160 protein-coding genes, 1 tRNA gene and 2 pseudogenes (2 of these 163 cut by a window edge) are annotated in these 182,158 nt (G+C 61.0%); 75 read left to right on the plus strand and 88 right to left on the minus strand.

Annotated elements, in window-relative coordinates; genetic code table 11:
* The 3 genes from ispG to NE851_RS09235 all read right to left on the minus strand — a co-directional run.
* Nucleotides 1-48, minus strand: the beginning of a protein-coding gene (gene ispG, locus NE851_RS09225) for a flavodoxin-dependent (E)-4-hydroxy-3-methylbut-2-enyl-diphosphate synthase (RefSeq protein WP_028756535.1). Its footprint begins 1,203 nt before the window's first position; 48 of the gene's 1,251 nt are visible here — the first part of the coding sequence; the start codon lies at nucleotides 46-48; its stop codon lies beyond the left edge, outside the window.
* Nucleotides 49-247: 199 nt separating this feature from the next.
* Nucleotides 248-1,438, minus strand: a complete 1,191-nt coding sequence (locus tag NE851_RS09230; RefSeq protein ID WP_028756536.1) for an MFS transporter — start codon at nucleotides 1,436-1,438, stop codon at nucleotides 248-250.
* A 65-nt stretch (nucleotides 1,439-1,503) separates the two neighbouring features.
* A complete protein-coding gene (locus tag NE851_RS09235; RefSeq protein WP_028756537.1) occupies nucleotides 1,504-2,280 on the minus strand; it encodes a DeoR/GlpR family DNA-binding transcription regulator in 777 nt (258 codons plus the stop codon).
* Between the two features lie 211 nt (nucleotides 2,281-2,491).
* Here NE851_RS09235 and NE851_RS09240 point away from each other — a divergent pair, with 211 nt between their 5' ends.
* The 4 genes from NE851_RS09240 to NE851_RS09255 all read left to right on the plus strand — a co-directional run bounded on the left by NE851_RS09240 (nucleotide 2,492) and on the right by NE851_RS09255 (nucleotide 5,927).
* Nucleotides 2,492-3,361 carry a DMT family transporter gene (locus NE851_RS09240; RefSeq protein WP_028756538.1) on the plus strand — a complete coding sequence of 290 codons (870 nt, stop codon included), beginning with the start codon at nucleotides 2,492-2,494 and terminating at the stop codon, nucleotides 3,359-3,361.
* A 152-nt stretch (nucleotides 3,362-3,513) separates the two neighbouring features.
* Nucleotides 3,514-4,287, plus strand: coding sequence for an amino acid ABC transporter substrate-binding protein (locus tag NE851_RS09245; protein WP_017995516.1), 774 nt, complete (start codon nucleotides 3,514-3,516; stop codon nucleotides 4,285-4,287).
* A 201-nt stretch (nucleotides 4,288-4,488) separates the two neighbouring features.
* Nucleotides 4,489-5,169, plus strand: a complete 681-nt coding sequence (locus tag NE851_RS09250; protein ID WP_012759450.1) for an amino acid ABC transporter permease — start codon at nucleotides 4,489-4,491, stop codon at nucleotides 5,167-5,169.
* Nucleotides 5,166-5,927, plus strand: a complete 762-nt coding sequence (locus tag NE851_RS09255) for an amino acid ABC transporter ATP-binding protein (RefSeq protein WP_028756539.1) — start codon at nucleotides 5,166-5,168, stop codon at nucleotides 5,925-5,927. Before NE851_RS09250 ends, NE851_RS09255 begins: the two co-directional genes overlap by 4 nt.
* A gap of 300 nt (nucleotides 5,928-6,227) precedes the next feature.
* On the opposite strand, the gene NE851_RS09260 is transcribed toward NE851_RS09255, so the two are convergent.
* The 3 genes and pseudogenes from NE851_RS09260 to NE851_RS09270 form a co-directional block, all read right to left on the minus strand.
* Nucleotides 6,228-6,800: an NADPH-dependent FMN reductase gene (locus NE851_RS09260; protein ID WP_028756540.1), complete on the minus strand. Its 573-nt coding sequence runs from the start codon at nucleotides 6,798-6,800 to the stop codon at nucleotides 6,228-6,230.
* Nucleotides 6,801-6,990: 190 nt separating this feature from the next.
* A pseudogene (pyc, locus tag NE851_RS09265) lies at nucleotides 6,991-10,454 on the minus strand (pyruvate carboxylase).
* 216 nt (nucleotides 10,455-10,670) lie between these two features.
* Nucleotides 10,671-11,426 (minus strand): helix-turn-helix transcriptional regulator, encoded by a 756-nt coding sequence (locus tag NE851_RS09270; protein ID WP_028756542.1) that lies wholly within the window; start codon nucleotides 11,424-11,426, stop codon nucleotides 10,671-10,673.
* A gap of 322 nt (nucleotides 11,427-11,748) precedes the next feature.
* Here NE851_RS09270 and NE851_RS09275 point away from each other — a divergent pair, with 322 nt between their 5' ends.
* Together NE851_RS09275 and NE851_RS09280 are read left to right on the plus strand one after the other, a co-directional pair.
* Nucleotides 11,749-13,512 carry a glucan ABC transporter ATP-binding protein/ permease gene (locus NE851_RS09275; protein ID WP_028757674.1) on the plus strand — a complete coding sequence of 588 codons (1,764 nt, stop codon included), beginning with the start codon at nucleotides 11,749-11,751 and terminating at the stop codon, nucleotides 13,510-13,512.
* 405 nt (nucleotides 13,513-13,917) lie between these two features.
* Nucleotides 13,918-14,271 carry a VOC family protein gene (locus tag NE851_RS09280; protein WP_028757673.1) on the plus strand — a complete coding sequence of 118 codons (354 nt, stop codon included), beginning with the start codon at nucleotides 13,918-13,920 and terminating at the stop codon, nucleotides 14,269-14,271.
* 49 nt (nucleotides 14,272-14,320) lie between these two features.
* Here the strand turns inward: NE851_RS09280 and NE851_RS09285 are convergent, their stop codons facing one another.
* The 13 genes from NE851_RS09285 to NE851_RS09345 form a co-directional block, all read right to left on the minus strand.
* Complete coding sequence (locus tag NE851_RS09285) at nucleotides 14,321-15,559, minus strand: OpgC family protein (protein ID WP_063473844.1); 1,239 nt, start codon at nucleotides 15,557-15,559, stop codon at nucleotides 14,321-14,323.
* 100 nt (nucleotides 15,560-15,659) lie between these two features.
* Nucleotides 15,660-24,179 (minus strand): glycoside hydrolase family 94 protein, encoded by an 8,520-nt coding sequence (locus NE851_RS09290; RefSeq protein ID WP_254960008.1) that lies wholly within the window; start codon nucleotides 24,177-24,179, stop codon nucleotides 15,660-15,662.
* Nucleotides 24,180-24,786: 607 nt separating this feature from the next.
* The gene (locus tag NE851_RS09295; RefSeq protein WP_183905921.1) at nucleotides 24,787-24,951 is read right to left on the minus strand and encodes a hypothetical protein; all 165 of its coding nucleotides are present in this window, start codon (nucleotides 24,949-24,951) and stop codon (nucleotides 24,787-24,789) included.
* A gap of 127 nt (nucleotides 24,952-25,078) precedes the next feature.
* Nucleotides 25,079-25,267 (minus strand): hypothetical protein, encoded by a 189-nt coding sequence (locus NE851_RS09300; RefSeq protein WP_063473847.1) that lies wholly within the window; start codon nucleotides 25,265-25,267, stop codon nucleotides 25,079-25,081.
* 162 nt (nucleotides 25,268-25,429) lie between these two features.
* Nucleotides 25,430-26,179: an ABC transporter ATP-binding protein gene (locus NE851_RS09305; RefSeq protein WP_183905920.1), complete on the minus strand. Its 750-nt coding sequence runs from the start codon at nucleotides 26,177-26,179 to the stop codon at nucleotides 25,430-25,432.
* Complete coding sequence (locus NE851_RS09310; RefSeq protein WP_028757716.1) at nucleotides 26,176-27,009, minus strand: ABC transporter ATP-binding protein; 834 nt, start codon at nucleotides 27,007-27,009, stop codon at nucleotides 26,176-26,178. The genes NE851_RS09305 and NE851_RS09310 overlap by 4 nt, the downstream gene beginning before the upstream one ends.
* Nucleotides 27,006-27,941, minus strand: coding sequence for an ABC transporter permease (locus NE851_RS09315; protein ID WP_028757715.1), 936 nt, complete (start codon nucleotides 27,939-27,941; stop codon nucleotides 27,006-27,008). Before NE851_RS09315 ends, NE851_RS09310 begins: the two co-directional genes overlap by 4 nt.
* On the minus strand, nucleotides 27,938-29,005 hold the full coding sequence (locus tag NE851_RS09320; protein WP_028757418.1) for an ABC transporter permease: 1,068 nt from the start codon (nucleotides 29,003-29,005) through the stop codon (nucleotides 27,938-27,940). Before NE851_RS09320 ends, NE851_RS09315 begins: the two co-directional genes overlap by 4 nt.
* A 19-nt stretch (nucleotides 29,006-29,024) precedes the next feature.
* Nucleotides 29,025-30,668 (minus strand): ABC transporter substrate-binding protein, encoded by a 1,644-nt coding sequence (locus tag NE851_RS09325; protein ID WP_028757417.1) that lies wholly within the window; start codon nucleotides 30,666-30,668, stop codon nucleotides 29,025-29,027.
* A gap of 38 nt (nucleotides 30,669-30,706) precedes the next feature.
* Complete coding sequence (locus tag NE851_RS09330) at nucleotides 30,707-31,765, minus strand: dipeptidase (RefSeq protein WP_254960011.1); 1,059 nt, start codon at nucleotides 31,763-31,765, stop codon at nucleotides 30,707-30,709.
* A gap of 242 nt (nucleotides 31,766-32,007) precedes the next feature.
* Nucleotides 32,008-33,033, minus strand: coding sequence for an ABC transporter permease (locus NE851_RS09335; RefSeq protein ID WP_028757415.1), 1,026 nt, complete (start codon nucleotides 33,031-33,033; stop codon nucleotides 32,008-32,010).
* Between the two features lie 34 nt (nucleotides 33,034-33,067).
* On the minus strand, nucleotides 33,068-34,609 hold the full coding sequence (locus tag NE851_RS09340; RefSeq protein ID WP_028757414.1) for a sugar ABC transporter ATP-binding protein: 1,542 nt from the start codon (nucleotides 34,607-34,609) through the stop codon (nucleotides 33,068-33,070).
* 69 nt (nucleotides 34,610-34,678) lie between these two features.
* Nucleotides 34,679-35,608: a sugar ABC transporter substrate-binding protein gene (locus tag NE851_RS09345; RefSeq protein ID WP_127431130.1), complete on the minus strand. Its 930-nt coding sequence runs from the start codon at nucleotides 35,606-35,608 to the stop codon at nucleotides 34,679-34,681.
* 372 nt (nucleotides 35,609-35,980) lie between these two features.
* Here NE851_RS09345 and NE851_RS09350 point away from each other — a divergent pair, with 372 nt between their 5' ends.
* Complete coding sequence (locus NE851_RS09350; protein ID WP_028757739.1) at nucleotides 35,981-36,478, plus strand: DUF1993 domain-containing protein; 498 nt, start codon at nucleotides 35,981-35,983, stop codon at nucleotides 36,476-36,478.
* Nucleotides 36,479-36,600: 122 nt separating this feature from the next.
* On the opposite strand, the gene NE851_RS09355 is transcribed toward NE851_RS09350, so the two are convergent.
* Nucleotides 36,601-38,148 (minus strand): alkaline phosphatase family protein, encoded by a 1,548-nt coding sequence (locus tag NE851_RS09355; RefSeq protein WP_097544583.1) that lies wholly within the window; start codon nucleotides 38,146-38,148, stop codon nucleotides 36,601-36,603.
* Nucleotides 38,126-39,109: a UDP-glucose 4-epimerase GalE gene (gene galE / locus NE851_RS09360; protein WP_028757679.1), complete on the minus strand. Its 984-nt coding sequence runs from the start codon at nucleotides 39,107-39,109 to the stop codon at nucleotides 38,126-38,128. Before galE ends, NE851_RS09355 begins: the two co-directional genes overlap by 23 nt.
* A 320-nt stretch (nucleotides 39,110-39,429) precedes the next feature.
* On the opposite strand from galE, the gene NE851_RS09365 reads away from it, so the two are divergent.
* Nucleotides 39,430-40,074, plus strand: coding sequence for a ThuA domain-containing protein (locus tag NE851_RS09365; protein WP_063473850.1), 645 nt, complete (start codon nucleotides 39,430-39,432; stop codon nucleotides 40,072-40,074).
* Nucleotides 40,075-40,235: 161 nt separating this feature from the next.
* On the plus strand, nucleotides 40,236-40,805 hold the full coding sequence (locus NE851_RS09370) for a GNAT family N-acetyltransferase (RefSeq protein ID WP_063473851.1): 570 nt from the start codon (nucleotides 40,236-40,238) through the stop codon (nucleotides 40,803-40,805).
* Nucleotides 40,806-40,838: 33 nt separating this feature from the next.
* Here the strand turns inward: NE851_RS09370 and NE851_RS09375 are convergent, their stop codons facing one another.
* Nucleotides 40,839-41,093: a DUF2934 domain-containing protein gene (locus NE851_RS09375; protein WP_028757237.1), complete on the minus strand. Its 255-nt coding sequence runs from the start codon at nucleotides 41,091-41,093 to the stop codon at nucleotides 40,839-40,841.
* Nucleotides 41,094-41,293: 200 nt separating this feature from the next.
* On the opposite strand from NE851_RS09375, the gene NE851_RS09380 reads away from it, so the two are divergent.
* Both NE851_RS09380 and NE851_RS09385 read left to right on the plus strand, forming a co-directional pair.
* Nucleotides 41,294-42,730: a DUF6880 family protein gene (locus NE851_RS09380; protein WP_254960017.1), complete on the plus strand. Its 1,437-nt coding sequence runs from the start codon at nucleotides 41,294-41,296 to the stop codon at nucleotides 42,728-42,730.
* A 36-nt stretch (nucleotides 42,731-42,766) separates the two neighbouring features.
* A complete protein-coding gene (locus NE851_RS09385; protein ID WP_028758422.1) occupies nucleotides 42,767-43,321 on the plus strand; it encodes a DsbA family protein in 555 nt (184 codons plus the stop codon).
* 60 nt (nucleotides 43,322-43,381) lie between these two features.
* Here NE851_RS09385 and NE851_RS09390 read toward each other — a convergent pair whose 3' ends face one another.
* Together NE851_RS09390 and NE851_RS09400 are read right to left on the minus strand one after the other, a co-directional pair.
* Nucleotides 43,382-45,013 carry an ArnT family glycosyltransferase gene (locus NE851_RS09390; RefSeq protein ID WP_028757234.1) on the minus strand — a complete coding sequence of 544 codons (1,632 nt, stop codon included), beginning with the start codon at nucleotides 45,011-45,013 and terminating at the stop codon, nucleotides 43,382-43,384.
* Nucleotides 45,014-45,315: 302 nt separating this feature from the next.
* A tRNA-Ser gene (locus NE851_RS09400) sits at nucleotides 45,316-45,405 on the minus strand.
* 305 nt (nucleotides 45,406-45,710) lie between these two features.
* On the opposite strand from NE851_RS09400, the gene rplU reads away from it, so the two are divergent.
* From rplU to NE851_RS09420, 4 genes are all read left to right on the plus strand, one after another.
* Nucleotides 45,711-46,028: a 50S ribosomal protein L21 gene (gene rplU, locus NE851_RS09405; RefSeq protein ID WP_003543907.1), complete on the plus strand. Its 318-nt coding sequence runs from the start codon at nucleotides 45,711-45,713 to the stop codon at nucleotides 46,026-46,028.
* A gap of 33 nt (nucleotides 46,029-46,061) precedes the next feature.
* A complete protein-coding gene (rpmA, locus tag NE851_RS09410; RefSeq protein ID WP_003567620.1) occupies nucleotides 46,062-46,331 on the plus strand; it encodes a 50S ribosomal protein L27 in 270 nt (89 codons plus the stop codon).
* A gap of 126 nt (nucleotides 46,332-46,457) precedes the next feature.
* Entirely contained in the window at nucleotides 46,458-47,114 is a 657-nt protein-coding gene (locus NE851_RS09415; RefSeq protein ID WP_047615800.1) for a GNAT family N-acetyltransferase, read from the plus strand.
* Nucleotides 47,111-47,698, plus strand: coding sequence for a GNAT family N-acetyltransferase (locus tag NE851_RS09420; protein ID WP_127431132.1), 588 nt, complete (start codon nucleotides 47,111-47,113; stop codon nucleotides 47,696-47,698). Before NE851_RS09415 ends, NE851_RS09420 begins: the two co-directional genes overlap by 4 nt.
* A gap of 34 nt (nucleotides 47,699-47,732) precedes the next feature.
* Here the strand turns inward: NE851_RS09420 and NE851_RS09425 are convergent, their stop codons facing one another.
* Complete coding sequence (locus NE851_RS09425) at nucleotides 47,733-48,599, minus strand: endonuclease/exonuclease/phosphatase family protein (RefSeq protein WP_047615803.1); 867 nt, start codon at nucleotides 48,597-48,599, stop codon at nucleotides 47,733-47,735.
* Nucleotides 48,600-48,682: 83 nt separating this feature from the next.
* On the opposite strand from NE851_RS09425, the gene obgE reads away from it, so the two are divergent.
* The 7 genes from obgE to modC all read left to right on the plus strand — a co-directional run bounded on the left by obgE (nucleotide 48,683) and on the right by modC (nucleotide 56,277).
* Nucleotides 48,683-49,783: a GTPase ObgE gene (gene obgE, locus NE851_RS09430; protein ID WP_028757230.1), complete on the plus strand. Its 1,101-nt coding sequence runs from the start codon at nucleotides 48,683-48,685 to the stop codon at nucleotides 49,781-49,783.
* On the plus strand, nucleotides 49,770-50,939 hold the full coding sequence (proB, locus tag NE851_RS09435) for a glutamate 5-kinase (protein ID WP_047615805.1): 1,170 nt from the start codon (nucleotides 49,770-49,772) through the stop codon (nucleotides 50,937-50,939). The genes obgE and proB overlap by 14 nt, the downstream gene beginning before the upstream one ends.
* On the plus strand, nucleotides 50,932-52,215 hold the full coding sequence (locus tag NE851_RS09440; protein ID WP_254960039.1) for a glutamate-5-semialdehyde dehydrogenase: 1,284 nt from the start codon (nucleotides 50,932-50,934) through the stop codon (nucleotides 52,213-52,215). The genes proB and NE851_RS09440 overlap by 8 nt, the downstream gene beginning before the upstream one ends.
* Complete coding sequence (locus NE851_RS09445) at nucleotides 52,190-52,870, plus strand: nicotinate-nucleotide adenylyltransferase (RefSeq protein WP_254960041.1); 681 nt, start codon at nucleotides 52,190-52,192, stop codon at nucleotides 52,868-52,870. Before NE851_RS09440 ends, NE851_RS09445 begins: the two co-directional genes overlap by 26 nt.
* Before the next feature lie 497 nt (nucleotides 52,871-53,367).
* Nucleotides 53,368-54,159 (plus strand): molybdate ABC transporter substrate-binding protein, encoded by a 792-nt coding sequence (gene modA / locus NE851_RS09450; RefSeq protein WP_254960042.1) that lies wholly within the window; start codon nucleotides 53,368-53,370, stop codon nucleotides 54,157-54,159.
* Between the two features lie 352 nt (nucleotides 54,160-54,511).
* Entirely contained in the window at nucleotides 54,512-55,213 is a 702-nt protein-coding gene (gene modB, locus NE851_RS09455) for a molybdate ABC transporter permease subunit (protein ID WP_127431135.1), read from the plus strand.
* A complete protein-coding gene (gene modC / locus NE851_RS09460) occupies nucleotides 55,210-56,277 on the plus strand; it encodes a molybdenum ABC transporter ATP-binding protein (RefSeq protein WP_047615815.1) in 1,068 nt (355 codons plus the stop codon). Before modB ends, modC begins: the two co-directional genes overlap by 4 nt.
* On the opposite strand, the gene NE851_RS09465 is transcribed toward modC, so the two are convergent.
* Nucleotides 56,278-56,655 carry a winged helix-turn-helix domain-containing protein gene (locus tag NE851_RS09465; RefSeq protein WP_028759070.1) on the minus strand — a complete coding sequence of 126 codons (378 nt, stop codon included), beginning with the start codon at nucleotides 56,653-56,655 and terminating at the stop codon, nucleotides 56,278-56,280.
* A 209-nt stretch (nucleotides 56,656-56,864) separates the two neighbouring features.
* On the opposite strand from NE851_RS09465, the gene rsfS reads away from it, so the two are divergent.
* The 6 genes from rsfS to NE851_RS09495 all read left to right on the plus strand — a co-directional run bounded on the left by rsfS (nucleotide 56,865) and on the right by NE851_RS09495 (nucleotide 62,652).
* A complete protein-coding gene (gene rsfS / locus NE851_RS09470; RefSeq protein WP_032984631.1) occupies nucleotides 56,865-57,308 on the plus strand; it encodes a ribosome silencing factor in 444 nt (147 codons plus the stop codon).
* Nucleotides 57,309-57,426: 118 nt separating this feature from the next.
* Nucleotides 57,427-57,909, plus strand: a complete 483-nt coding sequence (gene rlmH, locus NE851_RS09475) for a 23S rRNA (pseudouridine(1915)-N(3))-methyltransferase RlmH (protein ID WP_063473856.1) — start codon at nucleotides 57,427-57,429, stop codon at nucleotides 57,907-57,909.
* A 176-nt stretch (nucleotides 57,910-58,085) separates the two neighbouring features.
* Entirely contained in the window at nucleotides 58,086-59,486 is a 1,401-nt protein-coding gene (locus tag NE851_RS09480) for a murein hydrolase activator EnvC family protein (protein WP_063473857.1), read from the plus strand.
* Nucleotides 59,476-60,798, plus strand: coding sequence for a S41 family peptidase (locus NE851_RS09485; protein WP_028759099.1), 1,323 nt, complete (start codon nucleotides 59,476-59,478; stop codon nucleotides 60,796-60,798). Before NE851_RS09480 ends, NE851_RS09485 begins: the two co-directional genes overlap by 11 nt.
* A 75-nt stretch (nucleotides 60,799-60,873) precedes the next feature.
* Nucleotides 60,874-62,067: a divergent polysaccharide deacetylase family protein gene (locus tag NE851_RS09490; protein WP_063473858.1), complete on the plus strand. Its 1,194-nt coding sequence runs from the start codon at nucleotides 60,874-60,876 to the stop codon at nucleotides 62,065-62,067.
* A 51-nt stretch (nucleotides 62,068-62,118) separates the two neighbouring features.
* Nucleotides 62,119-62,652 carry an RNA pyrophosphohydrolase gene (locus tag NE851_RS09495; protein ID WP_047615822.1) on the plus strand — a complete coding sequence of 178 codons (534 nt, stop codon included), beginning with the start codon at nucleotides 62,119-62,121 and terminating at the stop codon, nucleotides 62,650-62,652.
* A gap of 130 nt (nucleotides 62,653-62,782) precedes the next feature.
* Here NE851_RS09495 and bfr read toward each other — a convergent pair whose 3' ends face one another.
* The 5 genes from bfr to NE851_RS09520 all read right to left on the minus strand — a co-directional run bounded on the left by bfr (nucleotide 62,783) and on the right by NE851_RS09520 (nucleotide 69,615).
* A complete protein-coding gene (gene bfr, locus NE851_RS09500) occupies nucleotides 62,783-63,268 on the minus strand; it encodes a bacterioferritin (RefSeq protein WP_047615824.1) in 486 nt (161 codons plus the stop codon).
* Nucleotides 63,234-63,632, minus strand: coding sequence for a (2Fe-2S)-binding protein (locus NE851_RS09505; RefSeq protein ID WP_080759938.1), 399 nt, complete (start codon nucleotides 63,630-63,632; stop codon nucleotides 63,234-63,236). Before NE851_RS09505 ends, bfr begins: the two co-directional genes overlap by 35 nt.
* A gap of 121 nt (nucleotides 63,633-63,753) precedes the next feature.
* Entirely contained in the window at nucleotides 63,754-67,218 is a 3,465-nt protein-coding gene (locus NE851_RS09510) for an error-prone DNA polymerase (protein WP_063473860.1), read from the minus strand.
* The gene (locus tag NE851_RS09515; RefSeq protein ID WP_244604839.1) at nucleotides 67,215-68,630 is read right to left on the minus strand and encodes a Y-family DNA polymerase; all 1,416 of its coding nucleotides are present in this window, start codon (nucleotides 68,628-68,630) and stop codon (nucleotides 67,215-67,217) included. The genes NE851_RS09510 and NE851_RS09515 overlap by 4 nt, the downstream gene beginning before the upstream one ends.
* A 40-nt stretch (nucleotides 68,631-68,670) precedes the next feature.
* A complete protein-coding gene (locus tag NE851_RS09520) occupies nucleotides 68,671-69,615 on the minus strand; it encodes an ImuA family protein (RefSeq protein WP_063473861.1) in 945 nt (314 codons plus the stop codon).
* A gap of 161 nt (nucleotides 69,616-69,776) precedes the next feature.
* Here NE851_RS09520 and NE851_RS09525 point away from each other — a divergent pair, with 161 nt between their 5' ends.
* The gene (locus tag NE851_RS09525) at nucleotides 69,777-70,214 is read left to right on the plus strand and encodes a metallopeptidase family protein (protein ID WP_028759144.1); all 438 of its coding nucleotides are present in this window, start codon (nucleotides 69,777-69,779) and stop codon (nucleotides 70,212-70,214) included.
* 22 nt (nucleotides 70,215-70,236) lie between these two features.
* On the opposite strand, the gene NE851_RS09530 is transcribed toward NE851_RS09525, so the two are convergent.
* Together NE851_RS09530 and NE851_RS09535 are read right to left on the minus strand one after the other, a co-directional pair.
* Complete coding sequence (locus tag NE851_RS09530) at nucleotides 70,237-70,443, minus strand: DUF1737 domain-containing protein (RefSeq protein WP_063473862.1); 207 nt, start codon at nucleotides 70,441-70,443, stop codon at nucleotides 70,237-70,239.
* Complete coding sequence (locus tag NE851_RS09535) at nucleotides 70,443-71,357, minus strand: HpcH/HpaI aldolase/citrate lyase family protein (RefSeq protein ID WP_127431137.1); 915 nt, start codon at nucleotides 71,355-71,357, stop codon at nucleotides 70,443-70,445. Before NE851_RS09535 ends, NE851_RS09530 begins: the two co-directional genes overlap by 1 nt.
* Nucleotides 71,358-71,495: 138 nt before the next feature.
* Here NE851_RS09535 and NE851_RS09540 point away from each other — a divergent pair, with 138 nt between their 5' ends.
* From NE851_RS09540 to leuD, 3 genes are all read left to right on the plus strand, one after another.
* The gene (locus NE851_RS09540; protein WP_047615832.1) at nucleotides 71,496-71,729 is read left to right on the plus strand and encodes a hypothetical protein; all 234 of its coding nucleotides are present in this window, start codon (nucleotides 71,496-71,498) and stop codon (nucleotides 71,727-71,729) included.
* Nucleotides 71,730-71,855: 126 nt separating this feature from the next.
* Nucleotides 71,856-72,275 (plus strand): VOC family protein, encoded by a 420-nt coding sequence (locus NE851_RS09545; protein WP_063473864.1) that lies wholly within the window; start codon nucleotides 71,856-71,858, stop codon nucleotides 72,273-72,275.
* 134 nt (nucleotides 72,276-72,409) lie between these two features.
* Nucleotides 72,410-73,018: a 3-isopropylmalate dehydratase small subunit gene (leuD, locus tag NE851_RS09550; protein WP_047615835.1), complete on the plus strand. Its 609-nt coding sequence runs from the start codon at nucleotides 72,410-72,412 to the stop codon at nucleotides 73,016-73,018.
* A gap of 73 nt (nucleotides 73,019-73,091) precedes the next feature.
* Here the strand turns inward: leuD and NE851_RS09555 are convergent, their stop codons facing one another.
* Entirely contained in the window at nucleotides 73,092-74,024 is a 933-nt protein-coding gene (locus tag NE851_RS09555) for a pyridoxal-phosphate dependent enzyme (RefSeq protein ID WP_127431138.1), read from the minus strand.
* A 172-nt stretch (nucleotides 74,025-74,196) separates the two neighbouring features.
* Here NE851_RS09555 and leuB point away from each other — a divergent pair, with 172 nt between their 5' ends.
* Nucleotides 74,197-75,309, plus strand: coding sequence for a 3-isopropylmalate dehydrogenase (gene leuB / locus NE851_RS09560; protein WP_047615840.1), 1,113 nt, complete (start codon nucleotides 74,197-74,199; stop codon nucleotides 75,307-75,309).
* A gap of 277 nt (nucleotides 75,310-75,586) precedes the next feature.
* Complete coding sequence (gene lpxE / locus NE851_RS09565; RefSeq protein ID WP_174824487.1) at nucleotides 75,587-76,339, plus strand: lipid A 1-phosphatase LpxE; 753 nt, start codon at nucleotides 75,587-75,589, stop codon at nucleotides 76,337-76,339.
* 43 nt (nucleotides 76,340-76,382) lie between these two features.
* Here lpxE and NE851_RS09570 read toward each other — a convergent pair whose 3' ends face one another.
* The 5 genes from NE851_RS09570 to NE851_RS09590 form a co-directional block, all read right to left on the minus strand.
* Nucleotides 76,383-78,269, minus strand: coding sequence for an MFS transporter (locus NE851_RS09570; RefSeq protein ID WP_047615844.1), 1,887 nt, complete (start codon nucleotides 78,267-78,269; stop codon nucleotides 76,383-76,385).
* Between the two features lie 198 nt (nucleotides 78,270-78,467).
* A complete protein-coding gene (locus NE851_RS09575; protein ID WP_127431140.1) occupies nucleotides 78,468-79,784 on the minus strand; it encodes an ABC transporter permease in 1,317 nt (438 codons plus the stop codon).
* Nucleotides 79,781-80,473: an ABC transporter ATP-binding protein gene (locus NE851_RS09580; RefSeq protein WP_127431141.1), complete on the minus strand. Its 693-nt coding sequence runs from the start codon at nucleotides 80,471-80,473 to the stop codon at nucleotides 79,781-79,783. The genes NE851_RS09575 and NE851_RS09580 overlap by 4 nt, the downstream gene beginning before the upstream one ends.
* A 6-nt stretch (nucleotides 80,474-80,479) precedes the next feature.
* Nucleotides 80,480-80,947, minus strand: coding sequence for a hypothetical protein (locus tag NE851_RS09585; protein ID WP_127431142.1), 468 nt, complete (start codon nucleotides 80,945-80,947; stop codon nucleotides 80,480-80,482).
* A 198-nt stretch (nucleotides 80,948-81,145) separates the two neighbouring features.
* A complete protein-coding gene (locus NE851_RS09590; protein WP_127431143.1) occupies nucleotides 81,146-82,900 on the minus strand; it encodes an alkaline phosphatase in 1,755 nt (584 codons plus the stop codon).
* An 87-nt stretch (nucleotides 82,901-82,987) separates the two neighbouring features.
* Between NE851_RS09590 and NE851_RS35330 the strand changes: the two genes are divergently transcribed.
* The 3 genes from NE851_RS35330 to NE851_RS09600 all read left to right on the plus strand — a co-directional run bounded on the left by NE851_RS35330 (nucleotide 82,988) and on the right by NE851_RS09600 (nucleotide 85,441).
* The gene (locus NE851_RS35330; protein WP_127431144.1) at nucleotides 82,988-83,200 is read left to right on the plus strand and encodes a hypothetical protein; all 213 of its coding nucleotides are present in this window, start codon (nucleotides 82,988-82,990) and stop codon (nucleotides 83,198-83,200) included.
* A 111-nt stretch (nucleotides 83,201-83,311) separates the two neighbouring features.
* Complete coding sequence (locus tag NE851_RS09595) at nucleotides 83,312-84,346, plus strand: aspartate-semialdehyde dehydrogenase (protein WP_047615853.1); 1,035 nt, start codon at nucleotides 83,312-83,314, stop codon at nucleotides 84,344-84,346.
* Between the two features lie 273 nt (nucleotides 84,347-84,619).
* A complete protein-coding gene (locus NE851_RS09600) occupies nucleotides 84,620-85,441 on the plus strand; it encodes a lytic murein transglycosylase (protein WP_047616076.1) in 822 nt (273 codons plus the stop codon).
* 117 nt (nucleotides 85,442-85,558) lie between these two features.
* Here NE851_RS09600 and NE851_RS09605 read toward each other — a convergent pair whose 3' ends face one another.
* The 3 genes from NE851_RS09605 to pdxY all read right to left on the minus strand — a co-directional run bounded on the left by NE851_RS09605 (nucleotide 85,559) and on the right by pdxY (nucleotide 88,863).
* Nucleotides 85,559-87,178 carry a GGDEF domain-containing protein gene (locus NE851_RS09605; RefSeq protein WP_048338413.1) on the minus strand — a complete coding sequence of 540 codons (1,620 nt, stop codon included), beginning with the start codon at nucleotides 87,176-87,178 and terminating at the stop codon, nucleotides 85,559-85,561.
* A gap of 96 nt (nucleotides 87,179-87,274) precedes the next feature.
* On the minus strand, nucleotides 87,275-87,916 hold the full coding sequence (locus NE851_RS09610) for a carbonic anhydrase (protein WP_047615856.1): 642 nt from the start codon (nucleotides 87,914-87,916) through the stop codon (nucleotides 87,275-87,277).
* A 71-nt stretch (nucleotides 87,917-87,987) separates the two neighbouring features.
* Entirely contained in the window at nucleotides 87,988-88,863 is an 876-nt protein-coding gene (gene pdxY / locus NE851_RS09615; RefSeq protein ID WP_063473870.1) for a pyridoxal kinase PdxY, read from the minus strand.
* Between the two features lie 18 nt (nucleotides 88,864-88,881).
* Between pdxY and NE851_RS09620 the strand changes: the two genes are divergently transcribed.
* The 3 genes from NE851_RS09620 to NE851_RS09630 are packed head-to-tail and all read left to right on the plus strand — an operon-like array spanning nucleotide 88,882 to nucleotide 95,328.
* Nucleotides 88,882-89,127 (plus strand): hypothetical protein, encoded by a 246-nt coding sequence (locus NE851_RS09620; RefSeq protein ID WP_176707331.1) that lies wholly within the window; start codon nucleotides 88,882-88,884, stop codon nucleotides 89,125-89,127.
* 12 nt (nucleotides 89,128-89,139) lie between these two features.
* A complete protein-coding gene (locus NE851_RS09625; RefSeq protein WP_097544597.1) occupies nucleotides 89,140-93,915 on the plus strand; it encodes an NAD-glutamate dehydrogenase in 4,776 nt (1,591 codons plus the stop codon).
* 24 nt (nucleotides 93,916-93,939) lie between these two features.
* Nucleotides 93,940-95,328, plus strand: a complete 1,389-nt coding sequence (locus tag NE851_RS09630; protein ID WP_183905902.1) for an MFS transporter — start codon at nucleotides 93,940-93,942, stop codon at nucleotides 95,326-95,328.
* Nucleotides 95,329-95,380: 52 nt separating this feature from the next.
* Here the strand turns inward: NE851_RS09630 and purH are convergent, their stop codons facing one another.
* The 4 genes from purH to htpX all read right to left on the minus strand — a co-directional run bounded on the left by purH (nucleotide 95,381) and on the right by htpX (nucleotide 101,335).
* Complete coding sequence (gene purH, locus NE851_RS09635) at nucleotides 95,381-96,997, minus strand: bifunctional phosphoribosylaminoimidazolecarboxamide formyltransferase/IMP cyclohydrolase (RefSeq protein WP_183905901.1); 1,617 nt, start codon at nucleotides 96,995-96,997, stop codon at nucleotides 95,381-95,383.
* 107 nt (nucleotides 96,998-97,104) lie between these two features.
* The gene (locus tag NE851_RS09640) at nucleotides 97,105-98,778 is read right to left on the minus strand and encodes a heparinase II/III family protein (RefSeq protein WP_254960059.1); all 1,674 of its coding nucleotides are present in this window, start codon (nucleotides 98,776-98,778) and stop codon (nucleotides 97,105-97,107) included.
* 215 nt (nucleotides 98,779-98,993) lie between these two features.
* Nucleotides 98,994-100,382, minus strand: coding sequence for an RsmB/NOP family class I SAM-dependent RNA methyltransferase (locus tag NE851_RS09645; protein ID WP_183905899.1), 1,389 nt, complete (start codon nucleotides 100,380-100,382; stop codon nucleotides 98,994-98,996).
* On the minus strand, nucleotides 100,373-101,335 hold the full coding sequence (htpX, locus tag NE851_RS09650; protein ID WP_047615869.1) for a zinc metalloprotease HtpX: 963 nt from the start codon (nucleotides 101,333-101,335) through the stop codon (nucleotides 100,373-100,375). The genes NE851_RS09645 and htpX overlap by 10 nt, the downstream gene beginning before the upstream one ends.
* Nucleotides 101,336-101,445: 110 nt before the next feature.
* Between htpX and NE851_RS09655 the strand changes: the two genes are divergently transcribed.
* Complete coding sequence (locus tag NE851_RS09655) at nucleotides 101,446-101,670, plus strand: DUF1674 domain-containing protein (RefSeq protein ID WP_183905898.1); 225 nt, start codon at nucleotides 101,446-101,448, stop codon at nucleotides 101,668-101,670.
* Between the two features lie 233 nt (nucleotides 101,671-101,903).
* Here NE851_RS09655 and acs read toward each other — a convergent pair whose 3' ends face one another.
* Nucleotides 101,904-103,859: an acetate--CoA ligase gene (gene acs / locus NE851_RS09660; RefSeq protein WP_254960060.1), complete on the minus strand. Its 1,956-nt coding sequence runs from the start codon at nucleotides 103,857-103,859 to the stop codon at nucleotides 101,904-101,906.
* Nucleotides 103,860-104,090: 231 nt separating this feature from the next.
* On the opposite strand from acs, the gene NE851_RS09665 reads away from it, so the two are divergent.
* Nucleotides 104,091-104,789, plus strand: a complete 699-nt coding sequence (locus tag NE851_RS09665) for a DUF1013 domain-containing protein (protein ID WP_047615874.1) — start codon at nucleotides 104,091-104,093, stop codon at nucleotides 104,787-104,789.
* Between the two features lie 84 nt (nucleotides 104,790-104,873).
* Here NE851_RS09665 and NE851_RS09670 read toward each other — a convergent pair whose 3' ends face one another.
* From NE851_RS09670 to NE851_RS09680, 3 genes are all read right to left on the minus strand, one after another.
* Nucleotides 104,874-105,809: a flagellin N-terminal helical domain-containing protein gene (locus tag NE851_RS09670; RefSeq protein WP_183905896.1), complete on the minus strand. Its 936-nt coding sequence runs from the start codon at nucleotides 105,807-105,809 to the stop codon at nucleotides 104,874-104,876.
* A gap of 155 nt (nucleotides 105,810-105,964) precedes the next feature.
* Complete coding sequence (locus tag NE851_RS09675) at nucleotides 105,965-107,875, minus strand: propionyl-CoA synthetase (RefSeq protein WP_183905895.1); 1,911 nt, start codon at nucleotides 107,873-107,875, stop codon at nucleotides 105,965-105,967.
* 82 nt (nucleotides 107,876-107,957) lie between these two features.
* Nucleotides 107,958-108,617, minus strand: a complete 660-nt coding sequence (locus NE851_RS09680) for a YggS family pyridoxal phosphate-dependent enzyme (RefSeq protein ID WP_183905894.1) — start codon at nucleotides 108,615-108,617, stop codon at nucleotides 107,958-107,960.
* A gap of 200 nt (nucleotides 108,618-108,817) precedes the next feature.
* On the opposite strand from NE851_RS09680, the gene leuS reads away from it, so the two are divergent.
* The 3 genes from leuS to holA are packed head-to-tail and all read left to right on the plus strand — an operon-like array spanning nucleotide 108,818 to nucleotide 113,008.
* Nucleotides 108,818-111,448 carry a leucine--tRNA ligase gene (gene leuS / locus NE851_RS09685; protein WP_063473876.1) on the plus strand — a complete coding sequence of 877 codons (2,631 nt, stop codon included), beginning with the start codon at nucleotides 108,818-108,820 and terminating at the stop codon, nucleotides 111,446-111,448.
* Entirely contained in the window at nucleotides 111,438-111,959 is a 522-nt protein-coding gene (gene lptE / locus NE851_RS09690) for an LPS assembly lipoprotein LptE (protein WP_183905893.1), read from the plus strand. Before leuS ends, lptE begins: the two co-directional genes overlap by 11 nt.
* A gap of 8 nt (nucleotides 111,960-111,967) precedes the next feature.
* On the plus strand, nucleotides 111,968-113,008 hold the full coding sequence (gene holA / locus NE851_RS09695) for a DNA polymerase III subunit delta (RefSeq protein WP_132574474.1): 1,041 nt from the start codon (nucleotides 111,968-111,970) through the stop codon (nucleotides 113,006-113,008).
* A gap of 91 nt (nucleotides 113,009-113,099) precedes the next feature.
* Here the strand turns inward: holA and NE851_RS09700 are convergent, their stop codons facing one another.
* The 9 genes from NE851_RS09700 to NE851_RS09740 form a co-directional block, all read right to left on the minus strand.
* Nucleotides 113,100-113,978, minus strand: coding sequence for a ParB/RepB/Spo0J family partition protein (locus NE851_RS09700; protein WP_047615886.1), 879 nt, complete (start codon nucleotides 113,976-113,978; stop codon nucleotides 113,100-113,102).
* Nucleotides 113,979-114,010: 32 nt separating this feature from the next.
* Nucleotides 114,011-114,805, minus strand: coding sequence for a ParA family protein (locus NE851_RS09705; RefSeq protein ID WP_063473880.1), 795 nt, complete (start codon nucleotides 114,803-114,805; stop codon nucleotides 114,011-114,013).
* Between the two features lie 19 nt (nucleotides 114,806-114,824).
* Nucleotides 114,825-115,442, minus strand: coding sequence for a 16S rRNA (guanine(527)-N(7))-methyltransferase RsmG (gene rsmG / locus NE851_RS09710; RefSeq protein WP_047615890.1), 618 nt, complete (start codon nucleotides 115,440-115,442; stop codon nucleotides 114,825-114,827).
* Between the two features lie 25 nt (nucleotides 115,443-115,467).
* Nucleotides 115,468-117,345: a tRNA uridine-5-carboxymethylaminomethyl(34) synthesis enzyme MnmG gene (gene mnmG, locus NE851_RS09715; RefSeq protein ID WP_183905892.1), complete on the minus strand. Its 1,878-nt coding sequence runs from the start codon at nucleotides 117,343-117,345 to the stop codon at nucleotides 115,468-115,470.
* Nucleotides 117,346-117,419: 74 nt separating this feature from the next.
* Entirely contained in the window at nucleotides 117,420-118,739 is a 1,320-nt protein-coding gene (mnmE, locus tag NE851_RS09720; RefSeq protein ID WP_183905891.1) for a tRNA uridine-5-carboxymethylaminomethyl(34) synthesis GTPase MnmE, read from the minus strand.
* Nucleotides 118,740-118,843: 104 nt separating this feature from the next.
* A complete protein-coding gene (gene rho, locus NE851_RS09725) occupies nucleotides 118,844-120,109 on the minus strand; it encodes a transcription termination factor Rho (RefSeq protein WP_011654069.1) in 1,266 nt (421 codons plus the stop codon).
* Nucleotides 120,110-120,308: 199 nt separating this feature from the next.
* A complete protein-coding gene (hemJ, locus tag NE851_RS09730; RefSeq protein WP_047615896.1) occupies nucleotides 120,309-120,845 on the minus strand; it encodes a protoporphyrinogen oxidase HemJ in 537 nt (178 codons plus the stop codon).
* 2 nt (nucleotides 120,846-120,847) lie between these two features.
* Nucleotides 120,848-121,894, minus strand: a complete 1,047-nt coding sequence (gene hemE, locus NE851_RS09735) for a uroporphyrinogen decarboxylase (RefSeq protein WP_063473883.1) — start codon at nucleotides 121,892-121,894, stop codon at nucleotides 120,848-120,850.
* A 73-nt stretch (nucleotides 121,895-121,967) separates the two neighbouring features.
* The gene (locus tag NE851_RS09740) at nucleotides 121,968-122,327 is read right to left on the minus strand and encodes a hypothetical protein (protein ID WP_254960081.1); all 360 of its coding nucleotides are present in this window, start codon (nucleotides 122,325-122,327) and stop codon (nucleotides 121,968-121,970) included.
* On the opposite strand from NE851_RS09740, the gene NE851_RS09745 reads away from it, so the two are divergent.
* Genes NE851_RS09745 through dnaQ form a run of 5 tightly spaced genes read left to right on the plus strand, consistent with a single transcriptional unit; the run spans nucleotide 122,295 to nucleotide 125,925 of the window.
* Nucleotides 122,295-123,116 carry a pyruvate, water dikinase regulatory protein gene (locus NE851_RS09745; RefSeq protein WP_047615900.1) on the plus strand — a complete coding sequence of 274 codons (822 nt, stop codon included), beginning with the start codon at nucleotides 122,295-122,297 and terminating at the stop codon, nucleotides 123,114-123,116. The genes NE851_RS09740 and NE851_RS09745 overlap by 33 nt on opposite strands.
* Before the next feature lie 33 nt (nucleotides 123,117-123,149).
* Nucleotides 123,150-123,749, plus strand: coding sequence for a Maf-like protein (locus NE851_RS09750; RefSeq protein WP_254960084.1), 600 nt, complete (start codon nucleotides 123,150-123,152; stop codon nucleotides 123,747-123,749).
* Complete coding sequence (locus tag NE851_RS09755) at nucleotides 123,742-124,599, plus strand: shikimate dehydrogenase (RefSeq protein ID WP_254960086.1); 858 nt, start codon at nucleotides 123,742-123,744, stop codon at nucleotides 124,597-124,599. Before NE851_RS09750 ends, NE851_RS09755 begins: the two co-directional genes overlap by 8 nt.
* Entirely contained in the window at nucleotides 124,599-125,210 is a 612-nt protein-coding gene (coaE, locus tag NE851_RS09760) for a dephospho-CoA kinase (protein ID WP_254960088.1), read from the plus strand. The genes NE851_RS09755 and coaE overlap by 1 nt, the downstream gene beginning before the upstream one ends.
* Nucleotides 125,203-125,925 (plus strand): DNA polymerase III subunit epsilon, encoded by a 723-nt coding sequence (gene dnaQ, locus NE851_RS09765; protein ID WP_063473886.1) that lies wholly within the window; start codon nucleotides 125,203-125,205, stop codon nucleotides 125,923-125,925. The genes coaE and dnaQ overlap by 8 nt, the downstream gene beginning before the upstream one ends.
* Before the next feature lie 66 nt (nucleotides 125,926-125,991).
* Here dnaQ and secB read toward each other — a convergent pair whose 3' ends face one another.
* Nucleotides 125,992-126,474 (minus strand): protein-export chaperone SecB, encoded by a 483-nt coding sequence (gene secB / locus NE851_RS09770; RefSeq protein ID WP_047616084.1) that lies wholly within the window; start codon nucleotides 126,472-126,474, stop codon nucleotides 125,992-125,994.
* Between the two features lie 101 nt (nucleotides 126,475-126,575).
* Nucleotides 126,576-127,082: an FxsA family protein gene (locus NE851_RS09775; protein WP_048338427.1), complete on the minus strand. Its 507-nt coding sequence runs from the start codon at nucleotides 127,080-127,082 to the stop codon at nucleotides 126,576-126,578.
* A gap of 131 nt (nucleotides 127,083-127,213) precedes the next feature.
* Here NE851_RS09775 and NE851_RS09780 point away from each other — a divergent pair, with 131 nt between their 5' ends.
* The 5 genes from NE851_RS09780 (at nucleotide 127,214) to gyrB (ending at nucleotide 132,560) form a co-directional block, all read left to right on the plus strand.
* Nucleotides 127,214-127,918 (plus strand): Tim44/TimA family putative adaptor protein, encoded by a 705-nt coding sequence (locus NE851_RS09780; protein ID WP_047615912.1) that lies wholly within the window; start codon nucleotides 127,214-127,216, stop codon nucleotides 127,916-127,918.
* The gene (gene mltA / locus NE851_RS09785; protein ID WP_063473887.1) at nucleotides 127,911-129,050 is read left to right on the plus strand and encodes a murein transglycosylase A; all 1,140 of its coding nucleotides are present in this window, start codon (nucleotides 127,911-127,913) and stop codon (nucleotides 129,048-129,050) included. Before NE851_RS09780 ends, mltA begins: the two co-directional genes overlap by 8 nt.
* On the plus strand, nucleotides 129,050-129,616 hold the full coding sequence (locus tag NE851_RS09790) for a Smr/MutS family protein (protein ID WP_047615916.1): 567 nt from the start codon (nucleotides 129,050-129,052) through the stop codon (nucleotides 129,614-129,616). The genes mltA and NE851_RS09790 overlap by 1 nt, the downstream gene beginning before the upstream one ends.
* Entirely contained in the window at nucleotides 129,613-129,990 is a 378-nt protein-coding gene (locus NE851_RS09795; RefSeq protein ID WP_047615918.1) for a helix-turn-helix domain-containing protein, read from the plus strand. The genes NE851_RS09790 and NE851_RS09795 overlap by 4 nt, the downstream gene beginning before the upstream one ends.
* A gap of 134 nt (nucleotides 129,991-130,124) precedes the next feature.
* On the plus strand, nucleotides 130,125-132,560 hold the full coding sequence (gene gyrB, locus NE851_RS09800; protein WP_047615921.1) for a DNA topoisomerase (ATP-hydrolyzing) subunit B: 2,436 nt from the start codon (nucleotides 130,125-130,127) through the stop codon (nucleotides 132,558-132,560).
* 87 nt (nucleotides 132,561-132,647) lie between these two features.
* On the opposite strand, the gene NE851_RS09805 is transcribed toward gyrB, so the two are convergent.
* Together NE851_RS09805 and NE851_RS09810 are read right to left on the minus strand one after the other, a co-directional pair.
* Entirely contained in the window at nucleotides 132,648-133,247 is a 600-nt protein-coding gene (locus tag NE851_RS09805; protein WP_047615924.1) for a nitroreductase family protein, read from the minus strand.
* 46 nt (nucleotides 133,248-133,293) lie between these two features.
* Nucleotides 133,294-133,578, minus strand: coding sequence for a DUF2218 domain-containing protein (locus NE851_RS09810; protein ID WP_047616089.1), 285 nt, complete (start codon nucleotides 133,576-133,578; stop codon nucleotides 133,294-133,296).
* Nucleotides 133,579-133,748: 170 nt separating this feature from the next.
* On the opposite strand from NE851_RS09810, the gene NE851_RS09815 reads away from it, so the two are divergent.
* From NE851_RS09815 to NE851_RS09860, 10 genes are all read left to right on the plus strand, one after another.
* Nucleotides 133,749-134,702 carry a glutathione S-transferase family protein gene (locus tag NE851_RS09815; RefSeq protein ID WP_082849667.1) on the plus strand — a complete coding sequence of 318 codons (954 nt, stop codon included), beginning with the start codon at nucleotides 133,749-133,751 and terminating at the stop codon, nucleotides 134,700-134,702.
* 151 nt (nucleotides 134,703-134,853) lie between these two features.
* The gene (locus NE851_RS09820) at nucleotides 134,854-135,696 is read left to right on the plus strand and encodes a fumarylacetoacetate hydrolase family protein (RefSeq protein WP_254960097.1); all 843 of its coding nucleotides are present in this window, start codon (nucleotides 134,854-134,856) and stop codon (nucleotides 135,694-135,696) included.
* Nucleotides 135,697-135,900: 204 nt separating this feature from the next.
* Nucleotides 135,901-137,178, plus strand: a complete 1,278-nt coding sequence (locus NE851_RS09825) for a polyhydroxyalkanoate depolymerase (protein WP_254960099.1) — start codon at nucleotides 135,901-135,903, stop codon at nucleotides 137,176-137,178.
* Nucleotides 137,179-137,322: 144 nt separating this feature from the next.
* On the plus strand, nucleotides 137,323-137,757 hold the full coding sequence (locus NE851_RS09830; protein ID WP_254960101.1) for a DUF2852 domain-containing protein: 435 nt from the start codon (nucleotides 137,323-137,325) through the stop codon (nucleotides 137,755-137,757).
* A gap of 108 nt (nucleotides 137,758-137,865) precedes the next feature.
* Entirely contained in the window at nucleotides 137,866-138,624 is a 759-nt protein-coding gene (locus NE851_RS09835; RefSeq protein ID WP_183905885.1) for a M48 family metallopeptidase, read from the plus strand.
* 75 nt (nucleotides 138,625-138,699) lie between these two features.
* Nucleotides 138,700-139,368 carry a phosphoribosylanthranilate isomerase gene (locus tag NE851_RS09840; RefSeq protein ID WP_063473891.1) on the plus strand — a complete coding sequence of 223 codons (669 nt, stop codon included), beginning with the start codon at nucleotides 138,700-138,702 and terminating at the stop codon, nucleotides 139,366-139,368.
* Nucleotides 139,369-139,370: 2 nt separating this feature from the next.
* Entirely contained in the window at nucleotides 139,371-140,591 is a 1,221-nt protein-coding gene (trpB, locus tag NE851_RS09845; RefSeq protein WP_047615941.1) for a tryptophan synthase subunit beta, read from the plus strand.
* A gap of 3 nt (nucleotides 140,592-140,594) precedes the next feature.
* Nucleotides 140,595-141,434 (plus strand): tryptophan synthase subunit alpha, encoded by an 840-nt coding sequence (gene trpA / locus NE851_RS09850; RefSeq protein ID WP_047615944.1) that lies wholly within the window; start codon nucleotides 140,595-140,597, stop codon nucleotides 141,432-141,434.
* A gap of 137 nt (nucleotides 141,435-141,571) precedes the next feature.
* The gene (gene accD / locus NE851_RS09855) at nucleotides 141,572-142,477 is read left to right on the plus strand and encodes an acetyl-CoA carboxylase, carboxyltransferase subunit beta (RefSeq protein ID WP_047615946.1); all 906 of its coding nucleotides are present in this window, start codon (nucleotides 141,572-141,574) and stop codon (nucleotides 142,475-142,477) included.
* 27 nt (nucleotides 142,478-142,504) lie between these two features.
* A complete protein-coding gene (locus tag NE851_RS09860) occupies nucleotides 142,505-143,857 on the plus strand; it encodes a bifunctional folylpolyglutamate synthase/dihydrofolate synthase (protein WP_174824490.1) in 1,353 nt (450 codons plus the stop codon).
* A gap of 71 nt (nucleotides 143,858-143,928) precedes the next feature.
* On the opposite strand, the gene trxA is transcribed toward NE851_RS09860, so the two are convergent.
* The 12 genes from trxA to NE851_RS09920 all read right to left on the minus strand — a co-directional run bounded on the left by trxA (nucleotide 143,929) and on the right by NE851_RS09920 (nucleotide 161,774).
* Nucleotides 143,929-144,249, minus strand: a complete 321-nt coding sequence (trxA, locus tag NE851_RS09865; protein ID WP_063473894.1) for a thioredoxin — start codon at nucleotides 144,247-144,249, stop codon at nucleotides 143,929-143,931.
* Between the two features lie 74 nt (nucleotides 144,250-144,323).
* Nucleotides 144,324-147,875, minus strand: a complete 3,552-nt coding sequence (gene addA / locus NE851_RS09870; RefSeq protein WP_254960109.1) for a double-strand break repair helicase AddA — start codon at nucleotides 147,873-147,875, stop codon at nucleotides 144,324-144,326.
* Entirely contained in the window at nucleotides 147,868-151,062 is a 3,195-nt protein-coding gene (gene addB, locus NE851_RS09875) for a double-strand break repair protein AddB (protein WP_183905883.1), read from the minus strand. Before addB ends, addA begins: the two co-directional genes overlap by 8 nt.
* A gap of 3 nt (nucleotides 151,063-151,065) precedes the next feature.
* Nucleotides 151,066-151,797: a nucleotidyltransferase family protein gene (locus NE851_RS09880; RefSeq protein WP_063473897.1), complete on the minus strand. Its 732-nt coding sequence runs from the start codon at nucleotides 151,795-151,797 to the stop codon at nucleotides 151,066-151,068.
* 13 nt (nucleotides 151,798-151,810) lie between these two features.
* Nucleotides 151,811-153,328 (minus strand): tRNA (adenosine(37)-N6)-threonylcarbamoyltransferase complex ATPase subunit type 1 TsaE, encoded by a 1,518-nt coding sequence (gene tsaE, locus NE851_RS09885; RefSeq protein WP_063473898.1) that lies wholly within the window; start codon nucleotides 153,326-153,328, stop codon nucleotides 151,811-151,813.
* Entirely contained in the window at nucleotides 153,325-155,910 is a 2,586-nt protein-coding gene (locus NE851_RS09890; RefSeq protein WP_063473899.1) for a sensor histidine kinase, read from the minus strand. Before NE851_RS09890 ends, tsaE begins: the two co-directional genes overlap by 4 nt.
* Nucleotides 155,911-156,113: 203 nt before the next feature.
* Nucleotides 156,114-157,514 carry an adenosylhomocysteinase gene (ahcY, locus tag NE851_RS09895; protein ID WP_047616091.1) on the minus strand — a complete coding sequence of 467 codons (1,401 nt, stop codon included), beginning with the start codon at nucleotides 157,512-157,514 and terminating at the stop codon, nucleotides 156,114-156,116.
* Nucleotides 157,515-157,788: 274 nt separating this feature from the next.
* Nucleotides 157,789-158,064, minus strand: a complete 276-nt coding sequence (locus NE851_RS09900; RefSeq protein WP_003544133.1) for an HPr family phosphocarrier protein — start codon at nucleotides 158,062-158,064, stop codon at nucleotides 157,789-157,791.
* A 9-nt stretch (nucleotides 158,065-158,073) separates the two neighbouring features.
* Entirely contained in the window at nucleotides 158,074-158,475 is a 402-nt protein-coding gene (locus tag NE851_RS09905; RefSeq protein WP_003544139.1) for a PTS sugar transporter subunit IIA, read from the minus strand.
* 150 nt (nucleotides 158,476-158,625) lie between these two features.
* Nucleotides 158,626-159,075, minus strand: a complete 450-nt coding sequence (locus tag NE851_RS09910) for an HPr kinase/phosphorylase (RefSeq protein WP_047615973.1) — start codon at nucleotides 159,073-159,075, stop codon at nucleotides 158,626-158,628.
* Nucleotides 159,072-160,862: a sensor histidine kinase gene (locus NE851_RS09915; RefSeq protein WP_048338405.1), complete on the minus strand. Its 1,791-nt coding sequence runs from the start codon at nucleotides 160,860-160,862 to the stop codon at nucleotides 159,072-159,074. Before NE851_RS09915 ends, NE851_RS09910 begins: the two co-directional genes overlap by 4 nt.
* Nucleotides 160,863-161,039: 177 nt before the next feature.
* Nucleotides 161,040-161,774, minus strand: a complete 735-nt coding sequence (locus tag NE851_RS09920) for a response regulator transcription factor (RefSeq protein ID WP_188947094.1) — start codon at nucleotides 161,772-161,774, stop codon at nucleotides 161,040-161,042.
* 338 nt (nucleotides 161,775-162,112) lie between these two features.
* Here NE851_RS09920 and NE851_RS09925 point away from each other — a divergent pair, with 338 nt between their 5' ends.
* The 3 genes from NE851_RS09925 to NE851_RS09935 all read left to right on the plus strand — a co-directional run bounded on the left by NE851_RS09925 (nucleotide 162,113) and on the right by NE851_RS09935 (nucleotide 164,937).
* Nucleotides 162,113-163,723 (plus strand): phosphoenolpyruvate carboxykinase, encoded by a 1,611-nt coding sequence (locus NE851_RS09925; RefSeq protein WP_097544617.1) that lies wholly within the window; start codon nucleotides 162,113-162,115, stop codon nucleotides 163,721-163,723.
* 163 nt (nucleotides 163,724-163,886) lie between these two features.
* On the plus strand, nucleotides 163,887-164,324 hold the full coding sequence (gene arfB / locus NE851_RS09930) for an alternative ribosome rescue aminoacyl-tRNA hydrolase ArfB (RefSeq protein ID WP_047615978.1): 438 nt from the start codon (nucleotides 163,887-163,889) through the stop codon (nucleotides 164,322-164,324).
* Nucleotide 164,325: 1 nt separating this feature from the next.
* Nucleotides 164,326-164,937, plus strand: coding sequence for an alpha-ketoglutarate-dependent dioxygenase AlkB family protein (locus NE851_RS09935; protein ID WP_097544619.1), 612 nt, complete (start codon nucleotides 164,326-164,328; stop codon nucleotides 164,935-164,937).
* 27 nt (nucleotides 164,938-164,964) lie between these two features.
* Here the strand turns inward: NE851_RS09935 and coaA are convergent, their stop codons facing one another.
* The 9 genes from coaA to hisB are packed head-to-tail and all read right to left on the minus strand — an operon-like array spanning nucleotide 164,965 to nucleotide 170,398.
* A complete protein-coding gene (gene coaA, locus NE851_RS09940) occupies nucleotides 164,965-165,960 on the minus strand; it encodes a type I pantothenate kinase (protein WP_254960162.1) in 996 nt (331 codons plus the stop codon).
* Complete coding sequence (locus NE851_RS09945; protein WP_017962659.1) at nucleotides 165,957-166,280, minus strand: phosphoribosyl-ATP diphosphatase; 324 nt, start codon at nucleotides 166,278-166,280, stop codon at nucleotides 165,957-165,959. Before NE851_RS09945 ends, coaA begins: the two co-directional genes overlap by 4 nt.
* Before the next feature lie 17 nt (nucleotides 166,281-166,297).
* Nucleotides 166,298-167,086 carry an imidazole glycerol phosphate synthase subunit HisF gene (gene hisF / locus NE851_RS09950; protein ID WP_047615982.1) on the minus strand — a complete coding sequence of 263 codons (789 nt, stop codon included), beginning with the start codon at nucleotides 167,084-167,086 and terminating at the stop codon, nucleotides 166,298-166,300.
* Nucleotides 167,087-167,833 (minus strand): 1-(5-phosphoribosyl)-5-[(5-phosphoribosylamino)methylideneamino]imidazole-4-carboxamide isomerase, encoded by a 747-nt coding sequence (gene hisA / locus NE851_RS09955; protein ID WP_047615984.1) that lies wholly within the window; start codon nucleotides 167,831-167,833, stop codon nucleotides 167,087-167,089. It abuts the gene before it with no gap.
* A gap of 6 nt (nucleotides 167,834-167,839) precedes the next feature.
* A complete protein-coding gene (locus NE851_RS09960) occupies nucleotides 167,840-168,397 on the minus strand; it encodes a hypothetical protein (RefSeq protein ID WP_127431163.1) in 558 nt (185 codons plus the stop codon).
* Nucleotides 168,394-168,576 carry a hypothetical protein gene (locus tag NE851_RS09965; protein WP_063473904.1) on the minus strand — a complete coding sequence of 61 codons (183 nt, stop codon included), beginning with the start codon at nucleotides 168,574-168,576 and terminating at the stop codon, nucleotides 168,394-168,396. Before NE851_RS09965 ends, NE851_RS09960 begins: the two co-directional genes overlap by 4 nt.
* 52 nt (nucleotides 168,577-168,628) lie before the next feature.
* Nucleotides 168,629-169,279: an imidazole glycerol phosphate synthase subunit HisH gene (gene hisH / locus NE851_RS09970; protein ID WP_254960166.1), complete on the minus strand. Its 651-nt coding sequence runs from the start codon at nucleotides 169,277-169,279 to the stop codon at nucleotides 168,629-168,631.
* Nucleotides 169,280-169,281: 2 nt separating this feature from the next.
* On the minus strand, nucleotides 169,282-169,767 hold the full coding sequence (locus NE851_RS09975) for a DUF2628 domain-containing protein (protein ID WP_183905882.1): 486 nt from the start codon (nucleotides 169,765-169,767) through the stop codon (nucleotides 169,282-169,284).
* A 22-nt stretch (nucleotides 169,768-169,789) separates the two neighbouring features.
* On the minus strand, nucleotides 169,790-170,398 hold the full coding sequence (gene hisB, locus NE851_RS09980; protein WP_254960169.1) for an imidazoleglycerol-phosphate dehydratase HisB: 609 nt from the start codon (nucleotides 170,396-170,398) through the stop codon (nucleotides 169,790-169,792).
* A gap of 236 nt (nucleotides 170,399-170,634) precedes the next feature.
* On the opposite strand from hisB, the gene hslV reads away from it, so the two are divergent.
* The 6 genes and pseudogenes from hslV to NE851_RS10005 all read left to right on the plus strand — a co-directional run bounded on the left by hslV (nucleotide 170,635) and on the right by NE851_RS10005 (nucleotide 177,442).
* Nucleotides 170,635-171,162: an ATP-dependent protease subunit HslV gene (gene hslV / locus NE851_RS09985; protein WP_004677140.1), complete on the plus strand. Its 528-nt coding sequence runs from the start codon at nucleotides 170,635-170,637 to the stop codon at nucleotides 171,160-171,162.
* Nucleotides 171,163-171,204: 42 nt separating this feature from the next.
* Nucleotides 171,205-171,285: pseudogene (locus NE851_RS35335) on the plus strand (GNAT family N-acetyltransferase); the annotation flags it as partial.
* Complete coding sequence (hslU, locus tag NE851_RS09990) at nucleotides 171,282-172,589, plus strand: ATP-dependent protease ATPase subunit HslU (RefSeq protein WP_183905881.1); 1,308 nt, start codon at nucleotides 171,282-171,284, stop codon at nucleotides 172,587-172,589. The pseudogene NE851_RS35335 and the gene hslU, both read left to right, overlap by 4 nt.
* A gap of 188 nt (nucleotides 172,590-172,777) precedes the next feature.
* Complete coding sequence (locus NE851_RS09995; protein ID WP_183905880.1) at nucleotides 172,778-173,725, plus strand: DUF1402 family protein; 948 nt, start codon at nucleotides 172,778-172,780, stop codon at nucleotides 173,723-173,725.
* Nucleotides 173,726-173,772: 47 nt separating this feature from the next.
* Nucleotides 173,773-175,185 carry a cytochrome P450 gene (locus NE851_RS10000; protein ID WP_048338399.1) on the plus strand — a complete coding sequence of 471 codons (1,413 nt, stop codon included), beginning with the start codon at nucleotides 173,773-173,775 and terminating at the stop codon, nucleotides 175,183-175,185.
* 85 nt (nucleotides 175,186-175,270) lie between these two features.
* Nucleotides 175,271-177,442, plus strand: coding sequence for a malate synthase G (locus NE851_RS10005; protein WP_183905879.1), 2,172 nt, complete (start codon nucleotides 175,271-175,273; stop codon nucleotides 177,440-177,442).
* A gap of 71 nt (nucleotides 177,443-177,513) precedes the next feature.
* On the opposite strand, the gene NE851_RS10010 is transcribed toward NE851_RS10005, so the two are convergent.
* Nucleotides 177,514-178,197 carry a L,D-transpeptidase gene (locus tag NE851_RS10010; protein WP_029733130.1) on the minus strand — a complete coding sequence of 228 codons (684 nt, stop codon included), beginning with the start codon at nucleotides 178,195-178,197 and terminating at the stop codon, nucleotides 177,514-177,516.
* A 179-nt stretch (nucleotides 178,198-178,376) separates the two neighbouring features.
* Between NE851_RS10010 and NE851_RS10015 the strand changes: the two genes are divergently transcribed.
* On the plus strand, nucleotides 178,377-178,871 hold the full coding sequence (locus NE851_RS10015) for an MmcB family DNA repair protein (protein WP_010029986.1): 495 nt from the start codon (nucleotides 178,377-178,379) through the stop codon (nucleotides 178,869-178,871).
* A 12-nt stretch (nucleotides 178,872-178,883) separates the two neighbouring features.
* Here NE851_RS10015 and NE851_RS10020 read toward each other — a convergent pair whose 3' ends face one another.
* From NE851_RS10020 to hrpB, 3 genes are all read right to left on the minus strand, one after another.
* Complete coding sequence (locus tag NE851_RS10020; RefSeq protein ID WP_011649881.1) at nucleotides 178,884-179,462, minus strand: ActR/PrrA/RegA family redox response regulator transcription factor; 579 nt, start codon at nucleotides 179,460-179,462, stop codon at nucleotides 178,884-178,886.
* Nucleotides 179,463-179,529: 67 nt separating this feature from the next.
* Nucleotides 179,530-180,858 (minus strand): ActS/PrrB/RegB family redox-sensitive histidine kinase, encoded by a 1,329-nt coding sequence (locus NE851_RS10025; RefSeq protein ID WP_174824491.1) that lies wholly within the window; start codon nucleotides 180,856-180,858, stop codon nucleotides 179,530-179,532.
* A 23-nt stretch (nucleotides 180,859-180,881) separates the two neighbouring features.
* On the minus strand, nucleotides 180,882-182,158 hold the 3' portion of the coding sequence (hrpB, locus tag NE851_RS10030) for an ATP-dependent helicase HrpB (protein ID WP_254960171.1). The gene runs 1,189 nt beyond the window's last position; the window shows 1,277 of its 2,466 coding nt (coding positions 1,190-2,466); its start codon lies off the right edge, out of view; its stop codon occupies nucleotides 180,882-180,884.

Genomic DNA, 182,158 nt, shown 5'->3' on the forward strand with positions numbered 1-182,158 from the left:
AACGGAAGCGCGGCGCGGTTTCGGATCAAAATCGGCGGCTGACAACATGAAGAGTTCTTGCACCCCTAAAGCATGTCGCGCAAAAGTATGCAGCGGTTTTGCGATCACGACATGCGCAAAATAAAGACCTAAAGCGCGAGAAGCAAATCTGAAAGATTGCGACGCGCTTTAGAAACAGCGCCTTTCAGGTGGATCATGACCGCTTTCTTGTCAACCGCCCCCGATATCACTTTTGGTTGGAGGCGGTTCAGTGGCCGCCTCCGGAGGTCCCATCGGCATAATGGGCCAGTTTGGAAAACAGGAGGACGACGAGCAGCAGCACCGGCAGCGCCATGAAGACCGCAGCGAAGCCGACATGCTCGGCGACGAAGCCGATCAAGGACGGTGCGACCAGCATGCCGGAGTAGCCCATGGTCGTGACGACCGAGATGCCGATGCCGGGCTTGAGGCCGGGAATATTGCCCGCCGCCGAGAAAGCGATCGGCACCATGTTGGAAATCCCGATCCCGCAAAAGGCAAAACCCAGGATAGCGATCTCGGCATTGGGGGCCAAGCCTGCAAGCAGCATGCCGACGATCGCAAACAGCGTGCAGATGCGCAGCGTCTTGACGCCGCCCAGACGGTCGCGCACCAGATCGCCGGCAAAGCGCATGATCGCCATGGTCGCCGAAAAGGCTGCGAAACCAAGACCGGAAAGTGCCACGGATGCATCCATTTCCTGCCGGAGATAGAGCGCGCCCCAGTCGAGAACCGCACCTTCCGGCACCATGCTGAACAGCGCCATCAATCCGAGCAGCCACGGCAGCGGCACCATCGGCAGCTTCGTCTTTTCCTTCTTGGTGTCGGGATGCGGCGGGTCCGCAAGGATCATCGGCCATGCCAGAGCAAGGAAGATTGCCGCCAGCACCGTCGCCAGTTCCGCATGACCGAGAATACCGAGCTTGGAAATCACGATGCCGCCGAGACCTGAGCCGATCAGTCCACCAAGACTCCAGAACGCATGGCAGGACGACATGATGGCGCGGCGCATGGATTTCTCGACCGACACCGCATTGGCATTCATCGCCACATCCATTGCGCCAATGAAGCCGCCGAACAGGAAGAGCGAGATGGCCCCGGTGATCACATTTGGCGCGAGCGTCAATGCCAGCAGCAACGGCAGCACGCAGACAGCCGTCACCTGAACGACGATACGCGAGCCGTGCTTGGCAATCTGCGCACCGGCAATCGGCATCATGACCAGCGAGCCGACGCCGAAGACGAGGATCATCAGCCCAAGCTCGAACTTGCTCAGCGCCAGACGCTCGGCAAAGTCCGGAATCTTCGGCGCCCAGCAGCCGACGACGAAGCCATTCATGAGAAAGAGCAGGGAAACCGCCGCCCTGCTTCTGGTAACGAAGCCGCTCCGGACCCCCGGCGCACTTACATGACTGTCCATTTCTCGGTCTTTCCTCATTGCCGGGCTTGCAAGCGCCCGATTTCCCTAAACTCTGTGACGTCGCCTCAGTTCGTTTTCTCGGCGATAACAGTCCTGCATCCGCGCTCGCGGTAGCGGCCGAGAATTGCCGGATCGGCATCGTGTTCGACCACCAGACATTCGCAATGGGCAACCGGCAGGACACTATGGGGGGCGGCAGTGCCGAATTTCTCCGAGGTTGCAGCCACCAGCACCCTTTTGCTCCTCGACGTCGCAAACCGCTTGAACTCCGCATCCTCGAAACCGAACACCGTGATGCCGGCCTCAAGGTCGACGCCGCAGGCGCCGAGAATGCAGAGGTCGGGCGAAATCTGCTCCATATCGCGCAGGGCCTTGGCGCCGAGCGCACCGCCCGTCTGCCGATCGACCATCCCGCCGATCAGGATGACGTTGATGGCAGGCTTGTCGATCAGCGCTGCGGCAATCGCCGGCGCATTCGTCGCAGCCGTCAGCGCAAGATCGGCCGGCAATGCATGGGCAATCGCCAGATTGGTGCTGCCGGCATCGAAGAACACGGTCGAACCGGCGGCGATCTGCTGTGCCGCAGCGCGCGCCAGCGCCTGTTTCCGGTCGGCGGCAAAGCCGATGCGCTGCGTCAGGCTTCCATGCGCCGGCGAGACCGGCAATGCGCCGCCATAGACCCGCTCGCAGAGCCCCGCGGCCGCCATCTCGCGCAGATCGCGCCGCACCGTATCCTCGGAGACGCCGAATTCGAGGGCAAGTTCCGCCGCCAGCACGCGGCCATTCATCCGCAACCTCTCGGAAATCACCCCTTGACGCTCGCGTAATAGAAAATCCTGCATGTTCCTACCGGATCGACATCTCACAAATCTAGAAACGTGCATAAACACTTATGATCGTGCAGGCAATACGCATTGCTACACGTTTTCTGACGTTTTGAAACAAAGTCACTACCAGAGCGAAATATGTCCTATTGACCGGTCTAAGAGGCAGGAATATCGATTCATCATTCCCGATTCCCTCCGGCATATCCGCCATCTGGTGCGTCTTCCTGTGAAAAACTCCGTCAGCCTGGGCATCCTGCTCACGACCGTCGCCTATATGGCGTTTACCTTCCATGACGCGATCATCAAGATCCTGACTTCAAGCATTCCCGTCTGGCAGATCCTGTTTTTCCGCAGCCTCACGATCTTCCTCGGTTGTCTCGCCTATGGTCGCGGCAAACTCGTTCGCCAAACGATCACATCGCCGATCGTCAAGCCGATGATCGCCCGCAGCATCCTTCTTCTTTGTGCCTGGCTTTCCTATTATTCCGCGGCAAGCCGCCTGCAGCTTGCCGAAGTGACGACGCTTTATTACGCCGCACCTGTCGTCGGTACCCTGCTCGCATGGGTCATCCTGAAGGAAGAGGTCACGCCGGCGCGCTGGCTGGCCGTCGGCGTCGGTTTCGTCGGTGTCTTGATCGCCTGCAATCCGGTCGGCCTCACCATTTCCTGGCCGGTCTATCTTGCGCTGCAGGCGGCCGTCCTCTGGGCATCCGCCATGGTGCTGCTGCGCAAGACGTCGCTGCACGAAAAGACCATCGTGCAGCTCACCGTTTCCAACGTCTTTTTTCTTGCCCTGACCGGCCTTGCCGTTCTCTACACCTGGCAGACCCCCGATATGACGCAGCTCGCGCTGCTCATTGCCACAGGCATCGTTGCCGGCTGCGCCCAGTTCGCCCTTTTCGAAGGCATGCGCCAGGCGCCCGTCTCCGTGCTTGCACCATTCGAATACAGCTCTCTCGTCTGGGCCTTCCTCCTGGGCTATCTGATCTGGGCCGACATCCCGACGCACAATGTGGTCGTCGGCGCGGCCCTGATCCTCAGCGCCGGATTGATCATCATCGTCAGCGAAAGGCTGCGCCGCCGGGCCGGAGCATGATGCCTGTTTCCGCAGGATTCATGGTTGGAACGGCCGCTTGAGAAAATTATTTGCAGTTGCTGCTTTTATTCGCAGTTTTCTACGCTTCCGGCGCCATAATTTTCTGCAAAGTATCCCCATCCGATGACAACCTCCCAAGGATGGATAAAACAATGAACTGGTTGAAAACCGTCGCCGCTGCCGCCCTCATTCAGGCTGCGGCCCTCCTGCCTGCCCATGCCGGCGAGAACCTCGCCGCCATCAAATCGGCCGGCGTCTTCAAGATCGGTACCGAAGGCACCTATGCGCCCTTCACCTATCATGACGAAAGCGGCAAGCTCGTCGGCTTCGATGTCGAGATCGGCGAAGCGATCGCCGCCAAGCTCGGCGTCAAGGCCGAGTTCGTCGAAGGCAAGTGGGACGGCCTGATCGCCGGCCTCGATGCCAAGCGCTACGACACCGTCATCAATCAGGTCGGCATCACCGAAACCCGCAAGCAGAAATATGATTTCTCCGAGCCCTATATTGCCTCCAAGGCCGTGCTGATCGCCCGTGACGGCGATGACAGCATCAAGTCCTTCGCCGATCTGAAGGGCAAGAAGGCCGCCCAATCACTGACCAGCAACTTCGGCAAGCTCGCCACCGAAGCCGGCGCCGAACTCGTCGGCACCGACGGTTTCGATCAGTCGATCCAGCTCGTGCTGACCAAGCGCGCCGACGCCACGATCAACGACAGCCTCTCCTTCCTCGATTTCAAGAAGCACAAGCCGGACGCGCCGGTGAAGATCGTCGCCGAACAGGAAAATGCCGACTACTCCGGCGTCATCATCCGCAAGAACGAGCCGGAGCTTCTCGCCGAAATCAACAAGGCGCTTGCCGACATCAAGGCCGACGGCACCTATAAGAAGATCGCCGACAAGTATTTCGGCCAGGACGTTTCCAAGTAAGCTTCGTTCAAGAAAAGAACCCCCGCCCCCACAAGGGCAAGGGGGTTCGATGCCGCGCCGCCTCATCTCAGAACAGCCTCCCCGCCACAGTACGGTCGCTATTTGGCGCGCCGAAGGCCCCGATAAGCCCCTCCCCCTTGTGGGGAGGGGTTGGGGAGGGGTATTCCACTTCGACGCACCAACCGACCAGAAGGAATTCCCTTGGCGCACTGGCTCCAACTGATGGCGGAATCGCTGCCTTCGCTCCTGTGGGCGGGGCTGATCTTCACGATTCCGCTGACCCTGCTCTCCTTCGTCTTTGGCCTGGCCCTCGGGCTCGCCACCGCGATCGCCCGACTCTTCGGGCCGATGCCGCTCTCCGCCGTCGCGCGCTTCTATGTCTGGGTCATCCGCGGCACGCCGCTGCTCGTTCAGCTCTTTGTCATCTTCTACGGCCTGCCGAGCCTCGGCATCCTGCTCGATGCCTTCCCGGCCGCCCTCATCGGCTTCACCCTGAATATCGGCGCCTATAGCTCCGAGATCATCCGCGCCGTCATTTCCTCGGTGCCGAAAGGCCAGTGGGAAGCTGCCTATTCGATCGGCATGAGCTGGCGCCAGGCGATGAGCCGCACCATCCTGCCGCAGGCCGCCCGTGTCGCCGTGCCGCCTTTGTCGAATACTTTCATCTCGCTGGTCAAAGACACTTCGCTTGCCGCCGCCATCACCGTGCCGGAACTCTTCCAGGCGGCGCAGCGCATCGTCGCCACCACTTATGAGCCGTTGATCCTCTATATCGAGGCGGCGCTGATCTATCTCGTCCTGAGCTCCGTCCTCTCGCAGCTGCAAGTGCGGCTGGAACGCCGCTTCGCGCGTTATGGCGGTATGCTGGAGGCAAATGCATGATCGAGCTTTCCAACATCGAAAAGCGCTTCGGCGATGCGGTCATCCTGAAGGATATCAGCATCCGCATCCCCGAAGGCAGCGTCACCGCGCTGGTCGGACCTTCCGGCGGCGGCAAGAGCACGCTGCTGCGCTGCATCAACCTGCTCGAAATTCCGACAGCAGGCGCGATCCGCCTGGGAGAGGAAACGCTGGCCTTTACCCCGGACAAACGAACGAGCTGGCAGGCGATCCAGAAGATCCGCCGCCAGACCGGCATGGTCTTCCAGAACTTCCAGCTCTTCCCGCATCAGACCGCGATCGAGAATGTCATGGAAGGTCTGGTGACGGTGCTGAGATGGCCGAGGGAAAAGGCCCGCGAACGCGCAATGGAATTGCTGACCAAGGTCGGCATGACCCACAAGGCCGACGCCTGGCCTTCGACACTATCGGGTGGCCAGCAGCAGCGCGTCGCAATTGCCCGGGCACTGGCGCCATCGCCGCGCGTGCTTCTTTGCGACGAGCCGACATCCGCGCTCGATCCCGAACTTTCGGCCGAGGTGGTCGATGTGCTTGGCAAGCTTGCCAGCGAAGGCACGACGATGGTGATGGCGACCCATGATCTCCGGCTCGCCTCGAAGATCGCCAATGACGTCGTTTTCCTGGAAGCCGGAAGCGTGGTGGAAACGGGCAGCGCCAGGGCGATCTTCAATACGCCGGAGCGCGAGCGCACCAAGCGCTTCATCTCGACGATCAACGCCGCCAATACTTACGATATCTGAGCTAGAGCCTTTCCGGGTTAGATTGCAGCATTCTGTTGGCTCAAACGGAGTCGGATGGTCGACCGGCCGGCGCGCGTCGTAGCCCGGCTCTACGGCCAAGCCGGCCCGTTTCAGCCAACCCTCCCGCAGATTTGCCTTGCAAATCTGCAAGACTTTAGAAGCGCCGGACGCACCTATTGCTTCGCATAGTGAAGCAGTGCGGCCGGTGGGCCGGGCATCTTTGCGCCGGCAGAATGCTGCAATCCAACCGGGAAAGGCTCTGGTGCCGGGATGCGAACATCCCGGCATTGCTCGCTGCAATCAGGAGGCCGTAACGACGGCGCGCGCGGCCTTCAGCGCATTGCCCCACCAGGTGAGCTGATCGAGCATGTTCTTGGCGGCCTCATTGAGATGGGCGTAATCACCGAGGCTCTTGCCTTCCTTGAGAACCGCAAGATATTCGCTGAACGCGATGTGGACGGCGGTCTTGACGGACGCTGCGCTCATTTCGACGAAGATCAGGCGAAGCTGCTCGACCGCACGTGCGCCGCCGACGCCGCCGTAACCGACGAAACCGACCGGCTTCTGAATGAATTCGCCGAGATCGATCGCGTTCTTCAGAACCGCGGTCGGCGCATGGTTATATTCGGCGGCGGTAAAAATGAAGCCGTCGAACTCGCGCAGCTTCTTCTTCCAGTTCTCTGCGGTTTCGCTTTCCGCCGTGGTGGCGCGCTCTTCCCCGAAGAAATGCATGGGGTAGTCGAGAAGGTCGAGAACTTCGACTTCGAGATCAGAGCGCTGGCTGGCGAAATCTGCGATCCACTTGGCCGGATGCTGGGCAAAACGGCCAATACGCGTGCTGCCGACAATGACGGCAATCTTCAACTTGCTCATAGACGATTTCCTGATGGGTCTTGGGGGCGGGTGGTGAGCGTGCCAATCTATGAGAAAGCCTCCTCGCCGGGCAAGGCAAGGAGGCCGCTCACTTTTCACAAAATCAGCTTTTTAACAGCCCGACCGTACACAATCGGGTGATCGGTAGCATGGCCGAATGCAACCCTTCGGAAACATCGACCCCGCCTGCTCAGCCGGCGTAGACGACGAGCAGGTCCTTGGCGTCGATCTGATCGCCGGCGCGCACCAGCACCTCGGAAATCGTGCCATCCTTTTCCGCGTGCAGCGCCGTTTCCATCTTCATCGCCTCGATGGAGACGAGCACGTCGCCGGCATTGACGACCTGGCCGGGCGAGACGAAGACACGGCTGATGACACCCGGCATCGGCGCACCGACATGGATGGCATTGCCCGGCTCGGCCTTGCGGCGGACGGCGGCACCCGTCGCCCCATGAGCCCGGTCCGGCACCTTGATGCGGCGCGGCTGGCCGTTGAGCTCGAAGAAGATGGTCACCATGCCCTGGCTGTCCGTCGCGCTCATCGCCTGGTTGACGATGACGAGCGTCTTGCCGCGTTCGATATCGGCAAACAGTTCCTCGCCATCCTTGAGACCGTAGAAATAGGCCGGCGTCGGCAGCACCGAGACCGGGCCGTAGGTGTCGGAGGCGAGCGCGAAGTCGGTGAAGACCTTCGGATACATCAGATAGGAGGCAAACTCGAAGTCGCTGATCTCTCGCTCGAGTTTCGTCTCGATGACTTTACGCTCGGCATCGAGATCGGCCTCCTTGAGCAGCGAGCCGGGGCGCACGGTATAGGGCTTGTCACCCTTCAACGCCTTCTTCTGCAGCGCTTCGGGCCATCCAGACGGCGGCTGACCGAGATCACCCTTCAGCATCGATACGACCGATTCCGGGAAGGAGACTTCCTTGTCGGGGCTGACGACATCGGCGACCGTCAGGTCCTGCGAAACCATCATCAGCGCCATGTCGCCGACGACCTTGGAAGACGGCGTCACCTTGACGATATCGCCGAACATCTGGTTGGCGTCGGCATAGGCCTGCGCCACCTGATGCCAGCGGGTCTCGAGGCCGAGCGAGCGAGCCTGTTCCTTGAGGTTGGTGAACTGGCCGCCCGGCATTTCGTGCAGATAGACTTCGGATGCCGGACCCTTCAGATCGCTTTCGAAGGCCGCATACTGGTTGCGCGCCGCTTCCCAATAGAAGGAGATACGGCGGATCCATTCCGGATCGAGGCCCGGATCGCGCTCCGTACCGCGCAGCGCCTCGACGATCGAACCGAGACAGGGCTGCGAAGTATTGCCGGAAAGCGCATCCATGGCCGCATCGACGGCATCGACACCGGCATCGACGGCGGCAAGGACGGTCGCAGCCGCAATACCCGATGTATCATGCGTGTGGAAATGGATCGGCAGGCCGGTCGCCTCACGCAGCGCCTTGAACAGAACCTTGGCAGCCGCGGGCTTGAGCAGGCCCGCCATATCCTTGAGCGCGATGATGTGAGCGCCGGCCTTTTCGAGCTCGACCGCAAGGTCGGTATAGTATTTCAGATCATATTTTGGACGGGCCGAGTTCAGGATATCGCCGGTATAGCAGATCGCCGCCTCGCAGAGCTTGTTCTCCTCGGCAATGGCATCCATCGAGACGCGCATGTTCTCGACCCAGTTGAGGCAGTCGAAGACGCGGAAGAGATCGATGCCGCCCTTGGCCGCCTGGCGAACGAAATACTTGACGACATTGTCGGGATAATTGGTGTAGCCGACGCCGTTGGCGCCGCGCAGCAGCATCTGCAGCAGAAGGTTCGGCGCCCCCTCGCGGATCAGTGCCAGGCGCTCCCACGGATCCTCGGTCAGAAAGCGCATGGAAACGTCGAAGGTCGCGCCGCCCCAGCATTCGAGCGACAAAAGATTCGGCAGCGCATGCGCATAGGTGCCGGCGATGCGGGCGATGTCATAGGTGCGCATGCGGGTGGCGAGCAGCGACTGATGGCCGTCGCGCATCGTCGTGTCGGTCAAGAGTACGCGCTTTTCGTTGCGCATCCATTCGCCGAATTTCTTCGGGCCGAGCGTGTCGAGGAGCTGCTTGGTACCGTCCTTGACCGTATTGCCGTTGGCATAGGGAACCACCGGTTCGGCCGCGTTATCAAGCGGCCGCGGCCGGTCCTTGGCCTCGGGATGGCCATTGACGGTGACGTCGGCGAGATAGGTGAGCAGCTTCGTGGCGCGATCCTGGCGCTTGACCTGCTGGAAAAGCTCCGGCGTCGTATCGATGAAGCGGGTCGTGTAGCTGTTATCCCGGAACTTCGGATGGCCGATGATCGCTTCGAGGAAGGTCAGGTTGGTGGCGACGCCGCGAATGCGGAATTCGCGCAGCGCCCGGTCCATGCGGGAAATCGCTTCGGATGGATTTGGCGCCCATGCCGTGACCTTGACGAGAAGCGGATCGTAAAAGCGGGTGATGATGGCGCCGGAATAGGAGGTGCCGCCGTCGAGCCGGATGCCGAAACCGGAGGCCGAGCGATAGGCGGTGATCCGACCGTAATCCGGAATGAAATTGTGCTCCGGATCTTCCGTGGTGATGCGGCACTGCAGCGCATGGCCGTTGAGACGGATATCCTTCTGCCCGGGCACGCCCGATTCCGGCGTGCCGATTGCAAAGCCGTCGAGGATGTGGATCTGCGCCTTGACGATGTCGATGCCGGTGACGACTTCGGTCACCGTATGCTCGACCTGGATACGCGGATTGACTTCGATGAAGTAGAATTTGCCGGTATCGGCATCCATCAGGTATTCGACGGTGCCGGCGCCGATATAATTGGTCGCCGCCGCAATCTTCAACGAATAGGCGGCAAGCTCCTGGCGCTGCGCTTCCGAGAGGTAGGGGGCCGGTGCGCGCTCGACGACCTTCTGGTTACGGCGCTGGATCGAGCAGTCACGCTCGAAGAGATGCACGACATTGCCGTGCGTATCGCCGAGAACCTGGCTTTCCACATGGCGGGCGCGCTCGACGAGCTTTTCCAGATAGACCTCGTCCTTGCCGAAGGCGGCCATCGCCTCGCGTTTGGCCTCCGTCACTTCGCGGGCAAGGTCCTTCGGATCGCGGATGGCGCGCATGCCGCGCCCGCCGCCGCCCCAGGAAGCCTTGAGCATGACGGGATAGCCGATCTCCTCGGCCATCTTGGCCACTTCGGCCATATCCTCGGGCAAGGGCCGGTGGCCGGCACCACAGGCACGCCGACCGAGATCGCCAGGTTGCGCGCTGCAACCTTGTTGCCGAGCTGGCGCATCGTATCGGCCTTCGGGCCGATGAAAATGATGCCGGCCTTGTTGCAGGCATCAACGAATTCGGGGCTTTCCGACAGCAGGCCGTAGCCGGGATGGATCGCGTCCGCGCCCGAAAGCTTGGCGACGCGGATCACCTCCTCGATCGAGAGATAGCTCTCGATCGGACCCATATCCTTGGCGAGATGCGGGCCGCGGCCGACCTGATAGCTCTCGTCCGCCTTGAAGCGGTGCAGTGCCAGCTTGTCCTCTTCCGCCCAGATGGCCACCGTTTTTATTCCAAGTTCGTTGGCCGCGCGGAACACGCGAATGGCAATTTCGGAGCGGTTGGCAACGAGAATCTTGGAAATGGGCAAAACGGTCTCCTCAGACGTTCAGACGCGGGCATGCTGCACCCGCGAAGAAAATTCTTAACTTCTTGTCACAGGAAGTTCAATTTCTCTTGCGACTGCGAAATGCACTTTCTCGCCATTCTGAAGCGCATAGCATCGGACTCGCGTCATTTGACGCGCTTATCTTATGATCATGCATGTCGTTGTCCAAAGCCGCTGCCCCGTTTTGGACGACATGCATCAGCTTATCAGGCCATGGCGGAAGGCAAGCGCCACCACTTGCTGCCTGTTTTTCGCCTTCAGCTTGTCCTGCAGGCCATTCATATACCAATCGACGGTATGGTTTGAGATCTTCAGCATCTTGCTGATCTCCATCGAGGTCATGCCTTCGGCGAGATAGTGCAGGATTTCCATCTCGCGTCGGGTCAGCGGCGTCTCGGCCGGCAGCACGGTCTCCAGCGCCTGCACTTCGCCTTTCAGGTCGAGCAACCGCCAGAAGGCCTTGCGCGCCACCGCCTCGAACAGTGCGATCTCCACCGGTGACAGCTCGATCGGCTTGCCGGCGAGATTGAGGCTGCCGAGAATGCCGTTTCGTCCGTGGATCGGAAAGATGTAGCCATCTTCCAGTCCATGGCCGAAGGCATCGACCATCATCTGCTCCATACGGCGTTGCTGCCCATCCTTGCTGAACGCCGCCATGCTGTCTCGCCAGCGGAAAGGCCGCTGGGCATGGGCGAGATAACGCACCATCGGATCGATCAGCACATATTTTTTCGCGGTATATATCTGCGGCCATTGTTCCGGCCAGCGGCCGGCAAGCGCCGCAGCCCAGGGTTCCGGATTCGGCTGCGCCGGATTCTGCGGCACATGGCGCAGCAGGCCGTAATAGTCGAAGCCGCAGCCGTGGATGCCCTGCTCCAACTCGGTGACGACGACCTCAGGATTTGAACATTCTTCCAGAATTATAAGCAATTGAATTAACGAATTAATATTCACAAAATGCCCCTTGCCCGGACTTGACGCCCGCATCGAGGCCGTCGGCGGCTTTTCAAATTGGTCGCGAAACGGTCTTCTTCAAAAAATGCAGTCACTAATTTAATGCTGTGCTAAACATTTAATAAAATGCAAGCGCAAATTGTTGCGAGATATGTTCATGCAGCAATTTCAGCGCCATAGCCATCTCGTCGCATCCTGCGATAGTATGATCGGGTTTAATCGTCGCGACGATCGATGCCTGAATGCTCCGTTAATCGCCGGTTCAGGTAGCCTTTTGTAGCATCGCATCATCCCGTTTTCGCAGATGCACAAGAGGTTCGACGTGACGCTATTCAAGGTCTATGCAAGAGCTCTGCGCTATCTTGGCGCCTACAAGCTGCGCGTATCCCTGGTCGTTATCGCAAACATTGTTCTGGCGACGATCACCATTGCGGAGCCGATCCTGTTCGGTCGCATCATCGATGCGATTTCCGGCAAGGGAGAGGTCAAGCCTATCCTCTTCATGTGGGCGACTTTCGCGGTCTTCAACACCATCGCCTTCGTCCTGGTGGCCCGCGAGGCCGACAGGCTGGCGCATGGACGCCGGGCAACGCTGCTGACGGAAGCCTTCGGCCGCATCATCTCCATGCCGCTTGGCTGGCACCACCAGCGCGGCACCTCCAACGCGCTGCATACATTGCTGCGTGCCTGCGAAACGCTGTTCGGCCTCTGGCTGGAATTCATGCGCAACCACCTGTCGACGGTTATCGCGCTTACCCTTCTGGTGCCGACCGCAATGTCGATGGACTTGCGCCTTTCCGCCGTGCTCATGGTGCTCGCCATCGCCTACTGGCTGATCGGCCGCGTCGTCATGAGCCGCACCAAGGACGGCCAGGCTTCGGTCGAGAACCATTATCACACCGTCTTCTCGCATGTCAGCGACTCGATCAGCAACGTTTCGGTCCTGCACAGCTACAACCGCATCGAGGCTGAAACCCGAGCGCTGAAATCTTTCGCCGACCGTCTGCTCGAAGCCCAGTATCCGGTGCTCGACTGGTGGGCGATCGCCAGCGCGCTGAACCGCATGGCTTCGACCATCGCGATGATGGTGGTCCTGATCATCGGCACCATGCTCGTCCAGGCCGGCCAGCTGCGCGTCGGCGACGTCATCGCCTTCATCGGCTTCGCCAACCTGCTGATCGGCCGCCTCGACCTGATGCGCCAGTTCGCCACGCAGATTTTCGAGGCTCGCTCCAAGCTCGAGGACTTCTATACGCTGGAAGACTCGGTACGTGAACGTGAAGAGCCGGCTGGCAACGGCGAGATCAAGGACGTCAAGGGTGCGATTGAATTCCGCGACGTCTCCTTCGGCTTCGGCAACAGCTCGCAGGGCCTGCACAATGTCTCCTTCTCGGTGAAGGCAGGCCAGACGGTCGCGATCGTCGGCCCGACCGGCGCCGGCAAGACGACGCTCGTCAACCTGCTGCAGCGTGTCTACGATGCCCAGGGCGGCAAGATCCTCGTCGACGGCACCGATATCACCAAGGTGACCCGCAAGTCGCTGCGTCGCCACATCGCCACCGTCTTCCAGGATGCGGGCCTGCTGAACCGTTCGATCAGCGACAATATCCGCCTCGGCCGCGAGGGCGCCAGCGAAGAGGAAATGCGCCGTGCGGCCGAAGCCGCCGCCGCCGCCGACTTCATCGAGACCCGTGAGGATCGCTACGATACGCATGTCGGTGAACGCGGCAACAAGCTCTCCGGCGGCGAGCGCCAGCGCATCGCGATCGCCCGCGCCATCCTCAAGGACGCCCCGATCCTGGTGCTCGACGAAGCGACCTCGGCGCTCGATGTCGAGACCGAAGCCCGCGTCAAGGCCGCGATCGACAATCTGCGCCAGAACCGCACCACCTTCATCATCGCCCACCGCCTGTCGACGGTTCGCGAAGCCGATATGGTGCTCTTCCTGGATGACGGCCGCGTCGTCGAACAGGGCAGCTTCGACGAACTCAGCCACAGCAACGGCCGCTTCGCCGCCCTGCTGCGCGCCAGCGGCATCCTGACGGACGAAGAGGTCCGCAAGGCCCACGCCACCGAAGCCGCCTGATCGGTTCGGTTTCAAGATAAAGGCCGGAAGGGTAGCTCCCTTCCGGCCTTTTTGTTTGCTTTGAGCCCTGGGAGCGACGTCTTACCGTGTGGCCCCCCTCTGCCCTGCCGGGCCCGGGGTCGAGCCACGGGTCTCGACCCGTTCTTCGGACCCCCGCAGGTGGGGAGATCACAAGCAGCTTGACCTTCCTGTCCATCTGCCGTTTCGCCATGCTGGACGCTCATTGTTTGGGGAAGCCGGTGAGCCCAGCCAACCTCCCCACCTGTGGGGGAGATGCCCAGCAGGGCAGAGGGGGGTATCCCACGCCACAACGTCTCCGGTTTAAGCCAGATGCGACCGGACAGATTGATCACCCCGCCGATCTTCCCTAACCTTCGTCAGTCAACGAGCATAGGGAGAAAAGCCATGAAGGTCCTGCGCATCGTCGCCAATATCCAAGCTCCCGACATCACGCCGGCCCGGCGTTTCTATCAGGATATCCTCGGTCTCGACGTCATCATGGATCACGGCTGGATCACGACGTTCGGCGCATCGCGCTCGATGAGCGTTCAGCTCAGCATTGCCAGTGAGGGCGGTTCCGGAACACCGGTGCCCGACCTCTCGATCGAGGTCGACGACCTGGATGCTGCTTTCGAGGCCATGTCGGCCTCAGGCTTCCCGATCGAGTACGGCCCAGTTGATGAGCCCTGGAGCGTCAGGCGATTCTATGTGCGCGATCCCCTGGGAAAGTTGGTGAACATCCTCGTTCATAAAAAATGAGCCGGCGGCCATCGGCCACCGGCTCCTTCATCCGACAAAAATCCGAACCCTATTTCCGATCGTTCCGGCGATAGGCATTGACCGTTCCGCCGATACGGACGGGAACCGGGATGGTGGCGGTATCGGTGACGCGTTTTCCTTTGACCTTGCCCTGCTGGCGCTTACGCTCGAGATAATATGCATAGGCGAATTGTATCGCGACCCCTGATATCACGAAGAGCGGGCCGACCAGCGGGTCCTTGTTGGTGAGGTAGAGCACCACCTGGCCGATCATGGCGAGGATCGTGCCGGCGACGAAGATGTTCAGCGAATGGCGCCCGAGGATCGTCAGCGGATGATCCGCAGAACGGCGCAGGATCCGCGAGAGCGCCGGGATGCTGATGACGAGATAGGTCAGCGCCAGCACATGCAGCAGCCGCGGCAGCGACAGGAACGTCTTGTCGAAACCGGTGATAACGGTCGGCAGGCCAAGTGCGGCCAGCGAGTTGCCGAAAATCCAGAGATGGCCCGTCACCCAGACGAAGGACAGTAAGACGTAAGCGGCAGCGGCAGCCAGCAGCAGCGGATGCCGCGGGATCGTGCCGCCGCGCTTGATATGCAGCATCGAGACGATGCCGATCGAAAACAGGAACTGCCAGGAGAGCGGATTGAGGAACCAGTAGCCCTCGATGAGCATGTTGTGCGGCGCCACCTCGTAGATCCCTGCAAGCAGCCAGACGGTGCCCGAGACACCGAGCGCCAGCAACGGGCTCCGCGCATTCAAGAAGAGGATAATAGGCACCATCAGCATCAGCGCGCCGTACATCGGCAGGATATTGTTGTAACCGATCTGATGGCCGAGCAGGAGCAGAGCCGGAATGCCTTCCTTCAGGTTCATCAGAACCGCCAGGATATTGATTTCGACCAGCAATCCCGGTCGGTGGAACAGCCAGGCACCGCAGATGAACAGCGCCAGCGTCATGAAGGTGGTGATCATATGGGCGAGATAGAGCGTGAAGGCGCGCTTCGCTGCCTTGATCGCCACCTTGAGCCGGTTCCCCGGCTGAAAGCGAGCCCCATAGGCAAGGCCGACGGCAATGCCCGAGATCAGCACAAAGGCCTCGGCGGCATCGGAGAAGCCGAAATTCTTCGTCGTCACATATTCGAAAATCTGTCCGGGAACATGATTGATGAAGATCATGATCAGGGCCACACCGCGCAGGACGTCGAGCCTTGTGTCGCGCGCTGGCGCAGCTGCGGATAGAGTACTGCGCCCAGGGACGATGGCTTCGGACGGCGTGCTTGCCATGGGTCTCTCCTTATTATCCGATTTGCAAACGCGACGACGGCCAAAAGGGTTCCCTTTTGGCCGTCGCGAATCGCCGTGTTTTTCAGCGTGGAGAACGCTGTTATCCGAGCGGATATCCCTCTTCGGGATCGGTGACTTCGCAGCCGTTGATCGACAGAGTGTAGCCGCGATCATTGGACGCTTTTGAGACCGAAATGCGGTATTTGCCGCCGCCTTGCTCCACCTCTGCCGCAAAACCGTCCCATTCGGACGGGAGCGCCGGACGCACGTAGAGCCGGCCGTCCTTCAGCCGGATGCCGAGGATGCCCTCGACGGCGGCGCGGTAGAGCCAGCCGGCCGACCCGGTATACCAGGTCCAGCCGCCGCGTGATGTGTAGGGCTCATGGCCATAGACGTCGGCGGCCACGACATAGGGCTCGACGCGGTATTGCTCCGCTGAAACCTTGTCGAGCGCATGGGTGATCGGGTTGAGGATCTGGAAGCAGCGGAAGGCATCGTCACCCCGCTTCAGCTGCGCTAGCGCCATCACCACCCAGGTCGAGGCATGGGTATATTGCCCGCCATTTTCGCGCACACCCGGCGGGTAGGCCTTGATATAGCCGGGATCCCTGGCGGAATTGACGAAAGGCGGCGTGAACAGCCGGATGATCCGGGCATCCTCGTCGACCAGTTGGTCGAGCACGGCCTCCATCGCCGTGACGGCGCGGGCCGGATCGCCCTCGCCCGAGAGTACGCTCCAGGACTGCGCGATCGAATCGATCCGGCATTCGGGGCTTTCCTTGGAGCCGAGCAGCGCACCGTCGTCGAAGGTGCCGCGGCGATAGTAGCCGCCATCCCAGGCCGCAGTTTCGAGCGCCTTCTTCAGTTCGATGAGATGCGCCGACCAGCGCTCCGTGCGGGCGGTGTCGCCGCGCTCTTCGGCATAGGGAATGAAGGAGCGCAATGCACCCGCCAGGAACCAGCCGAGCCAGACGCTGGTGCCGCGCCCGCCGATGCCGACGCGGTTCATGCCGTCGTTCCAGTCGCCGCCGAGGAACAGCGGCAGGCCATTGGTCCCCTTGCGGGCGATGGCGAGATCGAGAGCCAGCGCCGCATGTTCGTAGACGCTCGCCTTGTCCTCGGAAATCTCCGGCTTGTAGAAGGAGTCGTGCTGGCCTTCGAGCAGTGCCGGCCCTTCCAGGAAGGCGATCTCCTCGTCGAGCACGTTCTTGTCGCCGGTGACGCTGCAATAGTGATGGATCGCATAACTCAGCCAGACGACGTCGTCCGAGATCAGCGTGCGCACGCCCGCACCCGTTCCCGGCAGCCACCAATGCTGCACGTCGCCTTCGCGGAACTGGCGCGAAGCGGCATTCAGGATCTGCCGGCGGGCAAGCGAGGGTTCGTGCAGCACGAAGGCGAGCGTATCCTGCAACTGGTCGCGGAAGCCGAAGGCGCCGCTTGCTTGGTAGAAGGCGGTGCGGGCCATGATGCGGCAGCCGAGGCTCTGATAAGGCAGCCAGGTGTTGACCAGATTGTTCATCCCGCGATCCGGCGTCGATATCTGCAGTCTGCCGGTGAAGTCCCGCCAGAAGGCGCGGTTAGCCTCGACGGCGTCGTCGAACGAAACCTTGCGGATATCGGCAATGACAGTGCGCGCCTCTTCTTCCGTCGGCGTGTCGCCGAGGAAGAAGGTGAAATCACGCTCCTCGCCGGCGCCAAGTTCGATGTCGATCGCAAGAGCCGCGGCCGGATCGCCATCGAGTTCGGTGCCGCCGGAAAGGGCGGCGGCCGAGATGACGGCCTGCGGCGCCTGGATCGTCCCCGCCTTGCCGATGAATTCGCGCCGGCTTGCCGAGAAACTCGAAACCGTCTCGCTCGCCGCGAAGAAGGCGGTTCGGTTGGAGAAATCGATGCTGTAGGGATTGGTGGCAAACAGCGCCCCCGTCTCCTCGTCATGGCTCGACAGGATGAAAGGCACCGTGCGTGCCGGATTGCTGCCGAGGATCCATTCGACATAACCGTAGAGGCGCAGCTTGCGGCTGGCCGAACCGGTGTTGCGCAGGCGCAGGCGCTGCAGTTTCACCGGCCTTTCGCGGTCGACCGTCTGCGTTAGTTCGAGCGCGATATCGTGCTGGACACTGGAGAAGACGGAATAGCCGAGCCCGTGGCGGGCTTCGAAACGAATGTCCGGCCGGCGGGAAAGCGCAGCGAAAGGCGTCATGACGGCACCGCTGTGGAGATCGGTGAGATAGAAGGCCTCACCCGAACGGTTGACCACGGCATCGTTCGACCAGGAGGTCAGCTGGTAGTCGCGCGAATTGGCGCTCCAGGTAAAGCCGGAGCCCTCCGCCGACACGTGGAAGCCGAACCTGTCATTGGAGATGACGTTGATCCAGGGCTGCGGCGTTGCATGACCGCCAGGCAGCCGAACGACATATTCGCGTCCGTCGCGGGCAAAGCCGCCGATGCCGTTCCAGAAGTCGAGATCGCCTTCCTCCTCGATGACAACGGCGGGCACGACAGGCGGCGGCACCGGCACGACACGCTTGACGGGGGCCTTGTTGCGCTCGGCCCGTTCCATCTCCTGCAGCTCCTCCTTGGAGGGTGCAAACAGCGCCACGGCGCGGTTGATCTGGTCGACCACCTTGCCGTTCTTGGTATGCAGCGTGACGCGGGAGGCCGCGATCAGCGCATGATAGGTGCTCTCCTCCATCAGGTCCTTGCGCACCGCAAAGATATGCTGGCGCAACCCGTCGGCCTGGCCCATGCGACGGACGTTCTCGCACATGGCGTCGAGCGCATGTTGCATGTCCTGCGCATAGGAAGAGGCGCGTTCGTTCATGATGACGAGATCGGCGGTGACGCCGCGCGAGCGCAGATACTCCTGCGCCAGCAGCGCCTCCCGGGCGATATCGAGATCCATGTCGTCGTTGATGCGCAGCGTGAAAATCGGGAAGTCGCCGGAGATCGCCAGCGGCCAGAGCGCCGATTGCGACTGCAGGCCGGCCTCGACGGTCGCCTCGTCCTTGCGCAGCTGCATGTCGGGATAGACGAGGTAGCGTCCGAGATGCTGGAAGGCCGCCGCCTGCTGCGAGGTGACGCCGACATGGCGCATCTGCACCTGCGTGCGTGTCCAGGCCTGGACGAGTTCGTGGTTGAAGGCGTCGGGATGGCGATAGCGATTGACCGCCTTGTCGACTTCGTCGCGGCTGGGCGCCGCGATCGTCCAGAAGATCACGCTGACTTTCTTGCCGGCCGGCACGCGGACGGTGCGACGCAGCGACATGACGGGATCGAGCATGAAGCCGTCGCTGCCCGAAAGTGTCGCGCCCGGATCGAAGGCCGCCGCATCGGCAAGACTGCGGCCACGGCCGATGAACTTGCGGCGGTCGGTCTCGAATTCGGTATGGCGGGTGTCGCCGGCATTGTCGACGATCAGATGGGCGATGCTGATGTTCGGCTCGTTCGGGTCGCGCTTGTTGCGTTCGGCACGGATGACGTCGCCGCGCTTGCCGATCTCGGTCTTGACGAACATGCGGGCGAATGCCGGATGCGCATTGTCGGTATCATCGGAGGTGATCACCGGTTCGAGATAGGAGGTGACTTCGATGAAGCGGTCTTCCGTGCCCATGTTGAGCAGGGTGACGCGGCGAGCCTCGGCATCATGCTCGGTCGCAATGATGCACTCCACTTCGCTGGTGAGGTCACCGACCGTCTTGGTGAACTGTGCCTTCTCGTCGGCGAATTCGACCTTGATCTTCTCGCCTTCGACACCCTTCGGCTCAGCCGTCGCCGACCACCATTCGCTGGTGGCGGTATCGCGCAGGAAGATGAAGCTGCCCCAGCGGTCTTCGGTCGGATCGGCTTTCCAGCGGGATACGGAAAGGCCGTTCCAGCGTGAATAACCAGCACCCGTCGCCGTCAGCATCAGCGAATAATGACCGTTCGACAGGAATACGAGTTCGCGGTCGCGCGAAGCCGGATCGTTGATCTTCCGGAGCTCCGGTCGCAGGAGATCGTCCTGGATGCTGGCCGGCGTGTCGGATTCGTGTTTGCCGCTCATGACCGGGATGTCGCGCGGCGCCTTTTCCTGCAGCAGCAGCTCGGCCGCCTCGATGACCGGATCGGAGTGGAAGAGCTCGCGCAGATGACCGTTGAAGGCGACGTTGGCGACAGCCGCGATCGACATGCCGTGATGGTGGGCATAATAATTGTAGACCACCGCGCATTTCTTGCCTTCCGGCACGCGTGTCGGCGTGAAGTCGACGGCGTCATGGAAGCCGAACTTGCCGAGCGCGCCGACCTTGCGCAGCCTCTGCAGGTTTTCCAGCGCACCCGGCGGGTCGTACTGACTGGCGAGCAGCGATGCGTAAGGCGCGATGACGGCATTGTGGCCAAGGCCGCGCTTCAGGCCGAGCGTCGGTACGCCGAAATTCGTGTACTGATAATTGAGGTTATGGTCGCGGGCATTGAAGGCCGCTTCCGAAATGCCCCACGGAATGCCGAGCTTGCGGGCGTAATTCATCTGCTCGACGACGACCAGATTGTTGGTCTGGTTGAGAATGCCTCCGCCACGCTCCTGCATGACGAGCGGCGGCATCAGATATTCGAACATTGAGCCGGACCAGGAGACCAGCGCGCCGCGTGACCCCACAGGCACGACCTGGCGGCCGAGGCGATACCAGTGTTCGGTCGGCAGGTCGCCCTTGGCGATGCCGAAGAGGCTGGTCAGGCGGCATTCCGAGGCAAGAAGGTCGTAACACGCCTGGTCGAGTTCGCCGCTTTCGACGCGGTAGCCGATCGACAGCAGGCGCCGCTCCGGCCGGAACAGGAAGCCGAAATCCATCGAGAAAGCCAGATCACGGGCCTTGTCGCGCAACGCCACCAGGCGCGGCCGCAGCGCATCGACCTTGGAAAGGTCGAAGGTGCTGTCGGAAATATGCGCCTCGCAGACCTTTACCAGCGATGCCGCCCATTGGGTGACTTCTTCGCTCTGCTTCGACTTGACCTCATGGTCGAGATTGGCGGCAAGCTTCTCGATGTCGCGCGCGAGAACGGCGAGGTTGATGATGCGGATCGAGGCGAATTCATGCTCGCGTTTGACGGCGGCAAGTGCGTTCTGGAAGCCGACGATGCGCTCCTCCAGGCGCCGGCGCAGCGGGCGCACGGTCTTGCGGTCATCGGGCAGGTCCGCCAGCACTTCGCCGAGAATGCCGGCGGTGTCGCCGACGCCGTCGAGATTGCCCTGCATATGCGCCGACGGCGCCTCGGCCCAGTTGCGGCAGGCCGATGAAATGGCGATCAGATGGCCGGCGAGATTGCCGCTGTCGACGGCCGAGACGTAACGAGGCCCAAGCGTCTGCAGCGTATCGGTGTGATACCAGTTGAACAGATGGCCGCGGAATTTCTCCATCCTGTCGATCGTCGCGATCGTCTGCTCCAGCCGCTCGAGCGTCTCCTCGAAGGAGAACCAGCCGAAATGCCGGCCGGAAACGACGGAGAGCAGATAGACGCCGATATTGGTCGGCGAGGTGCGTGCCGCGACGATCACATGCGGCGTTTCCTGGATATTATCAGGCGGCAGATAGTTCTGCTCGGCCGTCGTGAAGGTCTCGAAATACCGCCAGGTGCGCCGGGCGATCTTGCGCAGTTCGCTCGACACGGAATCGGCGACTTCGAGCCGGTCTTCGGTCTCCGCCGACTGGCTGACATACCAGGCGACAACAGGCGACAGGACCCACAGCAGGGCGAAGGGAATGCCGACGAGGAAGGCGTTGTCGCCGGGAAGGGCTGCGAAACCGAGCGCCAGCAGCGCCAGCACCGGCGCATGCCACATCGCCTTGTAGTAGGAGATCAGCGTCCCCTGGCCGCCGGCCTGGACGCTGGCGGCGGTGCGCCACTGCAGCATCAGCTTGCGGCTGACGAACAGGCGGTAGAGCGAACGGCCGATCGCATCCGCCATCATGCAGGCCGAGTCGGCGATGAAGACGATGCGCAGCGCAACTTGTGCATTGGCCGCCGTGATATCGGACCAGACCGTATAGAGATGGGCGCGGGCGATGATATCGCTGGTGCGCGGGATGATGCCGTTGATGAGCGACAGCGTCGGTGCGACGAAAAGGCAGAAGATCAGCAGAATCTGCCAGATGAGTGCGCCGAGCGGGCCCATGAAATACCAGCCGAGCACGGAGGCGAAGAACCAGGCGATCGGCGTCAGCGAGCGGCGCAGATTGTCGAACATCTTCCAGCGGCCGAGAGCCGTGACGCCGTATTTCGGATTGAACATGTAGGGCAGAAGCTGCCAGTCGCCGCGCGCCCAGCGATGCTGGCGCGAGGTTTCCACTTCGTAGCGGATCGGGAAATCCTCAACCAGTTCGAGATCGGTGACGAGCGCGCAGCGCGCCATCGAGCCTTCGAGGAGGTCGTGGCTGAGCACGGAATTCTCGTCGATCCGGCCCTTCAGAGAGGCTTCGAAAGCGTCGACATGATAAAGCCCCTTGCCGGTGAAAGTGCCTTCGCCGGCGAGATCCTGATAGACGTCGGAAACGGTGAAGACATAAGGATCGAGGCCGCGATTGATCGAAAAGACGCGCTGGAAGACCGAGGCGTCCTTGCCCGTCGTCAGCGACGGGGTGACACGCGGCTGCAAGACGCCGTAGCCGCTTTCGACACGGCCGGTTTTCGGATTGATGACCGGGCGGTTGATCGGGTGATAGAGCTTGCCGACGAGCTTGGTGACGGCATCGCGCATCAGGCGCGTATCGGCATCGAGCGTCATGACATACTGCACGTTGGCCGGCACCGCATTGGCGCCCGGCAGATAGGTCGTGTCGCGGTCGCCGCGCAGCAACATGTTCAGTTCGTGCAGCTTGCCGCGCTTGCGCTCCCAGCCCATCCACACGCCTTCCGAAGGATTGTAGAGGCGGCGGCGATGCAGCAGATAGAAGCGCGTCTTGCCGTCATAGGCATAGCGGGCGGAAAGATTGGCGATCTCACGCCGCGCATAATCGAGAACCTCGAGATCGGCAGCCGTTTCCTCGACCTCGCTGTCCGGCCAGTCGCTGAGCAGTGCGAAATAGATCTCGCCGCGCGGGTTGGCGAGATAATGAACCTCGAGATTGCGCACGTGGTCGTCGACGCTGTCGCGGTTCGAGATCAGGCAGGGCACGACGAGCAGCGTGCGCGCGTCCTCCGGAATGCCTTCCTTGAACTCGTAACCGACAAGGCGCGCCGGCGTCACGAAGAAAGAAAGCAGAGTGTTGAAGAGACCCGTCGCCCCTTCTGACGCCGGTACCGAGAACATGATCAGCAGCACGGCGATTTCGATCGCCCCCATGCCGGCATTGGCCATGAACCTGCCGACGATCGCCATGGCGATGATCGTCAGCAGCATGACCGGCAAGGCAATCGCCAGCCAGTTGAACTGGCGCACGGCGCGCACGAAATGCTGGATGATCGTCGGGCGATAGTTCGCCCGCGCCTCGAGCTTCGGCCGCTGCGCGCCCGACAGGAAACCACCGACATTCGGTTCATGCGGCTGCGGCTCGTCCGAAGCTTTGGCGGCATCGGTCATGTCGAGCGCCAGCTGGGCGATTTCCATTTCCGTCAGCGGCGAGCGCTTCGCCAGCTTCTCGATCTGTTTTCGATATTTGTTGCGCGAGCCGGAATCGAGGATGCCGTAATCCGAATGCTCCCAGAGCAGCTTGTCGACATGGCTGACCTGCTCGACCCAGACCGACCATTCGGCATCATCGATCTCGCGAAGGCTGCGGATTATGTTGCCCATCGTCACGTTGCCGGAAGACAGGCGGCTATGTTCGGCCGTCGTCGCCTCTTCGGTGTTGCGGCCGAGTTCTTCCAGCCGCTCGTCGAGCCAGGTGATCGCCAGGCTCGACGTCTGTGAGCCGTCGCGCAGGCGATAGAGGAACTGCGTCGAGAATGTATTGTCCTCAGCAAGCGGTTCCAGCGTCTTCAGATAGGCGGCCGCTCCGGCCGGATCGGTCAGGCGCACCAATTCGTCGGCCGCCTCATTGGCGCGGCGGCGCATGCGGCGGCTGGCTTCGACACGGCTGGAAATGCGGCGAAGGTTTTCGACGAGCACGTAACGCACCAGCGAAGGCAACGCCCAGAGTTCGCCGATCTTCAGCGTCTCGCTGGCCTGGAAGCCATCGACCAGCGCCGTCAGGCTTTCCTGCGAGATCGTGCTGTGGGTATGGGCGACATAGAGCCAGGCAAGCACGAGGGTGCGCGGTACCTCGACGCCGCCGACGACCATGGTCGGCAATTCGCGATAGAAGCGGCGGGGGAAGTCGCGCCGCACCTCCTGGATCGCCTCTTCGACGATATAGTGATTGTCCAGCAGCCATTCTGCCGCCGGCGTGATCGTCTCGCCGGCCTCGACATCAGTCGCCGTGGTCCGGTAGACGCGCAGGATTTCCTTCTCGTTTTCCTTATGGCGCGCGAAAAAATCGAAGGGAGCAAAGGCCGGCAGCTTGTCGACGCCGTTGCGGGCGACCCCATCGCCCATCGCCTTGATGTCCTCGATGGCAAGATAGGTCGAACGGATCGAATCGTTGTGATCGATCTGCTTCGTCTCGGTTTCGCGCGAAGGGCTCGGAGAAAGATGTGAAATAGACATGGGTTCGGTTCTGGATCCAAACGAAGTTATGGCTGTTTTGCTCAGCCTTTTGCACTGCTTATCATGACTGCTACATGAACGGAGCCCTATTCTTCAAAGATCGAAGAAACCGGGGCGAATGAGACTTGGGCCAAGCGAGGCAAACGGGCTAAGCCCCGGTTCCGGGCGTGGCCCGACGGCTGATCGCGGCCATCGATATCCTCTCCGCGAAAGCCATGGCGAAAATTTGGACACTATCGGAATAATTCAAGCCAAGAGGCATCAGCCGCCGCCCGCGCGCTCGTCTGGCGGCAATGCGAAAGCTTCGATTTCGGAAAAAGGAAAGGGCAGGATCGATAGACCATGTGCCGGGGGGCGGCGCTTGGGGGCAGCTTTCGACCCTTGTTCCTTTGCCGCTCCGTCGCCGGTATTCAGATGCGTGAAAAAAGTACAGAAGAATGATGATAGGGATCGGAATGCCGATCAACCACAATAAGATGCCCTCATGGCCACTCTCCCTTTGACATTCGAGTGCCAGGAGAATGCCGAGACACATCAAATGTTCGGAATTCAATAGGGGCGGAAACCGCCGCAGCGCCGGCACTTGCCAACACTTACCATTCACCGATTAGCCGACGACGCCGCAAACCATGGCTACGACGAACAGAAATGCCGCAGTGAAAATCGCTCCATGGAGCAGCGCCTGAAGCCTGTGACGCGTGGTGAGCGCCTTCTTGGCCGGTACGGAACCATATTGGTTCACGTGAGCATGCGAAATACCCAGATCTGCCATATGTCGCCTCCGTTGTTCTCGTGCGGCCGGTTGTGCGGCTCGCGCTTATATTCTTATTTTCTCTATCAAGTAGGTAGAGATAAATTTCCGTCCAGAGCGAAAGGAAGAGAAAATTCAACCAGCCTTTTTAGCAGAGCGTGCGCCACGCCCAGATCCAGGAGCGCTCGACGGCACTCTCATTCTCGGGCAGGTTGGAGGAAGTCTCGATCAGCCGGCGGTCCTTTTCCGCAGGAAGAGATACCGAAGCCTGTTCTTGGCGATCGGTTTTCACGGGAGGATCGAGGTAGCCCATGGTCATCCCACCGAGAAAGAACATGCTTCAACCTCCATTGATCACGAAAGCTAACAAACGTTAACAGGATCATGACAGAAGCAAGGCAGCTGTCAATAGTCTAGTTGAATGGTCGTCTTTTAGCAAAGCGTTATCCTTAACGCCGCTATCGCTCTTTCCTTTTCAAGGGCTTGAAAAGATTGCCGTTCAGGCTTTGACGAAACCCTTGCTCGCGATCATCAAATTTCGCGTGTAGTCCTCGTGAACCGCGCCGGCCGCCAGCTCTTGAGAGCTCAGCCGCTCGACGACGGCGCCGTTGCGCATCACCGCGAGCCTTTCACACATGTGGGTGACGACGCCGAGATCATGACTCACCATCACGAAGGTGAGTTTGCGGTCACGTCGGATCTGCTCCAGCAGGTTCAGCACTTCGGCCTGCACCGAGGCGTCGAGCGCCGATGTCGGCTCGTCGAGCAGCAGGATCGACGGTTCCACGATCAGCGCCCGGGCGATCGCCACGCGCTGCCGCTGGCCGCCGGAAAGCTGGTGCGGATAGCGGAACCGGAAACCATTGCCGAGGCCGACTTCGTCGAGTGCGCGGGCGATGCGCTTATCGCTGTCGTCGATGCCATGGATCGCGAGCGGTTCGAGCAGAAGCCGGTCGATCGTCTGGCGCGGATGCAGAGAACCATAAGGATCCTGGAAGACCATTTGCACGCGGCGATAGAAAGACTTGCTGCGTTTCGAACCCTTCAGCACTTCGCCATCGATGTTGATCGCGCCGCCACTGATCGGCGCAAGTCCGGCAACAGCCCGCAACAAGGTCGATTTTCCCGATCCGGACTCGCCAACGAGACCGAAGGATTCGCCGCCTTCGACGGCGATGCTGACATCCTTCAGCGCATGAAAATGGTCGTAGACGACGCTGAGATCGTCGACTTGGAGAGCTGCGCTCATGCCGCCCACTCCGGCCTGCGGTCGAGCACCGGCAGCGGGTGACGGTTTGAGCCGATCTCGGGCATGCAATTCAGCAAGCCTTGCGTATAGGGATGTTGCGCATGTTTGAGATCGGCGGCCGCGAGCTCCTCGACGATCTTTCCGGCATACATGACGATGACGCGGTCGCAGAAGGAAGAAACCAGCCTCAGATCATGGGAGACGAAGATCAGCCCCATGCCACGCTCGGACACCAGCCTGTCCATGATCCTCAGCACGTCGAGCTGGACCGTCACGTCGAGCGCCGAGGTCGGCTCGTCGGCAATCAGCAATTCTGGCCCGGCAATCAGCATCATGGCGATCATCGCCCGCTGTCCCATGCCGCCCGACACCTCGTGCGGATGCAGGTCGAAGACACGCTGGGGATCGCGGATCTGCACCGCTTCCAGCATGGCGAGCGCGCGCTCGCGCGCCTCGGCCTTGCCGACCTTCTCATGCGTGCGCAGCGTTTCGCAGATCTGTCGCCCGATCGACATGACGGGATCGAGCGAATATTTCGGATCCTGCAGGATCATGGCGATGCGCTTGCCGCGCAGCCTGCGCCTTTCGCCGGCCGGGGCATTGATCAGATCGATGCCGCTGAAATTCAGCCTTTCGGCCGTGACGACGCCGTGTTTCGGCGTCAGACCCATGATCGCCCGTCCGGTCTGCGACTTGCCGGAACCGGATTCGCCGACAATGCCGAGCCTTTCCTTGCCGAGCGTGAAGGAGACGCCGCGCACGGCCTCGATCACGCCGGTGCGCGTGGGGTAGCTGACCTTGAGCTTATCAACCGTCAGAAGTGTCGTCATTGGCCACTCTCTTTCGGATCGAGCGCATCGCGCAGGCCGTCGCCGAGGAGATTGAAGCCAAGGCTGACGATGAGGATGGCGATGCCGGGCATCGCCGCAACCCACCATTGATCGAGGATGAAGCGCCGTCCCGAGGCGATCATCGCCCCCCATTCCGGCAGCGGCGGCTGTGCGCCCAGGCCGAGGAAACCGAGACCGGCCGCCGTCAGGATGATACCCGCCATGTCGAGCGTTACGCGCACGATCAGCGAGGAAATGCAGAGCGGCATGACATGGCGCACGATGATGCGAAGCGGCGAGGCGCCCATCAGCTTCACCGCCGAAATATAGTCGGAGCGCCGGACCGTCAGCGTCTCGGCGCGCGCGATGCGGGCATAGGGCGGCCAGGAGGTGATGGCAATGGCGATGATCGCGTTCTGGATGCCAGGCCCGAGGGCTGCGACAAAGGCGAGCGCCAGCACCAGCTTCGGAAAGGCCAGGAAAATATCGGTGATGCGCATGAGCGTCGCATCCACCCAGCCTCCGGCATAACCGGAGACCGTGCCGACGATCAGCCCGATCGGCGCCGAGATGATGGCGACGAGCGCGACGACGAGCAGCGTCAATCGCGATCCGTAGATCAGCCGTGAATAGATGTCGCGGCCCTGGTCGTCCGAACCGAGCAGGAATTCCCCGGTTCCCGGCGGCAGCAGCCGGGCATTGCGCAGATCGCCGACAACGGGATTATGCGTGGCGATGACATCGGCAAAGGCGGCGGTCAAAAGCAGCGCCACGATGATCAGCAGGCCGAGGACGGCGAGCCTGTTTGCCGTAAACTGCCGCCAAGTGACATAGGCGCGGCCGAGGCGAGCCTGCAGGCGCGATTGCGGCCGGTCGGAAAGCAGCCAGTCGCGGCGGCTCATCGCAGGAGGTGGGCTGGCGGAGGCCGTCATCGGTTTCGCGTCCTCGGGTCGAGCGTCCGGTAGAGAAGATCGGACAGAAGGTTGATGCCGATGAAGACCGTCCCGATGACGATCGTGCCGCCGAGCACGGCGTTCATGTCGGCGTTCTGCAGCGAATTGGTGATGTAGAGTCCGATGCCCGGCCAGGAAAAGACGGTCTCGGTCAGCACCGAGCCTTCGAGCAGGCCGGCATAGGAAAGCGCAATCACGGTGACGAGCGGCACGGCGGCATTGCGCAGCGCATGGCCCCAGATCACCCGCGTTTCCGAAAGCCCCTTGGCGCGCGCGGCAACGATATATTCCTGGGAAAGCTCGTTCAGCATGAAGCTGCGCGTCATGCGGCTGATATAGGCGAGCGAGAAATAACCGAGCAGGGATGCCGGCAGGATGATGTGGCGGAAGACATCGTAGAAGACATCCCATTGTCCTTGCCAGGCACTGTCCAGGAGATAGAAGCCGGTGATCGGCGTGAAGGTGTATTCGAAAACGATGTCGATGCGGCCGGGAAAGGCCACCCAGCGCAGTTGCGCGTAGAAGATGACGAGCGAAATCAGCGCCAGCCAGAAGATCGGCACCGAATAACCGATCAGGCCGATGACCCGCACGACCTGGTCGGCGATGCTGCCGCGGCGCACCGCGGCGAGAACGCCGAGCGGCACGCCGACGAAAGCGCCGATCAGCGTTCCGAGCGTTGCAAGCTCCACCGTCGCCGGAAATGCACGGCGAATATCGACCATGACAGGATTGGTCGTCAGGACCGAATTGCCGAAATCGCCGGATAGGATGCCTTTGATATAGATGAAGAACTGCTGATAGAGCGGCAGATTGAAGCCCATTTCCTGGCGTACGCGCTCGACGACATGATTGGGCGCGCGGTCGCCGAGGATGGCGAGCACGGGATCGATCGGCACGACGCGGCCGATAAAGAAGGTGACGGCCAACAGGCCGAAATAGGTAGTGACAGCGGCAAACAGGAACCGCCCTAGCGCCTTTGCGAAGGCGCTGGCACGGCCCCTTCGGGGCCGCGCCTCCTGTGGTGTTTCGACGGTGCTCAAGCCCCTCAATCCTGCCGGATTATTCCTTGGCGATCGGACCGACGAAATTGGTATCGAAGCTCGGACCCAGTTTGAAGTCCTTCAGGCTCTTGCGGTAACCGGCCACCTCGGTCTGCTGGAAGATGAAGACGAAGGGGCTGCTGGCCAGGTACTTCTTCTGGATATCCTGATATATGGCGGCACGCTTGGCGGCGTCGCGTTCCAGAAGTGCGGCCTTGGCTTGCTTGTCGAGTTCCGGCGCTTCCCAGCTGTTGCGCCATGCGAGCGTCTTCACCGTGCCGGCATCGGAATTGTCGGGATTGCCGGTGAAGGTATCGGCATTGGAGTTCGGATCGAAATAGTCCGAACCCCACTGGCCGATATACATGTCATGGGTGCGGGCGCGGTATTTGGTCAGTGTCTGCTTGCCGTCCCCGGGGATGATTTCCATCTTCACGCCGGCCTGCGCCAGCGTCTGCTGCATGGATTCGGCGATACCCGTCACCGGCTGGTTGTTGCGCACATCCATGGTGACCGAGAAACCGTCGGGCAGGCCCGCCTTGGCGAGCAGTTCCTTGGCTTTGGCGACATCGAGCTTATAGGGATTCTCGTCGAGCGCGCCGAGCTGGCCCTTCGGCAGGAAGGTCTGGTGGATTTCGCCGATACCCTTGATCAAGGTCGCGCCGATCGCATCGTAATCGACCAGATATTTGAAAGCTTCCTGGACTTCCGGCTTCTTGAGGTTCTCGTTCTTGTTGTTCAGGCTGACATAATAGATCGTGCCCTTCGGCGCACTTGTCGTCGCGAGATCGGCATTTTTCGAAACGGCGTCGATATCGCCCGGCTCGAGGTTGCGGGCGATATCGATATCGCCGGCTTCGAGCGCCAGCCGCTGGGCAGAACTTTCCTTCATGTAGCGGTAGATGACGCGGTTGAGCTTCGCCTTGTCGCCGTAATAATTGTCGTTGCGCTCCAGCACGACGACTTCGTTGGCACGCCATTCGCGCAGCTTGTAGGCGCCGGAGCCGGCATAGCCGGTCTTCAGCCATTCATTGCCGAAATCATTGTCGTATTTGTGCTCGGCATCCGGCGTCACCGCCTTCACGTGTTCCAGCACCAGCTTCTTGTCGACGACGGAAGCGACGGTTGCCGTCAGGCAGTTCAGCACGAAGCTCGGCGCATAGGCCTTGTCGACCGTGAAGACGAAGGTGCCGGCATCAGCCGCCTTGGCCTTTTCCGTGACGTTGTCGCCGGTGAGGCCGAACTGGGTGAGGATGAAGGCCGGGCTCTTGTCGAGCTTGACGGCGCGCTCGAACGAATAGGCGACGTCTTCGGCGGTGATCGGATTGCCCGAGGCGAATTTCAGGCCGGGCTTCAGCTTGAACGTATAGGTGAGGCCGTCATCGGAAACGCTCCAGCTCTCGGCCAGATCGCCCTTCACCTTCGACGTATCGTCCATGTCGAGACGGACGAGCAGGCTGTAGCTGTTGCTGGTAATCTCGGCGGTCGAAAGCTCGAAAGCCTCGCCCGGATCCATCGTAATGATATCGTCGATGGCAAAACCTTCGACCAGCGTATCCTTCGGCGTCTCGGCGAAGGCGGCGGGTGCCGCCATCATCAGGAGCGAAAGCGCGGCTCCGGCGGAAAGCATGCGAAAATTGCGGCTGAGTTTGGTCATCATCATGATCTGTTCCCCTGTTTTTTGATTGGATTAGGAAAGGCTTAGGCGCGGTCCTCCCGCCAAGCTTGGGCCAGAATGCGAAGCCAGTTTTCACGGGCAAGTTTTGCGAGGTCGGCATCAGCATAGCCAACCTCTTTGAGAGCGGCAATCAGCTTCTGATTGCCAGCCGCATCACCGATTTCCTCGGGAATGGTGGCCCCGTCGAAATCCGATCCGAGCGCCACGCATTCGATGCCGATGCGGTTCACGAGATAGTCGATATGGCGGATCATGTCGGCAAGCGGCGTATCGCTGTCCGAGCGGCCGTCGGCACGCAGCATGGCGGTCGCATAGTTGATGCCGACGAGCCCGCGGCTTTCGCGGATCGCATCGAGCTGCTTGTCCGTCAGGTTTCGTGCGACCGGCGTCAGCACATGGGCATTGGAGTGGCTGGCGACCAGCGGTTGGTCCGTCGTCTTCGCCACGTCCCAGAAACCCTTCTCGGTGATATGGGCCAGATCGATCAGGATCCCGAGGCGATTGCATTCCCTGACCAGTGCGAAGCCGGCATCGGTCAGGCCGGGGCCTGTGTCCGGCGACATCGGGAAGGCGAAGGGCACGCCGTGACCAAAGACATTGTGCCGGCTCCAGACCGGCCCGAGCGACCGCAGCCCCGCTGCGTAGAATACCTCGAGTGCCGAGAGATCGGCGCCGATCGCCTCGCAGCCCTCCATATGCATGACGGCGGCGAAAATGTCGTCCACCATGGCGCCGCGGATGTCTTTCACCGTCCGGCAGAGCCGCCAGGCGCCTGCCTGGTCGAGCCGCAACGCGATCGCCGCCATTTCATTGGCAATGGCAAGGGAAGGCAGCGGATCAAGGGGGGCGGCCATCGGCGTGATATAGCGACCGTTGGCATCCGGATCGGCGAAGACGAGATCGCCCGAGGGAATGTAGATGGCACAGAGACCGCCGGAAAGACCGCCCTCTCTGGCCCGACGCGCATCGATATGGCCGACCGTCGTGCCGTCCGCGAATTCTGCGATCGGATCGCTGCCGTCATTTGAATGTGTCCAGAGTCGAAGGAGAACGTCGTTGTGACCGTCAAATACGAATTGCATCTGTCTTCCTGCGCTGCCCTACTGCATAATTCCTTAAATCGGAATCGATTTAAGGACAAATTATGCAGCATTCAAAGTGCTACAGCCTCCGTAGCGCGTCTTTTCAGACGCGCGGCGCCGTAGAGGGCGAATGAAGCGGCAGAATAGAAAAGCTGACGGGATTCGCCACCCCTTTTTTTAAAATCCGTCATGGTGCGGAAAACAGAACGGGGGCCGAAGCCCCCGTAAAAAACCATGAGAGATCAGTGCTTGCGTCGTTTCTTCTGTCTGTAGACGTCGATGACGACAGCCGCGACGATGATGAGACCCTTGACGATCTCCTGGTAATAGGCGTCGATCCTGAGGAAGGTGAAGCCGGAGGTCATGACGCCGAGGATGATGGTGCCGATGACGGTGCCGGTGATGCGCCCGACGCCGCCGGTCAGCGAGGTGCCGCCGATGACGGTCGCGGCGATCGCGTCGAGTTCGTAGCCGACGCCCATGCTGGCCTGTGCGGTTTCAGCACGTGCCGCCGTGACGATCCCGGCGAGACCGGCAAGCAATCCGGCAATCACATAGACCTTGACGAGATGCGCCTCGATGTTGATGCCGGACACGCGTGCCGCCTGCGGGTTCGCGCCGATCGCATAGGTGAATTTTCCGTAGCGGGTATAGCGCAGCGCAATGTGAAAGATCAGCGCAACGACCAGGAAGACGACAACCGGCCAGGCTTTCGTTCCGATGAAATGAAACTGTTCGGTGATCCCGGAAACCGGCTGTCCCTTCGTATACCACTTGGCGACACCTCTGGCCGAAACGAACATGCCAAGCGTTGCAATGAACGGCGGGATCTTCGTATAGGCGATGAGTGCGCCGTTCGCCAGACCGGCTGCCGCTCCGATCAGCAGGCCGATTATGATCGGCACGAAAGCCGGCAGGTCGGTCAGCGACGGAAAGACGGCCCGTCCCCAGGTCGACGACTGGGCGAAGCTTGTTGCAATCATCGCCGTCATGCCGACGACAGAGCCCGACGAAAGGTCGATGCCGCCGGTGATGATGACCTGCGTGACGCCGACGGCGATGATGCCGATGACGGAGACCTGAAGGATCATGATCGTCAGGCGCTGCGAATTCATCAGGAAACTTTGGCCGATGAACATCCAGCCGAGCACCTCGTAGATGAGCGCGATGCCGACGAGCACGAGGAAAATGCTGAGCTCGGTCGGTATGCGCCGCCGCCTTTGCCGGGTTGCGAGCGGGGCTCCGCCCTCTGCTGCCTTGGTAGTCATGTCAAACCTCCCTTGGGCGATTGCCGGTGACGCATCACTGCGCAGCCAGTTCCATCACCTTGATCTGCGTTGCTTCGTCGCGATTGAGGAAACCGGTCACGCGTCCCTCATGCATGACCATGATGCGGTCGCTCATGCCGAGAACCTCAGGCATCTCGGACGAGATCATCACCACCGCCACGCCGTTGCGCGCCATCTCCACGACCAGCCGGTGGATTTCCGCCTTGGCGCCGACATCGATGCCGCGCGTCGGCTCGTCGAGGATAAGGATGCGCGGATTGGTGAGCAGCCAGCGTCCGATCAGCACCTTCTGCTGGTTGCCGCCCGAAAGATTTTCCACCCGCTCGTAAAGATTGGGCGTTTTCACGCGCAGTTTCTTTGCCATGTCTTCACAGGTTGCCTCGATAGCGCCCTGCTGCACGAAGCCGCGCTTGACGTATCTGTCCTGCAGAACGGCGATCTGCATATTCTCGAGAATATCGAGGATCAGCAGGCAGCCGGTATCTTTCCGGTCCTCGGTCAGGAACGCCATCTGGTGACGGATGGCCTCGGTCGGAGAAGAAATCGTCACCGGCTTGCCGTGGAGTTCGATCGAGCCGGAGCTTGCCGGCGTCACGCCAAACAGCGTTTCGGCAACATTCGATCGGCCGGAACCGACAAGGCCTGCCACGCCGAGGATCTCGCCGGCTCTGACATCGAAGGAAACGTCGTGGAAGACCCCCTTGAGACAGAGATCCTTGACGGAGAGCACGACCTCGCCGATCGGCACCTCTTCCTTGGGAAACATCTGGGTGATCTCGCGCCCGACCATCATGCGGATGATGTCGTCGCGGGTGACGTCGGTCGAGGCATGCGTGCCGATATATCGGCCGTCGCGGAAGACGGAGAACTCATCGGCGATCTCGAAAAGCTCGTTCATCTTGTGGGTGATGTAGACGATGCCGATGCCCTGGGCCCTGAGGTCGCGGATAATACGGAAAAGATGCTCGACCTCGCGCTCCGTCAGCGCCGAGGTCGGCTCGTCCATGATCAGCACGTCGGACTTATAGGAAACCGCCTTGGCGATCTCGACCATCTGCCGGTTGGCGACCGACAGGTGCCGGACCTCGATATCGGGATCAATCTCGATATTGAGCCGGGCAAACAGCTCCTCGGTCATGCGATGCATGAGGCCGTGATCGATGAAACCCAAGCGGTTTTTCGGTTCGCGACGAATCCAGATATTTTCCGCGACCGTCATGAACGGCATCAGGTTCAGTTCCTGATGGATCATGGCAATCCCGTTCTCCAGCGCATCGAGCGGAGATTTCAGCCGAATCTCGACCCCTTTCAGGCGGATATCGCCTTTGTCGGGGATATAAATGCCGGCGAGGATCTTCATCAGTGTCGATTTTCCGGCGCCGTTTTCGCCCATCAGCGCATGCACCGAGGCGCGCTTCAGCCGGAACTGCACGTCGTCGAGCGCGACGACACCCGGAAATTCCTTGCGAACGCCCTCGGCGCTCAAGAGATATTCCGCATTCGGAACTGCACCACTGGCGCGCACGGCGGCCATGGTTGTCGGGCTGACGGCCATATCATCTCCTCCGGATACGGACAGGCGGAAAGGATGCGGGCAAGGCCCGCATCCTGCTTGGCATTCGCCTCAGTTCTTGGTGACGAAGTCCTTGACGTTCTCAGGCGTGACGAGCTGGAAGGGAATATAGACCTTCTTGTCGACCTTTTCGCCCTTGGCAAGCTTCAGCGCCGCATCGAGCGAGCCCTTGCCCTGGCCGGCGGCATCCTGGAACACGGTGACGTCAAGATCACCCGCCTGCATGGCGGCAAGCGCGTCCTGGGTGGCGTCGACGCCACCGACGACGACCTTGGTCATATCCTTGCCGGCTGCCTTCAGCGCCTGGATGGCGCCGATCGCCATTTCGTCGTTGTTGGAGATGACGGCGTCGAATTCGATGCCGCTGGAGAGCCAGTTGGTCATCAGGTCGGCGCCCTGGGTGCGGTCCCAGTTGGCCGTCTGCTCTTCGACGATCTCCAGGCCCTTGCATTCATCCGTCTTGACGACGTCATGAATGTCCTGGGTGCGCATGCGCGCAGCCTGGTTGGAGAGCTCGCCCATGATCACCACGGCCTTGCCCTTGCCGCCGAGAATGCGGCAGATTTCCTTGGTTTCCAGCGTGCCGGATTCCTGCTCGTTGGAGGCGACGAAAGCCTGCTTCTCCGGCAGCGTGTCGACATTGACCGGCTGACGGTTGACGTAAACCAGCGGAATGCCGGCATCGGCCGCAAGCTTCGACATCGCCGTCGTCGCATCGGTATCGACAGGGTTGACGATGATCGCATCGACCTTGGAGGCGATGAAATTCTGGATCTGGCTCTGCTGCTTGGACACGTCGTTCTGTGCGTCTTCGACCTGCAGCGTCACGCCGCTGAGTGTCTTTGCATAATCGGTCATGCCGTTGCGCAGAACGGTCAGGAAATTATCGTCGAACTTCGCCATCGAGACGCCGACGGTTTCTGCGTGAGCCGCCGTCGACATGACGAGCGCCATCGCAGTGCCCAGGATAAACTTTTTCATTTCACTTCCTCCACAAAGCGGTGCCCGGCTGCACCCTCCTCACGCCGGAGCTCCAGGCATTTGCCCTGAAGCCGCAACTTCCCCGCGCCACCTCTCCCGCGGCGCTCTGCAAAACGGAACAAACAAACCGTCAAATCCGCCCTGCGGAATATTCATTCCATTTTCTGGGAACGGCGTCAAGCCTCTTTAGCGGCGACCGGATATGGATGAAGCGCAATGCCGTGGGCCTTCACGGCCAGCACCTGCATTTCCGCCGTTGTGAAAGACGAAGCGAGCATCCATCTATGCGAGGTCGAAGACAGGCCCAGAGCCGCAGGCATCTTTGATCTTTTGCCGCGGCCCAATCATTTGAAGATTTTGGAGACAGGACACATGTCCATTTCGATCTACCGCCTCACCGTTCCGATGTTCCAGCGCGGCATCGCCAGCCTGAAAACCTACCTCGACAAGGCCGAAGCCTATGCCAGGGAAAAGAATATCGATCCCGCCATATTGGTCGCCGCTCGACTTGCGCCCGACATGCTGCCGCTCTCCGGCCAATATCAGCGCGCCAGCGACACCGCCAAATTCGCGCTCGCCCGCCTGACCGCGACCGACGCCCCGAAGTTCGAAGACAACGAAACGACGCTCGATGCCCTGCGCGAGCGCCTGGCAAAAACCGAAGCCTATCTCGCCGGCTTCTCGGCCCAAGCGCTGGAAGGCACGGAAACCCGCCAGATCACCCTGCCGGGAAAGAGCGGTATCGTGCTGCCCGGTGACGAATATATCGCCACCTTCGCCCTGCCGAACTTCTATTTCCACGTTGCGACGGCTCACGCCATTCTGCGCAACCAGGGCGCCCCGATCGGCAAGCGCGATTATCTCGGCTGAACAAAGCAATTCCAGCAAAAATGTGCAGCGGTTTTGCCAGGCAAAGCGTGAAACGCTTGTGCCGGGAATTGCGTACAAAGAGAAAGAGAGCATTGCCGTCATTCGAAGAAGACGGCAATGCTCTACCAGGGTCGGTGCGTCACCGGCCCTCTTTCCGTCAGCTCGGTATAGGCAAGCGTCTGGTCGAGATGCCGTGCCCGCAGCGACAGAAGCTTCTCGGCATAATCGAGCCGTATCGCCGCATAGGCCGGATCCGCTGCGACATTGTCGAGTTCCATCGGATCGTTGAGAAGATCGAAGAGCAGCGGCGGCAATGCGGTAAAATGCACATATTTGAACCGTCCGTCGCGGATCACCGCCAGATTGCATTGGTTGGACCGGAGCCCGAAATGCCGCTCCGCCTCGCCATGCGCAATGTCGCGAAAATCGAATTCCCAGAATGCCGCGTCCCGCCAGCCCGGTCCGCTCCCACCCCTGACAAACGGCATGAGCGACTGGCCATCGAGCCCGTTCTTCGCGTCGATGCCGAGCCTTTGACAAAGGGTGGGAAAAATATCGGCAGCGCTGGTGAATTTGTCGACGACCCTACCCGCAGCACTGCTTGCGGGATCGCGAATGACAAGAGGAATATGATAGCTGCCGTCGAAGAAACCGCCCTTGCCGAGCATCCAGTGATCGCCCGCCATCTCGGCGTGGTCCGAGGTGAAGACAATAAGCGTGTCGTCCCAGGCGCCCGCATCCTTCAGGGCTTGCCAGATGCGGCCGAGTTGCGCATCGACCTCTGATATCATCCCGTAATAGATCGCCCGGATCGCGGCAAAATCCTCAGCGTTCCAGCCGCTGAGCGGCCCCGTTGCCCCGTAGATGAAGTTGCCCTTGCCAGAGCGTGGCATCTCGTAGGCGAGATAAGGATGACTATTCTGTTCGGCGTCGCGGTTTGCAGCGCGGGCAAAAGCCGGTCCCTCGTCGGGCTTGAACATCCGGTTGAACGGCTCCGGCACGGAAAATGGCGGATGCGGACGCAAGAAAGAGACATGTGCAAACCACGGCCTGTCCTGTTCGCCCACCCAGCGAATGAACTCGCCGGCCAGGAACGCCGTCTGGGTCTCGTCGCGCGAATAGGCCGGCGCCGCATTTGAAATTTCGCCTGCTTCGGCACCGACCGGAATATGGATGTCGCGGCTGACGGCATTCGCATGGCCGCGGGACCTGAGCCAGGAGAGCCACTGTTTTTCATGCTCGGGCAGAAGCTGGCGGGCCGTAAAGCCCGGCAGCACGCCTTCATAGGTCGTCAGATGCGGATCGCCGGCATCCATGCCGCGCGGATCGGGCGCGGTATCCGTGTAGCCGAACAGGGTCGGATCGTATCCGGCCCGCCGGGCGGCGAGCGCCAGATTGTCGAAGCGGGCATCGAGCGGCGAACCGTTGCGGCAGACGCGGTGGTTCATCTGATAAAGGCCGGTATAGAGTGTGGCCCGCGCCGGCGAGCAGGGTGCCGCCCCGGCATAGTGCCGCCGGAAGAGCGTGCCTTCCCGCGCCAGCGCATCGACACCAGGTGTCTTTACGCAAGCGTGACCGACGGCCGACAGGCTATCGCCACGCCACTGGTCGGCCGTGATCAGCAGGATGTTCGGCCGGCGCGCCTTCTCAATGCTGGTTGGATTTTGCATGCCAGGCCCAGGCGGAGCGGATGATCTCGGACAGATCATATTGCGGCACCCAGCCGAGCACGTCGCGCGCCTTGTCGTTATTGGCAACCAGCGTATGCGAATCGCCTTCACGACGGCCGATATATTCGACGGGGAAAGGCCGGTTCGACACTTCCTCGATCGCGCCGAGCAATTCCCTGACTGTCGTGCCGGTGCCGGTGCCGAGGTTGAGCGCGACGGAATCGCCGCCCTTCAGCAGATATTCGACGGCGCGCACATGCGCATCGGCAAGATCCAGCACATGGATATAGTCGCGCACGCAGGTGCCGTCGCGGGTCTCGTAGTCGCTGCCGAACACCTTGAAACCCTGGCGGCGGCCGAGGGCTGCGTCGATCGCCAGGGGTATCGCATGCGTTTCCGGCTGGTGCCATTCGCCGATCCGGCCCTCGAAGTCGGCGCCGGCCGCATTGAAATAGCGCAGCACCACCGAGCGCAGGCTCTTATATTGGTCGTAATCAGCAAGCGCCTGTTCGACGATATATTTCGTCCGCCCGTAGGGATTGATCGGCACCTGCCGGTGCGTCTCGTCGAGCGGCACGCTCTGCGGCAGACCGTAGGTGGCGCAGGTGGAGGAGAAGACGAAGGCGTTGATGCCGGCAGCCTGTGCCGCCGAAAGCAGCGTCAGCGTGCCGATCACATTGTTCTCGTAGAACGAAACCGGATCTTTCACCGATTCGCCAACCTCGATCAGCGCCGCGAAATGCAGGATCGCCGCCGGTTTGTGCTTTGCCAGCACCTCATCCAGCCGGGCGCGATCGCGAATATCGCCCTCTTCGGCCGGCCCCCATTTGACGAACTCGCGATGGCCGTTCGAAAAATTGTCGAAGACGACAGGCGTATAACCCTTGTTCGCCAAGTCGAGACACGTATGCGACCCGATATAGCCGGCGCCGCCGACAACAAGAACCGTTTCACCTGCCATGCACCACCCTATTCTTCGTGAGAGATGAGGGAAACCTAGACGAGATACACGTCAATAAAAAGAAAGAACTGCGATCGGCGTGAACAGACAATACGTCAATTGCCGATGCCACTTCAATCGATGCGCGATTCGTCGCCATGGCGGCCCTATCGATGACTTCAACTCCAACGCCGAACGACAATGACGCCGCCCGCCCCGCAATTTGGGCCGCATCGGCGATATTCGAAAATTATTCGCGTGATTTGCATAGCCGCCCGATCTAAGGGCCTTGTACCACCATGTGATGCAACGGTCTGCAACATCAGCCAGGGAGGGCACGAATGAGAAAGGCATTGGTCGTTTGGGGCGGCTGGCAGGGTCATGAGCCGGAGCAATGCGCTCATATCGTCGCCGACCTGCTGCGTGAAGACGATTTTACGGTCGAGGTGACCGGCGATCTCGGAATATTCGGATCACCGACGCTGGCGCAGGCCGATCTGCTGGTGCCCATCATTACCGGCGAAACGCTCGAAAAGCCTCATGCCGCGGCCCTGGTCGAAGCCGTGCGCGGCGGGCTGGGGCTCGCCGGCCATCACGGCGCCCTTGCCACGTCCTTCAAGGAAAGCGCGCCTTTCCGATATGTTTCCGGCGTCACCTGGGTGGCCCATCCCGGCAATATCATCGACTTCCGTGTCGCCGTCACCCGCCAGGACGATCCAGTGATGGAGGGCATTCCCGACTTCGACTACCGTTCCGAGCAATATTATCTCCACTATGATCCCACGGTCGAAATCCTTGCGACCACCACCTTCACCGGTGCCTACGATCCGGCGGCCCGCAATGTCGTGATGCCCGTCGTCTTCAAGCGCCATTTCGGTGCCGGCCGCATCTTCTATTCCGCCCTCGGCCATATCGCTGCCGAATTCGACCATCCCTATATGCCGCTCATCCTGCGGCGGGGTTTGAGCTGGGCCGCACGCCAGTAGCGTCAGGACGGGCCGCGCGCCGGAGAATGCCGACCGGCGGCGACAGCCGGGCGACGTCGGCCGCTGAAGAATGAGTATTTCAAGCTGGAGAGCAACCTCGCCTGATCGTCCGGCACGGGCGACCGCTTGCCGATCGTCCGTCTGCGTCATAATTTGCCCGGATGCAGGATCGCTTCTCTTTCTTCCCCGCCACCGCCGACCGCCTGGCTGATCTAGAAGAGGTGTTCGACGATTGCTCGGGCGGCCGGAATTGTCGCTGCGCCTACTGGTATCTTCCGAATGCCGACTACAAGGCAGGATGGGGCGAGGGAAATCGCAACTGGTTTCGAAGCCTCGTCGCCGGGCCGCGCCCGCCAGGCATTCTCGGCTACCACGAGAACGAGCCGGCCGGATGGTGCGGTATCGCGCCGCGCGCCGTATTCGACCGGCTGCGCCGCTCAAAGCCCTTCGCGCCGGTCGACGACAAGCCGGTTTGGTCGATCAATTGCTTCATCGTCCGCAAACCGTTCCGGCGGCAGGGCCTGTCGCGATTGTTATTGAAACACGCCGTCAAATTCGCAAACGCGAATGGCGCTGAATGCCTCGAAGCCTACCCCGTCGATCAGGCAGCCCGCGCTTCGAACGGAGCCGAGCTCTATCCGGGAGCGCTCTCGATGTTTCTGGATGCCGGCTTCGTCGAAGTGGCAAGACGCCTGCCGGCAAGGCCGATCGTCCGCCTGGAATGCCGCTGAATATTTCGGCAACCCAGGGATTATAAATACAGGCTAGCGAACCGCCTTGATCTGCCGGTCATTCTCGACGGCGGGAACCGTCTCGTCATAGACACGCATCAGCCGCCCCGCGGCCTTCAGCTTCTCGATAAGATCATTTCCATCAGGCGAGGCCTTCGTCAGCTCCAGCTGCTCGAACTCCCGTAGCGCCTGCGCCCAATGGCTTTCCCCGCGCCCATCCGGCCTGCCTTCCGATTCCCACAGCGAATAAGCGCGCTGGCTGACCCAGGCGTCCTTATTATGACTCATAATCAACCCCAGCGAGAAATTTGGAAGCAATATTCGACAGGCAACAAGGTGCCAAAACCGGCTTTAGGAGTCGTTACGAGGCAGCGTTAGTTTTTAGCTAATATCGAGGAGCAGGGGATTATCCCTCGCATGCATTCCCCGACCTTGGCCTCGTACCGGCTCCAGGGTAGGGTCAGCCGCAGAAACGACAGCGATGACCGATGGCAGCCAAGACAACACTCAATGCCAAGAATCTCGAATCCCTCGGTGTCCAGCGCCTTGCCGAGCTGCTGATCGAGATCAGCACGGGCAGCGCCGCCCACAAGCGACGGCTTCGAATGGAGCTTGCCGGCAATCACGGCAGCGCCGAAGTGGCGCGTGAGGTGCGAAAGCGGCTTGCCAGCATTACCCGCGCTCGCACCGTCATAAACTGGCACAAAGCGAAGGCGCTGAAGACCGATCTGGAAACTCAACGCAAGACGATCTCAGAGACGATTGCCGCCGATGATCCCCGGGAGGCTTTCGAACTGATATGGCAGTTCCTCGCAATGGCGGATTCGATCTTTGAAAGATCCAACGACCGCGGCGGCTCACTGATCCAAAGTTTTCACCGGGCTTGCGAGGATGCTGCTGCAATCGCCAGGCTCGTCAAAATTGACGTCAATGTTCTGGCCGATAAGGTGTTCAAAGCCGTGCAGGACAATGGTTACGGCCAGTACGACAACCTGCTTGCGGCGATGGTGCCGGCCCTCGGCAAGGATGGTATCGATCGGTTGAAAACCCTCTTCGTCCAATGGTCCAAGGAGCCGAAGGACAAGCCGGCGGAAGATGAGCGCAAGGTCATCGGCTGGGGCGCGGGAGGCCCGATTTACGAGGATGAGATCTACGGCACTCACCGGGATCTGACGGTGCGCATGGCCTTACAGCAAATTGCCGACGCCCAGGGCGATGTTGATGCCTACATTGGCCAGCACCCCGAGGAAACGCGCAAGGCGCCGATGATTGCGGCCGATATCGCCAATCGCCTGCTCTCGGCCGGGCGGGCGAAAGAAGCGCTTGAGACGTTGGATGAGGCCGACGCGAGAGGCTGGGCCAACATGCCATTCGAATGGCAGCTCGCTCGCGTCGCCGCGCTCGAGGCCCTGGGGCGCGCCGAAGAGGCCCAAACCTATCGATGGGGGCGCTTCGAGCAGGCGCTGGATGGCGAGCATCTCAGGGCTTTCCTCAAGCGGCTGCCGGATTTCGACGATCTCGACGCCGAGGAGAAGGCATTTGCCCATGCCCGGGCTTTCCCGAACGTCCATCAGGCGCTTGCCTTTTTCCTGAATTGGCCGGCGCCTGCCGAGGCGGCAAAACTGGTGGTGATCAGGAAAGCCGAACTCGACGGCGATCTCTATGAGCTGATGACGCCGGCGGCCGAAGCTCTGGCGGAGAAACATCCGCTCGCGGCGACCATTCTCTTGCGCTCCATGATCGATTTCGCCCTCGATAACAACAGGCCCAGCCGCTATAAACACGCCGCAAGGCATCTTTCGGACTGCGCGTCCCTTACGCCTCATATCGATGACTTTGGCAACACAAGATCCCATGACGTCTATGTCGCGGACCTCAAGCGCCGGCACGGCAAGAAGCATGGCTTCTGGAGCCTGGTGACCTAAGTCGCTTCAAATACCCTGCCTTCAGAGAGGAATCCCATGACGACCACCGCCTGGCACGCAGATCCGCTCACCTGGGGAACTGGCTCCCGCATCTTCGAAGCCTTTCTGGAGCCGACTTGCCCTTATTCGGTCAGGGCGTTCAACAAGCTCGACGAATTGCTGAGCCGAGCCGGCGAAGACAGGATCACCGTGAAGATCCGTCTGCAGTCGCAACCCTGGCATATGTATTCGGGCGTCCTTGTCCGCTGCATCATCGCAGCCTCAACGCTGGAAGGCGGCAAGCAGACAGCCAAGAAAGTGATGGCCGCCATTGCCGCCCATCGCGAGGATTTCGAGTTTGAACGCCATGCCGGCGGCCCGAACATGGACGTGACGCCGAACCAGACCATCGAGCGCCTGGAAACCTACAGCGGCGTCAGGCTGAAGGAGGCCTTCGCAATTCCGGATCTCGACCGGGAGATCAAATGGCATTGCAAATATGCCCGGCAGAACGGCATCCATGTCTCGCCGACCTTCATGATCGATGGGCTGGTGCAGCCCGATCTGAGCAGCGGCGATGAGGTCGGAGTCTGGGTGAAGAAAATACAATAAAACAGAGATCAAACGGCTCTGACATACAATGAGAGCGCCCGCAGCGACTGTTGTCGGCTCTCATGGACGAGTGATCCTGTAGACCAGCAAATCATCCGAATCCACAAGCTTGGTTGCGGTCTTGTCCAGATAGTCGATGACCCCGTCATGATGCTCGACGAACAGCAGGTCCTGTTTGTCGGTGGCGTTCTTGGCAACGCCGAACAGATCCGCGCCTTGCGCGCGCAACTCCTCCAGCTGCGCGATCGCAATGGCGTCATCGGCGACGAATTTCGACCATTCCTCATCGCCTCCGCCGGGCGGGAACACCCAGCCCCGCGCCCTGCTGTAGTAGATTGCGACGGGATCGCCGACCTCGGGCGCGATGGCGACGACGAGGTCGCCCGGTTGCGCCAGCCGCGCCAGTTCCTCGCCAAGCAGCTTGCCCTTCATGGCGATTGGCTTCTTCATCGTCCTGACGAGGGGAAGGGTCGACCAGGCAAGTGCGACCGCCACGATGCAGATCGAGCGAAGCACGACCGCCGGCGTTAGAACGGTTCTCGATGCAAGGGTTGCCAGAAGAAGCGCGCCGCGGCCTGAGAATATCGCGACCGGTACATGGAAGATGTGGAAGTTCCACACATTGCCGGTGATCTCGCCGGCCGCCGCCAGATAGACGATCACGGCCGCAGCCAGCCACACATAGGGAATGCGCGAAAGGGTGCGTCGCCTAGGGTCTTCGGCAGGTCTGGGCGGTATCCACAAGCCGACCGCAAACAGCACCATGAACGGATAGCCGTAGAACCACAAAGCCGAGGTGTTCCACGCGGATTGGAAATAGAACCTGTTTCTGAGGTATGTCCGGAAGCCATCCTCCCAGATATAGCCGCCGGTGCCGGCGACATGAAACGGCGGATAGCTGCGGCCGAGATAAATCGCCCAGCTGAAATAAGCGCCGATGACGGCCAGGCTCAGGAGCCCCGACAGGAAGACCCCACTCGCCTGCTTCCACTTCTTCTCCAGAATCCAGCAGACCATCAGATAGAAGATAATGGCACCGGCAGCGAGGCCTGGCGGCTTTGACAGTGCGCCGAGCGAGAAGCTGACCGTGGCGAACGGCAAGAGCCAACCGCTGCCGCCGGCCCAATATCTGACGAACAGCCAGACGCCGAGAGTGACCAAGGCCAGCATCGCGGGATCGGGAAGAAACGAGCTGTCGATCATGATCGACGCCGGCATCAGCGCGTAGGCAAGTGCTGCCGCGTGGGCGTGCATCTCGCCCCAGCAGCGCGCCGTCAGCCTGTGCAGCGAAAACACCGTCACCAGGCTGAAGAAGGCCGCAACCATGCGGCCGAACCAGTCGTGCCAGCCGAACAGTTGGTAGAGCAGGGCTGTGAGATAGCTGACGATCTGGAACTCGCGGCCCTGATAGCTTGGCCCGGGCCCGGTCCAGCTGACCTCCGGAAAGAAGATGTTCCAGCTGCGCTGCTGGAAATTGTCGGCCATCATTGCGGTGCTGACCTCGCGCCAGCTGAAGCCGTCGACCAGCGGCAAGGTGATCTTGTGGAACCTGAAGACGATCGCAATGAACAAGATCCCCAGCAAGATCGCCGTGTTGAAGCTCAGGAAGTTGCGAGCCGCCATGTCCCGGTCGGTCGCCCGCTGCGGGTATGGCTGACCTTCGGCCTGGTTCAAATCCGGGTCGTCCGGCATCGGATCGAGAGGAAGATTGGGCTGAGCGGGATCTCGCAGCCAGTGCGGTCGGCTGCGGAGCGGCTCGTAGGCTTCACCGAGCAGCGGCTTGGAAGGCTTGCGGGGCGGCTTTGTCATGCCGGCACTTCATCAGCAATGCCTTAAAAAGCAATTCGCCCAGATTGATTATTGACGCATCCGCACTGGAACTGCGACACCGCAGTCCGGCATCCGCTTGTCCGCCGAAAGAGCTACGGCGCCTTCCCGCTCTGATGTCTCGGTATTTCAGCGGTTTGCAGGAAAATTATGCGCTTGAAGCGTTATGGCGGAGAGGGTGGGATTTGAACCCACGATACCCTTGCAGGTATGCCGCATTTCGAGTGCGGTGCATTCGACCACTCTGCCACCTCTCCGCGGTCTGGTCGGCGCTTGTTCGGCGCGGGCGTTCTCATAACGAGCATATGACAGGTTGGCAAGCCGAAAAGTCGAAGCATTCCATCCTTTTGCCTTGACACTTTTTTGTCGCTCGCGTATCTCGGCTGCGCAATAGGTTTGGAGAAATCCGTGCCTTGCTTGTCCTGCGCTTGCGTGGGGCGTTTCACCGGCAGGAAGAGTTCGAGGTTTCCCTCTGAAATCCCTGCTTAACTTCGACTGATAAAAAGACGGCCACCTTGCTCAGCGAGCGAGGAGAGCTGGAACGAACATGAAAGGATAAAAAATGTTCGCAGTCATCAAGACCGGCGGTAAACAGTACCGTGTGGCAGCCAACGACGTGCTGACCATCGAAAAGCTGGAAGCCACCGCTGGCGATTCCATTGAATTCACCGAAGTGCTCGTGATCGGCGAAGGCGCCGACGCTGCGATCGGTGCGCCCTTCGTTACCGGCGCCTCTGTCAAGGCAGAAGTCGTCGAACAGAACCGCGGCAAGAAGGTCATCGCCTTCAAGAAGCGCCGCCGTCAGAATTCGAAGCGTTCGCGCGGCCATCGTCAGCATCACACGGTCGTCCGTATCACGGACATCGTGGCTGCCAAGTAAGATCAACGGGACAAGGTTTAAAGGAGAACTCCAATGGCACACAAAAAAGCTGGCGGTTCCTCACGCAACGGTCGCGATTCCGAATCCAAGCGCCTTGGCGTGAAGAAGTTCGGCGGCGAAGCCGTCATCGCAGGCAACATCCTCGTGCGTCAGCGCGGGACGCAGTGGCATCCGGGTTCCAACGTCGGCCTCGGCAAGGATCACACGATTTTTGCGCTTACCGCCGGCAATGTGAACTACCGAACGAAGGCCAACGGTCGCGTCTACGTGTCTGTCATGCCGAAAGCGGAAGCAGCGGAATAAGCCGGTAGCGCTCAAAAACAGCCGGCGTCTCATCGACCCGGCTGGCCGTATCAGGTTCAGTCTAGAAAACAGGGGAGATGGGGCGCCATCTCCCCTTTTTCTTTACCCCTCAAGGAGGACTGAACCATGCAAGGCGAATTGTTAAGGGCAGACCAATCACGGTCGCCCCGGGAAGACCAGCGGTCTTCCGAAGAACGGCTGAGGCCGGAGCGGTTAAGGACCGATTGCCCTGTCTTGTTATCGGAAAGGCTCGTCATGCGCGCGCCCCACGAAGAAGACATCGACGCCCTTGCCCATCTCGCCAACAACGCCAAAGTCGCCACCATGGTATCGCGTATGCCGCACCCATATACCGCCAATGATGCTGCTGACTTCGTGCGTCGCACGAAAAATGGCGAGATTGGCAAGTGCGTCTATGCGATCACCAAGGCCGAAAACGGCGCCTTTATCGGCTGCTGCGGCGTCGAGCCGCATGCCGACGGCAGAACCGTCGAGATCGGCTACTGGTTGGGCGAGCCCTATTGGAACAAGGGCTATACGACCGAGGCCTGCCATGCCCTGGTCGACATGGTGTTCAGAACCCGCCAGGACGTCGATCAGATCGATGCGCGCTGCCGGGTGATGAACGTCGCCTCGCGCCGCGTCATCCAGAAGTGCGGTTTCCAGTTCCAGGGATCGGGGCTCGCTGCCTCGCTGGCGCTCGGCAGCAACGTGCCGGTCGAATGGTACAGGCTCGACCGCAAGACCTGGATGTCCCTCCGAAGCTGGGGGAACATCGCATGAGCACGACCGCGCTGCAAAGGCCTGAGCTCAAGCCGATGATGCCCGGCCCCGCGCCGGTCATCTCGACCGCCAGGCTGACGCTCCGCCCGCACAGGCTGAGCGATGCGCCTGCGATCGCGGAATCGCTCTCCGATTTCGCGGTCACGCGCATGCTGTCCCGCGTACCCGCGCCGTTCGACCGGCAGGATGCGCTGGACTGGCTGATCCCGGTCACCTCGGGCACCTTGCCCGACTGGCCGTTGGCGATCACCGGTCAGGACGATGTCCATATCGGCAACGTCTCGATCGAGCTGCGCCACGGCCGCTGGCACCTCGGCTACTGGCTGAACCGCTACTACTGGCGGCGCGGCTATATGAGCGAGGCGGTGGCGGCGATCATCGAGCGCTTCTCGCGCCGCATGCCGGAGACGCCGATCCATTCCGGCGTCTTCGCCGACAACCCGGCCTCGCTGCGACTACAGGAGAAGCTCGGTTTCCGCATGACGGGTTGCGGCGAAATCTATTGTTTCGCCCGCAACACCATGGTGTCGCACATCGAAACCGTGCTGCAGCCGGGCATGCTGCAGCCGCGGAAGGTCGCATAACCGAAAAGGAGACGCCGCCCCGGCGGCGTCTCCCTCAATCCCCGATCTCAACCCATAGGGGAAAATGATCGGAGCCCTCGGATTGCGTATCGATCCGGGCGGATTTCAACCGGCCCTCAAGGCCGCAACTGACGAAGCAATAATCGAGATGCATGCGTTTGCCGTGATCTTCGGGATCCATCCAGCTGTAGCTCCCCGGCCGATAGGCCGAGAGCGCCGCAAAGGCGTCGATCGGCGTGCCGACCCTGGCGATACGGCCGTAATATCCGCCGCCGGCACCGGCAAGCGCGCAATATTCCGGCGATTCCGGCTCCATGTTGAAATCGCCCATGATGACGTAATCTTCCGGCAGCGGCGGCTCCGGCAGATCGAATTCGCCGCCTCCCGTCAGCGACCCGCCCTCCTGGACGAAGGCATTGATCTGCGCGTTCAGGAATTGCAGTTGGCGGATGCGCTCGTCGGCAGAGACATGGTCGAGATGGACGGAGTAGACGCGGAACGCGCCGCCGGGTGCTTTGATCACCGCCTCGGTTGCGCCGCGCTGCAGGTTGATCTTGCCAATCGTCCGGCTGCGCGGCAGAAGCAGCGTCCGGGTGGAGATAACAGGCCAGCGCGACAGCACCATGTTGCCGAACTGGAATCGCGTGCCGGGCACCGGCCGGAGCCCCTCTTTGGCTGCCTCGACATGCATATCGCAGGCTGGCCCATACACCCAGAAATAGTCGGGAAAGAAGGCGGCAACATCAGCCGCCATATCGGCAAAACCGTTGCGGGAGAAGCCGCGGGTCACCTCCTGCAGCGCGATGACATCGGCCCCCTCGAGGCTCCGGGCAATGCGCGGCAGATCGTATCTGCCATCGAGACCGAAGCCGTACTGTATGTTATAGCTCACGAAATTCACGATAATCTTTGACCTCCGTCGGAACCGCCTATATCGAATGGGCCAAGACGGCCGTCCAACTGCCACTGAATATTGGAAGTAAAATGAAATTTCTCGACGAAGCAAAGGTCTATATCAAGTCCGGAGACGGCGGCGGCGGCAGCGTTTCCTTCCGGCGCGAGAAATTCATCGAGTTCGGCGGCCCGGATGGCGGTGATGGCGGACGCGGCGGCGACGTCTGGGTCGAGGCTGTCAACGGACTGAACACTCTGATCGATTTCCGCTATCAGCAGCATTTCAAGGCGACGATCGGCACCCATGGCATGGGTAGGAACCGCACCGGCGCCAATGGAAGCGACGTGACGCTCAAGGTTCCCGTAGGCACCCAGATCTTCGAGGAAGACCGGGAAACGCTGATCTGCGATCTCACCGTCGAAGGCCAGCGTTTCTGCCTCGCCCATGGCGGCAATGGCGGCTTCGGCAACGCCCATTTTAAGACCTCGACCAATCAGGCGCCGGATTGGGCCAATCCCGGCCTGCCCGGCGAGGAAAAGACCCTCTGGCTGCGGCTGAAACTGATTGCCGATGCCGGCCTCGTCGGCCTGCCCAATGCCGGCAAGTCGACGTTCCTGGCTGCCGTCACCCGCGCCCGTCCGAAGATCGCCAACTACCCCTTCACCACGCTGCATCCCAACCTCGGTGTTGCCACCATCGACGAGCGGGAATTCATCCTCGCCGACATTCCGGGCCTGATCGAAGGCGCCCATGAAGGTGTCGGCATCGGCGACCGTTTCCTCGGCCATGTCGAGCGCACCCGCGTGCTGCTCCACCTCGTCTCCGCCCAGGAGGAAAAGGTCGGCAAGGCATACAAGACGGTCAAGCACGAGCTCGAAGCCTATGGAAACGAGCTGACGGATAAGGCTGAGATCGTGGCGCTGTCGCAGATCGACCTGCTCGACGATGCCGAATTGAAGAAGAAGACCAAGGAATTGGCCAAGGCCTGCGGCAAGACGCCCTTCCAGATTTCGGCCGTCACCGGCAAGGGCATGACCGAGGTCCTGCGCGCCCTGCGCGACATCATCGTCGAGGCCAATACCGAGGAGAAGCCGGCCAAGGTGCCGAAGCTTCGCCATCGCGACATGGTCGTCTCCGATGAGGACAAGGGCGAGGTTCAGGGCGAGGACGAGGCCGATGACCAGCCGTAAGCCGCTCGGCCGCTACCGCCGTATCGTCATCAAGATCGGATCTGCGCTGCTGGTCGATCGCAGGGCCGGGCTGAAGAAGGCCTGGCTCGACGCCATGTGCGCCGATATCGCCGGCCTGAAGGCCAAGGGCATCGATGTGCTCGTCGTCTCCTCGGGCGCGATCGCGCTCGGCCGCTCGGTGCTCGACCTGCCCTCGGGCGCGCTGAAGCTGGAAGAAAGCCAGGCCGCCGCCGCCGTCGGCCAGATCGCGCTGGCGCGTGCCTGGTCGGAAAGCCTGTCGCACGACGAGATCGTCGCCGGCCAGATCCTGCTGACGCTCGGAGATACCGAGGAACGCCGCCGCTATCTCAATGCCCGCGCCACCATCAATCAGCTTTTGAAAATCGGCGCCGTGCCGATCATCAACGAGAACGATACCGTTGCCACCAGCGAAATCCGCTACGGCGACAACGACCGCCTCGCCGCCCGCGTCGCGACCATGACCGGCGCCGACCTGCTCATTCTTCTCTCCGATATTGACGGCCTCTATACCGCGCCGCCGCATCTCGATCCGAACGCAACGTTCCTGGAGACGATTGCCGCGATCACGCCGGAGATCGAGGCAATGGCCGGGGGTGCGGCCTCCGAGCTTTCGCGTGGCGGCATGCGCACCAAGATCGATGCCGGCAAGATTGCCACCACATCGGGCTGCGCCATGATCATCGCGTCGGGCAAGACCGACAGCCCGCTGTCGGCAATCGAAAACGGCGCGCGTTCCTCCTGGTTCGCGCCGTCTGGCACGCCTGTCACCGCCCGCAAGACCTGGATTGCCGGGCAGTTGCAGCCGGCCGGCGAACTGCATGTCGATGACGGCGCCGTCGTTGCACTCGGGGCCGGCAAGAGCTTGCTTCCGGCCGGCGTGCGCAGCGTTTCCGGCCTCTTCAGCCGCGGTGATACGGTGGCGATCATCGGCCCGGCGGGCCGCGAGATCGGCCGCGGTCTTGTCAGCTACGATGCCGACGACGCCCGCCGGATCGCCGGCCGCAAATCGGCGGAAATCGCCGCCATCCTCGGTTATGCCGGGCGCGCCGCCATGGTCCATCGCGACGACATGGTCATGACCGCCCAGATCGGTTCGAAATCGGAAAGGCAGAAGAAGGACGCGAGCTATGCTTGATACCGTGGCGCCAGGCCCTGACATTGACGTGCTGATGAACGACATCGGCCGCAAGGCGAGGGCTGCCGCACTACCGCTGAGCTTTGCGTCCACCGAGGTGAAGAACAGGGCGCTGAACGCCATGGCCGATGCGATCCTGGCGAACAAGGCGCATATTCTTGCCGAGAACGCCAAGGACCTGAAGGATATCGAAGGCACCGAAATGCTTGCCTCCTTCGTCGACCGGCTGACGCTGAACGACAAGCGTGTGGCCGAAATGGCCGAGGGCATCCGCGCCATTGCCGCGCTTGCCGATCCGGTCGGCGAAGTCATCGCCGCCTGGGACCGGCCGAACGGGTTGAAGATCGAGCGCGTCCGCACGCCGCTCGGCGTCATCGGCGTCATCTTCGAAAGCCGGCCGAACGTCACGGCGGACGCCGGCGCCCTCTGCCTCAAGGCGGGCAATGCCGTCATCCTGCGTTGCGGCTCGGATTCGCGCCGCTCATCGCAGGCTATCCATGTCTGCCTGGTTGAAGGCCTGAAGGCGGCAGGACTTCCAGAGCATGCTATCCAGCTCGTTCCGGTCGCCGACCGCGTTGCCGTCGGCGCCATGCTGCGCGGCCTGGAGGGCGCGATCGACGTCATCGTGCCGCGCGGCGGCAAGAGCCTGGTCGCCCGCGTGCAGAACGAGGCCCGCGTGCCGGTTTTTGCCCATCTCGAAGGCCTTTGCCATATCTATGTCGATGCCTCGGCCGATATCGAAATGGCGAAGAAGATCGTCGTCAACGCCAAGATGCGCCGCACCGGTATCTGCGGCGCGGCCGAAACCCTGCTCGTCGATGGCGCCGCGATCGGCACGCATCTGACGCCGCTGCTCGAGGTTCTCGCGCAGGCCGGCTGCGAGATCCGCGCTTCGGCAACGGTGCTGAAGGTCGCACCCGGCATGAAGCCCGCGACCGAGGAGGATTGGTCGACCGAATATCTCGACGCGATCATTTCGGTTGCCGTCGTCGACGGCATATCGGGCGCCATCGCCCATATCCAGACCTATTCCTCGAACCATACCGAGGCCGTCATCGCCGAGGACCCTGACGTCGTCGCGCGTTTCTTCACCGAAGTCGATTCAGCAATCCTGCTACACAATGCCTCGACGCAATTTGCCGATGGCGGCGAGTTCGGCATGGGTGCGGAAATCGGCATTGCCACCGGCAAGATGCATGCCCGCGGTCCTGTCGGCGTCGAACAGCTCACCTCGTTCAAATATCGGGTGCATGGTGCCGGACAGACGCGGCCCTGAGGTGACGACCGAGCCAGACGTGACGATTGAGAATGTGGACCGGCACTATCTCCGCATGCCGCACAGCGAGCGCGGCATGGTCGTCGGTCTGTTTGGCGGTTCGTTCAATCCGCCGCATCAGGGCCACGCGCTGGTCGCCGAGATCGCCCTCAAGCGGCTTGGCCTCGACCAGCTCTGGTGGATGGTCACCCCGGGCAATCCGCTGAAGAGCCGCAACCAGCTCGCCCCGCTTGCCGAGCGTATTGCCGAAAGCGAGCGTGTCGCCGCCGACCCCCGCGTCAAGGTGACGGCCTTCGAACAGACGCTCGGCGTCAGCTACACTGCCAACACGCTTGCCCGCGTCAAGGCCCGCAATCCGCATGTGCATTTCATCTGGATCATGGGCGCCGACAGCCTGCAGACCTTTCACAAATGGCAGAAATGGCAGGAGATTGCCCGCACCTTCCCGATCGCGGTGATCGACCGGCCAGGTGCGACGCTCTCCTTCCTCTCCTCGAAAATGGCCAGGACCTTCGATTTCGCCCGGGTCGACGAGGATGATGCCCGTCTTCTCTGGAAGAAGCGTGCGCCGGCCTGGACCTTCATCCACGGGCCGCGCTCCGGCCTGAGCTCGACGGCAATCCGCAACGGCTCGTCGCCCGGCGACGCGCTTTAGTTTGATTTCCAAGGATGTCCCGAAAACGAGAAAGCCCGACGGGGGAGGAGATCCGTCGGGCTTATAAACTCGATCGACAACTGGGAGGAGGAGTGTTGTCGATCCTACCGAACGGCTATGGGAGGAGGAGAAGCCGTTTCGATGAGTGTGTTGTACCATATTTCGCAGGAAGATGAATATCGATTGTTGCATTGCAGCAATGCGTCACTTGCAATCCTGTGCAGCCTTATGGCTTTGGCATTGCCGTTTTTCTTGGCAGAAATCGACGGAGCATACTCTACCGCCGGGAATCGTTGCGGTCTGCCAACTGTCGTTTGGATATTTCCGCCCCTTTGGATCTCATGCTGCGGTTCGAGCCATGCACTTCAACAATGCCAAAACCATTGGGCGTTGCGAACACGCAGGCCCGATATGGTTATATTTTTCTGGATATATCCCTAGCCAAAGCACCCCACCCGTTATATTCGTCGCAATATTTCGAAACCTGGGGAGACATCATGCAGAACCGCCGCCGATGGATGAAACAGGCAACCGCCGCGATCGCAGCCCTCTGGCTTGGCGCGGCAGCGCTTCCGGCGCCTGCTGCCGCAGCCGAAAAGCTCACCGTCTTTGCGGCCGCCAGCCTCAAGGATGCGCTCGACGCCGCCAACGCCGCCTGGGCCAAGGAAAGCGGCAAGGAAACCGTCGCCTCCTATGCGGCGAGCGGAGCCCTGGCCAAGCAGATCGAAAACGCGGCTCCTGCCGATGTCTTCATCTCGGCCGATCTCGACTGGATGGATTACGTCGCCAAGAAAAACCTGATCAAGGCCGATACCCGCTCCAATCTGCTCGGCAACCGCATCGTGCTCGTTGCCGAAAAGGCCAAGGCAAAACCGGTCGAGATCAAGCAGGGCTTCGATCTTGCAGGACTGCTGGGTGACGGCAAGCTGGCCATGGGTGAGCCGAAATCGGTTCCGGCCGGCAAATATGGCATGGCCGCGCTCGAAAAGCTCGGCGTCTGGAAATCGGTCGAAAGCAAGGTCGCCGGCACCGAAAGCGTGCGCGCCGCCCTTGCCCTCGTCTCCCGCGGCGAAGCGCCTTATGGCATCGTCTACCAGACGGATGCCGCAGCCGATAAGGGTGTCGCCGTCGTCGGCACCTTCCCGGCCGATTCCCACCCGCCGATCATCTATCCGATCGCAATCCTTGCCGAGAGCAAGAGCCCGGATGCAGCAGCCTATCTCGACTTCCTGAAATCCGACACGGCCGCCGTCTTCTTCGCCGCGCAGGGTTTCACGATTCTGAAATAGTCGACCAATTAGTGTTTCGTGATGCTTGTCTTGTACCCCAAGCATTTGCATCAAACGATAAGTAGCTGAGGCTGTCTTGTTCGTGCCGTGGGATTGCCCTCACCCAAACCCGCTCGCGGGCGAGGGACGTGGCAAACGCCGCGTTGAGGTTGAGGAAGACGGTGCGACAGGGTCCCTTCGCCCCGCGAGCGGGGGGTTTGAAGGACGGGTCGAGACCCGTGGCTTGACCCCGGTCGGTGCCGGCAGGCGGATGAGGGGCAGGCGTCGGATGACGCCATGTAAAGAACGAGCATTGTCAACAAACTGAGGCTCGCCCCGGCGTGCCCCCAGACTTCCAGGGAGACAGCTGCATTTGGACATGTTGGGGTTGAGCAATGAGGAATGGACGGCGATCCTGCTCAGCCTGCGCGTCTCGATCGTCGCCATGCTGGCAAGCCTGCCCTTCGGCATCCTCGTCGCCCTGCTGCTTGCCCGCGGCCGCTTCTGGGGCAAGTCGGTGCTGAATGGCGTCGTTCACCTGCCGCTGGTCCTGCCCCCGGTCGTCACCGGATTCCTTCTGCTCATTCTGTTCGGCCGCCGCGGTCCGGTCGGCAGCCTGCTCGACCAGTATTTCGGCATCGTTCTCTCCTTCCGCTGGACGGGTGCGGCCTTGGCCTGCGCCATCATGGCCTTTCCGCTGATGGTGCGCAGCATCCGCCTGTCGATCGAGGCGGTCGACCGCAAGCTGGAGGAGGCCGCCGGAACGCTCGGCGCCGGACCTGTCTGGGTCTTCTTGACGATCACCCTGCCGCTGACCCTGCCCGGCATCATCGCCGGCATGATCCTGTCTTTTGCCAAGGCAATGGGCGAATTCGGCGCGACGATCACCTTCGTCTCCAACATTCCCGGCGAAACCCAGACGCTGTCGGCGGCGATCTACACTTTTACCCAGGTTCCGGGCGGCGATGCCGGCGCACTCCGCCTGACGCTCGTTGCCGTCGTCATTTCCATGGCCGCTTTGCTCGCCTCCGAATTCCTCGCCCGTCTCGCCGGCCGGAGGATCGATCCGGAATGACGCTGATCGTCGAGGCAAAACAGAAGCTTGGCGCCTTTTCGCTCGATGCCGCCTTCACCTCCGAGCGTGGCGTCACCGCGCTGTTCGGCCGTTCCGGTTCCGGCAAGACCGCGATGATCCGCATCATCGCCGGCCTCGCGCGCCCGGACGCAGGCCGCGTTGCCCTTGACGGCGAGGCCCTGACCGACACCGCAACCGGCATCTTCATCCCGAAACATCGCCGCCGTTTCGGTTATGTCTTCCAGGAGGCGCGGCTTTTCCCGCATCTCAGCGTTCGCGCCAATCTCTCCTACGGCCGCTGGTTCGCGGCGAGAACGGCAGGCAGTGAGAGCTTCGATCGCATCGTCGACCTGCTCGGCATCGAGACGCTGCTGGCGCGCAGCCCCGCGAAACTCTCCGGCGGCGAGAAGCAACGCGTCGCCATCGGCCGCGCGCTTCTCTCCTCGCCCCGCCTGCTGCTGATGGACGAGCCGCTCGCCGCCCTCGACGAGGCGCGCAAGGCTGAGATTCTGCCTTATCTGGAACGTTTGCGCGACGAGACCGACATCCCGATCGTCTATGTCAGCCATTCGATCGCAGAGGTGGCGCGGCTGGCAAACCATGTCGTCGTCATGCGCGACGGCAAGGTGGAAGCGACCGGTTCCGCCATCGACATATTGAGCCGTCCGTCAACCTCCGCCGATCGGCGCGAGGCGGGCGCGCTACTCGAAGGCACCGTGGAAAGCTTCGATCCGCTTCACCGCCTGTCGACCGTCGCGCTGAAATCCTGCCGGCTCCATATTCCGGGTGCGGCCCTTGCGCCCGGCAAATCGGTCCGCATCCGCATTCCCTCCCGCGATGTCATGTTGGCGACCGCAAAGCCGGAGGGGCTCAGCGCGCTGAATATCCTGGAAGCAAGGATAGAGCAGATATCGCCGGCCGAGGACGGAACGGTGGAAATCCGGCTCGATTGCGGCGGCGATATCATTCTTTCCCGGATCACGACGCTCTCCTGCGAGCGCCTCGATCTTCGGCCGGGAAGGGCGGTCTTCGCCGTCATCAAGACGGTTGCCCTGGAGGCCTGATCAGCCGCGCTTGCCCTGTTGCAGATTGCGCTTGCCTTCGAGCCAGGCGAGATCGTCGGCAAGGCTGGTGCGCACCGTCTTTTCCATCCGGCGGAAACGCTCGAGCAGTTCCTCGCCGAACGGCGTCAGCACCGCGCCGCCGCCCCTTTGCCCGCCGCGCTGCGATTCCACCACCTGTTCAGAGAACATCCGGTTCATCTCGCTGACGAGCAGCCATGCCCGGCGATAGGACATGTCCATCGCCCGCCCCGCCGCCGAGATCGAACCGGTCGAGCGGATGTGCTCCAGGAGCTCCATCTTTCCGCGACCGAGGCGATCCTGGTCCGGGAAGCTGATTCGCAGGACGGGAACGAGTGTTTTTGCGGCTGAGTCGGTCATTGAATCCAGAGATCGCGGAATTTTCGGCACTTTACGCTGCGGTATGGAAACTGTACACCGCCCGCCGGAAGCAGCCCGCGTGGCAATATTCTTCAATTCGGACGTTAGATCGGATTTTCGGCCGTTCCGTACCTTAGCATGTCTTGAAACATTAATGGTTTGATGCCTATCTTAACCATGATCCGGTCTCGATCGGATCTGTGTTGTGCATAGTTTGTCATTCCAGGAAAGGGAAAGCACTGACAACAGTACACGCCAAGGGAAAAACGCTCGCCGTTATCCCGAAGAGTGCGGAACGTGGCGCCGATGCCGCCGCCCGTGCCCTAGAAACCGTCCTCGCCAGCCTTGAGGACTCCAAAGCTGAAGATATCGTCACCATCGACATTGCCGGAAAATCGGCGCTGGGAGACTACATGATCGTCGTCTCCGGCCGCTCGAACAGGCATGTCATGGCGATCTCGGATCATCTGCTGACCGACCTTAAGGACGACGGCCTCGGTACGGCCCGCGTCGAAGGTCAGGAAGGCGGGGATTGGGTCCTGATCGACACGGGTGACATTATCGTGCATGTGTTCCGTCCCGAAATCCGCGAGTTCTACAACATCGAAAAGATGTGGGCGGCTCCGGATATGGATGAAGAAACACGGCACTGACAGGCAGGCCGGCATTCTGTCCGGCGCCTGAGACGTGGCATTGGCTGGCCGGAAAATATCACAAGCCGGCCGGTGGCGCAGTGTGCGCCCGATGTGCCGCATGAGCGGGAGCGGATGAATGCGAATAGGTCTTTTTGCGGTGGGACGGCTGAAGTCCGGCCCCGAAAAGGATCTTGTGGCCCGCTATCTCGACCGTTTTGCCAAGGCCGGCCCTGCCGTCGGCCTCGAATTTACCCGTGTTGCCGAAGTGGCCGAAAGCCGTGCCTCCAATGCGGAAACCCGCAAGCGTGAAGAGGCGGCGATGCTTTTGAAATCGCTTGCCGATGGCAGCATTCTCATTCTTCTCGATGAACGCGGCAAGGCGCTCGACAGTGAAGCCTTCGCAAATCTGCTCGGCTCCTATCGCGATCAGGGCAAACGCGAACTGACCATCGCGATCGGCGGCGCCGACGGCCTCGATCCCTCCCTGTACGATCGTGCCGACGCCACGCTGTGTCTTGGCAAGATGACCTGGCCGCACCAGCTGGTGCGCACGCTGATCGCCGAACAGCTCTACCGCGCCGTTACCATCCTGTCCGGCCACCCCTATCACCGCGTCTGATGCCGCGGCGGCCCAATGCGTCGCCCAGCGCGTCGTAATGTCACGCAGCCGTGTTTGCTTGGACACTCGCTGTCCGTCGAACGTTCTGGCAAAGCGCGCCAAATCAGCTTAGTCTTCGCGCGATTTGAGAAAGTGCCCCAACACGCATGACGAGAGCATCCACCAGGCGACACCGCATGATCCTGCCGGCTATCGCGGCCGGTGTCGGTGTGGCGGTGATTGTCGTGTCGGCAAATCCGTTCATCGTCCGGGCGCAGGAAGCCGCCCCCGAAGCGGCACAATCCGCACCGCAGCCGGCAGCCGAGCCGCCACCGCCCGATCCCGCCGCCGAACTTGCCGCCAAGCGTGATCAGACCCGAGCCGAACTCGAAACCCTGTCGAAGACCATCAGTCTCTCCACCGACAAGGTGAGCGCGCTTCGCCGGAGCATTGCCGATCTGGAAAAGAGCACGGAGAGCATCCGCCAGGCGCTGATCGATTCCGCCGCACGCCGCAAGGCGCTTGAAAGGCAGATCCTCGAAAGCGAGAAGAAGCTTGCCGGTCTCGGCGTCAAGGAGGATGGCATCCGCCGTTCCCTGCATGAGCGCCGCGGCCTTCTGGCCGAGGTGCTGGCAGCACTCCAGCGCATGGGCCGCAACCCGCCGCCCGCTTTGCTCGTCACCCCCGATGACGCGCTCGCATCGGTGCGGAGCGCCATTCTGCTCGGCGCGGTCGTGCCCGGCATCCGCAAGGAGACCGACAAACTTGCCGCAGACCTCGCAAACCTCGCCGCATTGCAAACCGCAAGCGCCGCCGAAAAGGCCTCGCTGACCGCGACGATGACGGATGGCATCGAGGAGGAGCGGCGCATGGACCTGCTGCTTGCCGAAAACGACAAGCTCAGCCGCAACAATGCCGCCGAACTCGCAGCCGAGAGAAGACGCTCCGAAGAGCTGGCGGGCAAGGCGACGAGCCTTGAAGGCCTTGTCGCCTCGATGGAATCCGAGATCGCTTCGGTGCGGGACGCTGCCGCCGCCGCCCGCCAGGCGGAGGAGAACCGCAGGCTTATGACGGACGAGCAGCGCGCTCAGGCCAGGGCGCTCGCCGACAGCGGCGTGCCTGATAAAAACCGCATTGCGCCCGCATATCCCTTCGGAGAATTGAAGGCGAAATTGGAGGTGCCCGTTGCGGGCGATATCCTGCGCCAGTTCGGCGATGCCGACGGCACCGGACACGAGGCCATGGGAATGACGGTCGCCACCAATCCGGAGACGGTGGTGACGGCGCCTGCGGATGGCCTGGTGGTTTTCGCCGGCGCGTTCCGCAGTTACGGCCAGATGATTATCCTCGACGTGGGCGATGGATATCACCTGGTTCTCTCGGGAATGGATACGATCAATACCCGTCAGGGAAAGTTCGTTTTCTCCGGCGAGCCGCTTGCCGTGATGGGCGCAAAAAGAGTGGCAAGCGCAACTGCATTGGCGCTGGAAACGGACCGGCCAACGCTTTACATTGAATTTCGAAAGGACGGTAAACCGGTCGATTCCCGGCCGTGGTGGACCTCCAAAGACACTGGAAAGGCACGCAATGATTCGTAGGGCTTCTCTTGTTCTGGTCGGCGCATTGATGGGTGCGACCGCAATGAGCGTCATTTACTCGGCGGGTGTGCCGGCAGAAGCGGCCGGATCCTCTACATACAAGGAACTTTCGGTTTTCGGCGATGTCTTCGAGCGCGTGCGTGCGCAATACGTGACGCCGCCGGCCGAAGACAAGCTGATCGAGAACGCCATCAACGGCATGCTCTCCTCTCTCGATCCGCATTCGAGCTACATGAATGCGAAGGACGCCGAGGACATGCGCACCCAGACCAAGGGTGAGTTCGGCGGTCTCGGCATCGAAGTCACGATGGAAGACGAACTCGTCAAGGTCATCACCCCCATCGATGATACGCCCGCCGCCAAGGCCGGTGTTCTCGCCGGTGACTATATCTCCGAGATCGACGGCCAGTCCGTGCGCGGCCTGAAGCTGGAGGACGCCGTCGAGAAGATGCGCGGCGCCGTCAACACGCCGATCAAGCTAACGCTGATCCGCAAGGGCGCCGATAAGCCGATCGAACTGACGATCGTCCGTGACGTCGTCGCCGTCCAGGCAGTCAAGTCGCGTGTCGAGGACGATGTCGGTTATCTCCGCATCATCTCCTTCACCGAGAAGACCTATCCCGACATGGAAAAGGCGATCAAGAAGATCAAGGACACCGTTCCGGCTGACAAGCTGAAGGGTTATGTTCTCGACCTGCGCCTCAATCCGGGCGGCCTGCTCGACCAGGCGATCAACGTCTCCGATGCCCTGCTGCAGCGCGGCGAGGTCGTTTCGACCCGCGGCCGCAATCCGGATGAAACCCGCCGCTTCAATGCCGGCCCGGGCGACCTGACGGATGGCAAGCCGGTGATCGTGCTGATCAATGGCGGTTCGGCTTCCGCATCGGAAATCGTCGCCGGCGCTCTTCAGGATCTGCGCCGTGCCACCATTCTCGGCACGCGCTCTTTCGGCAAGGGCTCCGTCCAGACGATCATCCCGCTCGGCGAAAACGGCGCGCTGCGCCTGACCACGGCGCTCTATTACACGCCGTCGGGCCGCTCGATCCAGGGTACCGGCATCACGCCCGACATCAAGGTCGAGGAGCCGCTGCCGGAGGAACTGCAGGGCAAGATGGTGACCGAAGGCGAATCCAGCCTGCGCGGCCACATCAAGGGCCAGAGCGAGACGGATGAAGGTTCGGGCTCCGTTGCTTACGTCCCGCCGGACCCGAAGGACGACGTTCAGCTGAACTACGCGCTCGACCTGCTGCGCGGCAAGAAGACCGATCCGGCCTTCCCGCCGAACCCGGACAAGGCCGTCGTCGCCAAGTAATCGATCATCTCAAGGCCGGGCACCTCGCCCGGCCTTCCCTTTCTGCTGTTTCCCGGTTTTGGAGCGGGCGAAAAATTGGGAACGGACCTGCATGCGCCTTTGGGCCGCAACCGCAAAACCGGCAGCCGGCGCCCGGGTGTTCTGCGCCTGGGCCGCATCGCCGCCAGTCTCTGCCTTTTCGCGATAGGCGGCTTTTCGCTCTATACGGCATTTCGCGGCGATGGGCTCGAACGCAGCAAACCGCCTGCGGCCGAGCAGCCAGCAACGCCGCCTTCCCAGCCTCGGCCACCAACGTCAGCCGCCAACCAGGCGGCTGACGGCATGCCGCGCGCCGAGCCGCGCTCGGGCGCCAATGTCGAGCAGATGGTCACCGGTGACGGCTCCGTCGTCACCAAATACAGCCCGCGCCCGCGTGACGGCAGCGGGCCGGTGCTGGTCGATGCCATGCAGATCGGCCAGGATCCGCGCATGGCAGCTCAGCCGAATGAAGCATTGCTCGAAGAAACCCCCTTGGGCAGGCTTCCGATCGTCGGTCCGGATGGCCGGCGGCCGATGGATCAATATGCCCGTCCTTCGTCCGGCGCGCGCGGCGTCCGCATCGCCATCGTCGTCAGCGGTCTCGGGCTCAGCCAGACCGGAACGCAGCGCGCCATAGCGGACCTGCCGGAAGAGATCACCTTCGCTTTCGCCGCGAGCGGCAACAGTCTGCAGCGCTGGATGCAGGAAGCCCGCCGCGGCGGCCACGAGATCCTGTTGCAGGTACCGCTCGAACCATTTGATTATCCGGCGAATGATCCGGGTCCTGAAACCCTGCTGACCACGAAGCCGGCCGCCCGCAACATCGAGAACCTGCACAAGGCGATGGGCGAGATCACCAATTATACCGGCGTCATGAATTATCTCGGCGGCCGTTTCTTGTCGGATCCCGCCGCCATGGAACCCGTGATGCGCGATATCGGCAAACGCGGCCTGCTGTTCCTCGACGACGGCACTTCGGCACAATCAAAGACGGCGACGGTGGCCAAGGGAACCGAACTGCCTTATGCTTTTGCCGATCTGCAGCTCGACGGCCAGCTCGATATCAACGCCATCCTGAAGAAGCTCGACGAGCTCGAGCGCATCGCCCGCAAGAACGGTCAGGCGATCGGCGTCGCATCGGCTTTCGATGAGAGCGTTGACGCCATCGCCAAATGGAGCGAGGGGGCCGCGATGCGCGGCATCGAGATCGTCGGCGTCGCCGCCCTTTCCAACGACCCCCGGAATCCTTGATAAGAATCCTTGATAAGGATCCCTGAGAAGAATCCCCTAACGGAGAAAAAGATGAGCCAGGCGACTGTGAAAGCCGAGGATCTGCCCTACCGCCCCTGCGTCGGCGTGATGATCTTGAACCGCCAGGGTCTCGTCTGGGCCGGGCGGCGCATCCCCGACGGCAATTCCGAATATGACGGCTCGCCGCAGCTCTGGCAGATGCCTCAGGGCGGCATCGACAAGGGCGAGGATCCATTGGACGCCGCCTACCGCGAGCTCTACGAGGAGACCGGCATGAAGACGGTGACCCTGCTCGCCGAAGCGCGAGACTGGATCAACTACGATCTGCCGCCGGCACTGATCGGCATCGGGCTGAAAGGAAAATTCCGCGGTCAGACGCAGCGCTGGTTCGCCTTCCGCTTCGACGGCGACGACAGCGAGATCGCCATCAACCCGCCGCCGGGCGGCCACGAGCCGGAATTCGATGCCTGGGAGTGGAAGCCGATGCAGCAGCTGCCGGGGTTGATCGTCCCCTTCAAGCGCGCCGTCTACGACCAGGTCGTGGCCGAATTCCAGCATCTGACGACGCTGCAATCGGAAGATTGATTGAGCAGGAAGACCGCTTCGGTTTGCGCTCGGCAAACGGGAGCAAGGTCCACGACAATGCCAGATGAAGAATATCGGGCCAGGTGAAGAATATCGGCCGCCGATGGGGCGGCCGATATCGGCAGGGGCCTTATTCAGCCTCGTCGGCGGAGTCGGCGTTGAGCTGGCCGTATTTGCTCTCGCCGATTTTCTCGAGCAGATCGATCTGTGTTTCGAGGAAGTCGATATGACCTTCCTCGTCCGCCAGCAGCTCTTCGAAAAGCTTCATGGAGACGTAGTCGCCGGCCTCATGACAGATATCGCGCGACTTCTTGTAAGCCGTGCGGGCGTCATATTCGCCGGCAAGATCGGCTTCCAGCACTTCCTTGACGTTCTGGCCGATGCGCAGAGGTGCAAGGGTCTGCAGGTTGGGATGGCCTTCGAGGAAGATGATGCGCGCAACAAGCCGGTCGGCATGATGCATCTCTTCGATGGATTCGGCGCGCTCCTTCTTGGCGAGCTTGGTGTAGCCCCAGTCCTCAAGAAGACGATAGTGAACCCAATATTGGTTGACCGCACCGAGTTCGAGGAACAACGCCTCGTTAAGCCGCTCGATGACCTTTTTGTCGCCTTTCAATGTCCGCTCTCCTGTTTTCCTCATGGAATTGTTTCAAGCGGGACATGAAATCAAATATTTCGGTCTCCGTCGAGTGGCGACGGGCGTGATATTCCTCGGTCGTCTGGATAATGATGTCGACGACGTTGGGAAAACAGCCGCAGCAGCGGCCGCGTTTTTCCATGGCGTGGTAGACCTTCGCAGGCACGATAAGCTGCCAACAGTCTTCATCGAGAAGGTTGGTGATAACCTCCCGGATTTCCTTATCGGTTATATAATTGCAGCTGCAGACGAGCACGTCTTCATTCCAAACATGACACTGACTATCGTGTTTTCTGCTAAAGAAGATGGTGGCTGTCAAGAAAAAATTCGAGCCCCGCATCATTGAATAACAGCGTCCGGATGAGACCCCATGCATATCGTCTAAAATTATGCAGAGGTTTCAGGATGATGACGCCACAAGGCCGATGAAGACGCGCCGCATGCCCTGATCGGGTGACGCTATTTTAATGGAAGTTGCGTCCGCGCGGCATCACTTCAGCCGTTGCCGCCGCGCCCGCATGGCGGTCTGTTGCAACCATGCGTTTTTCCAGCTCCACCCTCTCTTGCGCATGCGCAAGCTTTTTCTGCCGCGGATCGCCCCCCGGTCTCAGCACTTCGTCTGCTCGTTCGCAGGCGCCGAAACGCCGGGCCTCGCGGTGCAGGATCCCGAGCGCCGGCGTCATATCCTCGATATGCTCGACAACGGTATGGATCACTCCGCTCTGGCTTTGCAGCCTGCCGCGGATTTTCACCAGCCGAGCACCCATCACGACCGATCGGTATTTATCGAACATTTTCGGCCAGACGATCGCATTGGCCACACCGGTTTCGTCTTCCAGCGTCATGAAGATCACACCTTTGGCCGAACCCGGTCGCTGGCGCACCAGCACGAGGCCGGCGATCGTCACCCGCTTTCCGCTGGCGATCTTCAACAGATCGACATTGCGCGTGATGCCCGTCCTTTGAAACTCCTCCCGCAGGAAAGAGACCGGATGCGCCTTCAGCGACAACGAGAGATAACGATAGTCCTCGATGACCTGTTCTCCCGGCAGCATGTCCGGCAGCTTCGCCATAGGTTCGATCTGGAGGTCGATATGACGGGCCTGCTCGAAAAGCGGTAGTTCCTCGGCTGCGCTCTTCACATCCAGCGCCCGCACCGCCCAGAGCGCTTCGCGCCGCGACAGATCGATCGACCGGAATGCATCGGCATCCGCCAGCCGCTCGATGACGGATTTTTGCAGACCGGACCGCAGCCAGAGATCGCGCACCGAACTGTAACCTTCGCCTCGATTGCCGACCAGTCGTTCCATATCGTCTATCGAGAGGCCTTTGATCTGGCGAAAACCCAGTCGCATCGCATGCCGGGTCTTGATGATCGTGCGCATCTTCTCATGCCGGAAATCGACGGCATTCCGATCGAAGACAGCTTCTTCCAGTCCGCAATCCCAGTCCGATTCATTGATATCGACCGGCAGGATCCTTACCCCGTGCTCGCGTGCATCCCGCACCAGCTGCGCCGGCGCATAAAACCCCATCGGCTGGGAGTTCAGCATCGCCGCGCAGAAGACATCGGGATAATAGGCCTTGAGCCAAGAGGAGGCATAGACGAGCAGCGCGAAGGAGGCGGCGTGGCTTTCGGGGAAGCCGTATTCGCCGAAGCCTTTGATCTGGTTGAAACACTGCTGCGCGAATTCCTGGGCATAGCCCTTTGAGACCATTCCCTCGATGAACCGCTTTTCGAAATTGCCGATCGTCCCGGTTCTCTTGAATGTCGCCATCGCTCTGCGAAGCTTGTCGGCTTCCGCCGGTCTGAAGCCTGCGGCGGTAATGGCGATCTGCATGGCCTGTTCCTGGAACAAGGGCACGCCGAGGGTTCTTTCCAGAACCGTTTCCAGCTCCTTGCTCGGATATTCGATCGGAATGTTCTTGGCCTGCTGCTCCCGGCGCTTCAGATAGGGATGCACCATATCGCCCTGGATCGGTCCTGGCCGCACGATCGCCACCTCGATGACGAGGTCGTAGAATAGCTTCGGCTTCAGACGCGGCAGCATGCTCATCTGCGCCCGGCTTTCGATCTGGAAGACGCCGAGCGTATCGGCCCGGCCCATCATCTCGTAAACCGGCTCGCCTTCGTCCCCATGCTCCTTGTTGCCGAGGTCTGCGAGCGTCTTCTTCACGTCGTAATGCAGTTCAAGCAGCGAGAAGGCCTTCCGCAGGCAGGTCAGCATGCCAAGCGCCAGCACATCCACCTTGAGGATCTTGACATTGTCGAGGTCGTCCTTGTCCCACTCGATCATGTAGCGATCCGGCATCGCCGTCTTCATGATCGGCACCACCTCGTCGAGACGGTCCCGCGTGATGACGAAGCCGCCAACATGCTGGGTGAGGTGGCGGGGGAAACCGAGAAGCTCGGACGCATATTTCAGCACGTTCTGCGTCACCGGATCCTTGATGTCGAGGCCGGCCGCCTTGGCATCCCGTTCGGAGAGATTGTCCTCCGACCAGCCCCAGACGAGGCTGCTGATCGCCGACTGAACATCCTCCGAGAGCCCAAAGGCCTTGGCGACCTCACGGCCGGCCGAACGGGTCCGATAGGTGGTCACCCCCGCCGTCAGTCCGGCATGTTCTATGCCGTATCTCTTGTAGATGAACTGGATGACCTCTTCGCGCCGGTCATGCTCGAAATCGACATCGATATCCGGCGGTTCGTCACGATCCATCGAAATGAAGCGGTCGAAGAGCAGCGTGCTCTTCTGCGGATCGACTTCCGTTATCTCAAGACAATAGCAGATGACCGAGTTTGCCGCCGATCCGCGCCCCTGGCACAAGACCTTAAGTTCATAGCGGGCGTGCTGGATGATCTTGTGAACCGTCAGGAAGTAGGAGGCATATTGCTTATCCCCAATGAGTTTCAGTTCATAATCGATCTGTTGCGCCACCTTGGGCGGGATACCGTCGGGATAACGCCTTGCGGCGCCCGCTCTCGTCAGTCTTTCCAGGGTCTCCTGCGGCGTTTCGCCCGGATCGTTTTCAGGCGGATAATTGTGCTCCAGTTCCTTCAGCGAAAAGCTCAGCTTGCCGAAAAAGGTCTGCGTATTTTCGATCGCATCAGGATAGTCCCGGAAGATCCGGGCCATTTCACGTGAATCCTTGAGGTAACGTTCGGCATTCGGCGCCAGCAGGAATCCGGCTTGTGGTATCTGCACATGCTCCCGGATCGCGATCACGACATCCGAAAGCGGCCGGCGTTCAGGATGGTGGTAAATCGGCTGGTTGGTGGCAATCAGCGGCACGCGGTTTCGGGCAGCCAGCATCGAAAGCACCGCAAAGACCTGCCTCTCGCGGCCGTCATAGGCTGGCGCCAGCGCCATGAAAAAGGCCTTGCGGAATCGCCTGCGAAGCCGCTCCAGATAATCGTCCAGCGTCGACTGCCCCGCCTGATGATCGACAAGGCTGCGGTCGGGAACGAGGGCGAGCATCATCTCGTCCCCCCATTCCGCAAGCTCCGCTTCCGTCAGGATGCAGCTTCCCTTGACCGCTTCTTCCTTCAGATTGCCGGCGCTGAGAAGGCGGCAGAGGTTTGCCCAGCCTCGCCGGTTTTGTGGATAGGCAAGGATATCAGGCGTTCCGTCGGAAAAGACGAGACGCGCGCCCGGTTGAACCCGGATAGGATCGAGAATGACCTCTGTTTTTCCCTTCTTCTTCGCCTCAGCCAGAATCTCATCCCTGTTCTTGTATCTCTCCTCAAGCTGCTCCGCCTGGGCATGCGCTCGCACAACGCCGGCAACCGAATTGCGGTCCGCAATCCCGAGACCGCCGAGCTTCAAATAAGCGGCCTGCACAACCATCTCTTCCGGACCGGAGGCGCCTTCGAGAAACGAGAAATTCGTTCTCGTGCCGACCTCGAAGAATGCCCGTGCGGTTGTCATGCGAACACGCCGTGCATGAACCAGCGAGGGTCAAGCTCCTGACCATAAAAACCACGACGATAGATCCAGAAGCGATGCCCGGTCTCATCCTCAATGCGGAAATAGTCACGCGCCTCGGCCTCATCCCCATCGATCCACCACTCCATGGCAATCCGTTCCGGCCCTTCGCTTCTTGCCACCTGATGCTGCATGCGCCGCCAGCGGAAGATCTGCGGCGGACCATCGGGCACTTCGGCCATCATGATCTCGACCGGCTCCGGCGTTGCAAAGAGCCGCAACGGGCGCTCTTCGCGGAAAGGAAGTTGGATGTCCCGCGCTACCTTCCGCCTGGGAAGACTCTCCATTACAGGAACCGTAATGACGGCGCGTTCCGGCACATGACTCTCGCGAAGCTGGAAGCTTTGCAGGCAATCCGCACCAAGCCGGGCCGACACCCGGTCGACGAAAACAGAAAGCGAGATCTCTCCCTGACGATCGCCCTCGAAATCCTCCTGCGCTTCGTTGAAGGAATCGTGCCGCAACACATTCAACCGCAGGATCTCGAAACCATAGCCGGCATCGAGATCATCATAGACCGCCTGCAATCGCTCGGAAAAAAGCCCGGCAATGAGCTTTGGTTCGCGCAGCGGCTGCGAAGCGCCGACGGAGATACGAAAGACCCTGCCGTCGACGCGGAACAGGACCAGTTCGAACACCCGCCCGCCAGCCCCTCGCGCCTCCAGCGACGGCTGCAGCGACATGGCGACCTGCCTGGTGACGGCAAGGATCTGCTCTTCCGTCCCGATGGGCTCCATCAGCCGGCTTTCGGCCGAGAGGCTGGCGACAGGACGCCGGGGAGAGACCGGCTCTTCTTCATGCCCCAGCGCCTGGTCGAGACGCAGAAGCAGCTCCGGCCCGAACCGGCGGGTTAGCGGCGCTCGCGGCGCATCGATGACATCGCCGATATATTTCAGGCCGAGCTTCTTCAGAGCATCGACGGTTTGTCCTTCCAGCCGCAAGGCTGTAACCGGCAAGGACACCAGCACATGTTCCGCCTCTTCGTCCTCGATCACGCCACTCTGCCCGAAGCGGGACACCGCCCAGGAAAGGCCGGGCGATGATGAAATCGCGCCCCGTGCATCGAACCCCATATGAAAAAGCCGCGACAGCACATCCCGAAGAAGCGCCTTTTCACCGCCGAACAGATGGGCGCAGCCGCTAATGTCGAGAAACAGACCGTCCTTGCCGTCGAATGCCACCAGCGGCGTATAACGGTCGCACCAGTCGGCAATTGCCTCCAGCAGCCGGCGGTCGGCCGCCGGATCCTCTTCCGCGACCTCGAGCATTGGATACATGGCGCGCGCTTCGGCAACGCCCAAATCCTTCCTCAACCCCAGCCTCTCGGCCAACTCGTCCAGTGCCGTCAGCCGAATGGCATTGTTGAGCTTGCCGGAACAGACGATAGGCGGCGTCTCAGGACGCCCTTTCGAACGCCAGGAGAGCCCCCATCGTTTGCGGGCGATGCGGTCCGTTGGCAGATGCGGGAAGCTGAGCGCCAGAATGCGCTGACTGTTGGCCTGGAGGACGAACGAGGTTTGGTTCGGCGACAGGGAGAAATTCGCGTTCATGGGGATTCCACTCCAGAAGAAAGGAGAGCGGAGCCGGATTGCGGCTCTTCTCCAGCGTGAGACGGAAAATCGGATTGCCGATGCTGCCGGAAAGCCTCGATCCGTCCGGCAACGGCCGTAGACCGGCCGGGGCCGGTTCGACATGCAGACGGAAAGCCGCACTGCTTGCCTCCTCCGCTCCGGCCTGGCGCACGAGAAAGAGTGGATGGCGGGCAGCCCGCGCCCGAAGACTGAGCCTGCGGCTTTCGGTCAGCCCGAAATGGGCGGGATTGCCTCGCACTTCGAAGATGACGGCCGAGAAGGCAGCGCTTTCCACCGCCGCCTCCACCAGCCAGAGCGCCTCGTCCAGCTTGCGTGGCGCGGCGTGGAGAAACCGCTCCGGGCTCAGTCCGAAATCCCGAAGTCCGGGGGCATAGGGACGGCCGGCCTCCAGCGTGCCGATTGCATCGCCGATCCAGAGCAACGGCAGAAACCTGCCGGCATCCGCTTCCTGTTTCTGCAGCCGTGCGGCAACAGCCATAGCCAGCCCGCTTGCCGCACCGGCATCGCGAGACAGAGCCGAGCGGAATTCGGTGATCGCATCGAGCGGCAGGCCGCCTTCCAGTGCCCCATCGAGGAACTCTATTCCAAACGGCAGGGGCGGCAGAGTGCGCTCCTGGCGGGCCTTGCGTCCTTCCGCCACGGCTTCCCGTTCCGCCGCGGCAAGCGCCGGCGCGGGCTTTCCCTCCAGTCTGGCGATGGTTTCGCGGAGCGCAAAAAGCCGCTCGCGCGCCAGGGCGTGCTGCGCCATGGCGTTCTCCAATCCGTCTTGTTCCTGTTATGTTCTTATAGATTCCAGAGAGCTAATGAAGAGTCAACGGCCATTCTCTATGAATTTATTCCTGCCTTTGATTCCGCACTCGAAAATCGGCGATAAAGGTTCTATATGGGCCCGCAAAGGAAGGAATATTCATGGCCCGCAGAGACCAGAGCGATGATTGGCGGGACCGCCATGCGCCGACGATCAGCACCTTCGAGTCGCTGGCAATGGAGGCCTACAGCCATCTGCCGGATGAATTCCGCCAGCTGACGACCAACCTCACGATCGAGATCGAGGATTTCCCCGATGACGACGTTTTCGAGGACATGGCGCTGGAAACCCCTTTCGACCTGCTCGGCCTTTTCGAGGGCAGGGGCATTTCCGAACGTTTCACGGTGGAAACCGGCGAGATGCCGAACCGCATCCGCCTCTACCGCCGCCCCATCCTCGATTACTGGGCTGAGAACGATGAGACGCTCGGCGATATCATCACCCATGTCCTGATCCACGAGATCGGCCATCATTTCGGGCTGAGCGACGATGACATGGAGCGGATCGAGGCCAGCGCCGAGGAAGCCGCCGAGCGCTAAACCGCGCGTTCGGCAGAACGCGCTACTGCTCGGAGAGCTTCATCTCAGGATCGTAATCCTTGCTTTCGACATGTTTGACGACGGCCTGGCCGCACTGCATCGCGCCGGTTGCGGCATTGAAGGCATAGGTCGGCGAGCCCTCCAGCGACCAGCCCTTGTTGAGGGCGGCGGTAACCTTGTGGCAGAAGGAAGCATCGTCGGGACCGGTCAGGAAGCGGTAGAGTTTCATCACATCGTCTTTCGTGCTGCAGCCTGGCGGGCTGCGATCAGGCGGGCTTTATGAACCAGACTTTCCGCCTGGACAAGATGCAGCCGCTCGATCATCCGACCGCCTGCATTGATGACGTTCAGCCCCTCGGAAGCGGGATCGGCAAAGGCTGATATGATCGCCTCCGCTTCCGCAATCGCGGCCGAATCCGGGCCGAAATGGCGATTGGCGGGCTCGATCTGCGCGGGATGGATCAGCATCTTGCCGGTAAAGCCCATGGCCCGGCCCTGCTGACATTCGGCATCGAAACCCTGCTCGTCCCTGAAATCGTTGAAGACGCTGTCGATCGCATCGAGCCCGTAGGCGCTGACCGCAAGGACGACCTGCATCAGCCACGGCACGAGATAGCTCCGTCCCGGCTGCGGCAGCACGTCGGTTTCCTTGCGCAGGTCGTTGAGCCCGACGACGAGACAATCGAGCCGCGAGCCCGGCGTGCGCCCGGCCTCGGCGATATCAGCCGCATTCAGGATGCCGCGCGGCGTCTCGATCATCGCCCAGATGCGCAGATCTTCGGGCGCATCCGCCTCGGAGAGAAGGTCGCTGATATCAGTGACATCCTGCGGCTCGTCGACCTTCGGCAGCAGAACGGCATCGGGACCAAGCGCCGTCACCAGCTTCAGATCGGCCAGGCCGAAATTGGACGACAGGCTGTTGATACGGATGATCCGCTCCTTGCCTTGGAGCGGCCGATCCGAAAAAAAGCGCCTCAGGTTTTCCCGCGCTTCCGCCTTCTTTTCCGGCGCCACCGAATCCTCGAGATCGAAGATCACTGCATCGCAATCGACCGCATGGGTCTTTTCGAGGGCGCGGGGGTTGATGGCAGGCACGCTCAGCACCGAACGGCGCAGGCGAGGGGTCACGGGGTTTCGGCTCATGGCGAATTAGTGCCAAGCTTTGACAGCCGAAGCAAGCAACCTGCCCCAGAACATCCAGCAGAACAACAAAAAGCCATGCTTGCCTTGCAGAGAGGAAAGAGAAGGACCACATTCCTTTCCGAAGAAAGGTCTCTAACCATGCAGAACATTCGCTCCATCTTCCTCATGCTTGCCGGCGCCACCGTTTTCGTGGCCATGCTGCTTCTCACCTTTTCGGTGACGCTTGCTGTCGGCGGCATCCTGACCGTACTCATGGTCGGGCGCGCGCTGTCGATGAAGATGAAGCCCGCTCCGATCCGTGCCAAGGCAAACAACGGTAAGCCGGAGATGCGGGTGTGGAACGACGGCCGCGGCACGATCATCGATCTCTGATCACCTTTTCACTGAAGATTTCGTTCGCTGAAAAATTTCGGCCGACACTGTCGGATCACGCTTCCATGCTGCGTCCTTGAAGCAGCCAGGCATTCAGCCGGCGCTAAAAACGAATGGAGGACAAGCATGGATGCGACAGAGAGCAACCCGACCAAGATGCCGCCGGTCAAGAATGGCCTGCTGCCCTATCTGACGGTCAATGGCGCGGTGAAAGCTGCGGAATTCTACACGAAGGCTTTCGGCGCCGAAGAGGCCTATCGCGTGCCGGTCGACGAAAACGGCAGAACGATGCATGTGCATCTCTACATCAACGGCAGCTCCCTCATGCTGTCGGATGCCTATCCCGAATACGGCCATCCCTTCAAAGGCCACGAAGGCTTCGCCATCCAGCTGGTTATCGACGATATCGATTTCTGGTGGGATCGCGCGGTTGCGGCCGGCGCCGAAGTCGTCATGCCGGTCGAACTGATGTTCTGGGGCGACCGCTACGGCCAGCTTCGTGATCCGTTCGGCGTCCTCTGGGGGTTGAACGCACCGTCCAAATAAGGGGACCGGCGCAATCGGCAGGCCGCGCGAAACGTCGCGTGGCCGCCATCTGTGAAAGATTCTCCTTCATTTCGACGAAAAACTGGACTAGATGCAAATTCAGAAAGTAGATTTGCTGAAATGGAGCATGGATCATGGATAAATTCGTGAAGCTCACGGGCGTTGCAGCGCCGCTGCCGGTCGTCAACATCGACACCGACATGATCATTCCGAAGGATTATCTGAAGACGATCAAGCGCACCGGCCTCGGCACCGGCCTCTTCGCCGAAGCCCGCTACAATGAGGACGGCTCGGAAAACCCGGATTTCGTGCTCAACAAGCCGGCCTATCGCGATGCCAAGATCCTCGTTGCCGGCGACAATTTCGGCTGCGGCTCCTCGCGCGAGCACGCGCCCTGGGCGCTTCTCGATTTCGGCATCCGCTGCGTGATCTCGACCAGCTTCGCCGACATTTTCTACAACAACTGCTTCAAGAACGGCATTCTGCCGATCAAGGTCAGCCAGGACGATCTCGACAAGCTGATGGACGACGCCTCGCGCGGCTCCAACGCCATCCTGACCGTCGACCTCGAGAGCCTCGAGATCACCGGCCCCGATGGCGGTTCGATCAAGTTCGATCTCGACGAGTTCAAGCGCCACTGCCTGCTGAACGGCCTCGACGATATCGGCCTGACGCTCGAAAAGGGCAAGGCGATCGACAGTTTCGAAAAGAAGAACGCCGCTTCGCACCCTTGGGCGGCCTGAGCACAATCCAATAATTGCCGATCAAGCCGGGCTTTCGCCCGGCTTTTTCTTTACAGTACCGAATTGCCGCAGATCAGAGAAACTTCTCTTTCCAAGCTCTGAGCTTTTCGAGCGATACGCCGATGCCGCCGCAGACTTCGATCAGCGGATTGTCGAAGCGCTGAAGCAGCCCGGCATGCACATCGGCAACGGCAAGGGCGGCACCGCAAGCCGGCTCGACCAGAATGCGCTGCGCATCGGCGAATTTCAGGCAGGCGGCAACGGCATCGGCGTCGCTGACGACGATACTTTCGATCGGATGCTGCTTCGGCAGGTCGAAGACATGCTGCGCCACCTGCCGCGCCCCGAGCGAAGTGGCAATCGAGGTAATGGCGGGAAGGATGATACGCTCATTCGCCTTGAGGCTGGCGTTCAGCGAGGCCGCCCCTTCCGTTTCGACGGCGATGACGGGCACATCGGATAGCCCGTTTCGCTGCAACCCCGCGACAATGCCGGCAAGCAGCCCGCCACCACCGACGCTGGTGACGACGCAATCGAATTTTGCACCCTTCGCCACCACTTCGTCGATCAGCGTGGCATGGCCATCCCACAGCAGCGGATGGTCGAAGGGGTGCACATAGGTCGCCTTGCGGCTCCGGGCGAGTTCGACGGCATGGGCATTGGCTTCGTCGAAGACCGAACCATGGACGAGGACATTGGCGCCCGTCGCGGTAATCGTCTGCCGCACATCGGCCGTCGTCGTCTCCGGCACGACGATCGTGACCGGTATGCCGAGCGCCCGGCCGGCATAAGCCGCGGCAATCCCGGCATTGCCGCCGGAAGCACAGAAGATCTCGCGCGCCCCATTTTCCACCTCGTGCTGGCAAAGCCTGCCGACGCCGCGCAGCTTGAAGCTGCCGGAAGGCTGCAGCGCATCAAGCTTCAGCCAGAGCCGTTTGCCGCTGGCGCTATAACCGGATGCTGTCTGAACCAAGGGCGTGTCGAGATGGAGAGGTGCGAAAGGCATGGGCAACATCCAGGGAAAGAAAAGGGTAGGCCCGCCGTTTCTAATCCGTTTGCAGGCACGGGAGCAACCATCGCGGCGAAGAGCGAAGCGTACCGATTCACCTCTTCTCTCGCTTGAAATGCCCATTTCCGGGGTCTAAGAAGCCGCAACTTGTTTTTCCCAGGAGGGTTTCATGACAGCGCGCAATCTTTTCCTGCTGCCGGGTGACGGCATCGGTCCCGAGGCCATGGGCGAGGTCCGCAAGATCATCGCCTATATGAACGAGGCGATGAACGCCGGTTTCGTCATCGACGAAGGCCTTGTCGGCGGCTCTGCCTATGATGCGCATGGCGCGGCGATCTCGGAAGCCGACATGCAGAAGGCACTTGCCGCCGATGCCGTTCTCTTCGGCGCCGTCGGTGGCCCGAAATGGGATAGCGTGCCTTACGAAGTGCGTCCGGAAGCCGGCCTGCTGCGCCTGCGCAAGGATCTGCAGCTCTTCGCAAACCTGCGTCCCGCCATCTGCTATCCGGCCCTCGCGTCAGCCTCGTCGCTGAAGCCGGAGCTGGTCGAAGGCCTTGATATTCTGATCATCCGCGAGCTGACGGGTGGCGTCTATTTCGGCGAGCCGAAGGAGATCATCGACCTCGGCAACGGTCAGAAGCGCGGCATCGACACACAGGTCTACGATACCTACGAGATCGAGCGCATCGCCGGCGTCGCCTTCGAAATGGCCCGCACCCGGCAAAACCGCGTCTGCTCCATGGAAAAGCGCAACGTCATGAAGTCGGGCGTGCTCTGGAACCAGGTGGTGACCGAGACGCACAAGGCGAAATATTCCGACGTTCAGCTCGAACACATGCTGGCCGATGCCGGCGGCATGCAGCTGGTGCGCCAGCCCAAACAGTTCGACGTCATTGTCACCGACAACCTCTTTGGCGACATGCTCTCCGACGTCGCTGCCATGCTGACCGGTTCGCTCGGCATGCTGCCGTCGGCCTCGCTCGGCGCGCCTGACGGCAAGACCGGCAAGCGCAAGGCGCTCTACGAGCCGGTGCACGGCTCGGCTCCCGACATCGCCGGCAAGGGCATCGCCAATCCGATCGCCATGATCGCCTCCTTCGCCATGTGCTTGCGTTACTCCTTCAACCTGGTGAAGGAAGCCGACGACCTGGAAAAGGCGATCGCCAACGTGCTCGACAAGGGCATCCGCACCGGTGACATCATGGCCGATGGCGCAAGGCAGGTCGGCACCGTCGAGATGGGCGATGCGATCCTGGCCGAGTTCAAGACGCTTTCCGCCTGATATTTCACGTGAAACAGTTCCGGCCCTTCGCATGATGCATGCGGAGGGCTTTTTCTCTCTGGAGCGCGAGCCGCATCGGCTTGGTCGAATTATCCCAACCGGACTATTCTCGGCCACAATCTCGTGTATTTTTGCGCCGGATTTTAACGAGCGCATGACCTCGAAATCGGAATCGATATTCGGAAAGCATTATGCGCCAATTCAAGTGATAAAGCGTCCTTAGCGCGTCCTGTAGGATATGGCGGCGCTCCAGGACAAAATTCGAATGGACGACGGCATGCGGGCATTTTGGGCTTCCCTGGACAGGCGCTGGCGCCGGAGCAGCGCCGGCATGCCGCCTTTGCGCTGGCAGGCATGCCTCTTCATCACGCTCAATGCCGTCATCCTCTCCATGCTGCTCTTCGATGCGCCGATCGGCGCCAGCGAAGTTCCTGCACCGGTGAAGCAGCTCGGCCAGATGCTGACCGGTTTCGGCGATTCCGCCTGGCTGATCTGCACCAGCATCCTGTTGTTCTTTCAGGGGCGGGCGGGTTACAAGCTTGTCAAGACGGCGCGCTCCAAGGCGCAGGCGCTCTATGTCAGCTGGATCGGCGCCTATCTGTTCATCACGGTCGTCTTCTCGGGGCTTCTCGCCAATCTGCTGAAACGCGCGATCGGCAGGGCACGTCCCGATCATTTCCACGATTACGGCATGTTTTCCTTCACGCCCTTTTCAGGCCATGCCGCTTTCGAAAGTTTTCCATCCGGCCATTCCACCACGGTCGGCGCTTTCTTCGCCGCATTCGCGCTGCTGTTTCCGCGCTACCGCGTCGCCTTTATCGCCTGCGCCATCTGGCTCGGCATGACGCGTGTCATGGTCGGCGCCCATTATCCGAGCGATGTCATCGCCGGCCTTGCCTTCGGCGCCTGGTTCTCGCTGCTGACGGCGATCGTCTTCGCCCGCTGTGGTCTGCTCTTCACACTGGCGCCGGATGGCTGGCCGATCGCCAAGTGCCTGTTCCCTGACACGAAAAAACCCGGCGCCTTGTGAGCGCCGGGCCTTTTCTCAAGCGGAACGCGGCTCAGCCAACCGCTCAATCCATTGCGTGGATATCCCTGTTCTTCGTTTCTGGCAGGAAGATCAGGCCGATCACCAGCGTGATCGTCGCAAAGACGATCGGGTACCAGAGACCGTAATAGATATCGCCTGCGGCAGCGCTCATCGCGAAGGCCGTCGCCGGCAGCAGGCCGCCGAACCAGCCGTTGCCGATGTGATAGGGCAGCGACATGCCGGTGTAGCGGATGCGGGTCGGGAAGAGCTCGACCAGAAGTGCGGCGATCGGCCCGTAGACCATCGTCACATAGAGGACGAGGATGAACAGGATGGCGATCGTGCCGATCCAGTTGACGCGGGCGGGATCGGCGGCCATGGCGAAAGTGCCGCCATTGGCGATGTTGTAGACCGCCATGTCGGTGACGCCATTGGCTTCATCCGCCGTCAGCAGCTTGGTCTCGACCAGCTTGGCGGCCGGCACGGTTTCCTTCGTACCGGCGCGCACGGCATCGGCATTGAGCGACAGTTCCGGATTGGCGGCGATGAAGGCATCGAGCTTGGCATCCGCCACCTTGGCGGCGCCGCGGTTCAGCGGATAGCCGGCATCGTGAAGCGCGATGTTGACGCCCTTTTCGAAGGCGGCGGTCATGCCCTTGGCCTTGTCGCCGGCAGCGACGACGTCAAAGCTCGGGATCGTCGCGTTGCCGACCTTCACCGTTGCCGGCTGTCCGGCTGGACCCGGCACGACATCATAAGGCACCGAATTTCTGGTCAGGAATGCCGTCGCCACGTCGCAGGAACTGGTGAACTTCGCCGTGCCGGTCGGGTTGAACTGGAACCGGCAATCCGCCGGATCAGCCGTGACCGTTGCCCGGATCGAAGCCTGCGCTTCGGCAAGCGCCGGATTGGCCGTCCAGGTCATCGCCTTGAACAGCGGATTATACGTCACCGCCGCGATGAGAAGGCCTGCCATGATGATCGGCTTGCGGCCGATCTTGTCGGAGAGGCCGCCGAAGATGACGAAGAACGGCGTGCCGAGGAGAAGTGCGATCGCGACCATGACATTGGCCGAGAACAGGTCCACCTTCAGCACGTTCTGCAGGAAGAACAGCGCATAGAATTGGCCGCCGTACCAGACGACCGCCTGGCCCATCGTGGCGCCGAGAAGCGCGATGATCGCGATCTTGGCATTTTTCCATGTCCCGAAGGCTTCGGTCAGCGGCGCCTTGGAGCCCTTGCCTTCCGCCTTCATGCGCTGGAACGCCGGCGATTCGTTCATCTTCAGGCGGATCCAGACGGAGATGCCGAGCAGGACGACCGACACCAGGAACGGAATGCGCCAGCCCCAGGCGGCGAACTCAGCCGCACCCATCAGATATTGAACCAGGACGATGACGATCAGCGACAGGAACAGGCCGAGCGTCGCCGTCGTCTGGATCCATGAGGTGAAATAGCCGCGGCGCCCGTTCGGCGCATGTTCGGCGACATAGGTTGCCGCACCGCCATATTCACCGCCGAGCGCCAAGCCCTGCAGCAGACGCAACGCGATCAGGATGATCGGGGCTGCGATGCCGATGGTGGCCGCACCCGGCAGGATGCCGACGAGGAAGGTTGACAGACCCATGATCATGATCGTCATCAGGAAGGTATACTTGCGGCCGACGAGATCGCCGAGACGGCCGAACACCAGCGCGCCGAAGGGGCGCACCAGGAAGCCGGCGGCAAAGGCGAGCAGCGTGAAGATGTTGCGCGTGGCCTCGGGATACTGGGTGAAATAGGTCGCGCCGATATAGGTGGCGAGCGAACCGTAGAGATAGAAATCATACCATTCGAAAACGGTGCCGAGCGAAGAGGCGAAGATGACCTTCTTCTCCTCGCCGGTCATCGGACCGGCCTTCGCGCCGTCGATGCTTGCGACATTTGCCATTGTCTGTCCTCCACAGAGTGATGAGCAACGCGCGCGACCTACTCTCCTCAAAGCAGACCCCTGGCCGCGACACGCCTGACGGGAGTGTGCCAGAAACGGCAGATCAAAAAGAGAGATGCTTTGGGATTATGACTTTAGTCTAACGATGCCGGGCAGTGTCATGCAGATCCAGCCCTCCGCCGCCGGAGGTTGGATCCGTTACGCTCTCAGCGCCTGCGCCGGCGATAGGCGATAGGCAAGCACTGCCGGCAAAGCGGCGAGGACTGTGGCAAAGGCAAGCAGAACCGCCGCAAGCCCGGCATCTTCACGGGCGAAGACGACCGGCATGGTGATCCCGCTCGTCTCGGAGAACATGCCGGACAAGAGGAGGGCCGCAGCATAACCGAGGGCGAATCCGAGCCCGATGCCGACTGCCACCAGGAAGAAGAATTCCAGCCAGACAATGCCGAAAATCGCCCCTCGCGGCGCGCCGAAGGCCCTCAGCGCGCCGATCTGGCGGCGGCGCTGGCCGATATGGATGACAGTGACCAGCACCAGCGAGGCCGCGACGAGAGCTTGCGCTCCGGAGGCGACCGCGACGAGGATCTGCTTGGCGTCGCCGAGCGTGGCGTAGAGATTGGTCAACACCTCGCCGGGAAAAACGGCGACGGTATTGCCGCTGCGATATTCCTGCCGCAGCTTGTAGGCATCGGCGATCGTCTTCGGCTTGACGAGAATGGCGGGAAGGCCGGGAGCGTCGGCAGTCCAGCTCTCGTCGAGTGCGGCATCCGGGTCAAGCTTGCCGTGATGCTCATGTCCATCGTGATGCTCGCCGGCTTCCTCATGCTCATGGCCATGTTCGGCCATCCCCGTGCCGGACGCCGCTTCATGCTCGTGCTCGCTCTCGGCCCCTTCCTCCGCATGTTCCTCCGCCTCCAGGCCATGGATATGCCAGACGGCCTGGATCGGAACGAGAATAGCCCGGTCCCAGGCGGTACCGGTCGGCCGCAGGCGGCCGGCGATATGATAGACGAGTTCGGTGTGGGTCTCGCCGCCCTCTTCCGGCAAACCGTGCATCGGCTTGATCTCGCCGCCGAGCGACAGTCTGACGGCGGAGCCGATCAGCGCCTCGCCCTCGCGCGCAAAAATCTTGCCCTCGATGAAGCCGCCGGACAGGTTTTGCGCCAGCATGGTCGTCGTGCCGACGATCGGATAGCCGGAGAAGGAATCCCCGAAGCCGATCGGAGCGGCCCAGTCGACACGCCGATCCGCGGCAAGCTTGCCCAGCATCTCGCCCGGCATGAGCGGCAAAGGCGAGGCCTGCAGGAAGACGGAAGACAGCACCAGCTGCGTCTCGCTGCCACCTGCGCCGATGACGAGATCGAACTTGTCGGCGGCGCGCGCGCTGCCGAGGCGAAGCGCCCGTTCCTGCAGCACGACGGAAACGCCAAGCGCGGTCGCAAGCGCCACCAAAAACACCACCACCAGCGACCCCGCCCAGAGGCGACGAAGATCGGAAAGAATGAAGCGGATCATGCAGCCTCTCCCGCCGTTGCCGTGGAATCTTCGCTGATCCGGCCGGAGCCGAAGGTGATGCAACGGTCGAGGCGGCTGGCCAGGCGCTGATCGTGTGAAACGACGATCAGCGTACTGCCTTCGGCAATCGCAAGATCGAGAATGAGATCGCCGACAGCCTCGCCGCTTTCGGCATCGAGGCTTGCGGTCGGTTCGTCGGCGATGATGACGCCGGGCTTGCGCAGCAGCGCCCGGCCGATCGCCACCCGCTGCATCTCGCCGCGCGACATGGTTTCGATCTTCTGGCCGGGGCGTGAAAGACCAACCGTGGCCAAAAGCGCATGCGCCCGCTCGATGACATCAGCTGTGGCGGCGCCGGCAAGCCGCGCCGGCAGAAGCACGTTTTCCAGCGCCGACAGGCCGGGAAAGAGATGAAACTCCTGCATCACCAGGCCGATATTGGCGGCACGGAACCGGTCGCGCCGGCTTTCTGAAAAACCCGCGATATCCTCGCCGTTCCAGCGGATGCGGCCTTGCCGTGTCCGCTCCAGCCCGGCAACGATATTGACGAAGGTGCTCTTGCCGGAGCCGGACGCCCCTGTAATGGCGACCCTGCTGCCGGCAGCGATCGACAGGTCGCCGATCGCCAGCGCCGGCGAGGACAGGCCAGGGAAGACAACGGAAAGGTTTTCGATATTGAGAGCGAGCATATCGGTTCAGACGGCGGAATATTCCGCCTGGCGGATACGCAGCAGGCTGACGAAGCCGGTGTCCGGATCCGTCCACGAACCATATTCCAGCATGCCGCGCACTTCGATCGTCTGGCGGGGCTGCACGAAGGTTTGTTTCTCCAAGAGATAGACGACGACGATATTGTCCGGCCAGTCCGTATCCGAGGAGCAGAAGGGGCAGAGCGACATCGGCACTTCGGTGAGCACGAAGAACTGGGCTTCGGCTTTCAAGGGCGGCGCCATGAAACCTTTCATGCTGACATCTTTGCCGGCAAGGCGCTTCACCTTGTCGGAGAATTCGAGGCCGAGCACGCCGAACTTGCCGTAGAGCTCAGCGAAGCTGATCGAGGAATCCGCAGCAAAACCCGGGCGAACCACAGCCGCGAAAGCCAGCGTACCGATGGCCCCGATCAGGCCGCGGCGGCTGAGATGCCGCGAACGGAGTTTCTCCATGGCGATCTCCAAGAATGAAGTCCCGGCCGTTAGCATCGGCCCGAAAATCGGAACGATTTTCGGAAAGCACGATGCTAGCTTCAAAGTGTTACAGCGTCCTTTTGCGCGTCTGAAAGACGCGCGGCGCTGCAATCGGCCGGGACCATGATCGATGAAAGAGGCAAGGCCGGCAAGCGACCTTGCTGAACGGGCTTCAGATCAATTCGTCTGCTTGGCGCCGAGCGCGAAGGTGTCGGCGAGCACGCGATAGACGTCGCTCTGTTCCATGTAGCCATGGAAACCTTCAGCGCCCGGACCGGCCGACTGCAAGACGACGTCGTCAGCGGCGTGCACGCCGGAGTCGCCGCTCTTCGGAATATTGCCCTGGACGAAGACGGCGCCCGGAACATCCTTATACTGCTCGTTGGCGACATATTCCTTCTTTTCGTTCTGGACAGCCGGAACGAACGGACCGTCGAGCTTCGGACGGAAGGTCTCGTAGTGATCGGGGCCGTTATTGGCACTCAGGAACAGCCGGCGGCTGACGTCGATCCTGTCGGGATAGCCGTCGCCGTTTTCATCCTTGTAGTTCGGGAAGCCGGCCTCGGCATAGATCCCGACCTTTTCGCGCATTTCCGTGCCGGGCTTGTCATCATCGACGGTGCCGATGATCGATACACCATGCGTATGGTCGCCGGTGACGACGATCAGAGTGTCCGGATGGGCCTTCTGGAATTCGCGGGCAACGCCGATGGCCTGGTCGAATTCGATGGTTTCCACGACGGCGCGGTCCCAATCGAGCGGATGGGACATCTTGTCGATCGAGGAACCTTCGACCATCAGGAAGAAACCATCAGGATTCTTGGAGAGGCGGTCGAGCGCAACCTTGGTCATGGCGACGAGACCCGGCTGGTTCGGGAACTTGTCGACGGTGCCCTTCTTCAGGAACTCGCGATCGAGCGTCACGTCCATATTGCCGGTGTGGAAGAGACCGAGCAGATTGCCTTCCGCCGATGCATTGGCTGCGAGCTCGTTCTTGTCGGTCGCAAGCTTGTAGCCGGCATCCTGAAACAGCTTGATGTAGTCCTGGTTGTCCTTCCGCTTGGAACCGGCGACCTCCTTGCCGAGGAAATAGGCCGAGCCGCCACCAAGCAGGATTTCGGGCTTGACGTCGAGCAGCATGCCGACCACATCGGCCTTGTCGTTGCGGTTGCGGGTATGGGCAACGACCGCAGCCGGCGTAGCGTCCTCGACCTCGGCCGTTGCAACGATGCCGATCGACTTCTTGGTCAGGCGGCGGACGGCTTCTGCGAAGGTTTCGACACGCGGGTCATCGAGTGAGGCCGGCGTACGGTCCGCGTAGACGCCGATCGCGTTGACGGCCGTCTTGTGGCCCGTCATGTAGGCCGACATTGTATTGGCCGAGTCCGTATCGACGGCGTTGGTCGCCGACGTGCCGATGAAGGCCATGCGCTCGAGATCGTCCATGTTCAAGCGGCCATTCGCCTTCCCTTCAGTCATGCCCTTGGACATGATGCGGGCAGCGGTGCGATGCGCAACGGAAAGCCCGTCGCCCAGCAGGAAGATGATGTTCTTGGCCTTCGGCTGGGCTACGGTTTCGTAAACGTTCCAGGTGACGGACTTCGTCTCGTCTCCGGCAGCAACTTCGACCTTGTAGTCGCCCGGCGCGGAAATCTTCAGGCCGCGCAGCAGGAGAGCGGAGCCGAGAGCCTTGTCATCCTTGCCTTCTTCCAACTCGACGAACTGCGCTTCGCCCCCGAGCACCGTCTTGTAATCCTGGCCGTTGACGGTGATCTTCACGTCTTCGGGCTTGACCTGCTTGTTGAGCTCGACCTTGAAATCGAATGGCGAACCGACGAGGATCGTCGCGCGATCGAGCGGATAGACCGTTGTCGCCTGAGCGGCGCCCGCAAGGATGGTGGTGGCCGCAAAGGCGGCAAGAAGCGTACGCATGGAAAACCCCCGTTTTCGTTGCAGACATTGATGACCGGGCCGGGATACCTCCCAAGGATGACAGCGGCATGACAAAACGTCGCAGCGCTGCGGCCGCCGCTTTTGCCTGCCGGCTCTGAGTGCAAAAACCTTGACTCCTGTGGAAAACCTTCTAAGAGCAACAGCGGAAAAGGAATCTCCATGGTTCGCGACGAACACGCCATTGCCGAATGCAATGACCGGGCACGAGTTGCCGGGGTGGACATTGCCGTTCCGGTTTCCGCCAAAACCAAGGCCAAAACGACGACGAAAACCGTCTGACGTCTCTGGCCTGCCGCTCTCTCCCCGGCTCGGCTGGGGACAGGAAGACGCGATCCGTCGCGCCTTTCCCCTCACCGAACAAGAGGAGAGAAGAGAAAGAGAGCTTGAGAAATGGGTTTCAAAGTAGCAGTTGCGGGAGCGACCGGAAATGTCGGCCGGGAGATGCTCAACATCCTCTCCGAGCGCGGCTTCCCCGCCGATGAGGTTGTGGCACTCGCCTCCTCGCGTTCGCAGGGCACCGAGGTTTCCTACGGTGACCGGACGCTGAAGGTCTCCAATCTGGAGAATTACGATTTCTCCGATACCGACATCTGCCTGATGTCGGCCGGCGGCGAGGTCTCCAAGAAGTTCTCGCCGAAGATCGGCCAGCAGGGCTGCATCGTCATCGACAATTCGTCGGCTTGGCGTTACGACGCCGACGTGCCGCTGATCGTGCCGGAAGTGAACCCGGATGCCATCAGCCAGTTCACCAAGCGCAACATCATCGCCAATCCGAATTGCTCGACCGCCCAGCTGGTGGTGGCGCTGAAGCCGCTGCATGACTTCGCCAAGATCAAGCGCGTCGTCATCTCGACCTATCAGTCGGTCTCCGGCGCCGGCAAGGACGGCATGGACGAACTCTTCAACCAGACGCGCGCCGTCTTCGTCGCCGATCCGATCGAGAACAAGAAGTTCACCAAGCGCATCGCCTTCAACGTCATTCCGCACATCGACGTCTTCATGGAGGACGGCTATACCAAGGAAGAGTGGAAGGTGCTGGCCGAGACGAAGAAGATGCTCGATCCGAAGATCAAGGTGACCTGCACGGCAGTGCGCGTGCCGGTTTTCATCGGCCATTCGGAATCGGTCAATATCGAATTCGAAAACGAGATCACGGCCGACCAGGCTCGCGACATCCTGCGCGATGCACCGGGCTGCCTCGTTATCGACAAGCGCGAGAACGGCGGCTACATCACGCCATATGAATCCGCCGGCGAAGATGCGACCTACATCTCACGCATCCGTGAGGATGCGACGGTCGAAAATGGCCTCAACATCTGGGTGGTCTCCGACAATCTGCGCAAGGGCGCAGCGTTGAACGCCATCCAGATCGCCGAGCTGCTCGTCAATCGCGGTCTTGTCAAGCCGCGCAAGCAGGCCGCCTGATACCATTTGTAAACCATAATAGGGTAAAGCCCTGCCGATGAAGGCGGGGCTTTTTGCCGGGCCGTAAGCGCCTCTATTCATAAGCGCTTACTAAAAGGTGATCGTGACAAGATCGCTTTCGGCTGGCATTCTGCCCGGCGTCAAGCCAGGGCGTGCCGCCCGAAACCGTTGAGTGGTTTTGGGAAAACGGCATGCACAGACCGAAGATTTAGGGCGCGTCGCATGGTTCCGATCGGCCGCGGCGCGCTTCAGCAGACTGGAGCGGGGTTTCTCATGCGCATGACAACATTCCTTCTGGCAGCGTTTACGGCAGCCGGCGTTCTTCACGCGCTGCCGGCAGCGGCCCAGGGCGCCCAATGTGGCAACAATAGTAGCGGTTTCAATGCATGGGTCGCCGACTTCAAGCAGGAAGCAGCGGCAAACGGCGTCAACCGCTCGGTCCTCGACCGCGCCTTCGCCAACGTCAATTACAACAAACCGACGATTGCCGCCGACCGTGGCCAGAAGAGCTTCAAACTGTCCTTCGACGCTTTCATGCAGAAGCGCGGCGGTGCCGCCATCATCTCCCGCGGCCGCAGCATGAAGACTGCCAACCAGGCGCTTTTTGCTTCGATCGAGCGCCGTTTCGGCGTTCCGGCTGGCCCACTGATCGCAATCTGGGGCATGGAAACCGGTTTTGGCAGCTATATGGGCAACCAGCATACGCTGTCGGCTGTTTCGACCCTTGCCTATGACTGCCGCCGTTCGGAATATTTCACCGACCAGCTCTATGCCGCGCTCCAGCTCGTTTCCGAAGGTTATCTGAGCCCGCAGGCCAAGGGTGCTGCCCATGGTGAAATCGGCCAGACGCAGTTCCTGCCGCGCAATGTCGTGCGCTTCGGTGCCGATGGCGACGGCGACGGCCGCGTCGACATGGTCGGTTCCCGGGCCGATGCGCTGGCCTCGACGGCGAATTTCCTCAAGGGTCACGGTTGGCGCCCCGGCGCCGGCTATCAGCCCGGAGAGCCGAATTTCGTTGCCATCCAGGGCTGGAACGCCGCCACCGTCTACCAGCAGGCGATCGCCTATATCGGCCAGCAGATCGACGGCAGATAATGCATGTCGCCCGGAAGCGTGCAGCGGTTCCGGGACAACGACATGCATAAAACAAAAGGACTTTAAGTCTTTATCGACACCGATAGCCGGAAACGCCGCTGCGATATGCGGCGTTTTTCATTTGCGGGAATCAAAACCGCCGCCGGACGCCGTCTTGCGTCGCTCCTCCGGGGCCGAAGCCTGCACGATCGGTCCCGAAACCACGCAGTTGCGGCCGGAGGCCTTGGCGGCGTAGAGCGCCAGGTCGGCGCGTTTGACCAGATCCTCGAAGTTCCTGTTGGAGACTTCATTTGCCCGGCCGGCGCATCCGAAACTCGCCGTTACCTTGAGAATTTCGCCGCTCGGCAAGGGGATTTCTGCCGCCTCGATCGCCAGCCGCACACGCTCGGCAACGATTACGGCATCGTCGGGCGTCGAATCCGGCAGAAGCGCCAGGAACTCCTCGCCGCCATGGCGCACCAGCAGATCGAAGGAACGGAAATTCTCGCGCGCAACGCCCGCGACCTGCCGGAGCACGGCATCGCCGGCGTCATGGCCGTGAACATCGTTGGTCCTCTTGAAATGATCGAGGTCGAAGAGCACGACGGAGATCCAGCGCGACCCGTGCTCGGCTTGTGTGAGAAGCGCCGATGCGGCGACCTCGAAGCCGCGCCTGTTGTACAGGCCGGTCAGAAGGTCTGTCTGGGCGGCATTGCGCAACTCGCCCACCAGCGTCTCGCGATCCCGCGTCAGACGGTCGATCAGGCGCAGGCCCCTTGCCGCCAGCACCATCACCAACGTGGCGAGAATGAGCAGGCCGGCGCACAGCGCCAGAATCCGCGTCAGATGTATGTGCGCGCGTCTCGAAAGGCTCTCGCCGGTCTCGTGAATATCTTTTGCGGCCTCGACCATCTTCTGCTGCAGGAAGGTCATGCGTTCGCTCTGCGCGGCGGCCCAGACATCGCGCACGGCCCGCGTCGGCCGCGATCCGGCAAGGATGGCGTCGGTGATCGCATTCGCCTTCACCTGACTGCTGCGGCCGAGATAGGCGACGATCTCGCGCACGATCGGCGCCGCGGAATGAAAGACCATGTGGTCCATGCCCTCACCGAGCATGGTCTTGCCCTGTACGAACTGCTCCACCGGAAATCTGGCGGAAACGCCGCGATCGAGATAGCGGGTGCCGACGCCGGTAATCAGCCTTTCGCCGTAATACGTCAGCAGGATGCCCATCAGCTGGTTGGATTTCTCAAGCAGCATCGGATCGCTGATCAGTGGTGAAAGCGCATCGACGACGGCAAGCTGCTTGAGAGCCGCATACCAGTAGATGGAACCGGGATCGCTGCCGGCATAACGGCCCTGGTCGACGGCGCTGCGCGCGGCAATGATGCGGCTGTATGCAAGGCTGAGAACCGACAATTCGCCGACGAGGCCGTCGTCGAGCGTATCGCGGGAGGGCAGGCTGGCATAGAAAGCGCGGCGCTCGCGATCGAGCGTCACCCGGCTTCGTTGCATTTCGGCGGCAGTCGTGCTGCCGGGGTATGCGAGGTAGAGGCGGGTGGCGGCAATTTCACTCAGGATCTCCGTGGCGGCGATGGATCCGCCGCGGGCAAGCACATCGGCGAACTGCCGGTCCTTTTCGAGATCCCTGTATTGTTTGATTGAAGAGCGTATGACGACGACGCCTTCAATCAGCATGAAGACGAAGGGCAGCAGAATGGCGGCCAGGATAACCCGTTTGATGGTTTCGAACTTCATCGCCAATCGCCACGGTGATCAAAACGTCGGTCGTGAGCGACCAATTGACGGTGAGCTTAACAACAATCCTTAAAAAACTGATAAACCGGCGCGTCCTTAGATTTCGGGACGAATGAAGTCGCGTGTCTCGGCGTCCATGACCCAGAGTTCACCGGTCGAAATGTCGAACCAGGCGCCGTGGAGATGAAGTTTCCCCGCTTCCTCGAGCGCCTTGATGTCGGGAAAGCTTCTGAGATTGCTGATCGAATTGCGAATGGAGACGCGCTCCAGCGCCGTCTGCCGTTCGGCGGCCGTCATCACGTCGTTGCTCTGGATCTGCTCGGCGGCGGGTTTGACCAGCGACATCCAGCGACCGATGAAGTCACCCGGCGACAATGGCTCGGCGTTCGGATCGAGCGCAGCCCGAATGCCGCCGCAACGGCCATGGCCCATGACGACGATATCCGTGACCTTCAACACCTGCACGGCAAATTCGAGAGCGGCCGACGTCGAATGGAAATGGCCATCCGGCTCGTAGGGCGGCACCATGTTGGCGACGTTGCGGATGACGAAGAGCTCGCCCGGGCCGGCATCGAAGATCAGCTCCGGCGCCGCCCGCGAATCCGAACAGGCAACGACCAGCGTATGCGGACTCTGGCCATTTTCGGCCAGCTGCCGATACCTGTCGCGGGCGTCGGCATAACGCCCGTTCATAAAGTTGCGATAGCCGTCCAGAAGAGGTGTTGGAAAACGCTGCATGCTTCTGGATTAGCGCGCGCGGAAGACAAGATCAACTGCTGCACCGCAAAATGAGCGCATTGGCAGATGCGTCATTTTTTCCGCCGCTGCACCGGGTGCACGAGTCGGCGCATCTGCACCATGGCCATCGGCGTCGAAAGACTGGACGCATCGCTCGCCAGCATCAGTTCGTTGCTGCCGCGCTTGACGGCACGCGCGAGGACCTCGAAGACGCTGGCGGTGGCAAGCTGCAGCGCCTTCTCGTCCTCGAGCCCGGAAAGCAGGCGCGACAGGAAGACGGCGGCAAGCAGGTCGCCCAGACCATTCGGCGGATTGTCGACGACGCGGTGCTCGGCAAGAAGCGCGTGACGGCCGGAAAGATAGAGATTGCCGGTGCCGCCCGCCATCATCGGCACGGCCGAAGTGACAAGCATGCGCGATGGTCCGAGCGCCAGCGCCGCCTCCATGATCGCGCCATTGTCTTCGAGCGCTGCCCCTGAAAGCCATGCAAGCTCATAGCGGTTCGGCGTCGCCAGCGAGGCGAGCGGAATAAGGTGGTCGCGAATGGCCTCCGCGGTTGCTTCCGGTACATAAAGGCCGCCGAGATCGCCCATGACGGGATCGCAGACATAGACGAGCTCGGGATTGTTTTGCCGGAGCGCATCGACCAGCCGGGCGACGGAGCGGACCTGAGCGGCGTTGCCGAAATAGCCGGAAAGCACCGCCTTGACTTCGCCGATCCAGGGCGCGCGGATGAGATCGTCGATCGCCGCGTCGAAATCCGTTTCCGCAAAAGTCAGCCTCGTCGAGCGGCCATGGCCGGGATGCCAGGGCAGCACGACGGTCGGCAGGGCCCAGACCGGGTGGCCAAGCGTCTCCAGCGCAAAGACGGCTGCCCGGTTTCCGACCGAGCCACGCACCACATGGCTGGAGATGACGATGACTGCACCCGCTGCATTTTCCGACATGATATCCAGATCCGAATGATGACCGCGTTTGATGATCTTTTTGACGCCACGCTGTCAACCATTGTTCATGCGGGCGTGGAATTGTGCGGCGGAACGAAAATCCTGAAGACGGAACTTTCTCTTTCATTTCGCCACGAAAGCGGAAAATTTCTTGGATTTTCTCGTTTCGAGCGCCAAAAAAGCGCCAAAACAATCCTTCGAACCTCTCTTTTAGAGATTTTTTCGAAGAATCTTCTGCTAGCTTGCAGAAAATCAGACCATTGAGGGAGGCGATCCATGGCTGCCAGAAACAATCCGAAACGGGAAAAGCAGATCGAAAGCGCGCGCAAGATCGCCAAGGCGACGGGCGAGGCGCATCTCGATCCGGAAATTCTCTTCGGCCGGGCAAGCAATGATGATCTCGAACTCTATACGCCTGAAATGCTGGCACTCTCTGCCGTACACTCGGCAAAGGAACTCGCCGCCTGGAGCGGCAAGGCGCCGCGCGTCAGCATCGACACCATTGCCGACGTGACGCCGGATGGCATCGCCGTCTCGGTGCTTTCAGTCACCGACCGGAACATGCCTTTTCTGTTTGAATCGGTCATGGGTGAAGTGACAAGCAGCTATCGCGACCTGTTCATGGCCGTGCATCCCATCCTGGTCATGGAAAAGGGCAAGGCGCCTGCGCTCTATTCCGCCGATCACCCGAGCGACCCGACCAATCGCGTCAGCCATATCCAGCTTCATATTGCGCCGCTCAATTCCACCCAGACCGCCGATCTCGTCAAACGCATCGAAACCGTGCTCGAACAGGTGCGCCTGTCGGTGTCCGACTGGAAGCCGATGCTTTCCAAGGTCGACGGCGTGATCGCCGAGCTTTCGGCCAATGGCACCGGCCGCAAGAAGGCCGATCGCGACGAAGCCGTCGCCTTCCTGACCTGGCTGCGCGACGAGAATTTCACTTTCCTCGGCATGCGTGAATATGTCTATTCCGGCAAGGGGAGCGATGCCAGGGTCGAACGCGACAAGGGCGCAGGCCTCGGCATCCTCTCCAACCCCGATGTTCTCGTGTTGCGCACCGGCAAGGACGCAGTGACGACCACGCCTGAGATTCTTGCCTTCCTCGACGGCCCCGACTTCCTGATCGTCACCAAGGCGAATGTGAAATCGATCGTCCATCGCCGGGCCTATATGGATTATGTCGGCGTCAAGCGCTTCGACGCGCAAGGCAAGGTCACCGGCGAACTGCGTATCGTCGGCCTTTTCACCTCGACGGCCTATACGTCGCTGGCCTCGGAAATCCCGCTGCTGCGTTCGAAGGTCGAGAAGGTGAAGGAGCATTTCGGCTTCGACCCGATGAGCCATTCCGGCCGGATGCTCGACAATACGCTGGAATCCTATCCGCGCGACGATCTCTTCCAGATCGACACGACGCTGCTTGCAAGTTTTGCCGAACAAATCAACGACCTGGCCGATCGGCCGCGCGTGCGCGTCCTGCCGCGCATCGACCATTTCGATCGCTTCGTCTCGGTGATCGTCTACGTCCCGCGCGAGGAATATGACTCGATCGTTCGTGAGCGGATCGGCACCTATCTGAAGACCGTCTATGACGGCCGTGTCTCCGCCTATTACCCGGCTTTCCCGGAAGGCGGCGTGGCGCGCGTACATTTCATCATCGGCCGCTCCGGCGGCAAGACGCCACGCATTCCGCAGGCAAAGCTCGAGCAGATGATCCGTGAGATCACCGCCCGCTGGGACGACCGTTTCGAGGCACTGGCCGGAGCCAAGGCGCCGAAGATATCGGTCGACCAGGCCTTCCAGGATTCCTTCACCCCGGAGGAAACCGTGGCCGACCTTGCCGATATCGGCGCCTGCGCCGCAGGCGAGCCGCTTCGCATCCAGTTCTACCATCGTCAGGAAGAGCAGGGCCGCACCCTTTCCTTGAAGATCTTCCACGCCGGCGGCCAGCTGGCGCTGTCGCGCCGCGTGCCGCTTCTCGAGAACCTCGGCTTCAATGTCGTCAGCGAACGTACCTTCGACATCGGAGTGCCGGCCGCCGATGCAGAAACGAAACTCGTCGTGCTGCACGACATGGAGCTCGAAACCCGCAATGGCGGCGAAATCGATCTGGCGCGTTACGGCGCCGCCCTCGAGGAAGCCTTCGTAGCCGCCTTCGCCGGCACGATCGACAATGACAGCTTCAACCGGCTGATCATTTCGGCCGGGCTTTCGGCGCGCGAGACCAACGTGCTGCGCGCCTATGCGCGTTATCTCCGCCAGGCCGGCATCGCCTATTCGCAGGACTATATCGCAACGACGCTCGACAAATATCCTGTCGTCGCCGCCGCCATCTTTCGTCTCTTCCATGACACGCTCGACACCCGGCTGTCGGAGAAGGTCCGCGTGAAGAAACTTGCCGAGCTGCACCAGGCGATCGAGGCAGAGCTCGCCGACGTGCCGAGCCTTGACGACGACCGTATCCTGCGCCGCTACGTCAATATCGTCGATGCGACGTTGCGCACCAATTATTTCCAGAAGAACCCTGACGGCTCGCCGAAACCGATGCTGGCCTTCAAGCTCGATCCGCACCTGGTCGACGGGCTGCCGGAACCGAAACCCTTCCGCGAGATGTTCGTCTACGGCGTCGAAGTCGAAGGTGTGCACCTGCGCTTCGGCAAGGTGGCGCGCGGCGGCCTGCGCTGGTCGGATCGCGCCGAGGATTACCGCACCGAAGTGCTCGGCCTCGTCAAGGCGCAGCAGGTGAAGAACGCGGTCATCGTGCCGGTCGGCGCCAAGGGCGGCTTCTATCCGAAAAAGCTCCCGGTCGGCGGCACCCGCGACGAGATCTTCAATACCGGCCGCGAGGCTTACAAGACCTATATCCGCACGCTGCTTTCGATCACCGACAACATATCGGGCGCCGATATCGTGCCGCCGAAGGATACGGTCAGGCTCGACGGTGACGACCCCTATTTCGTCGTCGCCGCCGACAAGGGCACCGCGACCTTCTCCGACACCGCCAATGCACTGGCGCAGGAAGCCGGCTTCTGGCTGGACGACGCCTTCGCCTCCGGCGGCTCGGCCGGTTATGACCACAAGAAGATGGGCATCACCGCCCGCGGCGCCTGGGAAACCGTAAAACGCCATTTCCGCGAAATGGACATCGATATCCAGACGACACCCTTTACCGTCGCCGGCGTCGGCGACATGTCGGGCGACGTCTTCGGCAACGGCATGCTGCTGTCTCCAAAGATCCGGCTTATTGCCGCCTTCGATCATCGCGACATCATCATCGATCCCGATCCCGACATGGAAAAGGCGCTGGCCGAACGTCAGCGGCTCTTCGACCTGCCGCGTTCGAGTTGGCAGGATTTCGACAAGAGCAAGCTCTCGAAGGGGGCAATGATCATTTCTCGCTCGGCGAAATCGGTCACGCTGACGCCGGAAGCGGTTGCTGCAATCGGCATCGACAAGGCCGTGGCCACGCCCTTCGAAATCATCACGGCGATCCTGAAGAGTGAGGTCGACCTGCTCTGGTTCGGCGGCATCGGCACCTATGTGAAAGCGCCTTCCGAAACCGACACCGAAGTCGGCGACCGCGCCAACGACCCAATCCGCATCACCGCGGTTGAGGTGCGCGCCAAGGTGATCGGCGAGGGCGCAAACCTCGGCGTTACCCAGAAGGGCCGCATCGCCTATGGTCTGAAGGGTGGACGCTGCAATTCCGACGCCATCGACAACTCGGCCGGCGTCAACACCTCGGACGTTGAGGTCAACATCAAGATCGCGCTGGCCGCCGCCATGCATGACGGACGCCTGACGCGGGCAAAACGCGACCAGCTTCTTTCCTCGATGACCGGCGAAGTGGCGGCCCTGGTGCTGCGCAACAATTACCTGCAGTCGCTGGCGATCTCGCTGACAGAACGCAAGGGAACGGCAAATGGCCTGGAACTTGCGCGCTTCATGACGGTTCTCGAAGGCGCCAAGCAGCTGAATCGCAAGGTCGAGACGCTGCCGGATGACCAGACCCTCGCCGAACGCTATGCTGCCGGCAAGCCGCTGACGCGGCCGGAAATCGGCGTGCTGCTGTCTTATGCCAAGATCGTGCTCTTCGATGCGCTGGCCGCAAGCGATCTGCCGGATGATCCCTATTTCACCGCGACGCTTTCGAATTATTTCCCCGTCAAGATGCAGAAGACGAATGCCGGCGATATCGCCAGCCATCGCCTGAAGCGCGAAATCGTCGCGACGGTGCTTGCCAATGAAGCGATCAACCGCGGCGGGCCGAGCTTCACCGTCGCCATGATGGACGCGACGGCGGCCTCGGCGCCGGAAGTGGTGCGCGCCGCGATCGTTGCCCGCGACGGGTTCGACCTGACCCGGCTCTGGTCCGAAACGGACGCTCTCGACGGCAAGATATCAGGTGAGATGCAGAACCGCATCTACGAGGAAATCAGCCATAGCTTTATCGTGTTGACGCGCCTGCTCTTGAAGACCGGCATGACCAAGGCCGATATGGCGGAGGTGATTAGCCGGCTGCAGGCGGCCCTGAAGAAGCTGAGGCCTGCCTTCGCCGAACAGGCGGCCGGCGATACCGCCGCCCGCCAGGCAGAGTACGGCCACGCAGGCGTGCCCGAAAAACTCGCGGCCGAGATTGCCAACCTCCAAAGCTTCGCGCTGGTGCCGGAGATCATGCAGATTGCCGAACGCACCGGCGAGCCCCTGGTGCGCGCCGCTGAAAACTACTTCGCGGTGTCGCAGACCTTCCGTATCGCTAGGCTGCTGGCGGCCGGCGGACGGATCCTCACCTCCGACCATTACGAGAATCTGGCGCTTGCCCGCAGCATCGACCAGATCGCCAGCGCCAGACGCGACATCGTCATCTCGGCTCTTTCCGATCACGGCAAGGAAAAGCTTCCGGTTCAGGCCTGGCATGCGCAGGATCGCATCCGCATCAACCGTATCCTCGAAGAGCTTTCGAGCCTCAGCGACGGCGGCGATCCCAACCTTGCGCGTATTACCGTTGCCGCAGGTATCCTGACCGATCTTGCGCGCGACCGGGCGAGGTGAGACAGTCCGCGAAAAAAGGAGCGGATGTTGAATCGCATTGACTGGACAGGAACGCAACCGCCGAAGGCCACGGAGAAGGGCATATGGGGGTGGATGTTCTTCGATTGGGCAGCGCAGCCCTTCTTTACCGTGGTCACAACCTTTATCTTCGGGCCCTATTTCGTTTCCCGCCTGACCGATGACCCGGTTTCCGCGCAGACGACGTGGAGCAACATGGCGACGATCTCCTCCGTGATCATCGCCCTGCTCTCACCCGTTCTCGGCTCGATCGCCGACCAGTCCGGCGCACGCAAACCCTGGATCGGCTTCTTCGCCGTCATCAAGATCGCCAGCCTTTCCTGCCTGTGGTTTGCCGCCCCGGGTTCACCAATCCTCTATCCCGTCATTTTCATGATCCTCGCCTCGATCTCGGCGGAGTTTTCGATCGTCTTCAACGATTCGATGATGCCGCGCCTGGTCGCCAGGCACGAGGTCGGAAAACTCTCCAACACCGCCTGGGGGCTCGGTTATCTCGGCGGCATGATCGTGCTCATTGCCGTCGTGACGCTTTTGGCGGCAAGCCCCGAGAGCGGCAAGACCATCCTCGGCCTCGATCCGTTATTCGGTCTCGATCCCAAGACCGGCCAGGATGCACGCATCACCGGGCCGATCTCGGCCGTCTGGTACCTGATCTTCATCCTGCCGATGTTCTTGTTCACACCCGATGTCGGCAAGGGTCTTCCCTTCGGCACCGCCGTCCGCTCCGGCCTGCGGGAGCTCAGAAACACGCTAGCCGAACTTAAGGAGCGCCGCGGCATCCTGACATTCCTCGTTGCCCGGATGATCTATCAGGACGGCGTCAACGGCCTGCTGATCCTCGGTGGAATCTTTGCGGCCGGCATGTTCGGCTGGGCGACAATCGAGATCGGCATCTACGGCATCATCCTGAATGTCGTCGCGATCTTCGGCTGCCTGATCGCCGGCCGCATCGACAAGGGCGTCGGTTCGAAGGTGACCGTCGTCATCAGCCTGACCATGCTGCTTCTCGCCACCATCGGCATCATCTCGACAGGACCGGGTTACACGCTGTTCGGACTGATGCCGCTGCCGATGGCCGATTCCGGTGGCCTCTTCGGGACCGCGGCGGAAAAGGCTTATATCCTCTATGGTCTGCTGATCGGGCTCGCCTTCGGGCCGGTGCAGGCCTCGTCGCGCTCCTATCTCGCCCGCAGCGTCAGCCCCGAGGAGGCCGGCCGCTATTTCGGCATTTATGCGCTTTCGGGGCGCGCCACGAGTTTCATGGCGACGCTGCTCTTCTCGCTGGTGACCTATATCAGCGGATCACCGCGGCTCGGAATGGCAACGCTGATCCTGTTTCTCGCCGGCGGACTGGTGCTCTTGATCCGCACGCCCTATCCGGCCGATCGGGCATAGGAACGGGCCCGATCAAGCCGGAGATGAGCGCGTGGCCGCGCCCGATCCTTATTCAATGGCGGAAATGGCGCATGCCGGTGAACACCATCGCGATGCCGTGTTCGTTGGCGGCATCGATGACTTCCTGGTCGCGCATCGAGCCGCCCGGCTGGATAACCGCGGTCGCCCCTGCGGCGATCATCGACAGAAGACCGTCAGCAAAAGGCAGGAAGGCTTCGGAGGCGACTGCCGAACCATGGGTCATCGGCACGGCAAGGCCGAGCGCCTTGGCGGCCTCCTCGGCCTTCAAAGCGGCGATGCGGGCCGAATCGACGCGGCTCATCTGGCCGGCGCCGATACCGGCTGTCTGGCCGTCCTTGGCATAGACCACGGCATTCGATTTCACATGTTTGCCGACCTTGAAGGCAAACTTCATGTCATCAAGTTCCCGTGCCGTCGGCGCGCGCCTGGTGACGACCTTGAGTTCCAGATCTTCGACCATGCCGTTGTCCCGGCTCTGGACCAGCAGGCCGCCGGAAACGGTCTTTGCCGTCAGGCCTGCGGCACGCGGATCGGGCAGGCCTCCGGCCGACAGCAGCCGCAGATTCGGTTTGCGGGCGACGATCGCCTTCGCCTCCTCCGTCACATCCGGCGCGATGATCACTTCGGTGAAGAGCTTGACGATCTCTTCGGCCGTTTCGGCGTCCAGCGTCCGGTTGAGGGCAATGATGCCGCCGAAGGCGGAAACGGAATCGCAGGCGAGCGCCCGCTGATAGGCTTCGACCAGGCTCGATCCGGTGGCAACACCGCAGGGATTGGCATGCTTGATGATGGCGCAGGCCGGCGCTGTCTCAGGCAGGAACTCGGCGACGAGCTCGTAGGCGGCATCCGTATCGTTGATGTTGTTGTAGGAGAGCTGCTTGCCCTGGAGAAGGGTGGCCGTAGAAACACCCGGGCGCTTCTCGCCGGTGACATAGAAGGCCGCCTTCTGATGCGGGTTTTCGCCGTAGCGCATCTCTTCCTTCAGCGCACCGCCGATGACCCGGTGGTGCGGCGTGTCGATCGACAGCGCCTCGGCGAACCAGTTGGAAATCATCGCATCATAGGCGGCGGTGCGGGCATAGGCCTTGGCGGCCATGCGCTGGCGGAAGGCATAGCCAGTCTTGCCGTCATCTGCGGAAAGCTGCTCCGTGAGTTCGGCATAATCGGCCGGATCGGTCAGAATCGTCACATAGGCATGGTTCTTGGCCGATGCGCGGATCATCGCCGGACCGCCGATATCGATATTCTCGACAGTCGTCGGATAGTCGCCGCCGGCGGCGCGCACCTCCTCGAAGGGGTAGAGATTGATGACGGCGAGGTCGATGCTCTCGATACCGTGCGTTTTCATCGCCTCCTGGTGTTCGCTGTCGTCGCGGATCGCCAGCAGACCGCCATGCACCGTCGGATGCAGCGTCTTGACGCGCCCGTCCATGATCTCCGGAAACCCGGTGACTTCGGAGACATCGGTGACGGCGAGACCGGCAGCAGTGATCGCTTTATAGGTGCCACCGGTCGAAAGCAGGCGGACGCCCCTGGCAGACAGGGCGTGGGCGAGCTCGACGATCCCGGTCTTGTCGAAGACGGAAATGAGTGCGGTCTTGATTTCGACCTTGTCGGGGGCGGGGATCTTCTTGGAAATGACGGCCATGAAACCTTCTCCGTTCGGGCTTCGGGAGATATCCGCGAGGGATGCTCGCATGCTGGCGTCGCGTTAGCACAGCTTTGCCGCCGCGCAAACAGGCGTCGGCACATGATCTAGCCCTTGCGGGACAGGAACCAGCGGATTTCCGTCTTCGCGGCAAGATCGAAATCGATCTCGATCTGGTCCGAACCGCAGATGCCGGAGCTGTCGGCGAAGAAAATGTCCTCGGTGATCAGCACTTCATTGCCGGGTGCCGAAAACAGCCAGCTTTCACCGTCCGGCGCCGTCAACAGCACGGACTCGCCGTCATTCTGATGCAGGACGATCGCGGGATGGATATGAAAACGGGCGACAGCATTCAGGGGCTCGTCACTCTCATATCCTTCGCGGACGACGAGCCGGTCGCGGCCTGTCACGATCGAGCCCGCGGCATTGAGGGTCAGTTCACGCTCGTGCAGCACCCCGAACACCCTGAGATAACCGTCATGGCTGAGCTTGATGCCGTCGCGTCCATCCTCCGTTTCGGCGCGCTCGACGGTGACTGTCTTGACCGGTTCGATGATCGCGTGATTGAGGAAGGGCGAGGGCGAAAAACGGCTGGACGAGGTGTCGTTGAGGATGACGGTCGAATGCGCCGCCGTCGTTCGCGCCATCTGGACATAGCGGTGCCCGGCAAATTTCGGCGAACCGGAATTGACGATGAAGCGATGGCGGCCGGACGACATCTCGAAGGAGAGGCTGCCGGCATGCGCGGTCCGCAGCCCGCCTGCCGAAGGCGGCGTGCCGGTATCGGCAATGATCACGGTCTTCCCGCCGGAAAGCCGCTGATAGCGCGAATGCGGCAAAGCTTTGAACGGCTGACCGGCGGTCTCGTCATATCGCAGCACCGACATCAGCTCGTTTGCGAGCGTCGAGGTCGCTCCGTTGAAGAGCGCCAGGTCGCCGTCCTGATGGCGAAAGAACCGCAATGCCGGATACATGCGGTCGATGCCGGAGATCAGCTTCTGCGGCAGGTCATGACCGAGATTGACATAGGTCTGCCTGAGCGGCAGCAGATCAAGCAGCAATTCCAGCCCGACACGTGGATTGCGCGAGATATGGCCGCCATCCGACAGAATCTGGCTATCGAACTCGCGGTCGAGCGCCTGCGCCGCCCTTCTGAGCGTGGAGGCGCGCGCCGGCATGGCAACGGAGGCCATGGCGAGCGCAATACGCAGCCGAAACAGCTCCAGGCCGCCGAGGGTGAACGGCGCCATGCGGTGCAGGAACCTCACCTGGAACGCCAGCGACTTCATGAAGCGGCGATAGAAGCCGCGATCGGCGTTCTGCAGCACCACCGGTGAATGCGACAGCCAGGCAATGACGCGCTGGGCGGTGACGTCGGTCTCCCAGGCGACCCCCTCCATCCGGCCGGCATGGATGGAAAGCCAGCTGTCGACGATCGCGCGGGCGGCAGCCGAGCTGCGCTCCGTCTTGTTCGCCCGCATATGACGCAACCAGCCGAAGCTATGAAGACGGATCGCGAAGGGGCGCGAGGGCAGGGTGAAGGTGAAGGGCGACTTTCCGTTGGTTTCCAGCATCCGCCCGGCCAGGAGAAAACGTCCGTTGAGGATCTCGTCGGCCACATGCGGATCGATGCTGCGCAGATCGGTCGGCGCGACGATCAGACGCTCGGGCACCTTGATCGAATGGCGAAAGAGCTTCAGGCGCAGCAACGCGACGCGGCGCAAGGCGCGCCGCCAAGCCTCCCGAACATACATGCTCGCAAAACGCCGACCAAACTGCATATTCTATTGTCTATTGACCCTCGTGGTTAAGAATAGGTGAAAAGCGGCCGATTTCATCGTCCGCAATGAATTAATTCGTGATAAGGTTCGAATATACGCAATTAACGCGTTTCAACGGCATCATGCGGGCGGTTTTGTGAGAACGGCATGCGTGATGCCGGGCTGTGAAATGTCTGGCTTGGCGGAGATTCGCCTGGGCGCGCTCAAGCCTGCAATCAGGCCACGCGACGCAGCACGGCCGCATAGAAGCCGTCGAGGCCGGAGGCGATGCCATCGGGCATTTTCAGCATGGTGGGAAGCGTGCGGAATTCGCCGAGTGGTGTGATCGCCGCCTCGAGGCCGGGCCAGTCGCCGGCACCGATCGAAACGCGCTCGACCGCATCCGTATCGGAAAGAACACGGGCGACGACGTCCTCACCCTCGGCAGGGTCGAGCGAGCAATTCGAAAAAACCAGCGTGCCGCCCGGCTTCAGCAATGTCAGCGCATGGCGCAGCAGCCGTTCCTGTAGCGCCGCCAGCCTGGCAATATCCTCAGCTCCTTTGGTCCACAGCACGTCAGGGTGCCGGCGTGTCGTGCCGGTGGAAGAGCAGGGGGCATCGAGCAGGATCGCATCGAAACGCTCCGCCGGCTCGAACGTCGTCAGGTCTGCCGCAATCGTCTCGGCTTTGAGGCCAAGCCGGTCGAGATTCGACCGCAGCCGTCTTAGCCGGCTTTCCGACTGGTCGAGGGCGGTGACTTCGCCACCGGCAAGAATGAGCTGCGCCGTCTTGCCGCCGGGCGCGGCGCAGAGATCGGCGGTACGTCTGCCCGAGAGATCGCCGAAAAGCTTGGCGGGGATGCTTGCTGCCGCATCCTGCACCCACCATGCGCCCTCATCGAAGCCTTGGAGCGCAGGAATGCCGCCGTCGAAGGCTGCAAGCCGCACACCGCCCGTCGGCAGGACGACACCGTTCAGCCGCTTGGCCCAGCCTTCAGGGTCGGACTTGACGGTCAGATCGATCGCGGCCGGCTCGAGCTGAGATTCCGAAATCGCCAGCGCCGCATCCCGGCCATAGGCCTTCTCCAGCCTGGCGATGAACCAGGCTGGCATCGGCGGGACCTTGCCGATCTCACCAAGCACCTCAGCCTTTTCGCGGCCGAGCCGACGGAGGATGGCATTGACCAGCTTGGCGAAACGGCGATTGCGCGGGTCCTGATTGGCCTGCTCGACGGCAAGATCGACAGCCGAATGATCGGGCACGTCGAGATAGAGGATCTGCGCCGCGCCGATCGCAAGCACATGATGCAGCGCCCTTGCCCCCTCCGGCAGCGGCGAATCCAGCAGCCCGGCAATAGCGGCATCGATGCGCGGCAGATGACGCAGCGTCGTGTTCAGGATGGCGCGGACGAGCGCCCGGTCGCTTTCGCCGAGCGCCCTATAGGCCGGATTACCGTGTTCATGATCGAGAGCGCCGTCGAGCGGCAGCTTGCGGTCGACGACGGCAGCAAGAATTTTTGCCGCAGCGGCCCGCGCCTGCATGCCGGGTTTAGCCGGTGCGGAACGCTCGGCGGAGGGCTTTTGCTTGCGGAATGGCTTCTTCGTGCCGTCTGAATTCAAGACCACGGACCTTTTGGCGGTTGCGAACCACCGCGACCAAGGCCCGTATCCGGAACAGAGCGCGATTTGCGCGACGGATTAGCAGCACGCGCCGGCGACGTCGAGACATTCATGCCGCCTTGCGCCATGTCATACAGGGCAGCGATGCGGTTTTCCGTGTTCGGATGGGTGGAAAACAGATTGTCCATCCGCTCTCCGGAGAGCGGATTGATGATGAACATATGTGCCGTCGCCGGATTGCGCTCGGCATCTTCGTTCGGAACATGGGCGGCACCGCGCGCGATCTTGCCGAGCGCCGAAGCGAGCCAGAGCGGATTGCCGCAGATCTCGGCGCCGCGGCGGTCGGCCGAATATTCGCGCGTGCGGCTGATCGCCATCTGCACCAGCATGGCGGCGAGCGGCGCCACGATCATCGCGACGATGACGCCGATGAAGCCGAGAGGATTGCTGTTGTTGTCACGATTGCCGCCGAAGAAGAAAGCGAAGTTGCCAAGCATGGAGATCGCACCGGCCAGTGTTGCCGTGATCGTCATCGTCAGCGTGTCGCGGTTCTGAATATGCGCCAGTTCATGCGCCATTACGCCCGCGACCTCTTCGGGAGACAATGCGCTGAGCAGGCCGGTCGAGGCGGCCACGGCAGCATTGTCGGGATTGCGGCCGGTGGCGAAGGCATTCGGCTGCGGGCTGTCGTAGAGATAGACCTTCGGCATCGGCAACCCGGCATTGCCGGCGAGATCGCGCACGATCCGGAAAAACTCAGGCGCGTTGCGCTCGTCGACCTCCTGCGCGCGATAGGCCGAAAGCACCATCCGGTCGGAATTCCAGTAGGAGAAGAAATTCATGCCGGCGGCAATGACGAAGGCGATCATCATGCCGGCCCGACCGCCGATCAGGAAGCCGACGAACATGAAAAGCGCCGTCATGAAGGCAAGCAACATGGCAGTGCGGACGAGGTTCATTGCGGATCTCCATCTCCGATTTCGGCGTCCCAAGCTTTCAATCCCGGCGCCAGCGCATTATGATTTGGTTATTCACCAGCCATTTTCAATATTTTCCGGCAGGAGAAGGCATGCAGGACGCTGATAATGACAATAGCGAAACGCCGGTAGCCGAGGGGTCGGAGCCGCGGCGCAAGATGCTGTCCCCGGCTGCCAGGCGCGCGCTTGCCGAAGCCGAAGAGCGGCGGAAGAACCAGAAACCGCTGGAACTGCCGCCGGAGACCGGCGGTCGCGGCGGAGCCGAACCGGCGCGCTTCGGCGACTATGAGATCAACGGCCGGGCGATCGATTTCTGAGTAATATTCCTATTGGCGTCTTTCGATCGGAATATGCGGATTTACGAAATCACTATGTCGAATCCGGCTAACGAGCCTTAGGCTCCAGTATTTTTGCCGTATCCTGATGTCGTCTTGACGGACGGACGTTGCCTCACCGAGGGCTTCGCCCGTGATTGCGGTCAACGCACGCCAATGCGTCGACGAAATGGGAGCCGCTCCGGAAGCCGCGAGGTACGGAGCGGCTCCATATCTCAGGCCGTCGCCTTGTTCTGCCGGTTGGCGATCAGATCGTCGACCACGGCGGGATCGGCGAGCGTCGAGGTGTCGCCGAGTGCACCGAAATCGTCCTCGGCGATCTTGCGCAGGATGCGGCGCATGATCTTTCCGGACCGGGTCTTCGGCAGGCCGGGCGCGAACTGGATCTTGTCGGGCGCGGCGATCGGGCCGATTTCCGCCCGCACATGTTTCACCAGTTCCTGGCGAAGCGCGTCCGAACCATCGTGACCAGCCATCAGCGTCACATAGCAATAGATACCCTGGCCCTTGATCGGATGCGGATAACCGACAACAGCAGCTTCCGAAACCAGATTGTGCGAGACGAGTGCCGATTCCACCTCTGCTGTGCCGAGCCGATGGCCGGAGACGTTCAGCACGTCGTCGACACGGCCGGTGATCCAGTAATAACCGTCCGCATCGCGCCGGCAGCCGTCGCCGGTGAAATACTTGCCCTTATAGGTGGAGAAGTAGGTCTGGATGAAGCGCTCGTGATCGCCGTAGACCGTGCGCATCTGACCCGGCCAGCTGTCGGTGATGCACAGATTGCCGTCGGCCGGGCCGTCCAGCACCTTGCCCTCATTGTCGACCAGCTGCGGTTTGATGCCGAAGAACGGGATCGTCGCCGAACCGGGTTTCAGATCGGTGGCACCTGGCAGCGGCGTGATCATATGGCCGCCGGTTTCCGTCTGCCACCACGTGTCGATGACAGGGCAACGCTTGTCGCCGACGACATTGTAGTACCACTCCCAGGCTTCGGGGTTGATCGGCTCGCCAACGGTGCCGAGCAGGCGCAGCGAAGAGCGCGAGGAGCGCGTGACGAAGTCGTCGCCGGCGCCCATCAGCGAGCGGATCGCTGTTGGCGCCGTATAGAAGATATTGACGTTATGCTTGTCGATGACTTCCCAGAAACGGCCCTGGTCCGGGAAATTCGGCACGCCCTCGAACATCAGCGTCGTTGCGCAATTGGCGAGCGGCCCATAGACGATATAGGAGTGGCCGGTGACCCAGCCGACATCGGCCGTGCACCAGTAGACGTCGCCGTCGTGATAATCGAAGACATATTCGTGCGTCATCGCCGCATAGACGAGATAACCGCCGGTCGTGTGCAGCACGCCTTTCGGCTTACCGGTTGAGCCTGACGTATAAAGAATGAAGAGCGGATCTTCCGCCTTCATCTTCACCGGCGGGCATTCCGCCTTCACGGTGGCGATTTCCTGGTGATGCCAGAGATCGCGGCCCGGCGCCCAGCCGGTCTTGCCACCGGTGCGGCGAACGACCAGAACCTTCTCCACGATCACGTGCTGGCGTGCCGCGATATGAATTGCGGTATCAGTATTGTCCTTCAGCGGCACCGGCTTGCCGCCGCGCACACCTTCGTCGCATGTGATGACGAAGGTGGATTCGCAGTCAACGATGCGCCCCGCTAAGGCCTCCGGCGAGAAACCGCCGAAGACGACCGAATGCACCGCGCCGATGCGGGCGCAGGCGAGCATCGCATAGGCGGCTTCCGGGATCATCGGCATATAGATGGTGACGCGATCGCCCTTTTTGACGCCGTGCTTCTTCAAGACGTTCGCCATCCGGCAGACATGCTCGTAGAGCTCGTTATAGGTGACCTTCTTGTCGATATAGGGGTTGTCGCCTTCCCAGATGATCGCCACCTGGTCGCCATTCGTTTTCAGATGGCGGTCGATGCAGTTGTAGGAGACGTTGGTCTGGCCGTCCTCGAACCATTTGATCGAGACCTTGCCGGTAAAGGAGGTGTTCTTGACCTTGGTATAGGGCTTGAACCAGTCGATCCGCTTGCCGTGCTTGCCCCAGAACTTGTCCGGGTTCTCGACGCTTTCCTCGTACCATTTCAGGTACTTTTCCTTATCGATCAGGGCGCGCGCCTTCACCGGCTTCGAAACCGGATAGATCTTCTCCGACATGGAACTCCTCCTCATGGGACATGCGATGGGCCGCGCCGGCGAAGCGGGCCTGGATTTCAAATCAGGGCAATTCATAGCAGTTCGCATCGTGGCGGCAATTAGACAAAGGTCATTTCATTTTGGAAGAATTGCAATTCTGCGACAGTGCGGTTATATAGCGGCATATTTCCCGGACATTGTGGTGACAATCCACGGACCGCGACCGGCGCGGACGATAGAAGGACTATATCCATGGCTCAAACACTGCTCATGCCGAAGGCGACAGCCATCTGGCTCGTCGACAATACGGCACTGTCTTTCGATCAGATTGCGCAGTTCTGCAAACTGCATCCGCTCGAAGTCAAGGCGATCGCCGATGGCGAAGCGGCGCAGGGTATCAAGGGCCTCGACCCGATCTCGACGGGACAGCTCTCCCGCGACGAGATCGCCCGCGCCGAAGCCAATCCGAACCACAAGCTGAAGCTTTCCGAACCAAAGGTGCGCGTGCCGGAATCCAAGCGCCGCGGCCCGCGTTATACGCCGGTTTCGAAGCGTCAGGACCGCCCCAACGCCATTCTCTGGCTCGTTCGCAACCATCCGGAGCTGAAGGACGCGCAGATTTCCCGCCTCGTCGGCACGACGAAATCGACCATCGAGCAGATCCGCGAGCGCACCCACTGGAACTCGGCCAACCTGGCGCCGATGGATCCGGTAACGCTCGGCCTCTGCAGCCAGATCGATCTGGACATGGAAGTGGAAAAGGCCTCCAAGGGTCGTCCGCTGCCGACCGCCGCCGAGCTTGGCGCGACGCTGCAATCGGCACAGGAAACCGAGCGCCTGACCCCGAGCTACGAGCGCGAAGAGGAAAAGGAAATCGATGCCGACGCTGTCTTCCGCAAGCTGAGCTCGCTGCGCTCGGCCCCGAAGGACGAGGACGACGACCAGTACTGAGATATCGGTTATCTCATGAAAAACCCCGCCGGGGCCGGCGGGGTTTTTTTATTGCCTATTGCCTGTAAAGGATCGCGACGCGCTTTAGCTGCGGAACAGGGTGAGGATGTTCTGGGCCGAGCTGTTGGCGATCGAGAGCGACTGGACGGCCAGTTGCTGCTGCGTCTGCAACGCCGAGAGCCTGCTCGATTCCTCTTCCATATCGGCATCGACCAGGCGTCCGACGCCGGAGTCGATTGAATCGTGAAGACCGCTGACGAAATTTTCCTGGAGCTGGATACGGGTCGAGATCGAGCCGAGAGCCGAGCCGGCGGCGGTCATGGCGCCGAGGACCAATTCGACGCCGGTCAAGGCCGCGTCGAGCTGGCCCTGGGTGAAACCGGTAATGTCGAGATCATAGATCGACGCCATGACGATAACTTTGCCGCCATAGGTTCCGTTGAAAGCCGTGCCGATGATACCGCTGGTCGTTTCGATCGCGCCGGTGCTGGTCATGCCGAAGAGCACGTTTCCAAGCGTGCCTGAATCGAGCACATAGTCCGTCGTCTTGACCGAGACGGCATTGCTGCCGTCGCGGACGAAGGACGAGACGACGCTCTTCGTGCCGGAAGCGCCGGCGACCCAGTTTTCACCCGAGAAGGATGCCGATTGGGCGATGCTGAGCAGCTGCTCCTGCAGCTGGTCGAGCTCCTGCTGGATCTTCGTCTTGTCGACGCCATTTTCCGTGGCGGCGACGATCTTGGCCTTGATTTCGCTGACAATGTCGAGGGCGCTGTCCATGGCCGAATAGGCGGTATCGACCTTCGCCGCGCCGAGACCGAGGGCATCCGAGACGGCCGAAAGCGCTTTATTGTCAGAACGCATGGTCGTTGCAATCGACCAATAGGCGGCATTATCAGCCGCCTTTTCAACACGATAACCCGAGGAAACGCGACCCTGGGTGTCCTTGAGACTATCGTTTACACCGCGCAAAGTCTGCAGCGCTGCCATGGCAGCGTTGTTGGTGAGGATGCTTGTCATGATCCGTTCCACAATCGTTGAGAAAGGGGCAATCCGGACTAAGCCGGTAACGGCGACCGCGTCATGCAAAGCCTGCTATGCAAGCCATTGCCGTTAACAAATGCTTGCATCGATATGGTTAACAATTCCTCAATTAGACTTACCGAAAGTTTAATTCACATCGGCAGCGAGCCGAACCCGCGCGCCCGCAGCGCCTCGCCGATTTCCTCCAAAATCGTTGGATCATCAATGGTTGCAGGCATTTTCCAGGGTATGCCGTCGGCGATCTTCTGCATAGTGCCGCGCAGGATTTTGCCGGAACGCGTCTTCGGCAACCGGTTAACGATGATGGCCATCTTGAAGGCGGCGACGGGTCCGATCGAATCACGAATCATCGCCACGACCTCTGATTCGATCACCGTCGCCTCACGGGAAACATGGCGCTTCAGCACCAGGAAACCGCAGGGCACCTGACCCTTCAGCGCATCGATCACTCCGATAACAGCGCATTCGGCGATATCGGAATGACGCGCACAGACTTCCTCCATCGCCCCTGTCGAGAGCCGATGACCGGCGCAATTGATGATGTCGTCGGTGCGCGACATGATGAAGAGATAGCCGTCCTCATCGACATATCCGGCGTCAGCCGTCTTGTAGTAGCCCGGAAACTCATCGAGATAAGCCGATCGAAAACGCTCGTCGGCGTTCCAGAGGGTCGGCAGACAGCCGGGCGGCAAGGGCAGCTTCACGACGATATTGCCGAGCGTTCCGGCCTCGATCGGATGGCCGGCATCGTCGAGCACCGCAATCTCATAACCGGGCATCGGCAGCGCCGGCGAACCGTGCTTGACGGGAAGGGCGCCGAGACCGAGCGGATTTGCAGCGATCGGCCAGCCGGTCTCCGTCTGCCACCAATGATCGATGACGGGTATGCCGAGCATGCGCTCCGCCCATTTCAGGGTCTCCGGATCCGCCCTTTCGCCGGCAAGAAACAGCGCCCGCAAATCCGGCATCGGATATTTGCGTATCAGATCGCCGTCCGCGTCCTCCCGCCGAATGGCGCGGAACGCCGTCGGCGCCGTGAAGAGCACCCGCACCTTATGCTCCGAAACGATCCGCCAGAATGTGCCGGCATCCGGAGTACCGACCGGTTTTCCCTCGAAGATCAAGGTGGTTACGCCTGATATCAGCGGAGCATAGACGATATAGGAATGCCCGACGACCCAACCGATATCCGAAGCCGTCCAGAAGACCTCACCCGGCTTCAAGCCGTAGATATTCCGCATCGACCAGTTGAGCGCAACCATATGGCCGCCATTGTCGCGTACCACACCCTTCGGCTGGCCCGTGGTGCCGGAGGTGTAGAGGATATAGAGCGGATCGGTCGCCTTAACCGAAACACAGGCGACCTCGGCGCCGCGATGCCGCGCCACCGCCGTCTCGAAATCCTGATCGCGGCCATTGACGAGATCTGCCCGAAGCTCCGGCCGCTGCAGCACTAGGCAACGCTCCGGCTTCGAACCCGCGATCTCGATCGCCTGGTCGACCAAAGGCTTATAGGCAATGGTACGGCCGGGCTCGAGCCCACAGCTTGCGGTGATCACCAGCTTCGCACCGCAATCGTCGATGCGCGCTGCAAGTTCGCTGGCGGCAAATCCACCGAAAACGACGGAGTGAACCGCACCGATGCGAGCGCAGGCGAGCATCGAAAAGACCGCCTGCGGTAGCATCGGCATATAGAGGATCACGCGATCGCCCCTGCCGATGCCGAATTCGAGCAGCGTTGCGGCGATCGCCTTTACCTCGACAAGCACCTCGTCGTAAGTGAAACGCCGCTTCTCGCCGGTCATCGCGCTGTCGAAGATAACGGCTGTCTCGCCGCCGCGCCCGGCAGCGATATGCCGGTCCAGGCAATTGTGGCAGGTATTGGTTTCCCCGGCTGAGAACCAACGGCCATAGACACCGTCGTCGGGCGAGAACACCCGTTCCGGCGGTTTGAACCAGTCTATGTCGGCAGCGGCTTCACGCCAGAAGGCTTCGGGATCGCGTTTCCAGGCCGCGTAGACCTGATGATAGTCGTTCTGCATCTGCTCCTCCCCAGGACATGCACGCCTCGATATCAATCTAGACAGCGGTAAGAGGAACGGGAAGCCCGACCAAAGCAGAGTTTCAGCGCGCGCCGAAAATCGCCGATCCGACGCGGACGCTGGTGGCGCCGAAGGCGATTGCCGTCTCGTAGTCACCGGACATTCCCATGGAAAGTTTTCCGACGCCGCATTTGGACGCAAGTCTTGCCAGCAGGGCAAAATGCGGCCCGGGATTTTCCTCGGCCGGCGGAATACACATCAAACCTTCAACGGAAAGGCCGAGTTCGTCGCGACAGAGCGCCACAAAGGCTGGCGTGTCGTCAGGAGCGATACCGGCCTTCTGCGGTTCGAGCCCGGTATTGACCTGGACGTAGAGCCGCGGCGTCTTGGCCTGCCGCTTCATCTCCTCGGCAAGCGCGCGGGCGATCTTTTCCCGGTCCACCGTCTCGATGACGTCGAAGAGCGCCACCGCATCCGCCGCCTTGTTCGATTGCAGCGGCCCGATCAGATGCAATTCGATATCCGGACGCTCGGCCTTCAGCGCCGGCCACTTGCCCTGGCTTTCCTGCACCCGGTTCTCGCCGAAGACGCGCTGTCCCGCTTCGATGGCCGGGCGGATCGCGTCCGCCTCGAAGGTCTTCGACACCGCGACCAGCTGAACGGAACCCGCCGGACGACCTGCCGCGTGTTCCCCGGCCGCAATCCGTGATCGCACCTCGTTCAACCGCTCTTGAAGTTCCATCGTTCTGCCTCGACATACCAGCATGAAAGGATTGGCAATGAACTAACCAGCCAACCTGTGCTTGCCAAGACCCGCCTTCGCGAAATCGCTTGCACGTGATCAAGATCGGACGCTTGCAGCGCCTGCAAAACTTGACGCTACGGTGGTTTCATGGTGAAGGTCTCGACCAACTCCCCTGATTTTCCGGAAATACGAATACGATGGCCACCGAACGTTATAATCCGCGCGATGCCGAGCCCCGCTGGCAGCAGAAATGGAATGAAGACAAGGTCTTCGAGACCGACAATGCCGATCCGCGCGAAAAATATTACGTCCTCGAAATGTTCCCCTATCCATCGGGGCGCATCCACATGGGCCATGTCCGCAATTACGCCATGGGCGATGTCGTCGCCCGCTATAAGCGCGCGCGGGGCTATAATGTGCTGCACCCGATGGGCTGGGACGCTTTCGGCATGCCGGCAGAGAACGCCGCCATGGAGCGCGGCGTGCATCCCGCTTCCTGGACCTACCAGAATATCGGCTCGATGAAGGCGCAGTTGAAGGCCATGGGGCTCTCGCTGGACTGGAGCCGCGAATTCGCCACCTGCGATGTCGAATATTACCAGCACCAGCAGCATCTCTTCCTGGATTTCCTGGAAAAGGGCTTGGTTTACCGCAAGCAGTCGAAGGTCAATTGGGATCCTGTCGACAACACTGTGCTCGCCAACGAACAGGTGATCGATGGCCGCGGCTGGCGTTCCGGTGCGCTGGTCGAACAGCGCGAACTGACGCAGTGGTTCTTCAAGATCACCGATTTCAGCCAGGATCTGCTCGACGCGCTGGACACGCTTGAACAGTGGCCGGAAAAAGTGCGGCTGATGCAGAAGAACTGGATCGGCCGCTCGGAAGGCCTGACGATTCGTTGGGAGATTGTGCCGGAAACGGCGCCTGCCGGCGAGAGCGAGGTCACGGTCTATACCACCCGGCCGGACACGCTGTTCGGCGCCTCCTTCCTGGCGATCGCCGCCGATCACCCGCTGGCAAAGGATGCCGCCGCAAAGAATGCCGATATCGAAGCCTTCTGCGAGGAGTGCCGCCGTGCCGGCACGTCGCTCGCCGCACTCGAGACCGCCGAAAAGAAAGGCATGGATACCGGTATCCGCGTCAGGCATCCGCTTGATCCCTCCTGGGAGCTGCCCGTCTATATCGCCAACTTCGTCCTGATGGATTACGGCACCGGCGCGATCTTCGGCTGCCCGTCAGGCGACCAGCGCGACCTTGATTTTGCTCGCAAATACGGCCTGCCGGTCGTGGCCGTCGTCATGCCGAGGGATGGCGACGCTGCGAGCTTTGCCGTCGGCGATACCGCCTATGACGGTGAGGGCGTGATGATCAATTCGCGCTTCCTCGACGGCAAGACGACGGAGGAGGCCTTCAATATCGTTGCCGACCGCCTGGCGGCCGCTTCGCTCGGCAATGCGCCGCAGGGCGAGCGCAAGGTCAATTTCCGCCTGCGCGACTGGGGCATTTCCCGTCAGCGTTATTGGGGCTGCCCGATCCCGGTCATCCACTGCGATGATTGCGGCGTCGTGCCGGTGCCGAAGAAGGACCTGCCGGTCAAGCTGCCCGACGACGTCACCTTCGATCAGCCCGGCAACCCGCTCGACCGTCATCCGACCTGGCGTCATGTCTCCTGCCCGACCTGCGGCAAGGATGCCCGCCGCGAGACGGATACGATGGATACTTTTGTCGATTCGAGCTGGTATTTCACCCGCTTTACCGCGCCCTGGGAAGGAAAACCAACCGATCCCGAAGCCGCGAACCGCTGGCTGCCGGTCGACCAGTATATCGGCGGCATCGAGCACGCGATCCTGCACCTGCTCTATTCGCGCTTCTTCACCCGCGCCATGCGCGAAACCGGTCACGTGGCGGCCACCGAACCCTTCAAGGGTCTCTTCACCCAGGGCATGGTGGTCCACGAAACCTATAGCCGCGGTGCCGGCGCCAGCCGCGAGTGGGTGGCCCCTGCCGATATCCGCATCGACGAACTCGACGGCAAACGCCGGGCCTTCCTGCTGACCAACAACGAGGAAGTTGCGATCGGCTCGATCGAGAAGATGTCGAAGTCGAAAAAGAACGTCGTCGATCCCGACGATATCATCGCCTCCTATGGCGCCGATACCGCCCGTTTCTTCGTTCTGTCCGACTCTCCGCCCGAGCGTGATGTCATTTGGTCCGAGGCGGGTGTCGAAGGCGCCCATCGTTTCACCCAACGCCTGTGGCGGCTGATTTCGGAAGCCGCGGACGCACTCTCCGCCGTCGCAGCTGCGCCGGCGAGCGAGGGGGAAGCCTTGCCGATCTCACAGGTCGCCCACAAGACGCTGAAGGCTGTCGAAAACGATTATGACAAGCTCTGGTTCAACAAGGCCGTCGCCCGCATCTATGAACTCGTGAACGCACTGGCCGCACCGCTGACCAGGGTTGCGGCGGGCGAGGGTGATGCCGCCTATCGCGCGGCAGTCCGCGATGCCGCAGAGATCCTGATCCAGCTGGTCGCACCGATGACGCCGCATCTGGCTGAGGAGTGCTGGACGGCGCTCGGCAATGAAGGGCTGCTTGCCCGGACAAGCTGGCCGCGCTACGACGAAACGCTCGTTGTCGAAAACGACGTCGTTCTGCCGGTCCAGATCAACGGCAAGAAACGCGCCGAATTGACAATTTCTCGCGATGCAGATCAGAATGCCGTCACCGCCGCCGTGCTGGATCTGGATGCGGTGAAGAACGCGCTGAACGGACAGGCACCGAAGAAGATCATCGTGGTTCCCCAAAGGATTGTAAACATTGTCGTTTGATATCGCTTGCAAGCTGGCTCGCAATGCCGGCATCGCCATGATCCTTGCCTCCGCGGCTTTTCTCTCTGCCTGCCAGGTCCGGCCGCTTTACTCCGAGAATTCCGGTCTCACCGAAAAGCTTTCCTCCGTCGGCTTTTCCCCGGCAGGCAGCCGGGTTGAGCAGCAGGTTCGCAATCACCTGATCTTCTTTGCAGCACGTGGCGCCGGCGAAGCCGCAAACCCGCAATATCAGGTTGAGATGCACGCCACCTCGAGCGTCGCCGATACGCTGCTTCAGGAATCCGGCGATACGTCGAAAGCCGGCCGGGTGACCGTCACCGTCACCTACACGCTGCGTGCCATAACCGACAATCATGTCATCAAGGCCGGTAGCCGTCAGGCCACGGCGCTGGTGGATTTCTCCGAACAGCAATTTGCCAAGCAGCGGGCGATCCGTGATGCCGAGAACCGCGCAGCGGATCAGGCGGCGGAATTCGTAGGGGCCGACATCGCCGCTGCCCTCAGCCGCTGAGGCGAGATGTGGCAGAGATAAAATCCCACGAATTCGAGATCTTTCTGCAGAAATCGGCGCTGAACTATCGGATCTTCGTCATCTATGGGCCGGATCGCGGCCTCGTTTCGGAACGGGCGGGTCTGCTTGCCGGTAAAAGTGGTGTGGCCCTCGACGACCCATTCTCGCTGACGAAGCTCGATATCGGCGATCTGCAGAAGGATCCCGGACGATTGGTCGATGAGGTCCAGTCGATCGGGCTGTTCGGCGGTGAGAAGCTGATTTGGATCCGCGGCGCCGCAAACGAAAAATACCTCGTCGATTCCCTGGCCCTGCTCGCCGAAAAACCACTCGAAGCCGCCTATCTAATCGTGGAGGCCGGCGACCTGAAAAAGGGTTCGCTGCTGCGCAAGACCGCCGAAGCCGCGCGATCCGTCATGACGATCCCCTCTTACGCCGATGACAGCCGTGCTCTGAATACGCTGATCGATACCGAACTCGGTGCAGAGAAACTCGGTATCACGCCGGCCGCGCGGCAGGCGCTGATCGCACTGATTGGCGGTGATCGCATCGCTTCCCGAAACGAGGTGCGCAAGCTCGCGCTCTATTGTCGCGGCGCCGATACGGTTGAAGAACATCACGTTACCGAAATAATTGGCGATGCCAGCGCGATCTCCGTCGACGATGCCGTCGACGCGATTCTCAGCGGCGATCTCACGGCCTTTCTGCACGCCATGCAGAAGATCAGCAGTTCAAAAACCGCAATCTTTCTCGTGCTTCAGGCATGCCTGAAGCAGTTTCAGCTTCTCGATACGATGCGCGCTGAAATGGAGGAAAAACGCCTGCAGCCGCCTCAGATCATGCAGACCATGGGGCGGCATCTGCATTTTCGCCGCAAGCCGATCATCGAACAGGCGCTGCGCCAGTGGACCGCCGAAAGCATCGCCCGTGAATCCAATCGCCTGCAGGCCGCAATTCTGCAGAGTCGGCGGCGCCAGGTACTGGAAGACAGCGTTGCGATGCAAACGCTTCTTTCCACCACCCTTCAATCCGGTCGAAAATCGGCGTGATTTGGAGCGCTTCAGCTGCTAACTGAAGCACGCTCTGCCCCTTCACGCCCTTCTGGACGGAAAACCGCTTCGCTATTTTCTGGGAATCGCTCTAACGCCGCTCGAGCAAGCGGCAGATTTCCTCGAGCTGCTCCAGCGACTTGTAGGAAATTTTAATCTGCCCGCCACTGGTTTTGTGATTGATCGCAACGTCAAGGCCGAGGGCATCGGAAAGTGTTCTTTCCAGGGCCAGCGTGTCGGAATCCTTCTGATCGCGCCGTAGGGCCGGCGGAGGCTCGGATTGTGCCTTGATATTGTTCTGCGCCAGCTTCTCCGCATCGCGGACCGACATGCCCTTCGCAACGATCGTACGGGCAAGACTGGCCGGATCCGGCGTCGAAACCAGCGCGCGTGCGTGCCCGGCCGACAGGCTGCCGGCAGCAAGCAGATCACGAACCGGGTCCGGCAGTTTCAACAGGCGCAGAGAATTGGCAACGTGGCTGCGGCTTTTGCCGATGATCTCGCCGAGGTCGTTCTGGGTGTAGCCATATTCTGCGATGAGCTGCTCATAGCCCAAGGCTTCCTCAAGCGGATTGAGATCCGCGCGCTGCACGTTTTCGACAATGGCGATTTCCAACGCCGTCTTGTCATCGACGTCACGGACAATGACTGGAATTTCGATCAATCCGGCAAGCTGAGCGGCGCGCCAGCGGCGCTCACCGGCGATGATTTCATATCGATCCCGCGACATCGTTCGCACCACGATCGGCTGCACGATACCATGCTGACGAATGGAGCTTGCGAGATCGTGCAGCTCAGTGTCATCGAAGAAACGACGAGGATTGCGGGGGTTACGGCTGACGAACTCGATCGGGATCATCCTGTCGGCACTGATGGTCCGCTCGGCTTCCACCGGGACAGGCTGATCCATTTCGCCTATCAGCGCCGCGAGGCCACGGCCCAATCGCCTTTTCGATACATCGTCATTCATGATCTACACTCACCTACACCCCTGAAATGATATTACGCGGCCAGTCTCTGGCGCTCCCGTTGAATGACCTCTGAGGCCAGTTGCAGATAGGCCTGGCTGCCCGCGCATTTCAGATCATAGAGAATAGCTGGCTTGCCGTAGGACGGCGCCTCGGAAACCCGGACATTGCGCGGAATTAACGTATGGTAAACCTTTTCGCCGAGATGGGTGCGCACATCATTGACCACTTGCTGGGCGAGATTGTTGCGCGCATCAAACATTGTCAAGACGATCCCCTGGATATCCAGGCGCGGATTCACCGTTCGACGAACCTGGCTGACGGTCTCGAGCAACTGGCTCAGCCCCTCCAGCGCGAAAAATTCACATTGCAGCGGCACCAGCACGGAATGCGCGGCCGCCATGGCATTCATCGTCAAAAGATTGAATGACGGCGGGCAATCCAGAAGAATATAGGAGAACGCCATTGCTTCAGGCGAAGACAAGGCTTTCCGCAATTTGAAGACTCGATCGCTTTGCTGCGAGATTTCCATCTCGACGCCAAGCAGATCCATCGTCGACGGGACGATAAAAAGATTGGGAACCACTGTTTCGAGCGTCACCTCGGTGATACCGCGATCACCAACCATCAGATCATAGGAGGAGAGTTTGCGATCGCGACGGTCGATACCGAGGCCGGTGCTGGCATTGCCTTGCGGATCGAGATCAACGATCAAGACACGCTCGCCAATGGCAGCAAGAGCCGTTGCCAGGTTGATTGCGGTGGTTGTTTTGCCAACACCACCCTTCTGATTTGCGATGGTGATAATCCGGTGTCGTTCGCCAGCCATTGCCGCAATATCCGATCTGTTAAACCAAGCGCCGGAGATTTGATACTTCCAAAATAACAGATTCCTGCTCGACGGCGCTCTTATGTTCTAACAGATCGAATTCCCACCGACCACGTGCTTTGTCGATTTCCCGCAGGTAATCCCGGCCTTTATGAAAAAAGCCACGGCAATTTTGCTTGCCCAGCATCCACGGAGCCGAATAGTCCATGAGCCCGTCCAGGTCGGCCAACGCTCGGGCTGAAATCGCACCGCAGTCGCCAATCTCGGCATAGGCATCTTCGATTCGATTGGTATGCACACTCCCACGCGCCTGCGTCTCTCGCAGCGCTGTCCGCAGAAAGGCCGCCTTTTTATGGTTGCTTTCGACCAGATGCACCCAGCCGCTTTGCAGCTCGGCCAGAAAAATCGCCGTAATAACGCCCGGAAAGCCCCCGCCACTGCCGAGATCAACCCAGGTGATCGGTTGAGGATGGATCTGAAACACCTGGCTGCTATCAGCGATATGCCGGTGCCATAGATCTTCGAGTGTCGACGGCGCCACCAGATTGATCGTTTTGGCCCACTTCTGAAAAAGTACCGCGAAGTGTTGAAGCCGTTCCTGTGTTTCACGTGAAACACGCAAACCGTTTAATTCCATTCTGAAAGACTTTCAAATCTCGTCGTCAGGCGCTTTGAAGCTCGGCAGACGTTAGGCGGCGCAAATGCACAAGCAGCAATGCGATTGCCGCCGGCGTCATCCCCTCAACGACGGAGGCCTGGGCAATGTTGAAGGGGCGAGCCGCGCTGAGTTTCACCTTGAGTTCGTTGGAGAGGCCGGAAAGCGCATCGTAATCGAAATCGAGCGGTATCTGCCGTTGCTCGTCGCGTTGCTGATCGGCAATCGCCGTGGCTTGCCGATCCAGATAAACTGAATAGCCGGCCTCGATTTCCAACGCTTCCGCGACCTTGGATCCCATCGTACCACATGTCTCAGGCCAAACACGGCGAAGTTCAGCAAAATCATAATTTGGATAGGACAACAAATCATAAGCGGTTCGGCGCTGCCCATCGAGATTGATATTCAAGCCGGCCCGCCGCGCTTCATTCGGCGTAACGGTGAGCGACTGCAAGAGCGCTCGACCCATGTCCATCTCAGCCTGATAGGCTGTAAATCGCTGCGCGCGTGCGCCGCTGGCGCAGCCCAACCGCATGGCCAATGGCGTCAACCGCATATCGGCATTGTCAGCACGCAAAGTCAGCCGATATTCCGCCCGCGAGGTAAACATTCGATACGGCTCCGTAACGCCACGTGACGTGAGATCGTCGATCATGACGCCAATATAGGAGCTGGTCCGACTAAAATGAAACGGATCCGAATCGCTGCTCTGCAGTGCCGCGTTTAGACCGGCGGCCAAGCCTTGGGCGGCCGCCTCCTCATAGCCGGTGGTGCCATTGATCTGGCCCGCAAGAAAGAGACCTTTCAGCCGTTTGACTTCCAACGACGGCGTCAACTCTCTCGGGTCAACATGATCATATTCGATTGCATAGCCGGGCTGCAGAATTCTTGCCGCTTCAAGCCCGGGAATTGTCTTGATGAAATCTGCCTGGACGTCTGCCGGCAAAGAGGTGGAAATACCGTTCGGATAAACTGTGTCGTCGTCCAGTCCCTCGGGCTCGAGAAAGACTTGATGCCCATCCCGCTCTCCAAATTTTACCAGCTTGTCTTCGATAGACGGGCAATAGCGAGGACCGACGCCTTCGATCTGTCCGGAATACATCGCCGATCGCATGATGTTGTCGACAATGATGCGATGGGTCGCTTCAGTCGTCCTGGTGACCCCGCATTCGATCTGCGGCGTCGTAATCCTGTCGGTCATAAAGGAGAAGGGCACGAGTTCCTCGTCAGCCCCCTGCCGGCCGACGGATTGCCAGTCTATGGTCTTTCCGTCCAACCGCGCCGGTGTCCCGGTCTTCAGTCGTCCCAAGCGCAATCCCAGCCTGGCCAGCGTGGCGGACAGCCCGATCGACGGCGCTTCACCGACACGACCGGCCGGCGTCTTTTCCGAACCGATATGAATAAGTCCACGCAGGAAGGTTCCAGTCGTCAAAACGACGGCAGGAGTCTTTAGGGTTCGACCATCCTTCATGACCACCCCGGCAACACGCCCGTCGACAACGTCCAGATCAAACGCATCGCCTTCGACGATGTCCAGACCAGGTGTGGCCTCAATCGCCGCCAGCATCGCCAAACGATAGAGCTTTCGATCGGCCTGGGTTCGCGGTCCTCGAACGGCTGCCCCTTTTTTCTTGTTCAGCATCCTGAACTGAATGCCCGCAGCGTCGGCGATACGACCCATCAGGCCATCCATAGCGTCGATCTCGCGAACCAAGTGACCCTTACCGAGCCCGCCGATTGCCGGATTGCAGGACATCACACCGATCGTGTCCCGCCTGTGCGTCACCAAGGCGGTTTTCGCACCGAGCCGCGCAGCCGCACTGGCGGCTTCCGACCCCGCATGGCCGCCACCGATCACGATCACATCATAGACATTATCAGTCATTCAAGACTCCAGATCGTGTGTACGTTTCACGTGAAACCAGCCATAAACGTGACACCGATCGCGTTTCACGTGAATCATTTCCCGATACAAAACTCCGAGAAGATCACCCCAAGCAGCTGTTCGACATCCACTCTTCCGGTAATTCTCCCCAAATACTCGGCGGCAATTCGAAGCTGCTCGGTCCGCAGTTCGAGATTTACGTCCTTCTGCGTAATCGCAGTATCAAGCGCCGCCAAACATTTCGTTAGCGAATCTTTATGCCGTTGCCGACTGGGGATCGCCATCGACAAACCACTGAAACGCGCTGCGACGCTGTTGCCGATCAATTGACGCAATTCCGGCAGGCCGTCACCCGTTGCCGCCGAAATCTGCAAATCATACCGACCCGAGACGACATCGATGAGATCCTTCTTCGTTCCAACAGTAACATGAGGCCAGGTTCGCTCCAAGTCGTCAGGAATCAGCGGATTGGTCATGTCCACCAGCAGCAGCACAAGATCGGCATCGCCAAGCGCAAGACGCGCGCGCCGAACGCCCTCTATTTCAACCCGGTCGTCGGCATCGCGCAGGCCGGCTGTATCATAGAGCTTGATCAGGTAGCCATCGATATCGAGATCAACCTGCAGGACATCGCGGGTGGTGCCGGCGATCTCGGTGACGATCGCAACATCGCGCCGTGCCAGAGCATTCAGCAGGCTTGATTTTCCGGCATTCGGCGCACCGGCAATAACCACCTTAAAGCCGTCCCTGATAATCTCACCTGCCGAAGCCGCACCCAAATGGTGCGCGATATCGGCGCGTAGCTCACTCATATCGGCCCAGACCATATCCGATACCGACCCTGGAACATCATCCTCGTCGGGAAAATCGAGTTCCGCCTCAATCAGCGCTCGTGCGCGGGTTAATCGTTCCGCCCACGAATCGTAAATTATGGAAAGTCCGCCCGCGCTATGTTCGACCGCAAGCCGTCGCTGCATTTCCGTCTCGGCACCGATAAGGTCGGCCAGACCTTCGACTTCGACCAGGTCAAGCTTGCCGTTCTCAAAAGCCCGGCGGGAGAACTCACCCTCAACAGCCATTCGAACACCTGGAATGTCGCCAAGCGTCTGAAACAGCGCCGCCAGGACAGCCTTGCTGCCATGGAGCTGTAGCTCCGCGACATCTTCCCCGGTAAATGAATTTGGCCCCGGAAAAAACAGCACCAGACCACTGTCGATCGGTTGGTCGTTACGAGTCCGAATCGTTCGGTGCGATGCGTATCGAGCTTTCGGCACCGAGCCGACGAGGCTCACCAATATGTCTCTGGTCAGCGGACCGCTGATGCGAATAACCGAAACACCTGAAGGTGCAGCACCGCTCGATAGCGCATATATGGTATCATTCAACATGGCCATATTGCCTGGTTAATCTTCGAATTCGAATCGGTTCCTCCTAAATAGAAAAGCTGGCGACATCATCATGATGCCTCCAGCTCTCATAGGATGAATCCGGCTAAGGATTATGTATTCATCGAATCGAAGAAGTCGGAATTGTTCTTCGTCTGCTTCAGCTTGTCGATCAGGAATTCGATCGCATCGGTCGTGCCCATTGGCGCAAGGATGCGGCGGAGCACAAAGATCTTCTGCAGATCCTGGCGTGGGACGAGAAGGTCTTCCTTGCGCGTGCCGGACTTGAGGATGTCCATCGCCGGGAAGATGCGCTTGTCGGCGACCTTGCGATCAAGGACGATTTCCGAGTTGCCGGTGCCCTTAAATTCTTCGAAGATCACTTCATCCATACGGCTGCCGGTATCGATCAGCGCCGTGGCGATGATCGTCAAGGAACCGCCTTCCTCGATATTGCGCGCCGCACCGAAGAAGCGCTTCGGACGCTGCAACGCATTGGCGTCGACACCGCCGGTCAGGACCTTGCCTGAGGAGGGAACCACGGTGTTGTAGGCACGGCCGAGGCGCGTGATCGAATCGAGCAGGATGACGACGTCGCGCCCATGTTCGACAAGACGCTTTGCCTTTTCAATGACCATTTCCGCCACCTGGACGTGACGTACGGCCGGTTCGTCGAAGGTCGAGGAGATGACCTCGCCGCGAACGGAACGCTGCATGTCGGTCACTTCCTCAGGACGCTCATCGATCAGAAGAACGATGAGATAGCACTCCGGATGGTTCGCGGTAATCGAATGCGCGATATTCTGCAGCAGCACGGTCTTACCGGTGCGGGGCGGCGCGACGATCAGTCCACGCTGGCCCTTGCCGAGCGGCGCCACCAGGTCGATCACGCGCGGCGACAGATCCTTGGTGGTGGGAATATCGAGTTCCATCTTGAAACGCTCGTTCGGATAGAGCGGCGTCAGATTGTCGAAATGAACCTTATGACGAATCTTTTCCGGATCGTCGAAATTGATAGTGTTGACCTTGAGCAGCGCAAAATAGCGCTCGCCTTCCTTCGGCCCGCGGATGGGGCCTTCGACCGTATCACCTGTTTTCAGCGAGAAACGGCGGATCTGCGAGGGGGAGATATAAATATCATCTGGGCCTGGCAGATAGTTGGCATTTGCGGAACGCAGGAAACCGAAACCATCCTGGAGCACTTCGACGACACCTTCGCCGATGATTTCGACATCCTGGCTGGCGAGCATCTTGAGGATAGCAAACATCAATTCCTGTTTGCGCATCGTGCTGGCATTCTCAACCTCGAGCGATTCGGCGAAAGCCAGAAGATCCGTCGGGGATTTGCTCTTAAGTTCCTGAAGCTTCATTTCAGCCATGAAGTGACCAATACTCTTTTCAATTTCGAAGGGGAAAGGCGATGTTGGGTCGTATTCGGTACTGCGAAAGGGCTCGCAGACGACTGAACTCTACACACATGCCACGTAGATGAGATGCGCGGAAAATAGCGACTCGCAATCGCTGCCGCAAGAGGGCTGCTTAAAATGAAGCAAATTTAACCTGAGTATGGATTTTGCCTCAGAATGGCTTCACCACGACGAGGATCACGATCAGGATCATCAGCAATGTCGGTGCCTCGTTCATGAACCGCCAATAGCGCGCAGAGCGGCGGTTTTCATCCCGCTCGAAGGCTCTGACGGCACGGCTGAAGAACATATGAACGCCCGTCAGCAGCACAACGAGACCGATCTTGGCGTGCAGCCAGCCGCCTTGGAATCCATAGACCGACCAAGCGAGATAGAGGCCAAAAATCCACGTCAGCATCATCGCCGGCGTCATGATGATTCGAAGCAGCCGGCGTTCCATCACCTTGAAGGTTTCCGATTGCACCGAACCCGGTTCGGCATCGGTGTGATAGATGAACAGCCGCGGCATATAGAACAATCCAGCCATCCAGGAAATGACCGCGATGATGTGCAGTGCCTTGATCCAGAGATAGAGATTATCGGGGTTCCAGGCGAAAAGCCCGACCGCCATCAGCGCGAAGAAGACCAGCGCAAAATGGGCTCGGCGCCGGGCGTAAGCGCCAGGTCTCCGATCGGTCTGCTTCTCCATCGTCACGCCCCGCCTCGCATCCGCCCGCCACGCACACGATCGACCAGCAGACGCACATGCTCGGGGTCGGCCTGCGGCGTGATGCCGTGACCGAGATTGAAGATCAGCGGCCCATTGCCGAGATGCTGCAGAATATCGTCGATGCCCTCTTCAAGCGCCCGACCGCCGGCAACGACGCGCATAGGATCGAGGTTGCCCTGCACCGGCCCGTCCTTTTGAAGTTCGGCGGCAAAGGCCAGCGGGACAGACCAGTCGAGACCGATCGCATCCGCACCAGTCTTCTGGCGATAGGTTTTCAGCTGGTAGCCGGCGCCCTTGGCGAAAGCGATGATGCGCGCGTGTGGCCGCTGCGATTTGACCGAAGCGATCATCCGCGCAACCGGCCTGATCGCGAACGCCTCGAATTCCCTCTCACCGAGAACGCCGGCCCAGGAATCGAAAATCTGCACGGCATCGGCGCCGGCATCAATCTGGGCCACGAGATAATCGGCCGATACGTCAGCAAGCAGCATCAGCAGATGCTCGAAGGCGCGAGCATGCCGATACGCGAAAAGGCGGGCAGGCGCCTGATCCGGCGTGCCATGTCCGGCGATCATATAGGTCGCGACCGTCCAAGGCGCGCCGCAGAAGCCGAGCAGCGTCGTCTCGGCTGGCAGCCCCTCACGCAGCCGCCGCACCGTCTCCAGCACCGGCCTGAGATAATCGACAACCTCTTCGCCATTCAATCTGCTGATCCCGGCTTCATCGATTGGATCCATCTCAGGACCATGGCCTTCGGTGAACCGGACGTTCCGCTTCATTGCATCGGGAATGACCAGGATATCGGAAAACAGGATGGCTGCATCGAAGCCATAGCGGCGGATCGGCTGCAATGTCACTTCGACGGCGTGATCGGGCGTATAGCAAAGATCGAGAAAACTCCCTGCCTTTGCCCGTGTCTCCCGATACTCCGGCAGATAGCGCCCCGCCTGCCTCATCAGCCAGAGAGGAGGAGGGGAGAGGCTTTCGCCATCCAGAACCCTCATGATCTTTCGGCGCGTCTCGCTCAAGCGCTTCTTCCCTATAAAAAATCAAAGATATTTTAAAAGGTTTCTATTTCTTAGAGTCGGTGTCTATCAAGGATTAAAATCCATCCACCGCCGATGCCATTTGTCGCGCGCCTGCAAAAAACATCGGAAGGATTTCGCCGTTGTTTCCGATGTTCGGGGAAAAGCTGAATCTGAAAATGATTCCAAGTCCTTCCGGATCGGTGATTTTTCTTGTGCCTGTGGATAGGCTGTGGACCAGTTTTCCAGAAATCGATCTCTTCCCCATCGTCCACAGGGTCGGCTGAAACCGATCCGCAAAATTCGAAATGTGGATAAAGAGGCATGTTTTCCCTTGCCGGAGGCTGCCTCGGCACCGTAGCTCTGTTTCATCCAGTCTTTTCAACAGGCAGCGGAAAATAGCGTGGAGAACAGAACGAACTTCTTTCATCTGCATCTGATTTCTGACTCAACGGGAGAGACTCTGATCTCCGCCGGCCGCGCCGCGTCGGCGCAGTTCAGATCCGCTCAGCCGATCGAACATGTCTATCCGCTGATCCGCAATCGCAAGCAGCTGCTGCCGGTTCTCCAAGCGATCGATGACGCCCCCGGCATCGTGCTCTACACCATTGTCGACCGGGAGCTCGCGAGCCTGATCGATGAGCGCTGCGTCGAGATGGGCGTGGCCTCGGTGAATGTGCTGGAGCCGGTGATGAATGCATTCCAGATCTATCTCGGCGCCCCGTCGCGCCGCCGGGTCGGAGCGCAGCATGTGATGAATGCTGGCTACTTCGCGCGCATCGAAGCGCTGAATTTCACCATGGATCACGACGACGGCCAGATGCCGGACGATTATAACGATGCCGATGTCGTCATCATCGGCATCAGCCGTACGTCGAAAACACCGACCAGCATCTACCTCGCCAACCGCGGCATCAAGACGGCGAACATTCCGATCGTCTATGGCGTGCCATTGCCGGAAAGCCTCTTCGTCGCGACGAAACCGCTCATCGTCTGCCTGATCGCCACCACCGACCGTATTTCCCAGGTGCGGGAAAATCGGGTGCTCGGAGTGACGCAGGGTTTCGATCGCGAACATTATACCGACCGCGCCGCGATTTCGGAGGAGCTGAAATATGCCCGCTCGCTCTGTGCCCGTCACAACTGGCCGCTGATCGACGTCACCCGCCGCTCGATCGAGGAAACAGCTGCGGCAATCGTTGCCCTGCGCCCGAAGCTGCGCTAAGCGCTGACGAAAAGCCGGCACTGTGAGGAACCCATGACGCCGAAACTCATCCTTGCATCGTCGAGTCCCTTTCGCCGGATGCTGATGGTAAATGCCGGTCTGTCCTTCGAGGCGCATGCCGCAAGGATCGATGAACGGGCGGTCGAAGCGCCGCTGGAAAAAGCCGGCGCCAAGCCGGATGCCGTTGCCCTCGTCCTGGCCAAGGCCAAGGCCGAGGAAGTGAGCAGCCGCTTTCCGGATAGCCTGGTCATCGGGTCGGATCAAACCATGTCGCTCGGCGACCGCGTTTTCCACAAGCCGACTGATATGGCCGACGCGGCTCGTCATCTTCAAGCCCTTTCCGGAGTGACCCACCGATTGAACAGTGCCGTCGCGATCGTCCGCGATGGTGTGCTCTTGTGGGAATATCTCGCGCATGCCGAACTGACGATGCGGCCGCTGACAGCGGAGTTCATCGCCAGACATCTGGCGCGGGTTGGCGAACGGGCGCTTTCCAGCGTCGGCGCCTATCAGTTGGAGGGGGAGGGCATCCAGCTCTTCGAAAAGATCGAGGGGGATTATTTCACCATTCTCGGCCTGCCGATGCTGGCGCTTCTAAAAAAATTGCGAGAACTCGGAGCGATCGATGGCTGATTCACGTGAAACATTCGGGCCGAAAGCGTTTGTCACGGGCTTTCCCATCAAGCATTCGCGCTCGCCATTGATCCACGGATATTGGCTGAAGACGCTCGGCCTGCCAGGCAGCTACCGCGCTCACGAAGTCGCACCCGAGGCCTTTGCCGATTTCATTCGTGCGCTGAAGGACGGCAGTTCCGGCTTTGCCGGCGGCAATGTCACCATTCCCCACAAGGAACTGGCATTCCGGCTCGCCGACAAACCGGACGCCCTGTCGCACGAACTCGGCGCCGCGAACACGCTCTGGCTGGAGGATGGCGTCCTGCATGCGACGAATACCGACGGTCGCGGTTTCATCGCCAATCTCGACGAACGCCATCCCGGCTGGGACCGGCATGGCACGGCCGTCGTCTTTGGCGCCGGCGGCGCCAGCCGGGCGATCATCCAGGCGATTCGCGATCGCGGTTTCAGGGAGATCCACGTCGTCAACCGGACCGTCGATCGCGCGCGTGAACTCGCGGATCGTTTTGGCCCGAGAGTTCAGGCCCACCCGGTGGGTGCGCTTGCCGACGTCATGAAGGGTGCCGGCCTCTTCATCAATACCACCTCGCTCGGCATGGACGGCGAGGCTGCGCCCCAGCTCGATTTTTCACCTCTTGCAGCCGATGCCGTGGTCACCGACATCGTCTATGTGCCCTTGAAGACGCCGATCCTGGCACAGGCAGAAGAGCAAGGATTTCCTATTGTGGATGGTCTCGGCATGCTGTTGCATCAGGCCGTGCCCGGATTCGAGAGATGGTTCGGACAGCGTCCCGTTGTCGACGCTGCACTGCGTGCGCTCATCATTGCAGATATGGAATCACACTGATGCTGAAGATCGGTCTCACCGGCTCCATCGGAATGGGAAAATCGACGGCATCAAAGCTCTTTGCCGATGCCGGAATCCCGGTGAACGATTCTGATGCCGTGGTCCACGATCTCTATGCCGGCGAGGCTGCGCCCCTGGTGGATGCCGCCTTTCCCGGCACGATGAAGGATGGAGCAGTCGATCGGCATGAACTTGGCCGCCAGCTCGCTCTTGATCCCGACGGCTTTAAACGCCTGGAAGCGATCGTCCATCCGCTGGTTCGCAAACGCGAGATGGAATTTCTGGCGCAACAAGGTGCCGCTGGCGCCGACATGGTACTGCTCGATATTCCGCTGCTCTTCGAAACCGGCGCTGAGGAAAGAGTCGACGTCATCGTCGTCGTCAGCACTGATCCACAGATTCAGCGTCAAAGGGTGCTTGCGCGTCCCGACATGACCGAGGAAAAATTAAGCATGATTCTCTCCCGCCAGACACCGGACGCGGAAAAACGGCGGCGGGCCGATTATCTGATCGACACCAGTCACAGTATCGCGGAGACGAGGGAACGGGTGCTCGAGATCGTCGCCGACCTGAAAACGCGGATTGCCAAGGGAGATTTCCGGAATGCGTGAGATCATCTTCGATACGGAAACCACCGGTCTCGACAATCGCGCCGACCGCATCATCGAAATCGGCGGCATCGAGCTCTTCAACCATTTCCCCACAGGCAACACGATCCATATCTTCATCAATCCCGGAGATCAGAAGGTTCATCCGGATGCGCTCGCCGTACACGGCATCACCGATGAATTCCTGAAGGACAAGAAGCCTTTTGCGGACGTCGCCGAAGAAATCCTTACCTTTTTCGGCGATGCGAAGTGGATTGCCCACAACGCCACCTTCGATATGGGCTTCATCAACGCGGAGTTCGCGCGGATCGGCTTGCCGCCGATCCTGCCGGAAAGGGTGCTCGATACCTTGTCGATGGCCCGACGCAAACATCCGATGGGGCCGAATTCGCTCGATGCGCTTTGCCGGCGTTACGGCATCGACAATTCGCACCGGACCAAACACGGCGCGCTGCTCGACTCCGAACTGCTTGCCGAAGTCTATATCGAGATGATCGGCGGCCGACAGGCAGCCTTCGGTCTGAGCACGGTCAGCAAATCCAACCAGGCAGCTCGCGGTGACATGGCTGGGGATGACGATGAAGTGATTGCCGCAGTGCTCGAGCGGCCCCGCCCGCTTGGTAGCCGCCTCAGCCAAACCGAGGAGCAGGCGCATGAGGCGCTCGTCGCTAAGCTCGGGGAAAAAAGTATCTGGGCGAAATACGCCAACCTCGATTGAACCAGCCACAATTGAAAATGCCCGGGACCAGCCCGGGCATCCGTATTTCAGTGAAGAAAGATCCGCTCAGTTTGGAACGGCTTGAACCTTGGCGCGGGCCTGTTCTTCGGCGACGCGCTGGGCGAACATCTGCGTAAAGTCGATCGGGTCGATCATCAGCGGCGGGAAACCGCCGTTGCGGGTGACGTCGGCGATGATCTGACGGGCGAAGGGGAAGAGCATGCGCGGGCACTCGATAAAGAGAACCGGCAGCATGTGCTCCTGCGGGAAACCGGCCACGCGGAAGACGCCGCCATAGGCGAGTTCGGTATGGAAGACCGTCTTGTCGCCATCCTTGGCTTCGGCGTTCAGCGACAGCACGACATCGAAATCCGTATCGGAAAGCGGGTTGGCGTTGACGTTCACATTGATGTTGATCGTCGGCGCCTTGTCGCGGGCCTGCAGCGAACGCGGCGCACCCGGATTTTCGAAGGAGAGATCCTTGGTATATTGCGCAAGGATCGAAAGGGTGGGGTTGGCCGCACCGTTGTTGTTGTTATCGTCTGCCATTGGCTTTTCCTCGAGGGGCATGGGAATGGTGCCGCCATCTAACATTTCAGGGAAAGGCTTACAACCCTGAGCGCTTGGCGCGGTTGATCAGCCGCAGTGCCTCAATCGCCGAGATGCTTGCCGGACCACGGCGAGTTGCGATCCGGCTCTCTATGATAGTCCTCCTCGTCGAGATCGACCACCTTTGAGTTTGGCTTGCGGTCGCGAAAATCGGGTTGTGGCTCGGAGGAAAAACCGCCCTTGGCGTTGACGACGACGAAGCGTTTGGCAATCGCCCGCCAGACCAGATCGCGCACCGGCGGAATGAGAATGAGGATGGCAATGATATCCGTGAGGAAGCCGGGAATGATCAGCAGCAGCGAGGCGATGACGTTCATCGCCGGCCGCAGCAAATCTCGGCCAGGCATCACCCCGTTTCGTCCTTCGCTCGACATGCGGCGCAAAATACCGATGCCTTGCCGGCGCAGCAGAACCACGCCGAGAACGAAACCCAGCATGACGAGCGCGAGCGTCAGCCACAATCCGATCGCCCGGCCGACGACGACGAAACCGGCAATTTCGGCGAACGGGAGCAGCAGAATGAAAGCTGGCAGGATCGAAAAACGCATGTCTGTCATGTCCCGGACGTGCCGGTCTCCTCTTGGCGCCGGCGAAGATGCCAGCCATCATTTGAATCATCTGTATAGGCGGACTATATGGGAGTACAAATCAGAGATGTTAACGGCGGCTGCGATACGATATGAGTTCGAACGACTTCATCACATTATTTTTCCTGGTGGCGGCTGTGCTGATTTTCTTTCAGCTTCGCTCCGTGCTCGGGCGCCGCACAGGAAATGAGAAGCCGCCGCGCGATCTCTATACGCCGCGGGATGCGGCTCCGGCCGATGCCGCCGATGCCGGCAAAGTCGTAACGCTGCCGCGGCGCGATGCGACGACCGAGGATGAGGATCGCTTCGCCGCCATCGATGCTTTTGCGGCGCCTGGAACGCCGCTCAACGAATCGCTGCGTGCGCTGAACAAGGCCGATCCCGCTTTCAGCCCGAAGGAGTTTCTGAACGGCGCCCGCATGGCTTACGAGATGATCGTCATGGCCTATGCCGATGGCGACCGGAAAACACTCAAGAACTTGCTGTCCCGTGAAGTCTATGACGGTTTCGATGCGGCAATCGGCGAACGCGAAGCCCGCGGTGAGAAGGTGAAGTCCACCTTCGTCGGCATCGACAAGGCCGAAATCACCCATGCGGAGACGAAGGGCAGCGAAGCGCAGATCACCGTGCGCATCATCAGCCAGCTCATTTCGGCCACCTACGACAAGGCGGATGTGCTGATCGAAGGCGACGCCGAAAACGTCGCCGAGGTCAACGACCTCTGGACCTTTGCCCGCGACACCCGCTCGCGCGACCCGAACTGGAAACTCGTGGCGACCGAATCGGAACATGAGTGACCACGCAGCGGACTTCGTCCTGCAGGCCATAAGCTTCGACACTCTGGAAGGCTGGAAGGATGATGATCCTTCCGGCCTTTTTGAAGTCATGCGACGCTGCCGGCGGCAAATCAGCGATGTCAAACCGTACCGCACCGGATCGCTTGGCCTGAGTTCGGAAGACCTGCTCCCGCTTCTGGTCGCCGCCGAAGATGTCAGTCCGTCATCTCCGGCATCGGCGCGCGCCTTTTTCGAGACGCACTGTCGACCCTTTCTGATCCGCCGCAAGGACGGCAATTCCGGCTTCGTCACCGCCTTCTACGAGCCTGACATCGAGGTGTCGGAGCGGCCGGACGAAATATTCCGTTTCCCTTTCTACAGGCGCCCGGATGATCTGATCGATCTCGACGACGCCAATCGCCCCGCCGAGCTCGACAGCGCCTATGCTTTCGGCCGTCTGCATGACGGCCGCATCGGTGCCTATCCGGACCGCCGCGCCATCGATCAGGGTTTTCTCGAAGGCCGAGGCCTCGAAATCGCCTGGGCGAAGTCGAAGGTCGATGTCTTCTTCGTGCATGTGCAGGGCGCTGCCCGCCTGCGTTATCGGGATGGCCATATCGGCCGCATCACCTATGCCGCGAAGGCCGGCCATGCTTTTTCGGCGATCGGCAAGTTGCTGATCGAGAGGGGCGAGATCGATCGGGCGGAGATTTCGATGCAGGCGATCCGCGCCTGGCTGGCGCGCAATCCCGAGCGCGTCGACGAGGTGCTGTGGCATAACCACTCTTATATTTTCTTCCGGGAAGCGCCCTCGCAGGCTTTCAGCCTGCGAACCGCCGATCCTGGGGCCGGTCCGATCGCCGCCGCCAAGGTGCCGCTTCTCGCCGGGCGCTCGCTTGCGGTCGACCGGATGATCCATACGTTCGGTTTTCCCTTTTTCATTCGCGCCGAAAGCCTCACCCATCTCGATCACGGTCGACCGTTCCGCCGGCTGATGCTGGCGCTCGACACCGGCTCGGCGATCGTCGGGCCGGCGCGCGGTGACATCTTCACCGGCTCGGGGGATATGGCTGGGGAAAGTGCCGGCACGGTCCGCAACGATGCCGATTTTGCCATCCTCATCCCCAATGCCGCCGCCGGAAGATTCGACTGATGGCCAGGGATCGCAAGCTCAGCGCAGATGAGAGGATCCTCTGGGGCAAGGTCGCCCGCAGCACGCGGCCGATGCCCGGCAAGGCGGGCGCGCTGACCGAACTCGACGCCTTTCTTGCCGAAGCCGAAGCGGCGGCCGAACGGGAACAGGAAAAACAGACACCCGCCGCGCCCATGCCGCTGCAGCCGACGCTACCATCGGCGGCGAAACCGTCGGCGGGGGTGCATCATCCGCTGGAAAAGCCGGTCAAACGCAAGATCGCCAAGGGCCGGCTGGCGCTCGAAGCGCGGATCGACCTGCATGGGCTGGTGCAGAGCGAGGCCCATTCCATCCTTCTCGACTTCCTGATCCGGGCGCATGAGCGCGGCATGCGCCATGTGCTTGTCATCACCGGCAAGGGCAGCTCGATGGGCAGCGAAGGCGCGCTGAAGCGGGCCGTGCCGCTCTGGTTCTCCAAGCCCGAATTCCGCTACCTGATCTCGTCATATGAACCTGCCGCGCAGCATCATGGCGGCGAGGGCGCGCTCTATATTCGCCTGTCGCGGCGGCATGGGGAAAGACCATGACACCCTTCGGAGAGGCGGTTCGCCGGCTGAGAGCGCGCAAGGGCGTCTCGCAGAAGGAGATGGCGCAAGCGCTGAACGTCTCTCCCGCCTATCTCTCGGCGCTCGAACATGGAAAGCGTGGCCTGCCGACATTCGACCTGCTGCAGCGCATCGCCGGCTATTTCAACATCATCTGGGATGAGGCCGAGGAACTGTTCCTGCTCGCCCGCTCATCCGACCCGCGTGTCGTCATCGACACGTCAGGCCTGCCTCCCGAATATACCGAATTTGCCAACCGGCTGGCGCGGCGGATTCGCAGCCTTGACAGTGCGGAGATAGGCCGGCTATCGGCTCTTCTCGAAAATGGCGGCAAAGGCGACGGAAAAGCGTCATAATCCCCTGTTTTATGCCCTGTTTTAGGGGCGTGCCATGGGAACTGGGTTCAAAAAACCTATATACAAGAGGGAAGAAAGCCGGTGATTCGCAAGGCGCGCCGCAGCTTTACGACAACAGGGAAAATCTCAACAGAATGAGCGATACATCCGCGACGGAAAACGGCGTAAGCACCGAATATGGCGCAGATTCCATCAAGGTTCTGAAGGGCCTCGATGCCGTGCGCAAGCGCCCCGGCATGTATATCGGCGATACCGACGATGGCTCCGGCCTTCATCACATGGTCTATGAAGTCGTCGACAACGCAATCGACGAAGCGCTTGCCGGTCATGCCGACATCGTCACCGTCACGCTCAATCCGGATGGCTCGGTGACGGTCACCGATAACGGCCGCGGCATCCCGACGGATATCCATACCGGCGAAGGCGTCTCGGCCGCCGAAGTCATCATGACGCAGCTCCATGCCGGCGGTAAGTTCGACCAGAATTCCTACAAGGTCTCCGGCGGCCTGCACGGCGTCGGCGTCTCCGTCGTCAATGCGCTTTCCGTCTGGCTGAAACTGAAGATCCGCCGCCAGGGCAAGATCCATGAAATGAGCTTCAGCCATGGCGTGGCCGATGCGCCGCTGAAGGTCACGGGCGAAGCACCGAATGAGACCGGCACCGAAGTGAGCTTCATGCCGAGCACCGACACCTTCACGATGACGGAGTTCGATTACGGCACGCTAGAGCATCGCCTTCGCGAACTCGCCTTCCTGAACTCAGGCGTGCGCATCCTGCTGACCGACAAGCGCCATTCCGATATCAAGCAGGAAGAACTGCGTTACGATGGCGGCCTCGAGGCCTTCGTCGCCTATCTCGACCGTGCCAAGAAGTCGCTCGTCGACAAGCCGGTTGCCATCCGCGGCGAAAAGGACGGCATCACCGTCGAAGTGGCGATGTGGTGGAACGACAGCTATCACGAGAACGTGCTCTGCTTCACCAACAACATTCCCCAGCGCGATGGCGGCACGCATATGGCCGGTTTCCGCGCCGCGCTGACGCGCCAGGTGGTTTCCTATGCCGACAGTTCCGGCATCACCAAAAAGGAAAAGGTAACGCTGCAGGGCGAAGACTGCCGCGAAGGCCTGACGGCGGTTCTGTCGGTCAAGGTGCCCGATCCGAAATTCTCCTCGCAGACCAAGGATAAGCTCGTTTCCTCGGAAGTCCGTCCTGTTGTCGAAAGTCTGGTCAACGAGGCGCTGAGCACCTGGTTCGAAGAACATCCAAGCGAAGCCAAGATCCTCGTTGGCAAGGTCGTCGAGGCCGCCGCCGCCCGCGAAGCGGCCCGCAAGGCGCGCGAGTTGACCCGCCGCAAGGGCGCACTCGATATCGCTTCGCTGCCGGGCAAGCTCGCCGACTGCTCCGAGCGCGATCCGACAAAATCCGAAGTCTTCCTCGTCGAGGGCGATTCTGCCGGCGGTTCGGCCAAGCAGGGCCGTTCGCGCGAAAACCAGGCAATCCTGCCGCTGCGCGGCAAGATCCTGAATGTTGAACGTGCTCGTTTCGACAAGATGCTGTCGAGCCAGGAAATCGGCACGTTGATCACAGCACTTGGCACCGGCATCGGCAAGGACGAGTTCAATGTCGAAAAGCTGCGCTACCACAAGATCATCATCATGACGGATGCCGATGTCGACGGCGCCCATATCCGCACCCTGCTGCTGACCTTCTTCTTCCGCCAGATGCCGGAACTGATCGAACGCGGCCATCTCTACATCGCCCAGCCACCGCTCTATAAGGTCGCGCGCGGCAAATCGGTGCAGTATCTGAAGGATGAGAAGGCGCTCGAAGAATATTTGATCGGCCAGGGTCTGGAAGATGCCGCACTGCGGCTCGGCAGCGGCGAGGTCCGCACCGGTCAAGACCTGCGCGAGGTCATCCTGGATGCGCTGCGCATGCGCGCTTTGCTCGACAATCTCCACTCGCGCTACAATCGTTCCGTCGTCGAACAGGCTGCCATCGCCGGCGCGCTCAACGCCGACCTCGTCAGCGACCAGGCAAGGGCGCTGGCGCTGGCAAACGAAGTGGCAGGCCGCCTCGATATCATTGCCGAGGAAACCGAGCGCGGCTGGCAGGGCGATCTGACCAGCGATGGCGGCCTGCGCCTCGAACGCATGGTCCGCGGCGTCAAGGAAATCGTCGTGCTCGACATGGCGTTGATCGGCTCTTCGGATGCCCGTCACATCGACCAGCTGACCGCACGTCTCAAGGAAATCTATCAGACGCCGCCGTCGTTGCATCGGCGCGAAGGCGATGTCGAGATCTCAGGCCCGCGTGCCTTGCTCGACGCGGTCTTCGCCAGCGGCCGCAAGGGCCTGACCATGCAGCGCTACAAGGGCCTCGGCGAGATGAATGCCGAGCAGCTCTGGGAAACGACTCTCGATCCGAATGTCCGCTCGTTGCTGCAGGTCAAGGTCAACGACGCCACCGATGCCGACGGCCTCTTCGCCCGTCTGATGGGCGACGAAGTCGAGCCGCGGCGCGAATTCATCCAGGACAATGCGCTGAGCGTCGCTAACCTCGATATCTGATTGATATTTCAGGAATTAGAAGCCCCGCTATCCCTGGATGGCGGGGCTTTCGTTTATCCGGATATCTGCTTGGTCCCTGGCTTCGCCTCAGTTCGCAGCGAAGCGGCCGTTGAAGGCGACGTCGGAGAGCGGCTTGCGCTGGCTGGGGAATTCGCGCGCCTGATTGCGTTCGGAAAGAACGCTCTTGTCGGCGAGCTTGCCGACGGCGACGCCTGCCTCGACCCGGTACCCCTCGGGAATGGCGAAAGCCTGCCTGATCTCCTCGTGTTTGATGCCGCCCATGCCATGGGCGTAGAAACCGGAGAGCCGCGCCTGGATCGCCAGATGCCCCCAGGCCGCACCGGCATCGAAGGAATGGGTGTAGCTCGGCTTCTCCTCGCCGGAGCCGGCAACGCCGGTGAAGGCGCGCGACACGACGAAGATCAAGGCCGACGCATTCCTCGCCCATTCCTGGTTGGCGTCGACGAGCAATGCGACGAATTTCTCCCAATGCTCCGAACCTTTGAGCGCATAGATGAAGCGCCAGGGCTGATGGTTGGCTGAGGACGGAGCCCAATGGGCGGCTTCGAGCAGGCTGAGCAGCTGCGCTTCCTCGATGATTTCGCCGGTGAAGGCGCGGGGCGACCAGCGATCGAGAAACATCGGATCGATCGGATATTCGGATTCGCGGTGATTGCTCTTCGTCATGCTTGTTCCAGGGTTCGGGGCAGAAAATTTGGATCGGGGGCCGGGCTCAGTTGGTCCAGACGATGTCGAGCTCCTCGCGGAAGGCGAAGCGCTTCAGGTGATCGTCGATGACATCATGCATTCTTTGCTGTTGCGCGGGATCGGCGACGGAAAGTGTCATGGTCAGCGCCGCATCGTCGGCAGAAAACGTCACCTCGGCCGTATCGCTGAACGGCACCCGGCCCTTCACGGGATCGAAATCGACGCTGAACTTGTGGCTCCAGTGTTTGCAAAGCTGCTGCAGGTAGCGGCTCGCATGTTCGGTCCGCACGACGGCCTTGGAGAGATGCATGTCGAACTCCACTTCATCTTGTATCGCGGAGTCATATTTCCTGCGTCCTCGGCTTGGCAAGCGCAGCATCGTCGCAGTTTGGGTGTACAGACTGTCTCCAGAAAAGCGCCCTCACGCCGGCGTCGAAGCAGGATAATGAACGGTCTCGTCAATCGATTGGAGAGTTGCGCATGCTGGTGAACGGAAAATGGACGGAAGACTGGCACCCCGTCCAGGCCAAGGACGAGAAGGGCGGTTTCATCAGGCAGACCTCGAGTTTCCGCAATTGGGTGACCCCGGATGGCACCGCCGGGCCGACGGGCGAAGGCGGCTTTGAAGCCAGCGCCGGCCGTTATCATCTCTATGTCGCCTATATCTGCCCCTGGGCCTCGCGCACCTTGATCGGCCGCAAACTCAAGGGCCTGGAAGACGTCATCCCCGTTTCCGTCGTCGAACCGCTGCTGAGCAAGCAGGGCTGGCGTTTCGGTGATTATCCCGGTGCGACGCAGGATCACGTCAATGGCGTAACCTATATGCATGAAATCTATACCAGGGCAGCACCCGATTTCACCGGCCGGGCCACCGTGCCGGTTCTCTGGGACAAGCGGAAAAAGACCATCGTCAACAATGAATCCGCCGATATCCTGCGCATGCTGAACGGCGGCTTCGGCAACTTGGCAAAAAATCCGATCGATCTTTACCCGGCGGAGAGGCGCGCCGAGATCGATGCTTTCAACGATCGCATCTATCCGACCCTCAACAACGGCGTCTACCGCGCCGGCTTCGCCACCACCCAGATCGCCTACGAAGAAGCCTTCGCCGATGTCTTTTCCTGCCTCGACTGGGTCGATCCGCAATTCGAAGGCCGGCCTTTTCTTTTCGCTGAGCATCCGACGGAAAGCGATATTCGGCTTTTCGTGACGCTGGTGCGCTTCGACGTCGCCTATCACGGCATCTTCAAATGCAATCTGCGCCGTCTTTCCGACTATCCGAACCTGCGCGCCTTCTGCCGTCGCATGCTGGATTGGCCGGGCATCGCAGAAACGGTGAATCTCGATCACATCAAGCGCGGCTACTATTCGGTCGAAAGCCTCAATCCGACGAAAATCGTCCCTGCCGGCCCCGATCTGGCCGAAATTTTTTGAAGCATGATGTCGAAAGGATGGAGGCAGTTTTCGGCAAAAATCATCCGAATTGCAGAAAAGCCGTACCGCTTGCCGGCAAAGCCGTAATGACACCGATGAATAATTCGTTCATAGGTGGTTGCAAATCCGTTTTCGATGAGGAGGAATTTCCATGAAGCTGATGCGTGTTGGCGAAGCAGGCAGTGAAAAACCCGCGCTTCTCGATGCCGATGGCAAGATCCGCGATCTCTCCGGTCATGTCGCCGATATCGGCGGCGAGGCGATCACGCCGGCAGGCCTTGCGAAGATTGGGGCGATCGATCCCAGGAGCCTTCCGGAGCTTTCCCCCGGCCGCATCGGCGCCTGCGTCGCCGGCACTGGCAAGTTCATCTGCATCGGCTTGAATTATTCGGATCACGCTGCCGAAACCGGTGCGACCGTGCCGCCCGAGCCGATCATCTTCATGAAAGCAACATCGGCGATCGTCGGGCCGAACGACGATGTCATCATCCCCCGCGGTTCGGAAAAGACCGATTGGGAAGTCGAACTCGGCGTCGTCATCGGCAAGACTGCCAAATATGTAACGGAAGCCGAAGCGCTGGATTATGTCGCCGGCTATTGCGTCTCCAATGACGTTTCCGAGCGCGCTTTCCAGACCGAGCGGTCCGGTCAATGGACCAAGGGCAAATCCTGCGACACCTTTGGCCCGATCGGCCCCTGGCTCGTCACCAAGGATGAAATTCCGCAACCGCAGAACCTCGGCATGTGGCTGACGGTCAACGGCCAGAAGATGCAGAACGGCTCGTCGAAGACGATGGTTTACGGCGTTGCTTTTCTCGTCTCCTACCTCAGCCAGTTCATGTCGCTGCATCCCGGTGACGTGATCTCGACCGGCACGCCTCCGGGCGTCGGTATGGGCCTCAAGCCGCCGCGTTATCTCAAGGCCGGCGACGTGGTCGAACTCGGCATCGAAGGTCTCGGCACGCAGAAGCAGACCTTCGTAGCGGATCGTTAACGACGCTTCCTGCTGAGAAACTTAAGTTTTCAGGCTGATGATGATGCCGGAGATCAATTCTGCGGCATTTCTTGTGTGGGTCTGGCTCGTCCATGTTGCTGTGCAACAAAAAACTGTTAGTCTGCGTTACGTGCCCGCATGGCGAAAAGACTCGATGCCTTTCAATCGGCGTCATCTTTTCGATAGAGAAAGGTGGCGCCTTCCATGTTTTATCAGCTTTATGAATTGAACCATGCCGCCATGGCGCCGTTTCGCGCCGCGGCCGATATCATGCGGTTTGCTTATGCCAATCCGCTGAACCCGTTCGCCCACACGCCGTTCGGCCGGACGATGGCGGCAAGCCTCGAAATGTTCGAACGCACGACGCGGCGCTACGGCAAACCGGAATTCGGACTGAAGCAGACCACGGTCGGTGATCAGACAGTCTCCGTCCGCGAAGAGATCATCTGGTCGCGACCTTTCTGCAATCTCCTGCATTTCGCCCGCAATGTTCCGCCGGCCCGCAGCAATGACCCGCGCATCCTGATCGTCGCGCCGATGTCCGGCCACTATGCCACGCTGCTACGCGGCACGGTCGAAGCGCTGCTGCCGAGTGCGGATGTCTACATCACCGACTGGATCGACGCCCGCATGGTGCCGATGACGGAAGGCACGTTCGATTTCGACGATTACGTCGATTATGTCATCGAGATGCTGCATTTCCTCGGCCATGACACGCATGTCATCGCCGTCTGTCAGCCTTCCGTCCCTGTGCTGGCAGCCGCTGCCGTGATGGAGGAAGCCAATGATCCGCTGTCGCCCTCGTCCATGACGCTGATGGGCGGCCCGATCGACACGCGCATCAACCCGACGGCGGTCAACAAGCTCGCGCAGGAGCGGTCGCTGCAGTGGTTCTCCGACAATGTCATCATGAACGTGCCCTGGCCGCAGCCGGGTTTCATGCGCCCGGTCTATCCAGGATTCCTGCAGCTTTCGGGCTTCATGTCGATGAACCTCGATCGCCATCTCGTCGCGCACAAGGAATTCTTCATGCATCTCGTGAAGAACGACGGCGAACCGGAAAAACATCGCGATTTCTACGACGAATATCTCGCCGTCATGGATCTGACCGCCGAATTCTATCTGCAGACGGTGGAGGAGGTCTTCATCAAGCATTCACTGCCGAAGGGTGAGTTGATGCATCGCGGCAAACGCGTCGATCCGGCGGCAATTCGCAAGGTGGCGCTTCTGACCGTCGAAGGTGAGAATGACGATATCTCGGGGGTCGGCCAGACAAAGGCGGCGCAGACCATCTGCGTGAACATTCCCGAAGATATGCGCATGCATTATCTCCAGCCGGATGTCGGCCATTATGGCGTTTTCAACGGTTCGCGTTTCCGCCGCGAGATTGCGCCGCGCATCATCAATTTCGTCCGCCAGCATTCCCGTTCGGCCGTTAAGCCTCCGATCCCGCGTGTCATCAAGGGCGGTCGGACGGGCTGATTCAGCGATAGCTGAATTAGCAAAACGGATTCAAGGCCTTGTCCGATTTCGCGGGCAATCGTCTTGAAGGCACCTATTGCGGTAACCACATCGATTTCAGCGTTCGGTATCCTGCCGGGCGCGGAAAGCGAGGATACCCGCACGATGAACCAGTCAGCATTGCTTCGACCGGATTGGACTCCGGCTACCATTGCCCTGATGATTCTCGGCTTCATGGTTTTCTGGCCTCTGGGTCTCGCCATGCTTGCCTACATCATCTTCGGCGACCGTCTGCGCGGCTTCAAGCGTGACGTCAACCAGGCGACCGATGGCTTCTTTGCCTCCTGCCGCCGCCCGCATGAACGGCACCGCCCGCACTTCTCGACCGGCAACGTCGCCTTCGACGACTGGCGCAAGGCCGAGATTGACCGGATCGAGGAAGAACGCCGCAAGCTCGACGAAATGCGCGAGGAATTTGACGCTTACATGCGTGAACTCCGCCGCGCCAAGGATCAGGAAGAGTTCGACCGCTTCATGCGCGACCGCAAGAACGCCAAGCGCGATGACAACGGCCCGGTCGCTGAATATCAGACGCCGTGAACGCCTGAACCATCAATTGATGACCGGCATCTTCCGATGCCGGTTTTTCCATGTCTGCCTGCCTGTCAAATCGTTTAGATTCCGCGGCGAATCGGATAGAAAACAGCCATGTTTCCGCTTCTGAAGACAAGGCCGAAAGCGCGAAAGCCGGTTGCGCCCGAAACGCGGACGCTCGACGTCGCCGGCCGGCTGATGCCGTTGACCATCAAGCAGCATGACCGGGCGACGCGCATCACGCTACGTATCGAACCGGGTGGCCGGGCCTTGAAGATGACGGTGCCGAGGGGCCTCGCGACGCGTGAGGTCAATGCCTTCCTCGATCGCCACCAGGGCTGGTTGCTCACCAAGCTTGCCAAGTTTTCGACCGATACCGGCCTGCGCGACGGCGGCCAAATTCTGTTTCGCGGCGTTTCCCATCACATCCAGCATACCGGCGGCTTGCGCGGGCTGACGGAGGCGGTTTTGATAGACGGCAGGCCGGTGCTGCGCGTCAGCGGCATGCCGGAACATGTCGGACGGCGCATCGCGGCCTTTCTCAAGAAGGAAGCGCGCGCCGATCTCGCCAGACTGGCCACCATGCATGCCGGAGCGATCCGGGCGCCGATCCGCTCGATCTCGATGAAGGATACCCGCAGCCGCTGGGGCTCGTGCTCGTCGGAGGGAAATCTGAGCTTTTCCTGGCGCATCGTCATGGCGCCGCCCGCAGTGATCGATTATCTCGCCGCCCATGAGGTCGCCCATCTCAAGGAAATGAATCATGGGCCGCGGTTCTGGGCGCTTTGCAAGAAGCTTTGCCCAGGTATGGAGGAAGCGAAATCCTGGCTGAAGCGGCATGGTAGCCAGTTGCACGCCATCGATTTCGATTAGCCCAAAGCCGCGCTAAATACAGCTTTCCATGCAAATTGGCTCGACTCTTGCCGCATTTCGTGTCACTTCGCTGCCATGAAACCGGATATCAAGATCTGTGGCTTGAAGACGCCCGACGCTGTCGATCGCGCACTGAAACGCGGCGCGACCCATATCGGTTTTATCTTCTTCGAAAAAAGCCCGCGCTATATCGAGCCGGACCTGGCGGCAAAACTTGCCGAACCTGCACGTGGCAAGGCGAAAATCGTCGCCGTCGTCGTTGATCCCACCAATGACGAACTGGATGAGATCGTATCGCTGTTGAAGCCGGACATGCTGCAGCTCCACGGCAACGAGAGCCCCGAACATGTGCTGACCATAAAGGCGGTCTATGGTCTGCCTGTGATGAAGGCACTTCCGGTGCGCACGGCCGACGATCTGAAGCGCGTCGAGGCCTATATTGGCATCGCCGATCGTTTCCTCTTCGATGCCAAGCCGCCGAAGGGTTCCGAATTGCCGGGCGGCAATGGTGTTTCCTTTGATTGGAGCCTTCTCGCTTGGCTTGACGGCAGTGTCGACTACATGCTTTCCGGCGGGCTGAACAAGGACAACGTCGCGGATGCGCTATTCATCACCAAAGCACCGGGCATTGACGCTTCCTCAGGCGTCGAAACTGCGCCTGGCGTGAAGAGCGTCGCGAAGATCGATGAATTTTTTGACGCGGTCGAGAAGGCGAATGCGCCTGTCATGGCCTCAGGGAGTTGAGAGTGAACGAGACGCCTAAACCGAATTCCTTCCGTTCCGGCCCCGACGAAGACGGCCGTTTTGGTATTTATGGCGGTCGTTTCGTTGCCGAAACGTTGATGCCTTTGATCCTCGATCTGCAGGACGAGTGGAACAAGGCGAAGAATGATCCGGCATTCCAGGCCGAATTGAAGCATCTCGGCGCACATTATATCGGTCGCCCGAGCCCGCTCTATTTCGCCGAGCGGCTGACGGCCGAACTCGGCGGCGCAAAGATCTATTTCAAGCGCGAGGAGCTGAACCACACCGGCTCGCACAAGATCAACAACTGCATCGGCCAGATCCTGCTTGCCAAGCGCATGGGCAAGACCCGTATCATCGCCGAAACCGGTGCCGGCCAGCATGGCGTCGCCTCTGCGACCGTTGCCGCCCGCTTTGGCCTTCCCTGCGTCGTCTACATGGGCGCCACCGACGTCGAGCGTCAGGCGCCGAACGTATTCCGCATGAAGCTGCTCGGCGCGGAAGTCAAACCGGTGACGGCAGGCAGCGGGACGCTGAAGGACGCCATGAACGAGGCGCTCCGCGACTGGGTCACCAATGTCGAGGATACTTATTACCTGATCGGAACGGCAGCCGGTCCGCATCCCTATCCGGAGATGGTCCGCGATTTCCAGTCGGTGATCGGCACTGAAGCGAAAGAGCAGATCCTGGCGGCCGAAGGCCGTCTTCCGGATCTGGTCGTCGCTGCCGTCGGCGGCGGTTCGAATGCGATCGGCATCTTCCATCCCTTCCTCGACGATCCCTCCGTTAAGATCGTCGGCGTCGAAGCCGGCGGCAAGGGCCTGCAGGGCGACGAACATTGCGCGTCGATCACCGCCGGTTCACCGGGCGTGCTGCACGGCAACCGCACCTATCTGCTGCAGGATGGCGACGGCCAGATCAAGGAAGGCCACTCGATTTCGGCCGGGCTCGATTATCCCGGCATCGGCCCCGAACATTCCTGGCTGAACGACACCGGCCGCGTCGACTATGTGCCGATCATGGATCACGAAGCGCTCGAGGCTTTCCAGACGCTGACCCGCCTCGAAGGCATCATCCCGGCGCTCGAGCCCTCGCATGCGATTGCCGAGGTCATCAAGCGCGCACCGACGATGGGCAAGGACGAGATCATCCTGATGAACCTCTCCGGCCGTGGCGACAAGGACATCTTCACCGTCGGCAAGATTCTGGGAATGGGACTGTAAGACATGACCGCACGCATGGATAAACGCTTTGCCGAGCTGAAGGCCGAGGGCCGTCCGGCGCTTGTCACCTATTTCATGGGCGGCGATCCCGATTATGACACCTCGCTTGGCATCATGAAGGCGCTGCCGGAGGCCGGCTCCGACATCATCGAGCTCGGCATGCCCTTTTCCGATCCGATGGCTGACGGCCCGGCGATCCAGCTGGCCGGCCAGCGCGCCCTGAAAGGCGGCCAGACGCTGAAGAAGACGCTGCAGTTGGCGGCCGATTTCCGCAAAACCAACGATGCGACGCCGATCGTGATGATGGGTTACTACAACCCGATCTATATTTACGGCGTCGAGAAATTCCTCGACGACGCGCTCGCCGCCGGCATCGATGGCCTGATCGTCGTCGACCTGCCGCCCGAGATGGATGACGAGCTCTGCATTCCGGCGATCCGCAAGGGCATCAATTTCATTCGCCTGGCGACGCCGACGACGGATGAGAAGCGCCTGCCGAAGGTGCTGAAGAATACCTCCGGCTTCGTCTATTACGTCTCGATGAACGGCATCACCGGTTCGGCGCTGCCCGATCCGTCGCTGGTTTCGGGCGCTGTCGAGCGCATCAAGCAGCACACCAAGCTGCCCGTCTGCGTCGGCTTCGGCGTCAAGACGGCGGAACATGCAAAGGTTATCGGCGGTTCGGCCGACGGCGTTGTTGTCGGCACCGCGATCGTCAATCAGGTCGCGACCAGCTTGACGAATGACGGAAAGGCAACGGCGGACACGGTTCAGGCCGTTGCCACGCTGGTGCGCGGCCTTTCCACGGGAACACGTTCGGCGCGCCTTGTTGCTGCCGAATAGTTTGCCCACATTGGCACTCAGGCATGTCGCGCAAAACTGTGCAGCGGTTTTCCGTCGGGAATTGCGTACAAAAGGATAGAGCGGTTCGCCGCTTCCGTTAAAAGCTGAACCGCTCTGGTCAATCAGGAGTATTCGAGTTGAACTGGATCACCAACTATGTTCGCCCGCGGATCAATTCCATGCTGGGCCGTCGCGAAGTGCCGGAGAATCTCTGGATCAAGTGCCCGGAAACGGGCGAGATGGTCTTCCACAAGGATCTGGAAGGCAACAAATGGGTCATTCCGGCGTCCGGTTATCACATGAAGATGCCGGCCAAGGCCCGTCTGATTGATCTTTTCGACAATGGTGAGTTCGAATCGCTGCCGCAGCCGAAGGTCGTGCAAGACCCGCTGAAGTTCCGCGATTCGAAGAAATACAGCGATCGCTTGCGCGATAGCCGCCTCAAGACCGAGCAGGAAGATACGATTCTCGCCGGTGTCGGGAAGGTGCGGGGATTGAAGCTCGTGGCTGTCGTGCACGAATTCAATTTTATCGGCGGTTCGCTCGGCATTGCCGCCGGCGAGGCGATCGTTAAGGCTTTCGAGCGTGCGACGGCTGAAAAATGCCCACTGGTTATGTTCCCCGCTTCCGGCGGCGCGCGCATGCAGGAAGGCATCCTGTCGCTGATGCAGCTGCCGCGCACGACGGTTGCCGTCGACATGCTCAAGGAATCCGGCCAGCCCTATATCGTTGTGCTGACCAATCCGACCACAGGCGGCGTTACCGCCTCCTATGCCATGCTTGGCGATATTCATCTGGCCGAACCCGGCGCTGAAATCGGCTTTGCCGGCAAGCGCGTGATCGAGCAGACCCTGCGTGAAAAACTACCCGAAGGCTTCCAGACCTCCGAATACCTGCTGGAGCATGGTATGGTCGATATGGTCGTCAAACGTCACGATATTCCGGAAACGCTGGCGCGTCTCCTGAAGATCCTGACGAAGAAGCCGGTTTCGGCGGCGAACAACATGAATAGCGGCGCAATCGCTCTGGCGGCGAGCGCCTGATAACCGATAAGCAGGCGGGGTGCCGAATTGATACCCAGAGGCCAAACCGCGGTGAGTGAGGCAGCACAGGAGATCGACAAACTCATGGGATTGCATCCCAAGGGGTTCGATCTGTCTCTCGATCGCATCACCCGTCTTCTCGATGTGCTCGGCAATCCGCACAGGAAACTGCCGCCGGTGATCCATGTCGCCGGCACCAACGGCAAGGGGTCGGTTACCGCCTTCTCCCGCGCCCTGCTCGAAGCCGGCGGCTACAGCGCCCATGTCCACACCTCGCCGCATCTCGTCAATTGGCACGAGCGTTATCGCATCGGCGTCAAAGGCGGACGCGGACAGCTCGTGGATGATGCCGTCTTCGCCGAGGCCGTGCGTCGTGTGGCAGATGCCAATGCAGGACAGCACATCACCGTCTTCGAAATCCTGACGGCGGTCACCTTCATCCTGTTTTCCGAACATCCGGCCGATGCCGCGATCATCGAAGTCGGTCTCGGCGGCCGGTTCGACGCGACGAATGTCATTTCCGATCCGGCCGTCTCGGTGATCATGCCGATCTCGCTGGATCACCAGCCCTATCTTGGCGACAGAGTGGAGCTGATCGCGGTCGAAAAGGCCGGCATCATGAAGCCGGGATTTCCCGTTGTCATCGGTCATCAGGAATATGACGCAGCGCTCGACGTCCTGATGTCGACGGCCGAACGGCTGCATTGCCCGAGCGCCGTCTTCGGGCAGGATTTCATGGCGCATGAGGAATATGGCCGGCTCGTCTACCAGGACGAGTTCGGTCTTGCCGACCTGCCGCTGCCGCGCCTTCCCGGTCGCCACCAATATGCCAATGCCGCCGCCGCCATTCGTGCCGTCAAGGCGGCCGGTTTCACCGTCACCGAGACGATGATGGAAAAGGCGATGAGTTCGGTCGAATGGCCGGGCCGGCTCCAGCGTTTGAGCGAGGGCCGGCTGCTCTCGCATGCGCCTGTCGGCGCCGAAATCTGGATCGATGGCGGGCACAATCCCGGTGCCGGTGAAGTGATCGCCGAAGCCATGGCCAATTTCGAGGAGCGCCAGCCTCGGCCGCTTTTCCTGATCATCGGCATGATCAACACCAAGGATCCGGTCGGTTATTTCAGGGCCTTTGCCGGCTTGGTCGAGAAGGTTTTCTGCGTGCCGATCCGCGGCAGCGAAGCGATGATCGATCCGGTGATATTGTCGAATGCCGCCTATGATGCGGGCTTGGTTGCCGAACCGATGTCGACGGTCGGCGATGCGCTGGAAACCATCAAAGCCGTGCTTGATCCGGAAGCCTTGCCGCCGCGCATTCTGGTCGGCGGCTCGCTCTATCTCGTTGGCGATGTGCTTTCCGACAACGGCACGCCGCCGAAGTGAACCCTGCAAATTGAAAAAGCCCGGTCGAAACCGGGCTTTTCGTCAATGCGATATCATCAGGGCGATATCAATCAGGCAGCGTTCGAAATCCAGTTCGAAAGGGCGGTCTTCGGCTTGGCGCCGACAGAGATATCGGCAACTTCGCCGCCCTTGAAGATCGCAAGGGTCGGAATGGAGCGCACGCCGAACTGTGCGGCGAGTTCCGGGTTCTCATCGATATTGAGCTTGGCGACCTTGACCTTGCCTTCCAGCTCGACGGCGATTTCTTCGAGGCTCGGTGCAATCATCTTGCACGGGCCGCACCATTCAGCCCAGAAATCGACGACGACGGGTTCTGCGGATTCCAGAACTTCCGACTGGAAGTTATTGATATCGACTTTCACGGTAGCCATGGGCTGCTCCTTTACCGGATTGGATGTTGAACCACATGTGATGGTGCGGCGCCGAATTTTCAATGTCCGGTATTTCACTTTGTCTTGACTCCTGCAAGCGCCAAACCGAGCGCCTTTTCGCTCAGCGTGTAGAGCGAGGCGTTCTCGGTATAGACAAGCATGCAGTCGATCCGCTTATCAGGATAGAGCGGCGCCAGGATCTCGCGATAGATCGCGAGCTGCGCCTTGTGCGCGAAGGGGATGGCCTCTTCCGTTGCCGGCGGCACCCGGTTGGTCTTGTAGTCGAGAATGACGACGCGATCGGTAAGGACGGCAAGCCGGTCGATGCGGCCGGAGACGGCATAGCGCCGGCCTTCGAGCGTCAGCGTTCCCATGATCGAGACCTCGGGCTGGGCTTGCGCACCGAGGACGTCCTGCAGGCCCTGCTCGTCCAATATTTTCAGAACCGAATCGACAAGCTTGCGCCGTTCGCCTTCCGGCCAGAACCGAGCCGCCCGTTCGGCATAACGGCTCGCCGCATCGGGCTGTTCGGCAGGTGGAATGTCGGGAAGCGCCTGCAGCATGCGATGGATCAGTCTGCCCTTCTCCAGTGAACGATCGCTGCGCGGCTTCTCGGTAAACAGCGGCGAAACGACCAGCAACCCGCCCTCGTCTTCATCGATGATCGTGCCGGCGCCGGAGGGGCTGAGCGGCCGGGGCAGCGCAGCCTGCGGTGGCAAGGGCCGTAACAGGCCGTCCGGCAAACTCTCCTCGTTGTCACGCTCCTCGCTGCGGTTGACACGCTCGAAGCTTCGTTCCACCCGCGGCACGCGCCATTTGATGCCCGGCCATTCCCCATCGGGACCGGAGAATGTGGTCGCTTCCACAAGTGGATGATCGTCGCTCAGTGCCGTCGAGATCATCATATGCCAGGTGTCGTTGTTTACGCGCACGCCGCGATAGCCGCAGACGACCAGCCGGTCGGCGGCACGCGTCATGGCGACATAAAGCAACCGGCGATATTCTTCTTCCGCCAGCATCTGGATCCGCGCCGCATCGTCCTGCGTCAGCGAATTGGAAAGATCGGAGACAGGAACCCAGACCGGCATCGGCGGCTCGTCGGCGTCCGTCTCGATCAGGCGAAGCTTGGGCAGATGAGTATGGGTGAAGGCCTTCGAACCGCCGTCGACCAGGAAAACGATCGGTGCTTCAAGACCCTTGGACGCATGCACCGTCATGATTCGCACTTCGTTGCGCCCCTTGTCCTGCTCACGCTTCATTACGGGTGCTTCGAGTTCCAGCGTCGAGATGAAGGATTGCAGACCGGGAAGGCCGGAGCTCTCGTGGTCGAGCGTGAAGGTCAGGAATTCGTCGAGAATATCGCTGACCTCGGTGCCGAGACGGGCAAGGAATTGTCGTCGCCCGCCATGGCTGCCCAGCACACGGGCATAGAAATCATGAACCGACAGGCTTCTGGACTGCCGGAGGAACAATTCCAGCCTTTCGACGGCAACGCGGAAGCGTTCGGTGCCGTCGGCGGCGAAGCTTTTGAGATGGCTCCAGGCGCTCTCATTATCGCCGCGCAGGCCGGCAATCGCAAAGATGTCGTCCTCGGAAAGATCGAAAAGTGGGCTCTTGAGCACCGCGGCGAGCGAAAGATCGTCTTCCGGCAGAAGCAGGAAACGGCCGAGCGCCAGCAGATCCTGCACGGCGATATGGCTGGTCAGCACCAGTCTGTCGGCGCCGGCGACGGGAATGTCGCCGCGGCGCTTCAAGGCGCGCGTCAATGCATTGACGAAGGCGTCGCGCTTGCGCACCAGCACCAGGATGTCGCCGGCTTCGATCAGGCGCTCTTTGCCTTTGTCGACGATCGTCTCGCGGCCGACGAGCGTGCCGATCGAGTGGGCGATCCGCCGCGCGAGGATTGCGGCCGGCGCGCTTTCCGGCGTCGCGTCGAAGGGCGCCGTCCAGTCTTCCTCCTTCACCACCGCTTCCGGCGCGACCATCTCCCAGAGGTCGACGGCGCCGGGATGTCCGATGCGGCTGGAGCGGTGCACGACCGGCTCGCCGAGCGCGCTGAGGCCGCGCGCGTTCTCGGGTGTCTTGAAAATATGGTCGACGGCCTCGAGCACGTCGGCGGTCGAGCGGAACGACAGCGGCAGCCGGACAGAGGAAAAGCTCTGCCCGCTATCGGACACGCGCCGCCGCGTCCGGTCGCTCTCCTCGGAAAAACGCTCGGGCCGCGCCCCTTGGAAGGAATAGATCGACTGCTTTTCGTCGCCGACGGCAAACAGCGTGCGCACGATCGGCCGGGCGCTTTCGCCGGAGAAGAAATCTTCGGCGAGCGACTGGATGACGCTCCACTGGATCGGGCTGGTATCCTGCGCCTCGTCGACGAGGATATGATCGATACCCCGATCGAGCTTGTAGTGGACCCAGGGACCGACGCCGCTTTTCGTCAAAAGGTCGGCGGTGCGGGTGATCAGGTCCTCGAAATCAAGCTGGCTGCGCTGCTTCTTCAGCTCCTCGTAGTCGTGGTTCAGCCGGTCGGCGAGCACGAGTGCTGCATGCGTGGCGCCGTACATCCGCATCAGTTTCAGCCGGTCGCGGCTTGCTGCGACATGCGCGCGGGCAATGGCGATGGCGTCCGCCAACTGTGGTGCCTCGGCAAGCATGGCCTTTACGAAGAATTGCGAGTCCGCCTTGGGCTCGCCCTTCACGGTCAGAAAGATTTTTTCGAGAAACTCAGCGCGCCTTGCGTCGTCGCGCTCCCGCCCGGCGAGCCTGAGGCCGTAGGCAACCTCCTGCGCCTTCGCACCACCCTTCTGGTCGGCAAGCGAGAGATAGAGTTCCAGCGTTCGGCCCGAAAGCTCCGGCAAAGGCCAATATTGCGCCGCGATCCGGCTTTCCGTGTCGTCGGCGGCGAGGCCGAGCTTTTGGTGCAGGACCATCTCCATACCGCCCTGCTGTTCGGCCGTCGCGGTGAAACGACGAATGGCGTTGCGGTTGGCGACGATATCGCCGAGCAGGTTCTCCAGCCCGGATTCGTCGCCGAGATTGAGCACGTAGGCGAATGCGTCGGCAAGGGCGCTGTCTTTCTCCGGCGCCGTCGCCGTCAGCAGCGCCCGGCGCGCATCGGAAAGCAGGGACGCCGCCGCGCGATCGTCGAGAACCGAGAAATGCCCGGCAACGTTGGCCTCCAGCGGGAACTGATGCAGCAGCGCCTCGCAAAAGGCGTGGATCGTCTGGATCTTCAGCCCGCCGGGCGTCTCCAGCGCCTTTGCAAACAGCCGGCGCGCCTCGGCAAGCTTTAATCCATCAGGAGCCGTACCCTCGATCTGCATGATCCGCCGGCTAAGGTCGTCATCATCGAGCACCACCCAATCCGCCAGCCGCTCGAAGACCCGGTTCGACATTTCGGAGGCTGCAGCCTTGGTATAGGTGAGACATAAGATGGCCGAAGGCCGCGCACCGGCCAGCAGCAGCCGGATGACGCGCTGTGTCAGCACATGCGTCTTGCCGGAGCCGGCATTGGCCGAAACCCACGCCGAACGCAGCGGATCGGAGGCAATCGCCTGCTGGATGGTCGTCCAGCCGATCCAGGCGCCGGGATCGTCGTCGGTGGGAAGCGCGGTCACATCACTCATCGCCGCCGCCCTCTTCGGTTTCGGCCGTCGACCACTCGGAGACGCGGGCCAAATGATCGTAGTCGCCGCCGAAATCGAATTGCTGGGCCGGGATCAGCCGCGCGGTAAAACCTCTTTCGCTGGATTGCAGCAAACCCACGAATTTGACCAGCTGATCGATCGATTCGGCGGCGAGATCCATCGCGGATTTCGCCTTGTCGCTGCGGGTAGAGTTTTCGTTGTTGACCGTATCGACCTGGAAGCGGCTTCCGGGTCGCAGACGCACATAGAGCAGGTCTTGCGGCACGAGGCTGCCGGCATCGCGGAAGGCGCCGGCGCTCAAGGCCGCCGCTTCAAGCGCAAGCTGCGGATCGAGAAGCACGCGCGCCTGCGCCGGCGAGGGATTGTAGCCGGTCTTGTAGTCGATGATGTCGGCCGAGTGTGGTCCGGTTATGTCGATCCGGTCCGCGACGCCAGTGAGCCGGATATTGATCGGCTCCAGCTCCATGCCGCCCCGCACCTCCGTCAACGTTTTCAGGATGCCATGCCGCCGTCCGGCCTCCCATTCGAGGAAGGCGCGGGCCACCTCGCGAAAGCGCGGCCGCCACACGGCATCGATATGCGGCGGTAGCCGCTCCATGTCGAAAAGTTCGGAAAGGATGCGCTCCATGGCTGCTGCCGCATCCGGTGTCCCGGCAATATTAGCCTCGCGGATGAACCGGTCGACGATCTTGTGATAGAGCGTTCCGCGTTCGGCCGCACCCGGATCGCGGTTGAACGCGTCGACGGGGTCGAGACGCAGGATGCGGCGGGCATAGATGGCATAGGGGTCGCGGCGCAGCCGGCCGACTTCGCTGAAGGAATAGGATTTCGGCTGCAATGCCAGCGGCGGTTTCGGCGAGGGTCGCTGCGCCGGCGTCTGGCTATCTCCCCGATCGATGAGGCCGGCCCATTGCAGGAACCGGTTGCCCCGCCCTTTCAATTCCGCTTCGAACGCCTCTCCGCCGAGCGCCAGCAGCCGCTGCAGCCAGCGCGAGGCGACGGTCGGCGTCGAGCCCTGGCGCAGCGCGCGCGAATAGATCAGATGGCGCGTGCCGTTTGCCATCTCGAAATCATGCGCCAGCTGGCCGATGCGTCGTTCCGGCGGTTCGAGGCCGATCTCCGTCTTCATCATCCGTGGAATGAAGGGGTTATTGGCGGTCTGCCCCGGCCAGGTGCCCTCGTTCAGGCCGCCGAGGATCAGCGTATCGACGCTCTGCAGGCGGGCTTCCAACGTGCCGAAGATGAAGAGGCGGGGATGGCTGAGCGCCCGCGGCTTCACGGCATGACCGGCGGCAAGGGCGGCCATGATGTCGATCCATTGCGGTCCGTCGGCCTCCATCTGGCCGTCCGTGTCGATCACCTCGCTGAGCAGGGCGGCGAGTGCATCTCCCGCTTCACCAGACCAGAGATCGGCGAGATTGCCTTGCGGATCGACCGCGACCGCTTCGAGCGAACGGCCGGTGCGCTCCGCCCATTCGGACAATGTGAAGCTCAGAGTTCTCCCGCGATCTTCCGGCCGGTGTCGCATCAGTGCCGACGCCAGTGGCTCGGTCGCCTGCGTGACCCGCCGGGCAAGGTCGTTTGCGGCGTCGGCTGCATCAGGCGAAAGCGCTTTGCGCCATTGCGGCGCGTGCCTGTCCAGCGCCTGTTCGGCAAGTTGGTGGGTGAGCAACGGCTCGAGCGTGCTGATATCCACCTCGGCCACGCCGCCGCGCAGCGCCAGCAGCTCGAGCGCCTCAGTAGCGGAAATCAATGCGTCACGTTCCAGGCCGAAGCGGGCAAGCGGATGTTTGAGCAAAGAGACGATCGCCACCGGATCGCCCGGTCGCAGCGCTGCCTCGAGCAGCAATTGCAGCAAGGTGCCCTGCGGCATGGCCGCAAGCGGTGTACCCGCCGAATCGTCGGCGAGGATGCCGAAGCGGGAAAGCTCGGCCATGACCCGCCGCGCGAGATTGCGGTCCGGCGTGATGAGTGCTGCCCGGCTCTCGCCGTCCTGTCCCGGCCTCTCCAGTGCAAGCCGGAGCGCGATGGCAATCGCGGTTGCTTCTTCGCGTTCGTTGGCGGCTTCGATCAGCGAAACATCGGCGAAGGCTGAAGACAGGGCGCCCTCGGGCAGGCCGCTCTTCCACGCCCCCCAATCACTGGTCGCCTCCGATGGGGCGAGGGCCCGAGACAGGATTTCGGCGCGCCGGTCAAGATCGCCCTCCGGTCCGTCGAGGGGCGTTACGTCGGCACGCGCCAGCTTCAGCCGCTTGAGCAGCGACGACAGGCCATACTGCGGATGGCTGCGACTTGCCGGATTGGCATGTTGGCCGGGCGCCGGTTCCGGCGCGACCATCTGCCAGTGGTTCTCGGGCATGACGAGATCGAGGCCCGGGAGCACGATGACGCCTTCGGGCAGATTGGCGACGGCGGCGATGAGATCGGCGGTGGCGGGAACGGAACCCGTCGAACCGGCGATGATGATCGGCCCAGCGGGTTTCGTCGCCGAAAGCCGGCTTGCTTCGGCCCGGAGAATGGCGTTTCTGTGCCGCGCCGGCGAGGATTTGCCGAGTTCCGAAAGCCGCTCCGGCCAGAAAGCACTGGCGATCTGCAGGAATTCTGCCGTCAGCTGCCACCAGGCGGCATAGTCGCCGGTGTCGAGTTTCGACAACTCCGACCAGTCGAGATCCTCGGTTTCGATCGAATCGATCAGTTCCGCCAGGTTGCGGGCGAGCCAGATCGCATCCGCCGGGCTTGCGGGTGCGACGAGCGGCGAGTCCGAATGAATGTGGCGGACGATCTCAGGCAGCTTGTTTCGCCAGGCGAGGATCAGGCGCGCCAGTTCCAGAAGACGGGCGGTATTCGACAGTGGTTGGGTGAGATCGATCGTAGCCGGCAGTGCCTCGTCGAAATAACCGCTGTCGTCATCGGTTTCGCCGAGCGGACGGATGACCGGCAGAATCGCCGAGCGGCCGCCGAGCAGATCGACGAATTCAGAGCGCAGAACACGCACGGCGCGCCGTGTCGGCAGGTAGATCGTTACCTTGGCCAGCGATAGCGGATCATCGGCCTCGTGCCGGAAGAGTGGCGTCAGCCGGCCGTCGCAAAGCGTCGTCGCCAGCGTTTTCAGGAAGGAGAGACCCGCCGGGATCGTCAGGATGCGTGGCTGGTGCCGCTCCGCCATGGCTTAAGCGAACGCCCGCAATCGTCGGATCGTTTGCTCCGCCTCGCCGATCGCCTCCGGCGTTCCCACAGTCAGCCAATGGCCTTCGAGCACCATGCCGAAAAGTCGTCCGCGCGCGATCGCCTTGTCGAAATAGATATTGAGGTTGAAGGCATCCTTCGGCGCATCGTCGAACAGCGATGGGTTCATGGCGATGGCGCCGGCATAGACGACGGGATTGGATGGATCGTCGCGATAACGCGCCAGCCGGCCATCGGCCGCCAGACTGAAGTCGTTCTTGCCGTTGTGACCCGTCGTATCTTCAATCCCAACGCAAAGCAGCGCCATATCCATGCGGTCGGCATCGAAGAATCCGGCTAAGCGTTGCAGGTTCGTCGGCCGCCCCGGCTGTTCGCCGATCCAGAAGAGATCGGCATTCATGACGAAAATATTGTCGCGGGTAAGCAGGTTGAGCCCCTTCGCCAGCCCGCCGCCGGAATTCATCAGCGCGTCACGCTCGTCGGAAATGACGATGTCGAGGCCGCGATAATTCCCGAGATGATCGAGCATCTGTTCGGCGTGGTGGTGAACATTGACGACGGCGCGTTCGACGCCGGCCGCCACCAGCGAATCCAGCGCGTAGTCGATCATCGGCTTGCCGTCGATCTTCACCAGCGGCTTCGGGATCGTGTCGGTGATCGGGCGCATGCGGGTTCCGAGACCCGCGGCCAGTACCATGGCTTGTCTGATGGTCATCCTGATCCGGAACTTATGATTCGCTCTGGCCTATTCCAGCCCTTGCGCACCAATCGCGCAAGGGGGCAAGCGTTTCATGCTCGAGCGCGACATTCAGATAGGCGAGCGTGCGCGGCATGTGTTTCAGATAACCCGGCTTGCCGTCGCGCTGCAACAGCCGCACCCAGAGGCCGGCAAGCTTGCAATTGCGTTGCGCCGACATGATCGCCCAGGCCTTCATGAATCCGGTTTCGTCGAAACCGCCCTGTGCGTGGCGAAGCGTCAGATAATCAGCCATCAATTGCCGGAAGAGATCCGGCTCGATCGTCACACGCGCATCCTGGACGATCGAGGCGAGATCATAGGCCGTGGGGCCGATCATGGCGTCCTGGAAATCGATGAGGCCGATCCGTTGGATGCCCTTCGCCTGCGGTCGCCAGATGATATTCGGCGAGTGGAAGTCGCGCAGTAGCAGATTGTTCTCGGCCGATGCAAGCTCATCGATGAGCCTATCCCAGATCGCCAGATAATCCGCCCGCTCTTCTTCCGTTGCCGGTGCTCCCTGACGCTTCCAGGGCAGGTGCCAGTCGAGCACCAGCCGCACCTCCATCTTCATCGCCGTGCGGTCGAAATCAGGGATATGATGGACATGCGCCTTTCCAACAGGGATGTCCTGCGGAAATTTCAGGGCGTGCAGTTTGGCAAGGCAGGCAACGCTTTCGCGATAGCGTTCGACAATAGGCTGGCCCCGGGCATCCAGAACGCCGTCGCTGCCGAGATCTTCGATCAGCAGGATACCCTTGTTATAATCCACCTTGTAGATCTCGGGCGCCGCAAAGCCGTCCTTGCGCAGCACATCGGCGATCGCCACGAAGGGATAGGCGTTTTCGGCGAGATGCGCGACTTTGGGATAGGGTTTGCCGTCGAGAACCGGCGGTCCTTCGGCAAGCGGCGGCCAGTCCATCAGGATGACGCGCTGGTTTTCGGCCTTCGGATAGATCGCCTCATAGGCACGTAGCGAGGCATCGCCGGTCAGGAAGCGACGCCTCGCTTCGGGATAACCAGCATCGTCAAGGAAATCGCGAATCGACAGGACACGACGGATGCGTGAATTTTGTGCACCGGTAGCTCTGATTGTCGCCCGGCGGCCATTACCTTCATGTTCCAGCGTCAGCGCGATGCGCTCCGCAGGCAGTTCGCTCTCGGCCATCTCAGGCCATTCGACGAGACAGATGCCGTTTTGCAGAGCCTCGTCGAAGCCCAGTTCCATCAGTTCGGCCGGATCGCCAAGCCGGTAGAGATCGAAGTGAGAAACGGGGATGCGCAGGTCGTAGGATTGCACCAGCGTGAAGGTCGGGCTCGGGACTTCGAGCTCCTCGTCATCGGCGATGGCGCGCAGGATCGCGCGGGCGAGCGAGGATTTCCCCGCGCCGAGATCGCCGGAAAGAGCAAGGCAGTCACCGGCTTTCAGGGCCAGCGCCAAATCTTCGCCGAGGCGGAGGGTGGCCGCCTCGTCTTCCAGAAAAAGCGAGATTGCATCGCCGGTCGTCATTCGGCGGCGGCGGAATGCGGTACATCGACCGAGGGAATACGGCAGACGACGGTCGTACCATTGCCGGGTTCGCTGTCGATCGTCACGTCGCCATGATGCAGGCTGACGAAGCTGTCGACGATCGAAAGGCCGAGGCCGGCGCCGCCGCGTTTGCCGCTTTTCGCTCCCGTCGCGAAACGGTCGAAGACGGTGGCGATCATGTCAGGCGAGATGCCCGGGCCGCGATCGCTGACGGAGAAGACGAAATCCGTGCCGTCGCGATGGCATTCCAGCGAGATCGAGCTGCCTTCGGGCGAGAAATTCGCCGCATTGGAAAGCAGCTTCAGCAGGATCTGTTTCAGCCGCTGCGGATCGGCAACGATCGAGCCGAGATAGGCGGGTGCGGTGATTTCGAGTGCGACGCCGCTTTCCTGGAGACGATCGGCGATCTGCATCGACACGTCGTCGAGCAGATCGTTGAGATCAATATCCGCATAGTTGAGGCGCATGATGCCGGCATCGACGGTCGCAAGGTCAAGAATATCGTTGACCAGCGTCAAGAGAACGGAGGACGAGGTCGAGATGTGGTCGATATATTCGGCCTGCCGTTCGGTCAGCGGGCCGACGCCCGGCGTGCGCAGGAGATCGGTGAAGCCGATGATGTTGGTCAACGGCGAACGCAGCTCGTAGGACACGTGCTGGACGAAGTCGTTCTTCAACTCGTCGGCCTTGCGCAATGCTTCGTTCTTCTCGGTCAGCGCGCGCTCGGCTCGCACGCTGTCGGTCATGTTGACGAAGGTCAGCATGGTCTGGGCGTTCGGCAGCGGGATGACGGCGTAGTCGAGCACGAGGCCGGAGAAGAGCTCCAGCGTCCCCTGGCCCGAGCGGCGTTCGTCGTCGAAGCTGGTGATCAGTTCGGCGAAGGCCTTCCAGCCATCCGGCCGGTCATAAGACGGCGCGCAGGCCTCGCCGAGCGCACGGATATGGGTGCCGGGCTTGGCTTCGGTTTCCGTGATCCCCCAGAGCGCGCGGAAGGCAGGGTTCGAAAGGCGGATGCGTCCGTCAGGGCCAAACACCGCCACACCTTCGGAAAGATGGTCGATCGTTTCGCCCTGCACCTTGACCAGCGTGTTGTAGCGCGTTTCGAGATCGACCTGTTCGGTCAGGTTTTCGAACACCCAGGTGGCGCCGCCCTGCGGATGGGCGGTCGCGAAGACGCGCAGCGTCTGCCCGTTCGGCAGGTGCCAGAGATCGGATTGCGTGTCGAGCGCGCGATAGACGGAAAGCGCGGTTTCCTTCCAGCTTTTCCAGTTGAGCTGGTCCGGCAGTTTCTTCGCTGCCCGCAGCCGCTCGAGCAACTCGCTGTTGTCAGGCCGGCCTTCGAGGAAGGCGATATCGAGCTGCCAGAGCGCCACGAAGGCCTGGTTGTAGAATTGCAGGCGGCGGTCGCCGTCGAAAATGGCAACGGGAGTGGCAAGATGATCGAGCGTCTCGGCATGGCTTTTCAGCGTCCGCTCCAATTCGGCGCGCACGGCCTCTATGTCGGACACATCGATCGCGATGCCGGCCGAGCCGCCGGGAACCCTGACGTCGACGACGTCGAAGAATGTGCGGTTGCCGCGCACGACCGTCGAGATCGTGTCGTGGAAGGGCGATTCCGGCGTCGTCGTCGCGCGAATGCGTTCGCGCGCCACGGTCGTCAGCATCTCGCGGCCTTCATTGATCGCCTGCTGCGGCGAGCGCGCTTCGACCGCCTCGCCATAAGCCTGGTTGACCCAGGTGAGGCGCCCCACCGGGTCGCGCTGCCAAGCCGGCATGTCGATCGCGTCGAGCATGGTCTGGAAGGCCGAGATCGAGGTCATCAGCCGGTCGCGCTCGATCCTGAGCTCTGCGAGTTCGGCGCGCAAATTGTTAAGCGCCACGAAACGGACGAAGGCACGCCCGCCGGAAACCCGGCCCTGCGCCTCGAGGATTTCGTCGCGGATGGTTTCGACCACCATGTCGAAGCTCTGTGCCTCGTCGCGCAGCCGATCGATCGCCTTTTCCAGTTCGGAGGCCGAACGTGACTTCAGCCACAGGCCGAAGGCCAGGAATTCGCCGTCCTGCGGCGCGCCGGTCTCGGGCGGAAGCTGGCCGAGCAGTTCAGGGCGGGCATTGCCGTCCCAGATGACGATCCGCCGATTCTTGTCGGCGATCAGAGCCTGGTATTGGGAAATGCGCTGCTGGGCGTCAGAGAGTGCCGAGCGGATTTCCCGGCTCTCGTTTTCCAGATTGCCGCGCTGGCGCACGAGCCACAGCGTCGAAAGCAGTGCCGCCGATATGACGCCGATGACGACGGAAACGCCGACGACTTGCGAGGATGTGAAGAGGTGGGCCGAGGCCGCCGCCTGCTGCTCCGTCTGTGCCAGAACCGGCCGCGCCAACGCGGCAAGCGCGGTACCGGCCGCGCAGGTTTTCAGGAAGCGCGCCAATGGTCCATGCTCTTGCTTTGCGGCCTCGTGTGCCGTTGCAGATTTATATCCTTGGCCTGCCATGAGCGGGCGGCGACCGGCGCAAGCGCCATCATCCGCCTGACCGGGCAGGCTGCTTTTCATTTCCGACATCCGCGGTATGTCTCCGTCCTTCAATGTGCCGCATTACGACAAGACATCCCATTTTCGCAGCGGTCGGACGGGGTCCGGCGCCACGAATCAAGTCTTAAAACAATACTTCGGAAGGGAATCGGCGGGAAGGGAGCGTCCAAAAAATAAGCCGCGACATTTGTCAATGCCGCGGCTTCTACATCTTGTGGATATTAACGGTCGGATCAATATCTGTAGTGGTCGGACTTGAACGGGCCCTTCGGCGAGACGCCGATATAGGCAGCCTGTTCCTCGGAAAGCTCGGTCAGCTTCACGCCGAGCTTGTCGAGATGCAGGCGCGCGACCTTTTCATCGAGATGCTTAGGCAGGATATAGACCTTGTTGGAATACTGGTCGGGCTTGGTGAAGAGCTCGATCTGCGCCAGCGTCTGGTTGGTGAAGGAAGCCGACATCACGAAGGACGGATGGCCGGTGGCGTTGCCGAGATTGAGCAGGCGGCCTTCGGAAAGAAGGATGATCCGGTTGCCCTTGGGGAATTCGATCAGGTCGACCTGCGGCTTGACGTTGGTCCACTTGAGATTGCGCAGCGCAGCGACTTCGATTTCGTTGTCGAAGTGACCGATGTTGCCGACGATCGCCATATCCTTCATCTGACGCATATGGTCGATGCGGATGACATCCTTATTGCCCGTGGTGGTGATGAAGATATCGGCCGAGGAAACGACGTCCTCGAGCAGGACGACTTCATAACCATCCATGGCGGCCTGCAGGGCGCAGATCGGATCGGCTTCGGTCACCTTGACGCGGGCGCCGGCACCGGAAAGCGATGCGGCAGAACCCTTGCCGACGTCGCCGTAACCGCAGACGACGGCAACCTTGCCGGCCATCATCACGTCGGTGCCGCGGCGGATACCATCGACCAGCGATTCCTTGCAGCCATACTTGTTGTCGAACTTCGACTTGGTGACGGAGTCGTTGACGTTGATGGCCGGGAAGGGCAGCAGGCCCTTCTGGCTGAGCTGGTAAAGGCGATTGACGCCCGTCGTGGTTTCTTCGGTAACGCCCTTGATGGCATCACGCTGCTTGGTGAACCAGCCCGGCGAAGCGGCAAGGCGCTTCTTGATCTGCGCGAAGAGGATTTCCTCTTCTTCGGAATGCGGATGGGACAGCACGTCCTCGCCGGCTTCGGCGCGGGCGCCGAGCAGGATATACATAGTGGCGTCGCCGCCGTCATCGAGGATCATGTTGGAAAGGCCGCCATCGGCCCACTGGAAGATCTTGTCGGTATACACCCAGTAGTCTTCGAGCGACTCGCCCTTGATGGCGAAGACCGGAACACCGGCAGCGGCGATCGCGGCAGCGGCATGATCCTGCGTCGAGAAGATGTTGCACGAGGCCCAGCGGACTTCGGCGCCGAGCGCGACCAGCGTTTCGATGAGCACGGCCGTCTGGATGGTCATATGCAGCGAGCCGGTGATGCGCGCGCCCTTCAGCGGCTTTGCCTGGCCGAATTCGGTGCGGCAGGACATCAGCCCCGGCATTTCGGTTTCGGCGATCGTAATTTCCTTGCGGCCGAAGTCCGCAAGCCCGATATCGGCGACGACATAATCTTTTTCAGTGCTCATAGAGGTCTCCAGGCTGAAAAACGTCTCAAAATTGGCGCAGGCGCGAAGATGACCGCGCGACGGATGGGCCGCGTGCTCATGCATGTCGCCTGGAAGTGCAGCGGTTCCGGGACAACGACAGGCATAACGACGAAGAGCTAAAGTGCATTGCATGAACCAAGTTCGATGCGAACGCGCGTTAGCGCACGGCATGTCGCCGTTTAGCAGGCTTCGTCTGAGATGGCAATAAGGATATAAAGAAGTCTTTATATGTTTATATGAGCTCGGCCGGAGCTCACATTTCTTCGCCGAACCTGTTCTGGATCAGTTGATCCAGCGCCTCCAGGGCTTCCTCGGCCTGACTGCCGCTCGCCGAGACGACGACGCTAGAGCCGGGGCTGGCCGCAAGCATCATCAGGCCCATGATGGAAGTGCCGCCAACCGTCATTCCATCTTTGGAAACGGTGATGGCTGCATCGAAGGTTTCGACCATCTGCACGAATTTGGCGGAGGCGCGCGCGTGAAGACCGCGCTTGTTGATGATCAGGAGTTCCCGGGAGAGCGATGTCATGAAGGCCCGTTATTTTCCGCTGAGCACACGGCTCGCGACATTGATATATTTCCGCCCGGCTTCGGAAGCCTCCACCAGGGCCTTCTCCATGTTGTTCTCGCCGCGTACGCCGGCAAGCTTGATCAGCATCGGCAGGTTGACGCCGGCAATGACTTCGGTATGGCCGCTGCTCATCACTGATATGGCGAGATTGGACGGCGTGCCGCCGAACATATCAGTCAGGATGACGACGCCATGGCCGTCATCGGCACCGGAAACGGCTTCCAGAATGTCTTGCCGTCTCTGGTCCATGTCGTCTTCGGGGCCAATGCAGACCGTCTCGATGAATTTCTGAGGACCGACGACGTGCTCGACAGCATGACGAAACTCTTCAGCCAGCTTGCCATGAGTGACAAGCACAAGTCCGATCATGATATTACTGCTCCCATATACGCAATCGGTGGCCCCAATATCGCAATGCAGCAATTACGTCCACCGGTGGGGGCACATCTTGGCTATGAAAAGCCGAAGTGCAAGATAAAAATGCGAATATATAAGGCAGATTGACCAATCCGGAAGGCTTCAATGCCCGATATCGGGTGCTTTCGCCATCAGGATCGCAAGCGGTGCGGAAACACCTGTGAGCAACCGCAATGCGGGAAGCGAAAATCCGGCCGCAAGGCTGACGGTTTCGCCTTCGGGGGGCAGGCGGTATTCACCGGAAGCGGTGGCCGGAAGCACGGCATAATGCATGGCTGCGCTCGGAATATGATCCTGCTGAACGATGCCGGTGCCGCGAAGCTCGATCAGCCCGGCGATCGACGGTGGACATGTGGCGATGACCGTGCCGGCCTCTCCCGACAAAAGCACCTGGTCGTCGGCGACCAGTGCCGTGAAAAGCCCGAGCCGGCGCGCCTCGGTCATGCAGGTGAAGGCCAGCATCGATTTGCCCCAGCCGGAAGGGCCGCTGAACAAGAGCCCCGTTCTGCCGACGACGATCGCCGTCGCATGAATGTTCAGAGCGTCGGTCATGCGGCGGCGTCGACGGGCAAAGAGAGGATGAAGCGCGCGCCGAGCACATGTCCGCCTTCGGAATCGGTAATGTTTTCGGCTCTCAGCGAACCGCCATGGGCTTCGGCGATCTGGCGGCTGATCGAAAGGCCGAGGCCCGAATTCTGGCCGAAGCCTTCCGATTCCGGACGGTCCGTATAGAAACGCTCGAAGATACGGTCGATATTTTCCGCCTGGATGCCGGGACCATTGTCTTCGATCGTCGTGACGCAGCGCGAACGTGTCCGCACCAGCCGCACGATAATCTTGCCGCCCTTTTCCGGAACGAAAGAGCGGGCGTTCTCGATCAGGTTGGCGATGATCTGGCCGATGCGCAGATCGTGGCCGTTGACCACGAAGCGGGTCTTGACGTTCGGCTTGCGTTCGATCGCATATTCGATCTCCACCTGCTTCTTGCTGCTCCGGACCTGGCGCGAAACCTCGATCAGGTCGCGCAGCAGCACCTCCATGTCGACGGAGCCGGCATCGACGCGGGCGAGTTCGGCATCGAGGCGGGAGGCGTCGGAGATATCGCTGATCAGCCGGTCGAGACGGCGGACGTCGTGCTGGATGACATCCATCAGCCGCTTCTTGGAATCGTCGGAGCGGGCGAGCGGCAGCGTTTCGACAGCGCTGCGCAGCGATGTCAGCGGATTCTTGAGCTCGTGGCTGACATCGGCCGCGAAACTCTCGATCGCATCGATGCGGTCGTAGAGCGCCGTCGTCATTTCGCGCAAGGCGATGGAAAGATTGCCGATTTCATCCTGGCGGGCGGAGAAGTCGGGGATCTCCTCACGCGCCTTGGCGCCGCGGCGCACACGGATGGCGGCGGCCGAAAGGCGGCGCAGCGGATTGGCGATCGTCGAGGACAACACCAGCGAAAGCAGCACGTTGACGAGCGTCGCGACGCCGAAGACGCGCATGATGGCAAGCCGCTCGGCATGAACGATATTGTCGATGTCGCCCGCCTGTGTCGACAGCAGCAGCACGCCGAGCACGGCGCGGAAGCGCTGGATCGGCACGGCGACGGAAACGATGAGCTCGCCTTTTTCGGTCGTGCGCACGACCGCCCCGCGCACGCCGGTCAGCGCGTTCATCACCTCGGGATAGATCGAGCCGTCGCCACCCGGCGCCTCTTTGTAGACCGGCAGATTGCCGGGCTGCAACGCCTTGTTGAACAGGGTCGCGAACCACTCGCTCCAGGTCTGTTTCTCCTCTTCGACCGGCGGCAGATCGAAGCGCAGCACCTGCCCGCGCGAATAGAGATGGCGCGAATCGAGCAGCAGATTGGCGTCGGCATCGAAGATGCGGGCGCGCGTGCGCGTCGGAGAGATCAGCCGGCGCAGCACCGGGGCAACCTTCTCGGGGTCGATTGGGAATTCCAGGTCCTCGTCGTTCGGCACCGGGGTGATGCTCTGACCGGCCTGCAGCTCGAGCAGCTTCTGCGGATCGATGGTGATCGAGTTGGTATCGACCGACGCGGAAGCCGAAACGGCGCCGGCGATGATCTCGCCCTGCGTCAACAGGCTCTCGACGCGGGCGTCGATCAATCCCTCGCGAAACTGGTTGAGGTAGAGAATGCCGCCGACGAGCACCAGCAGCGCGGCCAGATTGAAGAACAGGATACGCCGCGTCAGGCTCGAAAACACGGCATTGCCGAAGATGCGGCGGATCAGCGTGAAGGGGTGCGACCAACGGCGGCCTCGGACGCGACGGGTGCTCACGCCCTCCGCATCGTCCAGATCCCTTTCCTGCACCAACTGTGCCAATGACAGGCCCTTTCGAAGGGCGGGGCCGGATGGAGCCGGCCCGCTGCCCTCAACAATTCCAACAGCGCCGCGCGTCTTTTCAGACGCGCAAAAGGCGCTGCAACAGTTTGAACCGCTGCATATTTTATTCTTGGATCGGCTCCAAGGAATTATGCAGTCGCGCCGCGCCGTTTAGGCTCAGGCTGCTTCGCGGAAGCGGTATCCCACTCCGTAGAGTGTTTCAATCATATCAAAGTCGGTGTCGACCATCTTGAATTTCTTGCGCAGCCGCTTGATGTGGCTGTCGATGGTCCGGTCGTCGACATAGACCTGTTCGTCATAGGCCGCGTCCATCAGCGCGTCGCGGCTTTTGACGACGCCGGGGCGCTGCGCCAGCGAATGCAGAATCAGGAATTCGGTCACCGTCAGCGTCACGGCCTCACCCTTCCAGGTGCAGGTATGGCGTTCCTGGTCCATGACCAGCTGGCCGCGCTCCAGTGAGCGGGCCTGCTGCACCGCGCCGGCCTTCGGCGCGCCGGCGGGGCTGGTGCCGGCGGCAGCGGCTTCACGGCTGGAGGCGCGGCGCAGGACGGCGCGCACGCGCTCGACCAGCAGGCGCTGCGAAAATGGCTTGGTGATGAAATCGTCGGCGCCCATCTTCAGGCCGAACAGCTCGTCGATCTCCTCATCCTTGGAAGTGAGGAAGATGACGGGAATATCCGACTTCTGCCGCAGGCGGCGCAGCAGTTCCATGCCGTCCATGCGCGGCATCTTGATGTCGAAGATCGCCAGCTGTGGCGGTCGCGCCAAAAGGCCGTCGAGCGCCGAGGCACCGTCCGTATAGGTCTCGACCTTGTATCCTTCGGCCTCCAGTGCGATCGACACAGAGGTAAGGATGTTGCGGTCGTCATCAACGAGCGCGATTGTCGGCATGGTGTTGGTCTCCGTCATCAGTGCGCAATCTCCCGGATTTTGCTCTCCCCAGGCGGTCTCAGTGACCGGATGCGCTTATGGAGGATAAAGGTGGAACAAATTGTGGCAAAGATAAAGGGGAAGATTGTCGTAAAATTCGCCGGCAATCTTAAGTGGTGCGGCAAAATGTTTAAACGCGGCTCCTTAAAACGATTTAAAATGTAGGCCATAAATTTAAATCGATTAAATATTTGATATTACTGCACTTTCTCAATTTCTACATCTTGTGTTTTAAAATTTCTGCCCGTATTTTCGCGCTTAGTTTTAACGGCAACGAGCCTGAGCGAAGGGAACTAGCCATGGAAATGTTCGGAGTTCATAACCCGGCAACAGAGCTGGCAACGGTTGGATTGGGCGGCGCAGCCAGCGCTCGCTACAACTTTTCCGCCGCCGCGCTCTATGAAGAAGCGATCCGCCGGGGCGAAGCCGAACTGACCGCTCAAGGTGCACTGCGGGCTATCACCGGCCAGCACACCGGCCGTTCGCCGCGCGACAAGTTCGTTGTTCGCGATGCCAATACCGATGGCGAGATCTGGTGGGACAACAACAAGCCGCTCTCGCCGGAACATTTCGCCCTGTTGCGCGACGATATGCTGGCGCATGCCGCGGGCAAGGAACTCTTCGTCCAGGACCTCGTCGGCGGTGCCGAGGAAGGCCACGCCCTGCCGACCCGCGTCGTCACCGAATTCGCCTGGCATTCGCTGTTCATCCGCAATCTGCTGATCCGCCCCGACGCTGCAGCGCTCCCCACCTTCGTGCCGAAGCTGACGATCATCGATCTGCCGAGCTTCAAGGCCGATCCGGCCCGCCACGGCTGCCGTTCGGAAACGGTGATCGCCTGCGATCTCACCAACGGTCTCGTCCTCATCGGCGGCACGTCCTATGCCGGCGAAATGAAGAAATCGGTCTTCACCGTGCTCAACTACCTGCTGCCGGCCAAGGGCGTGATGCCGATGCACTGCTCGGCCAATGTCGGCCCGGACGGTGACGCGGCGGTCTTCTTCGGCCTTTCCGGCACGGGCAAGACGACGCTTTCGGCCGATCCGGCCCGGACGCTGATCGGCGACGACGAACACGGCTGGAGCGAGAATGGTATCTTCAACTTCGAAGGCGGCTGCTACGCCAAGACCATCCGCCTCTCGGCCGAGGCCGAGCCGGAAATCTATGCGACGACGCAGCGTTTCGGCACTGTACTGGAAAACGTCGTGCTCAACGAAAGCCGCGAGCCGAATTTCGACGACGGGTCGCTGACCGAGAATACCCGTTGCGCCTATCCGATGGATTTCATCCCGAACGCCTCGGAAACGGGCCGCGCCGGGCACCCGAAGACGATCATCATGCTGACCGCCGATGCCTTCGGCGTGATGCCGCCGATCGCCCGATTGACGCCCGACCAGGCGATGTATCACTTCCTCTCCGGCTACACCGCCAAGGTGGCCGGCACCGAAAAGGGTGTCGTCGAGCCGGAAGCGACCTTCTCGACCTGTTTCGGCGCCCCGTTCATGCCGCGGCATCCGGCCGAATACGGCAATCTGCTCAAGGAGCTGATCAGCCGTCATGGTGTGCAATGCTGGCTCGTCAATACCGGCTGGACTGGCGGCGCCTATGGCACCGGCAAGCGCATGCCGATCAAGGCGACACGTGCGCTTCTCGCTGCCGCTCTGGCCGGTGAACTCGGCAATGTCGAATTCCGTGCGGATCCGAATTTTGGCTTCGCCGTTCCGGTCTCGGTCAACGGCGTCGATGGCAGCATTCTCGATCCACGCTCGACCTGGGCCGACAAGGCAGCCTATGACGCGCAGGCCGAAAAGCTGGTCTCGATGTTCATTGCCAACTTCGCCAAGTTCGAAAACCACGTCGACGGCGGCGTCCGCGATGCAGCCCCCGGCGTGAAGGTCGCCGCCGAATAAGGCGCGCAAGCAATTCCAGCAAAAGTGTGCAGCGGTTTTGCGTCCGGAATTGCGCTAAACAGACTCCCTGACTCACGTGAAACCCGGCATCGCAGGATTGCCGGGTTTTCCTTGATGCCGGCCGATATTTTCAATTCATCGTCGATGTGAGATAGAACGCCGCATGGCCAGCGACGCGCTCTATATCGATGACAGGATCACCATCGCGGGATGGGAGCTGACGGAACAATTCGTTCTGGCGGGTGGTCCCGGCGGGCAGAATGTCAACAAGGTCTCGACGGCGGTCCAGCTGTTCTTCAACATTCCGAATTCGCCGTCCCTCAATGATCGCGTGAAAACCAACGCGATCAAGCTTTCCGGCCGGCGTCTGTCGAAGGACGGCGTGCTGATGATCGAGGCGAGCCGCTTTCGCAGCCAGGACCGCAACCGCGAGGACGCGCGCGACCGGTTGAAGGAACTGATATTGGAGGCCGCCAAGCCGCCGCCGCCGCCGCGCAAGAAGACCAAACCGACCAAGGGTTCGGTCGAACGCCGCCTGAAGGAAAAATCCGGCCGCTCGGAAGTCAAGAAAATGCGCGGCCGCCCCGGCGGTAGTGAATGACATGCCGGTACTCCTGACCGGCATCCGCCATCTCCCCGGCTATCTCGACCGCGCGCGTCAGGAGGCATTGGTCGAGGTAATCCGCGCTGTCGTCGCCGAAGCGCCGCTTTACGTGCCCGCCATGCCCGGCACCGGCAAACCGATGTCGGTGCGCATGACCAATTGCGGGCCGCTCGGCTGGGTGACGGACAAGGAGCGCGGCTATCGTTACCAGCCGATGCATCCGGCGACCGGCAGGCCCTGGCCTGATATGCCGCAGCAACTGCTCGATATCTGGAATGACGTTGCCGGTTACGACAAACCGCCCGAAGCCTGCCTCGTCAATTTCTATTCCGACGACGCGCGCATGGGCCTGCATCAGGATAAGGACGAACAGGATCTCAAGGCCCCGGTTGTCTCGCTTTCGCTCGGCAACAGCTGCCTCTTTCGCGTCGGCGGTCTCAGCCGCAATGACCGTACCCTATCTTTCAAGCTTTCGAGCGGTGATCTGGTCGTGCTCGGCGGCGAGGGGAGACTGTGTTTCCATGGCGTCGACCGCATTCACCCGGCGACGTCGACGCTCCTGAAAAATGGCGGCCGCATCAATCTGACGCTGCGCCGCGTCAATCCCTGAAGCTGATATTCGGAATAGAATCGTCTGCTATAGTTTTCGCAGCGCGACCTGTTCGATCAGATGATCCTTGCCCTTTTTCAGGATGAGATCGGCGCGCGGACGCGTCGGCAGAATGTTCTGGCGCAGGTTCTTCAGGTTGATATTCGCCCAGAGATCCTCGGCGATATTAAGCGCTTCCGCGTCGCTGATCGAGGCGTAGCGATGGAAATAGGAATTCGGATTGCGGAAGGCTGTCTCGCGCAGCCGCATGAAGCGCGTCACATACCAATTGTGGATCTGATCTTCCGCGGCATCAATATAGATCGAGAAGTCGAAGAAGTCGGAGACCATCGGTACGATCTTGCCGCCGGCAGGCAGATCGCGCGATTGCAGCACGTTGATGCCCTCGAAGATCAGGATGTCGGGCCGGTCGACGATCTTGTATTCGTCCGGCAGCACGTCGTAGACGAGGTGCGAATAGCTGGGCGCCTTCACATCCGGCTGCCCCGCCTTGATTGCCGAGAGGAAGCGCAGGATCGCCGCTGTGTCGTAGCTTTCCGGAAAGCCCTTGCGCTGCATCAGCTTTTCCCGCTGCAGCACGGCGTTCGGATGGAGGAAGCCGTCGGTGGTGACGAGATCGACCTTCGGGCTGGAAGGCCAGCGCCCCAGAAGCTCCTTGAGGATACGGGCCGTGGTTGATTTGCCCACCGCGACCGAGCCGGCGATGCCGATGACGAAGGGCGTCTTCGTCACATCGGACAGGCTGAGGAAGCGGTTGCGCTGTTCAAATAGCATCTGCGAGGATTCGACATGCGCCGAAAGCAACCGCGACAGTGACAGATAGATGCGCCGGACCTCGTCGAGATCGATCGGATCGCCCATCGAACGCAGCCGTTTGACCTCGTCGCCAGTCAGCGTCAACGGCGTGTCGGCGCGGAATTTCGCCCATTGTTCGGAAGAGAAGAAGTGGTAGGGCGAATAGGATTCCGACTGGAAGTGATCCAACGTTTCCGGCACCCCGATAATCTCAGTCGCGATACTCATGAACTCTGCCGGCTGGCCTTTTCCTTGAGGCCGGACTGCGCGGTTCTGCGCTCGAGTTCGGCCATGACATTCTCTAACGGTATTTCAGCAATCTTCAATACGACCAATAGGTGATAGAGCACATCGGCGGCCTCATAGGTCAGATTGTCGCGGTCGCCGGTCACCGCCGCCATCACGGCTTCGATCGCTTCTTCGCCGAGCTTCTTTGCCGCTTTCGGCTGGCCGGCGGCCACGAGCTTGGCTGTCCAGGATTGCTCCGGCGAGGCTTTCGACCGCTCTGCGACAATGCTTTCGAGATCGGAAAGGGAAAATCCGCTCATAGGTCCGCTTTCAAGGTTCAGTCGAGACGCATGTCGATGCCGCACTTCGACATATAGTGCTTCGCCTCGCTGACGGAATAGGTGCCGAAATGGAAGATCGACGCGGCGAGCACGGCATTGGCATGGCCCTCCTTCACCCCGGCGACCAGATCGTCGAGATCGCCGACTCCGCCCGACGCGATCACCGGCACACGCACCGCATCGGCGATCGCCCGCGTCAGTTCCAGATCGTAGCCGACCTTGGTGCCGTCGCGATCCATCGAGGTGACCAGCAACTCGCCGGCGCCGCGCGCCACCATCTTCTGGGCGAATTCGACGGCATCGATGCCGGTCGCGTTGCGGCCGCCATGCGTATAGATTTCCCAGGCGCTGAGATTGTCGCCGCCGACCGCCTGCGTGCGCCGGCGCTTGGCGTCGATCGAAACGACGATGCACTGGTCGCCGAACTTGTCGGCGGCTTCAGCGACGAAGTCGGGATTGCTGACGGCTGCCGAATTGATCGACACCTTGTCGGCGCCGCACAGCAAAAGCTTGCGGATATCGGCGATAGCACGCACGCCGCCACCGACCGTCAGCGGCATGAAGCATTGGTCGGCCGTGCGCGACACGACATCGAAGATCGTCTCGCGATTGTCCGAGGAGGCGGTGATGTCGAGGAAGCAGAGTTCGTCGGCGCCGGCCGCATCATAGGCCTTCGCCGCTTCGACGGGATCGCCGGCATCGACGAGGTTGAGGAAGTTGACACCCTTGACGACGCGGCCGTCCTTGACGTCGAGGCAGGGGATGACACGGGCCTTGAGGGTCATTTACGCGGTCTCCTTCGCCCGGGCCGCTTTGATCAGCGCCAGCGCTTCCTTGGGATCGATACGGCCGTCATAAAGGGCACGGCCCGAGATCGCCCCTTCCAGCTTGCGTGCATCGGGTTCCAGCATGCGTCTGACATCGTCGAGCGAGGCAAGGCCGCCCGAGGCGATGACGGGAATGGAGACGGCATCGGCAAGCTCCAGCGTCGAGCTCCAGTTGATACCGGTCAGGATGCCGTCGCGGTCGATATCGGTATAGATGATCGCGCTAACGCCGGCGCCCTCGAATTTCCTGGCGAGCTCGACGATGCCGAGTTCGGAGGCCTCCGCCCAACCCTCGACGGCCACTTTGCCGCCCTTGGCGTCGATGCCGACGGCGACATGACCAGGAAATTTCCGGCAGGCTTCGATGACCAAAGCCGGATTTCTGACCGCGACGGTGCCAAGAATGACGCGCCGCAGCCCGCGCGACAGCCAGGCCTCGATATGATCGAGTGTGCGGATGCCGCCGCCGAGCTGCACCGGATTGTCAGTTGCCTTCAGGATCGCCTCGACGGCATCGCCATTAGCCGAATGTCCCGCGAAAGCGCCGTCGAGATCGACCACATGCAGCCATTCGAAACCCTGGTCTTCGAAGGATCTCGCCTGGGCGGCCGGATCGGTGTTGTAGACCGTCGCCTGTTGCATGTCGCCGAGCTTCAGGCGGACGCATTGGCCGCCCTTCAGGTCGATCGCGGGAAAAAGGATCATGTCGTCTTACGTCCGTAGAGTGGTCGGTACCATCAGCGCATTCCACGCATCTACGATATCCGAGCGGAAAAAGACAGCGGCAATGGTGGCCGCGCCGAAAAGCAAAAGAAGGAGCAGGATGACGGCAAAGCCGGCCCGGACCTGGCGCCAGAAGCCGAGGCGCCTCTTCATCGATTTCTCGATTTCGCGCACCCGGTGCAGTGCTTCGCTGTTGACGGCGGTGAGCCGGATTTCAGCCTCCATCGCCTCCACATAGGTCTCGGCATAACTCGACAGGATCTGCGAGGCGCGATCGCGCAGCGTGTTGCGCAGGTCGGTGGAGAGATAGTTGCTGCTGACGGCGGCAAGCTCGGCCTCGTTGGGCGAACGGCCGGCGTTGCGCTTGCGATGGCTGAGGACGAAATCGCGCTTCTGCCGCTCGTAGAGTGCATAGGCAAGCAGGCCGATCAGGTCATCCTCGCCCTCGATATAGAATTCCAGCACCGCTTCAGTGACGTCGCCGGCGTTGATGCCGTTGGCGCGCAGCAGCGAATTCTCGTTGCCGGCAAGAAATTCATGGATCATCGGTCCAGCCTTTCTTTCAACACCTTGGCCGCATTGGAGAGCGCTTTCTTATGGATGGTTTCGTCGACACGACGAATGATCGTTCCGTCGGGAAGCCGAATATCCGAGAAGGGCGGCAGGCCTTCCCTGGAGGGTCTCAGCGTGTAGAACACCTTGCCTGATTTCCGCGAAGTCGGCATCGAGCGCACTCCTGTTCCGCCGTTTCCATAAAGGGGAAATAAGGCGGCGGTATTACGGGTTCCAGCGCAGGAAATTGGCGATCAGCGCCAGGCCGAGCTTCTGGCTCTTTTCCGGGTGAAACTGCGCCCCGACCATGTTGTCGCGCCCGACCAAAGCGGTCATCGAGCCGCCATAGTCGACGGTCGCGATGACATCCTCAGCGTTTTCGGCGGCAAGATGGTAGGAATGCACGAAATAGGCGTGCAGCCCCTGCGAGCCGGTGGGAATGCCGTCGAAGAGCGGATGTTCGCGTTTCAGATCGAGCGTGTTCCAGCCGATCTGCGGGATCTTGAGCGTAGGATCGTCAGGAGTCATTTCGATGACGTCACCGGGAATCCAGTTAAAACCATGCGTCACGGTCTTCTCGAGGCCGCGCGAGGACATGAGCTGCATGCCGACGCAAATGCCGAGGAACGGCCGTGCCTTCTTCTCGACAGCCTCGATCAGCACCTCGGCCATCCCAGGCACGGCATCGAGGCCGCGCCGGCAATCGGCATAGGCGCCGACGCCGGGAAGCACGATGCGATCGGCCGCGGCAACATCCTCCGCCTTGTCGGTGAGATTGATATGCGCATCGATACCCGCCTCACGGGCCGCTCGCTCGAAAGCCTTGGTCGCCGAGCGCAGATTGCCGGAGCCGTAGTCGATAATCGCGACGCGCATCGTCAGCGTCCTCCATCAAAACCAAAGAGACCAAGCGATGTGGCTTGGCCGTGCGGGCTGTTCGAACGGGCCTTGTTGTCCCAGTCCGGTGCCGCGGTGTCGTCACTCGCCGCGACGCCCGTCCTGTCTGCGAAATAGACCTGCTCGGCAATGCCGATCGTATCGGCTGCAATGAGCGCGTCTTCGTTCCAGCCCTTGGCGGCAAGGCTGCGAATACGGAAGTTCTGGCCCTCGAGACCGACCAGCATATTCACGCCAAGCATGATTGCCGCTCCCGCCGGTCCGAGGCCCGGTTCGTCCGTCAGCGCCCCGCCAATCCCCTGCAGCAGAAAGGCTGCGGCCGCATGCAGCCACAGCCGATGCGCCAGCAGCCAAGCCCATGGAAACAGGAAGCCGAGCAGCGTGAAGCCGTCACGGATGGTTCGCGTCTCGTTGACCGTGGCGCTCGAGCCGCCAGGCGGTGTCAGGAAAATATAGCTGGATGTCATTGTCGCCGCTCCCTTGAGGGGCTCAGACGAGCGTACCCTTGGTCGAAGGGACGCGGCCCGCCTGTCTCGGATCGATCTCTGTCGCCGTGCGCAATGCGCGGGCAACGGCCTTGAAGCATGTCTCGGCAATATGGTGGTTGTTGGCGCCATAATGGTTGAGAATATGCAAGGTGATGCCGGCATTTTGGGCGAGCGCCTGGAAGAATTCGCGAACGAGTTCGGTGTCGAACGTGCCGATTTTCGGCGCGCTGAAGGCGACGTTCCAGACGAGGAACGGCCGGCCGGACAGATCGACCGCGGCCTTGGTCATCGTCTCGTCCATGGCGAGATCGATCGAAGCGTAACGGGTGATGCCGCGCCGGTCGCCGAGCGCCTTTGAGATCGCCTGGCCGATGGCGATGCCCGTATCCTCGACCGTGTGGTGGTCGTCGATATGCAGGTCGCCCTTGGCTTCGATCTCTATGTCGATGAGGGAGTGTCGCGAAAGCTGGTCGAGCATATGGTCGAAGAAGCCGACGCCTGTCGAAATCGACGATTTGCCGGTGCCGTCGAGATTGACGGAAACGGAAATCGAGGTTTCGTTGGTCTTGCGGGAAACGCTGCCCGTGCGGCTTGTTACGGTCTCGGCCATATGGCCCTCCATCGGGAATAAGGCCGTTCTTTATCAGGCGCATCTGGAAATATCCAGAAGCCGGGGACGAGAAAAGCCGGCCCATTTGCAATCGGCTCCGGCCCACTTACATAGGGCTCAACAGGGCCGGTAACGGCTTGGCCCGGATGACTTTAGGCCTGACTGCCCTGAAGTCGGAATCCGGATCGAAATCAACGAATGGCGTAACGCCCGTGTCATGGGCAGACAGGTGTTTTATGACAACAATCATTACAGTTCGAAAAGGCGGCAAGGTGGTGATGGCAGGCGACGGCCAGGTGAGCCTCGGCCAGACCGTCATGAAGGGCAATGCCCGCAAGGTGCGCCGCATCGGCAAGGGCGAGGTGATCGCCGGTTTCGCCGGCGCCACGGCCGATGCCTTTACCCTGCTCGAAAGGCTTGAAAAGAAGCTCGAGCAATATCCCGGCCAATTGATGCGTGCCGCCGTTGAGCTCGCCAAGGACTGGCGCACCGACAAATACCTGCGTAATCTCGAAGCCATGATGCTCGTCGCCGACAAGTCGATCACGCTGGCGATCACCGGCAACGGTGACGTCTTGGAGCCTGAGCATGGCACGACGGCGATCGGTTCTGGCGGCAATTTTGCTTTCGCGGCTGCCCGCGCTCTCATGGATACTGACAAATCGGCTGAAGAGATCGCTCGCCGCGCCCTCGATATCGCTGCCGACATCTGCGTCTATACAAACCACAACATCGTGGTGGAATCCTTGGATGTCGAAGGCTGAACCGCATGCCTTCTAGGCGCTTGGCCTAGACCAGACAGCCTTCGAGGACTTGGCGAAACAACGACGAATTACGGCCGGGCGCCGCTGAAGGCCCCGGACCGCCAGGAGAATGACACCCAATGACGACTTTTTCCCCCCGCGAGATCGTTTCCGAGCTCGACCGTTACATCATCGGCCAGCATGACGCCAAACGCGCCGTCGCGATCGCGCTGCGCAACCGCTGGCGCCGCCAGCAGCTCGACCCGAGCCTGCGCGACGAAGTCATGCCGAAGAACATCCTGATGATCGGCCCGACCGGTGTCGGCAAGACCGAGATCTCGCGCCGCCTGGCAAAACTCGCCGGCGCACCCTTCATCAAGGTGGAAGCCACCAAGTTCACCGAAGTCGGCTATGTCGGCCGCGATGTCGAGCAGATCATCCGCGATCTGGTCGAGGTCGGCATCGGTCTGGTGCGCGAGAAGAAGCGGGCCGAGGTGCAGGCCAAGGCGCATGTGAGCGCCGAGGAGCGTGTTCTCGATGCGCTGGTCGGCACGACAGCGTCGCCCGCCACCCGCGAAAACTTCCGCAAGAAGCTCAGGGACGGCGAGCTCGACGACAAGGAAATCGATATCGAGGTGGCCGATGCCGGTACCGGCATGGGCGGCTTTGAAATTCCCGGCATGCCGGGCGCCAATATCGGCGTTTTGAACCTGTCGGAAATGTTCGGCAAGGCGATGGGCGGCCGCACCAAGAAAGTCCGCACGACGGTCAAGGCCTCCTACAGCGATCTGATCCGCGACGAATCCGACAAGCTGATCGACAATGAGGTGATCCAGCGCGAGGCCGTTCGCTCCACCGAGAATGACGGTATCGTCTTCCTCGACGAAATCGACAAGATCGCCGCCCGCGACGGCGGCATGGGCGCGGGCGTTTCGCGCGAAGGCGTCCAGCGCGACCTCCTGCCGCTCGTCGAAGGCACGACCGTCTCGACCAAATACGGGCCCGTCAAGACCGACCATATCCTCTTCATTGCCTCTGGCGCCTTCCATGTCTCCAAGCCCTCGGATCTCCTGCCGGAATTACAGGGCCGCCTGCCGATCCGTGTCGAATTGCGTCCGCTGAACAAGGATGATTTCCGCCGGATCCTGACAGAGACCGAAGCGAGCCTCATCCGCCAGTACCGCGCGCTGATGGAAACGGAAAGCCTGAGCCTCGAATTCACCGACGACGCGATCGACGCGCTTGCCGATGTCGCCGTGCACTTGAATTCCTCCGTCGAGAATATCGGTGCCCGCCGCCTGCAGACGGTAATGGAGCGGGTCCTGGACGATATTTCCTACAACGCGCCGGATCGGGGCGGGACGGCCGTGACGATCGATGCCGCCTACGTCCGCGAACATGTCGGTGATCTCGCGCAGAATACCGATCTCTCGCGCTTCATTCTGTGATATCGGCGCACCGGTTCATGTCTTTACCGATGTGAATACCGGATTGTGACGAACTCGACCCTCGACAGCGGGCCTTTTCCTTTTTAGTGAAGGCCCGTTTTGTTTTCCGCTCCGGCTTTATTCGGCCAAGATTCTGGTCCAGTCAGCCGCATCGCAAACAGGACGATGAACGGACGGGATAGCGGATCGTGCGACGCCTTTTGACAAGCCTTTTGATTGCCGTTGCCATGGTGAATTCGGCGCCCGCCTTCGCCATGCAGACGGTGCCGGCCGGCAATCGTCACGCCGAGCAGCCCGATATTCCCGGCGCTTCGGTCAGGCGCACCAAGGGCACCAAGAGCAGCTTCGACCTGAAATATGAAAAGGTCCACGAGCTTCTGGCGACCGATCGCGAGCTGATGGGCAAGATTCGCAAGGTCTCCAGCGCTTACGGCATCAATCCCATCCATGTCGTCGGCGCGATCGTCGGCGAGCACACCTACAATGTCGACGCCTACGACCGGCTGCAGGCCTATTATGTTAAGGCCGCCTCCTATGCCGGGGAAAGCTTCCGCTTCGCCTATGACGGCGAAAGCGTCGATGAATTCGTGGCGCGGCCGCAATTTGCCGAATGCAATGGCAAGAGTGATTCCTATACGCTTTGGTCCTGCCGCGAAGATGTCTGGGAAAGCGATTTCCGCGGCAAGTCGGTGGGCGGCAAGAGCTTCCCCAACAACCGCTTCAGCGCGGTGTTCTTCCAGCCCTTCTATGCCGGTCAGACCTTCGGACTCGGCCAGGTCAATCCGCTGACGGCGCTGATGCTCTCCGATCTCGTCTCCCGCGTCTCGGGTTATCCGAAGCTGAACGAGAAGAATGCCGGCGCCGTCTACAAGGCCATCATGGATCCCGATATCTCGCTCGCCTTCGTCGCGGCCTCGATCCGCAGGTCGATCGACGATTACAAGGAGATTGCCGGCATGGATATTTCGGGCAATCCAGGCCTGACCGCGACGCTTTATAATGTCGGCAATTCGCGCCAGCGCGCCGCAGCCCTTGCTGCGAAAAACCGTGGCGCCGGCACGACCGCCTGGCCGGAGGAGAATTATTACGGCTGGCTGATCAACGACAAGCTGGACGAACTCAAGGGCCTGCTCTAGCTTCAAGCCTGACGGGAAGCGTAGATCTTCCCCGAAAGGCTTTTCCGATGGACATGCGTCCTGACCCCTTCGTTCCGCCAGCACCGTTGCCGCGTACCGTGCCGCCGAGCCGGCTGGAAATCATCCGCATTATCCTGCGCAATCCGCTCGAACTCTGGGGCGAACCGTCCTACACGCTGCCCTGGATCCGCACCGATTTCTTCGGCCAGAGGACGCTGATCGTCAATGATCCCGGCCTCATCAAACATGTGCTGGTCGACAATGCCAATAATTACCGCATGTCGGATGTGCGCCAGCTCGTCCTGCGTCCGATCCTCCGCGACGGACTTCTGACCGCCGAAGGTCCCGTCTGGAAAAGATCGCGCAAGGCGGTTGCGCCTGTTTTCACCCCCCGCCATGCCCAAGGCTTCGCCGGGCAGATGTTACGCCAATCCGAAGACTATGCCTGCAAATATGAAAGCGCAGGCGAGGCAGGCACAATTTTCGATATCAGCACCGACATGACCGAGCTGACCTTCGCGATTCTCGCTGATACATTGTTCTCCGGTGAAATCGTCACCTCGAGCGGCCATTTCGCCGATGACGTCAACGAACTCCTGCATCGCATGGGCCGCGTCGATCCGATGGATCTGATGCGCGCTCCGTCCTGGGTTCCACGTGTGACACGCATTGGCGGCCAGAAAGTGCTGGAGAAATTCCGCGCTATCGTGCGCAACACGATGGATATGCGGCTCGCAAAGATGAAGGCTGACCGCAGCGCTGTGCCCGAAGATTTCCTGACCCTGCTCTTGGAGCAGACCGGCCCCGAGGGGCTGACGAAGGAGGAGATCGAAGACAATATTCTGACTTTCATCGGCGCCGGCCATGAGACGACAGCCCGGGCTTTGGCGTGGACGCTGTATTGCGTATCGAACAGCCCGCATATCCGCGAGGCGATGGAAGCAGAAATCGACGCGGTGCTCGCCACCGGGGCCGAACCTGTGGAATGGCTGGATCTAATGCCGCAGACGCGCGCCGCCTTCGAGGAAACTTTGCGCCTCTATCCGCCGGCGCCATCCATCAATCGTGCCGCCATATCGGATGATTCCTGGACAAGCGCCAAGGGCGAGCGGATAGAGATCGAGGCCGGTGTCACGGTGCTCATCATGCCCTGGACGTTGCATCGCCACGAACGTCATTGGGATAGGCCGCGCGCCTATATGCCCGAACGCTTCCTGCCGGAAAATCGCGGCTCCATCGGTCGCTTCCAGTTCCTGCCTTTCGGCGCCGGTCCACGTGTCTGCATCGGCGCAACCTTTGCGCTTCAGGAGGCGGTGATCGCCCTTGCCGTTCTGATGCATCGCTATCGTTTCGATTCCACCGATCAGACCAACCCTTGGCCGGTGCAAAAGCTGACGACGCAGCCGCAGAATGGATTGCCGATGCGCGTAACCCCGCGCATAATTTCCGCGAAAGCATAAATCTTTCGAATTATTGCGGAATTGACTGTGAATGAAAGCCGGGCAAAGTGGCAGCATTCAAAGTCGTTGCCAGGGAGAATGCCGCATGAGCCGCGTTGATAAGAACGGTCTTGCCGTCGAAACCGTCCTTCATGATTTCCTCGTCAGCGAGGTGCTGCCGGGCTTGGCGGTCGATGCGGACAAGTTCTTTGCCGATTTTTCGGCGATCGTTCACGATCTCGCTCCGAAGAATCGTGCGCTGTTGGCAAAACGCGACGAGCTACAGGTCAAGATCGATGACTGGTATCGCCGGCATGGCGCGCCGACGGATATGGACGACTACCAGTCCTTCCTCCGCGAAATCGGCTATCTCCTGCCTGAGGGATCGGACTTCCAGGTTTCGACCCAAAATGTCGATCCGGAGATCGCCTCGATTGCCGGACCGCAGCTCGTCGTTCCCGTCATGAATGCCCGCTATGCCCTGAACGCTGCCAATGCTCGCTGGGGCTCGCTCTATGATGCGCTCTACGGCACGGACGCCATTGCCGAGAACGACGGCGCCGAAAAAGGCAAGGGTTACAATCCGAAGCGCGGCGAGAAGGTCATCGCCTGGGTGCGCGATTTCCTCGATACGTCAGCGCCGCTGCAGGATTTGCGCTGGAAGGATGTCGGGAGTTTCGCCATCAAGGATGGAGTGCTCGCTGTCAGATCGATCGATGGCGAGCAGGCCACGCTGACGGACGCCCGCCATTTTGCCGGCTATCGCGGCGACGCCGCCGCTCCGACGCATATTCTCCTGAAGAACAACGGCATTCACATCGAGATCGTCATCGATGCGGCGACGACGATCGGAAAAGTCGATCCGGCGCATATTTCCGATGTCTGGCTGGAATCGGCAATCACGACGATCATGGACTGCGAGGATTCGATTGCGGCTGTCGATGCCGAGGACAAGGTCACCGTCTATCGCAACTGGCTCGGCCTGATGAAGGGCGATCTGCAGGAAGAGGTGGCAAAGGGCGGAACCAGCTTCATCCGCAAGCTCAATCCGGATCTGCAATATGCCGGTCCGGACGGAACCTCCTTCGAGCTGCATCGCCGCTCGCTGATGCTGGTGCGCAATGTCGGCCACCTCATGACCAACCCGGCGATCCTCGACCGCGACGGCAATGAAGTGCCCGAGGGCATCATGGATGCCGTCATCACCGGCTTGATCGCGCTTTACGATATCGGCCCGGCCGGCCGGAAGAAGAATTCCCGCGCCGGCTCCATGTATGTGGTCAAGCCGAAGATGCATGGACCTGAAGAGGTGGCCTTCGCCGTCGAGATCTTCTCGAGGGTCGAAGATGCGCTTGGTTTGGCGCGCAACACCATCAAGATGGGCATTATGGATGAGGAGCGCCGCACGACCGTCAATCTCAAGGAATGCATCCGTGCCGCCCGCGAGCGCGTCGTCTTCATCAATACCGGCTTCCTCGATCGGACCGGCGACGAGATCCACACCTCGATGGAAGCCGGCCCGATGATTCGCAAGGGCGACATGCGCCAGGCGGCCTGGATTTCCGCCTACGAGAACTGGAATGTCGACATCGGGCTCGAATGCGGCCTTGCCGGCCACGCCCAGATCGGTAAGGGGATGTGGGCGATGCCGGATCTGATGGCGGCGATGCTCGAACAGAAGATCGCCCATCCGAAGGCCGGCGCCAACACCGCCTGGGTACCGTCGCCGACGGCTGCAACCCTGCATGCCACCCATTATCACCGGGTCAATGTCGCCCGCATTCAGCAAGGACTGAAGGATCGCGCCCGCGCCAAGCTCTCCGACATTCTCTCCGTGCCGGTTGCGGTGCGGCCGAACTGGACCCCGGAGGAAATCCAGCGCGAGCTCGACAACAATGCCCAGGGCATCCTCGGCTACGTCGTGCGCTGGGTCGATCAGGGTGTCGGTTGCTCGAAGGTGCCCGACATCAACAATGTCGGCCTGATGGAGGATCGCGCCACATTGCGCATCTCGGCTCAGCACATGGCGAACTGGCTGCATCACAAGGTCGTCACGGAAGCGCAGATCGTCGAGACGATGAAGCGCATGGCCGCTGTTGTCGACCGGCAGAACGAATCGGATCCGGCCTATCAGCCGATGGCCGGCAATTTCGACGATTCGATCGCCTTCCAGGCCGCCCTCGATCTCGTCCTGAAGGGCAGGGAGCAGCCGAACGGCTACACCGAGCCGGTGCTTCACCGCCGCCGCCTCGAGCTGAAGGCGAAGCAGGCTGCGTGATAGGAAGATACGAAAAGGCCGCCGGAACGACAGTCCCAGCGGCCCTTTTTTTACCGAACTCGATATCTAGCTTACTGAATGACGACGACCTTTGATGTGCCCTTGCCGGGACGAACGCGGCTGTAGAGGTCGATAACATCCTGGTTCATCAGGCGAATGCAGCCCGAGGAAGCGGCGGTGCCGATCGAAGCCCATTCCGGCGTGCCGTGCAGGCGGAAGAGCGTGTCCTTGCCGTCCTCGTTGAAGAGATACATGGCGCGTGCGCCGAGCGGATTGCTGAGACCCGGGCCCATGCCGTCTTCGACATATTTGGCGACGTCGGGCCGGCGGACAGCCATTTCCTTCGGCGGGTGCCAGGTCGGCCATTCCTGCTTCCAGGCGACGTAGGCGGTGCCGGCCCATGCGAAGCCCTGCTTGCCGACGCCGATGCCGTAGCGCATCGCCTTGCCGTTGGCCAGGATGTAATAGAGGAAGCGCTCGCGCGTGTTGACGATGATCGTGCCGGGGCGCTCTGTGGTCTCGTAGTTGACGACCTGGCGGCGGAACTGCGGCTTGACCCGGCTGATCGGGATCGCCGGCAGCGAGTATCCGGCATCCTTCGTCACGCCGTAGGCGTCATCGAAGATCTGGGCCGTCTGTACTGTCGGGCCTGCGCCCTTGTCGTCGACGGACGCGCTGTCTGAGCTCGTGGAGCAACCGGCCAGAGCGAGCGTTGTCAGCAGGCCAAATACAGGGAATGCATTGCGGATGCGCATGGATGACTCTTGAAGTTTTGGGGCAAGGAGAACGGTCTCTCGACCATCGTTGATTATGGTTTATTTTCGATTAACTTGCGCTTTGCAAGGCTACTGCAGCGCGACAAATCCGTCTGCGGCGCAAATTAGAAGCGCATGGTTTTTTTGCAACAACACGCCAGCCCCTGCGGTGGTTATCCATGACGATTTTGAGTGTTTACAATAACAATCCGTTAATCGATGGCCGGCAATCGGACAGGGCCATGATGGTGCGGCGGGGAACGCAGATATTGCTGCATGAAATGCGCCATGCCGTGCTGCCCGAACTGCCGCTCGCCAGCGGCCGCCGCGCCGATCTGATCACGCTTTCGGAGAAGGGCGAGGTCTGGATCATCGAAATCAAGACATCGATTGAGGATTTCCGGGTGGATCGCAAATGGCCGGAATACAGGCTGCATTGCGACCGCCTGTTCTTTGCGACTCACCAGGATGTGCCGCTAGACATATTTCCCGAGGAATGCGGTCTGTTCCTGTCGGATGGTTATGGCGCCCATATGATTCGCGAGGCGCCGGAACACCGCATGGCGCCGGCCACGCGCAAATCCGTCACGCTCAATTTCTCGCGTGCCGCCGCCCAAAGGCTGATGATGGCCGAATGGGCGAACGGAAAACCGTTCACCGTGGACGATGTCTGATGCTGCGCCTGCTTATTTTGGCGCGCGCTTGGCAAGGATGCGCTGCAGTGTGCGCCGGTGCATGTTGAGCCGGCGCGCCGTTTCGGAAACATTGCGCTCGCACATTTCATAGACCCGCTGGATGTGCTCCCAGCGCACCCGGTCGGCCGACATCGGATTCTCGGGAAGTTCCGCCTTTTCGCCCGGCCGCTGCGTCAGCGCCGAAAACACGTCGTCGGCATCCGCAGGCTTTGCCAGATAATCGACGGCGCCGAGCTTCACGGCCGTGACCGCCGTTGCGATATTGCCGTAGCCGGTCAGCACGATGATCCTGGTGTCGTCACGCCGCTGGCGGATCGCCTCGATGACGTCGAGCCCATTGCCATCGCCGAGCCGCAGGTCGACCACCGCATATTTCGGCGGCCTGCCTCTCGATTTGGCAACGCCCTCCGCCACTGATTCGGCCGTCTCCACCTGGAAGCCGCGCGTCTCCATCGCCCGTGCCAGGCGGCGCAGGAACGGCCCGTCGTCGTCGACGATCAGCAGGCTGGCGTCGGGACCGATATGATCCTCATCCGACGCGGCGAAATTGTCATGGTTCTGTTCTGTCATCGTTTCGGTCCCGGCGGTTGAACGCCCGATCTGCGTCAGCCGCTCTATCCTGTTTATGCCGACAAAGTCATTTTGTCGAATTTGCGTCGATCAGCATACGTGGCCATTCGATTCGGATACGCGCGCCCGCACTTTCCGGATCGCGGTTCTCGAAAATCAGCGACGCGCCCGAGCGCTCCAGCAGCGTCTTGGCAATGAAAAGCCCGAGCCCCAGGCCGCCGGCCGTATCCTCTTTCTGCCGCTTGGTCACATAGGGCTCGCCGATCCGCGTCAGAATATCGGGCGCATAACCGTTCCCATCGTCTTCAATGACGATCAGCACTTTGTCGTGATCGTGCTCGATGGTGACGGTCACTTTCTCGCGGGCATAATCGACGGCGTTTTCGATCAGGTTGCCGAGCCCGTACATGATGCCGGCATTGCGGTCGGTCACCGGCTCGCCCTTGCGTGGGCTCTTTTCGATGAGTTCCAATCTGATGCCGAATTCCCGGTGCGGCGCGACGATCTCCTCGATCATCGAGGAAAGCGGCAGGCGGCGCATATGCGCTTCGCCCTCGGAGGAAAGTGTGGTCAGCCGCCGCAGGATATCGCGGCAGCGTTCGCTCTGGCTGCGCAGCAGCATCACGTCCTCGCGGAAACGATCGTCGTCCTTGAGTTCCCGCTCCATTTCCTTGGCGACGACGCTGATCGTCGCCAGCGGCGTGCCGAGTTCATGGGCGGCGGCGGCCGCCAGCCCATCGAGTTGCGAAAGGTGCTTTTCTCGCTGCAGCACCAGTTCGGTCGCAGCCAACGCATCGGCAAGCTGGCTCGCTTCCATCGAGACCCGATAGGCATAGAAGGCGGCGAATGCCATTGTCGAGGCGATCGAGCACCAGACGCCGAACTGCATGACATTGTGCACGTTGATCTCGACCCCGTCGAACCAGGGCAGCGGAAAGGGCGAAAAGGCAAGCACCGTGATGCAGACCATCGCAAAGCCGATCAGCGCGGTGCTGTAGCGGATCGGCTGCGAGGCAAAGGAGATGATGACGGGCACGCAGACGAGCGCGGCGAAGGGATTGGCCAGGCCGCCGGTGATGAAGAGCAGCGCGCAGAGCTGCAATAGGTCGAAGCCGAGCAGAGCGAAGGCGGCCGGCGCTTCCAGTCGGTGGGTCGGCGGATAACGGATCGTCAGGTAGAAATTCACCCAGGCAAGGGCAGCGATCAGCGAAGAGCTGGCAATCAGCGGCAAGGGAAATTTCAGCCAGAAGGCAACGATGAACACCGTCAGCGCCTGTCCGCCGACGGCAAGCCAGCGCAGCCGCACCAGCGTCTGCAGGCGCAGCCTGCGGCTATTATGCCGGTCTTCCAGCGTATAGCCTTCCGTCTTGTCGATCATGCCAGGCTTGTCGATCATGCCGCGGGCTCCTTGACTGGGCCTCATGTACCACGCGGTTTTGCCCGTGTCGTCGGCAACGCATCTTCCGGCCGCTCCGGCCAGGGATGACGGGGATAGCGGCCGCGCATATCCGCACGCACATCCTTCCACGAGCCGGCCCAGAAGCCCGGCAGGTCGCGGGTGGTCTGGATCGGCCGGTGCGCCGGCGACGTGAGTTCGAGCAGCAGCGGCAGGCGGCCGCCGGCAATGGCCGGGTGCTGCTTCAGTCCGAACAGCTCCTGCACGCGGATCGTCAGCACCGGCTCCTCGCCCTCATATTGGATCGGATGCCTTTGGCCGGTCGGCGCCTCGAAATGGGTCGGCGCGAGCCGGCTGAGGTCGCGTTGCAATTCATGCGGTACCAGGGACATCAGGCCGTTCGAAAGCCCGGCTGCGGAAATCTCGGAAAGGCCGCGGGCCTCCATTTGGAAGGGTGCGAACCAGTCGTCCAGCCGGGAAAGCAGGGCGTCATCGCTGACATCGGGCCAAGGTTCGCCGATTGTCCTGTGGAGGAAGCCGATCCGCTCGCGAAGCTGAATGGCCTCCTTCGAGAAGGCAAGTTGATCGAGCCCCAGCTCGCGCACCCCATCCACCAGCGCCTGGGTGACGGCTACACCGGAGGGGCGCGGCAAGGGCGTCTCGTCGAAGATAATCGCGCCGAGCCGGGTTGCTCGCCGCGCCCGTATTTGCCGGCTTTGCCGATCGAAGAATATTTGATCGCCGGATTTGATCTCGCCGGGCAACTCGGCTTCGATGTCGCCGCGTGTCACTTCGGCTGCCGCCAGAACCCGCGCCTGCGCCGCTCGTCCGGTGAGATCGGCAATCACCAGCATCTGGCTGCCCGCCAGCCTCTCGGTTTCCGGCAGCTCGGCTCCGCGCCCGTTCGCCATCACGAATCGGCCGCGTCCGCCGCGCTGAAGTGCGATTCGGTCCGGGAATGCGTGCAACAAAAGCTGGCCCGCAAGCGCCGGCGCCGTTGCCGCACCGCTGTCGAGGCCGCTCGCCAGCCGTCCCGCCAGCCGGCGCGAGGCCTCTGCTCTCTCGCCACGCTCAGCCTTGAAGCGCCGCAGCCGTTCCTCGATATCGACGCTCGTTCCGCCAAGCCCCTGTTCGGTGAGAAGCACGGCGATCATCGCCGCATCCCGGGCATATCCGGCTTCCCCCGCCGAGACGACCATGGCGGCAAGGCGCGGTGGCAGTGCCAGATCGCGCATCACCTTGCCGCGCGCCGTCAGCGCTCCGTCCTTGTCGAGCGCGCCGAGCTGGCCGAGCAGAACCC

The sequence above is a fragment of the Rhizobium anhuiense bv. trifolii genome, from assembly GCF_024346605.1.
Lineage (GTDB): Bacteria > Pseudomonadota > Alphaproteobacteria > Rhizobiales > Rhizobiaceae > Rhizobium > Rhizobium anhuiense.

What these genes read in the sequence shown, in the direction of transcription:
- NE851_RS09230 (WP_028756536.1), bottom strand. Translation starts at nt 1,438, where the DNA reads ATGGACAGTCATGTAAGTGCGCCGGGGGTCCGGAGCGGCTTCGTTACC.
- NE851_RS09235 (WP_028756537.1), bottom strand. Translation starts at nt 2,280, where the DNA reads ATGCAGGATTTTCTATTACGCGAGCGTCAAGGGGTGATTTCCGAGAGG.
- NE851_RS09245 (WP_017995516.1), top strand. Translation starts at nt 3,514, where the DNA reads ATGAACTGGTTGAAAACCGTCGCCGCTGCCGCCCTCATTCAGGCTGCG.
- NE851_RS09255 (WP_028756539.1), top strand. Translation starts at nt 5,166, where the DNA reads ATGATCGAGCTTTCCAACATCGAAAAGCGCTTCGGCGATGCGGTCATC.
- NE851_RS09260 (WP_028756540.1), bottom strand. Translation starts at nt 6,800, where the DNA reads ATGAGCAAGTTGAAGATTGCCGTCATTGTCGGCAGCACGCGTATTGGC.
- NE851_RS09280 (WP_028757673.1), top strand. Translation starts at nt 13,918, where the DNA reads ATGAAGGTCCTGCGCATCGTCGCCAATATCCAAGCTCCCGACATCACG.
- NE851_RS09285 (WP_063473844.1), bottom strand. Translation starts at nt 15,559, where the DNA reads ATGGCAAGCACGCCGTCCGAAGCCATCGTCCCTGGGCGCAGTACTCTA.
- NE851_RS09290 (WP_254960008.1), bottom strand. Translation starts at nt 24,179, where the DNA reads ATGTCTATTTCACATCTTTCTCCGAGCCCTTCGCGCGAAACCGAGACG.
- NE851_RS09295 (WP_183905921.1), bottom strand. Translation starts at nt 24,951, where the DNA reads ATGGCAGATCTGGGTATTTCGCATGCTCACGTGAACCAATATGGTTCC.
- NE851_RS09300 (WP_063473847.1), bottom strand. Translation starts at nt 25,267, where the DNA reads ATGTTCTTTCTCGGTGGGATGACCATGGGCTACCTCGATCCTCCCGTG.
- NE851_RS09305 (WP_183905920.1), bottom strand. Translation starts at nt 26,179, where the DNA reads ATGAGCGCAGCTCTCCAAGTCGACGATCTCAGCGTCGTCTACGACCAT.
- NE851_RS09310 (WP_028757716.1), bottom strand. Translation starts at nt 27,009, where the DNA reads ATGACGACACTTCTGACGGTTGATAAGCTCAAGGTCAGCTACCCCACG.
- NE851_RS09315 (WP_028757715.1), bottom strand. Translation starts at nt 27,941, where the DNA reads ATGACGGCCTCCGCCAGCCCACCTCCTGCGATGAGCCGCCGCGACTGG.
- NE851_RS09325 (WP_028757417.1), bottom strand. Translation starts at nt 30,668, where the DNA reads ATGATGATGACCAAACTCAGCCGCAATTTTCGCATGCTTTCCGCCGGA.
- NE851_RS09330 (WP_254960011.1), bottom strand. Translation starts at nt 31,765, where the DNA reads ATGCAATTCGTATTTGACGGTCACAACGACGTTCTCCTTCGACTCTGG.
- NE851_RS09335 (WP_028757415.1), bottom strand. Translation starts at nt 33,033, where the DNA reads ATGACTACCAAGGCAGCAGAGGGCGGAGCCCCGCTCGCAACCCGGCAA.
- NE851_RS09340 (WP_028757414.1), bottom strand. Translation starts at nt 34,609, where the DNA reads ATGGCCGTCAGCCCGACAACCATGGCCGCCGTGCGCGCCAGTGGTGCA.
- NE851_RS09345 (WP_127431130.1), bottom strand. Translation starts at nt 35,608, where the DNA reads ATGAAAAAGTTTATCCTGGGCACTGCGATGGCGCTCGTCATGTCGACG.
- NE851_RS09350 (WP_028757739.1), top strand. Translation starts at nt 35,981, where the DNA reads ATGTCCATTTCGATCTACCGCCTCACCGTTCCGATGTTCCAGCGCGGC.
- NE851_RS09355 (WP_097544583.1), bottom strand. Translation starts at nt 38,148, where the DNA reads ATGCAAAATCCAACCAGCATTGAGAAGGCGCGCCGGCCGAACATCCTG.
- galE (WP_028757679.1), bottom strand. Translation starts at nt 39,109, where the DNA reads ATGGCAGGTGAAACGGTTCTTGTTGTCGGCGGCGCCGGCTATATCGGG.
- NE851_RS09365 (WP_063473850.1), top strand. Translation starts at nt 39,430, where the DNA reads ATGAGAAAGGCATTGGTCGTTTGGGGCGGCTGGCAGGGTCATGAGCCG.
- NE851_RS09370 (WP_063473851.1), top strand. Translation starts at nt 40,236, where the DNA reads ATGCAGGATCGCTTCTCTTTCTTCCCCGCCACCGCCGACCGCCTGGCT.
- NE851_RS09375 (WP_028757237.1), bottom strand. Translation starts at nt 41,093, where the DNA reads ATGAGTCATAATAAGGACGCCTGGGTCAGCCAGCGCGCTTATTCGCTG.
- NE851_RS09380 (WP_254960017.1), top strand. Translation starts at nt 41,294, where the DNA reads ATGGCAGCCAAGACAACACTCAATGCCAAGAATCTCGAATCCCTCGGT.
- NE851_RS09385 (WP_028758422.1), top strand. Translation starts at nt 42,767, where the DNA reads ATGACGACCACCGCCTGGCACGCAGATCCGCTCACCTGGGGAACTGGC.
- NE851_RS09390 (WP_028757234.1), bottom strand. Translation starts at nt 45,013, where the DNA reads ATGCCGGACGACCCGGATTTGAACCAGGCCGAAGGTCAGCCATACCCG.
- rplU (WP_003543907.1), top strand. Translation starts at nt 45,711, where the DNA reads ATGTTCGCAGTCATCAAGACCGGCGGTAAACAGTACCGTGTGGCAGCC.
- rpmA (WP_003567620.1), top strand. Translation starts at nt 46,062, where the DNA reads ATGGCACACAAAAAAGCTGGCGGTTCCTCACGCAACGGTCGCGATTCC.
- NE851_RS09415 (WP_047615800.1), top strand. Translation starts at nt 46,458, where the DNA reads ATGCAAGGCGAATTGTTAAGGGCAGACCAATCACGGTCGCCCCGGGAA.
- NE851_RS09420 (WP_127431132.1), top strand. Translation starts at nt 47,111, where the DNA reads ATGAGCACGACCGCGCTGCAAAGGCCTGAGCTCAAGCCGATGATGCCC.
- obgE (WP_028757230.1), top strand. Translation starts at nt 48,683, where the DNA reads ATGAAATTTCTCGACGAAGCAAAGGTCTATATCAAGTCCGGAGACGGC.
- proB (WP_047615805.1), top strand. Translation starts at nt 49,770, where the DNA reads ATGACCAGCCGTAAGCCGCTCGGCCGCTACCGCCGTATCGTCATCAAG.
- NE851_RS09440 (WP_254960039.1), top strand. Translation starts at nt 50,932, where the DNA reads ATGCTTGATACCGTGGCGCCAGGCCCTGACATTGACGTGCTGATGAAC.
- NE851_RS09445 (WP_254960041.1), top strand. Translation starts at nt 52,190, where the DNA reads ATGGTGCCGGACAGACGCGGCCCTGAGGTGACGACCGAGCCAGACGTG.
- modA (WP_254960042.1), top strand. Translation starts at nt 53,368, where the DNA reads ATGCAGAACCGCCGCCGATGGATGAAACAGGCAACCGCCGCGATCGCA.
- modC (WP_047615815.1), top strand. Translation starts at nt 55,210, where the DNA reads ATGACGCTGATCGTCGAGGCAAAACAGAAGCTTGGCGCCTTTTCGCTC.
- NE851_RS09465 (WP_028759070.1), bottom strand. Translation starts at nt 56,655, where the DNA reads ATGACCGACTCAGCCGCAAAAACACTCGTTCCCGTCCTGCGAATCAGC.
- rlmH (WP_063473856.1), top strand. Translation starts at nt 57,427, where the DNA reads ATGCGAATAGGTCTTTTTGCGGTGGGACGGCTGAAGTCCGGCCCCGAA.
- NE851_RS09480 (WP_063473857.1), top strand. Translation starts at nt 58,086, where the DNA reads ATGATCCTGCCGGCTATCGCGGCCGGTGTCGGTGTGGCGGTGATTGTC.
- NE851_RS09485 (WP_028759099.1), top strand. Translation starts at nt 59,476, where the DNA reads ATGATTCGTAGGGCTTCTCTTGTTCTGGTCGGCGCATTGATGGGTGCG.
- NE851_RS09495 (WP_047615822.1), top strand. Translation starts at nt 62,119, where the DNA reads ATGAGCCAGGCGACTGTGAAAGCCGAGGATCTGCCCTACCGCCCCTGC.
- NE851_RS09505 (WP_080759938.1), bottom strand. Translation starts at nt 63,632, where the DNA reads ATGATGCGGGGCTCGAATTTTTTCTTGACAGCCACCATCTTCTTTAGC.
- NE851_RS09510 (WP_063473860.1), bottom strand. Translation starts at nt 67,218, where the DNA reads ATGACAACCGCACGGGCATTCTTCGAGGTCGGCACGAGAACGAATTTC.
- NE851_RS09520 (WP_063473861.1), bottom strand. Translation starts at nt 69,615, where the DNA reads ATGGCGCAGCACGCCCTGGCGCGCGAGCGGCTTTTTGCGCTCCGCGAA.
- NE851_RS09525 (WP_028759144.1), top strand. Translation starts at nt 69,777, where the DNA reads ATGGCCCGCAGAGACCAGAGCGATGATTGGCGGGACCGCCATGCGCCG.
- NE851_RS09530 (WP_063473862.1), bottom strand. Translation starts at nt 70,443, where the DNA reads ATGAAACTCTACCGCTTCCTGACCGGTCCCGACGATGCTTCCTTCTGC.
- NE851_RS09535 (WP_127431137.1), bottom strand. Translation starts at nt 71,357, where the DNA reads ATGAGCCGAAACCCCGTGACCCCTCGCCTGCGCCGTTCGGTGCTGAGC.
- NE851_RS09540 (WP_047615832.1), top strand. Translation starts at nt 71,496, where the DNA reads ATGCAGAACATTCGCTCCATCTTCCTCATGCTTGCCGGCGCCACCGTT.
- NE851_RS09545 (WP_063473864.1), top strand. Translation starts at nt 71,856, where the DNA reads ATGGATGCGACAGAGAGCAACCCGACCAAGATGCCGCCGGTCAAGAAT.
- leuD (WP_047615835.1), top strand. Translation starts at nt 72,410, where the DNA reads ATGGATAAATTCGTGAAGCTCACGGGCGTTGCAGCGCCGCTGCCGGTC.
- NE851_RS09555 (WP_127431138.1), bottom strand. Translation starts at nt 74,024, where the DNA reads ATGCCTTTCGCACCTCTCCATCTCGACACGCCCTTGGTTCAGACAGCA.
- leuB (WP_047615840.1), top strand. Translation starts at nt 74,197, where the DNA reads ATGACAGCGCGCAATCTTTTCCTGCTGCCGGGTGACGGCATCGGTCCC.
- lpxE (WP_174824487.1), top strand. Translation starts at nt 75,587, where the DNA reads ATGCGGGCATTTTGGGCTTCCCTGGACAGGCGCTGGCGCCGGAGCAGC.
- NE851_RS09570 (WP_047615844.1), bottom strand. Translation starts at nt 78,269, where the DNA reads ATGGCAAATGTCGCAAGCATCGACGGCGCGAAGGCCGGTCCGATGACC.
- NE851_RS09575 (WP_127431140.1), bottom strand. Translation starts at nt 79,784, where the DNA reads ATGATCCGCTTCATTCTTTCCGATCTTCGTCGCCTCTGGGCGGGGTCG.
- NE851_RS09580 (WP_127431141.1), bottom strand. Translation starts at nt 80,473, where the DNA reads ATGCTCGCTCTCAATATCGAAAACCTTTCCGTTGTCTTCCCTGGCCTG.
- NE851_RS09585 (WP_127431142.1), bottom strand. Translation starts at nt 80,947, where the DNA reads ATGGAGAAACTCCGTTCGCGGCATCTCAGCCGCCGCGGCCTGATCGGG.
- NE851_RS09590 (WP_127431143.1), bottom strand. Translation starts at nt 82,900, where the DNA reads ATGCGTACGCTTCTTGCCGCCTTTGCGGCCACCACCATCCTTGCGGGC.
- NE851_RS09595 (WP_047615853.1), top strand. Translation starts at nt 83,312, where the DNA reads ATGGGTTTCAAAGTAGCAGTTGCGGGAGCGACCGGAAATGTCGGCCGG.
- NE851_RS09600 (WP_047616076.1), top strand. Translation starts at nt 84,620, where the DNA reads ATGCGCATGACAACATTCCTTCTGGCAGCGTTTACGGCAGCCGGCGTT.
- NE851_RS09605 (WP_048338413.1), bottom strand. Translation starts at nt 87,178, where the DNA reads ATGAAGTTCGAAACCATCAAACGGGTTATCCTGGCCGCCATTCTGCTG.
- NE851_RS09610 (WP_047615856.1), bottom strand. Translation starts at nt 87,916, where the DNA reads ATGCAGCGTTTTCCAACACCTCTTCTGGACGGCTATCGCAACTTTATG.
- pdxY (WP_063473870.1), bottom strand. Translation starts at nt 88,863, where the DNA reads ATGTCGGAAAATGCAGCGGGTGCAGTCATCGTCATCTCCAGCCATGTG.
- NE851_RS09620 (WP_176707331.1), top strand. Translation starts at nt 88,882, where the DNA reads ATGACCGCGTTTGATGATCTTTTTGACGCCACGCTGTCAACCATTGTT.
- NE851_RS09625 (WP_097544597.1), top strand. Translation starts at nt 89,140, where the DNA reads ATGGCTGCCAGAAACAATCCGAAACGGGAAAAGCAGATCGAAAGCGCG.
- NE851_RS09630 (WP_183905902.1), top strand. Translation starts at nt 93,940, where the DNA reads ATGTTGAATCGCATTGACTGGACAGGAACGCAACCGCCGAAGGCCACG.
- purH (WP_183905901.1), bottom strand. Translation starts at nt 96,997, where the DNA reads ATGGCCGTCATTTCCAAGAAGATCCCCGCCCCCGACAAGGTCGAAATC.
- NE851_RS09640 (WP_254960059.1), bottom strand. Translation starts at nt 98,778, where the DNA reads ATGCAGTTTGGTCGGCGTTTTGCGAGCATGTATGTTCGGGAGGCTTGG.
- htpX (WP_047615869.1), bottom strand. Translation starts at nt 101,335, where the DNA reads ATGAACCTCGTCCGCACTGCCATGTTGCTTGCCTTCATGACGGCGCTT.
- NE851_RS09655 (WP_183905898.1), top strand. Translation starts at nt 101,446, where the DNA reads ATGCAGGACGCTGATAATGACAATAGCGAAACGCCGGTAGCCGAGGGG.
- acs (WP_254960060.1), bottom strand. Translation starts at nt 103,859, where the DNA reads ATGTCGGAGAAGATCTATCCGGTTTCGAAGCCGGTGAAGGCGCGCGCC.
- NE851_RS09665 (WP_047615874.1), top strand. Translation starts at nt 104,091, where the DNA reads ATGGCTCAAACACTGCTCATGCCGAAGGCGACAGCCATCTGGCTCGTC.
- NE851_RS09670 (WP_183905896.1), bottom strand. Translation starts at nt 105,809, where the DNA reads ATGACAAGCATCCTCACCAACAACGCTGCCATGGCAGCGCTGCAGACT.
- NE851_RS09675 (WP_183905895.1), bottom strand. Translation starts at nt 107,875, where the DNA reads ATGCAGAACGACTATCATCAGGTCTACGCGGCCTGGAAACGCGATCCC.
- NE851_RS09680 (WP_183905894.1), bottom strand. Translation starts at nt 108,617, where the DNA reads ATGGAACTTCAAGAGCGGTTGAACGAGGTGCGATCACGGATTGCGGCC.
- leuS (WP_063473876.1), top strand. Translation starts at nt 108,818, where the DNA reads ATGGCCACCGAACGTTATAATCCGCGCGATGCCGAGCCCCGCTGGCAG.
- NE851_RS09700 (WP_047615886.1), bottom strand. Translation starts at nt 113,978, where the DNA reads ATGAATGACGATGTATCGAAAAGGCGATTGGGCCGTGGCCTCGCGGCG.
- NE851_RS09705 (WP_063473880.1), bottom strand. Translation starts at nt 114,805, where the DNA reads ATGGCTGGCGAACGACACCGGATTATCACCATCGCAAATCAGAAGGGT.
- rsmG (WP_047615890.1), bottom strand. Translation starts at nt 115,442, where the DNA reads ATGGAATTAAACGGTTTGCGTGTTTCACGTGAAACACAGGAACGGCTT.
- mnmG (WP_183905892.1), bottom strand. Translation starts at nt 117,345, where the DNA reads ATGACTGATAATGTCTATGATGTGATCGTGATCGGTGGCGGCCATGCG.
- mnmE (WP_183905891.1), bottom strand. Translation starts at nt 118,739, where the DNA reads ATGGCCATGTTGAATGATACCATATATGCGCTATCGAGCGGTGCTGCA.
- rho (WP_011654069.1), bottom strand. Translation starts at nt 120,109, where the DNA reads ATGGCTGAAATGAAGCTTCAGGAACTTAAGAGCAAATCCCCGACGGAT.
- hemJ (WP_047615896.1), bottom strand. Translation starts at nt 120,845, where the DNA reads ATGGAGAAGCAGACCGATCGGAGACCTGGCGCTTACGCCCGGCGCCGA.
- NE851_RS09740 (WP_254960081.1), bottom strand. Translation starts at nt 122,327, where the DNA reads ATGCAGATGAAAGAAGTTCGTTCTGTTCTCCACGCTATTTTCCGCTGC.
- NE851_RS09750 (WP_254960084.1), top strand. Translation starts at nt 123,150, where the DNA reads ATGACGCCGAAACTCATCCTTGCATCGTCGAGTCCCTTTCGCCGGATG.
- NE851_RS09755 (WP_254960086.1), top strand. Translation starts at nt 123,742, where the DNA reads ATGGCTGATTCACGTGAAACATTCGGGCCGAAAGCGTTTGTCACGGGC.
- coaE (WP_254960088.1), top strand. Translation starts at nt 124,599, where the DNA reads ATGCTGAAGATCGGTCTCACCGGCTCCATCGGAATGGGAAAATCGACG.
- dnaQ (WP_063473886.1), top strand. Translation starts at nt 125,203, where the DNA reads ATGCGTGAGATCATCTTCGATACGGAAACCACCGGTCTCGACAATCGC.
- secB (WP_047616084.1), bottom strand. Translation starts at nt 126,474, where the DNA reads ATGGCAGACGATAACAACAACAACGGTGCGGCCAACCCCACCCTTTCG.
- NE851_RS09775 (WP_048338427.1), bottom strand. Translation starts at nt 127,082, where the DNA reads ATGCGTTTTTCGATCCTGCCAGCTTTCATTCTGCTGCTCCCGTTCGCC.
- NE851_RS09780 (WP_047615912.1), top strand. Translation starts at nt 127,214, where the DNA reads ATGAGTTCGAACGACTTCATCACATTATTTTTCCTGGTGGCGGCTGTG.
- mltA (WP_063473887.1), top strand. Translation starts at nt 127,911, where the DNA reads ATGAGTGACCACGCAGCGGACTTCGTCCTGCAGGCCATAAGCTTCGAC.
- NE851_RS09790 (WP_047615916.1), top strand. Translation starts at nt 129,050, where the DNA reads ATGGCCAGGGATCGCAAGCTCAGCGCAGATGAGAGGATCCTCTGGGGC.
- NE851_RS09795 (WP_047615918.1), top strand. Translation starts at nt 129,613, where the DNA reads ATGACACCCTTCGGAGAGGCGGTTCGCCGGCTGAGAGCGCGCAAGGGC.
- gyrB (WP_047615921.1), top strand. Translation starts at nt 130,125, where the DNA reads ATGAGCGATACATCCGCGACGGAAAACGGCGTAAGCACCGAATATGGC.
- NE851_RS09805 (WP_047615924.1), bottom strand. Translation starts at nt 133,247, where the DNA reads ATGACGAAGAGCAATCACCGCGAATCCGAATATCCGATCGATCCGATG.
- NE851_RS09810 (WP_047616089.1), bottom strand. Translation starts at nt 133,578, where the DNA reads ATGCATCTCTCCAAGGCCGTCGTGCGGACCGAACATGCGAGCCGCTAC.
- NE851_RS09815 (WP_082849667.1), top strand. Translation starts at nt 133,749, where the DNA reads ATGCTGGTGAACGGAAAATGGACGGAAGACTGGCACCCCGTCCAGGCC.
- NE851_RS09820 (WP_254960097.1), top strand. Translation starts at nt 134,854, where the DNA reads ATGAAGCTGATGCGTGTTGGCGAAGCAGGCAGTGAAAAACCCGCGCTT.
- NE851_RS09825 (WP_254960099.1), top strand. Translation starts at nt 135,901, where the DNA reads ATGTTTTATCAGCTTTATGAATTGAACCATGCCGCCATGGCGCCGTTT.
- NE851_RS09830 (WP_254960101.1), top strand. Translation starts at nt 137,323, where the DNA reads ATGAACCAGTCAGCATTGCTTCGACCGGATTGGACTCCGGCTACCATT.
- NE851_RS09835 (WP_183905885.1), top strand. Translation starts at nt 137,866, where the DNA reads ATGTTTCCGCTTCTGAAGACAAGGCCGAAAGCGCGAAAGCCGGTTGCG.
- NE851_RS09840 (WP_063473891.1), top strand. Translation starts at nt 138,700, where the DNA reads ATGAAACCGGATATCAAGATCTGTGGCTTGAAGACGCCCGACGCTGTC.
- trpA (WP_047615944.1), top strand. Translation starts at nt 140,595, where the DNA reads ATGACCGCACGCATGGATAAACGCTTTGCCGAGCTGAAGGCCGAGGGC.
- trxA (WP_063473894.1), bottom strand. Translation starts at nt 144,249, where the DNA reads ATGGCTACCGTGAAAGTCGATATCAATAACTTCCAGTCGGAAGTTCTG.
- addA (WP_254960109.1), bottom strand. Translation starts at nt 147,875, where the DNA reads ATGAGTGATGTGACCGCGCTTCCCACCGACGACGATCCCGGCGCCTGG.
- addB (WP_183905883.1), bottom strand. Translation starts at nt 151,062, where the DNA reads ATGGCGGAGCGGCACCAGCCACGCATCCTGACGATCCCGGCGGGTCTC.
- NE851_RS09880 (WP_063473897.1), bottom strand. Translation starts at nt 151,797, where the DNA reads ATGACCATCAGACAAGCCATGGTACTGGCCGCGGGTCTCGGAACCCGC.
- tsaE (WP_063473898.1), bottom strand. Translation starts at nt 153,328, where the DNA reads ATGACGACCGGCGATGCAATCTCGCTTTTTCTGGAAGACGAGGCGGCC.
- NE851_RS09890 (WP_063473899.1), bottom strand. Translation starts at nt 155,910, where the DNA reads ATGTCGGAAATGAAAAGCAGCCTGCCCGGTCAGGCGGATGATGGCGCT.
- ahcY (WP_047616091.1), bottom strand. Translation starts at nt 157,514, where the DNA reads ATGAGCACTGAAAAAGATTATGTCGTCGCCGATATCGGGCTTGCGGAC.
- NE851_RS09900 (WP_003544133.1), bottom strand. Translation starts at nt 158,064, where the DNA reads ATGACATCGCTCTCCCGGGAACTCCTGATCATCAACAAGCGCGGTCTT.
- NE851_RS09905 (WP_003544139.1), bottom strand. Translation starts at nt 158,475, where the DNA reads ATGATCGGACTTGTGCTTGTCACTCATGGCAAGCTGGCTGAAGAGTTT.
- NE851_RS09910 (WP_047615973.1), bottom strand. Translation starts at nt 159,075, where the DNA reads ATGACCGACGCTCTGAACATTCATGCGACGGCGATCGTCGTCGGCAGA.
- NE851_RS09920 (WP_188947094.1), bottom strand. Translation starts at nt 161,774, where the DNA reads ATGCCGACAATCGCGCTCGTTGATGACGACCGCAACATCCTTACCTCT.
- NE851_RS09925 (WP_097544617.1), top strand. Translation starts at nt 162,113, where the DNA reads ATGGAAATGTTCGGAGTTCATAACCCGGCAACAGAGCTGGCAACGGTT.
- arfB (WP_047615978.1), top strand. Translation starts at nt 163,887, where the DNA reads ATGGCCAGCGACGCGCTCTATATCGATGACAGGATCACCATCGCGGGA.
- NE851_RS09935 (WP_097544619.1), top strand. Translation starts at nt 164,326, where the DNA reads ATGCCGGTACTCCTGACCGGCATCCGCCATCTCCCCGGCTATCTCGAC.
- coaA (WP_254960162.1), bottom strand. Translation starts at nt 165,960, where the DNA reads ATGAGTATCGCGACTGAGATTATCGGGGTGCCGGAAACGTTGGATCAC.
- NE851_RS09945 (WP_017962659.1), bottom strand. Translation starts at nt 166,280, where the DNA reads ATGAGCGGATTTTCCCTTTCCGATCTCGAAAGCATTGTCGCAGAGCGG.
- hisF (WP_047615982.1), bottom strand. Translation starts at nt 167,086, where the DNA reads ATGACCCTCAAGGCCCGTGTCATCCCCTGCCTCGACGTCAAGGACGGC.
- hisA (WP_047615984.1), bottom strand. Translation starts at nt 167,833, where the DNA reads ATGATCCTTTTTCCCGCGATCGACCTGAAGGGCGGCCAATGCGTCCGC.
- NE851_RS09960 (WP_127431163.1), bottom strand. Translation starts at nt 168,397, where the DNA reads ATGATCCATGAATTTCTTGCCGGCAACGAGAATTCGCTGCTGCGCGCC.
- NE851_RS09965 (WP_063473904.1), bottom strand. Translation starts at nt 168,576, where the DNA reads ATGCCGACTTCGCGGAAATCAGGCAAGGTGTTCTACACGCTGAGACCC.
- hisH (WP_254960166.1), bottom strand. Translation starts at nt 169,279, where the DNA reads ATGCGCGTCGCGATTATCGACTACGGCTCCGGCAATCTGCGCTCGGCG.
- NE851_RS09975 (WP_183905882.1), bottom strand. Translation starts at nt 169,767, where the DNA reads ATGACATCCAGCTATATTTTCCTGACACCGCCTGGCGGCTCGAGCGCC.
- hisB (WP_254960169.1), bottom strand. Translation starts at nt 170,398, where the DNA reads ATGGCCGAGACCGTAACAAGCCGCACGGGCAGCGTTTCCCGCAAGACC.
- hslV (WP_004677140.1), top strand. Translation starts at nt 170,635, where the DNA reads ATGACAACAATCATTACAGTTCGAAAAGGCGGCAAGGTGGTGATGGCA.
- hslU (WP_183905881.1), top strand. Translation starts at nt 171,282, where the DNA reads ATGACGACTTTTTCCCCCCGCGAGATCGTTTCCGAGCTCGACCGTTAC.
- NE851_RS10000 (WP_048338399.1), top strand. Translation starts at nt 173,773, where the DNA reads ATGGACATGCGTCCTGACCCCTTCGTTCCGCCAGCACCGTTGCCGCGT.
- NE851_RS10005 (WP_183905879.1), top strand. Translation starts at nt 175,271, where the DNA reads ATGAGCCGCGTTGATAAGAACGGTCTTGCCGTCGAAACCGTCCTTCAT.
- NE851_RS10010 (WP_029733130.1), bottom strand. Translation starts at nt 178,197, where the DNA reads ATGCGCATCCGCAATGCATTCCCTGTATTTGGCCTGCTGACAACGCTC.
- NE851_RS10015 (WP_010029986.1), top strand. Translation starts at nt 178,377, where the DNA reads ATGACGATTTTGAGTGTTTACAATAACAATCCGTTAATCGATGGCCGG.
- NE851_RS10020 (WP_011649881.1), bottom strand. Translation starts at nt 179,462, where the DNA reads ATGACAGAACAGAACCATGACAATTTCGCCGCGTCGGATGAGGATCAT.
- NE851_RS10025 (WP_174824491.1), bottom strand. Translation starts at nt 180,858, where the DNA reads ATGATCGACAAGCCTGGCATGATCGACAAGACGGAAGGCTATACGCTG.